The sequence below is a fragment of the Streptomyces sp. NPDC008317 genome, from assembly GCF_042955955.1.
In the GTDB taxonomy this organism is placed as follows: domain Bacteria; phylum Actinomycetota; class Actinomycetes; order Streptomycetales; family Streptomycetaceae; genus Actinacidiphila.
Genome location: NZ_JBIBFQ010000001.1, coordinates 1 through 230,686 on the forward strand (window position 1 = coordinate 1; position 230,686 = coordinate 230,686).

At 70.8% G+C, this 230,686-nt stretch carries 169 protein-coding genes, 1 tRNA gene and 3 pseudogenes (1 of these 173 cut by a window edge); 83 read left to right on the forward strand and 90 right to left on the reverse strand.

All coding sequences use genetic code 11. The features are described from left to right. Nucleotides 1–425: 425 nt before the first annotated feature. The gene (locus ACFY9V_RS00005) at nt 426–986 is read right to left on the reverse strand and encodes a MarR family transcriptional regulator (RefSeq protein ID WP_355346088.1); all 561 of its coding nucleotides are present in this window, start codon (nt 984–986) and stop codon (nt 426–428) included. A gap of 116 nt (nt 987–1,102) precedes the next feature. On the opposite strand from ACFY9V_RS00005, the gene ACFY9V_RS00010 reads away from it, so the two are divergent. Further along, on the forward strand, nt 1,103–2,554 hold the full coding sequence (locus ACFY9V_RS00010; protein ID WP_391159530.1) for an MFS transporter: 1,452 nt from the start codon (nt 1,103–1,105) through the stop codon (nt 2,552–2,554). A 168-nt stretch (nt 2,555–2,722) separates the two neighbouring features. On the opposite strand, the gene ACFY9V_RS00015 is transcribed toward ACFY9V_RS00010, so the two are convergent. Together ACFY9V_RS00015 and ACFY9V_RS00020 are read right to left on the reverse strand one after the other, a co-directional pair. Continuing rightward, complete coding sequence (locus ACFY9V_RS00015; RefSeq protein WP_391158190.1) at nt 2,723–4,474, reverse strand: SpoIIE family protein phosphatase; 1,752 nt, start codon at nt 4,472–4,474, stop codon at nt 2,723–2,725. Nucleotides 4,475–4,587: 113 nt separating this feature from the next. Then, nucleotides 4,588–5,955, reverse strand: coding sequence for an FAD-dependent oxidoreductase (locus tag ACFY9V_RS00020; protein WP_391041498.1), 1,368 nt, complete (start codon nt 5,953–5,955; stop codon nt 4,588–4,590). 309 nt (nt 5,956–6,264) lie between these two features. On the opposite strand from ACFY9V_RS00020, the gene ACFY9V_RS00025 reads away from it, so the two are divergent. Both ACFY9V_RS00025 and ACFY9V_RS00030 read left to right on the forward strand, forming a co-directional pair. Beyond that, nucleotides 6,265–7,191, forward strand: coding sequence for a TetR family transcriptional regulator (locus ACFY9V_RS00025; RefSeq protein WP_391158193.1), 927 nt, complete (start codon nt 6,265–6,267; stop codon nt 7,189–7,191). Nucleotides 7,192–7,483: 292 nt separating this feature from the next. Then, on the forward strand, nt 7,484–9,604 hold the full coding sequence (locus tag ACFY9V_RS00030; protein ID WP_391158195.1) for a sigma-70 family RNA polymerase sigma factor: 2,121 nt from the start codon (nt 7,484–7,486) through the stop codon (nt 9,602–9,604). A gap of 121 nt (nt 9,605–9,725) precedes the next feature. Here ACFY9V_RS00030 and ACFY9V_RS00035 read toward each other — a convergent pair whose 3' ends face one another. From ACFY9V_RS00035 to ACFY9V_RS00055, 5 genes are all read right to left on the reverse strand, one after another. Continuing rightward, complete coding sequence (locus tag ACFY9V_RS00035) at nt 9,726–10,475, reverse strand: DsbA family protein (protein WP_391158197.1); 750 nt, start codon at nt 10,473–10,475, stop codon at nt 9,726–9,728. A gap of 122 nt (nt 10,476–10,597) precedes the next feature. Beyond that, nucleotides 10,598–13,852 carry a BTAD domain-containing putative transcriptional regulator gene (locus ACFY9V_RS00040; RefSeq protein ID WP_391158199.1) on the reverse strand — a complete coding sequence of 1,085 codons (3,255 nt, stop codon included), beginning with the start codon at nt 13,850–13,852 and terminating at the stop codon, nt 10,598–10,600. Between the two features lie 1,212 nt (nt 13,853–15,064). Further along, entirely contained in the window at nt 15,065–18,382 is a 3,318-nt protein-coding gene (gene tmk, locus ACFY9V_RS00045; protein WP_391158201.1) for a dTMP kinase, read from the reverse strand. Between the two features lie 314 nt (nt 18,383–18,696). Then, a complete protein-coding gene (gene topA / locus ACFY9V_RS00050) occupies nt 18,697–21,531 on the reverse strand; it encodes a type I DNA topoisomerase (RefSeq protein ID WP_391158202.1) in 2,835 nt (944 codons plus the stop codon). Nucleotides 21,532–21,766: 235 nt separating this feature from the next. Beyond that, on the reverse strand, nt 21,767–21,961 hold the full coding sequence (locus tag ACFY9V_RS00055; RefSeq protein ID WP_355346115.1) for a hypothetical protein: 195 nt from the start codon (nt 21,959–21,961) through the stop codon (nt 21,767–21,769). A gap of 203 nt (nt 21,962–22,164) precedes the next feature. Between ACFY9V_RS00055 and ACFY9V_RS00060 the strand changes: the two genes are divergently transcribed. Both ACFY9V_RS00060 and ACFY9V_RS00065 read left to right on the forward strand, forming a co-directional pair. Beyond that, complete coding sequence (locus ACFY9V_RS00060) at nt 22,165–22,647, forward strand: TM2 domain-containing protein (RefSeq protein WP_355346118.1); 483 nt, start codon at nt 22,165–22,167, stop codon at nt 22,645–22,647. Then, on the forward strand, nt 22,640–23,089 hold the full coding sequence (locus ACFY9V_RS00065) for a DUF2752 domain-containing protein (protein ID WP_391158204.1): 450 nt from the start codon (nt 22,640–22,642) through the stop codon (nt 23,087–23,089). Before ACFY9V_RS00060 ends, ACFY9V_RS00065 begins: the two co-directional genes overlap by 8 nt. A gap of 136 nt (nt 23,090–23,225) precedes the next feature. Here ACFY9V_RS00065 and ACFY9V_RS00070 read toward each other — a convergent pair whose 3' ends face one another. The 5 genes from ACFY9V_RS00070 to bldG form a co-directional block, all read right to left on the reverse strand. Further along, entirely contained in the window at nt 23,226–24,770 is a 1,545-nt protein-coding gene (locus ACFY9V_RS00070; protein ID WP_391158206.1) for a methyltransferase, read from the reverse strand. 169 nt (nt 24,771–24,939) lie between these two features. Continuing rightward, nucleotides 24,940–25,515, reverse strand: coding sequence for a small secreted protein (locus tag ACFY9V_RS00075; protein ID WP_355346124.1), 576 nt, complete (start codon nt 25,513–25,515; stop codon nt 24,940–24,942). Between the two features lie 212 nt (nt 25,516–25,727). Next, nucleotides 25,728–28,115, reverse strand: a complete 2,388-nt coding sequence (locus ACFY9V_RS00080; protein WP_355346127.1) for a sodium-translocating pyrophosphatase — start codon at nt 28,113–28,115, stop codon at nt 25,728–25,730. A gap of 366 nt (nt 28,116–28,481) precedes the next feature. Further along, nucleotides 28,482–28,895: an ATP-binding protein gene (locus ACFY9V_RS00085; RefSeq protein WP_355346130.1), complete on the reverse strand. Its 414-nt coding sequence runs from the start codon at nt 28,893–28,895 to the stop codon at nt 28,482–28,484. Nucleotides 28,896–28,974: 79 nt separating this feature from the next. Continuing rightward, nucleotides 28,975–29,316, reverse strand: a complete 342-nt coding sequence (gene bldG, locus ACFY9V_RS00090; RefSeq protein ID WP_031520166.1) for an anti-sigma factor antagonist BldG — start codon at nt 29,314–29,316, stop codon at nt 28,975–28,977. 160 nt (nt 29,317–29,476) lie between these two features. Between bldG and ACFY9V_RS00095 the strand changes: the two genes are divergently transcribed. Beyond that, on the forward strand, nt 29,477–31,966 hold the full coding sequence (locus tag ACFY9V_RS00095; protein ID WP_391158208.1) for a DEAD/DEAH box helicase: 2,490 nt from the start codon (nt 29,477–29,479) through the stop codon (nt 31,964–31,966). A 72-nt stretch (nt 31,967–32,038) separates the two neighbouring features. Here ACFY9V_RS00095 and ACFY9V_RS00100 read toward each other — a convergent pair. The 7 genes and pseudogenes from ACFY9V_RS00100 to ssd form a co-directional block, all read right to left on the reverse strand. After that, nucleotides 32,039–32,290 (reverse strand): annotated as a pseudogene (locus ACFY9V_RS00100) (Rv3654c family TadE-like protein); the annotation flags it as partial. After that, nucleotides 32,287–32,658, reverse strand: a complete 372-nt coding sequence (locus ACFY9V_RS00105) for a TadE family type IV pilus minor pilin (protein ID WP_391158210.1) — start codon at nt 32,656–32,658, stop codon at nt 32,287–32,289. The gene ACFY9V_RS00105 and the pseudogene ACFY9V_RS00100, both read right to left, overlap by 4 nt. Beyond that, entirely contained in the window at nt 32,645–33,028 is a 384-nt protein-coding gene (locus ACFY9V_RS00110) for a DUF4244 domain-containing protein (RefSeq protein WP_391158211.1), read from the reverse strand. The genes ACFY9V_RS00105 and ACFY9V_RS00110 overlap by 14 nt, the downstream gene beginning before the upstream one ends. Before the next feature lie 136 nt (nt 33,029–33,164). Continuing rightward, nucleotides 33,165–33,968 carry a type II secretion system F family protein gene (locus tag ACFY9V_RS00115; RefSeq protein WP_391158213.1) on the reverse strand — a complete coding sequence of 268 codons (804 nt, stop codon included), beginning with the start codon at nt 33,966–33,968 and terminating at the stop codon, nt 33,165–33,167. Beyond that, nucleotides 33,965–35,113 carry a type II secretion system F family protein gene (locus tag ACFY9V_RS00120; protein ID WP_391158215.1) on the reverse strand — a complete coding sequence of 383 codons (1,149 nt, stop codon included), beginning with the start codon at nt 35,111–35,113 and terminating at the stop codon, nt 33,965–33,967. Before ACFY9V_RS00120 ends, ACFY9V_RS00115 begins: the two co-directional genes overlap by 4 nt. Before the next feature lie 349 nt (nt 35,114–35,462). Next, a complete protein-coding gene (locus ACFY9V_RS00125) occupies nt 35,463–36,617 on the reverse strand; it encodes a TadA family conjugal transfer-associated ATPase (protein WP_391158217.1) in 1,155 nt (384 codons plus the stop codon). After that, nucleotides 36,614–37,723, reverse strand: coding sequence for a septum site-determining protein Ssd (gene ssd, locus ACFY9V_RS00130; protein ID WP_391158219.1), 1,110 nt, complete (start codon nt 37,721–37,723; stop codon nt 36,614–36,616). The genes ACFY9V_RS00125 and ssd overlap by 4 nt, the downstream gene beginning before the upstream one ends. Nucleotides 37,724–38,164: 441 nt before the next feature. Between ssd and ACFY9V_RS00135 the strand changes: the two genes are divergently transcribed. Then, nucleotides 38,165–39,010 carry an HAD family hydrolase gene (locus ACFY9V_RS00135; protein WP_355346325.1) on the forward strand — a complete coding sequence of 282 codons (846 nt, stop codon included), beginning with the start codon at nt 38,165–38,167 and terminating at the stop codon, nt 39,008–39,010. 327 nt (nt 39,011–39,337) lie between these two features. On the opposite strand, the gene ACFY9V_RS00140 is transcribed toward ACFY9V_RS00135, so the two are convergent. Continuing rightward, a complete protein-coding gene (locus ACFY9V_RS00140) occupies nt 39,338–40,195 on the reverse strand; it encodes an oxidoreductase (RefSeq protein WP_391158222.1) in 858 nt (285 codons plus the stop codon). A gap of 106 nt (nt 40,196–40,301) precedes the next feature. Here ACFY9V_RS00140 and ACFY9V_RS00145 point away from each other — a divergent pair, with 106 nt between their 5' ends. Continuing rightward, nucleotides 40,302–41,369 (forward strand): ATP-binding protein, encoded by a 1,068-nt coding sequence (locus ACFY9V_RS00145; RefSeq protein ID WP_391158224.1) that lies wholly within the window; start codon nt 40,302–40,304, stop codon nt 41,367–41,369. On the opposite strand, the gene ACFY9V_RS00150 is transcribed toward ACFY9V_RS00145, so the two are convergent. Then, entirely contained in the window at nt 41,350–42,666 is a 1,317-nt protein-coding gene (locus ACFY9V_RS00150; protein WP_391158225.1) for a hypothetical protein, read from the reverse strand. The two genes, ACFY9V_RS00145 and ACFY9V_RS00150, sit on opposite strands and share 20 nt — an antisense overlap. A gap of 242 nt (nt 42,667–42,908) precedes the next feature. Here ACFY9V_RS00150 and ACFY9V_RS00155 point away from each other — a divergent pair, with 242 nt between their 5' ends. The 6 genes from ACFY9V_RS00155 (at nt 42,909) to ACFY9V_RS00180 (ending at nt 50,894) form a co-directional block, all read left to right on the forward strand. Continuing rightward, nucleotides 42,909–45,137: a SulP family inorganic anion transporter gene (locus ACFY9V_RS00155; protein WP_391158226.1), complete on the forward strand. Its 2,229-nt coding sequence runs from the start codon at nt 42,909–42,911 to the stop codon at nt 45,135–45,137. Nucleotides 45,138–45,224: 87 nt separating this feature from the next. After that, nucleotides 45,225–47,183, forward strand: coding sequence for an acetate--CoA ligase (acs, locus tag ACFY9V_RS00160; protein WP_355346164.1), 1,959 nt, complete (start codon nt 45,225–45,227; stop codon nt 47,181–47,183). Nucleotides 47,184–47,434: 251 nt separating this feature from the next. Next, nucleotides 47,435–48,826, forward strand: coding sequence for a Na+/H+ antiporter NhaA (gene nhaA / locus ACFY9V_RS00165; RefSeq protein WP_391158228.1), 1,392 nt, complete (start codon nt 47,435–47,437; stop codon nt 48,824–48,826). A 45-nt stretch (nt 48,827–48,871) separates the two neighbouring features. After that, complete coding sequence (locus ACFY9V_RS00170) at nt 48,872–49,435, forward strand: phage holin family protein (RefSeq protein ID WP_355346170.1); 564 nt, start codon at nt 48,872–48,874, stop codon at nt 49,433–49,435. Nucleotides 49,436–49,448: 13 nt separating this feature from the next. Continuing rightward, on the forward strand, nt 49,449–50,477 hold the full coding sequence (locus tag ACFY9V_RS00175; RefSeq protein ID WP_391158230.1) for an alpha/beta fold hydrolase: 1,029 nt from the start codon (nt 49,449–49,451) through the stop codon (nt 50,475–50,477). Between the two features lie 234 nt (nt 50,478–50,711). Continuing rightward, nucleotides 50,712–50,894, forward strand: a complete 183-nt coding sequence (locus ACFY9V_RS00180) for a hypothetical protein (protein WP_223187240.1) — start codon at nt 50,712–50,714, stop codon at nt 50,892–50,894. Between the two features lie 57 nt (nt 50,895–50,951). Here ACFY9V_RS00180 and ACFY9V_RS00185 read toward each other — a convergent pair whose 3' ends face one another. From ACFY9V_RS00185 to ACFY9V_RS00200, 4 genes are all read right to left on the reverse strand, one after another. Beyond that, a complete protein-coding gene (locus ACFY9V_RS00185; protein ID WP_355346177.1) occupies nt 50,952–52,151 on the reverse strand; it encodes a MarP family serine protease in 1,200 nt (399 codons plus the stop codon). A gap of 266 nt (nt 52,152–52,417) precedes the next feature. Beyond that, nucleotides 52,418–53,212 carry an NUDIX domain-containing protein gene (locus ACFY9V_RS00190; RefSeq protein ID WP_391158232.1) on the reverse strand — a complete coding sequence of 265 codons (795 nt, stop codon included), beginning with the start codon at nt 53,210–53,212 and terminating at the stop codon, nt 52,418–52,420. After that, nucleotides 53,209–54,021, reverse strand: a complete 813-nt coding sequence (gene nth / locus ACFY9V_RS00195; protein ID WP_391041550.1) for an endonuclease III — start codon at nt 54,019–54,021, stop codon at nt 53,209–53,211. The genes ACFY9V_RS00190 and nth overlap by 4 nt, the downstream gene beginning before the upstream one ends. A 79-nt stretch (nt 54,022–54,100) precedes the next feature. Then, nucleotides 54,101–56,527 (reverse strand): FUSC family protein, encoded by a 2,427-nt coding sequence (locus tag ACFY9V_RS00200; protein ID WP_391158234.1) that lies wholly within the window; start codon nt 56,525–56,527, stop codon nt 54,101–54,103. A gap of 190 nt (nt 56,528–56,717) precedes the next feature. Between ACFY9V_RS00200 and ACFY9V_RS00205 the strand changes: the two genes are divergently transcribed. Both ACFY9V_RS00205 and ACFY9V_RS00210 read left to right on the forward strand, forming a co-directional pair. After that, nucleotides 56,718–57,281, forward strand: a complete 564-nt coding sequence (locus tag ACFY9V_RS00205) for a MarR family transcriptional regulator (RefSeq protein ID WP_391158236.1) — start codon at nt 56,718–56,720, stop codon at nt 57,279–57,281. Between the two features lie 322 nt (nt 57,282–57,603). Next, nucleotides 57,604–58,278 (forward strand): Crp/Fnr family transcriptional regulator, encoded by a 675-nt coding sequence (locus tag ACFY9V_RS00210; protein WP_033174884.1) that lies wholly within the window; start codon nt 57,604–57,606, stop codon nt 58,276–58,278. 80 nt (nt 58,279–58,358) lie between these two features. Here the strand turns inward: ACFY9V_RS00210 and ACFY9V_RS00215 are convergent, their stop codons facing one another. The 11 genes from ACFY9V_RS00215 to ACFY9V_RS00265 all read right to left on the reverse strand — a co-directional run bounded on the left by ACFY9V_RS00215 (nt 58,359) and on the right by ACFY9V_RS00265 (nt 70,197). After that, nucleotides 58,359–59,318, reverse strand: coding sequence for an alpha/beta hydrolase fold domain-containing protein (locus ACFY9V_RS00215; protein WP_391041556.1), 960 nt, complete (start codon nt 59,316–59,318; stop codon nt 58,359–58,361). A 3-nt stretch (nt 59,319–59,321) separates the two neighbouring features. Beyond that, the gene (gene kynU, locus ACFY9V_RS00220) at nt 59,322–60,614 is read right to left on the reverse strand and encodes a kynureninase (RefSeq protein ID WP_391158238.1); all 1,293 of its coding nucleotides are present in this window, start codon (nt 60,612–60,614) and stop codon (nt 59,322–59,324) included. Beyond that, nucleotides 60,607–61,443 (reverse strand): tryptophan 2,3-dioxygenase family protein, encoded by an 837-nt coding sequence (locus ACFY9V_RS00225; protein ID WP_355346201.1) that lies wholly within the window; start codon nt 61,441–61,443, stop codon nt 60,607–60,609. The genes kynU and ACFY9V_RS00225 overlap by 8 nt, the downstream gene beginning before the upstream one ends. A gap of 438 nt (nt 61,444–61,881) precedes the next feature. After that, on the reverse strand, nt 61,882–62,640 hold the full coding sequence (locus ACFY9V_RS00230; protein WP_391158240.1) for a DUF3152 domain-containing protein: 759 nt from the start codon (nt 62,638–62,640) through the stop codon (nt 61,882–61,884). A gap of 290 nt (nt 62,641–62,930) precedes the next feature. After that, complete coding sequence (locus ACFY9V_RS00235) at nt 62,931–63,344, reverse strand: DUF3151 domain-containing protein (RefSeq protein ID WP_355346204.1); 414 nt, start codon at nt 63,342–63,344, stop codon at nt 62,931–62,933. Nucleotides 63,345–63,567: 223 nt separating this feature from the next. After that, entirely contained in the window at nt 63,568–64,590 is a 1,023-nt protein-coding gene (gene fbaA / locus ACFY9V_RS00240; RefSeq protein WP_355346207.1) for a class II fructose-bisphosphate aldolase, read from the reverse strand. 314 nt (nt 64,591–64,904) lie between these two features. Further along, complete coding sequence (gene pyrE, locus ACFY9V_RS00245) at nt 64,905–65,447, reverse strand: orotate phosphoribosyltransferase (RefSeq protein WP_355346210.1); 543 nt, start codon at nt 65,445–65,447, stop codon at nt 64,905–64,907. Nucleotides 65,448–65,476: 29 nt separating this feature from the next. Then, nucleotides 65,477–66,280 carry an aldose 1-epimerase gene (locus tag ACFY9V_RS00250; protein ID WP_355346213.1) on the reverse strand — a complete coding sequence of 268 codons (804 nt, stop codon included), beginning with the start codon at nt 66,278–66,280 and terminating at the stop codon, nt 65,477–65,479. Between the two features lie 23 nt (nt 66,281–66,303). Then, nucleotides 66,304–67,461, reverse strand: a complete 1,158-nt coding sequence (locus tag ACFY9V_RS00255; RefSeq protein ID WP_391158242.1) for a hypothetical protein — start codon at nt 67,459–67,461, stop codon at nt 66,304–66,306. Nucleotides 67,462–67,779: 318 nt separating this feature from the next. After that, nucleotides 67,780–69,384: a polyamine aminopropyltransferase gene (locus ACFY9V_RS00260; protein WP_391158243.1), complete on the reverse strand. Its 1,605-nt coding sequence runs from the start codon at nt 69,382–69,384 to the stop codon at nt 67,780–67,782. Between the two features lie 288 nt (nt 69,385–69,672). Then, entirely contained in the window at nt 69,673–70,197 is a 525-nt protein-coding gene (locus ACFY9V_RS00265; RefSeq protein ID WP_355346222.1) for a DUF2617 family protein, read from the reverse strand. Between the two features lie 441 nt (nt 70,198–70,638). On the opposite strand from ACFY9V_RS00265, the gene ACFY9V_RS00270 reads away from it, so the two are divergent. The 10 genes and pseudogenes from ACFY9V_RS00270 (at nt 70,639) to ACFY9V_RS00315 (ending at nt 78,317) form a co-directional block, all read left to right on the forward strand. Next, the gene (locus tag ACFY9V_RS00270; protein WP_391158245.1) at nt 70,639–71,811 is read left to right on the forward strand and encodes a pyridoxal phosphate-dependent aminotransferase; all 1,173 of its coding nucleotides are present in this window, start codon (nt 70,639–70,641) and stop codon (nt 71,809–71,811) included. 324 nt (nt 71,812–72,135) lie between these two features. Further along, complete coding sequence (locus ACFY9V_RS00275; RefSeq protein WP_391158247.1) at nt 72,136–72,396, forward strand: ribbon-helix-helix protein, CopG family; 261 nt, start codon at nt 72,136–72,138, stop codon at nt 72,394–72,396. Next, complete coding sequence (locus tag ACFY9V_RS00280; protein ID WP_391158249.1) at nt 72,393–72,836, forward strand: PIN domain-containing protein; 444 nt, start codon at nt 72,393–72,395, stop codon at nt 72,834–72,836. Before ACFY9V_RS00275 ends, ACFY9V_RS00280 begins: the two co-directional genes overlap by 4 nt. A gap of 18 nt (nt 72,837–72,854) precedes the next feature. Then, nucleotides 72,855–73,049, forward strand: a pseudogene (locus ACFY9V_RS00285) (aminotransferase); the annotation flags it as partial. 129 nt (nt 73,050–73,178) lie between these two features. Further along, the gene (locus ACFY9V_RS00290) at nt 73,179–74,093 is read left to right on the forward strand and encodes an ATP-binding cassette domain-containing protein (RefSeq protein WP_391158251.1); all 915 of its coding nucleotides are present in this window, start codon (nt 73,179–73,181) and stop codon (nt 74,091–74,093) included. Then, entirely contained in the window at nt 74,090–75,094 is a 1,005-nt protein-coding gene (locus ACFY9V_RS00295) for an ABC transporter substrate-binding protein (protein ID WP_391158253.1), read from the forward strand. Before ACFY9V_RS00290 ends, ACFY9V_RS00295 begins: the two co-directional genes overlap by 4 nt. A gap of 20 nt (nt 75,095–75,114) precedes the next feature. Further along, complete coding sequence (locus tag ACFY9V_RS00300) at nt 75,115–77,205, forward strand: Fe(3+)-hydroxamate ABC transporter permease FhuB (protein WP_391158255.1); 2,091 nt, start codon at nt 75,115–75,117, stop codon at nt 77,203–77,205. Nucleotides 77,206–77,301: 96 nt separating this feature from the next. After that, nucleotides 77,302–77,568: a type II toxin-antitoxin system prevent-host-death family antitoxin gene (locus tag ACFY9V_RS00305; RefSeq protein ID WP_391041576.1), complete on the forward strand. Its 267-nt coding sequence runs from the start codon at nt 77,302–77,304 to the stop codon at nt 77,566–77,568. Nucleotides 77,569–77,577: 9 nt separating this feature from the next. After that, nucleotides 77,578–77,838 (forward strand): Txe/YoeB family addiction module toxin, encoded by a 261-nt coding sequence (locus tag ACFY9V_RS00310; protein WP_355346234.1) that lies wholly within the window; start codon nt 77,578–77,580, stop codon nt 77,836–77,838. Nucleotides 77,839–77,939: 101 nt separating this feature from the next. Further along, complete coding sequence (locus tag ACFY9V_RS00315; protein ID WP_355346237.1) at nt 77,940–78,317, forward strand: VOC family protein; 378 nt, start codon at nt 77,940–77,942, stop codon at nt 78,315–78,317. Nucleotides 78,318–78,351: 34 nt separating this feature from the next. Here ACFY9V_RS00315 and ACFY9V_RS00320 read toward each other — a convergent pair whose 3' ends face one another. Continuing rightward, complete coding sequence (locus ACFY9V_RS00320) at nt 78,352–78,951, reverse strand: GNAT family N-acetyltransferase (protein ID WP_391158257.1); 600 nt, start codon at nt 78,949–78,951, stop codon at nt 78,352–78,354. Nucleotides 78,952–79,284: 333 nt separating this feature from the next. On the opposite strand from ACFY9V_RS00320, the gene ACFY9V_RS00325 reads away from it, so the two are divergent. Then, on the forward strand, nt 79,285–80,439 hold the full coding sequence (locus ACFY9V_RS00325) for a hypothetical protein (protein WP_355346243.1): 1,155 nt from the start codon (nt 79,285–79,287) through the stop codon (nt 80,437–80,439). Between the two features lie 34 nt (nt 80,440–80,473). Here the strand turns inward: ACFY9V_RS00325 and ACFY9V_RS00330 are convergent, their stop codons facing one another. After that, nucleotides 80,474–81,019: a YbjN domain-containing protein gene (locus tag ACFY9V_RS00330; protein WP_355346246.1), complete on the reverse strand. Its 546-nt coding sequence runs from the start codon at nt 81,017–81,019 to the stop codon at nt 80,474–80,476. A gap of 207 nt (nt 81,020–81,226) precedes the next feature. Continuing rightward, nucleotides 81,227–83,842: an ATP-dependent chaperone ClpB gene (gene clpB, locus ACFY9V_RS00335; protein WP_355346249.1), complete on the reverse strand. Its 2,616-nt coding sequence runs from the start codon at nt 83,840–83,842 to the stop codon at nt 81,227–81,229. Between the two features lie 368 nt (nt 83,843–84,210). On the opposite strand from clpB, the gene ACFY9V_RS00340 reads away from it, so the two are divergent. The 3 genes from ACFY9V_RS00340 (at nt 84,211) to ACFY9V_RS00350 (ending at nt 87,886) form a co-directional block, all read left to right on the forward strand. Then, nucleotides 84,211–85,473: a cytochrome P450 gene (locus tag ACFY9V_RS00340; RefSeq protein WP_391158260.1), complete on the forward strand. Its 1,263-nt coding sequence runs from the start codon at nt 84,211–84,213 to the stop codon at nt 85,471–85,473. 148 nt (nt 85,474–85,621) lie between these two features. Beyond that, nucleotides 85,622–86,026, forward strand: a complete 405-nt coding sequence (locus tag ACFY9V_RS00345) for a TIGR03618 family F420-dependent PPOX class oxidoreductase (protein ID WP_355346252.1) — start codon at nt 85,622–85,624, stop codon at nt 86,024–86,026. A gap of 213 nt (nt 86,027–86,239) precedes the next feature. Continuing rightward, entirely contained in the window at nt 86,240–87,886 is a 1,647-nt protein-coding gene (locus ACFY9V_RS00350; protein WP_391158262.1) for a phosphodiester glycosidase family protein, read from the forward strand. A 105-nt stretch (nt 87,887–87,991) separates the two neighbouring features. Here the strand turns inward: ACFY9V_RS00350 and ACFY9V_RS00355 are convergent, their stop codons facing one another. The 5 genes from ACFY9V_RS00355 to ACFY9V_RS00375 form a co-directional block, all read right to left on the reverse strand. Beyond that, complete coding sequence (locus tag ACFY9V_RS00355; RefSeq protein ID WP_391041587.1) at nt 87,992–88,459, reverse strand: heat shock protein transcriptional repressor HspR; 468 nt, start codon at nt 88,457–88,459, stop codon at nt 87,992–87,994. A 5-nt stretch (nt 88,460–88,464) separates the two neighbouring features. Next, nucleotides 88,465–89,664: a molecular chaperone DnaJ gene (gene dnaJ, locus ACFY9V_RS00360; RefSeq protein ID WP_355346258.1), complete on the reverse strand. Its 1,200-nt coding sequence runs from the start codon at nt 89,662–89,664 to the stop codon at nt 88,465–88,467. Nucleotides 89,665–89,745: 81 nt separating this feature from the next. Next, nucleotides 89,746–90,417, reverse strand: coding sequence for a nucleotide exchange factor GrpE (gene grpE / locus ACFY9V_RS00365; protein WP_355346261.1), 672 nt, complete (start codon nt 90,415–90,417; stop codon nt 89,746–89,748). Beyond that, on the reverse strand, nt 90,414–92,291 hold the full coding sequence (dnaK, locus tag ACFY9V_RS00370) for a molecular chaperone DnaK (RefSeq protein WP_355346264.1): 1,878 nt from the start codon (nt 92,289–92,291) through the stop codon (nt 90,414–90,416). Before dnaK ends, grpE begins: the two co-directional genes overlap by 4 nt. Before the next feature lie 180 nt (nt 92,292–92,471). After that, nucleotides 92,472–93,347: an LCP family protein gene (locus ACFY9V_RS00375; protein ID WP_391158264.1), complete on the reverse strand. Its 876-nt coding sequence runs from the start codon at nt 93,345–93,347 to the stop codon at nt 92,472–92,474. A 126-nt stretch (nt 93,348–93,473) separates the two neighbouring features. Here ACFY9V_RS00375 and ACFY9V_RS00380 point away from each other — a divergent pair, with 126 nt between their 5' ends. From ACFY9V_RS00380 to ACFY9V_RS00390, 3 genes are all read left to right on the forward strand, one after another. Then, a complete protein-coding gene (locus tag ACFY9V_RS00380) occupies nt 93,474–94,712 on the forward strand; it encodes a nucleotide sugar dehydrogenase (RefSeq protein WP_391158266.1) in 1,239 nt (412 codons plus the stop codon). Nucleotides 94,713–95,001: 289 nt separating this feature from the next. Beyond that, a complete protein-coding gene (locus ACFY9V_RS00385; RefSeq protein WP_391041594.1) occupies nt 95,002–97,272 on the forward strand; it encodes a heterodisulfide reductase-related iron-sulfur binding cluster in 2,271 nt (756 codons plus the stop codon). 154 nt (nt 97,273–97,426) lie between these two features. Continuing rightward, complete coding sequence (locus tag ACFY9V_RS00390; protein ID WP_391158268.1) at nt 97,427–98,362, forward strand: YIP1 family protein; 936 nt, start codon at nt 97,427–97,429, stop codon at nt 98,360–98,362. 14 nt (nt 98,363–98,376) lie between these two features. On the opposite strand, the gene dcd (ACFY9V_RS00395) is transcribed toward ACFY9V_RS00390, so the two are convergent. Continuing rightward, the gene (gene dcd, locus ACFY9V_RS00395) at nt 98,377–98,952 is read right to left on the reverse strand and encodes a dCTP deaminase (RefSeq protein WP_391158270.1); all 576 of its coding nucleotides are present in this window, start codon (nt 98,950–98,952) and stop codon (nt 98,377–98,379) included. Between the two features lie 406 nt (nt 98,953–99,358). Between dcd (ACFY9V_RS00395) and ACFY9V_RS00400 the strand changes: the two genes are divergently transcribed. The 6 genes from ACFY9V_RS00400 (at nt 99,359) to ACFY9V_RS00425 (ending at nt 108,097) form a co-directional block, all read left to right on the forward strand. Continuing rightward, nucleotides 99,359–99,432: transfer RNA gene (locus ACFY9V_RS00400), tRNA-Gly, on the forward strand. Between the two features lie 261 nt (nt 99,433–99,693). Continuing rightward, nucleotides 99,694–100,245, forward strand: a complete 552-nt coding sequence (locus tag ACFY9V_RS00405; RefSeq protein ID WP_391158272.1) for a hypothetical protein — start codon at nt 99,694–99,696, stop codon at nt 100,243–100,245. A 338-nt stretch (nt 100,246–100,583) separates the two neighbouring features. Next, nucleotides 100,584–101,600 carry a hypothetical protein gene (locus ACFY9V_RS00410; protein WP_391158273.1) on the forward strand — a complete coding sequence of 339 codons (1,017 nt, stop codon included), beginning with the start codon at nt 100,584–100,586 and terminating at the stop codon, nt 101,598–101,600. Between the two features lie 47 nt (nt 101,601–101,647). Beyond that, nucleotides 101,648–103,747: a hypothetical protein gene (locus ACFY9V_RS00415; protein WP_391158275.1), complete on the forward strand. Its 2,100-nt coding sequence runs from the start codon at nt 101,648–101,650 to the stop codon at nt 103,745–103,747. Beyond that, entirely contained in the window at nt 103,744–104,748 is a 1,005-nt protein-coding gene (locus ACFY9V_RS00420) for an AAA family ATPase (RefSeq protein ID WP_391158277.1), read from the forward strand. The genes ACFY9V_RS00415 and ACFY9V_RS00420 overlap by 4 nt, the downstream gene beginning before the upstream one ends. 1 nt (nt 104,749) lies before the next feature. Next, a complete protein-coding gene (locus ACFY9V_RS00425) occupies nt 104,750–108,097 on the forward strand; it encodes an SAV_2336 N-terminal domain-related protein (RefSeq protein ID WP_391158279.1) in 3,348 nt (1,115 codons plus the stop codon). 498 nt (nt 108,098–108,595) lie between these two features. Here the strand turns inward: ACFY9V_RS00425 and ACFY9V_RS00430 are convergent, their stop codons facing one another. From ACFY9V_RS00430 to ACFY9V_RS00445, 4 genes are all read right to left on the reverse strand, one after another. Continuing rightward, nucleotides 108,596–108,868, reverse strand: coding sequence for a DUF6907 domain-containing protein (locus ACFY9V_RS00430; RefSeq protein ID WP_391158280.1), 273 nt, complete (start codon nt 108,866–108,868; stop codon nt 108,596–108,598). Between the two features lie 195 nt (nt 108,869–109,063). Then, on the reverse strand, nt 109,064–109,507 hold the full coding sequence (locus ACFY9V_RS00435) for an ATP-binding protein (RefSeq protein WP_391158282.1): 444 nt from the start codon (nt 109,505–109,507) through the stop codon (nt 109,064–109,066). A 141-nt stretch (nt 109,508–109,648) separates the two neighbouring features. Further along, complete coding sequence (locus ACFY9V_RS00440) at nt 109,649–110,194, reverse strand: flavoprotein (RefSeq protein ID WP_391158284.1); 546 nt, start codon at nt 110,192–110,194, stop codon at nt 109,649–109,651. Next, nucleotides 110,191–111,459 carry a helix-turn-helix domain-containing protein gene (locus ACFY9V_RS00445; protein ID WP_391158286.1) on the reverse strand — a complete coding sequence of 423 codons (1,269 nt, stop codon included), beginning with the start codon at nt 111,457–111,459 and terminating at the stop codon, nt 110,191–110,193. The genes ACFY9V_RS00440 and ACFY9V_RS00445 overlap by 4 nt, the downstream gene beginning before the upstream one ends. Before the next feature lie 172 nt (nt 111,460–111,631). Here ACFY9V_RS00445 and ACFY9V_RS00450 point away from each other — a divergent pair, with 172 nt between their 5' ends. The 8 genes from ACFY9V_RS00450 (at nt 111,632) to ACFY9V_RS00485 (ending at nt 119,796) form a co-directional block, all read left to right on the forward strand. Beyond that, a complete protein-coding gene (locus ACFY9V_RS00450) occupies nt 111,632–112,978 on the forward strand; it encodes a UDP-N-acetylglucosamine 1-carboxyvinyltransferase (RefSeq protein WP_391158288.1) in 1,347 nt (448 codons plus the stop codon). A gap of 220 nt (nt 112,979–113,198) precedes the next feature. Then, complete coding sequence (locus tag ACFY9V_RS00455) at nt 113,199–114,164, forward strand: bifunctional metallophosphatase/5'-nucleotidase (RefSeq protein WP_391158289.1); 966 nt, start codon at nt 113,199–113,201, stop codon at nt 114,162–114,164. Beyond that, nucleotides 114,161–114,703 carry a dCTP deaminase gene (gene dcd, locus ACFY9V_RS00460; protein WP_391158291.1) on the forward strand — a complete coding sequence of 181 codons (543 nt, stop codon included), beginning with the start codon at nt 114,161–114,163 and terminating at the stop codon, nt 114,701–114,703. The genes ACFY9V_RS00455 and dcd (ACFY9V_RS00460) overlap by 4 nt, the downstream gene beginning before the upstream one ends. Further along, the gene (locus ACFY9V_RS00465; protein WP_391158293.1) at nt 114,700–115,224 is read left to right on the forward strand and encodes a deoxycytidine triphosphate deaminase; all 525 of its coding nucleotides are present in this window, start codon (nt 114,700–114,702) and stop codon (nt 115,222–115,224) included. Before dcd (ACFY9V_RS00460) ends, ACFY9V_RS00465 begins: the two co-directional genes overlap by 4 nt. Continuing rightward, entirely contained in the window at nt 115,221–116,315 is a 1,095-nt protein-coding gene (locus ACFY9V_RS00470; RefSeq protein WP_391158294.1) for a glycosyltransferase, read from the forward strand. Before ACFY9V_RS00465 ends, ACFY9V_RS00470 begins: the two co-directional genes overlap by 4 nt. An 83-nt stretch (nt 116,316–116,398) precedes the next feature. Then, nucleotides 116,399–117,430, forward strand: coding sequence for a serine hydrolase (locus ACFY9V_RS00475; protein WP_391158296.1), 1,032 nt, complete (start codon nt 116,399–116,401; stop codon nt 117,428–117,430). A 386-nt stretch (nt 117,431–117,816) separates the two neighbouring features. After that, a complete protein-coding gene (locus tag ACFY9V_RS00480; protein WP_391158298.1) occupies nt 117,817–118,572 on the forward strand; it encodes a DUF5131 family protein in 756 nt (251 codons plus the stop codon). Nucleotides 118,573–118,668: 96 nt separating this feature from the next. Continuing rightward, entirely contained in the window at nt 118,669–119,796 is a 1,128-nt protein-coding gene (locus ACFY9V_RS00485) for a three-Cys-motif partner protein TcmP (protein ID WP_391158300.1), read from the forward strand. A 55-nt stretch (nt 119,797–119,851) separates the two neighbouring features. On the opposite strand, the gene ACFY9V_RS00490 is transcribed toward ACFY9V_RS00485, so the two are convergent. From ACFY9V_RS00490 to ACFY9V_RS00530, 9 genes are all read right to left on the reverse strand, one after another. Then, nucleotides 119,852–124,450 carry an AAA family ATPase gene (locus ACFY9V_RS00490; protein ID WP_391158302.1) on the reverse strand — a complete coding sequence of 1,533 codons (4,599 nt, stop codon included), beginning with the start codon at nt 124,448–124,450 and terminating at the stop codon, nt 119,852–119,854. Then, entirely contained in the window at nt 124,447–125,340 is an 894-nt protein-coding gene (locus ACFY9V_RS00495; RefSeq protein ID WP_391158304.1) for an endopeptidase, read from the reverse strand. Before ACFY9V_RS00495 ends, ACFY9V_RS00490 begins: the two co-directional genes overlap by 4 nt. 677 nt (nt 125,341–126,017) lie before the next feature. Continuing rightward, on the reverse strand, nt 126,018–126,209 hold the full coding sequence (locus ACFY9V_RS00500; RefSeq protein ID WP_391158306.1) for a hypothetical protein: 192 nt from the start codon (nt 126,207–126,209) through the stop codon (nt 126,018–126,020). A gap of 151 nt (nt 126,210–126,360) precedes the next feature. Next, nucleotides 126,361–127,839 (reverse strand): DUF2971 domain-containing protein, encoded by a 1,479-nt coding sequence (locus tag ACFY9V_RS00505; RefSeq protein WP_391158308.1) that lies wholly within the window; start codon nt 127,837–127,839, stop codon nt 126,361–126,363. Nucleotides 127,840–128,389: 550 nt separating this feature from the next. Continuing rightward, entirely contained in the window at nt 128,390–129,073 is a 684-nt protein-coding gene (locus tag ACFY9V_RS00510) for a hypothetical protein (RefSeq protein ID WP_391158309.1), read from the reverse strand. Between the two features lie 737 nt (nt 129,074–129,810). Further along, nucleotides 129,811–130,278 (reverse strand): hypothetical protein, encoded by a 468-nt coding sequence (locus ACFY9V_RS00515; RefSeq protein ID WP_391041598.1) that lies wholly within the window; start codon nt 130,276–130,278, stop codon nt 129,811–129,813. Nucleotides 130,279–130,370: 92 nt separating this feature from the next. After that, complete coding sequence (locus ACFY9V_RS00520) at nt 130,371–135,173, reverse strand: ricin-type beta-trefoil lectin domain protein (RefSeq protein WP_391158311.1); 4,803 nt, start codon at nt 135,171–135,173, stop codon at nt 130,371–130,373. A 376-nt stretch (nt 135,174–135,549) separates the two neighbouring features. Continuing rightward, on the reverse strand, nt 135,550–135,957 hold the full coding sequence (locus ACFY9V_RS00525; RefSeq protein ID WP_391158312.1) for a hypothetical protein: 408 nt from the start codon (nt 135,955–135,957) through the stop codon (nt 135,550–135,552). A 77-nt stretch (nt 135,958–136,034) separates the two neighbouring features. Continuing rightward, nucleotides 136,035–140,621: an RHS repeat-associated core domain-containing protein gene (locus ACFY9V_RS00530; protein ID WP_391158314.1), complete on the reverse strand. Its 4,587-nt coding sequence runs from the start codon at nt 140,619–140,621 to the stop codon at nt 136,035–136,037. A 584-nt stretch (nt 140,622–141,205) separates the two neighbouring features. Here ACFY9V_RS00530 and ACFY9V_RS00535 point away from each other — a divergent pair. After that, nucleotides 141,206–141,544: a hypothetical protein gene (locus ACFY9V_RS00535; protein ID WP_391158316.1), complete on the forward strand. Its 339-nt coding sequence runs from the start codon at nt 141,206–141,208 to the stop codon at nt 141,542–141,544. 127 nt (nt 141,545–141,671) lie between these two features. Here ACFY9V_RS00535 and ACFY9V_RS00540 read toward each other — a convergent pair whose 3' ends face one another. Both ACFY9V_RS00540 and ACFY9V_RS00545 read right to left on the reverse strand, forming a co-directional pair. Next, entirely contained in the window at nt 141,672–142,424 is a 753-nt protein-coding gene (locus ACFY9V_RS00540) for a hypothetical protein (RefSeq protein WP_391158318.1), read from the reverse strand. Between the two features lie 26 nt (nt 142,425–142,450). Further along, the gene (locus tag ACFY9V_RS00545) at nt 142,451–149,347 is read right to left on the reverse strand and encodes an RHS repeat-associated core domain-containing protein (RefSeq protein ID WP_391158320.1); all 6,897 of its coding nucleotides are present in this window, start codon (nt 149,345–149,347) and stop codon (nt 142,451–142,453) included. A gap of 433 nt (nt 149,348–149,780) precedes the next feature. Between ACFY9V_RS00545 and ACFY9V_RS00550 the strand changes: the two genes are divergently transcribed. Then, nucleotides 149,781–155,459: a LamG-like jellyroll fold domain-containing protein gene (locus ACFY9V_RS00550; protein ID WP_391158322.1), complete on the forward strand. Its 5,679-nt coding sequence runs from the start codon at nt 149,781–149,783 to the stop codon at nt 155,457–155,459. A gap of 123 nt (nt 155,460–155,582) precedes the next feature. Then, nucleotides 155,583–156,449, forward strand: a complete 867-nt coding sequence (locus tag ACFY9V_RS00555) for a LysM peptidoglycan-binding domain-containing protein (protein WP_391158324.1) — start codon at nt 155,583–155,585, stop codon at nt 156,447–156,449. 283 nt (nt 156,450–156,732) lie between these two features. Here the strand turns inward: ACFY9V_RS00555 and ACFY9V_RS00560 are convergent, their stop codons facing one another. Together ACFY9V_RS00560 and ACFY9V_RS00565 are read right to left on the reverse strand one after the other, a co-directional pair. Next, nucleotides 156,733–157,098, reverse strand: a complete 366-nt coding sequence (locus ACFY9V_RS00560) for a hypothetical protein (RefSeq protein ID WP_391158326.1) — start codon at nt 157,096–157,098, stop codon at nt 156,733–156,735. Further along, nucleotides 157,095–158,309 carry a Shedu anti-phage system protein SduA domain-containing protein gene (locus ACFY9V_RS00565; RefSeq protein WP_391158328.1) on the reverse strand — a complete coding sequence of 405 codons (1,215 nt, stop codon included), beginning with the start codon at nt 158,307–158,309 and terminating at the stop codon, nt 157,095–157,097. Before ACFY9V_RS00565 ends, ACFY9V_RS00560 begins: the two co-directional genes overlap by 4 nt. Nucleotides 158,310–159,105: 796 nt before the next feature. Here ACFY9V_RS00565 and ACFY9V_RS00570 point away from each other — a divergent pair. The 3 genes from ACFY9V_RS00570 to ACFY9V_RS00580 all read left to right on the forward strand — a co-directional run bounded on the left by ACFY9V_RS00570 (nt 159,106) and on the right by ACFY9V_RS00580 (nt 160,783). Continuing rightward, nucleotides 159,106–159,375 carry a prevent-host-death protein gene (locus tag ACFY9V_RS00570; RefSeq protein ID WP_391158330.1) on the forward strand — a complete coding sequence of 90 codons (270 nt, stop codon included), beginning with the start codon at nt 159,106–159,108 and terminating at the stop codon, nt 159,373–159,375. Continuing rightward, nucleotides 159,365–159,823 carry a PIN domain-containing protein gene (locus tag ACFY9V_RS00575; protein ID WP_391158331.1) on the forward strand — a complete coding sequence of 153 codons (459 nt, stop codon included), beginning with the start codon at nt 159,365–159,367 and terminating at the stop codon, nt 159,821–159,823. The genes ACFY9V_RS00570 and ACFY9V_RS00575 overlap by 11 nt, the downstream gene beginning before the upstream one ends. A 420-nt stretch (nt 159,824–160,243) precedes the next feature. Next, nucleotides 160,244–160,783, forward strand: a complete 540-nt coding sequence (locus ACFY9V_RS00580) for a hypothetical protein (protein WP_391158332.1) — start codon at nt 160,244–160,246, stop codon at nt 160,781–160,783. A gap of 309 nt (nt 160,784–161,092) precedes the next feature. Here the strand turns inward: ACFY9V_RS00580 and ACFY9V_RS00585 are convergent, their stop codons facing one another. Next, nucleotides 161,093–161,794, reverse strand: coding sequence for a cyclic nucleotide-binding domain-containing protein (locus tag ACFY9V_RS00585; protein ID WP_391158334.1), 702 nt, complete (start codon nt 161,792–161,794; stop codon nt 161,093–161,095). Nucleotides 161,795–162,274: 480 nt separating this feature from the next. Between ACFY9V_RS00585 and ACFY9V_RS00590 the strand changes: the two genes are divergently transcribed. Next, nucleotides 162,275–162,727: a hypothetical protein gene (locus tag ACFY9V_RS00590; protein WP_391158336.1), complete on the forward strand. Its 453-nt coding sequence runs from the start codon at nt 162,275–162,277 to the stop codon at nt 162,725–162,727. Nucleotides 162,728–162,847: 120 nt separating this feature from the next. Here the strand turns inward: ACFY9V_RS00590 and ACFY9V_RS00595 are convergent, their stop codons facing one another. Together ACFY9V_RS00595 and ACFY9V_RS00600 are read right to left on the reverse strand one after the other, a co-directional pair. Continuing rightward, entirely contained in the window at nt 162,848–163,300 is a 453-nt protein-coding gene (locus ACFY9V_RS00595) for an ATP-binding protein (protein ID WP_391158337.1), read from the reverse strand. 640 nt (nt 163,301–163,940) lie between these two features. Next, a complete protein-coding gene (locus ACFY9V_RS00600; RefSeq protein ID WP_391158338.1) occupies nt 163,941–166,967 on the reverse strand; it encodes a BTAD domain-containing putative transcriptional regulator in 3,027 nt (1,008 codons plus the stop codon). 268 nt (nt 166,968–167,235) lie between these two features. Here ACFY9V_RS00600 and ACFY9V_RS00605 point away from each other — a divergent pair, with 268 nt between their 5' ends. Beyond that, on the forward strand, nt 167,236–167,550 hold the full coding sequence (locus ACFY9V_RS00605) for a hypothetical protein (RefSeq protein WP_391158340.1): 315 nt from the start codon (nt 167,236–167,238) through the stop codon (nt 167,548–167,550). A 770-nt stretch (nt 167,551–168,320) separates the two neighbouring features. Here the strand turns inward: ACFY9V_RS00605 and ACFY9V_RS00610 are convergent. Then, nucleotides 168,321–168,537 (reverse strand): annotated as a pseudogene (locus tag ACFY9V_RS00610) (flavoprotein); the annotation flags it as partial. A 134-nt stretch (nt 168,538–168,671) separates the two neighbouring features. Continuing rightward, on the reverse strand, nt 168,672–170,186 hold the full coding sequence (locus tag ACFY9V_RS00615; protein ID WP_391158342.1) for a cryptochrome/photolyase family protein: 1,515 nt from the start codon (nt 170,184–170,186) through the stop codon (nt 168,672–168,674). A gap of 587 nt (nt 170,187–170,773) precedes the next feature. Between ACFY9V_RS00615 and ACFY9V_RS00620 the strand changes: the two genes are divergently transcribed. Beyond that, nucleotides 170,774–171,982 carry a spore photoproduct lyase family protein gene (locus ACFY9V_RS00620; RefSeq protein ID WP_391159531.1) on the forward strand — a complete coding sequence of 403 codons (1,209 nt, stop codon included), beginning with the start codon at nt 170,774–170,776 and terminating at the stop codon, nt 171,980–171,982. On the opposite strand, the gene ACFY9V_RS00625 is transcribed toward ACFY9V_RS00620, so the two are convergent. Continuing rightward, nucleotides 171,959–172,483 carry a hypothetical protein gene (locus ACFY9V_RS00625; RefSeq protein WP_391158344.1) on the reverse strand — a complete coding sequence of 175 codons (525 nt, stop codon included), beginning with the start codon at nt 172,481–172,483 and terminating at the stop codon, nt 171,959–171,961. The genes ACFY9V_RS00620 and ACFY9V_RS00625 overlap by 24 nt on opposite strands. Nucleotides 172,484–172,670: 187 nt before the next feature. On the opposite strand from ACFY9V_RS00625, the gene ACFY9V_RS00630 reads away from it, so the two are divergent. Next, on the forward strand, nt 172,671–173,435 hold the full coding sequence (locus ACFY9V_RS00630) for an MBL fold metallo-hydrolase (RefSeq protein WP_391158346.1): 765 nt from the start codon (nt 172,671–172,673) through the stop codon (nt 173,433–173,435). Between the two features lie 112 nt (nt 173,436–173,547). On the opposite strand, the gene ACFY9V_RS00635 is transcribed toward ACFY9V_RS00630, so the two are convergent. After that, a complete protein-coding gene (locus tag ACFY9V_RS00635) occupies nt 173,548–174,486 on the reverse strand; it encodes a hypothetical protein (RefSeq protein WP_391158348.1) in 939 nt (312 codons plus the stop codon). A 161-nt stretch (nt 174,487–174,647) separates the two neighbouring features. Here ACFY9V_RS00635 and ACFY9V_RS00640 point away from each other — a divergent pair, with 161 nt between their 5' ends. Continuing rightward, nucleotides 174,648–176,567 (forward strand): hypothetical protein, encoded by a 1,920-nt coding sequence (locus ACFY9V_RS00640; RefSeq protein ID WP_391158350.1) that lies wholly within the window; start codon nt 174,648–174,650, stop codon nt 176,565–176,567. A gap of 170 nt (nt 176,568–176,737) precedes the next feature. Here the strand turns inward: ACFY9V_RS00640 and ACFY9V_RS00645 are convergent, their stop codons facing one another. The 4 genes from ACFY9V_RS00645 to ACFY9V_RS00660 form a co-directional block, all read right to left on the reverse strand. Then, entirely contained in the window at nt 176,738–178,138 is a 1,401-nt protein-coding gene (locus ACFY9V_RS00645; RefSeq protein ID WP_391158352.1) for a pyridoxal-phosphate dependent enzyme, read from the reverse strand. Between the two features lie 197 nt (nt 178,139–178,335). Beyond that, on the reverse strand, nt 178,336–179,451 hold the full coding sequence (locus ACFY9V_RS00650; RefSeq protein WP_391158353.1) for an LLM class flavin-dependent oxidoreductase: 1,116 nt from the start codon (nt 179,449–179,451) through the stop codon (nt 178,336–178,338). Nucleotides 179,452–179,548: 97 nt separating this feature from the next. Next, nucleotides 179,549–180,838: an NtaA/DmoA family FMN-dependent monooxygenase gene (locus tag ACFY9V_RS00655; protein ID WP_391158355.1), complete on the reverse strand. Its 1,290-nt coding sequence runs from the start codon at nt 180,836–180,838 to the stop codon at nt 179,549–179,551. Nucleotides 180,839–181,497: 659 nt separating this feature from the next. After that, on the reverse strand, nt 181,498–182,655 hold the full coding sequence (locus ACFY9V_RS00660) for a lactonase family protein (protein WP_391158357.1): 1,158 nt from the start codon (nt 182,653–182,655) through the stop codon (nt 181,498–181,500). 265 nt (nt 182,656–182,920) lie between these two features. Here ACFY9V_RS00660 and ACFY9V_RS00665 point away from each other — a divergent pair, with 265 nt between their 5' ends. Beyond that, entirely contained in the window at nt 182,921–183,550 is a 630-nt protein-coding gene (locus ACFY9V_RS00665) for a methyltransferase domain-containing protein (protein WP_391158359.1), read from the forward strand. Nucleotides 183,551–183,680: 130 nt separating this feature from the next. Here the strand turns inward: ACFY9V_RS00665 and ACFY9V_RS00670 are convergent, their stop codons facing one another. Together ACFY9V_RS00670 and ACFY9V_RS00675 are read right to left on the reverse strand one after the other, a co-directional pair. Then, nucleotides 183,681–185,156, reverse strand: a complete 1,476-nt coding sequence (locus ACFY9V_RS00670) for a hypothetical protein (RefSeq protein ID WP_391158361.1) — start codon at nt 185,154–185,156, stop codon at nt 183,681–183,683. A gap of 117 nt (nt 185,157–185,273) precedes the next feature. Next, nucleotides 185,274–185,699 (reverse strand): hypothetical protein, encoded by a 426-nt coding sequence (locus ACFY9V_RS00675; protein WP_355340088.1) that lies wholly within the window; start codon nt 185,697–185,699, stop codon nt 185,274–185,276. 220 nt (nt 185,700–185,919) lie between these two features. On the opposite strand from ACFY9V_RS00675, the gene ACFY9V_RS00680 reads away from it, so the two are divergent. Genes ACFY9V_RS00680 through ACFY9V_RS00690 form a run of 3 tightly spaced genes read left to right on the forward strand, consistent with a single transcriptional unit; the run spans nt 185,920 to nt 191,786 of the window. Then, nucleotides 185,920–187,323 carry a hypothetical protein gene (locus tag ACFY9V_RS00680; protein ID WP_391158362.1) on the forward strand — a complete coding sequence of 468 codons (1,404 nt, stop codon included), beginning with the start codon at nt 185,920–185,922 and terminating at the stop codon, nt 187,321–187,323. Beyond that, nucleotides 187,323–188,726, forward strand: a complete 1,404-nt coding sequence (locus tag ACFY9V_RS00685) for a hypothetical protein (protein ID WP_391158364.1) — start codon at nt 187,323–187,325, stop codon at nt 188,724–188,726. Before ACFY9V_RS00680 ends, ACFY9V_RS00685 begins: the two co-directional genes overlap by 1 nt. Before the next feature lie 3 nt (nt 188,727–188,729). Beyond that, nucleotides 188,730–191,786 (forward strand): hypothetical protein, encoded by a 3,057-nt coding sequence (locus tag ACFY9V_RS00690; protein ID WP_391158366.1) that lies wholly within the window; start codon nt 188,730–188,732, stop codon nt 191,784–191,786. A 38-nt stretch (nt 191,787–191,824) separates the two neighbouring features. Here the strand turns inward: ACFY9V_RS00690 and ACFY9V_RS00695 are convergent, their stop codons facing one another. Beyond that, the gene (locus ACFY9V_RS00695) at nt 191,825–192,193 is read right to left on the reverse strand and encodes a metalloregulator ArsR/SmtB family transcription factor (protein ID WP_391041647.1); all 369 of its coding nucleotides are present in this window, start codon (nt 192,191–192,193) and stop codon (nt 191,825–191,827) included. Between the two features lie 240 nt (nt 192,194–192,433). Here ACFY9V_RS00695 and ACFY9V_RS00700 point away from each other — a divergent pair, with 240 nt between their 5' ends. Both ACFY9V_RS00700 and ACFY9V_RS00705 read left to right on the forward strand, forming a co-directional pair. Beyond that, nucleotides 192,434–193,858 (forward strand): NAD(P)-binding domain-containing protein, encoded by a 1,425-nt coding sequence (locus ACFY9V_RS00700; protein WP_391158368.1) that lies wholly within the window; start codon nt 192,434–192,436, stop codon nt 193,856–193,858. Between the two features lie 156 nt (nt 193,859–194,014). Then, a complete protein-coding gene (locus ACFY9V_RS00705) occupies nt 194,015–195,235 on the forward strand; it encodes an MFS transporter (protein ID WP_391158369.1) in 1,221 nt (406 codons plus the stop codon). A 22-nt stretch (nt 195,236–195,257) separates the two neighbouring features. On the opposite strand, the gene ACFY9V_RS00710 is transcribed toward ACFY9V_RS00705, so the two are convergent. Both ACFY9V_RS00710 and ACFY9V_RS00715 read right to left on the reverse strand, forming a co-directional pair. Beyond that, on the reverse strand, nt 195,258–196,094 hold the full coding sequence (locus ACFY9V_RS00710; protein WP_391158371.1) for a helix-turn-helix domain-containing protein: 837 nt from the start codon (nt 196,092–196,094) through the stop codon (nt 195,258–195,260). A gap of 78 nt (nt 196,095–196,172) precedes the next feature. Further along, the gene (locus tag ACFY9V_RS00715) at nt 196,173–197,417 is read right to left on the reverse strand and encodes an acyltransferase family protein (protein WP_391158373.1); all 1,245 of its coding nucleotides are present in this window, start codon (nt 197,415–197,417) and stop codon (nt 196,173–196,175) included. 336 nt (nt 197,418–197,753) lie between these two features. Between ACFY9V_RS00715 and ACFY9V_RS00720 the strand changes: the two genes are divergently transcribed. Beyond that, nucleotides 197,754–198,452, forward strand: a complete 699-nt coding sequence (locus ACFY9V_RS00720; protein WP_355340061.1) for an alpha/beta hydrolase — start codon at nt 197,754–197,756, stop codon at nt 198,450–198,452. A gap of 27 nt (nt 198,453–198,479) precedes the next feature. On the opposite strand, the gene ACFY9V_RS00725 is transcribed toward ACFY9V_RS00720, so the two are convergent. Continuing rightward, nucleotides 198,480–200,711, reverse strand: a complete 2,232-nt coding sequence (locus tag ACFY9V_RS00725) for an NB-ARC domain-containing protein (RefSeq protein ID WP_391158375.1) — start codon at nt 200,709–200,711, stop codon at nt 198,480–198,482. Between the two features lie 269 nt (nt 200,712–200,980). Between ACFY9V_RS00725 and ACFY9V_RS00730 the strand changes: the two genes are divergently transcribed. The 3 genes from ACFY9V_RS00730 (at nt 200,981) to ACFY9V_RS00740 (ending at nt 205,218) form a co-directional block, all read left to right on the forward strand. Then, nucleotides 200,981–203,755, forward strand: a complete 2,775-nt coding sequence (locus ACFY9V_RS00730; protein WP_391158376.1) for an AAA family ATPase — start codon at nt 200,981–200,983, stop codon at nt 203,753–203,755. An 83-nt stretch (nt 203,756–203,838) separates the two neighbouring features. Beyond that, nucleotides 203,839–204,237, forward strand: coding sequence for an anti-sigma factor antagonist (locus tag ACFY9V_RS00735; protein ID WP_391158378.1), 399 nt, complete (start codon nt 203,839–203,841; stop codon nt 204,235–204,237). 99 nt (nt 204,238–204,336) lie between these two features. Further along, nucleotides 204,337–205,218 (forward strand): SigB/SigF/SigG family RNA polymerase sigma factor, encoded by an 882-nt coding sequence (locus ACFY9V_RS00740; RefSeq protein WP_355340050.1) that lies wholly within the window; start codon nt 204,337–204,339, stop codon nt 205,216–205,218. Between the two features lie 117 nt (nt 205,219–205,335). Here ACFY9V_RS00740 and ACFY9V_RS00745 read toward each other — a convergent pair whose 3' ends face one another. Further along, complete coding sequence (locus ACFY9V_RS00745; RefSeq protein ID WP_391158380.1) at nt 205,336–205,983, reverse strand: sigma factor; 648 nt, start codon at nt 205,981–205,983, stop codon at nt 205,336–205,338. Between the two features lie 270 nt (nt 205,984–206,253). Here ACFY9V_RS00745 and ACFY9V_RS00750 point away from each other — a divergent pair, with 270 nt between their 5' ends. The 4 genes from ACFY9V_RS00750 to ACFY9V_RS00765 all read left to right on the forward strand — a co-directional run bounded on the left by ACFY9V_RS00750 (nt 206,254) and on the right by ACFY9V_RS00765 (nt 209,520). After that, complete coding sequence (locus ACFY9V_RS00750; RefSeq protein ID WP_355340044.1) at nt 206,254–207,600, forward strand: GAF domain-containing SpoIIE family protein phosphatase; 1,347 nt, start codon at nt 206,254–206,256, stop codon at nt 207,598–207,600. A gap of 224 nt (nt 207,601–207,824) precedes the next feature. After that, on the forward strand, nt 207,825–207,947 hold the full coding sequence (locus ACFY9V_RS00755; protein ID WP_391158383.1) for a hypothetical protein: 123 nt from the start codon (nt 207,825–207,827) through the stop codon (nt 207,945–207,947). After that, entirely contained in the window at nt 207,944–208,756 is an 813-nt protein-coding gene (locus tag ACFY9V_RS00760) for a GAF and ANTAR domain-containing protein (RefSeq protein ID WP_391158386.1), read from the forward strand. Before ACFY9V_RS00755 ends, ACFY9V_RS00760 begins: the two co-directional genes overlap by 4 nt. A 5-nt stretch (nt 208,757–208,761) precedes the next feature. Beyond that, a complete protein-coding gene (locus ACFY9V_RS00765) occupies nt 208,762–209,520 on the forward strand; it encodes an ANTAR domain-containing protein (RefSeq protein ID WP_391158389.1) in 759 nt (252 codons plus the stop codon). Between the two features lie 106 nt (nt 209,521–209,626). Here ACFY9V_RS00765 and ACFY9V_RS00770 read toward each other — a convergent pair whose 3' ends face one another. From ACFY9V_RS00770 to ACFY9V_RS00780, 3 genes are all read right to left on the reverse strand, one after another. After that, nucleotides 209,627–210,472, reverse strand: coding sequence for a PIG-L family deacetylase (locus ACFY9V_RS00770; protein ID WP_391158391.1), 846 nt, complete (start codon nt 210,470–210,472; stop codon nt 209,627–209,629). Beyond that, on the reverse strand, nt 210,472–211,521 hold the full coding sequence (locus tag ACFY9V_RS00775) for an ANTAR domain-containing protein (protein WP_391158394.1): 1,050 nt from the start codon (nt 211,519–211,521) through the stop codon (nt 210,472–210,474). The genes ACFY9V_RS00770 and ACFY9V_RS00775 overlap by 1 nt, the downstream gene beginning before the upstream one ends. Nucleotides 211,522–212,150: 629 nt before the next feature. Continuing rightward, nucleotides 212,151–213,410, reverse strand: coding sequence for a family 43 glycosylhydrolase (locus ACFY9V_RS00780; RefSeq protein WP_391158397.1), 1,260 nt, complete (start codon nt 213,408–213,410; stop codon nt 212,151–212,153). 442 nt (nt 213,411–213,852) lie between these two features. Between ACFY9V_RS00780 and ACFY9V_RS00785 the strand changes: the two genes are divergently transcribed. After that, nucleotides 213,853–215,916 carry a phosphocholine-specific phospholipase C gene (locus tag ACFY9V_RS00785; protein ID WP_391158400.1) on the forward strand — a complete coding sequence of 688 codons (2,064 nt, stop codon included), beginning with the start codon at nt 213,853–213,855 and terminating at the stop codon, nt 215,914–215,916. Between the two features lie 100 nt (nt 215,917–216,016). Here the strand turns inward: ACFY9V_RS00785 and ACFY9V_RS00790 are convergent, their stop codons facing one another. The 5 genes from ACFY9V_RS00790 to ACFY9V_RS00810 form a co-directional block, all read right to left on the reverse strand. After that, nucleotides 216,017–217,102 carry a hypothetical protein gene (locus ACFY9V_RS00790; RefSeq protein ID WP_391158403.1) on the reverse strand — a complete coding sequence of 362 codons (1,086 nt, stop codon included), beginning with the start codon at nt 217,100–217,102 and terminating at the stop codon, nt 216,017–216,019. Then, nucleotides 217,099–217,773 carry a hypothetical protein gene (locus tag ACFY9V_RS00795; protein WP_391041676.1) on the reverse strand — a complete coding sequence of 225 codons (675 nt, stop codon included), beginning with the start codon at nt 217,771–217,773 and terminating at the stop codon, nt 217,099–217,101. The genes ACFY9V_RS00790 and ACFY9V_RS00795 overlap by 4 nt, the downstream gene beginning before the upstream one ends. A 207-nt stretch (nt 217,774–217,980) precedes the next feature. Further along, complete coding sequence (locus ACFY9V_RS00800) at nt 217,981–218,376, reverse strand: GNAT family N-acetyltransferase (RefSeq protein ID WP_355340012.1); 396 nt, start codon at nt 218,374–218,376, stop codon at nt 217,981–217,983. Then, nucleotides 218,373–219,641, reverse strand: coding sequence for an ATP-binding protein (locus ACFY9V_RS00805; protein ID WP_391158405.1), 1,269 nt, complete (start codon nt 219,639–219,641; stop codon nt 218,373–218,375). Before ACFY9V_RS00805 ends, ACFY9V_RS00800 begins: the two co-directional genes overlap by 4 nt. Continuing rightward, nucleotides 219,632–220,294 (reverse strand): response regulator, encoded by a 663-nt coding sequence (locus ACFY9V_RS00810; protein ID WP_391158407.1) that lies wholly within the window; start codon nt 220,292–220,294, stop codon nt 219,632–219,634. Before ACFY9V_RS00810 ends, ACFY9V_RS00805 begins: the two co-directional genes overlap by 10 nt. A gap of 458 nt (nt 220,295–220,752) precedes the next feature. Here ACFY9V_RS00810 and ACFY9V_RS00815 point away from each other — a divergent pair, with 458 nt between their 5' ends. The 5 genes from ACFY9V_RS00815 (at nt 220,753) to ACFY9V_RS00835 (ending at nt 226,299) form a co-directional block, all read left to right on the forward strand. After that, nucleotides 220,753–222,048, forward strand: coding sequence for an ABC transporter permease (locus tag ACFY9V_RS00815; RefSeq protein ID WP_391158410.1), 1,296 nt, complete (start codon nt 220,753–220,755; stop codon nt 222,046–222,048). A gap of 104 nt (nt 222,049–222,152) precedes the next feature. Further along, nucleotides 222,153–223,529: an FtsX-like permease family protein gene (locus ACFY9V_RS00820; protein ID WP_391158412.1), complete on the forward strand. Its 1,377-nt coding sequence runs from the start codon at nt 222,153–222,155 to the stop codon at nt 223,527–223,529. Between the two features lie 6 nt (nt 223,530–223,535). Further along, nucleotides 223,536–224,348 carry an ATP-binding cassette domain-containing protein gene (locus tag ACFY9V_RS00825; protein ID WP_391158415.1) on the forward strand — a complete coding sequence of 271 codons (813 nt, stop codon included), beginning with the start codon at nt 223,536–223,538 and terminating at the stop codon, nt 224,346–224,348. 31 nt (nt 224,349–224,379) lie between these two features. After that, the gene (locus ACFY9V_RS00830) at nt 224,380–224,736 is read left to right on the forward strand and encodes an Imm51 family immunity protein (protein WP_391158418.1); all 357 of its coding nucleotides are present in this window, start codon (nt 224,380–224,382) and stop codon (nt 224,734–224,736) included. A gap of 264 nt (nt 224,737–225,000) precedes the next feature. Further along, nucleotides 225,001–226,299 carry an SLC13 family permease gene (locus tag ACFY9V_RS00835; RefSeq protein ID WP_391158420.1) on the forward strand — a complete coding sequence of 433 codons (1,299 nt, stop codon included), beginning with the start codon at nt 225,001–225,003 and terminating at the stop codon, nt 226,297–226,299. 49 nt (nt 226,300–226,348) lie between these two features. Here the strand turns inward: ACFY9V_RS00835 and ACFY9V_RS00840 are convergent, their stop codons facing one another. After that, complete coding sequence (locus ACFY9V_RS00840; protein ID WP_391158422.1) at nt 226,349–228,442, reverse strand: cellulose binding domain-containing protein; 2,094 nt, start codon at nt 228,440–228,442, stop codon at nt 226,349–226,351. Between the two features lie 154 nt (nt 228,443–228,596). On the opposite strand from ACFY9V_RS00840, the gene ACFY9V_RS00845 reads away from it, so the two are divergent. The 5 genes from ACFY9V_RS00845 to ACFY9V_RS00865 all read left to right on the forward strand — a co-directional run. Next, nucleotides 228,597–229,028 carry a hypothetical protein gene (locus ACFY9V_RS00845; RefSeq protein WP_391158425.1) on the forward strand — a complete coding sequence of 144 codons (432 nt, stop codon included), beginning with the start codon at nt 228,597–228,599 and terminating at the stop codon, nt 229,026–229,028. Nucleotides 229,029–229,096: 68 nt separating this feature from the next. Continuing rightward, nucleotides 229,097–229,363, forward strand: a complete 267-nt coding sequence (locus ACFY9V_RS00850; protein WP_355339983.1) for a GlsB/YeaQ/YmgE family stress response membrane protein — start codon at nt 229,097–229,099, stop codon at nt 229,361–229,363. 73 nt (nt 229,364–229,436) lie between these two features. After that, nucleotides 229,437–229,607: a hydrophobic protein gene (locus ACFY9V_RS00855; protein WP_355339981.1), complete on the forward strand. Its 171-nt coding sequence runs from the start codon at nt 229,437–229,439 to the stop codon at nt 229,605–229,607. 79 nt (nt 229,608–229,686) lie between these two features. Then, nucleotides 229,687–229,887: a CsbD family protein gene (locus ACFY9V_RS00860; RefSeq protein ID WP_355339978.1), complete on the forward strand. Its 201-nt coding sequence runs from the start codon at nt 229,687–229,689 to the stop codon at nt 229,885–229,887. Nucleotides 229,888–230,351: 464 nt separating this feature from the next. Beyond that, on the forward strand, nt 230,352–230,686 hold the 5' end (the start) of the coding sequence (locus ACFY9V_RS00865; protein WP_391158427.1) for a trypsin-like serine peptidase. It continues 667 nt past the right edge of the window; 335 of the gene's 1,002 nt are visible here — the first part of the coding sequence; it begins with the start codon at nt 230,352–230,354; its stop codon lies beyond the right edge, outside the window.

Genomic DNA, 230,686 nt, shown 5'->3' on the forward strand with positions numbered 1-230,686 from the left:
GACTTTTGGCACGCTGTTGAGTTCTCAAGGAACGGAAGCTTCCTTCAGACCGTTTCACCGGCCCTCCGGGCTTTCCCTTCGTCGTGTCTCCGACTCTATCAGACGCTTTCCAGTGCCTGACCCCCAGTCAGCGGGGCTTGTCTTTCCGGCTGTTCGGCCGTTCCGACGAGTGAGACATTAGCTGATCCCGTACCGCCCGGCCAAATCGGCCCGGTCGAACGAAACACCGCCTGCATTCCGCGGAAACACACAAACGCACGACGACAACGCGACAACACAAGGCTGTCGGTCATGGTCGAAAGGTTCCTGCGGAATGGCTGTCCGGGGACCGACCGGAGTCGGCGCTCACGTCGGACAACTCGGAGAACACTACGGACGAGGACCACCCATGTCAACTCGGGGCAAGGTGGTCCCGATCACACGGGTCAGTCCAGGTCTTCGAGCCGGCCGCCGGCGTCCGGCTGGCTGTACTCGACGCGGCGCAGAAGGCGGGTGAGGATCTCGCCGAGGGCGGCGCGTTCCACCGTCGTGAGGTCCTGGAGGAGCTCGTCCTCGAAGACGGCGGCCAGGCGCATGGTCTGGAGCCACTTGTCACGGCCCTCGTCGGTCAGTTCGACGATGACGCGGACGCGGTTGGCCTCGTCGCGCTCGCGGGTGACCAAGCCCTCGGCGACCATGCGGTCGATCCGGTGGGTCATGGCGGCCGGGGTGAGGCCGAGGCGCTTGGCGAGGTCGCCGGGGCCGAGACGGTAGGGCTTGCCGACGACGACGAGTGCTTTGAGGACTTCCCACTCGGCGCTGCTGATGCCGAGGTCGACGAGCTGGCGGCCGTACGCCACGTTCATCCGGCGGTTGAGGCGGCCCAGGGCGGTGACGACCTTCTCCACCTGGGGGTCGACCTCAGGGAATTCGCGCTGGTAGGCGGCGATCTGGGCGTCGAGGTCCAGCTCCTGCGGCGCCCCCGGTGAACCTGCGGCTGCGGTCATCCTTCGAGTATGGCACGGAACCCTTTGCGCTAAAGCCCTTCGCGATGTACTCTTTAGCTTCGAACTTTAGTGCTGAAGTCTTCAAGGCGAAGACTCAATGGTCAAGTGGGGTGAGTGTGACAACGGCGATGGGCGCGGCGCTGCGCCGGATCCAGGTGGGGACAGCGCTGAGCGCGTTCGGGAACGGCTTCACGGTCCCGTTCACCTTTATTTACGTCTCGCAGGTGCGGGGGCTGGGCGCGGGTACCGCAGGTGTGGTGCTCGCGACGTTCGCCGTGGCGGCGCTCTTGGTGCTGCCCTTCACCGGTCGGGTCATCGATCAGCGCGGACCGGTGCCGGTCGCGGTGGTCGGTACGGTGCTGGCCGCCGCCGGGTCACTGGGGCTCGGGCTGTCCGGCAGTGAACCGGTGGTCATCGCGGCGGCCGGTGCGCTCGGCGCCGGTATAGCGGTGGTGCAGCCCGCGCTGGCGACGATGATCGTGTGGTGCTCGACGACCGCGACGCGGTCGCGCGCCTTCGCCACGCAGTTCTTCCTCAACAACCTGGGGCTCGGCCTCGGCGGTCTGCTCGGCGGTCTGCTGGTCGACACCGCGCATCCGGCGTCGTTCATCCGTCTCTTCGCCATCGAGGCGGCGATGTTCCTGGTGCTCGGCGCGGTCATAGCGACCGTGCGCATGCCGCACGCGCCGCAGGTCGACGGGGCCGTGCGGTCCGACGGCGCTGCCTCGGGCGGCTGGCGGCTGCTGCTCGGGGACCGGGCGATGGTCATGGTGTCCGTGCTGGGCTTCGTGATGTTCTTCGCCTGCTACGGGCAGTTCGAGTCGGGGCTCTCGGCGTTCGCCGTCGAGGTCACCCGGATTTCGCCGACCACGCTGGGCGTGGCGCTCGCGGCCAACACCGCCGTGATCGTGCTGGCGCAGTTCGTGGTGCTGCGGCTGGTCGAGCAGCGCAGGCGCAGCCGGGTCATCGCGGCGGTCGGTCTGGTCTGGACGGTCGCCTGGCTGGTAGCCGGGGCGTCCGGGCTGGTGCACGGCAGTCACGCGATGGCGGTCGCGGCGATCATCTCGACGTACGCGCTGTTCGGGCTCGGCGAGGCGATGCTGGCGCCGACCGTGGCTCCGCTGGTCGCCGATCTGGCGCCCGCGCGGATGGTCGGTCAGTACAACTCGGCGTTCGCGCTGGTCAAGCAGTTGGCCCTCGCCCTCGGTCCCGCCGTCGGCGGCCTGATGGCGGGTGCGGGCGCGTACGGGGCGTACATCGTGATGCTGGTGCTCTGCTCGCTGGCGATCTCGGTGACCGCGCTGCGGATGGGGCGGCACCTCACGCTCTTGCAGGACAGTCCGCATCTGGCGGCGGCCCGCGTGGTCGCCCGTTCCGCGCCGCGGGTCCCTGCCGGGACGGACACGGACACGACCGTGGACGTGGTCCTCGACTCGGCTCAAGCCAAGGACCTGGACCTGGACTCGCGGGTGACCGCGGAAGCCGACCCGGCCGCCCGAATACCGGCCGCGCCCGTCGGCGCCACGGCCGAAGCGCGACCGGAACCGGCCACGACCGTCTCCCGGTAGTCGCCGCCCCCGCCCCTCCGGCCCGAGGGCCTTCCCGGCCCTCGGCCAGGCGGTCGGCCCCGGACCCGAACGGACTCGGACCCGAACGGATCCGGACCCCCAACGGCCCCGGACCCGGCCCAGCGGCGGGGACACCGTCACCCCGCCCGCCTCACCCCGTGGGCACCCTCAGCCCGGCAGGGCGAATTCGCACCAGACGGCCTTGCCGCCGCCCGGGGTGCGGCGGGAGCCCCAGGACGAGGCGACGGTGGCGATGATCGAGATGCCGCGCCCGGCCTCGTCGCCGGGTTCCGCGCGGCGGCGGCGCGGCAGGTGGTCGTCGCCGTCGGTGACCTCGATGATCAGCCGCCGGTCGGTGCGGCGCAGCCGCAGCCGCATAGGCGGGGTGCCGTGCTTGAGGGAGTTGGCGACGAGTTCGCTGGCCGCGAGGACGCCGAGGTCGCGCAGTTCGACGGGGAAGCGCCAGGAGGCGAGCACCCCGGAGGCGAAGGCGCGGGCGCGGGGTGCGGCCTCGACGCCGCCGAGGAGTTCGAGCGAGGCGTTGCGGAAGAGCTCGGCCTCGCTGCCGGTGTGGTCCGGGTACTGGAGGACGAGGACGGCCACGTCGTCGTCGTGTTCCGAGGTGACGCCGAGGGCGCGCATCAGGCGGTCGCAGATCACCTGGGGCGCGCCGGTGGCGCCGGACAGGGCCGACATCAGGGCGTCCACACCGACATCGATGTCCTCGCCACGCCGCTCGATCAGGCCGTCGGTGTACAGGACGGCGGTGCAGCCGGGGCCGAGGGCGACCGAGCCCGAGGTGTGGATCCAACCGCCGGTGCCGAGCGGCGGTCCGGTGGGTTCGTCGGCGCGGCGGACGGTGCCGTCCGGGTCGCGGATCAGGATCGGCAGGTGTCCCGCGGTGGCGTACGACAGGCGGCCCTCGCTGGGGTCGTGCACGGCGTAGACGCAGGTGGCGATCTGGGTGGCGTCGATCTCCGAGGCGAGCCCGTCCAGGAGCTGGATGACCTCGTGCGGCGGCAGGTCGAGCCGGGCGTAGGCGCGTACGGCGGTACGGAGCTGGCCCATGACGGCCGCGGCACGGACGCCCCGGCCCATCACGTCGCCGATGACCAGGGCGGTGCGGCCCGCGCCGAGGGTGATCACGTCGTACCAGTCGCCGCCGACGGCCGCGTCGGTGCCGCCGGGCTGGTAGGTGGCGGCGACGCGGAGGTCGTCGGGCTGTTCGAGCTCCTGCGGGAGGAGGCTGCGCTGGAGGGTGACGGCGGTCTCGTGGAGGCGGCGTTCGCTCTCGCGCAGGCGCTCGGCGGAGTGCACCTGGTCGGTGACGTCGGCGGCGAAGACCAGGACGCCGCGGCGCTCGGGGTCGGGGTCGCCGGCCCTGACGGGGGTGCAGGTGAAGGTGAAGTAGCCGGGCTTGGCGGGTGAGCGGTCGTCGCCGCCGACCACCTTGCGGGCCTTGACGGTGCGCGGCTTGCCGCTGCGGTGGACCTGGTCCATGAGCGGGAGCAGGCCGAGCTCGTCGAGTTCGGGCAGCGCGTCGCGGGCCGGGGCGCCGGTGGTGCGGGCGCCGAAGACCTCCGTGTAGGCGTCGTTGACGAAGTCCACGCGATGGGCGGGGCCGTGTGTGACGGCGATGAGGGCCGGAAGGCGGCTGAGGACGCCGGTGACTGACGGTTCGTCGGTGACGGCGCCGGCGGCGGGGACGGGACCCGTGGCCCGACCGGCCGGTGGGCCGGGGGCCTGGCGGGTGCCTTCGGGGTCGGCGTCAGGGGCGATGCCGCTGCCCGCGTCCTGCGGTGCCGTCGCGGGGTCGGCCGCGTCGGCGCGCACGGGGTCGCCGACTTTGGCGCGCGCCGCGGGTACGGCACTGCGTCGCTGTGTTCCGGGGAGCCGGGCGCTCCAACGCGTAAGGTTCAAACGTCCGATTCCTCGTATTTGTCACTCTTTGCAGGTGCTGGCGCACGCGTGGTCACACCACCAGTGTGGCCGACCGGCGCCCCCGGGGGGAATCGCGCGGCGTCCGGGGCGGGTCAGGGGGCGTCGGGATCGCGGTGCGATCCGGCGGCCAGTTCGAATTCGGCGCGCGGGTGTTCCAGTGAGCCGAGCGAGACGATCTCGCGCTTGAAGAGCCCCGCGAGCAGCCATTCCGCCAGGACACGGGCCTTGCGGTTGAAGGTGGGGACGCGGCTGAGGTGGTAGGCGCGGTGCATGAACCAGGCCGGGTAACCCTTGAGTTTGCGCCCGTAGATGAAGGCGACACCCTCGTGCAGCCCGAGCGAGGCGACCGAGCCCGCGTACTTGTGGCGGTATTCGGTCAGCGGCCGGCCGCGCAGGGTCGCCAGGACGTTGTCGGCCAGGACGCGGGCCTGCCGCAGGGCGTGCTGGGCGTTGGGGGCGCAGTCGGTGCCGGGCTCCCGCGCCGTCAGGTCGGGCACGGCCGCCGCGTCGCCCGCCGCCCACGCCGTCTCCGAACCGGCGATCCGCAAGGTGGCCTCGGCGCGCAGCCGTCCGCGGTCGGTGAGCGGCAGGTCCGTCGCGGCCAGCACCGGGTGCGGTTTGACGCCCGCCGTCCAGACCACCGTCCTGGTGGGCAGCCGTTCGCCGTCGGACAGTACGGCGATCCGGTTCTCGCACGACTCCAGCCGCGTCTCCAGCCGGATGTCGACGTTGCGCCCGCGCAGCTCGCGGATCGCGTACTTGCCCATCTCCTCGCCGACCTCGGGCAGGATCCGGCCGGATGCCTCGACCAGGACCCATCTCATGTCCTCGGGGCGGATGTTGTGGTAGTACCGCACGGCGTAACGCGCCATGTTCTCCAGCTCGCCGAGCGCTTCGACGCCCGCGTATCCGCCGCCGACGAAGACGAAGGTCAGCGCGGCCTCGCGGACGTCGACGTCACGGGTGGAGGAGGCGATGTCGAGCTGTTCCAGCACGTGGTTGCGCAGCCCGATCGCCTCCTCGACGGTCTTGAAACCGATGCCGTGCTCGGCGAGTCCGGGAACCGGGAGGGTGCGGGAGACCGAGCCCGGCGCGATCACGAGCTGGTCGTACGCCAGCTCCAGCAGGTCGCCGCCCTCCTCGTCGGTGACCGGGGTGGCGATGCTCGCGACGCGCTTGGCGTGATCGATGCCGCGCGCCTCGCCCACCACGATCCGGCACTTGCCGAGCACCCGCCGCAGCGGTACGACGACATGGCGAGGGGAGATGGATCCGGCGGCGGCCTCGGGCAGGAAGGGCTGGTACGTCATGTACGGCTGCGGTTCGACGACGACGACTTCGGCCTCGTCGCGCTTGAGCTTCCGCTGCAACCGCAGCGCGGTGTACATCCCGACATAGCCACCGCCCACCACGAGAATGCGCGGGATGCCTGCTCTGTTCCTCGCTGCCGACTCCGTCATTGCTCCATGACGCAATGGACCATAGCCGTTTGTCCACAGCGCGGACGTGATGATTCCCCGGTTTCTTCGACGGGTTCGGCGACGCAGCAGGTCAGCGGTGCACCCATCACCGGGCAAAGGCCGCGCGGAAGTGCACGGTGCCCGTTGCTCCGATCGGGGGCGCGCGCCGGTCGGATCACAACCCCCTTCTTTCTTGACGTGGGCTCAACTATGTTCGTATCTCGTAGTACTGCGGGGGACGCGTACTGATGATCGCCCATGAGCGGGGAGTCTCCGGGGGGAGACGCGAATTTTCCGGGGGATACGTATATGCACATTCAGGACTCTCAGTGGACGACGGCCGCGGCCGGTTCGGACGGCGCCGTCGGCGGAAACCGTCCGGCACCGCTGCGCGTCGACGCGCAGCGCAATCTGGAACACGTACTGCGGGCCGCGCGTGAAGTCTTCGGCGAGTCGGGGTACGGGGCTCCGATGGAGGACGTCGCCCGCCGCGCGCGGGTCGGCGTGGGTACGGTCTACCGCCGTTTCCCGAGCAAGGACGTGCTGGTCAGGCGGATCGCCGAGGAGGAGACGGCGCGGCTGACCGAGCAGGCGCGTACGGCGCTCGGCCAGGAGAACGAGGCGTGGTCGGCGCTGGCGCGCTTCCTGCGTACCTCGGTCGCCTCGGGCGCCGGGCGGCTGCTGCCGCCGCAGGTGCTGCGGGTGCAGAGCCCGTCGACGGGCGCCGGTACGGAGCACGGCGGTACGTCGCCGCTGGGCGTCGAGCCGAACCGGGTGCCGCAGCAGCGCAATCCGTTCGCGACGGCGGCCGGGAGCGTCGCGGCGACGACGTCAGCGGGCGCGGGTCCGGTTGCAGGCACGGTCACGGGAACGGCCGGTGAGGTCGCGGACCACGCGGGCCGTGACGACATCGGCGGAAGCGACGGCGGCGCCGACCGGAGCAGCGACCAGGACGGCATACGGGCACTGCTCGACGTCGTCGGACGGCTCGTGGACCGGGCGCGCGAGGCGGGCGAGTTGCGCCTCGACGTGTCGGTGGCCGACGTCCTGCTGGTCATCGCCACCTCGGCGCCTTCGCTGCCCGATCCCGAGCAGCAGGCGGCGGCCTCGGCACGGCTGTTGGACATCCTGCTGGACGGGCTGCGCTCGCGGCCCGGCGAGCGGGCGGCCGACACCCCGTCAGGGGGCGCGGCGGCGCGGGGCGAGGGCGTGACGGACGGTCAGGAGCCGGCGTAACGCGGCGCGGCTCACCCCGCGGGGGCTGGGCTCTACGACAGCGCCGGGCTCAGCGACTCGGATCAGCCGAGCAACACGGCTCGGCTCAAGGACCCGGCTCGATATAAACGGCTCGGCACCGGGCGCTCGGAGTCACGCGGCGGGACGTCGCGCGACCCGGCGCCGCTCGGGTCGTCGTCACGCGCTCCACCGATCGGGTGAACGTAGAGGAATCGTGAACGATCTCTCCACGGATGAGTGGTTCCCCGGTATCCCGTGACCCCGGTCCGCCCTCCTGTGCCACGCTTGCCCCGTGGAAGAGGCAAACGGCGAGTCCGGCGCTCCCGCCGCGGGCCCGGAGACCGGCGACGGGCTGCCCTCGCGCAGGGTGCCGGGGCAGCGCGAAGTGCCGGGGCAGCGCGACCCGGCCGCACGCGACGACGTCCGCGAGGGGACCGGCGACGGCGCGCGTGAGACCGACTGGGGCACGGACCGCGAGCCGGGCCGTACCGCCGACCCGGAGTCCGGCCGCGTACCCGCCCCCGCCGCGCCACCGTCCGCCGGGACACCGGCCACCGAGGCGCCGGCCGACGACGACCTGCTCTCCGTCCAGGGCCATCCCGCGCACACCGCCTCCGCCGAGGCCGACGCCCTCGAATCCGCGCTGTCCGACGCCGAGTTGGTGGCACGGGTACGCGGCGGGCAGGACAGCGCGTACGAGGAGCTGTACCGGCGGCATGCCGAATCGGTTCGCCGCTACGCACGCACCTGCTGCCGGGACGCGCACACCGCGGAGGATCTGACCGGCGAGGTCTTCGCCCGTACGCTCCAGGCGATCCGCGGCGGCAGCGGCCCCGAGTCGGCGGTCCGCGCGTATCTGCTCACCACGGTGCGCCGGGTCGCCGGGTCCTGGGGCAACACCGCCAAGCGCGAGCACCTGGTCGAGGACTTCGCCGTCTTCGCCGTCTCCGCGGCGGGCTCGACGGCCACCGAGGACACCAACGAACTCGGCGCGGACGTACGGGCCATGCAGGAGGCCGAGCAGACGCTGGCCATCCAGGCGTTCCGTACCCTCCCCGAGCGCTGGCAGACCGTGCTGTGGCACACCGCAGTCGAGGACGAGTCGCCGTCCGCCATCGCGCCGCTGCTCGGCCTCACGCCCAACGCCACGGCCGTCCTGGCCCACCGGGCCCGCGAGGGCCTGCGCCAGGCGTATCTCCAGGCGCACGTCAGCTCCACGCTGACCGCCGAGGGCGAGTGCGCGCGGTACGCCGACCGGCTCGGGGCGCACGCGCGCGGGGGCCTGCGGATGCGCGCGGACCGCGAGTTGAGCAGGCACCTGAAGGAGTGCGAGCGGTGCACGGCCGCCTCGCTGGAGCTGGCCGACCTCAACTCGGCGCTCAAGGGGCTGCTGCCGGTCGCGTACATCGGCTGGTTCGCCGCCGTCTACGCCGCCAAGGCCGCCGGGATCGTCGCGGTCGGCGGAGCGGTCGGCGCGGCGGGGGCCGGAGGCGTGGCCGCCGCCGCTGCCGGGTCGGGTACGACGTCGAGCGCGGGCGGCGCGGCCGCGGGAGGCGCCGCGTCCGAAGGGCTCGGCGCGCCCGCCAAGGTCGGCATCGCCGCGGCCGTGGTGGTCGCCGCCGCGGCGGCGGCGTTCGCGCTGGCCCTCACCGGGGGCCACGAGAAGGCGCCGCCGAAGGCCCAGCCCAAGCCGCCGCCGGTCGCGGTGGTGACCACTCCCCCGCCGCCCGTGCCGAAACCCGCGCCGAAGCCGAAGCCGGTCGTCCCTCCGCCGCCCGTCCAGCCGGTCGAGAAGACGACTCCGCCGCCGAAGCCGAAGCCGACCCCGGCGAAGCCGAGTCCCAAGCCCGCGCCGGAGCCGAAGCCGAAGCCGGTCGTCCCTCCGCCGCCCGAGCCGGCCCCGACGACCCCCACGCCGACCCCGACACCGACGCCGACACCGACCCCTCCGCCGCCCGCGCCGACCGCGTACAAGGTCAATTCGCTGGGCATCAGCGGTTTCGGCGACACTTCCGGGCCGACGATCCGGCCGTCGGTCACGAGCTGGTGGTGGAACCGCTGGGGCCTGACGATCGGCGGTACGCGGTACGAGCACGGCATCACCGTCCACGCGCCGTCGTCGCTGACCATCGACCTGAACCAGGCATGCGTCACCTATGACGCGCGGGCCGGGATCGACGGCCTGACCGGGCGCTTCGGCGCGGCCAGCTTCTCGGTGTACGGCGACGACACCCGGCTGTGGCAGTCGGGTGTCGTACGCGGCGGCGACGCGGCCGTGCCCGTGCACGTCGGGATCACCGGGTACAAGACGATCCGGCTGGTGGTCGATCCCGAGGGGCGGCACGGCGGCGGGCCCGGTCTGGGGCTGGCGAATCTGGCCGACTGGGCGGATTCGGTGATCAGCTGCTCGTAGGCGGCCGGTCCGCGAGCGGCCGGTCCGCGGGCTCCGGGCGTTTTCGTACAGAGAGCGCCCGGGCCATGGGGTCTGCGACCAGGAGCGCTCTCGGCGATGAGCGCTCTCGGCCATGAACCGATTAGCTGTTCGCGGCCGGTGCGTCCGCGGTGGTGGCCGGCGGGACCGCGCACACGCCGTCGGCGCAGGCGGCGTCGGCGGCCGCGTCCTGCGTACCGGCGAGGGCAGCGGCCTCGGCGGCCGAGTCCTTGGCGACCTGTTCGAGCGCCTGGAGGAAGACGGACGTCTCCTGGCCGCCCTGCACCGCCCACTTGCCCTCGAAGACGAAGGTCGGCACGGCCGTGATGCCGATCTGCCGGGCCTGGTCGATCTCCGCCACGACCTCGTCGCGCAGGTCGTCACCGGCGAGGAAGGCGGCGACCGCGTCCCGGTCGAGGCCGGCCGCGACGGCCGCGTCCGTCAGGGCCGTACGGTCGCCGATGTCCAGACCCTCGCCGAAGTGCCCGGTCATCAGGCGGCCCTTGAGCCGGTTCTGGGTCTCGGGGCCGTACGTGTCCAGGGCGAAGCGCAGCAGGCGGTGGGCGAGCAGCGAGTTGTTCTCCACGACCGTGTCGAAGTCGAAGGTCAGCCCTTCGGCCGCGCCCATCGCGGCGAGCCGGTCGTCCATGGCCACAGCCTGCGGCCCGAATTTCCTCGCCAGCACCTCGCGGTGCGGCTGCGGGCTCTCGGGCGCGGTCGGGTCGAGCTGGAACGGCCGGTAGACCACCTCGACCGAATCGCCCTGCGGGAAAGCGGCGAGGGCGCGCTCGAAGCGGGATTTTCCGAGGTAGCACCAGGGGCAGGCGATATCGGAGTAGATCTCAACTTTCAAGGCTTTTCACTTCCGGGCGTAGGCGGGCGCTGGCTATTCCTTGAATGCTCAATCAAGGTCTGTGTCGTCAACGAGGACGCGCGCGGGACCTATTCCCGTACGGCCGTACGCCCCCGCTCCGCCTACGAGCCCGCCGCCATCGCGTGCGCCGTCTCCAGCAGCGCCGCCACCGCCTCTGAAGCGTCCAGCACCGCGCCCTCCGCGCAGGCCGCCGCCCATTCGCCGTCGCCGAGGCCCGCCCTGGCCCGCTCCTCCACGGCGTCGGCGGTGACCAGCTCGGGCACCGTACGCGGCAGCGGCCCGCGTACGGCCGAGGACGCCGCCGACATCCGGGCCGCCGACCGCAGGTCGCCCAGCTCGACCAGCACCTCGGCCGCCGAGTCGAGCTGCGCGCCCACCACCGGCTCCGTGCAGCCCTCCGCCAGCGCCAGGCTCGCCGACTCGGCGAGACCGAGCAGCGCCGCCACCGGGTCGCCCTCGGCCGCCGTGATCCGCGCGCCCAGGCTCGCGAGCAGCACCTTGAACGTCGGCGGCGGCGTACCGTCCGCCAGGTGCCCGACCGCCGTCTCGCACAGCTCCCTGGCCTGCCGCGGCTCGCCCCGGCGCAGGAGCAGCAGGGCCTTGAGGTAGCGGATGTACGTGCGGGCGTCCCACACGCTGTACAGCTCGGCTTCCTCCCCGGCCTGCTCGACCAGCTTGCGCGCCTCCTCGTCGTCCCCGCGGCGGTGCGCCAACTCCCCCATCCGGGCGAGCAGGAAGGCCCCTTCGCCGTCCGCGCCCAGCTCCCGGCCGAGCCGGTGCGCGGCCTCGAAGTCGGCGTGCGCCGCCGCGTACTGCCCGCGGACGACCTCGATCTCGGCGCTCGCGCCGTGCACTTGGGCGCGGATCCAGCGGTCGCCGAGCCGTTCCCTGCGCTCCTGGAGCTCCGCCCAGTCGGCGTCGATCCGCGCGAGCCCGCCCGGCGTGTCCACGGCGATGTGCGTACGGAGCATCAGCGCCACAGCGATCTCCCACTCGCCGCCGTACTCACGGCAGTTGGCGACGACGGTGTCGGCGTGCCGGCCGATCTCCTCGTCCCTGCCGAGCAGATACGTGGTGAACGGCCACAGCATGCCGGGGAAGCGCGCCGCGGGCGGGCCGCCCTGGCTGTACGCCGCCGCCAGCAGCGCGGCCATCGCCCGCGAGTCGGCCGAGGACCACTGCGCCTCCGAGGCGTGGTCGCTCTTCACGAAGAAGTGCAGCATCCGCAGGTCCAGGCGTGGCCAGAACATCCGGTCCGCCGGGTCGGGCGGGGGGTCGCCGCCCAGCTCCGTCACCCTTTCCAGCCAGGCGTCCGCTTCGTCGCGGTAATTGCGCAGCCACCAGAACCAGCCCATGGACAGCGCGATCGTGATCGCGTCCAGCTCCGCGTCCTGGCTCCCGGTGTCCTCTTTCCCGCCTGAGGGCGGCTCGACCAGCCGGTTCAGCGCGGCGCGGACGTTGTCCAGCTCCGTCTCCAGCACTTCCAGCCAGTGGAGTTGGTCGGCGCCGCGCAGTTCGGAGTCGGCCGTGCGGGCCAGTTCGCGGAAGCACGCGGTGTGCCGCCGCTCGGCCGCGGCCAGCTCCTCGGGCCGCTCGGCGGCGCGCTCGCCGGCGTACTCGTGGATCGTCTCCAGCAGGCGGTAGCGGACGTCCTGGCCGGGAGTGGGCGCGTGGACCGCCACCACCAGGGACTTGTCCACCAGTTGGGCCACCGTCTCCAGCGCGTCGGGACCGCACACCGCCTCGGCGGCCGACAGCGTGCAGCCGCCGGAGAAGACGCTCAGCCCGCGCAGCGTCGTACGCTCCCGCTCGGTCAGCAACTCCCAGCTCCAGTCGACCACCGCCCGCAGCGTCTGCTGGCGCGGCAGCACCGTACGGCTGCCGCTGGTCAGCAGCCGGAACCGGTCGTCCAGCCGGTCCGCGATCTGCCGCGGCGACAGGGCCCGCAGCCGGGCCGCGGCCAGCTCGATGGCCAGCGGCAGGCCGTCGAGACGGCGGCAGATCTCGCGTACGGCCGCGTCGTTCTCCGCCGTGGTGAGGCGGGCGTCCGCGCGTACGGTCGCCGCGCGGTCGGCGAACAGCCGGTACGCGGTCGCGGGCGGCAGCGGCTCCACCGGGCGTACGACCTCGCCCGGTACGCCCAACGGCTCGCGGCTCGTGGCCAGTACGGCCACTCCGGGGCAGGCCGCCAGCAGCTCGGCGGCGAGGGAGGCGGCGGCGCCGATCAGGTGCTCGCAGTTGTCGAGCACCAGCAACAGGCGGCGCTGCGCGCAGTGTTCGAGCAGCCGGGCCAGCGGGTCCTCGCCGTGCGACGCCTCGGACAGGAACTGGTCGCGGCCCGCGCCGCCGAGCAGCAGCGTGTCGCGGCGACCGAGGGCGCTCAGCACGGCGTGCGGGACCGCCGAGGGGTCGTCCAGCGGGGCGAGTTCGACCAGCCACACGCCGTCAGGGTGGCGGCGCGCCGCCGCATCGCCCGCCTCCTGCGCCAGGCGCGTCTTGCCAGACCCGCCGGGGCCGGTCAGCGTCACCAGCCGGGCCGCGGCCAAGTCGCTTCTGATGTCGTCGAGTTCGGCCTCGCGGCCGACGAAGCTGGTGAGGCGGGCGCGGATGTTGCCCTGCGCGGGGGGCGGCGGCCTGCGCCGCAGCAACTCGCCGTGCAGCGCCCGCAGTTCCGGGCCTGGATCGGTGCCGAGCGCTTCCGCGAGTACGGTCCTGGTCTCCTCGTACGCCGCCAGGGCGTCGGCCGTCCTGCCCTCGGCGTGCAACGCCCGCATCAACTGGGCCCTGAACGACTCGTCCAGCGGGTGCTCTGCCACGGCCGCGCGCAGGCCGGGGAGGGTGCCCGCCGCCCTGCCGAGGCGGAGGTCGGCTTCCACCCTGTTCCGCAGGGCGGCCAGTTTCAGGGCTTCGGGGCGGGCCGCGGCGGACGTGCGGTCCGGGAGGTCGGCCAGGGCCGGGCCGCGCCACAGGGTGAGGGCGCGGGTCAGGGTGTCGGCCGCCGTGGCGGCGTCTCCGGCCGCCAGGGCCGTATCGCCCTCGCGGGCGAGGCGTTCGAACTCGTACAGGTCCACCGAGTCGCGGGGGGTGGCCAGGCGGTAGCCGCCGGGTTCCGAGACGACGGCGTCCCGGCCCAGGGCTCGTCGCAGCCGCGACATCAGGGCTTGCAGGGCGCCGGCGGCGTCGGCCGGGGGGTCGGCCGCCCAGACCTGTTCGATGAGGGCTTCGGGGGGTACGGGGCGGCCCACGTTGAGGGCCAGCACCGCGAGGACGGCTCGCAGGCGGCTGCCGCCCAGGCCGATTTCGGGCCCGTCGTCGGAGGGGCGGGCCTCCGTGACCCCAAGAATCCGATACCGCACGGGGTCATCTTCGCGGACGGCGCCCCAAAAGAGCGAACCTTCGCCCTTGGGTGGGGGTGGGGGTTCTGCCCGCCCGCCCACCCGTGCGGGTGCTTTTTCGTCTGCGGGTGCCGCTTGTGCCTGGTCGGTGCCGGTCCGGGGCACCTCCTCGAAATGCGGCTACCTGGTCTCCTGTATCCGGCACCCTCCCTGTCACCGCATTTCTGCGGGGGCACCCCGCCCCGTCCCCTCCCGGTCCGTCGGCGTCCGACGGTCCGGTGGGGGTTGCCGGGAGGGGGGTGGGCGGGGGCCAGGCCCCTGCGCCCCCCGACCTCCCAGCGGGGTGGGCGAAAGGGGGTGGGTGGGGTGCGGGACCTGTACGGCCGACGGTCCGCCCCGGCGGGCGAAGGGGGTTGGTAGGGATCCGGGACCTGCACCAGTCGGCGTCCACCCCGGGCGGACGAGAAGGGGTGGGTGCGGCCTCGCCTCACCTGACGTCCAGCCGGGTGGGCGGAAAGGGGTGGGTGGGGATCCGGGACATGCGCCCCCAACGTCCAGCCGGGGCAGGCGGAAGGGGTGGGTGGGGTGCGGGCCTCGCCTCACATGACGGCCAGGCGGGGTGGGCGAGGGGGGCTGGGGGGCCAGGTCCCTGCGCCAATAGACGTCCAGGCGGGGCGGGCGGGGCAGGCGGAACGGGTGCGTGAGATGCGGGACCTGCGCCACCCGGACGCCCGCCCGGGTCGGCGGAACGGCGTGGGTGGGGTGCGGGACCTGCGTCACCCGGGTGGGTGGGGTGCCGGGGCTGGGGCCTGCCGCGCCTGACGTTCGGCTGGGGTGGGTGGGGGGCCGGGATCTGCGCGGGCCGACGGGCTGGCGGGTGCTGGGGGGGTGGCGGGGAGTCGGAGGGGGCGTGACCGGAGGGGTTTGTTGGGCGGTTGGGGAAGGGCCCGAGCTCTCCGATCCGCTCGGAAGGGGCACCGGCGCAGGGCGGCACGTCGAAAAGACCCCCTACCCTCCCCGGCAACCCCCACCGGACCGCCGGACGCCGACGTACCGGAAGGGGACGGGGCGGGGTGCCCCCGCAGAAATACGTTGACGGCCGGGTACCGAATGCGGAAAGGCCAGGTGATACGGATTTCGAGGAGGCACCCCGGACCGGCACCGACCAGGCACAAGCGGCACCCGCAGACGAACAAACACCCGCACGGGTGGGCGGGCGGGCAAAGACAAAGGTCAAGAACGCCCCGGCGGCCGACGGTCGTCGTCGTGAGGGCCGAGGAGTTCGTCGGCGAGAGTGGGCAGGTCGTCGAGGGGGGTCTCCTCGGCCCAGTTGGGGCGAGGACGGCGCGGAGCGGCCGAGGGCGTCTCTGCGGTGGGGAATTCGCGGGTGCGCTCGTTGCCCGGCTGGTCCTCGGGGCGGAAGAGCCACGGCGGGACCCGGTCGGTCGGGTCGTCCGAGGCCGGGGACCCGACCGGGGGTACGACCGGCGGGAGCACCGTCGTGGTCTCGGAACTGTCCTCACGAGGGCTGTCTTCGCGAGAGCTGTCTCCGCGAGAGCGAGAACCGGCCTCGCGAGAACCGGCCACATCCGAAGCCGACTCGTCAGAAGTGGTGCCGTCAGCCGACGAGGCGTCCTCGGCGGGAGCATCCTCCGGCTCGGCCGGAACGACCGGGAGAACCGCCGTCTCATCGGCGCCCGGACCAGCGGGCACGTCCGGCTCGGCCGGCTCGGCCGGAACGGCCGGGAGAACCGCCGTCTCGTCCTCGGCGGGAGCCGAGGAAGGCGGCGGAGGCACGACATTGACCGTCGTGGTTTCGGCCGAGTCCGAAGTCTGCGGCAGCTCGGTGGTCTTCTCGGAGTCGGAGGAGCCGGAGGAGCCGACCGAACCGGCCGAACCGGCACTCGCGGCGGCGGCAGCCGCAGCCGCAGCGGTGCGGGCCTCCTCGGCGCGGAGAAGGGCCTCCTCCGCCTTGCGCTGCTTTTCGAGGCGGCGCGCGTCGGCCTCGGAGCGCAGGCGTGCCTGCTCCTCGGCGAGGCGGCGGAGCCGTTCCTGCTCGGCCGCGCGGGCGGCCTCCTCGGCCTCGCGGCGAGCCGTCTCCTCGGCGGCGATGCGCGCGGCCTCCTCGGCGCGGAGGCGTTCGGCCTCGGCCTCACGGGCGGCGGCGCGCTCGGCGATCTCGCGGCGGGTGGCCTCCTCGGCGGCGAGGCGGCGCTCCTCTTCCTCGCGGCGGAGCCGTTCGAGCTGGGCCTGGCGCTCGCGCTCCTGGCGCTCTTCCTCGGCCTTGCGGGCGGCCTCTTCGGCGGCGAGGCGCGCGGCCTCGGCGGCGGCCTGGCGCTCGGCCTCGGCGCGGGCCTCGATCTCCTGGGCGGAGAGCGGGAGGAGCTGGTCGAGGCGGTGGCGTACGACCGTGGTGACGGCGGCGGGGTCCTGGGCGCCGTCGACGACGAGGTAGCGGCCGGGGTCGGCGGCGGCGAGGGTGAGGAAGCCCGCGCGGACGCGCTGGTGGAAGGCGGCGGGTTCGGATTCGAGGCGGTCGGGCGCTTCGGTGAAGCGTTCGCGGGCGGCATCGGGGCTGACGTCGAGGAGCACGGTGAGGTGCGGGACGAGTCCGTCGGTGGCCCAGCGGGAGATGCGGGCGATCTCGGTGGGGGCGAGGTCGCGTCCGGCGCCCTGGTAGGCGACGGAGGAGTCGATGTAGCGGTCGGAGATGACGACGGCGCCGCGTTCGAGGGCGGGGCGGACGACGGAGTCGATGTGCTCGGCGCGGTCGGCGGCGTAGAGCAGCGCCTCGGCGCGGTGCGAGATCCCGCCGGAGGAGACGTCGAGGAGGATGGAGCGCAGGCGCTTGCCGATGGCGGTGGCGCCGGGCTCGCGGGTGACGACGACCTCGTGGCCCTTGGCGCGGATCCAGTCGGCGAGGGCTTCGACCTGGGTGGACTTGCCCGCGCCGTCGCCGCCCTCTATGGCGATGAAGAATCCGGTGGCGGCGGGGGCGACGGCCGGTTCCGCACCGGTCAGGGCCTCGCGCAGGTCACGCCGGAGCGGTACGCCGCTGCGGTCGTCGGTCTTGCCGAGGACGAGCGCGGCGACCGGCAGCAGCAGGGCGCCGATCAGCATCAGCGTGTACGCGGCACCGCCGTGGTCGAAGGTGAAGTGACCCTTCTGGATGCGGTGCGGGCCGATCGCGGCGGCGACCAGCGGCGCGACGATCACGGCGAGGGCGAGAACGGCGCGCGAGACCGCGTGCAGGTGCTCGGTGGTACGGCCGCGCCGTCCCGCCTCGGCTTCCTGCTCGATCAGGATGTGCCCGGTGTTGGCGGTGACGCCCGCCGCGGCGCCGGCCAGCAGCGCGAGCAGCAGGACAGTGGTCTGGTCGGCGACGATGCCGGTGAGGAGCAGGCCGAGCCCGGTGACGCCGATGGACAGCGCGAGCAGCCGGCGCCTGGACAGCGCCGGGAGCGTACGGGGGGCGAGGCGGATGCCGATGACCGTACCGGCGGTGAGGGCCAGGACGAGCAGGCCGAAGCCGGTCGGGCCGAAGCCGAGGGCGAGCGCGTGCAGGACGGCCACGGCCACGGCCGCGCCGATCGCGCCGACGACCGCGGCGGTCGCCAGCACCAGCAGCGGCAGTACGCCGGTCCTGCCGCGCTCGGCGCCCGCGGGGCCCTTGGGCAGCCGCAGCCCTTCGAGCGGGGAGCGCGGACGCGCCACCGTGCCGGAGGGCAGTTCGAGGAGGTAGAGCACCGACATGGAGGACGAGAAGAGCCCGGCCGCCACGTACGAGGCGAGCGCCACCTGGTGCTGGTCGAACCAGGTGACGCCGACCGCGATCAGCGTGTTCACCAGCGTGACGACGACGAGACCGGCCGCTGCCAGCGGCAGTGCGACAAAGCTCGTCCGCAGGTCCAGCCGGTGCAGCGTCGCCAGGTGGTCGGGCGCGGGCCGCACGGAGGTGTCGCCGGGCGGCGGCAGGAGCAGCGGGGCGGCGCCGTCCTTGGCGACGGCCCACAGCCGCTCGGCCACCCCGGTGACGAAGGCGGTCACCAGCAGCCAGGTCAGCGCGGTGTGCTGCGACCAGGTGATCCACAGCGGCGCGACGATGAACAGCCCGAGTCGTACGGCGTCCGCGCCGATCATCGTCCACCGGCGGTCCAGCCGGCCGCTCTCGGACGTCAGCGCCGACAGCGGGCCGAGCAGGACGGCGCCGAACAGCAGCGTCGAGACCAGGCGCGCCCCGAAGACGGCCGCGGTGGCGAAGGCGATACCCCGGTAGCCGCCGCCGTACGCGTGGTCGGCCACCGCCGCCTGCACGGCGAGCCACAGCAGCACGAGCAGACCCAGTCGGTCCGCCACCGCCCCGGTGAGCTGCGCGCTCCACAATTTGCGCAGCGCCGGGATTTTCAGCAGCGCACCGACCGCTCGCTCACGGCTGTCAGCGGCGAGGTCGGTGGCGAACGCGTCGGTCACGTCCCCCTCGACGTCCTCGGCCCTGACATCTGCGGCCGTGACGTCTGCGGCGGGCGGCTTGGGCTGCTCGGATGGCGTCATCCCAACAGCCTATCCGCCTTACGACGCCCTACACGGAGCCGGTCCCACTCCCGGGAGGACCACCCCTCAAGGAGGGCGGGGAAGCGCACTCACCTGGGCGAAGACGGCCCTTCGAGGGGCCTTTCCGCGGGCCCTTCAAGGGGGAGGAAGGGGAGGCAGGAGAGGCGGAAGGTACGGCGCGCTGACGCATGGCCAGCTCCTCAGGGGCGCGGGAAACCGCGCGACCGGCCCATGACCGGCGCGCGGTTCACCACCGGCCCGGTGGGGCAGGCGCTGTCGTCGCCCGCCCACCGGCCCAGTGTGCCGGACACGCCCTAGTCGGCTGAGGCCGTCGACTTCTTCGCCGCCGCGGAGGCAGCCGCCTTCTTGGCCGGCGCCTTCTTCGCGGCAGTCTTCTTCGCGGTGCCGGAAGCCGCCGTCTTCTTGGCGGGAGCCTTCTTGGCCGGTGCCTTCTTGGCGGCGGTCTTCTTCTTCACAGGCCCCTTCGCCCGCTTCTCCGCGAGGAGTTCGTACCCGCGCTCGGGCGTGATCGACTCCACCTCGTCGTCGCGGCGCAGCGTCGCGTTGGTCTCGCCGTCGGTGACGTAGGGACCGAAGCGGCCGTCCTTGACGACGACGGGGCGCTCGCTGACCGGGTCGGTGCCCAGTTCCTTGAGCGGCGGCTTGGCGGCGGCGCGACCGCGCTGCTTGGGCTGCGCGTAGATGGCGAGCGCTTCGTCGAGGGTGATCGAGAAGAGCTGGTCCTCGGTCTCCAGCGAGCGCGAGTCGGTGCCCTTCTTCAGGTAGGGCCCGTAGCGCCCGTTCTGCGCGGTGATCTCGACGCCCTCGGCGTCCTTGCCGACGACGCGCGGCAGGGACATCAGCTTGAGGGCGTCCTCAAGGGTGACGGTGTCGATGGACATCGACTTGAAGAGCGAGGCGGTACGCGGCTTGACCGCGTTCTTCCCGGTCTTCGGGGTGTCCTCAGGCAGGACTTCGGTGACGTAGGGACCGTAGCGCCCGTCCTTGGCGATGATCGGGCGGCCGGTCGCCGGGTCGTCGCCGAGCGCGAAGTCGCCGCTGGGCTTGGCGAACAGCTCCTCGGCGTACTCGACGGACAGCTCGTCCGGCGGCAGGTCCTCGGGTACGTCGGCGCGGCGGTGGTCGTCCTCGCCGCGCTCGCCCTTCTCGATGTAGGGGCCGTAGCGGCCGACGCGCAGCATGATGCCGTCGCCGATCGGGAAGGAGGAGATCTCCCGGGCGTCGATCGCGCCCAGGTCCTCGACGAGTTCCTTGAGGCCGCCGAGGTGGTCGCCGTCCCCGTTGCCCGCGTCGGCGGCGGAGCCGACGGTGGCGCTGCCGTCGTCGGAGCCGAAGTAGAAGCGGCGCAGCCACGGCACGGCCTGGGCCTCGCCGCGGGCGATGCGGTCGAGGTCGTCCTCCATGGAGGCGGTGAAGTCGTAGTCGACCAGACGGCCGAAGTGCTTCTCCAGCAGGTTGACGACCGCGAAGGAGAGGAAGGTCGGGACGAGCGCGGTGCCCTTCTTGAAGACGTAGCCGCGGTCGAGGATCGTGCCCAGGATCGTGGCGTACGTCGACGGGCGGCCGATCTCCCGCTCCTCCAGCTCCTTGACCAGCGACGCCTCGGTGTAACGGGCGGGCGGCTTGGTCGAGTGGCCGTCGGCGGTGATCTCCTCGGCGCTCAGCGCGTCGCCCTCGGCGACCTGCGGCAGCCTGCGCTCGCGGTCGTCCAGCTCGGCGTTGGGGTCGTCGGCGCCTTCGACGTACGCCTTCAGGAAGCCGTGGAAGGTGATGATCTTGCCGGAGGCGCTGAACTCGGCGTCGCGGCCGTCGGCGGAGGCGCCGCCGACCTTGACGGTGACGGACTGGCCGACCGCGTCCTTCATCTGGGACGCGACCGTACGCATCCAGATCAGCTCGTAGAGCCGGAACTGGTCGCCGGTCAGACGGGTCTCGGCCGGGGTGCGGAAGCGGTCGCCCGAGGGGCGGATCGCCTCGTGCGCCTCCTGCGCGTTCTTGACCTTGCCCGCGTAGACGCGCGGCTTGTCCGGCAGGTAGTCCGCCCCGTAGAGCTGCGTGACCTGGGCGCGGGCGGCGCGGACGGCGGTCTCCGAGAGCGTGGTGGAGTCCGTACGCATGTAGGTGATGAAGCCGTTCTCGTACAGCTTCTGCGCGACCTGCATGGTGGCCTTCGCGCCGAAGCCCAGCTTGCGCGACGCCTCCTGCTGGAGGGTGGTGGTGCGGAAGGGGGCGTACGGCGAGCGGCGGTACGGCTTGGACTCGACGCTGCGTACGGCGAACTGGGTGTCGGCGAGCGCGGCGGCCAGGGCGCGGGCGGCGCTCTCGTCGAGCTGGAGCACCTGCGAGCCGGACTTGAGCTGGCCGGTGGCCGCGTCGAAGTCCCGGCCCTGCGCGACCCGGCGGCCGTCGACGGTGGTGAGCCGGGCGACGAGCGTGGAGGGGTCGGAGGCGTCACCGGTGCGGCCGGTGGCGAAGGTGCCGGTCAGGTCCCAGTAGTCGGCGGTACGGAACGCCATCCGCTCGCGTTCGCGCTCGACGACGAGCCGGGTGGCGACGGACTGCACGCGGCCGGCCGACAGCCGCGGCATGACCTTCTTCCACAGCACCGGCGAGACCTCGTAGCCGTACAGCCGGTCGAGGATGCGGCGGGTCTCCTGGGCGTCGACCAGGCGCTGGTTCAGCTCGCGCGGATTGCGGACGGCCTCCTGGATGGCGTCCTTGGTGATCTCGTGGAACACCATCCGGTGAACGGGCACCTTGGGCTTGAGGATTTCCTGCAAATGCCAGGCGATGGCCTCGCCCTCGCGGTCCTCATCGGTGGCGAGGAAGAGTTCAGTGGAGTCCTTGAGGAGGTCCTTGAGCTTCTTGACCTGTGCCTTTTTATCGGCATTGACCACATAGATGGGTTGGAAATCACTGTCCACATTGACGCCGAGCCGCGCCCAGGGCTGGCCCTTGAACTCCGCCGGCACTTCGGCGGCCCCGTTGGGGAGGTCGCGGATGTGCCCGACGCTGGCCTCGACGACGTATCCAGGGCCCAGATATCCCTTGATCGTTTTCGCCTTGGCAGGCGACTCGACAATGACGAGTCGCTGGCCGCTGTGTGCGGTCTCGCGGGTCGGGGACAACGTCGCTCTTCTCTCCCGGTCGAAGGTGTGTCGCTGCGGAGTGTGACCGTACCTCCCTGTCCCGTGTCAAACGGGAAAAGTCCACAACGCCACTGGAACGGTAACCCGACAACCGGTCTGTCTGCCGCATGGACGGCCGCTCCGGTCGGTTTCCCGGAGGGGCGCGGGGGCGCGTTCCCGGGGGCGCGTGCGTGATTTCACGCACGTCAGGAGGGTCGGGGAAGGGCGGTGGCGGTCAGACCTGTGTGAGACACCAGACGCCGGTGAGGAGCGCGACCGCGCCGAAGAAAATGGACATGACAGTTGCGGCGGTGGATCCCGCGGCCGTCACGGGCTGCCGGGCGCGCAGCCGGGCGGCCGTCCAGAGCAGGAGCGCGGCCCCGAAGACGGCGAAGACCGTTCCGGCGAAGAGTGCGGGCACCCGCTCCATGCGTCCCCTCGTCCCGTCTCGTCCTGTCCAGGTGTGTGCTCCCGGACGCTGCCACGCCAGGGCGTCCGGCACGCGAACCACGGGTGAACACAGGTCTCCGCTCCCAGGGGGTGGGACGCGGCGGGGGCCGTCCTGCAAAGATGTCCGGCAACGACCGGTACACAACAAGACGTTCAACGACGTTCAGCACAGGGGGACGGGGCATGTCCGACCAGAATCCGTACGGCCAGAATCCGTACGGTGACAAGCCGCAGGGCGACAATCCGTACGGGGAGCAGCAGCCCGGGGGCCAGCCCGGATACGGATACCCGCAGCAGCCCGGGGGCCAGGCTCCCGGTTACGGCTACCCGCCCCAGGGCGGCGGCCAGGCACCCGGTTACGGCTACCCGCCGCAAGGCGGCGGGTACGCGCCGCCCGGTGCCGCGTACGCCGCGGACCCGTCCGCGCCGTACGGCTACGACCCCTACGGGCGGCCGTACTCGGACAAGTCCAAGGTGGTCGCGGGAGTGCTTCAGCTCTTCCTCGGCAGCTTCGGCGTGGGCCGTTTCTACACCGGGCACACCGGCATGGCGCTGGGGCAGCTCTTCACGTGCGGCGGCTGCGGCATCTGGGCGCTGATCGACGGCATCATGCTGCTGGCCGGGGACAACCCGACCGACGCGCAGGGCCGGGTGCTGCGTGGCTGACGGAGTCCGTCGGCCACAGGTCGGCGCTCCCCCGGTCTCCCCGGGGGCGCGCCGCCCGTCGGCGGTTCTCGGCCACCCGGCCACCGCTCCCCTGGCGACGCTCGCCGCCGGGGTGGCGGGCGCCGTCTATCTCTACGGCACCGACCCGCACCAGCCGGGCCACTGGCTGCCGCGCTGCCCGTTCAACTGGGCGACCGGGCTGCTCTGCCCGGCCTGCGGCGGTACGCGCATGGTGTACGACCTGATGCACGGCGACGTGGGGCGCGCCTTCCACGACAACGGCGTCCTGCTGCTGGCCGCGCCCCTGGCGCTGTGGCTGTGCGGGCGCTGGATGGTCGAGGGGCTGCGCGGCCGTCGCCGGCGGCTGGTGGTGAGCCCGCGGGTGTCACTGGCCGTGCTGTGCGTGGCCGTGACGTGGACGGTTGTCCGCAACGTGTTCTGACGCGTCGTCCACTCCACCGCGGCGCGTCAGTCCGCCGGGCCCCTTCTCCGAGGCGTCCCCGGGCCGCTCGCCAGGCCGCTCGTCAAGCCGCTCGCCAGGCCACTCGTCAGGCCGCTCCCCGCGTCACTCCGCCGCGTCACTCCACCGGGTCGAGGAACCCCTGTTCCACCAGCAGCCGGATCGACTCCGGCGTGCGGTCGCGCAGCACCACCGGGTCCTCGCCGAGCAGCTGCGCGATGGCGTCCACGATCCGCCCCGCGGTCAGCGTCCCGTCGCAGACGCCCGCGAAGCCCGCGCCCACCGTGTCGACCTTCGTCGCGCGGCGCATACCGCGGGCCGCGCGCAGCACCACGTGCTCCGGGTCCTCGGCGCCCGGCAGCCCCACCTGCTCCTGCACCACCCCGTCGCCGAGCGCGAAACGGGAGCTGAGCAGCGCCGCGTCGTCATGGGTGCGCAGGAAGTCCTGGCGGTCGAACCACCCGGCGATGTGCGGGCCGAGCGGCTGCTCCACGGGGTGCGGCCACTCCTCCGCGGTGATCACGGGCTGGTCCGCGCCGGACTTGCGCAGCGTGATCCAGCCGAAGCCGACGCCGTTCACCTTGCGCTGCTCGAACTCGTCGAGCCACGCGTCGTAGCGGGCGGCGTACGTGGCCGGATCCGTACGGTGGTCGCCGCCGTCGCGCAGCCACAGCTCGGCGTACTGCGTGACGTCCTGGACCTCGCGCTGCACGATCCAGGCGTCGCAGCCGCGCGGGATCCACGAGACCAGGCGCTCGCGCCAGTCCTGGCCCTCGGTGTGCTGCCAGTTGGCGAGGAGCTGGCAGTAACCGCCGTCGTTGAGATGGTCTGCCGACTGCTGCACCAGGGTGCGGCACAGGTCGTCGCCCGCCATACCGCCGTCCCGGTAGGTGAAGCGCCCGCTCGGGGAGATGACGAAGGGCGGGTTGGACACGATCAGGTCGAAGCGCTCGTCGCGGACCGGCTCGAAGAGGCTGCCCTCGCGCAGGTCGGGTTGGCGGGCGCCGGACAGCGCGAGGGTGAGCCGGGCGAAGTGCAGGGCGCGCGGATTGACGTCGGTCGCCGTGACGCGGGTGGCGTGCCGGGAGGCGTGCAGCGCCTGGATGCCGGAGCCGGTGCCGAGGTCCAGGGCGCTGCCGACCGGCTCGCGCACGGTCAGCCCGGCCAGCGTCGTGGAGGCGCCGCCGACGCCGAGCACCAGGTCGGCCCGGTCGACGCCGGGCGTGCTCTCCCCGTCGGACCCGGTCCCGGTGCCGATACCGCCCGCGCCGCCGACCGCGCAGCCGAGGTCGGAGACGATCCACCAGTCCGCGCCCTCCTCACCGGCGTACGGGCGTACGTCCACGGTGGCGCGTACGTCGTCGCCGTCGCGCGCCAGCCAGCCGTCGGTCGCGTAGTCGTCGATCCGGGGCAGGGCGGCGCGGGCCCGCGCGTAGGACACGGGGCGTTGCAGGAGGAAGAGCCTGACCAGGGTCTCCAGGGGGCTGCCGCCACGGGTGGCGCGCAGGGCGGGGACGGTCTCGGCCCGGGAGAGGGCCGCGTAGGCGGCGGCTCCGAGGAGGTCGAGACAGCCGTCCGCGGTGAAGGCTGCGGCGCGCAGGTCGTCGCGCAGGGACGGGGCGTTCCGGGCGGCGGGGAGGAGGGGCGTACTCACACCGGCCATTGTCGCGGAATCGCCGCGGCCCGGCGCCCCTTGTGCGGGGCGGCGGGCCGTGGCGTATCGGACAGCGGGGGTGCTACGGGGGTGCGGTCGTGGGCGCGGGGCCTTCGTGGGCGCGGTCCGGTGGCCACGGGCCGGGGGCCCGGGGCCGGGGCCTGAGGGGGCCGGGGGCCTACGACGCCGACGGTGAGGCCGAGGAGGAGCCGGACGCCTGCTTGCAGCCGGGCTGCTTGGCCATGGCCTTGCCGACGTCGCCCTGGCGGAGCGAGTCGAGGGCCTGCTCGCCGTTCTGGCTGACCTTGCCCAGCGAGTTGGAGACGCCCTTGAGGCCGTCCGCGAACTTCGCCTGGTCGCTGGTGTCGAGCCCGTCGACCTGCTTCTTGAGCGTCCCGTACTGGGTGGACAGGCCGTTGAGGTCGTTCACCGCGTCCTGCTGGATCTTCGCACCGTCCTTGACCGGCGGGGCGCCGGCCTTGCTGACGATGTCGGCGAGCGACTTGTACGCCTCGGAGATCGACTGGAAGGCGGCGGAGTCGGCGGACTTGACGTCCTGGGGCTTGCCGTTGCTGTTCACCTGGGTGATCGCCGTGTTGGCGTCGTTGATCTTCTTGGTCTGGGCCGCGGCCTGGTCGCAGACGCCCTTAGCCCAGTTGTCCAGCTTCTTGTTGGAGTCGTCGCTGCACCCCGACAGCGCGAGCAGCATGACCGCACCGGAGAGCGCGGCCAGGAGCTTCTTGTTCACCTTCACCGGATGGGTCCCTTCCGTGGCCTTACGGCCCCGGAACATACACGGCTGACGGGTGGTCACCGTGAATCCGTGAGGTGATTCGTCCGACATTCAAGCCATTCGCACTAAGGTGCGGTGGGCGACCGCACACGTACCGGATCACGTACGGTCGCCCACCGGGCCCTCGACGGACCGGAACCCTTGACGGGCCCGCCCCTTGACGGTGCGTCGGATCAGGCCACGGCGGCCGTGTCCGGGGTGCGGGTCCCGGTGTCCCCGCCGTCGCCGTCGTCGTCGCCCTCCATCGCGATGCCGCGCCGCTTGGAGATGTAGACCGCGATGACGATGACGGCGATCGAGACCACCGCGACGGTGACGCGTACGCCGAGATTCGCGTCCACGCCGTAGCTGAACTTGACCACCGCGGGGGCGATCAGCAGCGCCACCAGGTTCATCACCTTCAGCAGCGGGTTGATGGCCGGGCCCGCGGTGTCCTTGAACGGGTCGCCGACCGTGTCGCCGATGACGGTCGCGGCGTGGGCCTCGCTGCCCTTGCCGCCGTAGTGGCCGTCCTCGACGAGTTTCTTGGCGTTGTCCCAGGCGCCGCCGGAGTTGGCCAGGAACACCGCCATCAGCGTGCCCGCGCCGATCGCGCCCGCCAGGTACGAGGCGAGCGAGCCGACGCCGAAGGTGAAGCCGACCGCCACGGGCGCGAGGACGGCGAGCAGGCCGGGGGTGGCCAGTTCGCGCAGCGCGTCCTTGGTGCAGATGTCGACCACCCGTCCGTACTCGGGCAGTTCGGTGCCGTCCATGATCCCCGGGTGTTCGCGGAACTGCCTGCGCACCTCGTAGACCACCGAACCCGCGGACCGGGAGACGGCGTTGATGGCGAGGCCGGAGAAGAGGAAGACGACGGCCGCGCCGAGCAGCAGCCCGACCAGGTTGTTGGGCTGGGAGATGTCCAGGGACAGCCAGCGGGCGTCGGAGGCCGCTGGATGGGCCTTGGCGACGGCGGTGTCGATGGCCTCCTTGAACGAACCGAACAGGGCGGTGGCGGCCAGTACCGCGGTGGCGATGGCGATGCCCTTGGTGATGGCCTTGGTGGTGTTGCCGACGGCGTCGAGGTCGGTGAGCACCTGGGCGCCCTCGCCGTGCACGTCGCCGGACATCTCGGCGATGCCCTGCGCGTTGTCGGAGACGGGTCCGAAGGTGTCCATGGCGACGATGACGCCGACGGTGGTCAGCAGGCCGGTGCCCGCCAGCGCGACCGCGAACAGCGCGAGCCAGACGGAGGTCCCGCCGAGCAGGAAGGCGCCGTAGACGGACAGGCCGATCAGCACCGCCGAGTAGACCGCGGACTCCAGTCCGAGTGAGATCCCGGACAGGATGACGGTGGCGGGGCCGGTCAGCGAGGTCTTGCCGATGTCGCGGACCGGGCGCCTGGTGGTCTCGGTGAAGTAGCCGGTGAGCTGCTGGATCACCGCGGCCAGCACGATGCCGATGGCGACGGCGACCATCGCCAGGGTGCGCGGGTCGCCTGCGTGGCCGGAGATGTCGCTGTCGACGCCCTTGAGGTCGGCGTAGGAGGACGGCAGGTAGGTGTAGACGGCGATGGCGACGCCGATCAGGGAGATGACCGCGGAGATGAAGAAGCCGCGGTTGATGGCCGTCATCCCGCTGCGGTCGCTGCGGCGGGGGGAGACCGCGAAGATGCCGACCATGGCGGTGAGGACGCCGATCGCCGGGATGAGCAGCGGGAAGGCGAGGCCGGAGTCGCCGAAGGTCACCTTGCCGAGGATCAGCGCGGCGACCAGGGTGACGGCGTACGACTCGAAGAGGTCGGCCGCCATGCCCGCGCAGTCGCCGACGTTGTCACCGACGTTGTCGGCGATGGTCGCGGCGTTGCGCGGGTCGTCCTCGGGGATGCCCTTCTCGACCTTGCCGACCAGGTCGGCGCCGACATCGGCCGCCTTGGTGAAGATGCCGCCGCCGACGCGCATGAACATCGCCAGGAGCGCCGCGCCGAATCCGAATCCTTCGAGCACCTTGGGCGCGTCGGCCTTGTAGATCAGGACGACGGCGGACGCGCCGAGCAGGCCGAGGCCCACGGTGAACATGCCGACGACGCCGCCGGTCCTGAACGCGATCCGCATCGCCCGGTGCGACACGTCGGTCAGGTCGGCCGGGGGTTCGCCGGGTGCCGGTGTCGCCGATCTGGCCGCGGCGGCGACCCGCACATTGCTGCGGACCGCCAGCCACATTCCGACATATCCGGTGACCGCGGAGAACACGGCGCCCACGAGAAAGAAGATCGACCGGCCGATCCGCTGCGAAGTGGTGTCCGAGGGCAGCAGCATGAGCAGGAAGAACGCCACCACGGCGAAAATTCCCAGGGTACGGAACTGCCGTGCGAGGTAGGCGTTGGCGCCTTCCTGCACGGCAGCCGCGATTTTCTTCATGCTGTCGGTGCCCTCGTCCGCTGCGAGCACTTGACGTACCAACACCGCGGCGAGCGCGAGTGCGCCCAGTGCGACGACGGCGATGATCCATACGAGGAGACGATTTCCGTCGGTCAGTACCGGTGTCGCGGCAAGCGTGTGAGGGGTAAGTGGCCCCGCCATTCGTCCTCCTTGACGTTTGGCGCATGGGCGTGCGGCTTCACGGCTCGACAAGCCGCAACGCTCAGGCGAGCTGAGCAAGATGGACGGATTGTAGGGAGCCGCAGCACTTCAAAACAGGGTGCCGCGTCGAAAAAGGATATTCGTGAACGCGGCGTTCGCCTGTGAACAGGAGTGAGTGTCGCCTGTGATCAGGCGAGAAAGATGATCTGAGGGGCGGCCGGGGGCCGCGTCGCGCTCAGAACGGTGTGCCGGTCAGGCCGGGCCGCCGGTCGAGCCGGTGCGCCGGTCGAGCGGGTCCGCCGGTCGAGCCGGTGCGCCGCTCAAGGGGCCGCCGGTCCACGGTCGGACGGGCGGGACAGGCTACGGTCAGACGGGCGGGACGATCGGCCAGCTCATGCGGATCACACCGCCGGTGGCGGTCTCGGTGACCTCGACGTCGTCGACCAGGCCGCTGATCACGGCGAGGCCCATCTCGCCCTCGTCGCTCAGCTCGTCACCCGCGGCGTCGGACGCGGAGCCCGACGCGTTGCCCGGAACCTCGTCGGCGACCTCGATGGAGAACTTCTTCTCCTCCTCGGTCAGCATCACCCGGACCGGTTCTTCCACACCGTTGCCACGGTGCAGACCCACCGCGCGGCTGCACGCCTCGCCCACCGCGAGCCGTACTTCGTCCAGAACCGCCTCGTCCACCCCCGCCCGGCGCGCCACCGCCGCCGCTACGAGCCGTGCTGTTCGCACATGCTCCGGCTGGGCGCTGAAGAGCAGTTCTACGGTGGGCATGGCCTCCCCTTCGGTCCTTTGGGTGGGCATCACGGGGGCCCGGACGGTGATCCCGTCCGGTACCCCTCGACGGCGATCGTCAGTCGGTCGCCGCGACAGCCTCGTCGACCGAGGTGTGAATCGGGAACACCTTGGTCAGACCGGTGATACGGAAAATCTTCAGGATGCGCTCCTGGTTGCACACCAGTCGCAGCGATCCTTCATGAGCACGCACCCGCTTCAGCCCGCCGACGAGCACACCCAGGCCGGTGGAGTCGAGGAAGTCCACTCCCTCCATGTCCACGACCAGGTGGTAACTCCCGTCGTTCACAAGCTCCACAAGCTGTTCCCGCAGCTTGGGCGCGGTGTACACATCAATCTCGCCGCCGACTTCGACGATCGTACGATCGCCGACGGTTCGGGTCGACAGGGACAGGTCCACGGATCCTCCAGCACCTTGCATCGACGCGGCGCCCCCCTGGGGCCCCCACCAGAAGGTAGGGGACGGATCGACGGCCGCGATGGCATTCAATCACTTCGCAGCGGGCGAGCACGACGCCTTACTGCGATTGTCCGTCACGCCGGTGACACACTGAGTGCCGATGGCCCAGGATCATCTTCCGCAGTCGGCGCACGGCCGCCCGTCCCCCCGAACCGCTTTGGAGCGGCTCGCCAGGGGGGCAGACCGAGCCGCGCGCATCACCCATACGGAGCACCTGCCCCCGCGGGTCGGCCGCCATGCCTCCTGGCCCGACACGATCAGAAGCGAGGTCGTGGACGCGATCCGCGCGGCCGGGATCGACCGTCCCTGGGAGCACCAGGCGCTGGCCGCGGGCCACGCGGCGCGCGGCGAGTCGGTGGTGGTGGCCACCGGAACCGCCTCCGGGAAGTCGCTGGCGTATCTGGCACCGGTGCTCAGCGCCCTGCTGGACGGCTCCGAGGCGCCGAACGGCCGGGGCGCCACCGCGCTCTACCTGTCCCCCACCAAGGCCCTGGCCGCCGACCAGCGCCGCGCCGTCACCCGCCTCGCCGCGCCCCTGGGCACCGCGATCCGCCCCGCGGTCTACGACGGCGACACCCCCGTCGAGGAACGCGAGTGGGTCCGGCAGTACGCCACCTACGTGCTCACCAACCCCGACATGCTGCACCGCGGCATCCTGCCCGGCCACGCCCGCTGGGCCTCCTTCCTGCGTCAACTGCGCTACGTGGTGATCGACGAGTGCCACACCTACCGCGGTGTCTTCGGCTCGCACGTCGCCCAGGTGCTGCGCCGCCTGCGCCGGGTCTGCGCGCGGTACGGGGCCGAGCCGGTGTTCGTGCTCGCCTCCGCGACGGCCGCGGACCCGGCGCGGGCCGCCTCCCGGCTCACCGGGGTGCCGGTGGCCGAAGTGACCGAGGACACGTCGCCGCGCGGCGGCCTGGCCTTCGCGCTGTGGGAGCCGCCGCTGACCGAGCTGTCCGGCGAGCACGGCGCTCCCGTGCGCCGCACCGCGACCGCCGAGACCGCGGAACTCCTCACCGACCTGGTCGTCCAGGGCGTGCGCAGCGTGGCCTTCGTCCGCTCCCGGCGCGGCGCGGAACTGGTCGCCCTGATCGCCCAGGAACGCCTGGCCGAGATCGACCCCTCGCTTCCCGGGCGGGTCGCCGCCTACCGCGGCGGCTACCTCGCCGACGAGCGCCGGGCCCTGGAACGCGACCTGCACTCCGGCCGCCTGCTCGGCCTCGCCTCCACCTCCGCCCTCGAACTGGGCGTGGACATCTCCGGCCTCGACGCGGTCCTGCTGGCCGGCTACCCGGGCACGCGGGCCTCGCTGTGGCAGCAGGCGGGCCGCGCCGGACGGACCGGGCAGGGCGCGCTGGCGATCATGGTCGGCCGGGACGACCCGCTGGACACGTATCTCGTCCACCACCCCGAGGCGATCTTCGAGCAGCCCGTCGAGAGCACCGTCCTGGACCCGGACAATCCCTACGTGCTGGCCCCGCACCTGTGCGCCGCCGCGGCCGAGCTGCCGCTCACCGACGACGACCTCGTCCTGTTCGGCCCCGAGGCGGCGTCGCTGATGCCGCAGCTGGAGAAGCGCGGGCTGCTGCGCCGGCGCGCCTCCGGCTGGTACTGGACCCGCCGGGAGCGGGCCGCGGACCTCACCGACATCCGCGGCGAGGGCGGCAGTCCCGTGCAGGTCGTGGAGACGGCGACCGGACGGCTGCTGGGCACGGTGGACGCCTCCTCGGCGCACACCGCCGTCCACGACGGCGCCGTCCACCTCCACCAGGGCCGCACCTACCTGGTCAAGCGGCTCGACCTGGAGGACGGCGTGGCGCTGGTCGAACCCGCCGACCCGTCCTACTCCACGATGGCCCGCGACACCACCGACATCCGGGTGCTCAGCGGCGACCTGGAGGAGCCGTGGGGCGAGGCGCGGATCCACTTCGGCTCCGTCGAGGTGACCCACCAGGTGGTGTCCTTCCTGCGCCGCAAGCTGATCACCGGTGAGATCCTCGGCGAGACCAAGCTCGACCTGCCCCCGCGCACCCTGCGCACCCGGGCCGTGTGGTGGACCGTCACGGACGCGCAGCTGGACGCCGCCCGGATCCACCCCGAGGAGCTGCCCGGCGCCCTGCACGCCGCCGAGCACGCCGCGATCGGTCTCCTCCCGCTCTTCGCGACCTGCGACCGATGGGACATCGGCGGGGTCTCCATACCCCTGCACGCCGACACCGGCCTGCCCACCGTCTTCGTCTACGACGGCCACCCCGGCGGCGCGGGCTTCGCCGAACGCGCCTTCCACACCGCCCGCACCTGGCTCACCGCCACCCGCGAGGCCATCGCCTCCTGCGAATGCGAATTCGGCTGCCCCTCCTGCGTCCAGTCCCCCAAGTGCGGCAACGGCAACGACCCCCTGGACAAGGCCGCCGCCGTCCGCCTCCTGGACTGCCTGCTGACGGCGGGTGCCGCCGAGGCCGCCGAGGCCGCTGACGGCGCCGGGGCCGGTCCTGAGGCGGGGGACGGCGCCGGGGCCGAGACCGGTCCTGAGGCCGCGCCCGGTGCCGCCGACGGCGGCCGGGCCGGGGTCGGGACCGGGGTCGAGTGACGGTCCCGCGCGGGACCGCACACGGGCGCCGTCGACCTCCGCCGTGACGTCGGAGATCTCGCCCGCCACCGCGCAGCTCACCAGCCGGGCGCCCTGCGCCGCCGCCACCTCGGCCGCCAGCCCGCAGGCCCGCGTACGGCCCTCCAGCGCGTGGTCGGCCGCGGCGAGCGCCGCCAGATCCGCGGCGCCGCCCGCCCGGTGCCTGGCGATGACCGCCTCGTCCATGAAGAGCACGGCGGCGAAGACCGCGCCCAGCACGGCGATCAGCCCCAGTGACCACACGGTGGCGGAGCCCCGGTCCCCGCGGGGCGCGGGGGCCTTCACGGTTGCCCACCCCCGCCCACGGCGTCCTCGGCGAGCGCGACGGCCTCGGCCCGCAAGGTGACGGGGAAGCGCGGCGCCGGGACGGTGACCCGGACCCGGATCAGGTCGCCCGACCGCTCCACGCCGACCCGCGCTCCGGACGGCGCGGCCTCCCGCGCCACCCGCAGAACCTCGCCCGGCGCCTCGGAGCGCGCCGCGGCACGCGCCCCCGCCCGCGCCGCGTCCACGCACCGCACCTGCGCCGCGGCCGCCATCAGGCCCCAGATCAGGGCGGCGGTGAGCGCCACCAGCATCGGGATCACCATGGCGGCCTCCGCCGTCACATACCCCTGGTCGCGCGGCGGGCGGCCCCGCTCAGAACGGCACATGGAGTGCCTTCACGATCACGCCGGTCAACGCCGAGCGCACCGGCCCGCTCGTCACGATCTTGTAGAGCACCGCCGCGAACCCGCACGCCGCGATCGTCCCCACCGCGTACTCGGCCGTGCTCATCCCCGCCTCCGCCGCCGTACGGCTCACGTCCCTGTACCGCGCCGCCCTCCGCCGCATCCGGGCGACCCACCGCCGCCGCTCGGCCCGCGCCAGACGAACCGCGCGCGGCACCGGCGGCACCCGGAGCGCGGGCGGAGCCGAGGCCATCGCGCCGGGCGGGTTCTTCGAGTTGATCGAGTTGATCGATTTCGCCAGGGCCGGCTGGGCCGTCCGGGCGAGGTGCTGGTCCATCGTCTGATGCGTCATCGGGATCTCCTGGTGTCGTGGATGTGCGTGTGGGTGTGCGTGTGGACATGGCTGTTCGAGTCGTTCGTTTCGGGTGGTGCGTCGGGCACAGGCGATCCGGGGCGGGGCGTCAGCCCGTGCGGTCCGGGGCGGGGTGTCAGCCCGTGCGGCCGAGGACGGTGCCCGCCAGGCCCATCACCACGGGGGCGACGCCGACCAACAGGAAGGCCGGGAGGAAGCAGACCCCCAGGGGCGCGGTGGCGTGCACCGCGGCCCGCCGGGCCCTGGCGAGCGCCGAACGGGCGTACGCGGCCCGGTAGTCCGCGGCCAGCCGGGACATCTCCGCGACCGGTGCGCTGCCCGTCGTGGAGGCGCGGGCCAGGCAGCGCCCCATCTCGCGGGCGGCGGGCAGCCGTCCGAACCGCTGCCAGCACTCCGCCGGGTCGCCGCCCAGCCGCAGCTCGGCCCTGACCCGTATCAGCGCGGTCCCGATCGGCCCGGCCAACGACCGGCCCACGGCGCCCGCCGCTTCTCCGGGTGACGCCCCGGCGGCGAGGCAGGCGGCCATCAGGTCCGCGCAGAGCGGGAGTTCCGACGGATCGGGCTCCTCGTCCACCCCGGAGCTCTCTGTGGCGTTCTGCCGCCCCCGGAGTGATCTCCTGACCCCGAGGGCCGTGAGGACCCCCACCAGGCCGCCCAGCACCCCGCTGATCAACGTCGCGGCCCCCAGCCCGGCCGCGACCGGCGGACCCCAGTCGCGCAGCGGTCCCCTGAGCCGCCGGAGCGCCCGCCGGGGGGACCTCCGCGACCGCCCGGTCCCCAGCGCCGCGCGCAGCCGTCGCGTCGCCGCTTTCTCCCTCCGCGCCTCGGCCAGCGCCCCGCCGACGGCGGCCACCGCAGCCGCCACCAACGCGAGCGCCACGAGGGCTGCCCCCAGGCTGTGGACACTCCCGCCGGTCACGGCCGCCCCCGGTCCCGCGACCCCGTCGGGGTCGCCGCCTTTCCCCGGCCGACCGTCGCGGTCTCGAGCACCGCGCCACCGGCCGCTGGAGAGCCGCCCCCCGAGGAACCGTCCCTCACGGAAACGGCGGCCGTCGAAGCGCCCTTCGCAGGACCGGGGGGCCGAGTTCTGGCCGCCGTCGGTCCGCCCTCCGCCGCGCGGATGATCCGCGCCGTCCACGCGAGCCCCGCCCATTCCAGGCAGCCGCCCGCGACCAGGCAGAGCAGTCCCGCCGGGGTGTGCAGCAGCACACTTGAGGGGTCGGCGCCCAGGCCCGCGCCGAGCACGACGCCGAACAGCGGCAGCAGCGCGAGCAGCACCGACGTGGACCTCGGACCCGCCAACTGGGCGCGCAGGTCGTCGCGTTGATCGGCGTCCGCCCGTAGCGCCGCGGCGACCCGGTCGAGCGCGGCGGCCAGTCCGGCACCGCCGTCCACCGCGACCTGCCAGCAGGCGGCGACCGCGGCGAGCCCGTGCGTCCCCGCGCCGAGCCGGGACGCCTCCCGCAGCGCGTGCGGCACGTCGCCGCCGAATCTGGCCGCCGACAGCACCATTCGTGCCGCGTCGGCGAGGTCGGGCGAGGCGGGCCAGCCCGCCGACTCGACCGCGTCGGTCAGCGCCGAGTGCGGTGGCCATCCGGCCCTGAGGTCTCCGGCCACGGTGCCGCACAGCGCGCTCACCGCGACCGCCCCGCGCTCGGCCGCCGCCCGCTCGCCCCGCCGTCGCAACGCCCGCCCCACCAGCGGCACCGCCACGGCGCCCGCGACCACCGGCAGTACCGATCCCGTCAGCAGCCCCAGCCCACCGCCCACCGGCAGGCACACCGCCTCGGGCCCGACCCGGCCGCGCCGACCGGCGAACCGTGCGACGAACCGCAGCGGCTCCCACGCCCGGCGACGGCCCGCCGTCCGTCCGTCGCGCCACCGCGCAAGCCGGATCGCCCACTCACCGCGAGCCGTCTCCCCCGCCCTCCTCAGCCGTGCCAGCGGATTCGCCCGCTGCTCGCCGGTGACCGGTCCCCGCTCGCCCTCCCCCACCTCTTCAGGTCCTGGTCCGATGAGCAGATCGCGCGCCCGGCGGCGAGGATCGGAGGTGCGCCAGCGCATCACGAGGAGGGCCAAGGCAGCGCAGAGGGCAGCGGCCCACACGACCGAGGGCTGAAAGGTCGCCGCGCTCATGACGCGCCTGCCCGGCGATGTCCGATCCCCGGCTCACGGCCCGGACCGCGGCACCAGCGAACCCCCGCCCCCGCCAGAACAGCGCGCCGGGCGGCAGCCCACACGACCGAGGGTGGACAGACCGGGGCGCTCATGACGCACCCGCCCAGCGATGCGCGACCCGCAGCTCGCAGCCCAGGCCAGGGGGATTCGAGGCGCGCCAGCGAAGCCCCGCGAGCAACAGAAACACCACGCCGGGCGGCAGCCCGCACGACATCACGTTGAGAAAGCAGGGCGCTCATGACGCACCTGCCGAGCACAGTGCCGCCAACCGGTCCCAGCCGGGGCCGCGTTCGTGGTGGCCGCGGGCGTCGCGGAGCAGGGCGGGCACCGTGGCGACCAGGCCGTCGGAGCCGCGCTTGAGTACGTGGATCGCGGCAAGGCGGCGCAGGCCGGAGCTGTCGCGGGCGAGGTGGATGACGACGGCGAGTGCGGCGGCCAACTGGCTGTGCAGGGCGGCCCGGTCGAGGCCCGCGGTGGAGCCGAGGGCTTCGAGGCGGGCCGGGACGTCGGCGGCGGCGTTGGCGTGGACGGTGCCGCAGCCGCCTTCGTGGCCGGTGTTCAGCGCGCTCAGGAGGTCGGTGACCTCGGCGCCGCGGACCTCGCCGACCACGAGCCGGTCGGGGCGCATGCGCAGCGCCTGGCGGACGAGGTCCCGCAGGGTGACGTGTCCCGCGCCCTCCTGGTTGGCGGGGCGGGTCTCCAGGCGGACGACGTGCGGGTGGTCGGGGCGCAACTCGGCGGAGTCCTCGGCCAGGACGATGCGGGCCGCGGGGTCGACGAGGCCGAGCAGGCAGCTCAGGAGTGTGGTCTTGCCCGACCCGGTGCCGCCGCTGATCATGAACGACAGCCGGGCGTCGAGGACCGCGCGCAGCAGCCGGGCGGTCTCGGTGTCGAGCGTTCCGGCCGCGACGAGTTCGGCGAGGGTGAAGGCGCGGGCCCGCACCACGCGCAGCGACAGGCACGGCGAGCCGACCACGACCGGCGGCAGGACGGCGTGCAGCCGGGTGCCGTCGGGCAGTCGGGCGTCGACCCACGGGTGGGCGTCGTCCAGGCGGCGGCCGGCGGTGGTCGCGAGGCGCTGGGCGAGCCTGCGCACGGCGGTGGTGTCGGTGAAGCGGACGGCGGCGCGTTCGAGACCGCTGCCGCGGTCGATCCACACCTGGTCGGGTGCGTTGACGAGGATGTCGGTGACGGCGGGGTCGGCGAGCAGCGGCTCCAGCGGGCCCGCGCCGACGAGTTCGGAACGCAGTGCCGCGACCACGTCGAGGACTTCGCTGTCGCCGAGCAGGCGTCCGCGGGCGCGCAGCGCCGCGGCCACGCGTGCCGGGGTGGGTTCGCCGCCGTGTTCCGCGAGGTGCAGCCGTACGGCGTCGAGGAGTTCGGCGTTCATACCGTCACGCTCCCGCCGCTTGGCTGGGCCTGGGCGAGGAAGGCGGTGCAGAAGCGGGCGAGCGGGCCGCGGCTCGCGGAGCCCGGTGGTCCGCTGCCGGACAGGGCGTCCGACAAGCCTGGTTCCGGAGGGAGTTGGCCCGCCAGCGGCAGGCCGACGAGACGGGCGATCTCGTCGTCGGCGAGGCCGGAGACGAAGGGGCCGCGGGCGACGACGCGCAGGTCCTTGAGGACCATGCCGACCGCCGCGGCGACGCGGGTGGCCGCGGCGACCGCTCGCAACTCTGCGGGTACGACGAGGAGTCCGACGTCGATCTGCGCGAGGGTCTCGGCGACCGCGTCGTCCACGCGCCGTGGCAGGTCGACCACGACGACTCCGCCGCGGCGGCGGGCCGCGCCGAGCACGGACCGCATGGCCTGGGGTGGGATGAGCACGGAGTCGCCGCGGTCCCAGCTCAGGACGCTCAACGCGTCGAGCCTGGGCAGGGATTCCTCCAGTGCCCCGCTGTTGACGCGGCCCCGTGAGTCGGCGAGGTCGGGCCAGCGCAGGCCGCCGACGCGCTCGGCGCCGAGCAGGATGTCGAGGCCGCCGCCGAGCGGATCGCCGTCGATGAGCATGGTGCGCCTGCCCGTACCGGCCGCGGTGACGGCGAGCGCGCAGGCCAACGTGCTGGCGCCCGCGCCGCCCCGGCCGCCCACCACCCCTACGGTCAGGGCGGGTTCGCTCACGCCTTCGGCGATGTCGGCGATGCGGTCGACCAGCCAGGTCTCGGCGTCGGGCAGGAAGAGGACATGGTCGGCGCCGATCGCGACGGCTCTGCGCCACACGTCGTGGTCGTGCAGATCACGCCCGACGACCAGAACTCCCTTGCGGCGGACGGTGTCCTGGACCCGCGAGGTGGCCTCGGCGCCGACCAGGACGAGGGGCGCTGTGTCCCAACTCGTCGCGCGCGGGGGCGCGGTGAAGACCACCTCCGGTTCCGTACCGGCCGCGGCGCACAGCCGCAGCAGGTCGTCGAGGAGCGTTTCGTCCTCGGTGACAATCAGCGGCCCGGCCGGCCCTTCGATGGCGGTCGGCCGCTGGTCGGGTGTCGTCGATCCCGTCATTTCCTGTCCCCCCTCGCTTCTGACGCGAGCACCGGTGTGCATCGCCTGCGATCAGGTTGGGGCAGACAGGAGAATTGAGATGATCTTGGTCGGAATCTGTGGACAACTCAGCGATTGTGGATAACTCCGCCACTCTCACGGGTGAGTTCGCCGACGCCTGGCAACGATTACGGACCGTCACACGTCGTACGCATCACAGCCGTGCCGCACGCGAGGGGGAACGACATGAGGATGCGAGTGGAAGGACGTCGCGAGAACCGGGAAAAGGCATCCGGACATGCGACGACCCCCGCCGGGGGGGAGAGCGGGGGTCGTCCCCACGGTCCGACTCGGGGGGGGGGAGGAGCCAGACCGGGTTAGCACGGTCGCGAACGATCCGTGACTTCCATGGTGTACCCGAAGCCCTTCTCAGGCAAACCCACACGCCCGAGCTTACGCCGAATGGTGGTTGCCTATGCTCGTCACGTGGAAAACCACCTGCCACCGCGCACCGCGGCGTTCTTCGATCTCGACAAGACCGTGATCGCCAAGTCCAGCACGCTCGCCTTCGGGCGCTCCTTCTACCAGGGCGGTCTCATCAACAGACGTGCGGTATTGCGTACCGCATATGCCCAGTTCGTGTACTTGGTCGGTGGCGCGGATCACGACCAGATGGAAGGTATGCGCAAATACCTCTCCGAGCTGTGCCGGGGCTGGAATGTCCAGCAGGTGCGGGAGATCGTGGCGGAGACGCTGCATGACCTGATCGACCCGATCATCTACGACGAGGCGGCCTCGCTGATCGAGGAGCACCACGCCGCGGGCCGCGACGTGGTGATCGTCAGCGCCTCCGGCTCCGAGGTGGTCCAGCCGATCGGCGCGATGCTGGGTGCCGACCATGTCGTAGCCACACGGATGGTCGTGGAGGACGGCGCGTACAACGGGGAGATCGAGCACTACGTCTACGGTCCCGCAAAAGCGGACGCCATCGCCGAGCTGGCGAAGTCGGAGGGCTACGACCTGGAGCGGTCCTTCGCGTACAGCGATTCGGTGACCGACATCCCGATGCTGGAGTCGGTCGGTCATCCGTACGCGGTCAATCCCGACCGGGCGCTGCGCAAGGAGGCCGTCTCACGTGACTGGCCAGTGCTGACTTTCAGCCGTCCCGTGCGGCTGAGACAGCGGATTCCGTCGCTGTCGATGCCGCCCCGGCCGGTGCTCGCGGCGGCTGCCGTGGGGGCGGCGGCTGCGACGGCCGGGCTGGTGTGGCTGGCGTCCCGACGCCGTCGGCCCGCCCTTATGTCCTGATTGATCCCAAAAGTAAAGAAGTCGGGCGAGGGGTTCCCCTGCGCCTCCCACGGCGGTACAAAGGACGTAGCGGCCCGCGAGACCACGGAGTTCCGAGAGGAAGACCGCAGTTCACAGCACCAGGCCCCACGGACCGAGCATGGAAGTCAGGCACCCACGCGGAGCCGACCCGCTTATCGGGCCAGCCGCACCAGGTGACGGGCGAAGATCCCGGCCTGATCGGCAATTACCGTGCACGCACTGGTAACTTGACGGACATGGCAGCGGCGGCACCTCAAGGTGCCGCCGCATCTCTTTTCAGCCACCACACATCCGGCGGTCGACCGCTCAGGCGGCGCCCCGCTGAAGCGCTTCGCACACCGCGACACTTTCGCGGACCCCGAGTTCCAGTGCCCGCCCGCAATGGCTGATCCACTGGACCATGCCTTCCGGAGTACCGGACGCGTATCCCTCCAGCGCCTTGAGATAACCGGCCCGGCCCAACTCCGCGTGACCGACCTCGGCCGGACAGATCGACTTCGGGTCGAGACCGCTGCCGACCAGCACGATCCGCTCGGCGGCCCGCGCGACCGGCCCGTTGAAGGAGCCGAAGGGCCGCAGGCACAGCAATTCGCCGTGCACGACCGCCCCGACGACCAGCGCGGGCGCGTCGGTGCCCGCCCGCAGCAGGCCGGTCAGACCGTCCAGCCGGGCGGCGACCTCGGCGGGGTCGGGCAGCGGGATCTCGGCGATCTCGACCAGCGGCTCGTCCACCGGCTCCCCCGCCCGCCGCGGGCGGCCCACCGTCGGCTCGTCCGCCACTCCGCCCGCCGCCACCAGGTGCAGCCGGGCGAGCGCCTGCACGGGCGACTGCCGCCAGACACTGAGCAGTTGACCGGCCTCGGCGGTCAGCCGCAGCGCCGCGCCGACCGTACGCGCCTGCTCGTCGACCGAGAAGTCGCTGCGCCTGCGCACCTCCTCCAGCGGCCAGTCGGCGCCGGCCAGCGCCGCGGACCCGCGGGCACCGCGCAGCGCCGCCTCCGATGTGACCTCGGTGGAGCGGCGCCGCATGACCCGGTGCCCGTAGACCTTGTCCATCGCCTGCCGTACGGCGTCCACCGATTCGGGTACACCCGGCAGCGCGCCGAGGACAGCCATCGGGTCCGTCCGACCGGCGGCGGGAGCGGGATCAGCGTTCGTAGCCATGGTTCCGACCCTAGCCACCCCCCAACCCGCGGAACGACCCCGAAAGAGTGGCCTTCCCCACTCCAAACGCTCACGATCCGTATCCGTACCACTACTCTTGGCGAACATGAAGATCGCTTTCGTCGGGAAGGGCGGCAGCGGCAAGACCACGCTGTCCTCCCTCTTCATCCGCCATCTCGCCGCCTCCCGCGTACCGGTCGTCGCGATCGACGCGGACATCAACCAGCACCTCGGCCCGGCGCTCGGGCTGGCGGAGGACGACGCCGCCGCGCTGCCCGCGCTCGGCGCGCACCTGCCGGAGATCAAGGAATACCTGCGCGGTGCCAACCCCCGGATCGCCTCCGCCGAGACCATGATCAAGACCACCCCGCCCGGCCACGGATCCCGGTTGCTGCGGCTGGTCGAGGACAACCCCGTCTACGCGGCCTGCGCGCGCACCGTGCACCTGGACCGAGGCCACGGAGACGACGGGGACACAGAGAGCGCCGGGAACACCGGGGGCGACACCGTGCGGCTGATGGTCACCGGCCCCTTCAACGAGTCCGATCTCGGCGTCGCCTGCTACCACTCCAAGGTCGGCGCGGTCGAACTCTGCCTGAACCACCTGGTGGACGGCCGCGACGAATACCTGGTCGTGGACATGACGGCGGGCAGCGACTCCTTCGCCTCCGGGATGTTCACCCGCTTCGACATGACGTTCCTGGTCGCCGAACCGACCCGCAAGGGTGTGGCCGTCTACCGCCAGTACAAGGAGTACGCCCGCGACTTCGGCGTCGATCTCGCGGTCGTCGGCAACAAGGTGCGGGACGCGGACGACCTGGCCTTCCTGCGCGCAGAGGTCGGCGACGACCTGCTGGTCACCGTCGGGCACTCGGACTGGGTGCGCGCGATGGAGAAGGGCAGGCCGCCGCGGTTCGCGCGGCTGGAGGAGGACAACCGCCGCGCGCTGCGCACGCTGCACGAACGGGCGGACGCCACGTACGAGCGCAGGGACTGGGCGCGCTACACCCAGCAGATGGTGCACTTCCACCTCAAGAACGCGGAGAGCTGGGGAAACGCGAAGACGGGCGCCGACCTGGCGGCGCAGGTCGACCCCGACTTCGTACTCGTCGAACGGGAACAGCACGAGCAGTTGCCCCGCCCCGCTGCGGCCGCTAGCGCACAGCCGGCCTGATCCGCTCGGGACCGCCCGCCGTCGCGGCGGCGGGCGCTCCGCCCATGAAGGTGTTCCAGCCGTCCTTGGGCGCCTGGCCGACGTCCAGCGTCCGCAGCCGCGCGAGCACCGCAGGGTCCTGCGCGTCCATCCAGTCCGCCACCTGCTTGAAGCTGACGCAGCGCACGCCTTCCTTGCCGCAGACCTCCTTGACGGTGTCCTCGACGGCCTTCATGTAGACGCCGCCGTTCCAGGACTCGAAGTGGTCGCCGATGAAGAGCGGGGCGCGGTTGCCGTTGTAGGCGCGCTCGAAGGCGGCGGCCAGTCCGTCGTGCATCTGCTTGCCCCAGGCGGCCTGCTTGGCGGGGTCGCCGTGCACGGTGCCCGACTGGTTGGCGAGGAAGTTGTAGTCCATGGAGAGCGTCTCGAAGGCGCGACCCGGCACCGGGATGTCCTGGAGCGGGAAGTCCCAGACGCCGTCGATCTTGGAGGGCCAGGTCTGCCGGCCGCCGATCGAGCTGGCGTCGTAGCGGAAGCCCGCGGCCTTGGCGGCCGGGATGAGATTGTGCTGGCCCTCCAGGCACGGGGCGCGCCCGCCGACCAGTTCCTTGCTGTAGTCGAAGGGCAGCGGGTCGAGCTTGGTGAGGCCGGAGTTGGTCTTCCAGTTCTTCACGAAGCCCTCGGCCTGCTGGATCTCGCTGGACCACTCGTCGCTCGACCAGGTGCCGACGCCGCCGTTGGGACCGCAGAAGTGGCCGTTGAAGTGGGTGCCGATCTCGCTGCCGTTCTGCCAGGCGAGGCGCAGTTCGCGCAGGGTGTCGGTGATGCCCTGGCGGTCGTTGAAGCCGATGTCGGAGGCGCCGCGCGGGTGCTTGGGCGGGGCGTAGACGTCCTTGTGGTCGCCGGGCAGCAGGTAGACGCCGCTGAGGAAGTACGTCATCGCCGCGTTGTAGCGCTCGCCGACCTCGCGGAAGTGCGAGAAGAGCTTCTGGCTGTCCTCACCCGCGCCGTCCCAGGAGAACACGACGAGCTGCGGCGGTCGCTCCCCCGGCTTCAGGCGCGCGAAGACCGGCTGATGGGGCTGCGGGCCGGTTTCGGCGGTCGAGCCGTCGCCGATGAGCCGGACGGCGTGGGGCGCCGCGGCTTCGGGGCGGGTGCCCGCGTTGCCGGGCTCGGCGCGGCCGACGGCCGGGCCGGCGCCGGTGCCGGACCCGGCGGCTGATCCGGAGCCCGAGCCGCCGGCGGCGGAGCACGCGACCGCGCCCGCGGCCAGCGCGGCTACGGCGAGTAGCGCCGGTGCCTTGCGCAGGGAGTGCATTCGTACCTCACATCACAGAAAAAGGGATTTGCCAAAAAAGTGACATGCGACCTTGTCGTGACCGCAACGACCTGGCCGTTTATCTGCCAATTCACTCGATAGCAGTAAATAAAGCCCCGATCAGACCTCTGGACTTCACTCTCCGCAGTCAGTCGATTACTCTCCATTTACTGACGCTTGAGAGTAGCGAGCGATAACGCTCCGCAATCACGTCCCGCCGCCCACCGAAGGAGACGGGAATTATGCAGAGAATCCACCGGTCCGATCTGTCCGCTTCGATCACGGTCTTCCTGATCGCCGTCCCGCTGTCGCTCGGCCTCGCGCTGGCGACCGGGGCGCCTCTCCAGTCCGGCCTCGTCGCCGCGGTCGTCGGCGGCATCGTCGCCGGGCTGCTCGGCGGGGCGCCCCTCCAGGTCAGCGGTGCCGCGACCAGCCTGGTCGTGGTCACCGCCGATCTCGTCCACCACTACGGCTGGCGCAGCACCTGCGCCATCACGGTGCTCGCCGGGCTCGCGCAGCTCGTGCTCGGCATGGCGCGGGTGGCCAGATCCGCGCTCGCGGTCAGTCCCGCCATCGTCCACGGCATGCTCGCGGGCATCGGTACGGTCATCGCCCTCGGCCAGCTCCATGTGGTCCTCGGCGGCAGCCCGCAGAGCTCCGCCCTCGACAACATCACCGCACTGCCCGGCCAGTTGGCGGTCACCAACCCGGCCACACCCGCCATCGGCGCGATCACCGTGGCCGTACTGCTCGGCTGGCGGCGGCTGAGAGGCAGGGCGGGACGGCTGCTCGGCGCGATCCCCGCGCCGCTGGCCGCGGTCGTCCTGGCCACCGCCGTGAGCGCGGGACTGTCACTGCCGCGGGTGAATCTGCCCGCGTGGAGCGCGCCCGTGCTACCCACCCTTCCCACGGGGCCGGTCCTCGGAGTGGTCGCCGCCGTGCTCACCGTCACCCTGGTCGCGAGCATGGAGTCGCTGCTGTCCGCGGTCGCCATCGACACCCTCCAGGGCCGGCGGCCGGGACCGCACGCCCCGCCGGCCAAGCTCGACCGCGAACTGCTCGGCCAGGGCGCGGCCAACATGGTGTCGGGCCTGCTCGGCGGCCTGCCGGTGGCCGGCGGCGCGATCCGCGGCTCGGCCAATGTCGAAGCGGGCGCCGTGACGCGCCGCGCCACCGTGATGCACGGTGTGTGGGTGCTGCTCTGCGCCGGGCTCGCCTCCTGGGCGCTGGAGCTGATCCCGCTGGCCGCGCTCGCCGCCCTGGTGATGCTGGTCGGCGTCCGCATGGTGAGCTTCGCGCACATCAGACACGTCCAGCGGCACCGCGAATTCCCGGTGTACGCGGCCACGCTCGGCTCCGTGGTGCTATTCGGTGTGCTCCAGGGCGTGATCGTGGGGATCGTGGTCGCGCTGTGCCTGTCGCTGCGCCGCCTGACGCACACGCGGATCACCGTCACCGAGGAGCCGGAGTGCCACCGGGTGCGGGTCACCGGCCAGTTGACGTTCCTGGCGGTGCCCCGGCTGACCCGGGCCTTCGCCCAGGTCCCCGACGGGGCCAACGCGGTGGTGGAGCTGGACGGCTCCTTCATGGACCACGCGGCCTACGAGGCGCTGAACGCCTGGTGCGCCAGGCACCGTTCGCGCGGCGGACACGCGACGCTCGGCGACGCGGTCGGACGGACCGTCAGCGAACCGGTGAGCGCGCACGCCTGCAGACCCTGGACGCCGTGGCGCAACCACCACTGCACCCGCTCCGGCACCGTGCCCGCCACCAGCGGCGGTCAACTGCTCGGCGGCGTCAGCGCCTTCCAGCGCAACACCGCGCCGCTGGTCCGCGAGGAGCTGGCGCGGCTGGCCCGCGAAGGACAGCGGCCCGGCCAGCTCTTCCTCACCTGCGCGGACTCCCGGCTGGTCACCAGCATGATCACCTCAAGCGGTCCCGGTGACCTCTTCACGGTGCGCAATGTGGGCAATCTGATGCCGCCGCCCGGCTCCGACGCCTCCTGCGACTCGGTGGCCGCCGCCGTCGAGTACGCGGTGGACGTGCTCCAGGTCTCCAGCATCACGGTGTGCGGACACTCCGGGTGCGGCGCGATGCAGGCACTGCTGGGCTCCGACCACGAGCCGGGCGCGCAGACCCCGCTGGCCCGGTGGCTGCGGCACGGCCGCCCCAGCCTGGCGCGGCTCAACCGGATCGGCAGACTCGGCCGCGGCGAGGTGGCGCTGGCGGACCGGCCGGTCGCCGACGACCTCGAAAGGCTGAGCCTGGTCAATGTGATGCAGCAGCTCGAACACCTGATGGCGCACCCCTGCGTGGCGCGTCGGGTCAGCGAGGGCACGCTCCAACTGCACGGCATGTACTTCCATGTCGCGGAGGCGCAGGCGTACATCCTGGACGGTTCGACGAGTGTGTTCGCTGCGGTGGGGCCCGACGCCGCACCGGACACCGCCCGGGAGGCCGCAAAGGTCTAAACCATTTTTCGGGTAGCTATTGTCAGGGTGGCCCAGGACTGGTGAGGTAGTGCTGGGACATGTGGGACACCCTGACAAGGAGCTGGCGTGAGCAGCAACGAGAGCCTGGCCAACCTGCTGAAGGAGGAGCGGCGGTTCGCTCCCCCGGCCGAACTGGCGGCGTCCGCCAACGTCACGGCGGACGCGTACGAGCAGGCGGCGGCCGACCGGCTGGGGTTCTGGGCCGAGCAGGCCCGCCGTCTGACCTGGGCCACCGAGCCCACGCAGACCCTGGACTGGTCGAACCCGCCGTTCGCGAAGTGGTTCGCCGACGGTGAGCTGAATGTCGCGTACAACTGCGTCGACCGCCATGTGGAAGCCGGGAACGGCGACCGGGTCGCCATCCACTTCGAGGGCGAGCCCGGCGACAGCCGCAGCATCACCTACGCGGAGCTGAAGGACGAGGTCTCCCGCGCCGCCAACGCGCTGACCGAGCTGGGCGTCGAGAAGGGCGACCGGGTCGCGGTCTACCTGCCGATGATCCCCGAGGCCGTCATCGCGATGCTGGCCTGCGCCCGGATCGGCGCCGCGCACTCGGTGGTCTTCGGCGGCTTCTCCGCCGACGCCGTCGCGTCCCGGATCGCCGACGCCGACGCCAAGCTCGTCATCACCTCCGACGGCGGCTACCGGCGCGGCAAGCCGTCCGCGCTCAAGCCCGCCATCGACGACGCCGTCTCCCGCTCCCCGCAGGTCACCAACGTCCTGGTGGTGCGCCGCACCGGCCAGGACGTGGAGTGGACCGAGGGCCGGGACGTGTGGTGGCACGAGATCACCGCGCGCCAGTCCGCGGAGCACACCGCGCAGCCCTTCGACGCCGAGCACCCGCTGTTCATCCTCTACACCTCGGGCACCACCGGTAAGCCCAAGGGCATCCTGCACACCTCGGGCGGCTACCTCACCCAGGCCAGCTACACCCACCACGCGGTCTTCGACCTCAAGCCGGAGACCGACGTCTACTGGTGCACCGCCGACATCGGCTGGGTCACCGGCCACTCGTACATCGTCTACGGCCCGCTCTCCAACGGCGCCACCCAGGTGATCTACGAGGGCACGCCGGACACCCCGCACCAGGGCCGGTTCTGGGAGATCGTGCAGAAGTACGGCGTCACGCTGCTCTACACCGCGCCCACCGCGATCCGTACCTTCATGAAGTGGGGCGACGACATCCCCGCGAAGTTCGACCTGACGAGCCTGCGCGTGCTGGGCAGCGTCGGCGAGCCGATCAACCCCGAGGCGTGGGTCTGGTACCGCGAGCACATCGGCGGCGGCAGGACCCCGATCGTGGACACCTGGTGGCAGACCGAGACCGGCGCCATGATGATCTCCCCGCTGCCCGGCGTCACCGAGACCAAGCCCGGCTCCGCGCAGCGCGCGCTACCCGGCATCGCCGCGACCGTGGTGGACGACGAGGCCAACGAGGTGCCGGACGGCTCCGGCGGCTACCTGGTCCTCACCGAGCCGTGGCCGTCGATGCTCCGCACCATCTGGGGCGACGACCAGCGCTACATCGACACCTACTGGTCCCGTTTCCCCGGCCGCTACTTCGCGGGCGACGGCGCCAAGAAGGACGAGGACGGCGACATCTGGCTGCTCGGCCGGGTCGACGACGTCATGCTCGTCTCGGGCCACAACATCTCCACCACCGAGGTCGAGTCGGCGCTGGTCTCGCACCCGAAGGTCGCCGAGTCCGCCGTCGTCGGCGCCGCCGACGCCACCACCGGGCAGGCCATCGTGGCGTTCGTCATCCTGCGCGGCACCGCGGAGGACAGCGCGGACCTCGCGGGCGCGCTGCGCGACCACGTCGGCAAGGCGCTCGGCCCGATCGCCAAGCCCAAGCGGATCCTCATCGTCAACGAGCTGCCCAAGACCCGCTCCGGCAAGATCATGCGCCGCCTGCTGCGCGACGTCGCGGAGAACCGCGAGCTGGGCGACGTCACCACCCTCACCGACTCCACGGTGATGGACCTCATCCAGAGCAAGCTGCCGAGCGCGCCCAGCGAGGACTGACCCCCCGGCCCCCGGCACACACCCGGCGCGGCCACACCCGCGCGACCACACCCGCGCGACCACACCCGTGAGGGGCGCCCCGGCAACCACCGGGACGCCCCTCACACGTTCGGGTTAGGCTGACACCACATCGCGGCAGGATCGCGACAAAACTTAAGGGCGCGCCGGGAAGTCTGGTCGGCACACGGGACACCTGTGTCCGCAGCCAGCCGCACCCGCCCAGGAGGCCGCCCCCATGACCGAGTACCCGCGTGACTGAGCAACCGCGCCGTCGCGCCGACACCGTCCTCGGACGGCTGCCGCTCCCGGAACGCACCTTCGTCCTGGACGCGCTGCGCGCGGAGACCGTCGGCGGAGTCCTGCTCCTGGTGGCCGCCGTGGTGGCGCTGGTCTGGGCGAACACCCTGCACCACAGCTACGAGAGCGTCAGCCACTTCCACTTCGGCGTCTCCACGCTCGGCCTCGACCTGTCCGTCGCGCACTGGGCGGCGGACGGCCTGCTCGCCGTCTTCTTCTTCGTGGCGGGCATCGAGCTGAAGCGCGAACTGGTCGCGGGCGAGCTGCGCACCCCCTCGGCCGCCGCGCTCCCGGTGATCGCGGCCGTGTGCGGCATGGCGGTCCCCGCGATCTTCTACACCGTCGTCAGCGCCACCGGCGGCGGCTCCCTCAAGGGCTGGGCCGTCCCCACCGCCACCGACATCGCCTTCGCGCTCGCGGTCCTCGCCGTTATCGGCACCGCCCTGCCCGCCGCGCTGCGCGCCTTCCTGCTCACCCTCGCCGTCGTCGACGACCTCTTCGCCATTCTGATCATCGCCGTCTTCTTCACCTCCTCGATCAACTACGCCGCGCTCGGCGGAGCCGCGGCCGGGCTGGTCGTCTTCTGGCTGCTGCTGCGCTCGGGAGTACGCGGCTGGTACGTGTACGTGCCGCTGGCGCTGGTCATCTGGGGCCTGATGTACAACAGCGGCGTGCACGCCACCATCGCGGGCGTCGCCATGGGCCTGATGCTGCGCTGCACCAGGCGCGAGGGTGAGCGCGAATCTCCCGGCGAGCACATCGAGCACCTGGTGCGGCCGATCTCGGCGGGCCTTGCCGTACCGCTGTTCGCCCTGTTCTCGGCCGGGGTCGCGGTCTCGGGCGGCTCGCTGCGCGATGTGTTCACCAAGCCCGAGACGCTCGGTGTGCTGATCGGACTGGTGGTCGGAAAGATCGTCGGCGTGTTCGGCGGCACCTGGCTGGCGGCCCGCTTCACCCGGGCGCGGCTCAACGCCGACCTCAAATGGCCCGACGTCCTGGCGGTCGCCTCGCTCGCCGGGATCGGCTTCACCGTCTCCCTGCTGATCGGCGAACTCGCCTTCAAGGACGACGCGCTGCTCGCCGACGAGGCGAAGGCCGCCGTCCTGGTCGGCTCGCTGCTCTCCGCGGTGCTGGCGACGATTCTGCTGAAGCTGCGGAACAACAAATACCGCGCCTTGTGCGACGAGGAGGAGCGCGACGAGGACGGCGACGGGGTCCCCGACGTGTACGAGCAGGACCAGCCCGCCTACCACCTGCGGATGGCCGAGATCCTGGAACGGAAGGCCGCGGAACACCGCAGGCTCGCCCGTCTGGCCGGGGGCGACGGCGGAGATGACTCCGGCTGAGGCATGATCTGACGGAACGACAACGATTTGACGACGGAGGACGCAATGAGCGCAGCCCACGACGACGACGGGCGCAGCCTCGGCCAGTTGTTCGCCTCCGCCACGGCGGATGTCTCCGCCCTGGTGCACGACGAGATCGCCCTCGTCAAGGTGGAACTGCGGCAGGACGTGAAGCGGGCGCTGTTCGGCAGCGGCGCGATCGGTGTCGCCCTGACCCTGGCCTTCTTCGCCATGCCGATGTTCAGCATGGCCGCCGCGTACGGCATCCACGCGCTCGGGATCACCCTGGGGTGGTCGTTCCTGATCGTCGCCGGGGCGTACGTGCTGATCGCCGCGCTCCTCGGCCTGATCGCGTACGGCCGGTTCAAGAAGGTGAAGAAGCCCGAGCGCTCCATCGAGTCGGCCAAGCAGACCGCAGCGGTGATGAAGAACGCGAAGCCGCACCCGCGTCCGCAGGACACGGCCACGAGTCTGGACAAGGCCGCCGCCAAGCCCGCGCTTCCCCGCGCGGACAGGGACGCGGGACGCGGCGGCGTCCGGGATTCGGTGTCCGGCGCCGGGCCGGATTCGATGGCCGGTTCGACCAGAGCACCCGACCTGAAGATGTGACACTCTCTCCACCATGAGGGTCGTCGGCAGGTCGGGCAGTGCCACGGGAAACGACAGCGGAAGCGGTTCGGGAGAAGAGTCGCGGAACGGCTCGGGGAACGGGCCGGGAACCGGGCCGTCAGGTGCGGGCGGCGGCGGTTCCGTCCCCCGCCTCGAAGGGCCGTGGACCCACCGTGACGTGGCCGCGAACGGCGCCCGCTTCCACATCGCCGAGATGGGCGACGGCCCGCTCGTCCTCCTGCTGCACGGCTTCCCGCAGTTCTGGTGGACCTGGCGGCACCAACTGCCCGCACTCGCCGAGGCCGGTTTCCGCGCGGTGGCGATGGACCTGCGCGGGGTGGGCGGCAGCGACCGTACGCCGCGCGGTTACGACGCGGGCAACCTCGCGCTCGACGTCACCGGGGTGATCCGGTCGCTGGGCGAGCCGGACGCCGCGCTGGTCGGCCACGACCTCGGCGGCTACCTGGCGTGGACGGCCGCGACGATGCGGCCCAAGCTCGTACGCCGCCTCGCGGTCGAGTCGATGCCGCACCCGCGCCGCTGGCGCAACGCGATGCTGACCGATCTGCGGCACAGCAAGTCGGGCGCCTACATCTGGGGCTTTCAGTCGCCCTGGCTGCCGGAGCGTCACCTGGTGGCGGACCACGCGGAGTTGGTCGGCCGGCTGATCCACCAGTGGTCGGGGCCGCGGCTGCCGGACGACGAGGCCGTGGACGTCTACCGGCGCGCGATGCAGATCCCCTCGACGGCGCATTGCGCGGTCGAGCCGTACCGCTGGATGGTGCGGTCGATGGCGCGGCCCGACGGCATCCAGTTCAACCGGCGGATGAAGCGGCCGGTCCGGGTGCCGACGCTGCACCTGCACGGCTCGCTCGATCCGGCGATCCGCAGCCGCAGCGCGGCGGGCAGCGGGGAGTACGTCGAGGCGCCGTACCGCTGGCGGCTCTTCGACGGCCTGGGGCACTTCCCGCACGAGGAGGACCCGGCCGCGTTCTCGACCGAGCTGATCAACTGGCTGAAGGACCCGGAGCCGGACCGCTGAGCCGTACGCTCCCGACGGGCCCAAGCCGCCGCCTCCGCACGGCCTCGCGTCGTAACTGACTCACCCTCAGCGAGGCTCTGACCCGCCATCAGGTGTCCCTCTGCCAGCGCGCCCGCCCCGTACGCATCAGGCGTCAGCGTGTCGGTCATATGATCCGCAAAATGCCGGACGCATACGCCAACCGGGCGACCGAAGGGCGATTACCGACCAAGGGCTGCGGGCACTTAGCTTCGTATGGGTTGGACGCACGACTACCGTGACGTATCACGCAATCGCCGTAACACTTCCGTCTCCGTCAACAGCGGGGCGCCCTTGGCCGTGCTCCCGCCGGGGGAGCCCCAGATCGGAATCCCGCGCATCCTGCGGCGCCGGGCCCGCTGGGTCGGTGCCCGGCTGCGGCACGCCAGGGCGCAGTGACCGCCCGGCCGACGGACGGCCCGGCCGACAGGTACGCCGGGCCGGCCGTCGGTCACCTCACAGCGCGCAGTTCTCCGTGTCGACCTGCCGGCTCGCCGCCCTGCCCGCCGCGATGTCCGGGCGGATCTCGTCGGCGGTGAGCGCGTAACCGGTGTTCGAGTCGTCGAGTGACTTGGCGAAGACGACGCCCGCCACCTGCCCGTTCGTGGTGAGCAGCGGGCCGCCGGAGTTGCCCTGGCGGACGGTCGCGTACAGCGAGTAGACGTCGCGGTGGACGGTGCCGCGGTGGTAGATGTCCGGGCCGTTGGCCTCGATACGGCCGCGGACGCGGGCGGCGCGTACGTCGAAGGCGCCGTTCTCCGGGAAACCGGCCACGATGGCGTCGTCGCGGGACTGTACGTCGCCGCTGGTGAACGTGAGCGCCGGCGCGTTCAGACGCGGCACGTCCAGGACGGCGATGTCGCGCTGCCAGTCGTAGAGGACCACGCGGGCGTCGTACAGGCGGCCCTTGCCGCCGATCTGCACGGTGGGCTCGGAGACGCCGCCGACGACGTGCGCGTTGGTCATCACGCGGTCCTTGGCGAAGACGAAGCCGGACCCTTCGAGGACCTTCCCGCAGCCCGACGCGGTGCCGACGATCTTGACGATGCTGCGGCGGGCGTCGGTGACGACGGCGCTGTGCACGAGGTTCGGGTCGGGAGGGGGCACCGAGGTGATCGGCTCGGACCCGAAGGGCCCGAAGACCTGCGGCAGGCCGTTCTGCGCGAGGGTGGAGCTGAAGTCGGTGAACCAGGTGTCGGCTTCCTGCGGCACCACCCTGGAGACGCCGAGCAGCACCTTGGACGAGCGCACCTCGCGGCCTATCGTCGGCAGCGCCGTGGTGGCCAGCGCGCTGCCGATCAGCCAGGCCACCAGCAGCATGGCGAGCACATTGACCAGCGCGCCGCCGCCCGCGTCGATGGCGCGGGCGGGCGACCACGTGATGCGAGTCCTGAGCTTGTTGCCCAGGTGCGTGGTGAACGCCTGCCCCACCGACGCGCACACGATGACGACCACCACGGCGGTGATCACCGCGACCGAGCCCGGCGAGGAGTGGTCCGTCGCCTTGTCCCAGAACAGCGGCAGCAGATAGATCGCGGCGAGACCGCCGCCGAGGAAGCCGACCACCGACATGACTCCGACGACGAAGCCCTGCCGGTAACCGACCACGGCGAACCAGACGGCGGCGAGGATGAGCAGAAAGTCCAGCACGTTCACCTGGACACGGTCTCATGGCCGCCCCGCCCGACGGCACCGTACGGCCCAGGTGACCTGCGCGGTACGGCCGATGACCGGCGCCAGGGGGCCGAACTCGCCCTGGACACGCCCTGGACACCCCTCGGAGGAGCCCCGGCACGCGCCCCCGAGGACCGCCGTACGCGCCTCGGCACGCGCGCCCGGGCACCGCCCGTACGCGCCTCGGCACGCGCGCCCGGGCACCGCCGTACGCGCCCCGCAGAGGCGGGGTACGGCGCGGACACGCCCTAGGCGAGCGGCACCTTGCGGTCGCGGTCCCAGGGCCGCTCCCAGCCCGCGAACTGCACGATCCTGTCGATCAGCCCCGCGGTGAAACCCCAGACCAACGCGCCTTCGACCAGGAAGGCCGGGCCGAGGAAGCCGCTGGGGTGGGTCAGGGTCGCGCGGTTGGCGGGGTCGGTGAGATCGGCCACAGGCACCCGGAAGACGCGCGCGGTCTCGGCCGGGTCGACCACGCCGACCGGGGTGGGCCTGCGCCACCAGCCGAGCACGGGGGTCACGACGAAGCCGCTGACCGGGATGTAGAGCCGCGGCAGCACGCCGAAGACCTGGACGCCCGTCGGGTCGAGGCCGGTCTCCTCCTCGGCCTCGCGCAGCGCGGCGCGCACCGGCCCGTCGCCGTCCGGGTCGCCGTCCTCGGGGTCGAGGGCGCCGCCGGGGAAGGAGGGCTGGCCCGCGTGCGAACGCAGCGCCCTCGACCGCTCGATGAGCAGCATCTCGGGACCCCGGTCGCCGTCCCCGAACAGGATCAGGACGGCGGACTGCCGCCCGCCGCCTTCGGGCGGCAGAAAGCTGCTGAGCTGTTCCGGCCGGACCCCGGCGACGGCGTCGGCCACCGGTTCGAGCCACCGCGGCAGCCCGGCCGTGCTGATCTCGACCCCGGTGCCTTCTCCGGCATCGGCGCCGAAGCCGGCTCGCGCGTCGGCGCCGAGGCCCGCTCGCGGGTCCGTGCCGAAGCCCGCGCCCGTCTCCGGCCCGGCACCCGTGTCCGCTCCGGTGCCCGCCCCCCGCGCGTGGGTCATGAGGCCGCCAGCGGGGGCGCGGGCTGGCCCGGGTAGTCCGGCGGGGGCTTCAGGCGCTGTCCGGGGGCGCCGCCCTTCTCGTACTTGAGCAGCTTCTCCGCCTTCTCCGGGTCCGTCTCGCCCTCGCCGTAGGCCGGGCAGAGCGGGGCGATCGGGCAGGCGCCGCAGGCGGGTTTGCGGGCGTGGCAGATACGGCGGCCGTGGAAGACGACGCGGTGCGACAGCATCGTCCAGTCCGACTTCGGGAAGAGCCCGGCGACGTCCTCCTCGACCTTCTCCGGGTCCTGCGACGCGGTCCAGCCGAAGCGGCGGGCGAGGCGGCCGAAGTGGGTGTCCACGGTGATGCCGGGGACGCCGAAGGCGTTGCCGAGTACGACATTGGCCGTCTTGCGGCCGACGCCCGGCAGGGTCACCAGGTCCTCGAGACGGCCGGGCACCTCACCGCCGAACCGGTCCCGCAGCGCCGCCGAGAGCCCCTGCACGGACTTCGCCTTGGCGCGGAAGAAGCCCGTCGGGCGCAGGATCTGCTCCAGCGTCTCGGGGTCGGCCACCGCCATGTCCTCGGGCGTCGGGTACTTCGCGAACAGCGCGGGCGTCGTCTGGTTCACCCGCAGGTCCGTGGTCTGCGCGGACAGCACCGTGGCGACCAGGAGCTGGAAGGGATTCTCGAAGTCCAGCTCTGGATGCGCGTACGGATAAACCTCCGCCAGCTCGCGGTTGATCCGCCGCGCCTGCCGTACCAGTCCCGCATGCGTCTGCGCGACCTTCGCCTTCTTGATCTTCTTGACCACCGCACCACTCGTCGCCATGCCGCCAGCCTACGGGCCGCCGCCGACACAGGGCGCCACAACGATCGGGGCGCGGCGTCGCGTGGCCGGGACCGGCGGCTCAGGGGCGGCGGGGCGCGCCGTCACCGGCCGCGCCGGACGCGTGCGGGAGGTCGTCCCCCGGTCCGGGGCGCTCCCCCGCGGCACCCGCCGTCACGCCGTGCGGCCTGTCCGGTACGGGCCCGGCGGCATGCGAGCCGGTGACGATCCGCGAAGTGTCGGCGAGGCCCGCGCCGCGCCCGGTGAAGCCGCGGCCGACGCCGTGTCCCGGCGGGAGTACGGCCAGCTCGTGCAGGAGCTGCCGCAGCCGCAGCAGCGGCCTGGTGACCGGCGGCAGCACCGTACCGGCGGCGGGGAGCCTGGTCAGGAGCGCCGCGTCGGCGGTACGCAGGGCGCGGGCGACCTCGGTCGCGGGCCGGCCCTGCGGGGCGGGTGCGAGCGCCAGGGCGGTGGCCGCGTGGCCGAGCGCGCGGCTGGCCTCCGCCAGGTGCGGCGCGGGCGCGAGGCCGGGTGAGCGGCGCGGGCCGAGCGCCAGGGCCCTGGTCTGCCGGGTGACGGCCGCGTAGAGGGTGAGCCGGTGCCGTACGAGGCGCGGGTCGTTGCCCCACACCAGGGGGCGGGTCAGCGGGCGCGCCACCAGGGCGAGCTGCTGGAGGCGGTGGTCCACCACGCGCACCAGGGCGTCGAGGTCGGCGCCGTCGGGGCTTGCGGACCCGTCCTCGCGGTCGGCGCGGCCGTCGTGCTCCAGGCGCGCGGCGGCGGCGTGCAGCAGCTCGCCCACGGCCGCGAAGTAGCTGCCGCGCGCGCTGCTGACGGTGTCGCGCGTGCTGGTCGGCAGGACGACCAGGGCGACCGCTATGCCGATGGCGGCGCCTATGGCGGTCTCTTCGAGACGCAGCATCAGCAGACCGGCGGAGAACTCGTGGAGCTGGGTGTAGAGCTGCGACACCATGATCGTGACGAAGAAGATCATGGCCGCGTAGGAGAGGCTGACCAGGTAGAAGCCGCAGGACATGCTGAGCACGATGACCGCGATCACCCACAGGGTGTGGCCCGCGGTCAGGTGCGCGAGGCCGATGCCCGCGCCGAGGCCGAGCAGGGTGCCGACGACGCGGTTGGTCGCCTTGATGAAGGTCTCCGAGCGGGTGGCGGTGCCGGTGAAGGCGATGAAGGCGGCGATCACCGCCCAGTAGTAGCGGGCCTCCGACAGCTCGCGGCCGATGACGATGGCCAGGGTGCCCGCGACGGCCACCTGGATCGCCTGCCGGGTGGTCAGCGAGAGGCCGCTGAGCCGCCGCCAGCCGCCGCGCGCCGAGACACCGCCCGCGACCGCGGCGGAGCCGGGCAGCCCGCCCATGGCCAGGGTCACGGCGGGGGCGAAGTCGGCCGGGGCGTCGAGAGCGTCGTCGTGGGTGCCGTGAGCGGGACGGGGGTCGCGGCCGGGGCCGTCTGCCGCGCCTTGTGCGGCCTTCGGGCGCCGCACCTTGTGCCCGCTTCCGTTGTGGGATCGTCCGACGTCCGCCTCCGCGGCGCGCCTGACCTCCCTGACCAGCACCGTGAACTCCCAGGCGGCGGTGGCCAGGTGATAGGCGAAGCAATCTGTGGCGGGTTCGGCGCGCGCGGCCGTCACCGGGTCGTCGGAGTCGACGAGTGACAGTACGTCCCTGGCCCGCCGTTCGGCCGCCGCGTATTCGCTGCGCGCCAGGTGCGCGGCGATGGCCGCGGCCTCGGGCGCGAGGCGCCCTCCGGTGCCCGCGAGCGCGTCGGCCGCGGTCGCCACGGCGTCCACCGCCAGATGCGCGTCCAGCGTCCTGCGGCGTACTCCGGCCGCGGACCGGCCCGGCGGCAGGGTGCCGGGGTGGGCCGACCAGCCCTCGATGACCAGCGCGGTCTCGGCGAGCCTGAGCTGGCGCGAGTGCAGCTCGCGGCGGAGCCGGGCCAGCCGCCGCACGTCCTCGGGGTCGGTCTCCAGCAGGTCGGCGCAGACCCGGGCGACGGCCCCGGCACGGGCGCCGAAGGCGCGGCGGACGCGGGTCAGCGTCCGCTGGGGGTGGGCGCGCAGCACGGTGGTGGACAGCAGCAGGACCCAGCCGGTGGCGATGCCGACCGCGGCGAGCAGGTCGGGGAGCTGCGCGAGGCGGGCGTCGAGGAAGGCGGCGAAGAAGTAGCCCATCCAGATCATGAAGCCGTAGAAGAAGTACGGCAGTCCGAAGCGGCGGATGAAGACGGCCACGAACATGACGGCGACGAAGACCGCGAGCATCGCGTCGGTGTGCCCGGCCACCGAGACGCCGATGACCATGCCGGTGCCGATGGCGACCGGGAAGAACACGGCCGTGCGGATCTTCGGCAGCACCTGGGTGCCGTCCAGCGCCATCGAGCCCATCATCGCCATGACGGTGCCCAGCAGCATGCCGACGAGGGTGCCCTGGGGGCCCGCGTGCGTGGCGCGCCCGTAGCCGTACTCGATCGCCAGGGTGGTGCTCATGGCGACCGCCGCGCCGAACGCCGTGCGGAGTCTTTGCAGGCCCGGGTCCGATCCGACTATCCGGTCCCAGACCTCGCGCGTCCAGCCGCTCGACCCCACCGCGTCCCCTCCCGCTCGGCCTCGCCGAATTCATCGGTATGATGCCGATATTAACACGTGCATCGTACCGATATCTGGATCTGGAGTGGCCGTGGCAGGGACCGCGAAGGCAGAGGGGACCGAGGGGACCTCCGCCGCGCTCGACGTGATCGAGCATCAGACCGCCGTGCTCGTCAGGAATTTCGAGCTGTTCTACCGGCGCACCGACATCCACGACACCCTGGACCGGGCCGAGTACCTGCTGCTGCGCACCCTGGCCGGGGGCGGCCCGCAGGACATCAACTCGCTCGCCGCCGCGCTCGGCCTCGACCCCTCGACGGCCGGCCGCCAGGCGGCAGCGCTCCAGGCCCAGGGCCTGGTCGCCCGCTCCCCCGCCCCCACCGACCGGCGGCGCAGCATCGTCACGCCGACCGCCGAGGGGCTGCGGCGGATGGAGGAGGTACGCGCCCGGCGCGCGGAGAGCCTGGCCGGACTGCTCGACGGCTGGACCGAGGAGGAACGGCGCACGCTGGGTGCGATGTTCACCAAATACAACCGGTCGGTGGCCGCGCGCTTCCTGACGACGGCGCCGGGGACGGCCGCACCGGGGACCGCCCACGAGGGAGCGTCCACCGCGGCGCAGGCACCGGTGCCTGAACCGGTGCCGGTGCCGTAAATCCGCGAAGGTCCGGTAAACCCGCGCCGACGCGGGCGTTCGAGCCGTCCGGCGCGCAGGAATTCGTACGAAATTCGTACGGCCGTGCGCGAAGGGCCCACTCCGACGCCCCAGCCGTTATGTTGTTCGCTCATAGCGGAATCCGGCTCAGGGGCCACCCGTTCGGCCCTTCCTGAGCCGTTTACGGACCCCGATCGGACCCCCAATCGGACCCCCGGAGCACGGCTACGGGCCTGGATAAGACATCCTTGTGATTGATCGCACTGTTTGAGACGTCATGCATCATGGGGAAATCCCAGCGATGTCGACAAGGAGAGAGCTCGTGGACGACGTTCTGCGCCGTGCCCCGCTTTTCGCGGCGCTCGACGACGAGCAGGCCGCTGAACTGCGCGCCTCCATGACGGAGGTCACGCTCGCGCGTGGCGACTCGCTGTTCCACGAGGGTGACCCCGGGGACCGGCTGTACGTCGTCACCGAAGGCAAGGTCAAGCTGCACCGCACCTCGCCCGACGGCCGCGAGAACATGCTCGCCGTGGTCGGCCCCGGTGAGCTGATCGGCGAGCTGTCGCTCTTCGACCCCGGCCCGCGCACCGCCACCGCCACCGCGCTGACCGAGCTGAAGCTGCTCGGCCTGGGCCACGGCGACCTCCAGCCCTGGCTGAACGTACGGCCCGAGGTCTCCACCGCCCTGCTGCGCGCCGTCGCCCGCCGCCTGCGCCGCACCAACGACGTCATGTCCGACCTGGTCTTCTCCGATGTCCCCGGCCGCGTCGCCAAGGCGCTGCTCGACCTCTCCCGCCGCTTCGGCGTGCAGTCGGAAGAGGGCATCCACGTCGTCCACGACCTCACGCAGGAAGAGCTGGCCCAGCTCGTCGGCGCCTCGCGCGAGACCGTCAACAAGGCCCTCGCGGACTTCGCGGGCCGCGGCTGGCTCCGCCTGGAGGCCCGCGCCGTGATCCTCCTGGACGTCGAGCGGCTGGCCAAGCGCTCCCGCTGACCCCCTCCGCACCACACGCACACGAAGGCCCCCGCCCGGTCGAACCGGGCGGGGGCCTTCGCGCTGCCGGGCGGCCCCGGCTACCAGGCGAGTTGGGCGATCTCGTCCGCGACGGCCGCGCAGGCCGCCGTGGACGGGTCGATCAGCGGGAAGTGGCCGGTGCCGGGCAGCCACGCGGCGACGACCTCCTCGCCCGCGACCGCCGCGGCACGGGCGAAAGCCTGGCTGACCTGCGACGGAACCTCATTGTCAGTGGTGCCGTGCACGATGGTTGTGGCGATACCGGTGGGCAGCAGCGCGGCGGGGTCGGCGTCGGGCAGACGTGCCGTCAGGTGCTCGGGTCCGCCCAGCAGGTCGACGACCGCGCCGGAGCAGACACCCAGCCGGATCGCCGAGGTGAGGTCGGCGATCGGGGCGAGGGCCACGACGCCGCGTACGGGGGGAGGTGAGGGGCGGTGCCAGGGGGATTCAGGGGGCAGGACGTGACGGGCGGCGGCCCACAGCGCGAGGTGGCCGCCCGCGCTGTGGCCGGTCAGGACGGTGCGGCGGGGGTCGACCACGTCGGCGCCGAGCGCCCGCACGGCGAGCGCGGGCAGCGCGTCGAGGGCGGCGGCCACGTCGTCGAAGGTGTCGGGCCAGCGCCCGGCCGGTGGCAGCGCGTCGGGCGCGGGGTCCGAGCCGTCGCGGCCTTCCTGCGGCGCCTCAAGGGCCGGGCCGCGGCGGTATTCGACCGACGCGACAGCGTAGCCGTGGGTGGTGAGGTGGGCCGCGAGCGGCGAGACGTGGGCGCGGTCGTGGGCGGCGCGCCAGGCACCGCCGTGGAAGAGGGCCACCAGCGGGGCCGGACGGCCGGTGGGGGCGCCTTCGGCGGGGGCGGGCCGGTAGAAGTCGACCACCTGGTCGGGGTGGTCGCCGTAGGACGCGGTGGCGTCCGGCGGCACCGGAGCGTGGCCGAACGCCGACGCCTCCTCGGCCGCCGCCCGTCGCCCGGAGGCGGCATCGGCGGCGGGCGGGGACGTGGAGGGGTCGGCAGCGGACATCGGTTACGTGGTCCCTTCGGGTACGTCGAGCGGGTCGGTTTCCTGCGGTACGGCGGTGGGTCGGGCCGCGACGGGCGTGCCCGGCCCGCCGGCCAGGACGTCGGCCAGTACGCGGGCGGCGCGCAAGGCGTCGGCGTACCGGGTGTAGAGCGGTGTGAAGCCGAAGCGCAGCACGTCGGGGCGCCGGTAGTCGCCGACGATGCCGCGCGCGGTCAGCTCGCGCATCACCTCGGCCGCCCCCGCGCAGCGCAGCGAGACCTGGCTGCCGCGCTCCGCGTGGTCGGCGGGTGTGATCGGCTCGGCGCGCCCGTACGGCACCAGCGCGGCCACGCAGTCCAGGAAGAAGTCGGTCAGCGCCAGGCTCTTGGCCCGCACGTCCGCGACGCCGACACCGTCCCAGACGTCGAGCGCCGCGTCCAACGCGAGCAGCGACAGGATCTCCGGCGTGCCGACCCGCCCGCGGGGCGCGCCGTCCGCCGGGGCGTACTCCGGGGCCATGCCGAACGGGTCGGCGTGCGAGTTCCAGCCCGGCAGCGGCGAGTCGAAGCGCGGCTGAAGCTGACGCCGCACATAGAGGTACGCGGGCGCGCCGGGCCCGCCGTTGAGGTACTTGTACGTGCAGCCGACCGCGAGGTCCACGCCGTCCGCGTCGAGCGCGACGGGCAGCGCGCCCGCGCTGTGGCACAGGTCCCAGACCGCGAGGGCGCCCGCCGCGTGCAGGGCCGCCGTGACGGCGGACAGGTCGTGCAGCCGCCCGGTGCGGTAGTCCACGTGGTTGACCAGCGCCACGGCGGTACGGTCACCGGCCGCGTCCGCGATCTCGGCCGCGTCCACCGCGCGCACGGTGTGACCGGTCAGCCGGGCCGCCGACGCGGCGATGTAGCCGTCCGTGGGGAAGGTCGCCGCGTCCACCAGGATCTCGGTGCGGTCGGCGGGCGCCATCCGCACGGCGGCGACCAGCGCCTTGAAGACATTCACGCTGGTCGAGTCCCCGACCACGACCTGCCCCGGCGCGGCGCCCACCAGCGGCGCGATCCGGTCGCCGATCCGCTCGGGTGCGGTCCACCAGCCGCTCTCCTCCCAGGACCGGATGCGCAGCTCGCCCCACTCCCGGGTGACGACGTCGCTCAGCCGGGGCAGCACGGCGGTGGACAGCGCGCCCAGCGAGTTGCCGTCCAGATAGACGGTGTCGTCCAGCACGAAGCGGTCCCGCACGGCGGCCAGCGGATCGGCGGCGTCCAGCGCGTCCGCGCGGTCCTGAAGGGCGGCATCTCCTGCCGCGAGGGCCTCAGACATGGCTGCGCGCCGTCCACAGCTCGGGAAAGACGTTCTTCGTGGCGCGCTTCTCCAGCCAGGCCACCCCCGCCGAGCCGCCCGTGCCCGACTTGGCGCCCATCGCCCTGCGCGTGGCCACCAGGTGGTCGTTGCGCCAGCGCCAGACCAGCTCGGCGACATCCGTCAGGGCCTCGCCGAGCCTGATCAGCTCGGTGTCCTGGTCGGCGTCCGCGTACACGCTCTGCCACGCCCGCTCGACCTCCGCGTGCGGCTCGTACCGCAGCGCCGGGTCGCGCTCCAGCACCTCGGCGGGCACCGCATAGCCGCGGCGGCTGAGCAGTCGCAGCACCTCGTCGTACAGGCTCGGCTCGGTCAGCGCCTTCTCCAGCTCCGCGTGCGCGCTGGGGGTGCCCCGGTGCGGCACCAGCATCGACGCGGACTTGTCCCCGAGCAGGAACTCCAGCCGCCGGTACATCGCCGACTGGAACCCGGAGCCCTCACCGAGAGCCGACCGGTACGCGTTGAACTGCGCGGGGGTGAGATTGGCGATCGGTTTCCACGAGGCGTTCAGCGACTCCAGCTCCGGCAGGCTGCGCTTGAGCGCCGCCATCGCCGTCGGCAGGTCGTCCTCCCTGAGCGCCGCCGCCGCGGTGGTCCATTCGTGGACCAGCAACGTGAACCACAGCTCCATCACCTGCGTGGTGACCAGAAAGGCCATCTCGCCGGGCTCGTCGGACAACGGGTGCTGCAAGTGGGTCAGTACGGACGCCTGCACGTAGTCCTCGTACGGCGTGCTGCCCTCGAACGAGAGGTTCGGGGTCGCCGCCTCATCGGTCGGTGCGTCGGACATGGTCTTACCTCCAGAAGCGGACCCGGGATCACCGGGCTACGCCGAGATCATCTGCGGTGCGGCCCAATCCGGCAAGGCCCGGCTCCCCCCAGGGTGCCCCTGCGCAAGGGCCACCGCCCCCGGGGTGCGCTCGCGCGAGGGGCTGCGCCCCTCCGGCACCGCTGCGCAGGCGGGTTCGCCGGTAGCCATGGAGCCGAAGGGCGCGCCGGTGTCGAAAGCGACGATGAGCAGGGAGCGAGGAACGAGCGACCGTCGAAGAGGACCGTCGACACCGGATCTAAGCGCCCGGAGGCGGAAGGGCGGCAAAAAAAGGGGGAAGGACGGTGAGCCTGCGCAAGGCGGCTCCCCCGCACGTCCCACCGCCACCCCGACCTCACCCACGACGGCTCCCCCACACGTCCCACCGCCACCCTGAGCCAACGCGAGAGGGCTCACCCCTCACTCCACCGCCGGACCTCCCACGTACGTCCCCTTCGGGTCGTACGGCCACTCATTCGCTCGGCACCCGTTCAGGCCCTTGATCTGCTGCATCATCACCGGGGCCGGCTTTCCCGGGCCCGGGCAGCCCTCGTGGCCGTGGCCGATGCGGTGGCCGACCTCGTGGTTGATGATCAGGGCGCGGTAACCCTCGATGGGGCCCTTGAACTCGGGGGAGCCGAGCAGCCAGCGCTTGAGGTTGACGACGACGGTGGAGCCGACGTCGCAGTTGACCTCGCCGCGGGTGAGGAGACCGGCGGCTCCGCAGATGTCGTCGACGGTGTCGGGGGTGGCGATCTTGACGACGAAGTCGGCGCGGCCGGAGGAGACGAGCTGGAAGCCGTCGTGGCCGTCGGCGGTCCAGCCGCGGGGGTTGGCGAGGATGGCGGCGATCTCGTGGGCGGCGTCGGCGGCGGACAGGTCGATACCGCCTTCGACCTCGACCTTGTAGCGGCGGACGGTGCCGTGTCCCGTGGCCTTGCCGCTGGCGTCGGCGGTGCTGAAGCGGCCGGTGCCGGAGACGGGCACCTTCGGCGGCTCCGCCTTGTCCCTCGCGGACGGCGGAGTGCCGCCCCCGGTGTCACCGTCACTGCCGCTGGCGTCGCGGGCCGGTGCCGTGGTGGCGCCGAGGCCGTGGTCGATGGCGGCGGCGGAGTCGACGTTCCTGCCGTGGTTCCAGGTGGCGTACCCGACGCCCGCGGTCACCATGATCAGTCCCACGGCCAGGGCGGAGCCGACTATCGCGGCGCGGCCCCTCGTCCGACGTCGGCCCGGTTGACGGCGTGGCTGTGGCAAGACTCCCCCTGCGCTGGCGCAGCGGTCGTCGAGGCCCCGGCCCCCCGGCCGGTCTCACCCCGTGCTGCGTGTGGACAACCGGATCAGAATCGCACATTGATACGGGGGCTGAGGCGTCGGTCCGCCCTTGTGGCACGACTGCGACAAAGCACGTTCCCCCTGGTGAGACCCAGGGGGAACGCGAGGGAAACAGGAAAAGAAGGGCGGGCCGGCCGTCAGGTCAGGGTGTCGGCGGCGGTCGGCGAGCTGTCCCGCAGGAAGACCGTGCAGCGCTCGTACTCGTCCTGCTCGCCGATCGCCTGGGCGGCGCGGGCCAGCGCGTGCAGGGCGCGGAGGAAGCCGCGGTTCGGCTCGTGCTCGAAGGGCACGGGACCGTGGCCCTTCCACCCGGCGCGGCGCAGCGAGTCGAGGCCGCGGTGGTAGCCGGTACGGGCGTAGGCGTACGACTCCACGACGCTTCCGGCCTCGAAGGCGTCGTCGGCGAGCTGCGCCCAGACCAGCGAGGAGGCCGGGTATTTCGCCGCGACCTCGGCGGGCGCGGTACCGGAGGCGAGCAGTTCGCGCGGCTCCGGGTCTTCGGGCAGATGGGTCGGGGCGGGTCCCCCGAGCAGGTTCTCGTTGATGGCCATGCGTTCCAGTCTGCCCGAGCCCCCACCGTAAAGGCCCCCGGCAGATGCCAGGGGCCTTCGGCGGCGAGCCCGCAACCGCGCGGGGAGGCCCGGAGGCCGCCCGCACACGCAGCCGTACGAGGGCCGACAACGTCATGCGGTCCGTCCCGGAACCCGTCCGGAAGCCGGTCCCGTCCGGAAGCCGGCCCTGTGCGGAACGCCGTCCCGGAACCCGTCCGGAGGACTACTTGCGCTTGTTGCCCGCCGACCGCAGGTTCTCGGCGGCGACGACCACGCGGGCGGCCATGCCGGCCTCGGCGGCCTTGCCCCAGACGCGGGGGTCGTACGTCTTCTTGTTGCCGACCTCGCCGTCGACCTTCAGGACGCCGTCGTAGTTGCGGAACATGTGGTCCGCGACGGGCCGGGTGAAGGCGTACTGGAGGTCGGTGTCGATGTTCATCTTGACGACGCCGTTCTCCAGCGCCTCGTTGATCTCCTCGAGCGTGGAGCCCGAGCCGCCGTGGAAGACGAAGTCGAAGGCGTTGGCCTTGCCGTACTTCTGGGCGACCGCGTCCTGGAGCTCCTTGAGGATGCCCGGACGCAGGACGACGTTGCCCGGCTTGTAGACGCCGTGGACGTTGCCGAAGGAGGCGGCCAGCAGGTAGCGGCCCTGCTCGCCCAGGCCGACGGCCTCGACGGTGCGGTAGGCGTCGTCGACGGTGGTGTAGAGGTTGTCGTTGATCTCGTGCGAGACGCCGTCCTCCTCACCGCCGGTCGGGGTGATCTCCATCTCCAGGATGATCTTGGCCTTGACGGCCTCGGCCAGCAGTTCCTTGGCGATGGCGAGGTTGTCGTCCAGGTTCTCCGCCGAGCCGTCCCACATGTGGGACTGGAACAGCGGGTCGCGGCCCGCGGCCACGCGCTCCTGCGAGACCTTCAGCAGCGGACGCACGTACGCGTCCAGCTTGTCCTTGGGACAGTGGTCGGTGTGCAGCGCGACCGTGATCGGGTACTTCTCGGCCACGATGTGCGCGAACTCGGCGAGCGCGACCGAGCCGGTCACCATGTCCTTGTTGTACTGACCGCCCAGGAACTCCGCGCCGCCCGTGGAGATCTGGATGATGCCGTCGCTCTCCGCCTCGGCGAGGCCGCGCAGCGCGGCGTGCAGGGTCTGCGACGAGGTGACATTGATGGCCGGGTAGGCGAACTTGCCTGCCTTCGCCCGGTCGAGCATCTCGCTGTAGACCTCGGGGGTTGCGATGGGCATCGTGTCCGCTCCTCATGATCTGCGGGTGGTCCTGCTGTGGCCTTACTGGCGTGGCGACGTCTTTGTCGCCCCCATCTTCCCAGACTCGAACGGATACACCACCTCCGTGCACACCCAGTGGACGACGGCCTCCGGAGTGTTTCACGTGAAACACTCCGGAGGCCGGAAAAACGCAGGTCAGCGCCGGTCGAAAGCGCTCAGGACCCGGTCGGGGCAAGCTCGGAGCCCGCTCAGCGCCGACTCAGGACCGACTCAGGACCGCGACACGGCTGCGCGGCTCACGCGGCTCACGCGGCTCAGGCGGCTCACGCGACTCAGGCGAGGCCCAGGTCGTCCAGCGAGTACGCGGCCAGGTACGGCAGTCCCGCGTCCGCGATCGCCCCGGCCGCGCCGCGGTCCACGATGACGGCGACGGCCACCACCTCGCCGCCCGCCTCCCGTACCGCCTCGACCGCGGTCAGCGGCGAACCGCCCGTGGTCGAGGTGTCCTCGACCACCAGCACGCGGCGGCCCTTGACCTCGGTGCCCTCGATACGGCGCTGCAAGCCGTGCGCCTTGTTGGCCTTGCGGACCACGAACGCGTCGAGCCGCTGCCCGCGCGCCGCGGCGGCGTGCAGCATCGAGGTGGCCACCGGGTCGGCGCCGAGCGTCAGCCCGCCCACCGCGTCGAAGTCCAGTTCGGCGGTGAGGTCGAGCATCACCTGTCCGGCGAGCGGCGCGGCCTCGCCGTCCAGGGTGATCCGGCGCAGGTCGACGTAGAAGTCGGCCTCGAGCCCCGAGGAGAGGGTCACCTTGCCGTGCACCACGGCCTTGTCCTTGATCTGCCGCAGCAGCGCGTCTCGCGTCTGGTCACTCATGCCAACCAGTATCCCGGCAGGCCGGGGGCTCAGCCGATCCGGTGCCAGGTCCACTCCGTGCTGATCTCCAGCGGGTCGATCGGGGTGACCAGGCGGGGCAGGGTGTTGAGGCCGTTCGGCGGGCCGGACTGGGGCTCGACGCAGACCGCCTCGGTCGGCTCGGTGTAGACGACCGCCCATTCGGAGGGGCTGGTCACCCGGACCGTCATCTCGCCGGGCCAGGTGAGGGTGATGTCCACGCCGTCGGGCATGCCGAAGCAGTCGTCCCAGGGGCCGGGCCTGGGGTCGACGCGGTTGCCGTTCGGCAGGTGGTTGTCGCCGCGCTCCTCCTGCCAGGCGGCGGTGAAGGCCAGTTCGACGTCCTGGCCGCCCTGGCCGAGGTTGCGCAGCCACCACGGGTGCCAGCCCGCCTGCGCGGGGAAGGAGTCGCCGGACGCGTCGGCCTCGACGCTGAGCGTCAGCTTCACCGAGTGCGGGGCCAACTCGACGGTGTGCGTCACCCGTCCGGGGTACGGCCACGGCTCGGCGAGGTCGAAGTAGTACGCGGCGGTGGTCTCGGTCGCGGGCGCGGCCTCCTGCCAGGCGGTGTGGCGCCCGGTGCCGTGGATGGCGTGCGGGGGCGCGTCGACGGGGAGTTGATGGGTGACACCGCCGTTGCGGAACACCCCGTTCTCCGTACGGCCGCACCACGGCACCATCAGGAAGGCGCCGAATTTGTCTCCCTGGCGCAGGAGTTCGGTCCCGCCGACCTTCAATGAGGCGATCCGGCAGCCGTCGTGGGGCCGCAGGATCAGTTCGGCGTCGCCCGCCGTCAGCTTCGTCTCGTTCGACACGGAACGAGAGTAACCGGGCTGTGTTACCTGCGGCGTCGCAGCACCCGGCCGACGACCACGGCGGACGCGACGAGAGCCGCGGCGGCGGGGGCCGCCCAGCGCAGGGTCGCCGCCGCGGAGGTGGCGTCCGGCGCGGGTACGGGCGCGTAACGTCCGCGCGGCGGCGCGTGGTCGACCTCCTCGGCGCTGCGGCCGATCATCGTGCGGCGGGCGTGCGCGGCCTCGGCGGGCGGCACCAGGTCGTCCAGCGCGGCGGCGCTCTCCGGGACCTCCACCTCGACCTCGACCAGCTCGAAGTCGTCCAGGTCGGACGGCGGGGCGGGCTCGCCGAGGTCGTCCACGACGTCCGCCTCGGGCTCGGCGGGCTCGGCATCCTCATCGGAGTCGGCCTCGGCGGAGTCGGCCTCGTCGAAGTCGGCGGCGGTGTCGGCGGCGGTGTAGGAGGGGTCAGAGGGGTCGGACTCCGTGGTGATCCTGGAGTCCCCGGCGGGCGTGTCGGCGGCGTCCTCCGCGGTGTCATCAGCGGTGTCAGCCGTATCGCCAGCGGTGTCAGCGGCTTCCTTGGCCGCGGCGTCCGCCGCTCCCGCCTCGGCGCCCGGCTCGTCCTGCCGCTCCGACGATTCCGCCCGCTCCGAGGCCGCCCCAGCCTCCACGACCGGCACGATCGTTTCTTCGACGGTCACGTCCGAGGGCGCCGGGTCCGGGGCCGTCTCCTCCTCCGGCGCGTGCGCCGCCAGGTCCGCGGAGAAACGGTCCAGCAGCCGCCGTACCGCCGCTTCCACGACGTCCGGCTCGTACGACGCCAGGCGGCCCTCGGCCTGGGCCGCGCCGCGGAAGATCAGCAGGGCGCCCGGCTCCGGGTGCGTGGCCTCGGCCACGACGATCTCCAGCGTGGCCTTGACCGTGCCCGTACCGCGCACCTCCGTACCGCTCGCCTCCACCGCGAAGGGCGACGAGGCGCCGGTGACGCGGACCGTGCCGCGGTAGGTGATCGTGGAGCCGCCCACGCGCAGGCGGAGGCGGCCCGCGGCGCCCCCTTCCGGCGCGGACCCGTCGGCGCCGTCCGCGGCGCCGGACGCGTCCGGCTGCCAGCCGGGCAGGCTCGCGGTCACGCGCGCGGGGCTGCGCAGGGCGTGGCCGATGCGGGTGGGGCTGACCGGGACGAAGACCTCGTGCTCCATGCGGCGGAGCCTACCCACCGGGACGGTGCCACGCGGCTTCGCGGGCGGAACTTTTTACGGGCATACGTGGCACGCGGCCCGGGCCCGTACGGACGCGCCCGCCGCCGTACACCCGCCGCCGTACACCCGCGGGCCCAGGCCCGTACGGACGCGCCCGCCGCCGTACGCCGCCGCCGTACACCCGCCCCCTTGTGCACACGCCCGGCGCCGTACGCCCGTCCCCCTGTCGACGCGCCCGCCGCCGTACGCCCGCCCCCGCACCCGTACGCGGGCGTCCCGTCCCCTTACGCCACCTGGCGTCCCCGCCGGCCGGCCGTCTCACCGCACCCTCGGGCGCAGCAACGTCGAGGCCGGGAGGGACTCGGTGGGGCGGCCGGTCAGCGGGGCGGCGGCGGCCTTGCGCAGCAGCGCGGGGGTCAGCCACAGGTCAGGCGGGTGGCGGGGCGGGAGGGCGACGGCGGGGGTGGTGAGGCCGGACAGCACGAAGCCCCAGTTCGTGGCGGACGGCGGCACCGAGCCCGACCAGCGGTCCGGCCCCGCCTGCGCCCCGCACGTGCGGCCGGTGATCCAGTACGGCGCCGTCCGCAGCCCCACCGCCCGCAAGGTGGCCTCGATGGTCCAGAAGGTGTGCGTGGAGGCGCTGGGCGTGCCCGCGTGGACGGCGAGCCGCCCGCCGGGGGCCAGCGTGCGCGCGGCGAGCCCGTAGAACTCCTCCGAGTACAGCTTCGCGCTGCGCGAGATCCCCGGGTCCGGCAGGTCGGCGATGATCACGTCGAACGGTCCGCGCCGCTCCTCGCGCAGCCAGTCGAAGGCGTCGGCCGTGACGGCGGTGACGCGCGGGTCGTCGTACGCGTGCCGGTTGAGCGCGGACAGGCCGGGGTCGGTACGGGCGAGGCGGACGAGTTCGTCGTCGAGGTCCACGACGGTGACGGCGCGGACCCCGCTGTAGCGCAGCGTCTCGCGCAGGGCGAGGCCGTCGCCGCCGCCGAGGATGAGGACGCGGCCGTGCGGGCCGTTCATCGCGGGGTGCACCAGGGCCTGGTGGTAACGGAATTCGTCCGTGCCGCAGACCCGTAGCCGTCCGTCCAGGAAGAGTTGGAGCGGGGCTCCGGTCCTGCCGCCGCCGGTGAGGACGATCTCCTGCACGGCGGTCTGTTCCGCGACGCGCACCTGTCCCCCGTACACCGCGTGCCGCGCCGCCGCTTCGAAGGGCCCGGCGGCAGCGGCGGCGGCGCCGAGCACCGCGAGCACGGAGACGTTCGCGGCCAGCAGCCACCAGCGGGTGCGGGCGGACAGGTCGCCGCGGAAGAGCCACAGCACGGTCGCGCCGCCCGCCACCGCGTTGACCACGCCGGTGGCCAGCGCGCCGGTCAACTGCCCGAAGTGCGGCAGGAGAAGGAAAGGGAAGGCGAGGCCGCCGACGAGCGCGCCCACGTAGTCCGCGGCGAAGAGGTCGGCGACGGCGCCGCCCGCGTCCTGCCGCCGGATCCGCTGGACGAGCGTCATCAGCAGCGGCACCTCGGCGCCGATCAGCACGCCGATCGCGAACGCGCAGCCGATCATGGCCAGTCGGGCCTGTCCCGCCCACGCGAAGCAGGCGTAGAGCGCCATCACCGACAGCCCGCCGACCAGCGCGAGCGCCGTTTCGACGGCGGCGAAACCGGCCGCGGCCCGTATCCGCAGCCGCTTGGCGAGCAGCGAGCCGCAGCCCATCGCGAAGACCATCACGGAGAGGATGACCGACGCCTGGGTGACGGAGTCGCCGACCAAGTAGGAGGCGAGCGCGACGAGTTCGAGCTCGTAGACCAGGCCGCAGGCGGCGCAGACGAAGACGGCGGCCAGGACCAGCGCGCGTGCGGCGCCCGCGGCCACGGGAAGCCGCAGGTCGAGTGGTGCCGCGGTGCGGCCTGGCTGGTCGATCATGAGTGCACGCTATGTCAGTCCGGTGGCGGCACAAGTCACCCACAGGGGTGTAATCAGGGGCGGTTGACGGCGCTTTCGCGGACCGCACCGGCGCACGGGGGTACGGGTGCGGCGCACGGTGTGGACGTATGTACCGTCGGCCGTACGGGCGTTCGTCCGCCGGTGCGTACGGAGGCTCGGTTCGCGTGCCGGACCGCCCGCGCGCGGGTGCCGCCGACGTACGTCCGTACCGCACGGGTCGGGAGGCGCGGCTCCGCACGGACCGGCGCCGTACGCCCCAACACCCCTTCAAGGAAGGGCGTTCACCCGGGTCCTGGTGGTCACCAGCCGTCCCTCCTGCGGGTACGCGTGCCAGGTGCGCCACCGCACGCTGCCCTCCGCGCACTGCACGAGCATCGCGGTGAAGGCGTGCGGGTCGCCGGGGAAGGTGCCCGCGAGGCCGTTGGGGTGGTCGGCGACCAGGGCGAGCAACTCCTGCGCGCGGCCCGCGAAGGAGCCCTGCGACAGCGTCTCGATCCGGGCCGCGAACTCGTAGTCCCAGCCGCCGACCCTGCGTGCCACGCCGAACGGCAGCGGCGCCTGGCTGCCCGGCATGCACGCGACGGTCTCCGAACACCCGCCGTCACGACCGGTGTCGACCAGTACCTGGTGCGACGCGCCGAGCAGCCGCATCTGGACCTTGGCCCGCAGCCCGCGCGTGTCGCCGACTTCGAGGTCGAGCACGGCGAGCGCGGGCAGCGGGTCCTTCCCGAGACACCACGCGAGGTCTCCGGCACGGGTGTCGGTGTAGGCGGTCTGGAGGGTGGTGAGCATGGGTCGGCTCCGCAAGCACGCAGTGGATGATGGGCCGACCCGCGTCTGACGGAGAGACGCGGCGGCTCGGTGCCCACGTGGGGTCCGGTAGATCCGAGAGCTACGGAATCATGAAACTCGCGCCGTCCTCAGCGTTTTTACCCATCTGTGCGTACTTTCCATCCCTTGGAGCGCTTAAGGGCTCACGTGTTCACTACGTCGTTCCCACACCGCTTCCGGGCGCGCCCGGCGCACACCCCCGGCGGCGGACGCCGTACGGTACGGAACCCGGGACGCGTCCCGGTACGGTCCCCGTACGGTTCCGACGGAGAGTGGGTGCGGGAAATGGGCGGGCGGGAAGCGGGCGGGCGGGGAGCAGACGGGCGGGGAGCAGGCGGGCGGGAAACGGGCGGGCGGGAAATGGCCGGGCTGGAAGCGGGCGGGCTGGAAGCAGGCGGGCGCATGCGGGACAGGCCGCTGCTGAACCGCCGCCTCGACGGCCTCGGTACGACGATCTTCGCCGAGATGTCGGCGCTGGCCCTCTCGACCGGCGCGATCAACCTCGGCCAGGGCTTTCCCGACACCGACGGTCCCGAGTCCGTACGGGAGGCGGCCGTCCGCGCCCTGCGCGACGGCCGCGGCAACCAGTACCCGCCGGGCCCCGGCGTCCCCGAGCTGCGGCGCGCCGTCGCTGACCACCAACGCCGTTTCTACGGGCTCGACTTCGACCCCGACACCGAGGTCCTGGTCACCGCGGGCGCCACCGAGGCCATCGCCGCCGCGATGCTCGCCCTGCTCGAACCGGGCGACGAGGTCATCGCGTTCGAGCCGTTCTACGACTCCTACGCCGCCTGCATCGCCATGGCGGGCGCCGTCCGCGTCCCCCTGACCCTGCGCGCCCCCGACTTCCGCCCCGACCTCGACGCGCTACGGGCGGCCGTCACGCCTCGTACGCGGCTGCTCCTCCTCAACTCCCCGCACAACCCGACGGGCATGGTCCTCACCCCCGCCGAACTCACCGAGATCGCCGCCTTCGCCGTCGACCACGACCTCCTCGTGGTCACCGACGAGGTCTACGAACACCTCGTCTTCGACGGCGTCCACACCCCCCTGATCTCCCTCCCCGGCATGCGCGACCGCACGGTCTCCCTCTCCTCAGCAGGAAAGACCTTCTCCTTCACCGGCTGGAAGGTCGGCTGGGTGACGGGGTCGCGGGAGCTGGTGGCCGCCGTCCGCACCACCAAGCAATTCCTCACCTACGTCGCCTCCGGGCCCTTCCAGTACGCCGTCGCCGAGGCCCTCGCCCTGCCCGACGCCTACTACGCCGACTTCGCCGCCGACCTCCGCGCCAAGCGCGACCTGCTGGCGGCGGGCCTGCGCGACGCCGGCTTCCGGACCTACGACCCCCAGGGCACGTACTTCATCACCACCGACATCACCGAACTCGCCCCCGGCACCGACGCCCTGACCTTCTGCCGCGCCCTCCCCGAACGCTGCGGCGTCGTCGCCGTCCCCAACTCCGTCTTCTACGACCACCCCACCGCCGGCCGCACACAGGTCCGCTTCGCTTTCTGCAAACGCCCCGAAGTCCTCCGCGACGCCGCCGACCGCCTCCGCACGGCATTCAACGGCTGAGAGCCGCCCCATTGGCCGTACCTGCCAGGAGCCGCAGCCCATCGAAGAACAGGCACGTGATTGCGCCGTGCAGTGCCATGTGACTGACCCGTTCCCGGGCGGCGTGCCCACGAGGTCCGCCGCTCCGCGGCCACCAGCGGCCCGTCCCGCAGCCCGGGTATGTGTTCCCGCCCGGGTGGAACCTCCTCCAGCACGTGCCAGGGCACCCCGGCCCCCAGTCATCCATGGCCCGGAGGCCAGGGGACGCGTTTCGCAGCCAGGCGCTGCTTAGCTGTGCCGCCATACGACGTGCACCATTCGTGGTACATGGACTACTCTTGGTACATGACTATGAAGCGCACCAACGTCTACGCCGACCCGGAAGATCTGGCGATCATCAAGGAAGCCGCCGCCCGGCGCGGGGTCAGTGAAGCCGAGATCATCCGGCAGGGCATCCACCTCGCCGCCATGGCGAACCGCGTCTGGGACGAACCGCTTTTCTCCCGCACCTTTGAAGGTTCGGGGCGTACTCCTTCCAAGGACGACGTCCGCAACGCGGTCGCCGACGGCGTCCGGCGCGAGGGCAACTCCGAGGTCACGGCGTGATCATCGTCGTCGCCGACATATCGGGCCTGCTGGCCGCGCTCGACTCCACGCACCCGGAACACCAGGGGGCCAACGAGGCGATCATGGCTGCCGGACTCCTCGTGATGTCCCCACTGCTGCTCGCCGAGATCGATCATGTCGCGACCCGCGAGCTGGGACGGGAAGCGGCTGTCAGCGCGATCGACGACATCCGGCGGTGGATGCGGACAAGCCGGATCGTCGTGCCGGAAATCACCGAGGCTCACCTCTCAGCCGCACAAGCGCTGCGCGCCCGGTATGCCGCGCTCAGCCTCGATCTCGCCGACGCCGTGAACATCGCACTTGCTGCTGAGTACGACACAGACGCCGTTCTCACGCTCGGCCGTCGGGACTTCCGTGCCGTCCGCCCATTGAGCCGGCACAAATCCTTCCGCGTCCTGCCCGACGACCTACCGCTGTAATGAGTGCGTGAAAACGGCGTGGCCTGGGTGACGGGGTCGCGGGAGCTGGTGGCCGCCGTCCGCACGACGAAGCAATTCCTCACCTACGTCGCCTCCGGGCCCTTCCAGTACGCCGTCCCCGAGGCCCTCGCCCTGCCCGACGCCTACTACGCCGACTTCGCCGCCGACCTCCGCGCCAAGCGCGACCTGCTGGCGGCGGGCCTGCGCGACGCCGCCGACCGCCTCCGCACGGCATTCAACGGCTGAGGGTCCCGGAGGGGCAGAGGTGACCCCGGCGGGAAGGGGGGATTAGGTTAGGCTAACCTAAGCGATGTGAGAGCTGGGGAGAGTGCTGGCGGCGGGATGCCCTCGCGAGGGCATGAGTTGGCGGCCACAGGGATGACGGTCGCGTACGACCGGGTGGATGTCGTGCATGACGCCGCCGTGGCGCTGCGGCCGGGCGAGGTGACGGCGCTGGTGGGGCCGAACGGCAGTGGGAAGTCGACGCTGCTGCGGACGCTGGCGCGGTTGCAGCGGGCCCGGGAGGGCGCGTTGACGCTGGACGCGGGGACGGACGGATTCCAGCTCACGTCACGGGAGTTCGCGCGGCAGGTGGCGCTGCTGACCCAGGGGCGGCCGACGCCGAGCGGGCTGAGCGTGCGGGATGTCGTGGAGTTCGGCCGGTATCCGCACCGGGGGCGCTGGGGGCGGCCGGACCCCGGCGGGACCGGCGCGGTGGAGCGGGCGCTGACGCTGACCGGGGTCGAGCACCTGGCCGCGCGGGGCGTCGAGCACCTGTCGGGGGGACAGCTCCAGCGGGTCTGGCTCGCGAGCTGCCTCGCGCAGGAGACCGGCGTGCTGCTGCTCGACGAGCCGACGACGTATCTCGACCTGCGGTACCAGATCGAACTGCTCGACCTGATCCGCGACCTCGCCGACGACCACGGGATCGCGGTCGGCGTCGTCCTGCACGACCTCGACCAGGCCGCGGCCGTCGCCGACCGCGTCGCGCTGCTCCACGACGGCCGGATCGTCGCCGACGGCCTCCCCGAGGACGTCCTGACCCCCGAACGCCTCACCGAGGTCTACGGCATCCGGGTCGACGTCGACACCGACCCCTCGACCGGCCGGCTGCGGACCCGTGCCGTCGGCCGCCACCACAGCAGAAGCCAGACCGAGAACCGGACCACAAACGACCGGACTACAAGCGACCGGAACACAAACGACCCGACCACAAGCGACCGGACCAGAAGCGAAAGGCTCCACCCCACCTCATGAGACGCCTCCCCGTACCCGCCGCCGCAGCCACCGTCGCCGCCGTCGCGGCCCTCGCCCTGACCGGATGCGGAACGACGCACTCCGCCGCCGACGAGTCGGTCAAGTCCACGGACTCCGCCTCCGCTTCGGCCCCGGGGCCGATCACCCTCACCGACGCCAGCGGTACGGAGGTACGCCTCGACGCGCCCGCCACCAAGGTGATCGGCACCGAGTGGAACGTCGTCGAGGACCTGGTCGCGCTCGGCGTCGACCCGGTCGGCGTCGCCGATGTGAAGGGGTACACGGACTGGGACAAGGCCGCCCCGCTGAAGAACTCCCCCAAGGACATCGGCACCCGCGGCGAGCCGAGCATGGACACGATCGCGGCCCTGTCGCCCGACCTCATCGTCGCGACCACCGACCTCACCTCGTCCGCCGTGACCCAACTGCGGAAGATCGCCCCCGTCCTCCAGATCAGGTCCGCCGACTCCACCGACCAGATCGGCCTGATGACGAAGTCCCTCGACCTCATCGCGCAGGCGACCGGTACCACGCAGAAGGCGGCCGAGGTCAAGCAGGCGTTCGACGCGAAGCTCGCGGAGGGCAAGAAGGCTCTCGCGGACGCCGGTCTCGCCGGGACCCCGTACGCCTTCGGGGACGGGTACGTGCAGGCCAACCAGGTCTCGATACGCCCGTTCACCAGCGGCTCCCTGATCGGGAACGTCAACGAGCGGATCGGCCTCACGAACGCCTGGAAGGTCAAGGGCGACAAGGACTACGGCCTGGCCACCACCGACGTCGAGGGCCTCACCGGGCTCGGCGACATCCGCTTCACCTACATCGCGAACGCCTCCGACGGCGACCCCTTCGCCGACACCCTCGCCAAGAACGCCGTGTGGAAGTCGCTGCCCTTCGTCAAGGCGGGCCACGTGAGCCGACTGCCCGACGGCGTCTGGATGTTCGGCGGTCCCGCGTCGATGGAGGCGTACGTGGACGCCGTCGTCGCCGCCCTCACGAAGTAGCGAAAGGGCGAAGCAGCGCCGTGAGCGTCACGACTCCCCCGCGCACCACCGAGCCCGCGGCCGACGCACGGACGGCCGCGCCCGCCCAGGGCGCGGCCGCGGTGACGGCCGGACTGGTCCTCGTCCTCGTCCTCGCGGTCGCCGTCCTCGCCGTCGTCGACATCACGCAGGGCACCGCCGACGTCGGCGCGGGCGAGGTGTGGAAGGCGCTGACCGGACGCGCGGAGCACGGCGACGCCTCCGTGGTCATCGCCTCGCGGCTGCCGCGCATGGTCGCGGGCCTCGTCGTCGGCGTCGCGCTCGGCGCGGCCGGCGCCGCGCTCCAGGCGGTCAGCCGGAACGTACTCGCCGCGCCCGACACGCTCGCGGTCAACGCGGGCTCGTACCTGGCGCTCGGCATCCTCACCGTCACCGGCGCCTCGCTGCCGCTGCTCGCCTCCTCGGGCGTCGCGTTCGTCGGCGGTCTCGCGGCGGCGGCGCTGGTGCTCGCGCTGTCCGGGCTCGGGGCCGGGACCGTACGGCTGGTGCTGGCGGGCAGCGCCCTCGCGCTCGGCCTCGGCTCGGTCACCGACGCGCTGCTCCTGCTCTTCCCCGAGCAGACCAACGGCCTCTACCAGTGGAGCCAGGGCAGCATCAGCCAGAACGGCTTCGACGGCGTGAACCAGATGGCGCCGATCGCCCTGCTCGCCCTGCTCGGGCTGCTGCTGGCCGGCCGCCGCATCGACGCGCTCGCGCTCGGCGACGACGCGGCCCGCGGGCTCGGCGTGCCGGTCCTGGGCACCCGCGTCACGGTCGTCCTGCTCACGACGCTGCTGTCCGCGGCGGCGGTGACGCTGGCCGGGCCGATCGGCTTCGTCGGCCTGTGCGCGCCCGCGCTCGTCCGCCCGCTGGCCCGGCGGTTCCGCGGTCTGGTCAGGGCGCGGGCGGCCGTTCCGGTCGCCGGGCTCGCCGGCGCGGCGCTGGTCCTCGGCTCCGACGTGCTGCTGCGGGCCACGGTCGGCGCCGAGTCGGCGGTCGCCGTGCCCACCGGGGTCATCACGAGCGTCGCGGGCTCCGTCTTCCTCGTCGTGATCGCGCTGCGCACCCGCGGCTCCGGCGCGTCCGCCGCGCCGGACCGGCTGCGTATCCCCAGCCGGGCGGCGTTCGTCGCCGTCCTGGCCGTACTCGTGGCCGTGTTCGTCGCCGCGGCCGTCGCGGCGGTGCTTCTCGGCGACACCAAGCTGCTGCTCGGCGACGTCGTGAACTGGGCGCAGGGCAGGGCCGACCACGTCGTCACCTTCGTCCTCGACACCCGCGTGCCCCGCGTGCTGGCCGCGCTCCTGGCGGGCGCCGCGCTCGCCCTGTCCGGGACGCTCGTCCAGGCCGTCACCCGCAATCCGCTCGCCGAGCCCGGCATCCTCGGCGTCTCGGGCGGCGCCGGTCTCGGCGCCGTGCTGCTGGTCACCACCGTGCCGACCGCCGGATCGTGGAGCGTGGCGGGCGCGGCCTTCGCGGGCGCGGCGGCCACCGCCGCGGTCGTCTTCGGGCTCTGTGCCCGGGGCGGTTTCCAGCAGAACCGGCTCGTCCTGGTCGGCGTCGGCGCCGCCGCCGGGACCTCGGCCCTGATCAGCCTGCTCATCGTCCTCACCGACCCGTTCAACGCGACGAAGGCGCTGATCTGGCTGTCCGGTTCGACGTACGGCAGGACCATGCCCGATGTGCTGCCGGTCGCGGCCGTCCTCGTCGTCGGCGCCGCCGTGGCCTTCTCCCGCCGCGCCGAACTCGACCTCGTCTCGCTCGACGACGACACCCCGCGCCTGCTCGGCCTCGCCCTCGGGCCGACCCGCCTCGGCCTGCTCGGCGTCAGCGTCCTGCTCAGCGCCACCGCGGTCGCCGCCGCGGGCACGATCGGCTTCGTCGGCCTCGTCGCCCCGCACGCCGCCCGCGCCCTCGTCGGCCGCCGCCACATCCGCGTCATCCCCGTCGCCGTCCTCCTCGGCGCCACCCTCGTCTCCGTCGCCGACCTCCTCGGCCGCACGGTCATCGCGCCCGCCCAGCTCGGCGCGGGCCTGATGACAGCGGTCATCGGGGCGCCGTACTTCGTGTATCTGCTGGTCAGGACGCGGCGGTGACACGGTCACGACGGTGACAGTCGCGCCGGGCGCTCCGGCGCTTGTCACACCCCAGGAGATCGACGTACAATTTCCTGTACGTAAAGGAGGCCGACTATGAAGACCATGACGTACTCGGAGTCGCGCGCGCGGTACGCCGAAGTGCTCAACTCCGTCAACGACGACCGCGAAGAGGTCGTCATCACCCGGGCCGGACACGACCCGGTCGTCATCGTCTCCCTCGAGGACTACGAGTCCCTGAAGGAGACGGCCTACCTGCTGCGCAGCCCGGCGAATGCCCGGCGCCTCCTCGCGTCCATCGACGAGTTGGAGAACGGCGGCGGCACGGTACGCGAACTCGTGACGGACACGACGGACGAATAAGGGCCGCACGTGAAGATCACCTTCTCCTCCCGCGCCTGGGAGGACTACCTGTGGTGGCAGCTTCAGGACCGGAAGATCCTCAAGCGCATCAACACCCTCATCGCGGATATCGCCCGGAACGGGAACGAGGGGATCGGCAAACCGGAACCCCTCAAGCACGGATTCCAGGGCTACTGGTCACGCCGCGTCAATGACGAGCACCGCCTGATCTACCGCGTCACCGAGGACAGCGTCCTGATCGCACAGTGCCGGTACCACTACGAGAGCTGACCTCGAGGACCGACAGGACGGACCGATTCCTGGGAGCGATGAGTTTTCCGTGCCCCGGCGGTCGTAGGGGGAGGTGTACCTACGAGGAACAGGGAGCGGTCATGTTCGGACAGACGCAGGCGTTCAGCGGATTCTCGGTGGACGACGTGGAAGCGGCGAGGAAGTTCTACGGGGAGACGCTCGGAATCCGGGTGTCCGAGGCGAACGGGCTGCTGACGCTGCACCTCGCGGGGGACCGCAATGTGCTGGTGTACCCGAAGGGGGCGGACCACCGGCCCGCCACGTTCACGATTCTCAACTTCCCCGTGCCGGACATCGACGCGGCCGTGGACGAGCTGGGCCGCCGGGGCGTGCGGTTCGAGCGGTACGAGGGGATGCCGACGGACGAGAAGGGGATCTTCCGCGGCGGCGGCCCGCTGATCGCGTGGTTCACCGACCCGGCCGGGAACGTGTTGTCCGTGCTGGAGCAGGACGCGTAGGGCCCGACGGCCTCACGCGGGCGGCACGACCGCCTCACGCGGGCGGCACGACCGCGTCCGTCGCGAGGCGCGCGTGCAGATGGGAGTCGTGGCGCGCGCCCGCCGGGTCGAGGAAGAAGGCCCGCATCAGGCCCTCCTCACGGAAGCCCGCGCGGGCCGCGACCCGGCAGGAGCCGGGGTTGGCCAGCGAGTGGTCGAGGCTGATGCGGTACACGCCGAGGCCGCCCGCGGCGGGGACGGCGAAGGCCCAGCCGGCGGCGGCGTGCAGGGCGCGGGCGGCGACGCCGCGGCCACGGGCGGCCGGGGTGACCCAGTACGCGGCCTCGGCCTGCCCGGGGACGCGGTGGACGTCGCGGATGGTGACGTAGCCGAGCAGGTCGTCCGAGGCGGCGTCGGTGACGGCGAGCGCGGCCGAACCGTTCTGCCAGGAGACCAGCCGCGGCGCCAGCCATATGGCGGCGCGGTCCGCGACCGGCGCGGCGTTGACGGCCAGGCCACCGGCCCAGCGCAGGATCTCCGGGTCCTCCATGGCGCGGGCGACGGCGGGCTCGTCGGACTCGGCGAAGGGGCGCAGACGCAGGTCACCTGCGGTGAGCTCGTGCGGGGTGAGGCTGCGGGCGAATGCGGAAGTCATGTCCGCACCCTAAGCCGGGGGCCGGGGCGGCCCGACGATCACCCGGCGACGGCCCAAGGCGGTCGCCCCGGGACCGCTCGGCGACGGTCAGGTCGGCACCCACCGGCTCCCCAGCAACCGCCCATGCCGGTCACCCGCCACCACCCGGCGACCGCCCACGCCGGTCACCCCGCCACCACCCGGTGACCGCAAAAGCGACCCCCCGGCACCCCCGACCCTGGGTGAACGTGCGTCCTCCTCGGGCGTGTCAGACCCGGACCACGGGGCGCGGAGCGCGATAGTCGGTTTGTCCGACTAAGAGAAGTTCGTGAGCCCCCCGAGGAGCCAGGTCCATTGGTCGTCGTCGAACCGGTGACGTCGTCGCCGAAAGCACTGGCCGTGCGGGCGGCGACGGGGGCCGGCCCCGCGGTGGCGGGCTTCGTCGTGGCCCGGATGGCGGGCCTGGTGGTGCTGACGTTGTGGGCGCACCGCACCCACCGCCACCCGCGCGATCTGCTCGGCCTGAGCTGGGACGGCCTCTGGTACCACCGGATCGCGGAGTGGGGCTACGGCACCTTCATCCCGGCCTGGGAGGCGCCGGGCCTGCGGTACGACGATCTGGCCTTCTTCCCGCTCTACCCGATGACGGTGCGCGCCGCCGACGCGGTGCTCCCGGTCGGCTCGGTGGCGTGCGCGCTGCTTGTGGCGTGGGCGGGCGCGGTGGCCGCCGCGTGGGGGATCTACGCGGTGACCGAGCACCGCTACGGCCGCAGGACGGCGACCGCGCTGGTCCTCGTATGGGGGCTGCTGCCGCACTCGGTGGTGCTGTCGATGGCGTACACCGAGTCGCTGATGACGGCCTTCGCCGCCTGGGCGCTGTACGCGGCCGTCACGCGCCGCTGGCTGACCGCCGGGCTGCTGGCCGTACTCGCCGGGCTGACCCGGCCGAACGCCGTCGCCGTGGCCGCCGCCGTCTCGATCGCGGCCCTCGCCCACTGCCGCAGGGACCCGCGCGACTGGCGGGCCTGGGCCGCGGCCGTCGCCGCGCCGCTCGGCTGGTGCGGCTACCTCGGGTGGGTGGGCCTGCGGACCGGGGCCGTCCGCGGCTACTTCGACGTGCAGACCCGCTGGGGCTCGCGGTTCGACTTCGGCCACTACGCGCTGCACTACGTCAAGCACATGGTGCTCGAACCCGAGACGCTCTCCGCCTACATGGCGACGGCGGTGTGCGCGGCGGCGGCCGTCCTGCTCGTACTGGCGCTGCTGGACCGGATGCCGCTGCCGCTGCTGGTGTACGCGGCGGTGCTGGTGGTGATCGCGCTGGGCGGCGCGGGCTTCTTCTCCTGCAAGCCGCGCTTCCTGCTGCCCGCCTTCCCGCTGCTGGTGCCGTGCGCGGCGGCGCTCGCGAAAGCCCGGCCGCGCACCGCCGCCGTGACGGTGGCGGCGCTGGCCGGGATCTCACTCGGCTACGGGACGTACCTGCTGACGGTCGTGCCCGTGCCCCTCTAACGGACCCGTGCCCCTCCGAAGCGAGGGGACCGCGTCAGTCGTCGCTGCCGCCGTCACCCTCGGCGCCGCCGTCCGTACCGCCCTCGACGTCCTTCTCCAGGCCGAGCGTCTCGCCGACCCACTTGTCGAATTCGATGGACGCGCGCACCCAGCTCACCGTGCTGGACACGAAGTGCTCGAGGCCGACGCCGAGGCCGATCAGGAGCTGGGCCTCGCCGATCAGACGGACGGAGCCGTCGTCGTGCGTGTGCGTGTAGACCTTGGGCCACAGGGTGCGGCGGTTCCAGTCGTCGATGACCTCGTGGAGCTGAGGCTTGTCGTCGACCGAGTACGCGTGGTCGTAGAAGGTCCGGACGGCGAAGACCGCCTGCTCACCCTCGCCGCGGAACATGAAGTACGTGCGGAATTCCTCCCACGGCGCGGCGAGGTCGCCCTCCTCGTCGACGAGGTACTTCAGCTCCATCTGTTCGAGCAACTGCTTGACCAGTTCCTGGTCAGGGATGACCACGCTGCCGGCGGGTCCGTTCGGCTCGGGGTCCTGGCCCCCGAAATTGGGGATCGAGGACGGGTCGATGCTCACGGTGAAGGTTCCCTTCGAGACGTTTCTCCTCCATCCTCCCCCATTCCCGCCGGGCGGTGGCAACCCCCGGCGATACGCGTTGGGCGTACCGCCGGGGGCCCGCCGGTGAAAGGCGTCACCGCCCGCCCGCGAAGGGGGTCACCACCCGCCCCCGAAGGGCGTCACCACCTGCCCCCGAAGGCCGTCACCACCTGCCCGTCGGGCACCTCATTTGCTGAGGTCGGGCCCCGTCGTCGGCCCCACGATCAGGCCGTCGGCCGCCCGGTCCACCCGTACGTTCTGCCCGTCGATCACCTCGCCCGACAGGATCGCGCGGGCCAGCGGGTCGCCGATCGCGGTCTGCACGAGGCGGCGCAGCGGCCGGGCGCCGTACGCCGGGTCGTTGCCCTCCTCGGCGAGCCAGTCGAGGGCGCCGTCGGTGACTTCGAGGGTGAGGCGGCGGTCGCGCAGCCGGTCCGCGAGCCGGTCGGTCTGGAGCCGGGCGATCTGCCGCAGCTCGGTCGGGTCGAGCGCGGAGAAGACCACGGTGTCGTCCAGCCGGTTCAGGAACTCCGGCTTGAAGGACGCGCGGACCGTCTCCAGCACCCGCTCCTTCTTCTGCGCCGGGTCCAGCGCCGGGTCGACCAGGTAGTGGCTGCCCAGGTTGGAGGTGAGGATCAAGATGACGTTGCGGAAGTCGACCGTACGGCCCTGCCCGTCGGTCAGCCGTCCGTCGTCCAGCACCTGGAGCAGGATGTCGAAGACCTCGGGGTGCGCCTTCTCCACCTCGTCCAGCAGCACGACGCTGTACGGGCGGCGCCGTACCGCCTCGGTGAGCTGGCCGCCCTCCTCGTACCCGACGTAGCCGGGAGGCGCGCCGACCAGCCGGGCGACCGAGTGCTTCTCGCCGTACTCGCTCATGTCGATCCGGACCATGGCCCGCTCGTCGTCGAAGAGGAAGTCGGCGAGCGCCTTGGCCAGCTCGGTCTTGCCGACGCCGGTGGGGCCGAGGAAGAGGAAGGAGCCGGTGGGGCGGTCGGGGTCGGCGATGCCGGAGCGCGAGCGGCGTACGGCGTCGGAGACGGCGCGTACGGCCTCGGTCTGGCCGATCAGCCGCTTGCCCAGCTCCTCCTCCATGCGCAGCAGCTTCTGCGTCTCGCCCTCCAGCAGGCGGCCCGCGGGGATGCCGGTCCAGGCGGCGACGACGTCGGCGATGTCGTCGGGGCCGACCTCCTCCTTGACCATGTTCGTCGAGGGACCCTGGGCCGCGGCCTCTTCCTCCTCCCTGGTGGCCTCCTCCAGCTCGGCCTCCAGCTTGGGCTTCTCGGCGTAGAGCAGCTTGGACGCGGTCTCGAAGTCGCCGTCGCGCTGGGCGCGTTCGATCCGCGTACCGATGTCGTCCAGCCGCTCCTTCAGCTCACCGACCCGGTTGAGGCCCTGCTTCTCCTTCTCCCAGCGCGCGTTGAGCCCGCGCAGCTCCTCCTCGCGGTCGGCGAGGTCCTTGCGGAGCTTTTCCAGCCGCTGTACGGAGCCGGGGTCGGTCTCGTTCTTGAGCGCCATCTCCTCCATGCGCAGCCGGTCCACGGCCCGCTGGAGCTCGTCGATCTCGACCGGCGAGGAGTCGATCTCCATGCGCAGCCGGGACGCGGCCTCGTCCACCAGGTCGATGGCCTTGTCGGGCAGGAAGCGGGAGGTGATGTAGCGGTCGGAGAGGGTGGCGGCGGCGACCAGCGCGGAGTCGGCGATCTGCACCTTGTGGTGCGCCTCGTAGCGGCCCTTGAGGCCGCGCAGGATCGCCACGGTGTCCTCGACGGACGGCTCGGCGACCAGCACCTGCTGGAAGCGGCGCTCCAGCGCCGGGTCCTTCTCGATCCGCTCGCGGTACTCGTCCAGCGTCGTCGCGCCGACCATCCGCAGCTCGCCGCGGGCCAGCATCGGCTTGAGCATGTTGCCCGCGTCCATGGCGGAGTCGCCGCCCGCGCCCGCGCCGACGACGGTGTGCAGCTCGTCGATGAAGGTGATGACCTGGCCGTCGCTGTCCTTGATCTCGGCCAGGACGGACTTCAGCCGCTCCTCGAACTCGCCGCGGTACTTCGCGCCCGCGACCATCGCGCCGAGGTCGAGCGAGACCAGCCGCTTGTCGCGCAACGACTCGGGCACGTCGCCCTTGACGATCCGCTGGGCCAGGCCCTCGACGACGGCGGTCTTGCCGACGCCGGGCTCGCCGATCAGCACCGGATTGTTCTTCGTACGGCGGGACAGCACCTGGACGACGCGGCGGATCTCCTGATCACGGCCGATCACCGGGTCGAGCTTGCCCTCGCGGGCGGCGGCGGTGAAGTCGGTGCCGTACTTCTCCAGGGCCTTGTACGTGCCCTCGGGGTCCTGGGTGGTCACGCGCTGCCCTCCGCGGGCGGTCTCGAAGGCGTCGAGCAGGCTCTTGGCCTTGGCGCCCTGGGCGGCGAGCAGCTCGCCGGCAGGTCCGCCCTTGACGGCGGTCCCGATCAGCAGGTGCTCGGTGGACAAGTAGGCGTCGCCCAGCTCCTTGGCGCGTTGCGAGGCGTCCGCGATGACGGCCAGCAGGTCGCGGTTGGCCTGCGGGGGCGCGACGGTGGAGCCCTGCACCTTCGGCAGAGCCGCGACCAGCCGCTCCGCGCCCGCCCGCAGCGTATCGGGGTCGGCGCCGGTGGCGGCCAGCAGGTCGAGGATGTTCTCGTTGTCCGTGCCGCTCAACAGGGCGAGCAGCAGATGCGCGGGCGTCAGGTCCGGGTTGCCCTCGGAGACGGCCCGGGTGTTGGCGGCGTTCAGCGCTTCCCGGCTCTTGTTGGTCAGCTCGGCGTCCACTGGCGTCGGCTCCTCCTCTTGATCGACGTGTCCGATGCTCCGATGCGATCGGCGTAAACCTGCCTTGAGCAACATGAGGCAAGTTGAGTCTATTCCACTCAAGGTGACTTTGGGGCGACTTCGGGAACGGCCACACGGAGACGTCGGGAACGGGGCGGAGAGTCCGTGCGCCGGACCCCGCGGCGAGCAGATGTGTTTTTGTATGAACGTTGAGTAAATCCCGGCGGCGGTGCGACAATGCCTGCTTCAACTCCGCTGGAAGGCAGCGGAGTTGGGGTCCGCTCCAGCCGTTTTGGCCGCATCTGCGCTTGTCCGTACGGCCGCATGTCCGCTTGACTCCTCCATACCCGCCGTCCGTGAGGACTCCCATGAGCGACGCGCACTCCATGGACCCGACCGGCGCCGCGCTGCACGCGGACGCCGCCGCACTGCGCGAGGCGGGGGCCGTCTGCCCCGTGACACTGCCGGACGGCGTCCCCGGGATGATCGTCTCCCGTTACCAGGAGCTGCGCGATTTCTTGGCCGACCCCAAGGTGGCCAAGAACGCCGCGCACTTCGCCGCCCTCCAGCGGGGCGAGGTCCCCGAGCAGTGGCAGCTCAACGCCTTCGCGCTGGTCAACGGCATGACGACGGCGGACGGTGACGACCACAGGCGGCTGCGCGGCCTGGCCACCAAGGCGTTCACCCCGCGCCGGGTGGCCGCGATGCGCCCGCGGATCGAGGCCCAGGCCGCCGAGCTGCTGGCCGCGCTCCCCGGCCGCGCGGACGCCGACGGCGTGGTCGACCTGCGCGAGTGCTACGCCTATCCGCTGCCGATGGGCGTGATCTGCGAGCTGCTGGGCATCGTCCCCGCCCACCGGGACCGGCTGCACGCCCTCAGCCGCCTGATCGTCAGCACCAGCAGCTCCGCGGCCGACGCGATGGCCGCGCAGCGCGAGACGTACGCGATCCTCGGCCAGGTCGTCGCGGAGCGGCGCGCGGCACCCGGTGACGACCTGACGAGCGCGCTGATCGCGGCGCGCGGCGAGGAGAGCGGTGACGGCTCCGGCGACGGCTCGGGCGGCTCCCGCGCTGCCTCCGGCGGGCGCCTCAGTGACGCCGAGCTGACCGGCACCCTGCTGCTGATGATCGTCGCCGGGCACGAGACGACCCTCAATCTGATCGTCAACGCGGTACGCGCCCTGTGCGGCCACCCCGACCAGCTCGCGCTCGTGCTGACGGGCGAGGTGTCCTGGGACGCGGTGGTCGAGGAGACGCTGCGCTGGGACGGCCCGGTGGCGAATTTCCCGTTCCGCTACCCGATCACCGATCTGGTGGTTGACGGCACCTCTGTGCCGCGTGGTACAGCCGTCCTCGCCGGATACGCCGCCGCCGGACGCGACCCGCGCGAGTACGGCCCCGACGCCGACCGCTTCGACATCACCCGCCCCGCCAACCGGCACCTCGCCTTCGGCCACGGCAGCCACTACTGCCTGGGCGCGCCGCTGGCCCGCCTCGAAGCGGTGATCGCCCTGCGCGGCCTGTACGCCGCGTACCCCGGCCTCGCCCTCGCCGTCCCCGACGCCGAACTCCCGCCGCTGCCGGGCTTCGTGGGCAACAGCACCGCCGCGCTCCCGGTGCGCCTGACCTGACCCGTACGAGCCCGCTCCTGACCCGTGCGAGCCCGTGCCCGGCCCGTGCGAGCCCGTGCCCGGCCCGTACGAGCCCGCGCCTGACCCGTACGAGCCCGAGGCCGACCCCTGCGCACCCGCCCGCGCGCCTCCGCGTACCGTCCCGTCCATGGCATCCGATCCCCGCTCCCCCGCACCCGGCTACCTCGCCTTCTGGCGCGAGCGGCACCTGTGCACCCTCACCACCCCGCGCCCCGACGGCTCCCCGCACGTCGTCCCGGTCGGCGTCACGTACGACCCCGAGGCGGGGCTCGCCCGCGTCATCGCCAACGGCAGGAGCACCAAGGCCCTGAACGTCCTGGCGGCGGGCCCCGGCGGCGCGCGGGTCGCGGTCTGCCAGGTCGAGCGGCGGATCTGGGCCACCCTCGAAGGCGTGGCCACCGTCTCCGCCGACCCGGACCGCGTCGCCGAGGCCGTGCGCCGCTACACCGAGCGCTACGGCCGCACGCCCTCCCCCAACCCGGACCGCGTCGTGATCGAGATCGCCCTGACCCGGGCGATGGGCAACGCGTGAGGGGGTATCACGGCACGCCGTCGGCGTAACGCCCACAACACGCGTAACAGCCGCAACGCCCGTACGGCGTACGGCGGATGACGGCATTCGTCGGCTGTTCGCCCGGAACTCACCCCCACAAGGCGGGGTCTTCGCGTAGGACGGCTCTCATCGGGCGCGGAAGCCGCCCGCCCGCAGTCGTCAGCCGTCAGCCGTCGTACGTGAGGGGTCTTCATGGAGCACACCAAGGGTGCCGCGCGGGTACGCGTCCGCACCGTCGTGGCCGCCGTCGCCGTACTCGCCGCCGTCGTACCGCTCGCCCTCGACTCGACGGCCCAGGCCGCCGTGCCCGGTCACGGGCCGGACCCCTCGGCTGCCACCGGCCACCGCAACCCCGTCTCGTCGCGGTGGACGACGCGGGACCTCGCGCCCGGCCTCCAGGTCCGCACCGGGACGATCCGGCGCGCGGACGCGGCGCCGTCCTGGACCGTCACCGTCCAGCGGCCGGCCACCAGCAGGCTGACCGGCGCGCCGACCGGGCTCGAAGTGAGCGACAGGGCGTGGGCGGACGACACGGCGGCACGGCTGCGCGCGGCGGGCTTCGCGCCGCGCGTCGAGACCGTCCAGTGGCCCGCCTACAGCGACACCCCGCACGGCACGATGGGCCTGCGGGTACGGATCGGCGGGTACGCCACGCAGGCCGCCGCCACGGCCGCCGCACAGCCCGTCACCGCGGCGGGCTTCCTCACCGCCGTCGAGTGGACCGGCTACGACGCCGACCAGCCCGCCGACGTGCAGAACATCCACATCGCGACCGTGGACCCGCGCGTGTTCCGCGGCACGGTCGCGGGCACCCACGACGGCGACGTCGCGCGCCGCGAGACCCCGTCGTCGGTCGCCAGGAAGCTGGGCTCCCTGGTCGCCGTCAACGGCGGCTTCTTCGTCATCACCAACGCCGGCGGCATCCAGGGCACCCAGTCGGGACTCGGCGCCTACGACGGGCGGCTGGAGTCGATGTCGGCCGGCGCGCGCGCCGCCCTGGTGCTCGCCGACGGCGGGCGGCACTTCCGTATCGCCGACCTGAACAGCACGGCCACCGCCCGCGCGGGCGGCGCGTCCTACGCCGTGCAGGGCGTCAACCGGCTGCCCGGCACGGTCCGCGACTGCGGGCGCCCCGGCGGCACCCCGAGCGAGCTGCCCTGGCAGGACATCACCTGCTACGAGAAGGACGACCTGGTGGTGTTCACCCCCGCCTTCGGCGCCGCCCTGCCCACCGGCGCCGGTGTCCAGGCCGTGCTCGACGCCCGGGGCGACGTGGTGTCCGTCGGCGCGCGCGGCGGCCGGGTCCCCGCCGACGGCTCGGTGCTCCAGGGCATCGGCTCGGCGGCCGACTGGCTGACCGCGTACGCCCGTACGGGTGAGCGCGTATCGGTCGGGACGACCATCCGGGACACCGCGGGCGAGGTCCTCGCCCTCGGCCCCGACGACAGCGTCGTCAGCGCCGCCCCCACCCTCGTCCAGGACGGCCGGATCGCCGTGGACGCCGCGGCCGAGGGCGTCGTCGACCCGCTCGACCTGTCCTTCGGCTACGTCTGGGCCAACGGCCGCCAGCCCCGCACCCTGGCCGGGATCGACGACCGGGGCCGCCTGCTGCTGGTCACCGTCGACGGCCGCCAGACCGGCGGCGGCAGCGAGGGCTTCACGCTCATGGAGGCCGCCGCCTTCATGCGCTCCCTGGGCGCCGTCCAGGCCCTCAACCTCGACGGCGGCGGCTCCACCACCTTCGCCGTCGACGGCACCCTCGCCAACAACCCCTCGGACGCGACGGGCGAGCGCGCCGTGGGCGACTCCGTCCAGGTCGTCCCGGCCGCGCTCCACTGACCGGCGCCGCCGACCGGACGCACGACGACGGACGGTCCGCCCCCTCGGGTGAGGGAGACGGACCGTCCGTCGCAAGGAGCCTTGGGCCGTACGGGTGAGCGGGCGTCAGCCGTCGCGCTTGGGCCGCCAGACCACCAGCGCGCTGGTGTGCTGGACGTCCTGGTAGGGAACCAGGTCGCGGCGGTACGAGGCGTGCACGGCGGCCTCGCGCTGCTGGATGACGGCGGCGGCGCCCTCGACGGCGGCGGAGAGTTCGGCCACGCGCGCCTGGAGGGCGGCGACCTGGTTCTCCAGCTCGATGATCCGCTTGATGCCCGCGAGGTTGATGCCCTCGTCCTGCGAGAGCCGCTGCACCTCGCGGAGCTGCTCGATGTCACGGGTGGAGTAGCGACGGCCGCGCCCGGCGGTACGGTCGGGCGAGACCAGCCCGAGGCGGTCGTACTGACGCAGGGTCTGCGGGTGCAGCCCGGACAGCTCGGCCGCCACCGAGATGACGTAGACCGGGGACTCCTCGGTCAGTTGGTAGGGATTACGGCCGCGCGGGCCTCTCATACCGCTTCCGTCGACGCTCATTCAGGTCACGCTCCCTTTGCGGCCTTGAACAGCTCCGCCCGCGGGTCGTGCCCCGCGGTCGCTTCCCGGTAGGACTCCAGCGCGTCCAGCGCCTTGCCCTCGGTCTTCTCCGGCACCGCCACCTCGATGGTGACGAGCAGATCGCCCCGTGAACCGTCCTTGCGCATGGCGCCCTTGCCGCGGGCGCGCAGCGTACGGCCGTTCGGCGTACCGGCCGGAAGCTTGAGGGTGACCGGCGGGCCGCCCAGGGTGGGCACCTTGATCTCGCCGCCGAGCGCCGCCTCGGCGAAGGTCACCGGCACGGTGACCGTGAGATTGGACTCGCGGCGCCCGAAGACCGGGTGCGCTCCGACGTGCACGACCACGTACAGGTCGCCGCCGGGGCCGCCGCGCTCGCCGGGCGCGCCCTTGCCGCGCAGCCGGATCCGCTGCCCGTCGGTGACACCGGCCGGGATACGGACCTGCATGGTGCGCGAGGAACGGGCCCGCCCGCTGCCCTTGCAGACGTCGCAAGGGGTCTCGGCGATCAGGCCGCGGCCCTTGCAGTCCACGCACGGGTCAGTGAGCGAGAAGCCGCCACCGCCGCCGCGCGAGACCTGCCCGGTGCCGACGCAGGTCGGGCACACCCGGGGCGTGCCGTTCTTGTCGCCGGTGCCGGAGCACGCCTTGCAGGGCGCCTGCGAGGACATCCGCAGCGGGACCGTGGCCCCGTCGACCGCCTCGGTGAAGCTCAGCGTCACCTCGGACTCGATGTCCTGGCCGCGGCGCGGCTGCACCCGCGTGCCCGCGCCGCCCCGGTTGAACAGACCGCCGAAGACGTCGCCCAGGCCGCCGCCGAAGCCGCCGCCCTGCCCGCCGGTGGTCTGCCCGCCGGGCTGGCCGCCCGTGCCGCCGAACAGGTCGCCGAGGTCGAAGTTGAAGCCGCCGGCGCCGCCCGCGCCGGGACCGGGGCGGAAGCCGCCGTTCCCGAACAGCGCGCGGCCCTCGTCGTACTCCTTGCGACGCTTGGCGTCGGACAGCACGTCGTTGGCCTCGGAGATCTCCTTGAAGCGCTCCTCGGCCTTCGCGTCGCCCTTGTTGGCGTCCGGGTGGAACTCGCGGGCGAGCTTCCGGTACGCCTTCTTGATCTCGGCGTCCGTGGCGTCCTTGGGCACGCCGAGGACCTTGTACAGGTCCTTCTCCAACAGGTCCCTACTGACACTCATCCCCGACGTCCCTCCTCTCCACCACTTCCAGGCGCGCCGCCGGTGACCGGCACACTCCCACGCCCACTTACTTCTACGCCGTCAGCCCTCGTCCGGGCCACCGGTCTCCTCTTCGTCGGCCTTCTTCTCCGCCGCCGACTCGTCCTTGCCCTGGCTGCCCGGCTGCGGTTCGGCGACCGCGACCCTGGCGGGCCGCAGATTGCGCTCCCCGATGCGGTACCCGGGCTGGAGGATCTGCACGCATGTGGTCTGCGTGACATCCGGCGAATAGCTGTGCATCAGGGCCTCGTGCACCAGCGGGTCGAAGGGCTCGCCCTCCTTGCCGAACTGTTGCAGCCCCAGCTTCGCCGCCACCGTCTCCAGCGACTCGGCGACCGACTTGAAGCCGCCGACCAGCTCGCCGTGTTCCCGCGCCCGGCCGATGTCGTCGAGCACCGGGAGCAGTTCGGTGAGCAGATTGGCGACCGCGACCTCCTTGACGGCGACCCGGTCCCGCTCCACCCTGCGGCGGTAGTTCTGATACTCGGCCTGGAGCCGCTGGAGGTCCGCGGTGCGCTCGTTGAGCGCGGTGCGCACCTGGTCCAGCTGTGCCCGCAGGGCCGTCAGCTCCTTCGCGTCCCCGTCCGGGGCCGGGGCCGCCGGGCCCGCCTCATCGGCGGACCCGGCGGCCTTCGCGGCGGCGTCCGGCTGCTCCTCGCCGGCCTCTGAAGGGACGTCGGGCTCCGACTCGAAGCCCTTCGGCTCCTCCGTCACGCGGCACCGTCCCTCTTGTTGGCGTTCTCGTCGTCGACGATCTCGGCGTCGACCACGTCGTCGTCCGCGGCGGCGTCGGCCTGACCGTCGGAGGGGGCGTCGGCGGTCGCGCTGCCGGAGGCGCCGTCGGTCTGCGCGTACAGCGCCTGGCCCAGCTTCTGGCTGGTGGCCGCGACCTTCTCGGTGGCCTCGCGGATCGCGGCGGTGTTGCCGTCGTCCGTCGACTCGTTCTTCAGCTTCTCCTTGAGGTCCGCGACCGCGGTCTCGACCTCGGACCTGACGTCCTCGGGGAGCTTGTCCTTGTTGTCCGCGATGAACTTCTCGGTCTGGTAGACGAGCTGCTCACCCTGGTTGCGGGTCTCGGCGGACTCGCGGCGCTTGTGGTCCTCGTCCGCGTACTGCTCGGCCTCCTGGCGCATGCGGTCGACCTCGTCCTTGGGCAGCGAGGAGCCGCCGGTGACGGTCATCCGCTGCTCCTTGCCGGTGCCGAGGTCCTTCGCGCCGACGTGCATGATGCCGTTGGCGTCGATGTCGAAGGTGACCTCGATCTGCGGCATCCCGCGGGGGGCGGGCGGCAGGCCGGTCAGCTCGAACATGCCGAGCTTCTTGTTGTACGCCGCGATCTCGCGCTCGCCCTGGTAGACCTGGATCTGGACCGACGGCTGGTTGTCCTCGGCCGTGGTGAAGATCTCGGAGCGCTTGGTCGGGATGGTCGTGTTGCGCTCGATCAGCTTGGTCATGATGCCGCCCTTGGTCTCGATACCGAGGGACAGCGGGGTGACGTCGAGCAGCAGGACGTCCTTGACCTCGCCCTTGAGCACACCGGCCTGGAGGGACGCGCCGATGGCGACGACCTCGTCCGGGTTGACGCCCTTGTTGGCGTCCTTGCCGCCGGTCAGCTCGCGCACCAGCTCCGCGACGGCGGGCATACGCGTCGAGCCGCCGACCAGGACGACGTGGTCGATCTCCGAGAGCTGGATCCCGGCGTCCTTGATGACGTTGTGGAACGGCGTCTTGCAGCGCTCCAGCAGGTCGGTGGTGAGCTGCTGGAACTGGGCGCGGGTGAGCTTCTCGTCCAGGTGCAGCGGGCCCTCGGCGGACGCCGTGATGTACGGCAGGTTGATCGAGGTCTCGGTGGACGAGGACAGCTCGATCTTCGCCTTCTCCGCCGCCTCGCGCAGGCGCTGGAGGGCCATCTTGTCCTTGCCCAGGTCCACGCCGTGGCCGGACTGGAACTGCTTCACCAGGTAGTCGACGACGCGCTGGTCCCAGTCGTCACCACCGAGGTGGTTGTCGCCGTTGGTGGCCTTCACCTCGACGACGCCGTCGCCGATCTCCAGCAGCGAGACATCGAAGGTGCCGCCACCGAGGTCGAAGACCAGGATGGTCTGGTCGTCCTTGTCGAGGCCGTAGGCCAGCGCGGCGGCGGTCGGCTCGTTGACGATGCGCAGCACGTTGAGGCCCGCGATCTCACCGGCCTCCTTGGTGGCCTGGCGCTCGGAGTCGTTGAAGTACGCGGGGACGGTGATCACCGCGTCGGTGACCTTCTCGCCCAGGTACGACTCCGCGTCCCGCTTGAGCTTCTGCAGGATGAAGGCGCTCATCTGCTGCGGGTTGAAGTCCTTGCCGTCCAGGTTGATCTTCCAGTCGGTGCCCATGTGGCGCTTGACCGACCGTACGGTCCTGTCGACGTTGGTGACAGCCTGGCGCTTGGCGACCTCGCCGACGAGCACCTCGCCGTTCTTGGCGAAGGCGACGACGGACGGCGTGGTCCTGGCGCCCTCTGCGTTGGTGATGACGGTGGGCTCGCCGCCTTCGAGAACGCTGACGACGGAATTAGTCGTGCCCAGGTCGATGCCGACCGCACGTGCCATGGTGAAATCCTCCTGCTGACTTGAGTGGAACTGACTCAAGACTGCACGACCCGGGATCTTCTGTCAACAGACGTGAGTCGACCCCACTCAACTTATCTCTGCTTTATGTGCGCAGGGCGGATGTTCTCGCAGGTCGGACGGGGTGCGGCGAGGTGCGGCGAGGTGCGGCGAGGTGCCGCGTCAGCGGCTTGGAGAGGCCGGCACCGGGCGGTCCGCGCGCAGCGCCGCCAGCAGCGGACCGGACTCGGCCGGCCGGGCCGTCAGCGTACGGAAGGCGAGGGCGCCGTCCGGCACCTTGCGCAGGCTTCCCGCCAGTTCGTACAGCGCGGGGAGCGTACTGAGTCCGGGATCGGCCGTGAGGGACGAGGTTGCCGTGTCGACCAGGCCGAAGAACCGGGCCGGATGGCGCAGCGTGTCCGCCCCGCGCGCCTCACGGGTCAGCGTACGCAACAGCTCGCGGCGGCGCTCACCGGTGTGGGCGCCGACCGCGGCCTCGATCCGGTCGAACCCGGCGAGGTCCACCACCATGTGGTGGTCGACGCGGATGCCGCTGAGCCGTTCGAAGGCGCGGATCGAGCAGGCCGCCCCGCCGCCGCTGAAGGCGCGGCCGAAGGGTTCGTACGCGGCCGGGCTCGTACCGCCGTCCGGGCGGGGACAGCTCGGCACGCCGACCTTCAGGGAGCGCGGTACGCCGACGGCGGCGGCGTGGCGGCGGTCGGCGGACAGGTGCAGCAGGACGGCGGCGTCGGAGGTGTCCTCATCCGGGGGCGCGCCGGAGCCCGGGCGGCGCTCGGCGTTCTGGCCGCCATGGGCTCCGCCGCCGCCCTGGCCGCTCGGGCCGCCCTGGCCGCTTTCGGAGCCCAGCATCAGGATGTTGCGCGCCTGCGGCACCAGCGCGCGGGGCCGCTCCTTCGCGTACCGGGCGAGCACCTTCTCCGCGGCCCGGTCGGTGTGGATGTTGCCGCTGAACTTCCGGTAGGACGCCCAGCCCAGACCCGCCGTCACCACAAGGAGGAGCCCGGCGCCGATCGCGACCCAGCGCAGCACGGCCCGCATGCCCGCCTCCTCCCGCGTGATCGTGGCGCCTCGTCCGTCATGGCCCGCTCGCGCGGTGGCCCGACATCCGATGAACTTAATGTCGCCTTTGCCATACTTGTCACGATTAGGGCTAATTTAAGCGTCATGGAACCCACCGAAGACAGCCGGCACGTCGTCGTCGTAGGCCAGGGCCATGTCGGGCTGCCGCTGGCACTGCGGGCGGCGGAGGCCGGTTTCACGGTCATCGGGATCGACATCGACGAACAGCTGGTCAAACGGCTGACGGCCGGGGACTCCCGCGTCGGCGACGTCCCCGCGGAGCGGCTGGCCGAGGCCCTCGCCTCCGGCCGCTACCGGGCCAGTACGGACTACGCCGACGCCCGCGACTTCGACGTCTGCGTGATCACCGTCCCCGTACCGGTCCACGACGGCGTCCCCGACCGCGGCGCGATCGTGGACGCGGGCCGGGCCGTGGCCCCGCACCTGCGCCCGCGCGCCACCGTCGTCCTGGAGTCCACGACCGCGCCCGGCACCACCGAGGAGCTGCTGCGGCCGGTCCTGGAGGAGATCAGCGGCCTGACCGCGGGCAGCGCCTTCCACCTGGGTTACAGCCCCGGGCGCACCGACCCCGGCAACCCCCGGTGGCGGCTGGAGAACACCCCCAAGGTCGTCTCCGGTGTGAACGTACGATCGCTCCTCGCCGTCGACGGCTTCTACTCCCGAATCGTGCGCAATACGGTGCCGGTTTCGTCGCCGCGCACCGCCGAGCTGACCAAGCTCATCGAGGACGCCTTCCGCCAGGTGAACATCGCCCTGGTCAACGAACTGGCCACCGTCACCGGGCCGATGGGCACCGACATCCGCGAGGCGATCGACGCGGCGGCCACCAAGCCGTACGGCTTCCTGCCCTTCCACCCCGGCCCCGGCGTCGGCGGTCACCGGCTGCCGGTCCCCCGCGGTCTGCTGCGTTTCGCGGCGCTCGCCGAGGAGATCAACGCGCTGATGCCCACCCAGGTGGTGGACAGGATCGCGGCGGGTCTCGACGCCAGGCAGCGGCCTGTCGAGGGAAGCCGCGTCCTTCTGCTGGGTCTCGCTTATAAACGCGACAGCGGCGACCTTCGCGAATCGCCCGCGCTCGCCATCGCGGCCGGGCTGACGGCGCTCGGCGCCCGGGTGCGCGCGGTCGAGCCGTACGCGGACCCGGCCCGGCTCCCCGCCGACCTGCTGTGCGTGGAGCTGACCGAGGAGGAGGCCGCGGCGGCGGACGTGGTGGTCGTCGCGACCGACCACGACGTCTTCGACTACACGATGGTCGCGCGGGCGGCGACGTACGTCTTCGACACGCGGAACCGGTGCCGGGGTGAGAGCGTGGAGCGGCTCTGAGCCGGTCACGGCAGGGCGCGACAGGCCGCACCGCGACGCAGATCACGAGTTGCACGGCTGTATGCGCCCGCGGATCGCGGGTAATCTCAGCGGAGACCGGATTAAGTTACCGCTTAGTACGACCTTGCTCGTACGACCCGTACGGGACCTTGCTCGTACGACCCGCATGACCCGTACGACCCTGTACAAGCGTTGCCCGTACGACCTTGCCCAGCACGAAGCCTTCCCGCCCGATCCTGAACCCACGGCCCCCTCCCACTGAACCGCCGCGCAGGCCCGAGGAGCCCACATGCAACTCGCCGCGATCATCGTGTCGCTGGTCCTCACCGCGGTCGGCGTCGCCCTGATCAGCCTCGCCGTCGCGCAGATCTTCCGGTTCGTCACGCTCGGCCAGCCCGTGCCCGCGGGCTCCCGCACGAACGACTGGGTGGCCAGGTCCACGACCCTGGCCAGGGAATTCGTCGGCCACACCCGGATGAACAAGTGGGGCGTCGTCGGCGTCGCGCACTGGTTCGTGGCGGTCGGCTTCCTCACCCTCGGCCTGACGATCGTCAACGCGTACGGCCAGCTCTTCAAGGCCGACTGGATCCTGCCGTGGATCGGCACCTGGCTGCCGTACGAGGTGTACACCGAGTTCATCGCGGCGCTCACCACCCTCGGCATCCTCACCCTGATTGTGATCCGGCTGCTGAATCTGCCCTCGCGCGCCGGCCGCAAGTCCCGCTTCACCGGTTCGACGGCCTGGCAGGCGTACTTCGTGGAGTACGTCGTTCTGATCATCGGCCTGGCGATCCTGACGCTGCGCGGCCTGGAGGGCGCCCTGCACGGCGTCGACCACTACGAGGCCGCGTACTTCGTCTCGTACCCGCTGGTCGCCGCCTTCCGGAAGATGAGCACCGGCAGCCTCCAGAACACCGTCTACGCCGTCGCCATGGTCAAGCTGGGCGTCACGATGATCTGGGCGATCGTGCTCGGCCTGCACACCAACATGAGCGTGGCCTGGCACCGCTTCCTGGCCTTCCCCAACATCTGGTTCAAGCGGAACGCGGACGGTCCGGTCGCGCTCGGCGCACTCCAGCCGATGGTCTCCGCGGGCAAGCCCATCGACTTCGAGGACCCGGGCGAGGACGACCAGTTCGGCGTCTCCCAGATCGAGCACTTCTCCTGGAAGGGCATCCTCGACTTCTCCACCTGCACCGAGTGCGGGCGCTGCCAGTCGCAGTGCCCCGCCTGGAACACCGGCAAGCCGCTCTCCCCCAAGCTGCTGATCATGTCGCTGCGCGACCACGCGCACGCCAAGGCGCCGTATCTGCTGGCCGGCGGCGGCAAGAACGCCGAGGGCGAGGAGACCGGTACGCCCGAGCAGCTCGCGGGCGTCCCCGCCGCCGCGCTCGCCGAGGCCGAGCGCCCGCTGATCGGCACGGCGGAGGAGAACGGGGTCATCGACCCCGACGTGCTGTGGTCCTGCACCACCTGCGGCGCCTGCGTCGAGCAGTGCCCGGTCGACATCGAGCACATCGACCACATCGTCGACATGCGCCGCTACCAGGTGATGATCGAGTCGTCGTTCCCGAGCGAGGCGGGCACGATGCTCAAGAACCTGGAGAAGAAGGGCAACCCGTGGGGCCTGCCGAAGAAGCAGCGCCTGGCCTGGGTCAAGGAAGTCGACTTCGAGGTGCCGGTCGTCGGCGAGGACGTCGAGGACCTGACCGAGGTCGAGTACCTGTACTGGGTCGGCTGCGCGGGCTCCCTGGAGGACCGCGCGAAGAAGACCACCAAGGCTTTCGCCGAGCTCCTGCACATCGCGGGCGTCAAGTTCGCGATCATGGGCGGCGACGAGAACTGCACCGGTGACTCCGCCCGCCGCCTGGGCAACGAATTCCTCTTCCAGCAGCTCGGCCAGGAGAACGTGGCCATGCTCAACATGGCCTTCGGCGAGTCCCTCGACGAGGACGGCGCGGTGGACCCCTCCACGCGCAAGCCGCGCGCCTCGAAGAAGATCGTCGCCACCTGCCCGCACTGCTTCAACACCATCGCCAACGAGTACCCGCAGCTCGGCGGCGAGTACGAGGTCGTCCACCACACCCAGCTCCTCCAGCACCTCGTGGACGAGGGCAAGTTGGTGCCGGTCACGCCGGTCGAGGGCCTGATCACGTATCACGACCCCTGCTACCTCGGGCGGCACAACAAGGTCTACACACCGCCGCGCGAGATCATCGCGTCCGTGCCCGGTCTGCGGAACGAGGAGATGCACCGCCACAAGGAGCGCGGCTTCTGCTGCGGCGCGGGCGGCGCCCGGATGTGGATGGAGGAGCGGATCGGCAAGCGCGTCAACAACGAGCGCGTCGACGAGGCGCTTTCCCTCAACCCGGACATCATCTCCACCGCGTGCCCGTTCTGCCTGGTCATGCTCTCCGACTCCGTCAACGGCAAGAAGAACGACGGCCAGGCGAAGGAGGCCCTCCAGGTCGTGGACGTCTCGCAGCTTCTCCTCCAGTCGGTGAAGGCGCCGGCGGACGCGGCCGAGCTGAGCGAGGAAGCGCCGGCCGGGACGGCCTGATCCGGGGCCTCACCAGCCCTTACGGGTTCCCCTAGGGGTTTGCCCGGGGGTCCGTCGACGGGTTCGCCGCCGCGTGTCACAGGTTGGCAGCAATGGGCGGCGGCGGACCGGCCGACAGGAGCGGTGCGGCGGCTTACCGGGTACGTTCGATGACGTGGCTGGATTCAGGAATCGACACGGTGAGGGCGGTGGCCGGGGCGGCCGTCCCGGCCAGGGGCCGGGATACGGCGCGGGTCACGGGCAGGGCGCGGGTCACGGGCAGGGCTCGTACGGAACGCCTCCTGGCGAGCCGGAGTACTACGCGCCCGCGGCGGGGCAGCCCGGCGGGTACGACGAGTCGCCCGGCCAGACGAAGGCGTTCACGCTGGGCGCCGGGTTCGCGGGCCAGGGCCAGGAGCCGTACGTCGATCCGTACGCCGGGCAGCAGCCGTACGCGCAGCCTTCGCACGCACAGGCCCCGTACACCCAGCCCCCGTACGCCCAGCCCCCGTACTCGGGCGACAACGTGGCGACGTACCGCGCGGGTCAGTCCGCCGCGCCGCCGGTCGGTCCGCGGCTGCACTGGAAGGAGTTGCTGAGCGGCGTCGTGCTGCGCCCCGGCCGCACCTTCTGGCAGATGCGCGACCACACGGTCTGGGGCCCGGCCCTGACCGTGACCTTCCTCTACGGGCTGCTCGCCGTCTTCGGCTTCGACGCCGCCCGCAGCGACGTCCTGGACGCGACGCTCACCACCAGCATCCCGTGGGTGCTCACCACGGCCGTCGCCGTCGTCATCTCCGCGGTCACGCTCGGCGCGGTCACCAACACCCTCGCGCGGCAGTTCGGCGGCGACGGCGCCTGGGCGCCGACGATCGGGCTCTCGCTCCTGATCACGACGCTCACCGACGCCCCGCGTCTCTTCTTCGCGCTCTTCCTCGGCGGCGCCAACAGCTTCGTCCAACTCCTGGGCTGGCTCACCTGGCTGGGCTGCGCGGCGCTGCTCACCTCGATGGTCAGCAAGTCGCACGACCTGCCGTGGCCGAAGGCGCTCGGGGCGGCGTCGATCCAACTGATCGCGCTGCTCTGCCTGTTCAAGCTGCCGCTGATCTGACCCGCCCCGGGGTCTCAGACCTTGGTGCGGTGGAAGTTCATGAAGGACCGTGAAGGCGTCGGCCCGCGCTGCCCCTGGTAACGGGAGCCGTACTGCTGCGATCCGTAAGGGAATTCGGCGGGCGAGGTCAGCCGGAAGAGGCAGAGCTGCCCGATCTTCATTCCGGGCCAGAGCTTGATCGGGAGCGTCGCGACATTCGACAGCTCCAGGGTCACATGCCCGGAGAAACCGGGGTCGATGAACCCCGCGGTCGAGTGCGTCAGCAGCCCCAGCCGCCCCAGACTCGACTTCCCCTCCAGCCGCGACGCCATGTCGTCGGGCAACGAGATGACCTCGTACGTCGACCCGAGCACGAATTCCCCCGGATGCAGGATGAACGGCTCGTCACCCTCCGGCTCCACCAGCCGCGTCAGATCCGGCTGTTCCACCGCCGGGTCGATGTGCGGATACCGGTGGTTCTCGAACACCCGGAAGAACCGGTCCAGCCGCACATCAATACTCGACGGCTGCACCATCGACGGCTCGAACGGGTCCACGCGCACGCGTCGGTTGTCGATTTCGGCTCGAATGTCCTTGTCAGAGAGAAGCACGCCCCGAAGGTTACGCGCCCGGAGCGGCCCCGACCCAATCCTCCGGCCCGGAGCCGCCACCTCACCGGCCTCCGACTACCGCTTCTCCCCGCCCCCGGCCACCGGCACCGCGTGCCTCAGCCGCGCGCACTTGGGACACCTCAACAACCGCCCGGGCCCCAACCGCTCGGCCCCCAAATGCTGCATCGGGAACGAAGCCGTACTGAACACATGCCCCTCGGCACAACGAACAACGGTGCGCTCCATCAAGTCCCTTCCCCAACCAACCGGCGTGGACGACAAACCCACACATTAGGGGATCAACCCACCGCGCACCCACTCACCACTCCGCCCCCAACCTACGCCCCACCCCACCCCCCACATGCGGTAGACTCCCCCACGAAGCCACCCCCACCAGGGCCTTCACGCGGATGTAGTTTAATGGTAGAACATGAGCTTCCCAAGCTCAGAGCGCGGGTTCGATTCCCGTCATCCGCTCCATTGATAAGCCCCAGGTCGAAGACCTGGGGCTTTGTTATGGTCTCGACCAATTGAATAATTCGCACCACACCAGCGGTCGATTGGCGTGCTCACCTGGGTCGTTTTGCAGCTCATAGCCTGAAGGCACTGTGTTCAACAGGGGCCAATGGTGACGGGAGCCGGAGGTCTGAAAGGCTGGTCTCTATGACCCGGACCCCGCCGCTGAGGCCGGAGACACCTCCATCGGTGGAGTCGCTCCATGGCGATGAGCCGATTCGCGGGGTGCTTGGCGCTGCTGTCGTCGACTTCTGGCGGGTTCGCCACCTCAGGGTCAACAACGCCCGCGGTGTGTTGGCCAAGTTCCTCGTTCACCGGGCCGTCGGCTCGCAGCGCCCCCGGGTGGAGTGGGCCAGTCACGATGTCGAGACCGACGACGGGATCCGCATCGAGGTCAAGGCCAGCGGTTACCTCCAGGCTTGGGACCAGAACGGCCCGTCCGACATCCGCTTCAGCGGTCTGCGCGCCCGCGCCTGGACACCGGAGCGCGGATACGCTCCCACCGCCTCGTACAACGCCGACGTCTACGTCTTCGCCATCGAGACCACCCGTGAACCCGCTCTCTATGACCCGCTCGACACCTCCCAGTGGGAGTTCTACGTCCTCCCACGTGCCGCACTGGAAAAGCTGACCGTCGACAGCCTCGGGCTCAACACCGTCCGCAAGGCCGCAGGACCGCCCGTGGCGTTCGCCGACCTCGGGAACCGCATCCGAGCCGCCGCCTCGACCGACGGATCTGCCACCCACGCCCCTCCGGCGGCCCCGAAACTGCCTTAGGGGTTTGGGGATCTCGCGGGGCAGACGATCACGGGCACCCAATCGAAGGTCGGGTCCGGGCGGAGCGCGTACAACACGATGGCCGGTACGGGTGGCTCAATCGGCGATGGCCGACCGACATCCTCGGCCGTATCGCGTTCACGGCGGCTCCACCACGAGCTTTCTTCGTGAAGCGGACGGCTTCCGGGGGGGGGGAGAGGACCGTCGGCCGCGAGATGTTGACCGGTCCGAAGTGGCAGTGACTCAATAACCGCACCTCACGATGCTCGAGTTGGTACGGTTTCGATCGCTCCTGCGAATGCTGCATCACGCGTCCGTGGGGCAGGGGGAGGGTGGTCGTGGGGACGACAGGAAAACCGCAGTTAGTAATGGTGCACGGCATCGGCGGACCGCGGAAGGCCGATGAGGAACGTCGCGAGTGGAAGCGGGCCCTCGCCGAAGGCGCCAGGGAAGCCGGGTATGCGGATGCGATCTCGGCCCTGACCATGGACTGGTCCGTGGACACCTCCTTCGCCTACTACGGCGATCTCTTCACATCCGGCGGGGAGCAGCAGGGCACCGCCGTCCCGGATCAGGACGAGGAACTGGCACACCTCGTTCTCGCGGTCGTCCGCGAGTTCATCGACGCGTTGGCGGCCTCGTCCGAGCACGGGCAGGACACGGCGGCGCTACAACGGTTGCGGGTGCAGGCGGAGCCGGAACTCACGGGCCTCGACGGACGTCCCCTGCAGCCCGAGGGTGTCGGCGGCTCGGCGCGGAGGGCCGCCGCGGTGTGCGCCAAGCTCGCCCGGCTGCCCGGGGTGCAGGTCGGTCTGCAGCGGGCCAGCGCGGTCCGCCTCTTCGGGATCCTGTCCCAGCCCGGCCGCTATCTCCGCCGCAAGGAGCCCCTGCCCGGTCGGGACGGCCAGGGTTCGACCCTGGACGCGCGTATACGGGCCCGCGTACTGGACGTATTGGATCCTCAGCGGCCGGCGATCGTCATCGGGCACTCGCTGGGTTCTGTGGTGGCGATGGAGGCCCTCGCGGAGTACGAGGGGCCCGTCCCGCTCTTCGTCACCCTCGGTTCGCCTCTGGCGACGAACGCGCTGGTCTGGCAGCGGCTGCGCCCCAGGCCACCCTCTGTGCCTCCGACGGTCGGGCGATGGCTGGACGTCTGGGACGGCGACGACCCCGTGGTTCCGCGCCGCCGTCTCGCCGAACTGGTGGCACCCAGCCCGTCAGGAGTGAGGCCGGAGCCGCTGCCGCTGTCGTCACGCGTTCTGTGGACACACCCGGCGACCGCATACCTTCGGCGAAGCGAGGTCGCACGCCCCGTCATGGCAGCGATAGCACGCCTGTCCCCCGTGGCTTCATGAGCAGTCCAGTCACGGAGCCGCTCCGCCAGGCCAGGCACTGTCTTGTCGTGGCAACCCAGTGCCCGCAGGCGGAGCAACACCTCACCGGCCTCGTCGCGGTCGCGGATGAGTTGCACAGCGCCCTCACCGATCCGGCGCTGGGGGCGTGCAGGGGCAGCAGGACGCCCGCAGCGGAAGTCGTCAGATCGGGCGACGCCGATCAACCGATGGTGGAGGCCACGGTCAGGGATGCCATCGCGCGCGCCGGAGAGGCGCACGCCGTCCTCGTCCTCGCCTTCATCGGCCACGGTCAGTCCCCACAGGGCTCCTCCCAGCTCTACTACATGGCGAGCAACAGCCGGCCGGAGGACGCCAACAGCTCCGTCGATGTGAACGGCCTGATCACGGCAGCCGCCAACCAGCAGGGCATCGCCGGGATCGTCGTCCTGCTCGACACGTGCCAGTCAGGCGCCGCGCTGACCTCCGCCGCCGCCCTGGTTGGCGGGTTCAGAGACGGCCAGACCCGGGCCTCGGTGCTGGCGGCCGCCTCGGCTCACGAGGCCGCCTATCAACTGGACTTCACCCGGCAGATCACCCGGTGGATACGCGAGGGGTTCGAGGACGCGGGCGAATTCGTGCCGGTGGGGTACTACCGTGCCGCGCTGATCAAGAGCCTGCAGAACCAGGACGCCGTCGCGCTGGATTACGACGGCATGCCCGTGGCCTCGGAGGCAGGACTCTGGCTGGCGGTCAACGCCCAGCGCAGACCGGTGAAGGGTGCCGAGGGTCTCGGCGAGATCGGCGCCGCGGACCTGGCGGCGGCGCTGCGGGCCTGGCCCGATGGGGGCGTGGGCACGGATTTCCGCGGTTACGACGATCTGGCCAGAATCCGCGATCTCGCGGCCCGCAGCCCGGACTTCGGCGCGCTGCGGGTGCGAGAGGTGGCCGACGCGCTGCTGCTGGTGCACGACACCGAGATGTTCCTCGTGAAATGGGCCAGTCGCCAGCTGACGAGTTACACCGTGCACCGGGCGATGGCCGAGCTGAACACTCTCCGGCGTGACATCCACGAGCCCTTGCGCGCGGATCCCGATCTGTCCGGCGGCGATCTCCTCACCTATTTCCTCGAGCACGCCGCGCTGCGGCAGACCACCATGGACGGCCGCCGCACGTCGGTCCAGGCCTTGGCCCGCGGTCTGGTGGCCGTCGCCGAAGTCTGCGAGCTGGACCCGTCCGACAACGACATCCAGCGGTGGGCTGACTCCCACGGCGTCACCGTGGAACTCAACGACGCCCGGGAGTGGTCCGGTTACCAGAAGCGGCAGCGCGAGACGAGCCTGGTGGTGAGCCTGCACGCCGCGCGCATCGACTGGCCCGACTCACTGTCCGTCTGGCTGCGCAGAGGCGAAGAGTGCCTGCCGCTTGAGTCCTTCGCGTGCGTGCCCACCCAGGCAGGCGTCGAAGAGGCGCTGACGGAAGTGGTGCACTGGGCGGAAGCCCAGCTCGCCCCCGACGCCCGCCTGAATCACATCGACGTGGTGGTACCGGCCGCGCTGCTGCCGAGCTGGCGGCCGGAGGAGGTGGAGGTCGGCCTCTACCTCCTCGGTGTCGACCGCACGGTGGTGCTGCGCTGGGCCGACCGGCTCTTCGTGCCGCGCCACTTCCACGGGATCAACGAGATCGCGCGAGCGCGTCTCACCGAGTGGCAGCACTACGTCCTGACGACAGGTCAGGCGCCGGTCGACTGGTTGGGACCCAACGAAACCGGTGAGGTGCAGCAACTTCGGGACCGCCTCAGAAAGGGGCATTTCCAGCGAGCGATAGGCATCGGTCACCGGTCGCGGGACTTCGCCGAACTCGTCCAGACCCTACTCCCGTACACCCCGGTGCTTCTGTGGCCGGGCGAGGAGCACCACGTCGTGGACGCACCGCCCGCCGCGCTCGCCCGGTACTGGGAAAAGCTGCCTGCCGCGTTCATCCGCGCCCACCAGTTGCGTTGGGACGAGGAGAGCGACGGGGCGGACTGTGTGTCTGGTCCAGAGGACAGCGGGATCGGCCATCTCGCAGAACTGGCCGCACTGCGCACCGCGTGGCACGACCTAGCCTGGCTGGATTTCTGCCGATGGTTCCAGGGGAACACCATGTTGCCAGCAGGGAGTATGAAATGAGCTGGGATGCGTACTACAACGGCACGGGAGAGCCCCGCGAGGTGACGCTGCCCGATCCGCCCCCGTGGCGGACGTTTCCGCGCCGTTCGGCGCCGCAGACGTTCCAGCCGCCTAAGGGCTTGGTGGACGCGGTGAACGCCGCCGTCTTCCTGCACCGCCCGCTGCTCATCACCGGCCCGGCCGGCAGCGGGAAGTCCACGGTCATCGAGCAGGTGGCCGACGAGCTGCGGCTCGGCCCGGTTCTGCGCTGGCACATCACCTCTCGCAGCACGCTGTCCGACGGGCTCTACCGCTACGACGCGCTGGGGCACATCCACACGCTCCGCCTGGCCCAGTCCATGCAGGCATCACAACCGGACTGGAACCCTGGACCGCCAGCGGCGCCGCAGCCCCACGACCCGGCCGACATCGCCGCGTTCCTCCAACTGGGCCCACTGGGCACGGCGCTGCTCCCCGACGCCACCCGGCCGCGCGCGCTGCTGATCGACGAGATCGACAAGAGCGATTTGGACCTGCCGAGCGATCTACTGGACGTTTTGGAGCGCGGCGTCTACGAGATCCCCGAATTGGTCCGCCACCGCCGAACGGTGGTGCCCGTCCGGCGGTGGCGCGGCGACGGCGAGGACACCCCTGGCGAACTGCCGCCCTACGAGGTCAGGAACGGCCGCGTGCAGTGCGACCGGTTCCCCTTCATCGTGATGACCAGCAACGGGGAGCGGGAATTTCCCGCGCCCTTCCTGCGCCGCTCCATCCGCTACGACATGCCTCCGCTGTCCGCGGATCTGCTGCGCTCCGCGGTTGAGGCGCATGTCGGGCACGAGGTGTCGGCGGAGGCCGCCGCCCTGGTGGACGAGTTCGTCAGCCGGGTCGCGCGAGGCGAGGCACTGGCTGTCGACCAATTGCTGAACGCCGTCAAACTCATCACCGACAGCCAGGGGCCCACTGGCGAGCAGCGCGAGCGCCTGATCGGCTATCTCCTGCGCAATCTGTCCGGAGCGTGACGTGCTCGGGCGGGTGCTGGACGCCCTCATCGGCGTGCTGCCGCCGGACTACCACGACGCGGCCTTCGTAGCGGACGTGTTGTGGCTCGCGGCGGCCTCTGGGCAGCTCGGCGCCAGCGCCGGCGTGCCCCCTGCCGCCCCGGACGCGCCACCGCCGGAGGCGGCGGGGTCGGCGATGCCACCGGCCACGCCCGGGAATCCCGCCGCGTCCGAACCGCCCCGCGGCTTCGCAAACCGGGAAGGAGGCGGACGACGCGGCTCCTACGGCTTGTACGAGAACCTCACCGAGCAGGAGGACGCCGGCTATGGCGGCGCCGTGTCCGTTGCATCGGGGCGTGCTCTCCCGCAAGCGGTGGAACTGGCCCGCTCACTGCGCCCATTCATGCGACGTTTCCCACAGGGTCGGCGCTCCGGCCTGGACCTGACCGCCACCATCGACTCCTACAGCCGGGGCGGCGAACTCCTGCCGGTGATCGGCCCGCTGCCGGAGCGGTGGTTCGATGTCCTGCTGGTGGTCGACACCCACCTCTCCATGGAGGTGTGGCTCGATGCAGTCGAGGAGTTCGCGGCGCTGCTGGAGAACTCCGGCGCCTTCCGGCAGATACAGAGGTGGCGGCTCTCGACCGAGCCTCATCCCTACGTGACGGACTCCCACGGCCGGCTCGTCCGGTCGCACAACGTGACCTCGGCGGACGGCCGTCGGCTGGTACTGGTGGTCTCCGATTGCGTCGCGCCCGCCTGGTACGGGGCCGAGGTGTGGCAGATGCTGCGCGACTGGGCGGGCCGGGGTTCGCTCTCCATCGCCAACCCACTGCCCTCGCGCCTGTGGCACCGCACCGCTCTCGACCTCCCGGCCGTAAGGGTGCGCAACCGACTGCCCGGCGAGCGCAATACCGCCCTCACCTTCACCGTGCCCCCGCATCTCCAGTCGATGATGACCGACGCGAAGCGGTACGTGGCCGTTCCCACCCTCACTCTGACCGCGCACTCGCTGCAACGGTGGGCACGAGGGCTCGTCCGGTGTGCACCCGAAGGATACGAGGCGGTGCTGGTGACGCCCTTCGGCGCGCCGGAGTCACCCTTCGCCGAAGAGCCGGGCATCGGGCAGAAACCGCGCAGCCCGTTTCCCGCGGGCGGGCCGGCCTGGGGAGACGACGCCAGCGGTCCCGGGGGCGCCGACCACGTCCGCGCCTTTCTCCGCACAGCGTCGCGTCCGGCGATACGGCTCGCCGCGATCTGCAGCCCGTTTCGTCGGCTGAGTCTGCCGTTGATCCAGCTCATCCGTCAGGAAGTCGTCCCGGAGGCGACCAATTCCGATATCGCCGAGCTACTGATGAGCGGAGTGTTGGAGGTCCACACGTCGCAGGACGACTCGCAACTCATCACCTTCAGAGAACAAGCCCGCACGCCACTGAGTAAAATCGCCGGTCGACACGACGCCTGGCACGTCCTTGACGCGCTGAGCCGGTATATCGCGGAGCGGACCCGCCTGCCGGGCAGAGGGCTGCACGCGTTCGCCGCCCTGGACACCGACGAACTACCAGAGTCTCTGCGGCCCTTCGCCTATGCCTCCGCGGAGGTCATGGCGGCGCTGCGCGCTGGAGCAGAACGCAACCGGCCGCCGACGTCCGGCGGCGGACCTGTTGACGCGTATGAGGATCCCGGGCACGACATGCCGGACCCCCGGGCCAGCGCAGCGCTCCTGATCGGCAGCACGTCCCATGACAACGGACCGTCGCGCGAGCATCCCGGAGCAGTCTCCGCGGCGCTAAACGGACTCTCCGCGTTGATCGTCTCGCAGGAGGGGTGGAACCTGCCTCCGGAGAGATGCGTGCGGCTCCTCGACCCGACGGAGACTCAGGTGCGCGAGGCAGTCACTCGGGTCGCGTCGATGGCCGACGAAGGGCTCATCGTCTATGTCATCGGCCACGGACGAGTCGAACCGTCACCCTCCGAGGTACGGCCGGAGCAGCCTCACGGCGATAACCTCAGGATCTCCACCATGCTGGAGGGGCTGAAGACGGACCACCTCGTAGTGATCGAGGATCTCTGCTTCCGTACGGAAGGCGAGCCAGCACCGGAGCCGGTACAACAGGCCGTACGGGCGACCACGACCCGGATTACGGCGAGCTACTCCTCAATAGGAAGCCCCTCCTTCACCGACGACCTCCTGCGCACCGTCGCGGAAGGCGTGCCATCTGCGCCGGCGCTGCTAACCGCCGATGAGTTGGCCAAGAGCGTCAGCAGTCCTGTGCCTGGCGGTCCGGCCTACAGCGTCTCGAACACCGTCGTGACGAACCACGACGCGGCGCCCGCGATGGTACGCAACCGGGCCTCGGTCCCTCTACCGGCGATCCAGGCATCCGACGCGTCCGTGGAACGGGTGCTCTCCTGGGTCCGCGACCAACTGCGGTTGGAGGAGTCGGCCAGCCGGGCCGCGGCAGCAGCGGAGCGGGTCGTGGGGGCCTTCCTCCGGTTTCTCGTCGCAGGAGTGAGAGGTGCGGCCCCGCCCCACGCCGGTTCCTCGGCATGGGACACGTTCAGAACCCGGTTGGGCGGCTTTTTGGCTGGCTACGAGGTTAGCGTCGAGCTGGGGTCGGACTTCGCTCTGCGATGCCGTGCACACGACGAGGACCCCACGACGGTGATTCCCGTCGAAGTACTCGACCTTTCCGGCGGGTTGAGACGGCAGGGGGAACGCCAGCCCTCCAGCACGCCTCTATACCCGGACGATCGGATTGCCTCGTTCGCCCTGCTCGTCGTTCTGGGCGGAACCCGGGACCGGAAACGGCAGACGCTGACCCAGCGGGTGACGGTCGCCAGGGATCCCATTTCCGGCACCTGCGTGGTGACGCTGTGCCTGCCCGCAGAACCGACGCCACCTGACGCCCCAGCGGCCCCAGGGCCAACGGTGGAGGAAGACACACCGGCCAACTTGTTGGCACAAGCCGTCAATGCCTACTGCGCATCCCTCAGCGACCGGGCGAGGGACGGCGGGTTGCGCCTGGACGAGATCGTACGGACCGACGATGTCGCCCTTCCCGCGGGAATGATCGACCCTCTGGTCGTCTCTGTACGACCCGCTCTCACAAACGTGCCCGAGCCGGTATCCGGTGGCGACGACGGTGGCGGCGAGTTGCGCGTCGCGTCGGAAATCCTGCTCTGCGGCCTGATCCCGAACCGGAACCTCTCCTCGACGCACAACATCACAGTGCTCGCAGTGGAAAACGAATATGCTTTCGTCTCTACGCCACTGACCGTCGTCCTCGTCTTCGCCTGGCGCACCCTTCCTTCTCTGGACATCGAGTTCCTTCGCGTGGAGATCCCGGAGTCCGACGAAAATCCCTGAACACTCGCCTTTGTCCTCGAAATGGCTCATTGTCACCGCAGTTGCGGTCCCGCCACCCGCCGGGCGAGAGTGAAGGTTTTTCGACGAGGGTCCAACGGCGTGGCACGAATGTGTGCAAGCGAATCTTCGGCGGGCGACATCAGTGTTTCTCACACGCAAAAGCAGAGGCGTAGGCATTCGCGTGGCACTGAGCATTGCTATAGCCGCACTCAGACTGCCGCTATAGCCGCCGTCGGATCGCGAATCCCATGATCGCCGCCAGTGCTCGGTCACTGCACCACTTCCGCACCACGCACAGCGGTACGGCGCGGTCAGCCATGGGCGCCAACGGCACCGGCCAAGCGGGCACTTCAGAACCGAGCACGCCGCTGACCAGTACCTACACCGACGGGGCCTCCGTGATTCCCAAGCTCAGAGCGCGGGTTCGATTCCCGTCATCCGCTCCATTACTAAAGCCCCGGGTTTATCGCCTGGGGCCTATGTATTTCCTATACCGGATTAGTCGTTCCGTACCCGGCGCCTCCCCAAGGGGAGATTCGACTGCCGCGCCTTAGCTGTCGTGGCACATTGATGTTCAGCCCAGTCGGCGCGGGCCGCGACGAGTCGGGGCCGAATCTCGTGATCGAGACGATCGGCTTGGGCTCGCAGCTTGGCCGCGATCTGTGCGAGACCCGCAGGGCCAAGGCCGTCTATCCAGAAGTCCTCGACGATCGCGAGGTTGACGACGGGTGCGCGGGCCTCGGGCTCTTCCGCGAAGGGCCGGCACTCCATGACACCCCAGAGGATCTGGCTCTCGCCGGATCGCTCACTCGACCGAGAAACCCGCGCAGGTGACAATCTTCCACTTCGGCTTCTCACCTTCGGAACTGGCGGCGTTGCCTGCGGTCGAGTCGGTATGAGCCTGTTCGACAGCGGAGCTGCCACGAGCACGGCGTGTCACCGTCACGCCAGGTGCTTGAGCGCCCGTCATTCCCGCGTCCCGAAGTTTTTATCGACGCCGTCATCGACGACCGCCCACACCAGCTTGCCGACGCCGACACGCTCGCTCACGCCCCAGCAGCCGCCCGTGATGGAGTCGACCAGCGCGAGGCCACGTCCGGACTCCTCCTCGGGCGACGGCTCGGGCACCTCCTTCCAGGAGGAGGCATCCGCGTCATGCACTTCGATCCGTACGCCGCCGACCAACCGCTCGTACCGGGTCTCGACGAGCCGGTCGCGAGGCGCCTTCACATGACGCACAGCATTCGTGAAGAGCTCCGACACGACGATCTCCGCGGAATCGGCAAGCGCCGCCAGTTCCCATTCGCCGAGCAGCCGTCGTAATTCATGCCGGGCAGGTCCGACGCATCGGGCTGCCCGCGTCCATCTCCGCACCGACACGGACGCCTCGCCGTCGTTCTCCGTACGCACGATCGTGGTCTCCCGACTGAGTTGCACCTGACGTGTCCTGGGGAAGACCAAACCGTGCCGCACTTGGCACGGACCACACGTCATGCACATGGAGCAGCAGTCCATGCACATCGTGCATGCGCGCCGAATTCCCGCGCGGCCTCAGCCGCCCAGGCGGATCTGCGGTGCGAGCAACTCCAGCGCCTCTTCCCACCGGAAGGCGTCGGCACCACCGCCCGACTTCGGTGGATGCGGCTTCAGGCCGCTGACCAAAACCCCCATATCGCGCAGCCGCGCCAAGCTCGCCGCATACGCCGGATGCGCGGCCATCGCGCTGTTCACGTACGGCAGCACCGCCGTCGGAATGCCGAACCCGTACGCCTCGCACAGGATGCCCAGCGCCAGCGTGTCCGCGATCCCGGCCGCCCACTTGTTGACCGTGTTGAACGTCGCCGGCGCCACGGCGATGGCATCCGCCGGAGGCAACGGCCGGACATCACCGGGCTTCCGCCATGCCGAACGCACCGGGTAACCCGTCTGCGCCTCGACAGCCGCCTGGTCGATGAAACCCAAGCCCAGAGGCGTGGCCACCACCCCCACACCCCAACCCCGCCCCTGCGCCGCCGAGATGAGCACCCCCACGTCCTTCGCAACTCCGGCCGCGCACACCACGACGTACAGGAACGGCTTCCCCGGCTCACCGCTCACGCGGACACTCCCAACTGACGGGCGAAGTGATGCAACTGCGGCAGCGTACGACGCCGGTCGCGCGCCGCCATGTCGGCCACCAGCGCGCGAACCGCCGGGCGTCCTACGTCCTGCGGCGCGCAGCTCTCGGCGATCCGCAGCGCCTGGTACCCATCGGCGAGACGTCCCTGTTGGCTGTAGGCGTGCGCGGCATCGGTCCACAAGGCGGCGCGGCGCTCGGGCACGGGAATGTGCCGGCGCATGAGCGGACGCGCGGCGTCGAGGGCCAGGCCGGCGTCGCCCAGGACAACGGAGGCGTTCACGGCGTGCAACTCGACGTTGACGCGACCGAAGTTGGACCAGGTGTCCTGTGTGCTGTCCGGCATTCTCGCCGCTACGTCGCGAGCCTCGGTGAGGAAGTCGCGGACCGAATTCCGGCTTCCGGCCAGGGCGGAGGCCGTCACTCCCCGAAGGAGAAGCATTCCCAGGACCGCGAGATGGCGCGGGGACTTGAGGTCGTACCCGCCCGACATCTGGTCCACGACGTGCCGGATCAGCGTCACCGCTTGGGCGGCGTGGTTCTCTCGCGCCAGCAGGTGTGCGTGCACGCGGACGCTGGAGGCGACGACGACCGGGTCGCCGGACCGTTCGGCTTCGCCCATGGCGCGGCCTACAGCGAGCCACGCGTGTCCATGATCACCGTGCTTGAGCAACAGACTCGCCGAGGTCTGGTAGGCGGCGGCAAGCAGCCCTGCCCCGTCGCAGGACGTGCCCGCGACTTGGCGGAGGTCGGCGATCAGAGCGGGGAGTTCGAGCTCCAGCCGGGCGTAATCACAGGAGGTGAACAGCGCGCGGAGCCTGTTCATCCTGATCTCCAGCCGACGGAGATCTTCCTCGCCGGTGCCCGTTGAGGGGTCGGCGCCCGGAAGCAGCGACCGTACGAGACCACCGGTCGGCCGGGTCGGCTGAGCGGAGGGACCTACGAGCGGGACGACGCCTGCGGCTAGGAAGGTGCGACGGTGCATGTCCTCTGGTGTTTCCCGTTCCGGACGGTCGACGGTGGGCGGGGGCGCAAGCCCCAGAGTGTGGAGAGGGACGCGGAGTTCGTCAGCCACCGCACGCAGCACGCGTAAGTCCTGTGTGCCCCTGCCCTGTTCAAGTCGGCTGACCTTGGACTGGTGATAGCCCAATGCGGACGCCACCTCGGTCTGGGAGCGACGGGCGAGGACCCGCGCCCGCCGAAAGATCTCCCCGACCCTCTTTGCCTCGTCCTGCTCCGCAGCCATACGCGCCGGCTCCTTCCGCCGTCGCCGATCCTGCCCCGGCCTTCCAGGCTAGAAGCCCTTCCGCCGTACGTCATGCGGAGTCTGCATAACCCATGCGGCACCCGCAGACGGAGCAGGGCAGCCCATGAATCCGGCGCTTTCGTTGTGAAGAGCAGCCGCGAGGAGGCCCAGCATGAGACACGCCAACCCCAGGGACATCGTCCCGGACGACACCGCACCACCGGCCGAGGTGATCGCCATCCGGCCCGGACGGCCGCTCGAAGGAACCGTGATCGTCGACGGCTCGAAGAACGCCGCTCTTCCGCTTCTCTCCGCCGCGGCGGTCGTCGGCGCCCCCGTACGCGTGACCAACATCCCGGACAGTACGGATGTCCACACCTTGCTCGGACTGCTGCTCGGAGCCGGTTTCGACGTCGTGCACGTCCCGGGTGAGGCAGGGTCCATGGTGATCACGCCCAGTCGTAGGCATCGCGTCGAAGCCGAACTCCTCACCGCCGCGAGCACGATCCGTGCCTCGTACTACCTGGTGCCGACACTTCTCGGACGGTTCGGAAGGGCCCGTCTGCCGTGGCCGGGCGGTTGCCGGATCGGCGACCGCGGCATGGAGCAGCACTTCCGCGTGTACGAGGCATTCGGTGACCGCTGCTCGACGCACCGCTACGGCTACGAGATCCAGAGGTCGCGGGCGAAGCAGGGAACGGTGAGCGTCGCCCTGCCGTTCCGGTCCCGAGGAGCCACGATCGTGGCGATCCTCCGCGCCGTCGTCTCCCGACAGGAGTTACGGCTGAGTACGCCCAATCTGTCACCGGAGACCCTCGGCGTGGTCGAAGCTCTCGGATCGATCGGTTGGATGAGAGCTGTTGAACGTGACCTTCTCGTGCTCACACCGCCGACCGAGACTCCGGCCGTCCACGACCTGACCTGGACCGTGCCAGGCGACAAGATCGAGGCCGGCACCCTCGCCTGCGCGGTCGCGGCCACACGGGGAACAGCGCGCATCGAGGGTGTATGCGCCGGTGACTTCACCCCGGCCCTGGAACATCTGCGCCGGACAGGCGTCGTCATCACGGAGCACGTGAACGGCATCGAAATCGACGCGCGGCACATCGCGCGTGGTGAACTCCCGATCCACGCTTCGGCTTCGCTCTCCCCGAGCGGACTCGACGCCGACTTCGAGCCTTCGCTCCTGGCATTCGCTCTAGGAATCCCGGGCCGCCACGCGTTCGCGGACACGATCAACCCCGGCCGCCACGCGAATCTCATCCCTCAACTGCGCTGTATGGGAGCGGAGATCGAGGAGGTGTCACCCACGCAGTGCCGGTTCGCCGGGCCGCAGCGGCTGACCGGTGCCGGAGTGGAGACCACCGACATCCGTACGGGCGCCGCCCTCCTCATCGCAGGGTTGACCGCCCGGGGCATCACGACGCTGGGCGGTCTGGAACAGCTCCGCCGGGGCCACGCCGATCTGCCGGGCAAACTCCGAGCCCTCGGGGCGGACATCTGCGAGGTCACACCGTGAAATCGGACCTCCAACAGATCCTCGCCACAACCGACTTCCACTCCTCCTTCGACAACGCCGTGCCATTGATGACCCACTTATCGGCTGCCCGACCCAACACCCTCATCGCGGACTGCGGCGACTTCTTCGAGGGCACGGGCTACTACCGTCTCGGCCGCGGCGTCCTCGAACGAGACACGCTGCTCGCCCTGTACGACGTCGTCGCTCCTGGCAACCACGGATGGCCGCACTACCTCGAATCCGACTGCACCGCATCACCGTCTGCGCCAACGCGTACGGCCGCGACGGTCGTCGGCTCTTCCGGCCGGTCGACGTACGGAGCATCGCCGGGCGGACGGTCGCGGTCACGGGCGTCATCGGCGTCCAGGCGTTCAACGCCGTCCCGTATGGGCAGCGCGTCGGGCAGCAGGTGACCGACCCGGCTCTGGCGCTGCGTGAATTGAAGCGTGCCTATGGCCAGGTGGACGCATGGGTGGTCCTCAGCCACTCCGGTTTCGAGGAGGATCTGCGGCTCGCCGAAGCCTGCCCTTTCCTCGACATCGTCTTCGCCGGCCACTGCCACAGTGACGCGGACGGACCCGTTCGGATCGGCGGCGTGCAGGTACTCAAGGGCTACGAGCAAGGTGCCGGGTTCGCGCAGGCGCGTCCGTCCGAGAGCGGCTGGGAATCCGGAGCAGCCCGCTTCGCCGATGCTTCATCGCTGTCCCTCCCAAGCACCTTGGAAGCGGTGCGCGCACGGATCACCGCGATCGCCCGCGATCTTCGGGAGCCGATCGACAAGCTGAGGGCGCCGTACCGCCACACCGTCCTGGACAGACGGCTGCTGCTTGAGGACATCGCCACGACCGTGTACTCGGAGACCTCCAGCGCCGTTCTTCTCAATGAGACCGCACTACGCGCCGTGCAGCTTCACGGGACGCTGACGCGAGGCGATGTCCTCGCCGTCGAGCCCTTCGACAACCAGCTCGTACGCGTCAATTGCCCGGAAAGGGCAGCAACATCTCTGCTGTCCGATCTCTCGGAACTCGCGGGTCCGATGGTGGCCGTGCCGTCCCCGTTGCCGTCACCACTCGAAGCGTTCATCACCACCGACTACCTCGCCGGGACTTCGCGCCATCCAGCCGTACCCACCGGCCGTTCCCTCGCGCAGTCCGTCCATCAGGCTCTCACCGGAGGCACCCGTTGATCCTCACCGGCCCCGAAATCACGGCGGCGGCCGACGACGGCCGCTTACGCATCACCCCCTTCGACCAGTCCCAGGTAAATCCAAACAGCTACAACGTCCGTCTCGGCTCGACGCTTCTCGTCTACACCGACGGCGTTCTGGACGCACGCTTCCGCAACCCCACTGAGCAGGTCGACATCGGCCCGGAGGGGTATGTGCTGCAGCCGGGCCAGCTCTACCTCGGCCACACCGTCGAGCATGTCGGCTCAGACACCTTCGTTCCGCTGCTCTTCGGACGGTCGTCCGTCGGCCGCCTCGGCCTCTTCGTGGAGATCACCGCCCCCATCGGTGACATCGGTTTCCACGGGCAGTGGACGCTGATGCTGTCCCCGATCCGCCCGCTACGGGTCTACGCCGAGATGAAGATCGGGCAGATCATGTTCTTCGTCTCGGTCGGCCCGATCGCGCACTACGCCGGCAAGTACCAAGCAGCCAACGGTCCGAGAGCTTCCGCCTCCTGGCGCGACGACCACCGTCCCGTACAGGTGGTGGCGTCGTGATCCTCACCGGCCCCGCCATCGCAGCCGCCCGTGCCGCTGGGGAGATCAGCATCGAGCCGTACGACCCCGGCCGCGTCTCCCCGAACGCCTACGACTGGCGGCTCGGCGAGACGCTGTACGTCTGTGACGGCCAGCTCGACGCCGCACGACCCACGACGGCCACCGAACTCGCCATTCCCTCCGACGGATTCGTACTGCGGCCCGGGGTGCTCTACCTCGGCAGCACCTACGAGAAGACCAGCTCCGAGCGGTACGTCCAACTCCTCAACGGCTCACGCACTATCGGAGCACTTGGGATCTGGGTCCATGTCTCCGCGCCCCTCGGGCATCAAGGTCACGCGATTCACTGGACGTTGGAAATCCGAGCCGCCGTCGAGGTGCGGATCTATCCGCGGATGACCTTCGGCAAGTTGACCTTCCTCCACCCCTTCGGGGCTGCCGCGAGCTACCAGAGCCACGGCCTGAAGTACGCCACCAGCAAAGGCGTTGAAGCCTCCCGGCTGTATGAGGAGCTGACGTGAAGGCTTCCGTCGCCACCGCGCTCGACCTGCCGTATCCCAGCCCTGGCGGGAGTGTCGAGCTCTTCCTCGACCTCTACACCGGGCACCGTCCTCTGATCCCGGCGCGGGCATTCATGCTGGCGGCCGGGTCCGGGGAGACACCGTTCCCGCAAGGACTGCGGAATCTGAACGTATCCGGCAAGTGCGTCGAAGGACCTGGCTTTCCCCCGTACGTCCGGGCACTGAGTCGCGCGCTCGAAGACGCCGTCAACCCTGCGGACATCAGTACGCTCCACCTGCACCATCTCGCCTTCGGCGCCTCGCCGGCCCTGCTTGCCGCGCTGCCGAAGGCCCGGCGCATAGCCCTGGTGCACGGCACTGACCTCCTGTACGCGGAGATGTACGCCGACCAACGCGCGGTTCTCCGGCACTGTGCCGATGCGGCGGACGTGATCGTTGTCCCGACGAGCGCGATGGCCGATCGGCTGCTCGCTCTCGCCCCGCCCGCCCGGCCGAAGATCGAACACATCCCGTGGGGTGTCCCGGACGCTCTCCTCGCCACGCCGCCGGAGCCATCGCGAACACCTCGTGCGAGCCATTTACGCCTGCTCTACGCGGGGCGCCTCACGCCGGAGAAGGGCGTGGAGAACCTGCTCCATGCTCTCGTCGTGATCCCCGACGTCGAACTGAGCGTTGCGGCACCACCCTCGCAGTTCAGCGCCTTGGCGCCGCTCCTCCACGAACTCGGCGTACACGTCACGTACCTCGGCTGGCTCCGCCGTCCCCAGCTGTGGACGACCTTCCGCGGCTACGACGCCCTGGTCATGCCTTCCTCCACGCTCGAAGCGATGGGCCTCGTCGCACTGGAGGCTCAAGCCTGCGGCCTTCCCGTCATCTACCAACCCGTGCTTGGCCTCAACGAGTCGCTGGCGGCGTCAGGACTGACCACCGACTTCACGAATCCGACCGCGCTCGCCCGTGACATCAACCGGCTCCGTACGACCCCGGGAATGGTCGACGCCTTGCGTGAGGCCGGTTACGCGAACGCCGCCCGCTACCCACTGAGCACGACCGCCTCCGCCTTGACCGCACTCGGCGACCCGCTCGGCTAACCCACCGCCGTGGCACACCGTTCGCCCACGACGGCCTCACTACGCTGGCTGGAGGGAAACCACCGGCACTCGACGGGGAGACCATGACACTCGACACCGACCGCATCCACCAGCTCCTGGACGACGGCGTACGTGACAAGGTCTACCCGGGCGCGGTCTGGGCCGTCGGCGACCCACACGGCACCACAGCCGGCGGAGCAGTTGGCCTTCTGGACCCCGGCGAGCCGGACCAGCCGATGCGGGTCGACACGGTCTTCGACATCGCCAGCCTCACCAAGATCCTCGCTGTCTGGTCCACCATCGGCATCCTCGTCGAGAGCGGCAAACTCCAGCTCGACGCCCCGCTCGGCACTTTCTGGCCCGAGGTCGCCGGCCACCCGCTCGGCGACGCCACAGCCCACCACCTGCTCACCCACACCGCGGGGCTTCCCCTGCGCGCCAACCTGCGCAACCTCTACGGCACCGACCCGCAGGACATTCGCGACGGCGTCCTCCACGAGGCCCTCCACCGTCGGCCCGGCGAAGCCGTGGAATACACCGACCGCGCCGCGCTCGTCCTCGGCTACCTCGCCGAATATCTCAGCGGCCAACCCCTGGACCAGCTCGCAGCCAATCGCGTCTGGCAACCGCTGGGCATGACCGAGACCACCTTCGGACCGCTCACCCCCGAGAACGTCGCCCGCAGCGCCCCAACCGAGCTGGACGACGAGACCGGCCGCCACCTCAAGGGCACCGCCCACGACTTCTCCGCCCGCCTCCTCGGCGGCACCTGCGGCATCGCCGGCGTCTTCTCCACCGCCGACGACATCTCGACCTTCGCCCGCCACATGCTCAACCCCGCCCAGGCCGCCTTCGGCCCCACCTGGACCGCCGACTCCCTCCGCCTCCACACGGGCGCCCTCACCCCCGCCCGCGGCCTCTTCTGGCACCCCGCCCCCGGCACCCTCCCCACCGACGACACCTGGGTCCACTACGGCTTCACGGGCACCGCCCTGTGGATCTCCCCCACCCACGAACGCTGGGCCACCCTTCTCACCAACAAGCTCTACTACACGCGTGACCGCGCCACCCTGACGGAGATCCGCGATAGCTTTCGGTCGATGGCCTTCGAGTAGATACAGCCTGAGTGCCACACTTCTGAGGCCACGGTGATGCTCGTCGCCACGGCCCGAGGCGTACGCGGCCTGTGCGAAGTCTGGATTCGGGGCTCCCCAATCGCTCACCGAACGCTCCCCGCAGGGATTCGAGCACACGCCCTTCCCTGTCACCGGATAGCCGTCAACTCCACGGCCGCCCGAGCACGGGTCTCCCCCGCGGAGCAGATGACGGGCCGAGGCGCGCTGGCCCGGTTCTCGTACCCACTTCACAGAACACCCGTTCGACATGAAAGATGGGGCCATCGCGTGCCAGTTCGGCACGTCGCTCGTTAAGCAGCGCAGCGGAAGTAGCGAGTGGGCCAAGAACTGTCGGTCCTTGTCCGTTCGCGCCGGGAGGGGCACCGATGGGCGATCGCAGCACAATCGAGTGGACTGAGGCGACCTGGAATCCCACCACGGGATGTGACCGCACGTCCCCGGGTTGCGACAACTGCTACGCCTTGGTGTTATCACGGCGCCTGAAGGCCATGGGGGTGGCGAAGTACCAGGCCGACGGGGATCCCAGAACGTCAGGACCCGGATTCGGCCTCACCTTGCATCCGGACGCGCTGGCCATTCCGCGGCAGTGGAAGGCACCTCGCGTGGTGTTCGTGAACTCCATGAGCGATCTGTTTCACGCGAGAGTCCCCGTGGACTTCGTACGGCAGGTGTTCCAGGTGATCGCCGAGACACCGCAGCACACCTACCAGCTCCTGACCAAACGGGCGCGGAGGCTCCGGCGGATGGCGGACCAGCTCGACTGGCCGCCCAACCTCTGGATGGGAGTCTCGGTCGAGAACGCCGATCACTTGGACCGGGTCGACGACCTGCGGCTGGTTCCCGCCGCGGTGCGCTTCTTGTCGTGCGAGCCGCTGCTTGGACCTTTGACCGGGTTGCGGCTCGACGGCATCGGCTGGGTCATTGCCGGCGGTGAATCCGGCCCTGGACACCGGCCCGTGCGTGAGGAGTGGCTCACTGAGATCCGCGACGTCTGCAACGACTCCGACGTGCCGTTCTTCTTCAAGCAATGGGGGGGCCGCACACCCAAGTCCGGTGGTCGCGAGCTCGACGGAACGATCTGGGATGGGATGCCACCGCGCCGTTCAGCAACAGCGCGTTAAAGGCCAATCCGCACTGGATGCCGTACGCACTCTGGTGGTACGCGGCAGCAGCATGTGACCCTCTCCCCCAGGGGCTCTACGGAGTAGGGGGAGGAAATGGCCGTTCCGAGGGAGGCTGTGTGGGAGCGCGATCCGCACACCGCCGCCAAGCACGACTTACTCAAGCGGTATCTCGAGGCGTGGGCGCCGATCCTGCTGTCCCGACACGAGGTGATCACCTACGCCGAGGGCTTCGCGGGCGCAGGAATCTACAAGGGGGGCGAGCCGGGGTCTCCGGTGATCGCCTACGACGTATTCGCCGGGGCTCTGGACCGGTTCCCGAAGCACATGCGCATGATCCTCATGGAAAAGGATCAGCGGCGGGTCCAGGAGCTGGAGCGTCAAATAGCAGGCGCCCAGGCAAGGCACGCAGGCGGCATAACCGGCCGGTTGACCTGCGACATCCATCAGGGCGACTTCCACCCGGCCCTTCTGCGGGAGTTACAGAGCACAGGGGCGCTCGGGAACCCTCTCTTCGTCCTCCTGGACAGTTTCGGGGGCCCGGACATCCCCTACTCGCTGCTGCAAGAGCTGGGGCGTCTTCCGGGGACCGAGGTGATGGTGACCTTCGAGCCCAGCTTCCTGACCCGGTTCGCCGAGAAACACGACGGTCATCGTAAGAGCGGCGATGACGCCTTCGGCAGCTCGGACTGGCAAGCCGTCTTTCAGCAGCTCCCTCAGCAGAAGTTCCCGTTCCTGCGCGAGCAGTACCGCGACACCCTTCACCGAGCCGGCTTCTCGCACACCCTGTACTTCGAGATGGTCGACGAGGGCAGTCGAAAGCTCTACCTGATCTTCGGCACGCGACATGAACGCGGTCTGGAGAAGATGAAGGACGCGATGTGGAAGGTCGACACCTCATACGGTGTCCGCTACCGCGATCCGAAGGACACACAACAGCAGACGCTGGAGTTGGAGTTCGAGCCGGACACCGCTCCGCTGCGGAGAATCCTGCATGACTTCATCGCCACATCACCATCAGGACGCACCGTGCCGGAACTCCAGCGGTACGCCCTCTTGGAGACCGTCTACAGACCCGCCCAAGTAATCGCGCTGGTCCGCCAGATGCGCGACGACGGCACATTGACGGCGGAGCCCCGCACCATAAACGGTAAGGCCCGGGTGACCATCGCAGCAGCCCACGCCCCCGCCAAGCCAACCGCGAGCCAGGACGCTCTCTGGTGAACGCGCGGCTGCCACAAAGGTCGCCAATGCCGATTGATGTCGCTGTCGGCATCCGTCATATCCGCACGCTGACTGCGGCTAGACCCCGCAGGCTGCCGACGGCGATCAACGGCAGATCCATATCGCGGATGGTGCCAGACGGCATGACAGCCAGCGAGGTCACGGGCGCGGCAGTTACCAGACGCAGGACTTCCTCGCCTGTCTCGTGGTGCCATAGCCGGATAGTGGTGTCATCCGAGGAAGCGGTCACTAGCAGTGGCCGCTCGACATTCGGGTGGTTCAGGGTGGCAATGGCGGTGAGAGGGCCGCGGTGTCCCGTCAGCGGCGGGTATGCCTCGTGTCGAGGAGCCATCGGATCCCACAGCCGCACCGTGCCGTCCACGCCGCCTGTGGCCAGTAGTGGTTCCTCATCAGCAGAAGGAGTGAAACAGGCTAGTGTCGTGATGCCCCCGATGCGCTGCGGCAGTCGTGCACGCGACTGCTGCCCAGGGTGGAGGAGCCGGACGGCTCGCGCTGCCACGGCAAGCAGCGCCCCGCGGGAGTGCGGCAGTGCCACAAGCGAACGGACTGCCCCCTCGGTCCTCCACCCGGCCGGGACGGGCGGCCGGGAATTGCCCCCGTCACAGAGCGAGATGTAGGTCAGCAGCCCGTCGCTGAAACCGGCTGCCAAGACGGCTTGTTCGGGATCCGTGTGAGGCAAAACCGACATGGCGCGCAGGCGGCCGCCAGACCAGCCGCGCCCGGGTATCTCACGTGCCAAACCGCCCTCAGCCGCCATAAGCACCCGCCCGTCGGCGTACCCGACGAGGATGGGCACGTCCGACGTCGGCCATGCCTCAGGAACGGTTAGCGCCGTCACCTGCACGCGAGGCGTGTCTGCTGCTTCGATGAAGGCGTGCAGGATTTCGCCTGTTTCGGCGGAGCGCAGATCAACCTGCCCAGAGCTGCCAACCGCGATGAGCGCGGCAGACCGGGAGGGCCGGGAAAGGGTTGCCAGAAGGGTAGCCGCAGGGACAGTCGGCTGTGTCATGTTTTCGTCGGCAACACTAGTGCGACCGTTTCTTGGGCGCCTGGCAGGAGCAAGGACCCTGAAGTCAGCGGGGTTCCACAATCGGACTGTGCGATCGAACGATCCGGAGGCGACAATGGGGACCATCGCCGGCCCCTTAAAGACGGCCAGGCCCCGCACCCTCTTGGTGTGCTCGGTGGGCAGCTGAAATATCAGATCGCCGTCACGGGTGTCCCAGACCTTGATGGATCCGTCGACGCTGCTTCCCGTGACGAGCAACCGGTCATGGGTGTCCCCATAGCTCGTCATGGAAGCGACCGATTCATGAATGGGCCGTAGGTGTCTTTCCTCGGCACAGGTGATGGGGTTCCAGACGCGTACACGGGACAGTGATCGGGAAGCGGTCACCAACCGGGCCTCGCCGTCTGGGTGGACGAACGCGTGTAGCGCGGAAACGCCCCTGCCCTGGCCCGACAATGCTCCGGTCATCTGGAGTGTCCCGGCGTCCAGGATGTGCACATAGTTACTCTCCTGGCCAACCGCCAGCAGTGTGTTGCCGTTTGGCAGAGTGACAGCTGCCAGCGCATTGACCACGGTGTCTCGGCTCCGCCTGCCGTAACCGGAACGTTCTGTCCTATCGCCACCGTCGGGAGTCCGTTCCGCAAGGACTTCACCGGTGTCTGGAGCAAGTACCAGCACAGTCGAGGACGTGCCGACGGCGAGTCGCGGTGAGCCGTCAGGAGCGGTGAAACTGGCCAAGGCCCGAACGCCAGCGCCCAGCACGTGATGAGTACGCCCCGTCTGCGGGTCACAGAGAAAGAGGCCAGCGTCACTCCCCGCGGCGATGATGGGGTCGGTCCTCCTCCAGCCGCCGGTAACAGCCATCGCCCGCAGATGTCGACCCAGCCCTGTGATGGGAAGTCCGAACGGGGTTCCGGCAACCGGGTCCCACATGGTGACCGTTCCTCCCGCGTCTCCCGCCGCCAGGACCACATCAGCATCCGAAGTACGGAAAGCAACCAGTTGGTAGATGTCGCTGGCCGTGCTGCCCAGAATGTTCGCGGGCAGATGAAGCATGTTCCACAACGGCTGAAAGCCCGGTCGCCGGACCGCCACCGGGACAGGGGGAATCGGAGCCCTGCCGCGAGTTTGCGACAGCGCCAGGCTGTCCGCGCGTGTTGAGGGCGGGGCATCGGCGAGGAACGGTTCAATACGGGCCCAAGCGGCGAGCCGCTGCCGGCCGGCGGTGAGGTCGGCCGGCAGCCCGAGGCGGGCGCGGACGTCGCCTCGGACTTCAAAGGGGAGGAACGATGCAGGGACGTGCTCATCGTCCAGAACTCCTCCCGCAGCGGCATGGGCGATCAAGTGGCGGCGCAGGTAGGGGTGAGGCGTACGGTCAAGCCCGTCCTCGATCTGTGCGGCGAAGGCTCTCGCCAGCGCACGATGGGCATGTTGAATGACCCTCGCGTCCGGGCCTGCTACAGCAGGGCGAGCGAACAAGGTGTCGAAGTCATCAGGGTCGTATGCCTCGTACTCCTGGTAGGAGTCGTGTTCGGAATCGTCGGTGTGTGGTGACAGCAGTGCATCCGGCGTCGTTCGCAGAGTCTCGCTAATGCGCTCATGGACCGGCCGATAGACGGTCCTGCCGTCTTCGATGGCGGTGGTGAGGTAGCCGATCAGTCTGCTGTCGCGGACGTGGCTGATCAGTGCGTCGCCGTCAATGTCGTCGCCGCTAGTCAGGGCTCGCACGGCAGCCGGCCACACCTCGCCCCAGGCAAGCCCCGCGCCTTGGGCGAAGGCGGCTGCCTGCAATACGGCCAGCAGGTGATCGGCCTGTTGCTGGGTATGTTCGGCAACATCGAGCAGGTCCTGCCGCAGAAGTTCTTGCGTGCCCTCCCGCAGTCGCTGCCGCCACGCCGCCTCAGCGGGGTACGGGAGAAGGAACTGGCCGTGCAGTTGCTGAACGGCCAAACGGGCGTCGAGGAAGGACGGCGACACCTCCTCGGCGACGGCCGCCGCGATCCTCCTAACGTCGGCGTCATTCCGCTTCAGCAGCCGTGTGCCGCCGACCGGTTCAGCGCGCAGCAGTGCAGCAGCGTAGGCAGCAACATCTTCGCCAGCTGTGCTGTCGTCGGTGCGCAGCGGCGGACCGGCGTTGACAGCGCGCTGCAGCAGGGCCACGAGGCTGTTGTCCGCCGCCTCGGGCGAGCTGCTGGCGTCGCCAATGTCGAGAGAGCTGCGGATGCCGAGGATGAGCCGCACCGCTGGTCTGCTGTGCTCCCGCAGATCCGCCAGCGGGCGCAGAACGTCTGTGATGATCCGCCGCGGGATTCTGGCCTCATCAATTCCGTCTACGACCAACATGAGGGGTCTCGATAGACGGCGGACCATGTCGAGAGCTTCGGTTCGCAGCATTTGCACGATGTCCCCCCGCCCCGGCGAGGCGGAAGTGCCGGTGAGGGCCTCATACAAGGCGATGGCCAGGTCTTGGGGGTCGGCATTGCGGGCCAGAACCGCCGCGTCGACAGCAGCCAGCGGGATGTGGAGATCCGGTGGAATGAGGTCCAGGAAGGGGCGATGGGTCTCGTCGGCGCGGAACCGCGGATCGCTGAGGGTGACCAGGCGGGCGAGGAGGGCGGATTTGCCGGAGCCTGCCTGCCCGGTGACGATCAATGCCTGGTCGTCACCGTTCAGGAAGGCGATTATCTGCCGGATAAGGTCTGTGCGGCCGGTGAAGTACCAACCGACGTCCTGTCCTGACATTCGGCCAGAGGCACGTGCAATCCAGTGTCCATCGAGGTCGGCCCGGGTCCATCCAATCTGGGCACGGGCGTCCTCGACGAGGGGGATGTCCTGATAGCCCGGGTTGGGCAGGCACGGGCTCGGTTCCTGATCGGACTGGTACTGCGTGATGGAGTCGTCGGGCCAGATCCGCCGGGCATTGGCCATGGTGTTGTCGTCCCAGACCTTTCCCGCGATGGCATGCCACTCCTCCCAGGTCAGGTGAGGTCGGGCGTAACCGTTGGCTTCGTCCTCGCAATGGGCGCGGATGGCGGCAAGCAGGGCCGCGAACGCCCCGACACGCGGCCTGCTTTCATCGTGGCCCGCAGTGACGACGGTCAAGGATGGCAGGGCTCGGCGGTCAGGTTCCAGGGCTTTCAGGGCTACGCCCAGTTCCTGCTTGAGTAGTCCAGAGAAGCACGAGTCGACCATGATCAGGACGTGTCCCGCCCGGGAGTCCAGTGCGGCGACGATCGCCTCGGCGGTGGGGAATGCCGTGCCCAGGGGCCGGTTTTCGTCGGTGTCGGTCAGCCGCAGGAAGTGCCGGCCTGCCCCGGGGTCAAGGCCGTGGCCGGTGATGTAGAGGACCAGGGCCTCATCGTCGTCTGCCTCAGCAAGATCCTCGTCAATGAGGAAAGTCCGCAGGTCGTGGACGCTGCGCAGCGGCTTAGGCGCGGTGCTTACGGCGAAGCGCCGCTCGTCTTCCAAGTGAGGGCCGGCCCACCAGTCCTCGACCACCGCGACCTGGGCGATGATGCCGTCACGAAATCCTGCCTGATCCCTGGCCGTTCCGTCCTCGTAGTCGCCGAGGGCGATCAGTACCAGGCGGCGGGCGAACGTCATCGGTGCACGGCCGTCGTTCATGCCCAGTGGTTAGTGGCCGCGCGTGCCACCGGCACAGTGCGCAGATAATTCAGAGCACTGTGCGGGTCGATGTTGCCGGTATCCACCTGAATGTCGGTCATGTTGCGTGCCGTCAGGGAAAGTCCTGCGGCCCCGGCGACAATGTCGTCCGGATCAAACACGTTGATCCACCGGATCTCCGGTGGCATCGCCATCAGTTCGCGGTCGGGAATGCCCATGGCACGCCGTACGGCGGGGATGCCGAGCGGGGATCCGCAGGTGACGAAGGTGTGGACCGACCTGCTGGCTTCAGCGTCATCGGACCGCTCACCCTGCAGCAGGTCGTAAGCAATCACGCTGCCCAGCGAGTGACCAATGACGACGGAGGTCGTATTGGTGAGGGCCTCAGAGACCAGCTTGCGCACCTGAGCGGCAAGGTCCGGCTCCCTCAGGTAGTAGCGAACCTCGCGCAGAAGCATGACGAGCTTGCTGCCTGCTCCCTGCGGCGACCGCCGGTCGTAGGCGACAGCTCGCAAGGTGACGCTGGCAGGCCACAACTTCGGCGGGCCGAGCGTGGTGAGGTCCAGTTCCCGCGCATAGGCGAGGTCCTCAGGGCGCAGGAGCTCGTCCATCGCCTCCACGACGAAGGCTTCCTCATCTACGTCGAAAGGCACGGAATCATCGACCAGCCCATCGGCTGGTCCCAGCCTGTTCGCCTCACGCGAGAGCAGCCGGGACCACTGCGGCACGTCAAGGACGGGAGTCATTATGGCGGCAGCGTCGAGACCAGCTGCACTCCTCAGGGCGTCTACCCCGCGAGCGAGTGCTCTGTTCCAGTCCTTGAGCAGCCGCTGCTGCGAGACCTTGCCCTGCCTGATGCCATGCACACCCACGACATACTGTTGATCCACGTTGTCCCGCCCTATCGCGCCTGCGTCTCCGCCGCAATCTCCCCACTGCAACGGCAGAACCACGATAGAGGCAGCGACCCAACCGTTTCGCCCAATCCTTGAATCGATCCTCTACCGATCCCTGACCACCTGGTGTCCGACCGCTACCTGGCAATGTCCGCAAGGCAGAGGGCCGCCACCCCCATGACCGGAACCTGACGAGGACTCAGGGCTCGCCGCGCCGCCGCGATCGCGGCCTGGCCGAACTCCCACAGCTTTCTCACCCGCGTCCGCAAGCGGGGCGCGGCGTGTGCCTCGGCCACCGCGCGCCCACCTGTTCCACCACAGCGGCTCGGAACGCTTGCAAAAGGACGCCTCCGGGGTACGTCCCAAACGCTCGGTACTTCCATCTGTAGTAGCACGACCAGTAGCTCACCACGCGCCGCTCCGTACGCGCGAAGAAGACCGGACTCCCGAGCGATGAACTCCCCGTAGACACGGCACTGGGCCGAGCCCGGGACCACGAGTCCGGGAAGACCCCGACCGATCGTCTCGATGATCTCCAGCTCGTATTCGCCGGCCAACTGCACCATGAACGGGACCACCCACGGTTCGCCCGACGCCACGATCTGCTCAAGGTGCCGCTGCCGGACGCGGCCATCACTGTGCCGGGAGTACAGGCAATGCAAAATCACCTGCTAGTTTGCAGTCAGGGGCCGCTCCGAGTCGGCGCCCGGCTCCTCGTTGTAGCTGCGAGACGGGATGGCGACGGTCTCGCCATGCACCGTGACTTCGAAGGGCATCATCGGCGCGAGCCTGACCTCCGGCATGACCGCCAAGACGCTACGCACGTCGCTGGCAAGTTGCGCCGGAAACGCTGCAGTCAGCACATGGACAACGTTAGAAGGATCCCGAGACAGCTGCACCACAGAAGGCTAGGCGGCGAACCTCTCGGACACTCAATCGCCCGCCTCAATATTGCGCGACAGCCCTTAGGCACCTCATCTGACGGGGTTCACCAGATGAAATGTCAAATTTGCGTTATCCAATTTCTCCAGGCGTATGGCCGCGCAGTTCATCGAACGTAGGACGTACGGCGTCCACTGCGGCTCGCAAGTCGGCCAGCAATGTCGACAGTGCTGCGTTTGTCTCCTCGATGGAGACCGTACGCGCAGCGCGCCAGCGCTCAGCACGGATGTTGCCTTCGTCAGGCTTCCACTGCTCAGTCGTGACCACCGCGTGCAGGCGCAACTGATGGCCGTCGAGGATCTGCACGGCTGCAGCCACCACAAGGGTAAGCGAAGGCTTCGGGAGGTTCTCCACCATGCACATGAAGCCAGCTTCGTAGTGTACTCGTTCGCCTTGGACGCCCGGCTGACGGGCCCTCTGTTCCTCAGGAACGGCAAGAGAGTGAGGTGACACCCCGGACTCCACCTCGGGCCATGACTTGAGCTCGGAGTACAGCGCTGTGATGGTCGCCTCAATGGCTGTCAGGTACTCCGCCGCCAGCAGCTTGGCCGCCTCCCGCAGCTCCTTCAACTCGGTCGTCGCTTCCCGCAGAGCGCCAAGGCGCTCCTCCAGAGAGCCGCGGCGACGAGGCTCGGTCCAGGGCGTCACCTCTGTTTCCTCCTCCAGCGTCAGAGGAAAGCGGTGGAGGTAGCGATTTTGGAACTTCAGCTGCTGGACCTCAACATCGGGATACGCCTTGAGTGCCTCCCGGAGCGCCGGGTGTCGTCCTGCTGGGAAGGCGTCTCCGAGCAGCACCCCGCTCAGTGCTCTGCGGATGTCGATATATGCAGGGAGGAGTGACTGGTCGAGCTGGACGAGGCGGTATTCCGCTTCGTTTTTCCAGTCCAGGTATTTTCTGAAAAACAGCGATGCGTGGTTCTCTTGGGCGTATGCCAAGGCGGCGGCATCGGCACCGAACTCTCTGATCTGCCCGAGGTCCAGCCCGTACGGCCCGACTCCTTGAGTGCTCACGTACTGGACGGGACCCTGAAATCGTAGTGCGGCCGCCCCGGTCTGCTCCTGGAACGACTTGATCAGTTGCTGACGGTCGAAGCGCAGGCAGATGCCGGCATGCCCGGCGCCATAGTGGGCCCAAAGCGACAGGTGCCCCCAGCCCCGCGCCGCGTCGCGATTCAAGACGTAATCCGGCAGCGCGAAATCTCGGGTCAAGCATGCGACTTTGGTGTGCAGGCGAATGCTGCGGTCGATGTCGACCCACAAGTCCATGTGTAGGTTGCCCTGCGGATCCAGCCAGTTCTCGTCTTCGTGGTGGGAGCTAAGATTGGGCCACAAGGGCCGCGACTCCCACAGATCATTAGTCGACTCGAACGGCGACAGACGCAGAGTCCCGCTGGCCAAGATGTTGTACATGGCCACATTGGCGTTCGTGTAGTGGTAAAGATCGTCTGTTTCGGATCTAGGCGCCATGAACATCTCCAGTTCCGAGGAGTCCATGGCGCCGTCGGGAACAGCGATAAATCGGTATGAAGCTGGAGGGTTCGAAGACGGCATGACTCGCTCCCTTTCCGCTGGCAGAGCATCCAGACTCGAGGCTGTAGGGGCATCCTATACGCTGATAGCGTCAACGTGACGATAATGGCTCGTCTGTCTCCACCACCACCGCATGGCAGCTCGTTGTCCTGGCTGTCGCCAGCATGGCCACCGACACCGCCCCGGCCATCACCCGCCGCCGGTCACGGTGACCACAGATCCCGCAGACCGTGTCCCCGGCCACCCGATCGGGGGCACGATGTCGTCGCAGGCAGCCACCTCTCCGGTGGTCTCACGCTGATGGTCAGGAACGCCGGGGCAGCAGGCGGCCGGCGTCGGTGATCTCGCTCCGAGCTCTGGTGCTACCGATAGCTCGAGAACGGTGCTCGTCGCGCCGAACGCCGGTTTACACAGGCGACGTTCGCCCGGCCCAGCTGCGGGCCGTCGTACGACCGACGGGCCGGTTGGCCATGGCGACGAGATGGGCCGTGCTCATTCGCAATTTGGTGGCGTAGGCGACGAGTCGGGCAGCAGGGCCAGGCGGGCGGACGCGGCCCCGTCGATGACTCGTTCAGCGGTGGTCCATGGGTCGCGCCTCATACTTCCTGCGGCACGAGTAGTGCTCGGGCAGCCCCTCGGGTCTTGTGAGACTGGCGGGCTGACCGCAGCCGTAGCGGCAGAGCGGGATGGTGTGGCCCGACGCATCGACCGAACTGGGTGACTGAGTGTCCCGGGGGCGGGATTCAAGGACGATCGTGCGCCCGCCGCGGCGCTGCCTGAGTTCGGCCCGCACTTCTGAATCAGCACGATCCTCGGTGCATATGTCCAGCCGGTCTCCCCGTCGTACGGATGGCAGGTGCTTCTTGTCCTCCGGGGCGGGTCCGTTCGCCTCGAGGTATTGCTGCCAATGCTGTGCGGTGAGCCAGCCGTGGTGTCCGCCCCTCTGGAACGGGACCCGCTCACCGGCCGCAGCTTCCACTATGAATCGGGTGAGGGTCAGGCCGCCTTCTCCCGTGAAGGTGCTCGACTGATGGGCGGGCATGAGGACGCGATGCCAACCTCCGCAGTAGCCGGTGTCGGTGGGGTTTTCCGGGTCATAGGGCTTGTCGTCGCCCGGCGGCGGCATCAGCGCCTGTGCGGCAGCGTGCTGGGATCGGACGTCCGCCCGCAGTGGCTTGGCTCCGACGGACAGTTCAAGTTCCCGGAACTGGCACAGCGGGATGCGCGGGCTCTTCGGTCCAGAGGTCAGGCTCATACGGCCCACCAGCGGAAGGGCGGCACGGTGGACAGCGAGCGCAGCCCGGCGCGGGTTGCAGATACGGGGGCGATTCTGTGATGAGTCGTCATGCCCGAGACAGTAAGAGCGGCCACCGACAGCCCGTTCACTCGATGGGGTGAGCTCTGGGGTATTGGGCCTCTGGTGCTGTGCCGAGTGCGTGGACCTGACCAGTGGGTTCGTCTCGTTCGTATGTCTGATTTCTTGAATCTCGAAGTAGCCTTTTGAAGGTCGAGAGCTGCTGTGCTGCTGTGCAGGCGGCACGGCTGCGGGTGGCACCCGTTGCGCGGGGCTGCCCCCGATTCGGCTGCAGCACCTGTCGGATCAAGAAGACCGCCACGGTGGTGGCCCTGGTGCCCATCACGGTCGTGCCGCCGTAGGAGGCCCAGCACCAGTCTCGAATCCACCTCACCGTCGTAACCGTCATGCGCCCCACCGACCTCCACGACGAGTAGGGCCTGCCGCCGCACCACTCCCAGCGGTACGGTGCGGTCAGCCACGGTCATCAAGGGCACTGTTCACGTGGGCACTTCGGGGCCGCTCGCATCCCTGACCAGCACGGACGCTGACAAGACCCCTGTGATTCCCAAGCTCAGAGCGCGGGTTCGATTCCCGTCATCCGCTCCATTACTAAAGCCCCGGGTCGAAGACCCGGGGCTTTTTTTGTCAAGACCGATTCTGGGAACGCGCGGTCAAGGACGACCGATGGTAGATATTCAAGGCCGGCTTCGATAGTGCGCTAGACGCGAGGCGTCCCATTCCATAATCTCAAGAATGTCATCGAGATATCCACCGGTTTCGTAACTGTGCTCCCTCAAAAACTCCTGATACAGCAACAAAAGACCATCGCGAATAGTCTCAAAGCAGCGCCAATAGTAGCCCGACTCGATCGAATCGCCATCTTCCTCTCCGGCAGCAAACCCGAGAACAGCCCATGTGGCTTCTTCCACCTGGGCCGGCGGCAGCCCGTCGGCGAACATCGCCATGACAACCGTGCACACCGCAGGCGCAGGGGGCATCAGGATCGACTGGATGAACACATGCCCGTCCAAAGCGCGCAGCACACCCGGGTTCCCGTCGATCGCGGATTCCAGCAGCGCGATCAGATGTACCGCCGATTCTCCGCAACCACACTCCACCGCATCCCAGTCCTGCCGACCTAGTTCTCTTCGCGCAAGACTCAATTAATTCAGCTCCTCGAACTAGGATGGGAGCAAGCCGTACTGGAGCACCCGACTTACTTTCCTGTTTACTTTACTATTTACTCAAGGCCACATCACCATACTCCACCCGGCTCGCCCTCGACACCCGGACCGAAGGCACTGGGTGGATAATCAAGTTGACACTTTATGCAGACGCTCTTCGCAGCCGGCTCATATTCTCTTGGATCCGACCCTGTCACAGCCTTCGTTGTGTAGGCGATGCCAAGACGCACCTTCGTCCAGTCCCCGCCCAGTGCGCGGACCACATTCCCTTCTGCGCAATAGGTGGCTTCGCAGCCCAAGACATCCGGACCGGACGAGGCAACTGCCATCTCGCCAGTCTCGGTGTGATAACCCGAGACATACGATCGAGTGGCGAGTTTCGAGACGCGGTTGTCGACGGCCGCGGAACGGGCGAGATTATCACCTCGGTCGGTTCGCTCGGCCGGTGACCAGTCTGCGGGGGCTGCTTCCTTGTGCAGGTACGCGGGACGAGACTTCGCGCCGCGCGGTCCGCGTGAGGTGGTTCCCCGTGGGCTGGGCTTTTCAGTGCCCGTAGCCGGATCGCTCGGCTCGGCTACGGCCCTGTTCTGGGCGGGGTCCGCTTCCCAGTTGTCGGCGGGGGCCGGGTGGCCATCACCAGCTGCGTCCTCGAAGGCCTTCGTGCCGGCCGTGGGCGTTTTGGCCTTGCCGCCGTCGGTCTCCGCGGACTTGGCCGCGCCTGAATCCTCGCCGGAGTCCTCGCTGGTGGGGTCGCCTCCCACACCGGGGCCGCAGTCGCCCATGAGGGCGGCACATGAGGAAACGACCGCTGCGGTTCCGGCCTCAGCACAAGCTGGTCCAGCAACACCGAGAGACTCCCCGGTACAAACCCCGACAGCCGTCACTGCGACAACTGCGACCGTGGCCACGGCCACGTATGGTGCGGCCTTCTCAACGACGTGGCCCGCACAGCTCCAGAAGCTGTGGCAACCGCCACCACCGCTCTTCTTGCCAGTACTCGAAGTGCTCCCGCTGGAGGTGGTGGAGGAGGTGGAGGTGCTACCCGCGTCAGGATTGCCGGGGGGCGGGCCGCAATCGATGGCGCACGTGTTCATCGACGGGTCGTTGTACCAGTCGTCGTATCCGGTGGGGTCGGAACCACTGGCCGGGTTGTCGGCGGCGTAGGCGTAGCCGCCCATCTGGTTGGGGTCGCCCGCCTGGAAGAGCGGGTCCGCTGTCAGGAAACGGCCCTGAGCGGAGTCGTAGTTGCGGGCGCCGAGCAGGTCGAGTCCGGTGGCCGCGTCCGTGGGTTGTCCCAGGAAGCCGCGATTCTCGTCCGGAGCCACCCAGGTCGTCGGCTTGGCGCCGCGCGGATTGCCGTAGGGGTCGTAGAAACGGCGGGTGACCGCCAGTGTGGTGGCGTCGACGGCGGTGGTGGCGGTGCCCTGAATGGTGGCGACCTGGTAGGTGACCGTGCCGGTGCTGGAACGGGTGACGGTGGTGCCGTCAGGTCCGGTGATGTTGCGCAGGCCGGTCAGTGTGCTGTTGGCGACGTTCAGGGTGATCTGCTCGGTGCCACCGAAGAGGTAGAGGACCCGGGTGGTGTCGGTGCTGTCGACTGCCGCGGTCTGCTCCAGCAGGCTGCCGTCAGCGTCGTAGAGGTACTTGCTCGTGTTGGTGTGTGCTCCGCTACCGGTGGCTACGCTCGCGGTACGACCCTCGGCGTCATAGGTGAAGGTCTGCGTCTGGCCGGCGGACACGGCTCCGACCGCGGCGTTGGTCCAGGTCTGTCCACTGCTTCCGCAGGCCGCCAGCGTCAGCTGGGTGGCGTTGGTGGCACTGGCCGCCGGGTCGGTGAGGCACATCGTGGTGGCAGCTGCGCTGACAACCGTGTTGGCACTGGTGATCTTCCACTTCTGGGTGACATCTGTAGAGCAGGTGTCGATGACGATCTTTGTGCCCGACGTGGTGGCGTTACCGGTGGTGTCCAGGCACAGACCCATCACCCGGATGGTGCCGTCGGTGCCGACCGACAACTTCTGGGCGTTGGCGGTACCGCAGGTGTTGATCTGTACCTTGGCGCCGGGCGTGGTGGAGGACGCGGCGTCCTCGACGCATTTCCTGCCGCCGCCGCTCAGGGCGAATCCGCTGATCAGCGGTCCGGTCGAGGCCACCTTGCGATTGGTCGTGTCGCCCGCGTTGACACCACCGTGCGTCGGGTCGGTGTACGCGGGCGTCGAGGTCGCGGTGCCGGTGGTCGGGTTTGTCGTAGTGGTGGCGCCCGCCTGGTCGGGCAATGCCGCGCTGGTCGTGCCGTTGGCGCCGGTGTAGGAGGTGGCTTGAGTGGAGTCGCCGGCTGCGTTGCCGGTGGAGTCGTGGTCGACCATGCCCGTACGGTCGCCGAGCAGGTCGTAACTGTAGCTCTGCCAGTACGGTGCCGGGCCGCCGACGGTCGTCGTCTTGACGGGTGTGGTGGTACTCGTCTGCACGGAAGCGGTGTTGCAGCGGCCGACGCTGCCGACCGGGGCGCTGCTCGGGTTCGTGATTCCCGCGGTGTCGGTCCAAGCAGCGGTCAGCCGCTGGAACGAGTCGTAGCTGAAGCACTGGGTGTCGTGCGTGGTGTTGTTCTGCAGGTCGTCGGCAGCGGTGAGCTGACCCGACTGGTCGTAGCGGTAGTTGACGACATCAAGGGCGGTGACTGAGGTCTGCACCATCGTTGATGTCTGTGTGGTGCGGCCGGTGGTGACGTCGTACTGGGCAAAGGTCGCCAATTCCTTGCCGGTGGGGCCGTAGTTGGTCTGCAGCACTCGCCCGAACGGGTCGTGGACCGCGGTGTCGAGGTAGGACGGCGTGTTGGAACTGCTGATGAACCCGCCGATGCCGTCGAGGTTTCCCTGCTGCGTATATCCGAAGTCGATGTCCTCGGCCGGGAGCTTGCCGTCTGCCTGGTATGTAACGGTCGACAGCAGACCGACGGTCGGCGTGTACGCGTTGGTGGTGCTGTACGTGACAGTGCCGCTCGCGGGAGGCTGGCTCTGCCCGGCGGCGGCAAACCCGTCCGCGGCGGGCACGGTCACCGTGGAACCTGACGGCTGATAGGCGGCGTTGTAGCCGGTCACAGCCTGGGTGTACGCCTTGCTCGTCGTCCCCGTGGCACCGTTGAGGTAGCGGGTAGCGGAGGTCGGGTACCCCTTGGCCAGCGTGTCGTAGACCCAGGACGCCTGTTCCTTCGTGGCGTCGGGCGTGGCCGACCAGGCGCCGCTGTACTCGGCTGTGACGCGGTTGTCCCAGTCGTAGCTGTACGACATGACCTGGCCGCGGGAATCCGTGCTTTGCAACAGATTTCCGGCGATGTCGTATTTGTCGAGACTGCTCTGCCCGACGTTGGGGTCGGTCTGGGTCGTCGGGCGGCCAAGGAAGTCGTATCCGTAGGACCAGGTGTTGCCGACGGTGTCCTTGACGGACTCGACTTGGCCGTCGGGGGTGTAGGTGTAGCGGGTGGTGGCGTCGGCAGCCCGGACGGCGTCCGCGGTTCCCTGGTGCCAGAGCGTGCCGCCTGCGCTGGAGACGACGGCCGCAGTGGAGTCGTTGCGCACCTGGAAGGTTGCGCCAGTGGTGGCGGTGAGACCGGTGGTCCACTTGGACGTGCCCGCCGTGGTGCGGACGACGAGGTTTCCGTCAGTGCCGAACTGAGCGAAGGCGCCGGGGTTGCCGCTCGTGCCGCTGGACCAGATGGTCGTCCCGGTGGCCAATGCGCTGAGGACCAGGTTTCCGTCCGCCTGCATCGTCAGCCGTACGCTGTCGGAGGTGAGCGAGGTGCCGGACGGGATGGTCTGGCCGGCGGCGAGAGCGACGGTCGCACCGGTGTTCTTCACCACGTTGCTGGTGATCTGCCCCAGCGCGTTGGTGAAGCTGGCTGTGGTGCGGCCGCCCACGGGTGCGGTGGTGTCGGTCTCGTCGGCACCGCGATAGGTGGTGGCGGTGTGCCACTGCTGGACGGCCTGGTGCCACAGCGTGCTGGTGACCGCGCGGCCTTCGCCGTCGTATTCGGTGGTGGTCTCCGAAGGGACTTCGTTCTCGTTGGCGGCCCACAGTGTGGTGCCGGGGACCGCGGTGGGTTCGGAGTACGGGGCGTACGACACCGTCGGCCAGCCGTGGGAGTCGTAGAAGGTGTCGGAGATGATCCGGCCGGAGTTGCTGTCTCCGGCAGCGGTGCTCTGCGTCTGGCGGGACTGGAGCATCCCGTCGTAGATCGCGATGGACGTTGCGTAGGTGCCGTCCTCGCGCAGCGTTTTCGTGGTCACCGTGGACGGGGCACCCGGAGAGGTGATCGTGCCCCCCGGGGCGGCCACCGCGCCCGGGTTGATCGAGTAGGCGAACGTCATGTCCGCGCTCTGTCCGCCGTCCTTGTCATGGCCTGGTAGCCAGACCGCAGTGCGTCGGCCAAGTGCGTCGTAACTGATGTCCGTGACGCGGTTGTTGGCGTCGATGTCCTCGGTCGGCACACCGCGCAGCGGATCGAGTGTGGAGACCTCCTTCCACCGTTGCGCGTTGTAGGTGGTGATGCCGACGGCGTTGGTGTTTCCGCCTGCGGAGGTCCAGGCCGGTGTGAAGTCGGTACGAGTGTCCTGGCCGGTGATGTCGAGCGCATCGACGGCGCGGCCGGCGCCGTCGTACACCGTCGCCATGTCCGTCTGCCAGTTCTCGGTACTGCCGTTGTATCCGGTGGAACTACGCACGGCCGAGATCCGGCCGACAGCCGAGGTGCCGCTCTGGTCGAGCCGCGCACCACATCGCGCCAGACGCACAGGTACGGCTCGGCCAACCACGGTCAGGCTCCGCACACCCGACAAGCAACCGCCCGCCCGCCGATAGGTCGCGACCTGCAGCTTCACCGACCGCGCGCCCCTGTGATTCCCAAGCTCAGAGCGCGGGTTCGATTCCCGTCATCCGCTCCATTACTAAAGCCCCGGGTTTACCGCCCGGGGCTTTTTCTCGTTGTCCTTCATTCCACGTCCGACCCCGGACCGCGTAGCGCGCCCTGATGAACAAGCCGCTGTTCCAGGCCGCCCATTGCATGTGCGATTCCCTCGATGAGGTCGGTGACCTCCCACATGGGCCGACCATCGCTCACTCCGAATGCCAGCAACGCCTCGTGAGCGCGCTCGACCGCGACGCGCTCCGTCGTCGGCCACTGCGTCAATTGCGCCCCAGAAGCGTGTCCGGAGGCGACGTCATGGCGGGGGCGCCGAAGTGATCCGCAGGGTGTTTTCAGTGGGATGGCGGCCAGGTGAGGGTGTAGCCGGTGGCGCGGTCGAAGGTCACTTCGACGGCCGGGGGCGGAAAGCCGAATTCGCGGGCGCTCCATTCGGCGACGGCCGCGGCGGCGGCCTCCGGCTGATAGTCGGTCGGCATGTAGTCGAGCGTGTTGACCTCGATGACGGCGAGGTCGCTCTGGTGCGAGCCCTCGATTTGCGCGGCCACCTGCCGGAGGCCGAACTCAAGCTGGGTCACGTCCTCTTCGGTGGCCGCGTCGTCGAGGACGTGCAGCCACACGTGATCGGTGACCCGGCGTGCGCCGTCGGGCGGCGTCGGCGGCGTCGAGACGGCGGCGGAGAGTTCGGCGTACAGCGCCCAGGGACCGAGGATCTTGCGGTAGACGAAGGGGCTGGGACTCAACGGAACTCCAGGCTTGTCGGATGTGCTGGTCATGACTGGTCACACGGCTGGTCGCAGCTCGTCAAGGCGGTCGGCCCCTAGTCGAATGTGAGGTGGCCGAAGACGGATTTGTCGAAGAAGTGCTCGGGGCCCATGCCGGTCGGCCGGGTGATGTACTCCAGCCCGTGGTCCGTTTTCCCGGTGTCGGACATCAGGCTGTAGCGGTCGAGGAACGCCTGCGCCTCGTCGTCGGTCATCTGTGAGATGTCGACCTTCTTGAGCTTGGCGAAGTCCTTCTCGTGGATGGTAAACCTCATGAGTTCGAGATCGGCGTTCTCCGACCTCCGGAGTTTGAGCGCCAGGTACTTCTCCGCTTCGGCACGCGACCCCCAGGAGTAGACGCCCGGACCGAAGTGAGCGCGATGCATTTCCAGCGGCCAGGGCTCACCCGTGCCGCGCAGCCGCGCCGCGTCGTCGAGTCCCTGGACGGAGAAGAACTCCAGGCATTTCAGCCCCAGGGGATCGCACCATGACAGGGGATTCGGCACGTACGCGTAATGGTTGGGTCCGGGATCGAGCCCGAGCGGATCCGGGCTGAAGTAACCGCCGACTTCCGGGTCGTAGTAGCGGAAGACGTTGTAATGGAGGCCCGTCTCCGCGTCGAAGTACTGGCCGGGGAAGCGCAACGGGCACTGGACACCGTCGGCGGCGTCGGGCGGGCGGACGCCGTAGAGCGTGCCGCGGGCCCGCCAGACCACATCGCCGTCCGGGTCGACCAATTCGGTCGGTGAACCGACCAGATCGGTGACGATCGCGTAGAAACGTGCGTCGATGTCGCTCTGCGGCGAGTCGGCGGTCAGAACCCGCTCGGTCTGGCAGACCGGTTGATGACTGCCGGGCAGGGCGTCCCAGGTCGTGACGGCGACCGTGCCGTCGCCAGAGCCGGAGCCGGTGGAGACGATCTGCTCGGCCAGCTGCATACCGTCCCAGACGAAGTCAGTCCTGCTGACGACCGTGCCGTCCTCGCCGATCCCGAGCTTCGCCGTACGGCGCCCCAGGGGGTCGTACAGATACCTCCAGCGGATCCCGTCGGGCGTGCGCACCTCGACGAGCCGGTCCTCGGCGTTCCAGAGGAACCGCCAGGCGGTCGTGGTCCCCGAGAGCGTCCTGCGCACGCGGCGGATCACCCGGCCCTGCGCGTCGTGCGCGTACGAGGTCCGGCCCGCGCGCCTGATCAGCGTGCCGTCGTACACACGGTCGCCGGTCACGGCGGAGGCTTCCGCGGCACCGTTCGGGCTGCTGTCCCCGAGCCGCCCGGTGTCCCACTGACCGACCACGACGTTGCCCAGCGCGTCGTACGCGTATCGCTCGGTCCAGCTCTCGGCGGACACCGCGGTGACCCGGCCCATCGCGTCGAGGGTGAATCCGCGTCCGCCCGCCGCGTCCGTGACGCGGATGACGTGGTCGTCCGCCCCGTATGCGTACGTACGCCGGGCGGCCGGCGTCCCTGGCCCGTCCGACGAGCCCCCGCGGCTCACAGTCAGGGAGGCGAGGCGACGGTTGCTGTCCCACTCCTGCCGGATCCTCACCAGGCCGCCGTCGAGGACCCGTTCGGTCTCCACGCCGCCCACGTCGTATCCGAACGTTATGTGCCGGCCGGAGGCGCGCAGGGACGTGGGACGCATCCCCGTGTCCCACTCCCACGTGCTCACCGCGCCGCTCGGGGTGCGGCGCTCGGTCCGACGGCCGAGCCGGTCGTACGTGTTGGTCAGCGTGCGGCCGTTGACGGTCTGCCGAACCGCCCGTCCAAGGGCGTCGTGTTCGAGCAGCAGTTCCGTGTCCGCGTTGACGGCGCGAGTGAGCCGGTCGGTCGGGTCGTACTCCATGTACGTGACGCTGTCGCCGTCGTGCCACTCGACGGCGCGTCCGGCGGCATCCCTGACGTAACGCGTAGCCTCACCGGCGCCGTTGATCCGCTCGACGAGCTGGCCCGCGGCGTCGTGGACGTACCGGACCGTCCGGCCGTTGAAGTCCGTTTCGCCGCGGAGTACACCGCGCGGATCGTAGTCGTAGGTCCACTGCCGGCCGGTGGCGTTTGTGACCGAGGTCAGCCGCAGTTCGGTGTCGTAGGCGAACCGCAGGGTCGTGCCGTCGGCGAGGGTCTTCGTCATCAGACGGTCGAAGGACCCGACATCGAAGCGCGTCACAGTCCCCTGCGGATCGGTGTGCCGGACGAGATTGCCGTCGGCGTCGTGAATCCACTCTTCCGTCGTCCCGTCGGGACGCGTCCGGCCGCGAAGCTTGCCTTCCGGCGTCCAGTTGAGCGTCGATTCCGCGCCGAGGGCGTCGACGATCCCGATGATCCGGCCGAACGCGTCGTAGCTGTAGCCCGTCACCGCGCCGTCGACGTCGGTGGTGGCCGTCGGCAGGCCCGCGCCGTTCGGCGTCATCTCGCGAACGCCCCCCAGGGCGTCGGTGATCCGGACGAGCCGACCGCGCGTGTCGTAGTCGCGTCCGGTGACAGCGCCCAGCGGGTCGACCGTACGGATCAGATTGCCGCGCTCGTCGTATTCGTGGCGCCACTCGGCGCCGTCCGGCAGCGTGACCGTCTCCGGCAGCCCCAGCGGGCTGTACCTGACCGTGGTGACGGCGCCGTCGGGCCGGGTGAAGCGGGTCAGGCGGCCGGCCTCGTCGTGGGCGTAGCCGGTGCTGCGGCCCAGGGCGTCGGTGCGGGACAGCAGATTGTCCCGGCGGTCCCATGTCCGGACGGTGGCGTTGCCGAGGGGATCGGTCGTACGGACGAGCTGGCCCAGCTCGTTGAACTCGTACGTCGTGGTGTGCCCGAGCGAATCGGTGACGCGTGTGGTGCGGTTCGCGGTGTCGTAGGCGTAGTCGTAGGCGAGGACGTTTTCCGAGCCGGCCGTACGGACACAGCGGCCTTCCGTGTCGTACTCGTACCGGTACCGCGTGCCGCCGCGGTCCTCCCAGCCGGTGACACGATGATGGTCGTCGTAGCTCAGGCGGAACGGCAGAGTGGAGGAGTCGATGATCTCGGTGAGGTCGCCACGCTCGTCGTATCCATAGCGGAGCACAACCGGCCGGTCGGCGTCGCTCAGCAGCCTGAGCTCGGTTATTCGCCGGTCCTGCGTCGTCAGACCGACGCGATAGCCAGCGCTGTGCCGGATCTCGTGGGGGACGCCTTCCGCCGTGTGGAGGACATCGATGACGTTCCCATTGCGGTCCGCGACGGACGTGAGCGCGAGTTCCGCCGGGGGGCCGCCCGGCAGCGCCCGGAAGCCAAGGATCTGGCCCTGACCCGGGCGCGTGATGCGCATCTCCCCGCCCGGAACACCGTCCCAACGCAGAGGCCAGCGAGGCCCCTCGGCCGGGAAGACGTCCCAATCCGGGTTCGGAATCGGGTAATAGAGGACCATTCCGTCCTCGGATGTGTACTGCGCTCCCTGATCGTCCAGGACGAGACGCTGATCCAGGCCGGAAGCCCACGACGTGCCGAACCAACGGCCCGCACGATAGGACGACACATGGTGCCGTTCCAGCACCAGCGGAAGAACTCCGGGCAACTGCATGTCCACCGCGGACATGACCATTTCGCCGGTCGCGATGTCGATCGGATCGCCGCACCTGAAGCGCCTGAACATGCGGACTGCGGTCTCGCGCATGTCCCGCAGGGCGGCGCCGCCTTTGCGGATGCTGTTGGCGATGTTCTCCAGGGCCTTGCCTGATTTGAGGAGGGCGGGGAGTTCGCGGGCCATCTTCAACAGGCCGCCGGCGGTGGTGAGGCCCTTGAACATCGGGATGCAGTCCAGCGCGGCGAACAGGACGTCCCAGAGGCTGGCTTTGCCTTGTAGGTACTTCATGACGGTGTCGGCCAGGACCAGGACAGCGGCGGCCAGGACCAGCCACGCCAGCGGGCCGCCGATGATCAGGACGACGATGCCCAGCACCGCGACGATCACCTTGCAGACCGCGATGATGTCGTCCCAGTGGTCCGCGACCCAGTCGACCGCCTTCTCCCACCAGTGCTTGTTCCTGATCCCCGCATCCGACGCCTCATGCAGCGCGTGCTCCGCCGTCGACGCCGCGTCGTCCCGCAACTGGGCCGCGTCGGCGGCCAGTTGCTTGGCCGCGTCCAGCTTGGCCTGCGCGCTGTGGACGGCGGTGGAGGCGCTGGTGTGGGCGCTGTTAGCGTCCGTGGCATTACGGGCCGCCGCCCGCACCTCCTCCGCCGACGGCGGCGGCACGTCCGGCTTCGGGTCCTCCTGGTAGGACGTCGACTTGTCCTGCGCCCGCTTCACCCACGCATCAGCGTTCGTCAACTGGCTTTGCGCGGTGTCCAGCTCCTGCCGGGCGGTGCGCCCCTGCGCCAGCGCCCGGTCCGCGTCACCCTGCGCCGTCTCCAGCTTCGGCCAGTAGTCATCCAGAGCACCCGACGCGAGGCGGTAGGACCGCTCCAGCTTGTCCAGCTCACCCGGCAGATCCCCGAACTGCCGCCGGTACGCGTCCCCCGACAGCCCCGCCCACTCCTGCACCACGGAGTCACCGCTCAGACCCCGCACCGACCGCAGCGCCGAGGCGACATCATCGGCGAAATCCCCCAGCTTCCGCGCGAGTTCCTTCACCTCGAACGGATCACCCGGCACCGGATCCCGGTCCAGATCCAGCACATCCCAATCCGTCGGACGCCCCGTCACCCCGCCAGCACCCCCATCAGCCTCGGCGAACAGCCATTGTTCCACCCGCTGTCTGTGACAGCAGAGGTACGTGAGAAACCCGCCTACGATCTGGTCCCATGCGGACCGGACCCGCAACATCTCAACCGTTCTCGCGACCAGCGATCGCCACACATCCCCTTCGCACCGAACTGGGCCATGTTCGAGATCGCTCCCTCAGAGCGCGGGTCGATTCCCGTCATCCGCTCCATTGATAGGGCCCCAGGTCCGAATTCTGGCACGATGGGTCGGAAGCGGTCTTGTTGGAGAAGCCGGATGATCTCGGTCGCGGTGCCAGCGGCATCGAAATCTTCAAGGCCTCTTCGGCCAGCCTGTACGATCCGTTCTTCTGTCGAAGTCCTGACATTAAGAAGGGTGCTGGGCGAAGCCCATGGAGCTTGCCCATGCAGCCATTGGACGAGTCGGGTAAGGCGTGCGGACCTCAGCGCTCCCGCTCGAGGTGACGCACCGCTCAAACTGCTCACCGACTCTCTGAGCATGAGATCGAGAGCGTTGGCCAGTCGGTGAAGGGGGAGGTCGTGCTCGCTCAACATCAGATGAAGCGCAGCATCGGGATCGACGGTACCCGTGACACCGCCGGTCCGAGGAATCGGCAACTCCGCCACGGTGCAGATCTCGATTTCGTCGCCGCCTCCGTCGAGCACCAGGTCAACGCGGGAGGCTCGCTTGGGGTCATCGATTGGAACGGCGGCATAGTCTTCGACAAATCCAGTCGACCCGATGATCAGGATCGGGTGATTGAGCAGCAGGCCCACGAATCCGACCTCCACCCGACCGCACCTTACGTAAATCTCGCCCGGCCACGCATGACCTCGACCGAGAAACCTGCAAACCGATCAGTTGTGTCGCATTCGTGAACCAGGCACGGCTTGTCCCCGTCGGCACATCATCCCTGATTCCTCCCAGTCCCGCTCTTCGAGAGCGCCAAACGGGACGTTCTCCATTCGACCACACAGTGGCCGACCTCAAATCGGCGAGTTGCCCCTACCGGTGAGCCAAAACCAACTCATCAATGGTAATACCGATGGCGGTCGAAATACTCATCATGACAGCTCGCGCGCCCGCCTCCACGCTTTTCGTCCCGGTGACGGTGTCTTCAATGATCTCCGGAACCCCACCGAAGGAGTTCGCGGAAATGGCCGGGTGCAGCCACTTCATCCATTCTTTGACGGATTCAACTCCATATCGAATACGCGCCGCCGAGACGTCTTCCGACGATGCCGTGGACAGAATTCTCAACGCCGCCACGAGGCGCTCCTCCGGGTAATTATGCTCGTCAAGTACCCGGTCGATCTGCGCAATGGAGGAAACCTCGGCTGATGAAGCCACGAATCCCTCTCGACTTCTCAGGTCCGGCCAGCTCTCCCGGCTCGGATCGATGACGACCGTCACGTCCGTTGCCGCGTCCCACGCGTCGGTACCGACCGACACCAGGGTCGAGGACCCCGAGCTCACGGCCGGCCATGCGAAAAACGGCTGTTCCGAGCTCTCTCTGAATGTCAGATATCCGGTAGCGAGGAGCAGCCGACCGGTGAAGACCGGTCGGGGTGCGACTGGTGAAGTCCCACGCCACACTCCTACCCTCACCGGTGCGATCTGAGCACGAGTAGCGACCATGACATGCCTTTGATCACTCACCGGAGGAGAGTCCACCAATAGGTCGAACTCCGGATCCTCGCCTGACCCAATCACCAGAAGGCCGTGATTCAGGACCACCTCGATTTCGCCGATTTTCATATTATTCTCCCGGTCAATTCCTCCGCCTATCCACCCGAAACGTGTGAACGCGCAAGCTCCATCAACTCTTCGTAGTTCCCCTTGGGTTCGTAGATCTGGTGGTTTCTTCCGATGCGAGCCAGAACTTGCACCGCCCTGCTCTGGATTCCGCTGCACACAGAGCAATGACTGAAAACGCGGTAGCTGAAGCCGACGGGACTGACACTGACAGGCGGCTGGTGATCGCCGATCTTCACCGGACCGGCACCGGGCTGCGTATCGCCGCAGGTGTGGCAGACATCATCTTGAACTGCGTCTCGAATTTCTTGGGGCAAGGGGTCCGGTTCCGTCGTAGAAATTCCTTCGCCGCTCGCATGGGGTCCGACGGAAAGGGTATCCAATTGCTCCTGAGTGATCTCTACGTCGCAGTTGTGGACCAGGACTGATGTGGCCCCCGCCAGCACATAGTACGAGTGCAGGTTCGCGACCGTGAGGTCGTACGTCACTGCCGTCGTGTGGTAGTTGCGGACCGCGGTGACGACGGCGGTGGTGCCGTCGGCTTCGCGGAGACGAGTCCCCGGGGTGAGGTGGGAGGCGTCGGTCCACTGGGAGGTGGTGACGTTCCAGATGGGGTGGTGCCAGGTGGTGGTGAGGACGGCCACCGCCGCGGTCTTCCGGGCCGCCCCCGACGCCGACTTCACCGCGGCCGCCGGCTTCGACGGCGCGATCGTCAGGGCCGTGAAGTCGTGGTCCGTGGTCGTTCGGATCACGCGCTGGACGACGTGCGCGGAGGTCTCGCCGGTCTGGGGGTCGGTGGACATCACCACGTCGCCGACCCGGACCTTGGCGATCGAGACGGTGGCACCGCCCGCCTCGAGGACGGGGGTGTTGCCGGTGAAGCTGTGCGGGACGAGGCAGGACGCGGCGTCCTCGGCCAGGTCGCCGGCCTCCTTGTCGGCGAGGTCCTCTCCCGCCTCCAGTGCGGCGATCTCCAACTCGTCCTCACCGCCCGTGGCGAGGAAGCCCGCGACCAGGGCGCCGGCCTTGATACAGCCGCCGACGGACGGATCGGATACACAGCCGACGACGTCGGCCGCGCCCGAGGCGTGGTAGACGAACTTTCCGGCGTTCTCCGCGATCCCCGTGGCCTTCTTCCACCACGGCTTCTTCGGTTTGGCCTTCGGCTTCGGCTTCGGATGGGTCAGCTCGTACTGGCCGATGAGGTAGGAGATGGCCTGGCGGTAGACGAGGTTGGCGTACTTCTGGGTCGCGTGGCCGTGGCTGTCGGTGTAGCCCTGGTCGTGGTACCAGTCGTGCATGACATGGGTGTTTCCGAAGCCGAGCCCGGTCACGTCGTCGTAGAGCATCGTGCCGGTCGGGTCGGAACCGGTGACCGGGTCGTTGCCCGCGTAGTCGTAACCGCCGAGTTGCGTCGGATCGTTGGCCTCGAAGACCGGGTCCGGTGACATGAACCGGCTGCTGGACGGGTCGTATTCGCGCGCTCCCAGGTTCTCCAGTCCCGTCGCCGGGTCCGGTGTGCCGCCCACGTATCCGTCGTCGCCGCCCGGCCACACCGACGGCGCGGTGCGTTCCTGGCCGAAGGGCAGGTACGAGCGGCGGGTCGGGGCGAGCGTCTGGTAGTCGACGGCCAGGGTGTCGGTGCCCTGCCGGTCCGGGATCAGGTACTGCACGTCACCCGTGCTGGACCGCTCGGCGACCGTGTCCCCGCCGAGTTCGTAGTAACGGGTGCCGGACAGCGTGTGCGTGGAGGTGTCCTCCACGATCTGCTGACCGGCCGCGAAGAGCGTCGCCTGTCCCGGATCGGTGCGCAGGACAAGATTGCCGTCGGTGTCGTACAGGTAGCTCGTGGTCCCGCCGGTCGCGGTGTCGGAGAGCGAACCGAGCTTGCCCTGGTCGTTCCAGTCGAGGGTCTGTGTGCCGGCCTGCGTGGTGATACCGGTGTCGTCGCCGGCCGCGTCATAGGTGTAGGAGGCTGTGTGCGCGGTCGCGGCGGGGCCGCTCGACGTGGTGTTGGTCAGGGTGTGCGGCCGGATCGAACCGGTGCCCTGCGCGGGGTAGTTGTATGTGGTCGTGGTGTCCGCGGAGACCGTCCCGGCCGTGTCGTGGTCGGTCTGCGTCTTGCGGTTGCCCGCCGCGTCATAGGTCCAGGACTGCCAGTACGGCTGCGGGCCGCCCACCGTGGCGCTGTTACCCGCCGCGGGAGTGGCCGCGCAGGCGTCGGTCGCGGTCCAGGCGGCGGACAGCCGGGTGGCGTAGTCGTACTGGAAGCACTGGGTGTCGGTGACCGCGCCGCTGTTCTGTTTGTCGGTGGTCGTGGTCACCAGCCCCGCGCCGCCGGAGACATCGGGGCTGCTGTAGCCGTACTTGGTGTCGTCCACGACGGTCGCTGACGTGGCGGTCGTGGTCTGGGCGTCGGTGAGGCGCTGGGTCTGCTCGTCGTACGTCAGGCGCAGCGCGGCCCAGTTGCCGGAGGTGCCCATGGTGTACTGGAGCGGCTTGCCCAACTCGTCGTATCCGACCGCCCCGACGTACCCCCAGCTCGCGGAGGTGCCGTTGCTCCCGACGCTCGTCGGCTGCCCGTACAGGTCGTAGCCGAAGAAGACCTGCTCGCTCGGCAGCCCGCCGGACGCGGGGTAGGTGTGGCTCGCCAGGATGCCCTGCGGCGTATAGGTGTCGCTCGTCAGGTATCCGCCCGATGGGGCGAGTGCCGCTTCCGTGGCGGGCAGGTTGGCCAGCGTCTCCTTTTGTGCCGCGGGCAATTCGAAGCTGTTGTAGCCCATGACCGCGGTGGTCACCGCGGGACTCGTCGTGCCCAACTGGTAGGACGTGGACGAGGTGAGCAGACCCTTCTTGAGGGTGTCGTAGACCCAGGCGCCGGTCTCGTTCGCGGCCGACGGGGCGGCGTTGCCGGTGGTGTCGTAGGTGAACGTCTTGCGGCCGTCGGCGTCGTAGCTGTACGTCGTCTGCTTGCCGCGCGCGTCGGTCGAGGTGAGCAGTTGCCCCGCGTTGTCGAACGTCGACGAGCCTGTACCGGTGTCCGGGTCCGTGGCCGAGGTCTGGTTGCCGAGGAGGTCGAAGCCCCAGGACCACACGTTGCCCGCCGCGTCCGTCTCGCCGGTGCGGTTGCCGCTCGCGTCGTAGGTGTAGCGCACGGCGGAGTAGTCGGTGGCCGGGTCGTTCACCGGATCGGCCGGGACGCCCTTGTGGTACTGGTATTCGGCGGTGGTGTTGCCCCGGGCGTCGGTGAAGGTGCTCTGCGCGACGCCGCCCCGCGGCGGGATCGTGGTGGTGACGTTGCCGCCGTAGACGGTGGTGGTCCGCCAGGTCTCGGTGGCGAGCTTGTAGGAGATGGCGGCTGTCTGCCGGCCGGCTCCGTCGTACAGGTAGCCCGTCTCGGACGGCACGTCGCCGGACTGCGCCGGGTCGATGACGGCCGAGAGCGGAGATCCGTTGTAGTACGGGTCGGTGGTGCTGGCCTGTAGCCCGTCGGTGTTGTACACGGTGTCCGTGATCACCCGGCCGCCGTCCTGGGTGGCGGTCTGGGTCTCCCGTTGCCGCAGCAGTGTGTCGTAGAGGACTTCGCTGGTGCGGTAGGTGTTGTTCGCGTCGTTGTTGAGCATCTGCGTAGTGACGATGGACGGGCCGGAAGCGGAGATGGTGTACGTGTGCTTGTCGGCCGCCGCCGTGATGCCGGGCTTGAAGTCGGCGGTCACCCGGCCCAGCGCGTCGTACTGGTGCTTGGTCACATAGCCCGCGGCGTCGGTGGACTGAAGTGCCAGGTCGCGCAGCGGGTCGTACGTCGTCGCCGTTTGATACGTCTTCGGGTCGATGACCGTGACGGATGTCGGCGATGCCCCGGTCGATGGGGTGTACGCGGTACGGGTGGTGCGGTTGTCGGCGTCGGTCGAGGTCAGCGTCCGGCCGTATTCGTCGACGGTGCTGCTGGACATGGTGACGAAGGACGGCGTGGAGCCGCTGAACGAGGCGGCGTTCTGCTTCATCGTCACGGAGCCCGCCGTCGGCGCCGTGCCGAAGGCGGTTGAACCGTCGTAGTAGGTACGGGTGTCGGAGACGGCGTCGCGTGGGAGGACGGGCGTCGTGGCGCACTTGACGGCGACGGTGGTGTTCTCGTCCGGGGCGTCGAGGATCCAGGCACTGGTGCTGTCGGCGTATGTCGTGGTGGCGCACTGGTCGTCGGCCGCCGTGGTCACGTCACCGAGGTCGTCGGTCCTGGTGACCCGGCCGTACGAGTCGTGGGTGTAGTCGGTCTCGGTCTCGCCGGTTCGGCCGTCGGAGTAGGGGGTGTAGACGCGTTCCCTGCTCTGACCGGTGAGATAGGAGTTCTGGGCGGGCAGCGTGTCGCCCAGGCTGTGGGTCGCCCGGGAGGCCGAGGTCCACGGGTCGGTGACGGTGTCGGTGATCACCTTGCCGCTGCCGGCGCCGTCGTACTGGACGGTTTCGTACGCCATGCCGGCGTACTGGTCGAGATCGGTGACCGCGGGGTCGCCGCGCGAGTCGGTGATCGTGGCCGAGCGGGTGCCCTTGTTCGGCAGGGTGTCGCCGTCCATGCCGCGGAAGTACGTGTAGTCGCTCTCGGTCACCGGGTCGGGCGCGTTGCCGGTGGTGACCTTCATGCCCTGGAAGCCGCGGAACTGGTTCCAGGTCCGCTTGTTGGCGAGCGTCAGCGGTCCGTCGTCGTAGTGCCAGGCCGGTGTGCCGATCGGCGTGTAGTGCGTGGTGATGTCGTCGTTGTCGGCGGGCAGGCCGCTCGGACCGATCTTCGTCTGGTCCTGTTCGGTGACGGCGGTGACGATGTACTTGTTGAACCAGTCCAGCATCGGCGTGCTGTGGCCGTCGGGCGTCCAGTACGAGGGATAGCAGAGCTTGGTGTTCTGGCTCGGGTCGCTGGGAGTGCCGGAGGCGCAGGCCGCCGAGGAGTAGTCGACGCTGATGATCTCGCCGGTCTCGGTGGTGACGGTGTCCAGCCGGTGCCGGGTGATCGGGGGGTATCCGTCGGTGACGTCGACCCGGTTGGCCAGCGGCCGGCCGGCGAGGGTGACGGGCGGCAGCGGCACCGCCGTGGTGGGGCCGGTGCCCTTGGTGTCCTGCCCAGTACGGACAATGGTGGACAGCCACAGCGACGGCGTCGTCGCGTCTCCAGTGGGCGGGAAGGTGTGGGTGAAGGCGTAGGCGTCCACGTTGATGAGCGTGGTGCCGACGAGGGCCTGGGTCTGGATGCCGGTCAGTTCGTACTTCGACCAGAAGGTGGGGCTGGTGACGGAGCACGCCGCGTTCTGGGCACATTGCAGGTCGAACGGGACGTCCGGCCAGTCCTTCGCCGTGGACGAGGTGAGGGTGGAGGTCGCGCAGCCGGTGGGGGAGGTGTCGCAGCGGCCGTTGACCGCGAAGGTGATACGGCCCGCGGGCGTGGTGCTGTAGACCTGGCCGGCCCGCTGGCCGTAGTCGATCCGGCTCAGGTAACCGCCGCGCGTGTAAGCGGTGTTGGCCGTGGTGCCCTTGTCCCTGGCGTAGTAGCCGGTGTCGTCGGTGTACCAGTAGGAAACGGCGTCCTGGTGGGGGTCGACGACGTAATCGAGATTCCAGCGGTAGGCCTGCTGGCACCAGGAGCTGGCGAACGTCGCGTTGTAGCAGGGCTGTCCGGAGGCGGTCGCGTAGACCGGCTCCGTCCAGACGGAGTTCGTGGCGGGGTCACCGGAGGCGTAACCGGGCAGTTGGTCGAGGCCGAAGTAGTACTGGGTGCCGTCGTCCGTGGTGACGATCCAGTATTCGCCGATGTGGGCGCCATTGGGCGCTCCGGTCTTGTACTCGATGCGCTCGTTGGCGTCGTCCTGCGGATGGTAGGCACCGGTCGTGTCGTCCTTGATCAGGACGGAGGAGCGCCCGGCCAGCGACATGGTGAGCGTGTTGCTGTCCGACCAGCAGCTGTCCTCGGTCTTGGTGACGCCCGCGGGGTTCTGGTCGCAGGACTGGTAGGAGCGCTCGATGAAACCGGGGTCGTAGTCGAAACCGTCACCGATCGGGGACGCCTGGTTGTTCGTCGAGGAGGTCAGGCCGTCCTGCGACTGCGAGCTGTAGTCCAGCGAGACCTTGGGAGCGAGGCCGCCGGGGACGGTTGGTGTGACGATCGGGTACGACCAGTCGAAGCCGTCGGAGCTGCCGCCGGCCTGCCAGGTCGACGACGGCTGGAGCGAGGTGGCGGTGAAGCTGCCGCCGCCGCCCCCGGCGCCGCTTTCGGCGGCGAAAACGGTGGCCGTGGACGCGGAGGCCAGGGTGACGTCCGCAGTGAGGGTCTTCCCGGCGACGTCGTTCGTCACGGGAGTCGCTGTGCCGGTGCGGCAGCCGGTCCTGCCCGGCGTGGTGAGGACGCACGCCGGAAGCGCGACCAGGCGCAGGCGGGAAGCCCAGTCGCCGCCGAATGCCTGGGTGAACGCGCCGTAGTCGAGCGTCAGTCCGACGTTCTTGGGCCCGGACGCGGCGGACGCGCCGCCCTGGGTCAGGGAGAGCAGAACGCCATTGACGCCCGCGGCCTCGGCGTCGCCGCGGGGCAGCACCCGTACACCGACAGAGACCGGTGCCGCGGAGTCCGCTCGGTCGGCCGCGGACCCGGCACCGGTCGCCCGTCGCCCGCCTTTCCCGCTGTCGTGTCCGCCGGGGCCGATCCACAGCGGAAGGGACCCGGCGCGCCTGGCGACGGGAGCGGCGCCGGAGTCCACCGTGACGTTCGCCCGCCCGCTCGGCCAGGAGACGGCGCCTGCCCGGTAGGCCGGCATGGCCGCCGGCTTGCGGTAGTGCGGGGTGACCGTCCTGACCGGTACGGAAGCGGTCCTGGGTGGACTCGGCGGTCCCTTGGGGGTCGTGGCCTGCGCCGGAACGGCCTGCAACAGTGCGGCGCACACCGCCATCGCACCGACCATCGCGGCGGCCGAGCGCGTCCTGGTGCGCTGCCACCGCCGAGGCGATGCCGCCGTACCGGCGGACCTCGCCCTGTCACGCCGATACCAACTCCCGTGGAGAACCACGTGTCCCGCCCCTCACGATCAGCGCGGTCCGCACCGGACCGGAACGGAAGTTAGCAACGGCACATGGCCTCCCACCGCCCATTGCCAAGTACGTACCAACTCTTTGCTGTCACTACTTCCCCACACTTCCATCACATTCGGGCGGAACTGGCCGCTCCGCACGAGAATGGCTCTGGCCTGCGAACTCTCGCTCTCCTAGCGTCGGATCGGCCGGATCCACCGGCCTTCTCGACAGGGAGAGCCCGTGATGCGCACGCACCACACACCCGCCCCCAGGGGTGGGACCAGTCGGTCAGTGCGACCGAGGACTGCCGTCGTGGCGGCGCTCGTGCTGCTCGCCTCGGCGGCCGCGGCGGCGCCGGCCTTCGCCGTACCGCCCCGGCAGCCGGACGGATCACACCCCTCGGGTCCCGGGCACTCCGCTCCTGTCACCGCGGACCACGCGGCCGGCCCCGAGGTGCCGCGGCTCGCGGACGGCTACGGTCCCAACGCCGCGCAGCAGAAGGCGATGCAGGCCGCCGCGGCCACCGCGAAGGCGACCGGCAGACCTACCGTCGTCAGCGCGCTCACCGCTCCCGACCAGCAGCTCACCGCGCTTCCGGGCGGCGGCTTCCAACTGGACGCCAATCCCCTGCCGGTGCGCACCGAGAAGAACGGCGCCTGGGTCCCGGTCGACACCACGCTCCAGGCACACGACGGGAGTTGGGTCCCGACGGCGACCGCGTACGGCTCGGTCTCCTTCTCCGGCGGCGGCACGAGGGCGCTGGTCAGGAGCAGCTACGACGGGGTCACCATGACCGTACGGTGGCCGAAGGCACTCCCGAAGCCGGTCGTGCGCGGCAGCACGGCGACCTATCCCGAGGTGTTCCCCTCGGTCGACCTCCAGGTGGGTGCCACCGAAAGCGGCGGATTCAGCGACACTCTGGTCGTCAAGTCGGCGTCGGCCGCAGCGAATCCGGCCCTGGCACGGATCCGGCTGAGCACCACGGTGGCCGGCGGCGGCATCCGGCGGACGAAGGACGGGCTCGGCATACGCAGCAGCAAGGGCGACGAGATCCTCACCGCCGCCACCGCGCTGATGTGGGACTCCAACAAGAAGCTCCCGGCGCGGCAGCACACGACGACCCGTACCGCGGCGGACCCCTCGGACGCCGCCCACGCCGGTCTCGCGGCCCGAGTGGCCCTCGTCGGCACCGCGGCCACCTCGTCGGCGATCACTCTCTCGCCCGACCGGCGGCTACTGAGAGCGCCCTCGACGGTCTTCCCCGTCTACATCGACCCGACGTTCAACTGGCACCCGGCCACGGGCGGCACGCCCGCGTTCGACGAGGTCAAGCAAGGCTGCCCGGGCGTCTCCTTCTACAACAAGACGACGCAGCTCGCCGACAGCGGAAACCTCGGCGTCGGATACAACGGGTGGCAGGAGGGCGACTGCCACACGGGTGACGAGCACGCCGTCTACCAGTGGAAACTGCCCTCCACGCTGTTCGGCGCGGACATCGGCAGCGCGACGGTGGAGGCCACCGAGGTCTACAGCGCGGCCTGCTCGGGCACGTACGCGGTCGATCTGCACTGGTCGGGCGGCATCGGCTCGGGCACCGACTGGAGCAACCGGCCCAAGTACAACAGCTATTCGACCGCGGTGGACTTCAGCCGGTCGTACAACCCGGATCTGTGCCCCGGCAACGACACGGTGAGTCACGGTTTCAACGTCCTCACCCCGATCAAGGCCGACGCCTCGGCGCACGCGACATCGTTCACCGCCACCCTCAGCGAGGACGGGCCGGAGAAGTCGCACAACGACCTCGGCTTCTCCCGCTTCGGGCACAATCCCAGCCTCCAGATCGACTACAACAACCGTCCGTCGGTACCGACCACCGCGACCATGGCGGCCGTCTCCGGCAGTCACGACGCGGCGTGCGACACCACCGCCCCGTACCCCGTCATGGGCAAGACCCTGGCCAGCACGCCACCGGTCCTGGAGGCCAAGGTGTCGGACAAGGACGGCGACAAGCTCCGGGCGACTTTCCAGTACTGGGTCGACGGCAGCACCGCGACCAAACCCACCGGCCTGAGCAACGACAATCTGGCGAGCGGTACGTACGCGAAATTCTCCCTGCCCGCGAGCTTCATCTCCGCCCTCACCGACGGCAAGACCGTCGACTGGCAGGTCGAGGTCACCGACGGCAAGGACTCCACCACCTTCGCCCAGTCTCCCACCTGCCACTTCACCGCCGAACCCACCGCCCCCGACGCTCCGGACGTCACCTCGGAGAACGATCTGTTCCCCAATACCGATCAGGACGGCGGCGCCGGTGCGCCGGCCGGCACCGCGGGGAAGTTCGACGTGGCCACCTCCGGCGGCAGCAGCGCGACCAAGTTCGTGTGGTCGGTGGACGTCCCGCCGGCAACGAGCAACCCCCCGGCCGCGCGGACCGTGACCGCCACCGCCAATGCCGCGACCCTCACGGTCACTCCCTACTCCCCCGGGCCGCACACCCTGTGGGTATACGCCGTTGACGCGGCCGGTGACGAATCCGGCACCACGGGATACCCGTTCCTCGCCGTCGGTGACCCCGGCAGCACCTGCGCCAGCCTGACCGCGTGCTTCAACAACACCGGCATCAGCTCCGACAGCAACACCGCGCAGGCCGACATCGACGGGAGCGGCGACAGTTTCTCGGCCACGGACCTGGCGAACGCCGGCTGGGCCAGCGGCGGAAAAGTCACGGTCGACGGCGCCACCTTCACACTTCCGGCCTTCGGCGCCGGGCAGAAGGACAACGTCCTCGCAGCCAATCAGACCGTCTCGTTCAGCGGATCCGGCAGCGCGCTGGAATTCCTCACCACCGCGACCGACTCCCAGCTCGCCACTCCCGGAGCGATCGACGGCGATCAGACGGCGCCCTACGTGCCCGCGGGCCGGACGGTCTCCGGCTCGTACTGCTTCGACGGCGCCGATCCGCAAGGCGCATGCGCGGCCGCCGGTTCGGTCAACTACACCGACGGCACGACGTCCAGGTACTACCTGACCGTCCCCAACTGGTGGGACATGAGCGGGTCGTTGCCGGTGGTCTCGCTGCCGCACCGTAACGACGCCACCGGCACGCACGCCGGGGCCCACGGGCTGTTCGCGTTCTCGGTACCCAGCGACCCGGCCAAAACCATCGCCTCCGTGACCCTGCCGGACGTCGGCAATCACATCGGCTTCCAGAATCAAGCCCTGCACATCTTCGGCATGACCACCCGTAACACCACCGCCGGCACCCCCGAGGCCAACGGCACCTACAAGGCCCCGGCCACGGGACAGTCGTGGACCGGCGCCTGGGCCAACCCCAACGAGAACAACTCCAACCTGCTCAGCGGTTCGGTGAATTACAGCAACCAGACGTTCCGAACGGCCCTTCAGCCCTCGATCTCGGGCGGCACCGTACGCGTCAAGCTCGACAACGGCGAGGGCACGAGCAAGCTGAGCATCGGCCATGCCACCGTCGCACTCAGCTCGAACGCCACCGCGTTCACCCCGGTGCCCTCGGGCACCCCGACCTCCCTCACCTTCGGCGGCGCCCAGTCCGTGACCGTGCCGGTCGGCGGCATGGTGTACAGCGACCCGATCAACTTCGCCGTCACCGCCGGGCATTACCTGCTGCTCTCGTACCACCTCACCAACTCGGTGCCCTACGTGGTGACGCATTCGTACGCCAACGGTTCGTACTCCTATGTGAGCGCCGTGGGCTCGGGGGACCTCACCACGAGCACCAGCGCAACTCCCTTCACAACGACCGCCGCGGCCTACGGAAACTTCACCCAACTCGTCACCGGACTCGATGTCCAGACAGCGGGCGTGCCGACCGAGGCGGTGCTGGGTGACCATCTGGTGGACCCGTTCCAGCCCAACACCACACCACCGAATTCCAACGGCTCCCGGGTGTCGGACGCCCTCGCCGCGACCGAGCCTACGACCGCCGCTCCCTTCGGCGTACTGGCCGAAGGCATCGAGTCGAACCAGCTCATGACCGACAACCCCGAGACGTACCAGGGCAGTCCGATTGGCGGACCGTCCGCGCTGTCGCGGATCGACCGCGACGTCCTGGACCAGCCGGGCATCAACACCGTCGTCGTCGACGAAGGACTCGAAGACCTCCTCGGCGGCAGCACCACCAGCACCGATCTGGAGACCAACGGATACACCGCCCTCGTGCAGCAGTTGCAGGCATGGGGGATCGATGTCGTCCTCACGTCCCTGACGCCCTGCCAGGGATACAACGGGGACGGGGCGACCACCAACGACCCCTGCACCTCGACCGTCGACGACAACCGCACGGACGTCAACGCGTTCCTCGGCGGATTGAACCTGGGCAACCCGTGGGCCACCCCGGCGACGTACTTCGCGGACCTGGATTCCGCGGTCGCGGTGCCCGGCGCGTACCACGGCGAGGAGCGGCTGGCGCCCTTCGCGGACAGCGGCGATCACGTCAACCTGAGCCTGCGGGCCTACGGCTCCGTCGCTAATGCCCTGCTGACACCGCAGGACACCTGGGCGATGGACGACGGCAACGGCATGCCGGTGGTGACGGACACCGCGGCCACCGACACGGCGCAGACGCCTGGCACGGTCCTGAACCCCAATACCGGCAACGCCACGCTCACCCTCTCCGCGACCGGCGCCACCTGGGGCGACGACGCGCTGCGCGGCACTGTACTGAACCTCGACGGAACCGACGGCACCGCTTCGAGCGCCTCACCCGTGCTGGACACCAGCCGCAGCTTCAGCGTCTCGGCCTGGGTCAGACCCAGCTCGCTGCCCACGCACAACATGACCATCGCCGCCCAGGAGGGAAGCCGGAACAGCGCCTTCTACCTTCAGTACAACTACTCCCACACCAGCGCGCCCACCTGGGCCTTCGCCACCACCAGCGCGGACGTGAGCGGTCCCACCTTCAGCTACGCGTACGCCACCGGCCCGTCGGCGAATCTGTGGACCCACCTCGTCGGCGTGTACAACGCGGCCACGAAGACGACCCAGCTCTACGTCAATGGCGCCCTCGCCGGGTCGGCCGGCGGCGTGACGGCGTGGAACGCACCCGACGCCTTCACCGTCGGCCGGGGCCTGTACAACGGCAGCCCGACCGACCTCCTGTCCGGCTCCGTCAGCGGCGTCCAGGCCTACGACTACGCCCTCACCGGCAACCAGGCCGGAGCCCTGTACCAGCAGGGCGCCGCTGGCGGCGGTCCCTACACCTTCGCCGACACCGTGGACTTCAACGGCGACGGCACCTCGGACCTGGTGGCCGAGACGCCGTCGGGCGATCTGTGGATGTACCCCGGCGACGGCACGCACAGCCCCGACACCGCCAACGGCACCCTTGTCGGCTGGGGCTTCTCCGGCTACACCGTGGCCGGCATCGCGGACTTCAACGGCGACGGCTACGCCGACATCGTGGCGAAGGACGCCTCGGGGACTCTCTGGCTGTACCCCGGTGACGCCAACCACGACACCGCCACCGCACGTGTCCAACTCGGCACCGGCTGGACCAATTACGTCTTCGCCGGAGTCCGGGACTGGAACGGTGACGGGCACCCGGACGTCATCGCCGAGGACGGCAGCGGAAACCTCTGGAACTACCCCGGCAGCGGCGCCGTCAACGGCACCAGCACGCTGGGCACCCGCGTCCAGATCGGCACCAGCATGAGCACCTACACCCTGGAGGGACTTGCCGACTGGGACAAGGACGGGCACATGGACATGCTCGCCATGGACTCGACCGGAATCCTCTGGCTCTACCCCGGCGACACCGCCCACGACACCGCGACCGCCCGTGTCCAACTCGGCACCGGCTGGACCAGCTTCCTCGTCGCGGGCCTCGCCGACGTCACCGGCGACGGCAATCCCGACATCGTCACCCGCGGTCCCGGGAACATCCTGTGGGCCTACCCAGGGAAGGGCACCCGGGCGGCATACGGAGCCCGCGTCGAACTCGGGCTGAGCTGGTGACGGCTTCGCCTCGTCCTGCCCCTCATTACTCCGTCATTCGACCGGCAAAGGAAAGCCACTTCGATGAACGCCTCTTCCGGGCGCCACGCAAAGCCACGGACCCCCGTAGCACGCCGCGCCTCCGTGACCGCCGCGCTAAGTGCCGCCGCCGCGGTCTCGGCGGTCGCCGCATCCAACAGCGCGCAGGCTGCGACCACCGCGCCGGGTAGGACCCCGGTCACCTCGTACACCGTCGTGTCCGGCGACACCCTGTCAGGCATCGCCGTCAAGGAGCACGTGCCCGGAGGCTGGACCAAACTCGCCGCCGCCAGCCACATCGCGTCTCCCTACACCATCCGCCCGGGCCAACACCTCACCCTGCCCGCCGGGTCCTACGTCACCACGCCCAGCCCCTTCCCCGTTCCCGTCACCGTCGGCAACGCCACTCAGGTGATCACCGTCAAGGCATCCGGCTCCCACGCCACGGTCACGCTCTGGCAGAAGACCAGCAAGGGCTGGCAGAAGCAGACATCCACCACAGGCGCCCGGATCGGCTCGCACGGCATCACTAACGGAGCGACCCGTAAGCAGGGCACCGACACCACTCCCACCGGCACCTACACCATCACGCGCGGCTTCGGCATCGGTGCCAACCCCGGTACGGAGATGCCCTACCACCACGTCACCGCGCACGACTGGTGGGTCGAGGACCCCACCTCCGCGTACTACAACCAGATGCGCACCGACACCCAGGGCGGCTTCCACCTCACCGAGGCCAGCGACGACGGCAGCGAGCACCTCGTCAACTACCCGACCCAGTACCACAACGCCCTGGTCATCAACTTCAACACCAGCCCGGCCGTCAAGGGCCGCGGTGCCGGCATCTTCCTCCACGACCTCGGCCCCCAAGCCGGACCCACCGGCGGCTGCGTCGCCGTACCCGCCGCCTTCCTCACCCAGGTCATGAAGTGGATCGACCCCGCCGACCACCCGGTGATCGCCATCGGCTGACCCCGCACCGGGCACCACGCCCACCCACGGTGGCCCGCCCCCGAGCGAGCGGGCCACCGCACCACGTCCGCACCGCATCGAGCGGTACGCCAAGGACAGCCACGGTCACCCGCGGCGCGGTCCCGGTTGACGCTCACCCACCCCACGCAGCACTGACCAGCACGGACGTCGGCACAGCCCCCGTGTGATTCCCAAGCTCAGAGCGCGGGTTCGATTCCCGTCATCCGCTCCATAAAGAGGACACAGGTCGTGGACCGGGGTCTTTGTTGTGTCCAGATCTTTTTCAGACACGGTGCGGACGCAGATGGCGAGAGGCAGCAAGGCAGGAGGAAAGCCATGTCGCCTCCTCGCGAGTTATGATCAGGTCATCGACTGTGATCAGCTCTTCCATCAAGCCACCGACGATCGTTCCTTCCGCTACGCCGCCAATTCGTATCGAATAGTCACTAACACGAAACATCTCCCAGTCAGAGTCACTGTGCCAGAGCCGAGCGTTCTTCGCACCTCGCTGCTGAGCAAAGACGAGCTGCTCTCCGTGCTCGTTCATAAAATACCCGACGTAGTCCTTATCGCTGATCTCTCCGCCGCACAGGAGGGCAAGATAAGACGCGATCGATGTAGAAGAAGTTGTAGAAGAAATTTCACTCATCCTGTGACTTCCTTAGTCTCGTCACGGACATGCGACACCGACGAGAGCGCCAGCATCCGGGCTGCCGAATCGAGCAGCGTCTCGTATGTGACCACTTCTATGCGTGCCGCATGGGTGTTGTATGTGCGCAGGGTCTCCGCGACCTCTTGAGGTGTGACGCTTCCTGTCACGTACCGCGGATGCCCGATCACGACGGTCGCAGACGCTCGGCGTGTGTCGACGCCGTAATCTCTGAGCACCATTGCGCGGTTCTCGTCCATGGCACGGAGATAGTTCTGCGCCTGGGAAACCGCGTGATGGGCTGAGGCACCCAACATGAGGTGGCCGCTGCGCCGGATGACCAAGTCTCTGACGTGCGCGCGTTTTAGCTCCACAACATGTAGCGATCCGTCATGACGCAGAAGTGGAATGTCGAGAATGGTATCCGGCGTGTACTGACGACGCGCCAACTCGGCCACGAAGGCACCCCCGAAGATCCACTCCTGGTTCTTCAACCGGGTATGAAGTGCGCTCTCGGAGCTGTTCGGGTCATCCACTGCTGCCCGCAGCGCCTCGAGCCCGGCCCGCCTAGCCTTCAGCTCGAGCAGCTGTGCCAACAGCCCCGCGTCAGCATCCTCCAAGACGTCACTCAAAATCCGCGCGGTCTCGGCGGACGCCGGTGTTGGCAAGTTCCGCAGAAGTATCTCCATGTGCCCCACCTGCTGGAGCCGCCTCACTTCCCGTATGGACAGCTTGACGTCGCCGTCCCCGTTCCCGAGACCCAGGTGGTCGGTGGACTTGGCGATACCTCGGAAGAGGTCACGGGCGTCTGCTGCGGTTGCGTCAGGCTTTTCACCGCATAGGACGTCCAGTGCGGCGACCGCTTGGCCTGCACCCATGGCGACCAGCCTCCGCATGTATTCCTCGCTGCGCTGCCGGGCACTCTCGTCGTAGTAGTTTTCCAGAATCTCGAGGAACAGTTCGCCTCCGGCGTAGGCGGCGAATCGCTGAAAGCGCTGAGCAAGCTCAAAATCTTCATGCAGGATGGCCTCTTGAGCGACATCCTCCAACGCGCTCACCAGGCGCTTTCCCTTGCCGTGTGTCCCGCGGGGATCTCCATTCATGAGGATCAATACCGCATCGACGCGCCGCTGAATGCCCGCGTGCTCAGTGAGGTCGCGTGCCGTCTCAACCATGCGTTGAAGCGTGAAGCCGGATCGGAAGGTTGCCATGCGAGCGACCTTAGGGCCCTGCACTGACAGCCGATCCTGGCGCACGAGGATCCGTAGACGACGGGTCACAGGATGCGGCCGAGGGCGGGACCCTGTGCTCGATCCTTCGCGCAGCCTTGTCTGCATAGTCCGGGGCGATGTCCGTTGCCTGCTGCGTCCGCGCACACCTGCTCCCGGACCCAAGCTCAGAGCGCGTGTTCGATTCCCGTCATCCGCTCCATTACTAAAGCCCCGGGCTTACCGCCTGGGGCCGGGGGGCACGTACCAGAGCTCCGCAATGCGGGCAGCGAGAAAGCTCACTCGGGCTCGCTACCCGGCGCTCTTGTCCCCCGGCCCTCGTTGGCCGGAGGGTCGATGTCAGCCATTACCAGAGGGCGTGAACCAGTTCTCGATGCCCATGAGCACGATCCTCATATGTGCGAGTGCAAGGTCCTCGTCGATTCCATTCGTGGCCGGCTCACAAAGCCATTCGTGGTCCCTGTCCGCGTAGCCCCTGTGGGCGAACACTTCCAGCGACCGAACCTGACCGTCTGCGAAATGCGCAGGGAGGTCTTCGGGCACCGTGAACGCGTCGTCGCGGCCCGTCTGGGCGACTCAGCGATCGGCCTGCACATGGCGGCCACGGCCCTGGCGGTCAAGCATTCGTTCCGAGACGGTCTGCGGTCGCCCTTCACGTGAGACGTTCCCCCGGGGAGACCTTTCCGCCTCCTGCACGAACTCCTGCACGAATGCGCGCCGGAAGAAATACAGGTGCTACTGAGTAGCACCTAATAGCACCGCTCGCTACACTCGGAGCATGGCAGCTCAGCCCGAGATCACCCAGCGCGATCTGCGCAGCCGGTCCAAAGAGATCATGGACGCCGTCCAGGGCGGCCAGTCCTTCACCGTCACCCGCGACGGGCACCAGATCGGGGAACTGGTCCCGCTGCGCCGACGCAGGCGGTTCGTCCCGCGCTCGGAGTTCGCTGCGATGTCCCGCACTGCGTCAGGCGTCTCCCTGGAAGCGTTCCGGGCGGACCAGGACGCCACGGCCGAGCAGGAGACGGACGACCCCTATGCCCGCTGAGTACGCGCAGGGCCTGCTCGACACCAACATCGTCGTTCTGCGCAAATGGCTCGACCCCGCCGAACTCCCCGCCGAAGTCGCCATCAGCGCCATTACCCTGGCCGAGTTGTCCGCGGGACCGCACGAGGTGCGCAGGAACGAGGAGCAGAGCGACTACGACGAGCACGCCGAAAGAGGTCGGCGCCTGGACATCCTGCAACGTGCCGAGAACGAGTTCGACCCCATCCCCTTCGACGCCGACGCGGCGCGGATCTACGGCCGGGTCTGCGCAGCCGTCATCAGCGCCGGCCGCAAACCCCGCCGCCGGGTCGCCGACCTCATGATCGCCGCCATCGCGATCGCCGAAGAACTCCCGCTCTTCACCACCAACCCCGACGACTACAAGGGCCTCGACGGCCTCCTCACCGTCGTCCCCGTCACCCGGCCCACCGTCCTCCACGACCGGTAAGGCTCGGCCTCCGCACCACGCCCAGCGGTACGGCGCGGTTAGCCACGGCCACCTGCGGCACTTGTCGCGTGGGAACTTAAGGCCTGCTCGAGTCGCTGACCAGTATGGACGCTGACAAGACCCCTGTCATTCCCAAGCTCAGAGCGCGGGTTCGATTCCCGTCATCCGCTCTTTAGTAAAGCCCCAGGTCATGGACTTGGGGCTTTTGCTTTTCCGGACCAGCTCGCAGGCGAGGACACAACGGTCCGCTGGCGGTGGGCACCACGGGCCGGCTGGACACGGAAGGTCGAGCCAGCAAACGACGCCGAATGACTGCCGTGATACCAGACGCATATCATCCGGGTCGACGACGGAAAGGATTTCCACCGACACGTCTCCTACTACCGGCTGGCCGTGACCGTTGGGGCCTGGACTCTATGTATGGGATCAGTTCTCGGTTCCAGCCGCGGGCTTCCTAAAACGGGTGGCGCGGAAACGCCCGAGCACATCGATGGGAAAATGCTCACGCTGCACCGGGGGTGGATCCGGCACCACGCCGAGCTCGCGCAACATTTCGATGTCATGCTGATCTTTCGGGCGATTGAGAAGCTGCTTGTAGGCAAGGACATTTTCGATCCGGGCAAAGGGAAGGCCTCGGACGATCTCGGCTCTGTCAATCAACTCTGCGGCCTTCCAGTCGTCCGATACCCATCCTGCGGAGAACTGGATGCGGCCGTCGCAGAACTGCGCGATGCGGGCACGGTTGATCTGGCCTGTGGATCGGACACCGTGCCGCTGGACCCGACACCAGGTCTTGCTTCGGGCAACGATATCGAGGTCATGGATGTTCGCTCGCAGACCTTTCGCCAAGAGGGGCCCGCTGCCAAAGATCACCATGTCGCTCAAGTCCAGGTCGTATTTGTCGACCAAAACAAGAAAATCATGGATGAGGGGATGTTCAAGCAGGTGGACGTTCTGTGAAAGATGAGGCATTTTCAGTCCTGCGTACGATCTTCAGTGCGAATGATGTTGGATCCAGGCCTACGATTGCTTTCGGGACGCTTCTCTGCCTCACCCCAGGCGCGGATGAGCTCCGCTCGCTGATCCGGAGTGGAGTCCTTGACCGCACTGCCGAGTCGGATGGTGTAGGCGCGTTCCCTCACCCAAATGGTCAGCACCCGTGTGATCGCCAATGCGAGGGGAACGCAGGCGGTTGCGACAGTGTAAATCATCACGGTCCCCGGGCTTCAGGCGGCGGCGACGGCGTCGTCATGTGCGTGACCTGGACGCCTAATTGACCTGCTCAAGGCCGTCGGCGATTATGCGCAGCGCCGACAGTTTACGGATTGTAATTTCCCGCCGTCGGTCAGTGCCAATGACGCCCTTGTCCCTGAGCTTTCCGATGGCCTTCTTGACCGATTGGAGCTTTCGCTCCCCGAGCAAGGACGAGATTTCCGCCTGACTCATAGGAACTCGTGAGCTGTCCTCATCATCTTCAGCGAATCTCTCTCCGATGCCGTAGTCAACCAGTTCGGTCAGCTCAATGGCGAGCTGCTGCTCGATCGGGAGTTCTGCTTCGGCGCGCTTGGCATTTGCCCGCTCGGTTCGCTTGTACGCCGCCGCTGACACGGCGATGAGGAGGTTCGGATGGGCGTGAAGGAACTCCAACCACGGCCCCCTCGGCAGGTAGACGGCCCTGACATCGTTGAGCGCGATGATGCTTGCCGACCGTGAGTTTCCGCTGAACACGCCGGCTTCGCCGACGATCGCGCCCTTCCCTCGAATGTCGATGATCCGCCCCGGGTCCCCCTGCACGACCATGACATGGCCTTGCTTGATCAGGAGTGCGTGATCGCTCATCTCATGTTCCTTGAAGAACGGCTCCCGACGGGCGCGGCCAAGCAGGTGCCCTATGGCCTCCATGTCAGCCAAGTCTTTCTCGGAGCAATGATCGTTAAGGTCGTACTCGCTCCAGCGGGTTCCCTTGGACATGTACGAAAGTTTAGTTCGACACCTTCGATGGTGCAAGGGGAACCTCGGTGACGTTCACATGTACCCGCTGCTCCGTAAGCACTCCGGGTATCCGAGCGGCAGCCCGTCGCACGACGACCCTCGGACGTACGAACCTCCACCGCTACGACCGCGACAGGTCGACACGCTCGACTTGATCGTTCTCGCGGCCTCGCCATAAAGGCTGAAGTTGACCTCGGGCCGAAACGTGCTTGCATGCGAGCGCACCGACGCGACACGCAGCAACCACGCCTCGCACGAGTCCGACTGTGTGTGAACGTGCCGCACGATCCAGGCGTGAGCCGACCCCATCAGCTACCCGCACCTTGGTGAATCCGAAGTGGTTCCGCGCTGACTGTTCCGAATGCTCCCGGGCAGTCGGTCAGCAACGCCGCGGTGCGAGCCGGGCATTCCGAGCCGTCGGGGAAACCCGTACACGCTCTCCATCTGGAGGCCACAGCCATGACGGTCCATGCCGCAGTTTCCTCGCCGATGCGCCACCCGCTCGTCCGCCGCCTCTCCGCTCTGAACCTCGATTCTGGTCACTTTGCGATCTTCGGCAGCGGCCCCATGTTGGCACACGGCCTGAAGACGGAGATCGGAGACCTGGACGTGATAGCCCGCGGTCCAGCATGGAACAGAGCCGTAAATCTGGGGCAGCACGGATTATCAAAGATCCGCCGCGATCCCTTTGTATCTTTCTGGGGTGGCCGGATCGAGATATTTCAGAGTTGGGTGACAGATAGCTTCCCAGTTGAGGAACTGATCGACACTGCAGAAATTTTCGATGGCATACGATTTGTTCGTTTACCTCACGTTCTTTCCTACAAACGCCTCCTTGGTCGAAAAAAAGACGCATTCGACGTTGCTGCAATAGAAAGGTATATGAACTATTCTTTCGAGGCCTTGGTGTAATCGATAGAAAGCTTCGGCCCGATTCAGGAACGGCGCTCAGCCACGATCAGTCCGCGTCGACTTCCACCTTGAAAGCGACAAGGCGCCCCGCACAGAAGCAGCCCGCAGGCCAATTACCGATTAGTCCTGCATATCCCGCAGACTCACATACCCATCAACGCCGTCATCGACGACCGCCCACACCAGCTTGCCGACGCCGGCACGCTCGCTCATGCCCCAGCAGCCGCCCGTGATGGAGTCGACCAGCGCGAGGCCGCGTCCGGACTCCTCCTCGGGCGACGGCTCGGGCACCGCCTTCCAGGAGGAGGCGTCCGCGTCATGCACTTCGATCCGTACGCCGCCGGCCAGCCGCTCGTACCGGGCCTCGACAAGTCGGTCGCGAGGCGCCTTCACATGACGCACAGCATTCGTGAAGAGCTCCGAGACCACGATCTCCGCAGAATCGGCAAGCGACGCCAGTTCCCATTCGTCGAGCAGCCGTCGTAATTCATGCCGGGCAGGTCCGACGCATCGGGCTGCGCGCGTCCATCTCCGCAGCGACACGGACGCCTGGCCGTCGTTCTCCGTACGCACGATCGTGGTCTCCCCACCGAGTTGCACCTGACGTGTCCCGGGGAAAACCAAACCGCGCGGCGCTCGGCGTGAACCACCGCGGCGTTCCGCCATCGGGAGTGAGTCCCCGCTTCCGAGCCTCGACGGGCCAGGATTCCTGGAGCTCAGCCCTGAACGAGGTCAGGCCGTGCTCGGCGTCCTTCTCGGTGAAGCTTCCGGTTCGCGCTCGCCACCGTGCGCAGCAGAAGCATGACCGCGCCCAGAAGCGCGAGAGTCGCCCACGACGCCATGTCTCCGCCCCCCAGGAACGTTCCTCTGCCCGCACCGCGCCGACGCGCCACCGCAGACGACTGTCCGTTGCGGGGGTGCTGGGGGGATTTAGCACTTGGCCGGCGTCTTCCACAGCGTGTCGGTCACCTCGTGAGGAGGGATACGCCGCACCGGTGCCGGGGATCTCGAATTTCCCGACGGATTGGATGGATCAGAAGCGAGTCTCCTCGACTCTCCGGATTCCGGCAAAGGGCATGGCCCGTACCCCGCTTGTTGAAGCACTCGGTGCTACGGCTCGGTCGACCACGGGCGCCAACCGCGCCGGCCCGGCGGACTTTTCACTCAGCACACGCCGCTGACCAGCGCGCGCGAAGACAGCACCGTTGCCGGGTCATTTCTTTAATGGTGCCTCGGATTTGAGGCGTGCGATTTCCATGAGAGCCTCGCCTTCTTCGACCGGTAGGTGTGCCCGGCGGGCGAGTTCGAGGGCTTTCTCTGCATGAATGACCGCAGAGGAATAATGACCGAGCAGCCGCTCGGTCATTCCGAGGAAAAGTAGTGACTGTGCCTCTTCGATGACGGCACCGATAGCCCGGGAGAGGTCGAGTGCGTTAGTGTGCGGGCCCAGCGCGGCGTCCGCGTACCCCGCCTCCCGGTACGCTCGTCCCATTTCGTTGAGGCAGATGACCTGATTGCGCAGATCGCCCAGCTCTCGGGACGATTCGAGCGATCGGCGCAACAGCAGCAGACAGTCGTCCAGTTGCTCCGGCATGTCGAGAGCGCTCGCCAGCGTTATATCGATGACCACCAGATCAGATTTGTTAACATTCGGGAGCCTGATCCTCTGCGCTTCCTCCAGCATCTTCCGGGCGGTACTTTTTTCGCCCATCCGTATGTACAGATCTGCCATATTATTGAGCACTCGCCGCTGAAACAGATGATCGCCCATGGCTCGGAATTCGCGTAGTGCCTCCCGCAGGACAATCTGCGCGATCGCGTACCTCCCGAGATACAAGGAAGTGATCCCGAGATTGTTGAGGCACCGTGCGGTCTGTCGGCGGTCGCCCCTGGCTTCACTCAGTGCGAGTACTTTGCGCTGGATTTCCAACGCGGCGTCGGGACGGCCCTGATGCCAGTGGACTGTACCCACTTGTAACAGCGCCTCCAGTTCGGCGTCGATGTCACCCGTCGCCACGGCGATAGTGATTGCGCTGCCGAGCGCGCTCAGAGCCTGCTCGTACTGACCGGAACCGGAGTAGACCGTGCCCAAGTCGATGCAGGCACGAACTTCCGCCGCACGTTCACCGACCTGCTGCCAGTAGCGGACGGCTTGTCGGTGAATACGCTCAGCGTCCAGCCAAAGTCCACCGGCCTGTAAGAACCCCGCCATGACGCAAGCCAGGGCAGCGCCTCGATCCGGCAGCCCGTTTGCATGGGCATACCGCACGGCGCTGATCAGCGCACGTTGTTCGGCCAGCAGCCAGTTTTCGGCCTCGTTCGCGTCACGCCAGGACGGAAGCCGGCCGCGAAAGTCCGCCCGAAGAGCGAGGTCACGCCGTGACCTCTCGGGGTGAATCATCCGGTCGGCTGTGTCAACAGCGGCTGTGTAGAAATCAACCAAGTCACGGAGAGCGGTCTCTCGGACCTCACGCGAGTCTTCTGCTGACTCCAGGCTCAATGAGAACTCAGCGAGAAGGTCATGGTAGCGGTATCGCTCCGGCGCCGGGGCCTGCAGCAAGTGGGCGTCCACCAGGGAATCCATCGCGCGCTCGACACGATTGACCGGAAGACCCATGAGGGCGGCCGCACTGTGTGGTCCGAATTCTGGTATGAGGTGCAGACTGATCCTTCTGAAGACAGAACGCTCCTCGAAAGTCAATGTGGCGTAGGAAACATAAAATGCCATTGCTATTTCACGGTCCGTGTCGTGCAGTTCTTCAATACGTGCGTGTTCCCGCGATAATCGTTCGACCAAGTAGGCGAGACTCCAATTGGGACGCGAATTGAGTCGGCTTGCCGCGATCTCGATCGCAAGAGGAAGGTACCCGCACAAGGAAACTATTTCTGCGACTTCTTGCGAGGCATCAGCACGGTCGTCCTCGATCATCTGCTGGAACAGCGCTATGGCGTCTTGCTCCGGCAGAACCTCCAATACGAGCGGACGCACACCAGGAAGTCCGGACAGACGGCGACGACTAGTGATGAGAAAAACGGAGGGAGAATTGCCGGGCAGCAGTGGCCGTATCTGGTCCGGACCCGAGGCGTCATCAAAGACGACGACCATGCGCCGCCGACTCATCGTCGCACGCCAGAGGGCGGCCAGTTCCTCCACGCTGTCCGGCAGGCTCGTGGGTTGCGTTCCCAGCGCTCGCATCAGCCAGCCCAGAGCTGTCTGCGGCGTCAAGGGCTCCTGGGTCAAGGCGTGGGTGCACAGATCCAGGTGCAGCACGCCGTCGGGATAGCGATCCGCCAGACGCTCGGCAGCGCTCCAGGCCATCAGCGACTTGCCGACACCCGCCATGCCGGATATGGACTGAATCGAAGACACAGCCCCCGAACCGGCCGTGGCCAGCCGGTTCATCAAGCTGTTCATTTCGAGTTCTCGCCCCACGAGCTGTGCGTGTTGGGGGATGAGTTGGGGCACCGCGACCGGGTGTGAGCGCTTTCTGGCAGCAGGGATCAGAGCGCTGACCGGCGCGTGGGACAGGATGAGTTGGTGCGTAGCTGCCAGTTCGGGACCGGGATCGGCTCCAAGTTCGTCGCGTAGTCTGCGGCGCAGGTCCGCGTACAGTCTGAGCGCGTCGGCCTGGAGGCCTCTACCGTGGCTTGCGATCATGAGCTGCCCTATGAGCACCTCGTCTGTCGGTCTCGCGACCACCAGCTCCGTCAGCTCCGCGACAGCATCCGCGAAGTGACCGAGGCGAAGTTCGATGGCGATCCTGGCACTCATGACTTCGATGCGTCTTTCGGACACCGCGCTGCGGACGCTCTCAGCCCATGGACCACTCAATCCGGCCAGCGGCTCGCCGTACCAGAGCGACTCCGCGTGCCGGAAGAGGTCATGTGCCTGGTGATCGTCGTCCTCGGACAGCAAGCGGGCTTGCGAGGCCAGTCGCTGGAAGCGGTGCCAATCAACGCTGTCCGGCGCCGTCTCCAGTGTGTACGTGTGGGAGCGACGCTTAATGTTGGGCGCGGGCCCACCGCCCTCTTGAACAATCTCCGCCATGTGCCGCCGCAGCCGGGCCGTATTGGCGTAAAGGCTGCTGAGAGGGCTGCCAGGCGGGTCGTCGCCCCACATGCGGTGAATCAGGGTGTCGAGCCCGATCGGTCGGCCGACGTTGTGAGCCAGGGCCGCGAGAAGGTGGGCCTCCTTACTGGAGCCGAGGGCCCGGGTGCGATGGCCGCTCGCAATCTCCACGGGTCCCAGAATTCGGCACTCCATCGGCGTCCTCCGCTCCTCGGCCGCGCGCCGACCCCACACCATCAGGAGCATGACATACGGTGATGCGGCATTGACAGAGAGCAAGTGCTCATTGACTGGATTGTTCCCCCGTGGCATACCGACGACCGGCTGCCAAGGGCCTGCGCACTCCTCATCAGTCGTCTGGCGCTCCTCTGTGAGCCCTGGTGCAACAACGCTTACCGTGGCTGTGACCGATCGTCCGCGAGGGCTATAGGGAGATCGTATGGAAACCGAGTTGGCGCAGTTGACATCGTCCGGAGCCACCGTCGTGGTCAAACTGATGGCTCTGGACAGGTGGGCCGTCGACAAGGCCCGGGTGGTTGATCTGCTATGTCACGGACGCCTTCCGGGGGAAGTGGATGACTTAGAGGGCGAACTGGAGCAAGAACGTGGCGAGGTGACTGCGGCACTGCGCAGGGCCGATCCCGCGGTGATCACCGACCTCGAAATGGTCTGGCGCAGCCGACTGGGCCGGCTGCTGCGGGAAACTCCCTCGGCCGCCATCCTGCTGCGCGAACTTGTCCGGGACAGCCCTTAGCAGACGACGGGAGAGCCAGCCGTGTTCCAGCCGGAAATAATGGACCTCTCCGTATCTCCGATGGAATGATGGAAACAGTCTTAAATCTATGTATCGTGGTGCGCCCTGCCGACCTCGGGCTTCTCGTTATCGCAAATCCGCAGGAGGCGTCGGACCGAAGCCATGGACACCGGGCCGAACATGGGCCGGCGCCGCAGGCTGCGCCCGACCCAGTCGTTACAAGATCTTTACCGGGTCCCTTCCGTCATTGAAGCCGAAAGAAAATCGGGGCAAACCTCAACCTTGGCATATGACGATCGACTAGTCAGAGCTCGCATATCCACCAATGCCCACTTTTCTCCTACATCGGCGAACCATTTGCTAGGCCCACGGCACTGGACTAGGAATGACGTAGATCAACTAGTCCGACCGAACAGAGTGGGTACGCACGATGAAGCGATTCAAGCGCATAGCGAGAGTAGTAACTGCCCTCATCGCCATGGCTTGCATCCCATGCGCTATACATTTTTCTGAGCACTCGACCGGCGGGCACGCAGTCGCGAGCGCCGCTGTGTCACGATCTGTCTGAGCTGCCCCGTTCGACATGCCGCCTTCGTGTGAGGGCGTGGTCAGCGTTCGTCACGGGCGGCGACGGCAACCACGAGCCTCAAGGCGCAGGCCGAGGCCCATGTCGTGCGGCCTGTCAACCGGTAACCATCCCTGGCCTGCACCCCGACGGCCGTTGTCGCCCCGTCGGCGCCCGAAAGGTTGTGGCGGACGTCCGCCTAGCTGACCAGGACGCCCATGGCACGCAGCCGCGCCAGACTCTCCCCGTAAGCCGGGTGTGCGGCCATCGCGCTGTTCACATACGGCAATGCCCAGCGCCAGTGTGTCGGCGATCCCGGCCGCGCACTTATTGACCGTGTTGAACGTGGCCGGCGCGACCGCGATAGCGTCGGCCGGAGGCAACGGCCGCACATCACCGGGCTTTCGCCAGCCGACTGGTCGATGAAGCCCAGGCCCAGAGGCGTCTCATCGGCATCACCGCGGCCCTGGCTGTCCGGGGCGGACCTGCCGCACGTGAGGTGTCGGGTCCGTCGAGCCGCCGGAGGGGGCGGAGGAGTCGGAGGGGTCCGGGGGGGTCACGGTGCCTGGGGGCCGCGGGCGGCGGCTTGGTCCAGGAGTTCGGGAAGGTCTTTGAGGCGGTCGAGGCCCTGGACGGCGCGGGCCGTGCGGTGATTGGCGGACAGCCGGGCCCGGTGGCGGTGGAGGAAGGCCCAGTAGCCGGTGCTGTAGGGGCAGGCGTGGTCGCCCACGCGGTCGGTGGGGCGGTAGGCGCACGGCCCGCACAGGTCGCTCATCCTGTGGAGGTACGCGCCGCCGGAGGTGTACGGCTTGGTGGTCATCAGCCCGCCGTCGGCGTACTGCGACATGCCGACGACGTTGGGCAGCATGACCCAGTCGTAGCCGTCGACGAAGCAGCGGTGGAACCAGTCGGTGACGGCCGCCGGATCCCAGCCGTCCTGGAGGGCGCGGCTGCCGAGCACCATGAGCCGGGGGATGTGGTGGGTCCACCCGGTGTCCCGGACCTGGGCGAGGACGGTGGACAGGCAGTTGGCGGTGACGGCGTCGGCGTCCAGTTCGAGGAACCAGTCGGGGAGCGGGGCGTGGTGGCGCAGCGCGTTGCGGTGCCGGTAGTCCTCGCCGAAGTGCCAGTACAGCTGCCATACGTACTCCCGCCAGCCGGCGATCTGCCGGACGAAGCCCTCGACGCTGTTGAGCGGCGCGTCACCCGCGCGGTACGCGGCCTCGGCCCGCTCGACGCACTCGGCCGGGTCGAGGAGCCCGAGGTTGAGCGGTGCGGACAGCAGGCTGTGGCTCATCACCGGATCGGCGGCCAGCATGGCGTCCTCGTACCGTCCGAAGTCCGGCAGCCGGTGCGAGAGAAAGCGGCGCAGCGCCGACAGGGCTTCGCGGCGGGTGGCGGGGAAGAGCCGGGGGCTGTCGCGTCCGACGAAGGACACCTGGCCGTCGCGCTCCCACCGGTCGAGGTCGTGGCGGACCTCGTCGTCGATCTCGTCCTCCTCCGGCCGCGAGGGACCGGCCACCATCAGGGTGTCCCGGCCGCGCGGCGGCGGCTCACGGTTGTCGTGGTCGAGATTCCACCGGCCGCCCGCCGGCCCGTCCCCGTCCATGAGGAGGTCGTGCCGCTCGCGCACCCAGCGGTAGAAGCCCTCCATCCGCAGGCTGCGACCGTCTCGGCGTCCGGCCCACTCCGCGAATTCGGCCCGAGGCACCAGGAAGCCCTTCGCGGGCAGCACGTCCACCCGCTCCAGCGACGTGACCAGGCCCAGCGCGGCGCGCGAGGTGGGGTGGCAGACCGTGAGCCGATCCCTGCCGCCGCCCGGCACCTGGGCCAGCGCCTCCGTATACGTCTCGGCGCGTACGTACGTCACCCGGTCGCCCAGTTCGGCCGCGCGGTGCCGCATCGCGGACAGCACCAGATGCGCCTTGGCGCGGTGGAACCGGCGGCGGCGCAGCACCGAACGGGCCTCGATCATGATCACCGGCGCCTGGGCGTCGGGGCCGCCGTGCCGGGGATCGAGGAAGTGGGGGCCGAGCTGGTCGCCGAACAGCCAGTGCGGTCGCGGTTCCATGGGGGTCTCCTCTCGCGGCGCCCGGGTGCTCCGCGCGGCGGGTCGGTGCTCCACAGGTCGGTGCTCCACGGGTCTGCGCTTCCCGCGGCGGGCCGGTGCTCCACGCCGGACCGACGCCGAGCCGACGGGCGCGGAACCTTCGTACGCCCGGGCCGGTTCCTACGACAGCGAGCTCGGGTCAATGGGGCCGCGCCTACGCACGGGCCGTCCCTTCGGCCGATGCTGCCAGCCTCCGCGCGGGTCCTGCGCGCCGACACTCCGGCGCGACCGGACTCCGGAGGGCCAAGACGTACGCCACCGGGTCGCTCCTCACCGCCCCGCCGGGCTCGGCCCTGACGACCGCCCCTGGACTCGGGCCCGTAGGCTCGGACGTGTCCGTCCGCCGCGATGTCCGCCGCGATGTCCGCCGCGATGTCCGCCGGACGCGCCGCCGACCACATGCGGCGCGGGCACCCGCGCGTACCGTTCGAACGGCCGACGCAGATACGGACACGGATACGGATACGGATACGGATACGGATCAGGCCGAGGGCAGGAGGAGCGCCGTGCCACAGCCCCCGGCCGACTCGTCCCACCACCGGCCGGACCTGCCGGACCGGCCCGATACGGCCGGCCCTCCCGGCGCTCCCGGCGCTCCCGGCGCTCCCGGCCCTCCCGAGCAGCAGACCCTCTTCGGGTGGGAGGACACACCGTCCGCCGCCCCGCCCGACGACGGCGGATTCCGGGACAGCCCGCAGGCCCGACGAGTGCTGGACGTACGGCAGGTGTACGCCGAGCCGGCCGCCCTCGCCTCCCCGCGTGGCCGGCAGATCATGGCGCGGCTCCCCGGCGTCCCCGTCACCGAGGTGGCGGGCCACTGGCGCATCCCCTCCCTGCACGGCAACGAGGGAAACGTCTCCCGCTGGGTGCGCGTCAAGACAGAGACACTCGTCCTGGGCGTGAAGCGCACCCTGGAGACGCGCCCCAACGGCAGATCGGCCGACTGGATCGCCCCCGGCGCCTCCAACGGGTGCGCGATGGCCTGCGCCTACTGCTACGTACCGCGCCGCAAGGGATACTCCAACCCGATCACGCTGTTCACCAACGTCGAGGCGATCATCGCCCACGTCAGGCGGCATGTGCTGACGCAGGGCCCTAAGCGGGAGCCGAACCAGTGCGACGCCCACTCGTGGGTCTACGACATCGGCGAGAACGGCGACTGCTCGGTCGATGCCCTGGTCTGCGACAACACCGCCGACTTCATCGCCGCTTTCCGCGCCCTGCCCACCGCCAAGGCGTCATTCGCCACGAAGTTCGTCAACCCCGACCTCCTGGCGCTGGACCCGCGGGGCCGTACCCGGGTGCGTTTCTCGCTGATGCCCGAACGCGACTCGCGCCTGTTGGACATCCGCACCAGCCCGGTCGCGGAACGCGTCGCCGCGGCCGCGGACTTCCTCGACGCGGGCTACGAGGTCCACTTCAACCTCTCACCGGTCGTACTGCGGCCCGGCTGGCAGCGGGACTGGGCCGATCTGCTCGCCCACCTCGACGATGTCCTGCCCGTCCGGGTGAAGCGGCAGGCTGCCGCCGAGGTCATCCTGCTGACCCACAACCAGCAGTTGCACGAGGTCAACCTCGGCTGGCACCCGCGCGCGGAGGACCTCCTGTGGCAGCCGGCCGCCCAGGAGGTCAAACGCTCGGAGAACGGCGCGCTCAATGTCCGCTACGCGCGCGACGTCAAGCATGGCGCCGTCGTCCGGCTCCGGGAGCTGATCGCGACGCACGCCCCTTGGCTACGGGTCAGATACGCGTTCTGAAGGCCGCCCCCTCCCGGTCGAAGGTCGCTTCGACGGCTGGGGGCGGAAAGCCGCATTCGCGGGCGCTCCATTCGGCGACGGCCGTGGCGGCGGCCTCCCGCTGGTGGTCGGTCGGCATGTAGTCGAGCGTGCCTCTTCGGTGGCCGCGTCGTCGAGGACGTGCAGCCATACGTGATCGGTGACCCGGCGTGCGTGAGCGCGACGCATTTCCAGCGGCCAGGGCTCACCCGTGCCGCGCAGCCGCGCCGCGCCGTCGAGTCCCTGAACACGCTCGGTCTGGCCGACCGGTCGATGACTGCCGGGCAGGGCGTCCCAGGTCGTGACGGCGACCGTGCCGTCGCCGTAGCCGTCCCCATCGCCGTAGCCGGAGCCGTGGCCGTAGCCGTAGCCGTAGCCGGTGGAGACGATCTGCTCGGCCAGTCGCGTACCGTCCCAGACGAAGTCCGTCCTGCTGACGACCGTGCCGTCCTCGCCGATCCCGAGCTTCGCCGTACGGCGCATGACCGGCGCGGCGGTCGGCCAGGACGAGGAGCAGTCCGCTCCGAGGAGCAGTCCGCTCCTTTGATAAGCGCCAGGTCGAGGAGCTGGGGCCATCCGCGCTGAATCCGTCGCGGCGGGCGGCGATGGGAGCGATGAGTTCGGCCGCGGGCAGCAGTCTCAGTGGTGCAGGCAAGCGATGGGAGCAGAGATGGGCAAGCTGAAGCAGGTGGCCGACGGTGTCTGGGTGCGGCAGAGCGACTGGGTCTGGTCCAATTCGATCGTGGTGCGCGGCGAGGACGGGCTGGTCCTGATCGATCCCGGCATCGACGGTTCCGAGTTGGACCAGCTCGCCGATGATGTGGACGGGCTCGGCATTCCGGTGGTGGCCGGGTTCTGCACCCATCCGCACTGGGACCATCTGCTGTGGCACTCCCGGTTCGGCGATGTGCCGCGCTACGCGACCACCGCCGCCGCCGACGTTGCCGGTCAGGCCCGGGAGCGGGCGCAGGCGATGGCGGCGGAGAGCGCGTCCGGCGTACCCCTCGACCTCGTCGCACTCGTCACCCCGCTGCCCGCCGACGGCGGAGCGGTGCCGGGCCAGGTCATCGAGCACCAGGCGCACGCTGTCGGCCACGCCTCGGTCCTGCTGGCGGACCGCGGCGTCCTGCTCGTCGGCGACATGCTCTCCGACGTCCTGATCCCGCTCTTCGACGCTCGCCAGGACGATCAGGTGGGAGCCTACGAAAGCGCTCTCGACCGGCTGGCCGAGGCTGCCGGGCAGGCCGACGTCGTGGTCCCGGGCCACGGCTCCGTTGCCGAAGGCCGCGAGGTGGCGGCCCGCTTCGCCGCCGAGCGTGCCTACATCGACGCGCTCCGGCGAGGAGACGACCCGGCCGACGCGCGCCTGGGCCCGCACGCGGACTGGCTCTCCCGTCCTCACCGGGCCAACATGGAACAGGCCCGAGGCCGGTAGGACCCGTATACCCGGGCGGGCCGACCGGATCGGCACCCTGGCCAAGCGGTCGGCGCGGAACTCCCCGCCGACGTCGCCATCGCCATCGCCCCGTCCGTACCCCGCGCAGCGGTTAAAGGGCGGGGCAGAGGAGGGTGTTGTACGCCTGCCACCCGTCGCTGATCTTGAGGCGGGGCTTGAAGGGGGCGGCGGGGTTGCCGGTGCCTTCGTAGTACCAAGAGGCCGGTGGGGCCGGTGGCGATGAGGTCGTCGTGGCCGTCGAGGCGGAGGTCGCGGTGCCCAGGAGGTGGGTGTAGGCGTTCCAGCCGGGGCCGACCAGACTGCGGGCGTCGTAGTACGCGGACGAACGGGCCCCCCTGGCACCGGGGATGAGCCACAGATCGCCTTTGGCGTCCCGCCCGAAGATGCTGGGGACGAGTTCCGCGGGCCGCACGTCGGCAGTGGGGCGCAGGGTCTGCGTGGCGCCGACGTACTGCCACCCTTGCGGGTCGCGGACCTCGATCGTGCCGACGAGCCTGCCCGCGGGCAGGCCCCAGGCCACCTTGAAGCTCAGGTACTGCGACTGGGTGACGTCGGCGCGCCAGTCGACCGGCGGAAGGTCGATGCTCAACGACCCGTCGGCACCCGGCGTCCAGGGCTTGACCGCGTAGTTCTGTCCGTCGGCGCTGAACCGGACCGCAACGGCGTTCTCGAGCTGCTCGGGCGTGTATCCGGCTGCGGCGATCTGGGCTGCCGTAAAGACCACTTGGGTGCTCGTCGTGTGCGCGGACGCCGGGCTCAACCAGACGATCCGGATGTTCAGCCGCTCGGTCACGGCGTGCGGCGCCCCGGTGGCGATCTGCGGGCTCGCGCTGTACGAGGTGACGCCCCCATCAGTCCAACTGGGCGTGAAATACGGCTGATTCACGATCAGGTCGCTCGTCGAGCGGTTGGTGGAGGAGTCCGCGATGTCCTTGCCGGTCGCACCGTCCACCAACTGCGCCTGCACCATGATCTGTCCGTACACCGGGTACGCGGCGCTGATGTGCAGATGCGTCGTGCCCGCCGTCATCGGCGTGCCCCGGCCCCAGTGCGCGGCGGTGCCGGGGGCCGGCTCTAGGATTGGCTGACCCGTACATGTCCGCTATCGGCGCCGGGATGGCGCGGGCGGCAGGGGTACTCGTTTTCCTTGGGGGGATACACCGAGTGAGACTTCGCGCTCTTCTGCCTGCCGTGACGGCCAGCGCACTGCTGACGGCCGCGCTCGCGCTTCCGGCGACCGCCGCCGACTCCGGGACGGCGGCGCCGTACGACGCGGTGCCGGGTGCCACCGCGAGCCCGTCCGGCGCGGCGAGCCCCGGTCCGACGGACACGCCGACCGCCACCGCGACCGGCACGCCCACCGTCACCGGCACCGGCACGCCCACCGGCACCGTCGGCGACACGCCCACGGACCCGCCTGCGCCTACGGACCCGCCCACGGATGCGCCCACACCCACGCCCACGGACACCGCGAGTCCGGAGCCGTCAGGGAGCGGGACGCCCGACCCGGCCGAGACCACCCCGCCCCCGCACCGCTTCCAGGTGTACAGAGTCGGCAACTCCTGGTCCGACCACTGGAAACTCTCGGTGTCCGTGTACAGCGACACCTCGGCGGTCGCGGGCATCACCGCGCACTACCGTCCGCACGGTGCGCCCGCGGGCGCGCCGGACGCCGGTACGACATCGGCCTTCGTGACCAGTCCGTACCTCGACAACGACCGGACGGCGGCGCAGCGCATCGCCCTTCCCGCGATGGGCGTCTACGACATCTCCGTGGACATCACGGACAGCCGGGGAGAGGTCGAACACTTCCCGGACGCGGGCCAGTTCACGTACGCGGCGCAGGTGTCCGTCGGGAAGCTCTCGGCCGACCGCGGCTCGGTGGACTACGAGCACCGCTCGTACGCCGTCTCGGCCCCGGTCACCGTCACCGACCCCAGCACGGGCGCGGCGCTCGACCCGGCCGGTGTGTCGGTCGACCTGACCAACCCGGACCTCGGGGGCGGTGTGGATACGGTCGCCGTCGCCACCGCGCGGGCGGACGGGCGGGTCAGCGCGCCGGTCACGGTGAAGGGCGACGTCACCTACCGGACGGCGGGCGCCGACGGCACCGCCACCGCGGGCTACCCGTACTTCCTCGACGGCAGCGACCAGACCCCGCTCACCGTGCCGGCGAAGGCGGAGACCACCCGGATCCGCGTCCTGAGCAAGACCGACGTCAACGTCCCCCGGGGCGGCCGGACCACGATCACGGGCGTGTACGAGCGGAAGGCCGGGTCCGCGTGGGTGGGCACGCCGGGCCAGAAGATCTACACCCAGGGACCGGCGTACTTCGACGCCACGGCCAGGACCAGGGCCGACGGCACCTTCACCGTCACGACCGGCACCGCGGGCTCGTACTACTTCTGCAACTACTGGAACTACGACCCCTTCCTCCTGCCCACCGACAACAGCACGACGCCGGTCCACGTGCACATCCCGACGCCCAGCCGCGTCACCCCGTTCCGCGTCAGCGAGGACGAGTACGGCGAGGCGGTGATCGACGGCCATCTCGACCTGTACGGATCGGAGTTCGCGAACAACACGCACTCCATGACGATCCAGTACTCGTCCAACGGCAAGTCCTGGCACACCGTCGGCACCACCCGGATCGGCCGCCAGGGCCTCCCCGGCGACGAGTTCATGACCTACGCGACCTACGGCGGCCAGGCGAACGGCTACTGGCGGGCGTACTTCCCCGGCACCCCGGACTTCTCGCCCTCCTACAGCGCGGCCGTCAAGATCTACCGCACCCCGACCCGCGTCACCGGCGGCAAGCCCAGCCGCACCACGGTGCGCAAGAACACCTACGTCACCTTCGGCGGCCACATCCAGCAGCGGAGCACCTCCGGCAAGTGGTCCGGGATTTCCCGCAGTTACGCGTACCTGGAATTCCGGCCCGCGGGCAGCAAGACCTGGCACTACGTCACCCGCGTGAAGACCGACTCCAAAGGCGCCTACCACCTGCGCGACAAGTCGACTCGCAGCGGCACCTGGGTCGTCGTGTGGTTCACCTCCGACAGCCGCCACATCGACTCCAACGGCCCGGAGACCTACGTCCGCGTGAAGTAGGCGGCTCCGGTCCGAGCAGTTACCGCGACGGCGGCAACTGGGGGCGGCCCGCCGCGGTCCCGTACCGGTCCGCTCGATGCACCCGCATCGATCGCGGGACGGACCGGGCCCGCTCGGACCGGTCGCGTCGGCCCAGCGGTTGGAGAACACCTGTGGTGGCGACTCCTCACTCATCCGCTCAGATCAAATGTCGGGGCGGGTTCGGATGGGGTGCGCAGAGAGTGCCAGGGGACGGTGTGGGTGGCGCGGCCTTGGGTGAGGACGGGGGCGATGGGGGCGGCGGAGGGGGGCCAGGCGGTGACGGCGGGGGCGGTGAGGGGGAGGGCGGCGCCGAGGCGGGGGGCGAGGGGTTGGGCGGATTCGGCGACGGTCGGGGCGGTGCGGAGGCGGGCGGGGGTGGTCCAGCCGAGGAGGTCGGTGGGGTGGGGGGCGAGCAGGCGGCGGTCGCGGCGGTACGCGACCAGCACCACGTCGTCGTCGCCGAGGCCGTCCGCGGTGAGCCGCCGTACGGCGTCGGCCGGGTCCTCGTCCCGCTCCACCACCGGCGCCGGGGTGGCGTGGTCGCCGACGGTCGGGCCGTCGGCCGGGGCCGGGCCTCGGAAGCCGTTGGCGGTGAGCCAGTCGTCGTTGAAGTACGTCGACAGATAGGCCCGGCCCGAGTCCGGCAGCAGGGCCACCACGGTGTCGTCCTCGGTGAGGTGTTCGGCCACCCGCAGGGCCGCCGCGAGCGCGACGCCCGACGAGCCGCCCGCGAGGATGCCCTCGGTACGGGCCAGCCGCCGCACGGCGTCGATCGCGTCCTGGTCCCCGACGGCGAGGTAGCGGTCGATCACGGCGGAGTCGAGGGCGAGCGGCCAGACGTCGGCCGTGGCCTCGGGGTGCAGGAAGTGGCCCGCGCCCTCGATGTACTTCTGGCTGCCGTCGCCGCCCGCGTACATCGAGGTGACGGGGTCCGCGCCGACCACCCGGACCCGGCCTCCGCTCACCTCCCTGAGGTAACGGCCGGTCCCGGAGATCGTGCCGCCGGTGCCGACGGTGGCGACGAAGTGGGTGACCGCGCCCTCGGTGTCCGTCCAGATCTCGGGGCCGGTGGTGGCGTAATGGGCGGCCGGATTGGCCGGGTTGTCGTACTGGTCGACGAACCAGGCGCCCGGCGTCTCGGCGGCGAACCGCGTGCCCTGCGAGCGCATGCTGTCCGGGTGGTCGCGCGGGACGAAGGCGTCGACCAGCCGCACCTCGGCTCCGTAGGCGGCGAGTTGGTCCCGCTTCTCGCGCGAGGTCGCGGAGCCGGTGAAGACCACCGTCCGGTAGCCGAGGTGGGCGGCGGCCAGCGCCAGGCCGATGCCGGTGTTGCCGCTGGTCACCTCCACCACGGTGCCTCCCGGACGCAACGAGCCGTCCGCCTCCGCCCTGCGGAGCATCGACAGCGCCGCCCGGTCCTTCACGCTGCCGCCGGGGTTGTGCCACTCCGGTTTGACGTACACGCGCGGGCGCAGTCCTTCGGCGGCGCGGGTGAGGCGGATCAACGGTGTCCCGCCGATGGCGTCGAGCACCGACTCGTATCTGGCCATGCGATCTCCTTGAGTGGTGGGCGCCGGGAGGGGGCGGGAGCGGGGTCGGCGGCACGGCCCGCGCACCCCGGGAGCGGGGTCAGCGGTACGGCCCGCGCACCCGTACGCCGATCCGCTCGTACGTCGTCCCGCTCGTACGCCGATCCGCCGATCCGCCCGGTGCCTGCCGTCACCGCCCTGCCGTCACAGCCGTGCCGTCACCGCCCCGCCGTCACCGGCCCCGCCGCCCGCTCGGCGTCGCGCCGGGCGACCTCCGCCCGTACCAGCGGAATGACGTGGCGGCCGAAGTCGATGGCGTCGCCCAGCAGGTCGTAGCCGCGCGCGGAGATGATATCGACGCCGAGGTCGATGTAGTCGAGCAGCGCCCGCGCGACGGTCTCCGGCGTGCCGACCAGGGCGTTGGAGTTGCCCGCTCCCCCGGTGACAGCCGCGGTGCGGGTCCACAGCGCGCGGTCGTAGCGCTCGCCCTGCTCCGCGATGCCGATCAGCCGCTGCGAACCGGTGTTCTGCGGGGCGTCGCCGCCGCGCCGCCGCCACGCGCCCGCCGCCCGGCGCTGCTCGATGGCGGCGACCGTGCGGTGCGCCTTCTCCCAGGCCAGTTCCTCGGTGGGCGCGATGATCGGCCGGAAGGCGACCTGGATACGCGGCGGGGTGCCGCGGCCCGCGGCCAGCGCGGCGGCCTTCACCGCCTCGATCTGCTGGGCGGTCTCGGCCAGCGGCTCGCCCCACAGCGCGTAGATGTCGGCGACGGCGCCACCGGCGGCGTACGCGGCGGGCGACGACCCGCCGAAGGAGACGTCCGGGTGCGGCTGCCGCACCGGGAACACGTCGGAGACGTAGTCGCGGAAGCGGTAGTGCGCGCCCTCGTGGTCGAACGCCTCGTGCTCGGTCCACACGCGTTTGACGATCTCGATGTACTCACGGGTGCGCGCGTACCGCTCGTCCTTGCTCAGGACGTCGCCCTCGCGCTGCTGCTCGTGGTCGCTGCCCCCGGTGATGAAGTGCACGGCGAGCCGGCCGTCGCTGATCGCGTCGAGGGTCGCGAACTCCCGTGCGGCGAAGGTCGGATACGACACGTTGGGGCGGTGCGCGAGCAGGATCTCCAGGCGTTCGGTGCGCGCGGCGATGTACGCCGCGGCCGTACCGGGCTCCGGCGAGGCGGAGCTGTACGCGAACAGCACCCGGTCCCAGCCGTGGTCCTCGTGGGCGCGGGCGAGTCGCAGCGTGTAGTCCTTGTCGAAGGACGCGCCGCTGCGCGGTGTGGTCTCGGAGCCGTCGTTCGTGGCGGCGATACCGAGGAATTCGACGGGCACGGCAGGGCCTTTCGTCGGGGTGGACGGGCGGTGGCAGATGGTCAAATTCGGTGACAAGCGGTGACAGTCGGTGGGAGCGGAAGGCGAACCGGGCGTCTCACGAGGGCAGTTCGAGCCCCAAGTTCTCGCGCAGCGTCCTCCCGGCGTAGTCCTCGGCGACGACCTTCCGCTTGCGCAGCTCGTGCAGCAGGCCGTTGACGACGAAGTCGTGCTCGCGCGGGTCGGCGAGGCCGCCGAGCGTGATGACGTCCAGCACTCCGGCCCGGAAGCGCTCCTCGACCGCGTCGGCCAGTTGCTCCGGCGTGCCCGCGGCGGCCCAGTGGCCGGTGTCCTGCGCGGCGACGATCAACTCCCGCAGCGTGTAGCCCTGTCGGGCGTATCCGACGAAGATGTCGACCCGGCCGCGCCGCCGGTTCACCGACGTGACGTCCGGCAGCAGGCTGTCCGGCAGCTTGGCGTCCAGGGGCAGTTCCGAGAGGTCGACGCCGCCGCCGAGCATGTCTGCCACCTGCGCCCGGCCGCGCTCGAAGTCGATCGACTCGCGCCGCTCGCGCACCAGTCGGCGCGCTTCCTCCTCCGTCGCGCCGTAGGTGGCGTGGAAGGAGCTGAAGATCAGCGGCAGTCCGCCGGGGCGGCCGAACTCCGCCGCCTGGGCGCGGATGCGGCGGGTGAAGTCCAGCGCGATGTCCAGCGTGGGCAGCGAGGTGAACACCACCTCGGCGTACCGCGCGCCCAGTGCCCGGCCCGCTTCGGACTGCCCGGCCTGGAACTGCACCGGGCGGCGCTGCGGCAGCGGCGGGATGTTCAGCGGACCGGCCACCGAGAAGTACGAGCCGCGGTGGTCGACGGGCCGGACCTTGGCGGGGTCCAGCACCGCCGCGCCGTCCGGCCCGCGGGTCAGCGCGCCCGGTTTCCAGCTGTCCCACAGCGCGTTGACGACCTCGAGCGTCTCCGCGGCGCGCGCGTAACGCTCCTCGGGGCTGGGCAGCGCGCCGGGGCCGAAGTTCTCCTCGCCGAGCGAGGAGGTCACCAGATTCCACGCGGCCCGCCCGTTGCTGACGTGGTCGAGCGTGCCGAACAGGCGCGCCAGGTTGTACGGGTGGTGGAAGGTGCTCGACACGGTCGCGATCAGGCCGATCCGCGACGTGACCTGGCTCAGAGCCGACACGAACACCAGCGGCTCCTGCGAGCCGATCGCGCCCTGCGCGCCGAAGCTCAGCAGGTCGGCGGTGAACAGCGCGTCGATCCGCGCCGCCTCGGCGAGCGCCGCGACCCGCACGGCGGTGTCCAGGGTGGACCGCTCCGGATCGACGGCCAGGTCGTACGTCTCCGACACACCGCCGGCCCCGGTCACGGTCTTCAGCGTCCTCGGAGGCTGCGCGCTCACAGGTCGTCCCTTCTCACCGGCGGCGACGGCACCGGTGCGTCATGTGGCTGAGGATCGGGGTCTTCTCCGGCGCGGGCCGACGGGCAGCGCGGGTGCCCGCCCCTGTGCGCGGACGTGCTGCCGCGGGGTGCGGACGTGCTACCGCGAGGTGCGGAGGCGCTACCGCGAGGTGCGGAGGCGCGCGAAAACGCGCGGCGGTACCCGGAGAAGAGGGGGGAGAAAGCCGTCGTGGACGGCGGATCGTCAGCGACAGAGCGTGGTGTGGATCCGGCACAGATCGACGTGCCGACGCTTCGTCCGGCCGGGCCGCAGAAGGGCGGCCCCGACCGATACGGCGCGCGATCCCTTCACGACGACTCCGATCGGCCCGGCCGCGAAAGCCGGGCACAGCGACGCGGCCGGGAGAACGCTCCGGCCGCGTGATGCGGGTTGACGGTGCGGAATGAACGTACGTGCCAGGTGGCGGGCCTTGTCAAGACCCCCCCGGGCGGCGGCGGGCGGTCGTCACCGCCGAGAACGCCGTGGGGCCCGCCGAAAAGCCGCTTCGGCGGGCCCGTGCCGCGCGGCGCGCGGCGGTGACTCTCCGGGCGGTCCCGGGCTTTACACAGCCGGTGCCAGTTTTTACAGCCGGTCCCGGGCTCTACGAGCGGTCCTGGCCTCTACAGGGCGACGATTCCCTCGCCGCCGACGGCGTCCGGGACGATGACGGTGCCGACCTTGTAGAGCGAGCCGTCCCGCTCGACGCGGAAGGCGTCGACACCGCCCGTACCGCCGGTCTGGACGTACAGGAAGTGCTCGTCGGGGGTGACGGCGGAGTCCGTGGAACCCGCGCCGGTCGCGGTGGTGCCGAGCGGTTCGAGCGTCGCCCGACGGGTCTGCCGGAAGCCGGAGACCGCGTTGCTGCCGGCGTTGGAGGCGTAGAAGCGGTCCCCGGCGCGGGAGATCCAGCAGGTGGCCTGCTCGCCGGTGAGCGCCTTGTCGAGCCGGACGACGTGGCCGTCCTCGCGGACCGCGAAGGTCAGCACGGCGTTGGTCCCCGCGTCGGTGACGACCAGGCGGCCACGGCTGTCGAAGGTGAAGCCGAAGGGGACCGCCCCGTTCTCCACGTTCACGACGGGACGGGCGGACGGGGCACCGGACGGGCTCACGCGGAAGACGTCGACGCTGCTGCCGCCGGCCTTCGTGGTGACGATCAGTCGGGACCCGTCGGGGGTGAAGGACACCTGGCCGGGGGTGTGGGTGAACTCCGGCGCCGTCGTGGTGTCGAGGTGGAGCTCCCGCCTCCACCCGCCGACGCGCTCCAGCCTCTTGCCCCCGGCGATCCGGTAGCCCTGGACGGAGCCGCCGTCGCGGGCGTTGAGGACGTAGACCCGGTCGTTGTGGACGGTGAGGCTGACGGGGAAACGTCCGCCGGAGGTGATGACCTGCTCGCGGTGGAGCCTCTCGCCGTCGACCGAGAAGACGGTGACGGTGTCGCTGCCCGCGTTGACGGCGAAGAGCAGGTGGTGCGCGCAGTCGTGGACGAGCGAGCCCTGCGAGGCGAGGTGGTCGACGACCGAGCCGTCGAGGACACCGCCCTTGCCGCCGGTGGCGAAGGTGCCGCGTCGGCTGAGGGAGCCGTCGGGGGCGCGGTGGTAGGCGACGATCTCGTTGTGGGCGGTGTTGTCCGTCTGGACGAACACCGGACCCTCGGAACCGCTGGGATACGGGGCGGGCGACGCCGCCGCCGACGCGGACGGGAGGGCGAACACCGCCATGGAGCCCGCCACTGCTGCGGCGGTCCAGGCGGCGTGAGTGAGCGAGAGAATGCGCTTCATCGTTCCCCTTCGGGAGCTGGGTCGGCGAGATGGCCCCCTGCCCACGGCCTGGGCAGATGCGGTCCGCCGCCAGGATCGGGCCGGCGGCGGACACGAACCGTGACCGACGGGGCCAGGTTCGGCCGTTGTGGTGAGCGGCCCAGTCGAACGGCCCCAGGCCCGTAAAAGTCCAGGTGGACGGGGTGGGGCGGGGCCGCCCCTGAGCCCCGGGCGGGGCCTGTCACCCGGGGGCGGCGGCGGTGGCGGAGGTGTTAGCTTCCTTCGCGTGGCGGAACACCAGGACGGGACCAGGGCGGCCTACGACGGGGTCGTCGAGCTGTACGCGTCGTTGTTCGCCGACCGGCTGGAGACGCAGCCGTTCGCGCGGGGCATGCTCGGCACCTTCGCCGAGTTGGTGCGCGGGACGGGGAACGTGCGGACGGCCGACCTCGGGTGCGGGCCGGGGCACATGACGGCCATGCTGCACGACCTGGGGCTGGACGCCTTCGGGCTCGACCTCTCGCCCGGCATGGTCGGCCACGCCCGGCGCGCTCATCCGGCGCTGCGGTTCGACGAGGCGCGGATAGAGGCGCTGCCGGTCGAGGACGGGGCACTGGGCGGCGTGCTGGCGCACTACTCGATGATCCACACCCCGCCGGAGGAAGTGCCCGCGCTCCTCGCGGAACAGGTACGCGTCCTGGCCCCGGGCGGCCTGCTCATGGCCTCCTTCTTCGCCACCGAAGGGCCGGAGCCGGTCCGCTTCGACCACAAGGTCACGCCCGCCTACAGCTGGCCGGTGGACCGCTTCGCCGAACTCCTCGCCGGGGCGGGGTTGTTCAACCTCGCCCGGCTGGTCCACGACCCGGCCTCCGAACGGGGCTTCCTCGACGCCCACTTGCTGGGCCGCCGCCTCTAACGGCTGTTTCCGGCAAGGACGGTTGCCCCGGCGGAGGCGGCGCGGTGGGAGGCCCGCGCCGGCTTCGCCCGCCTTCTCGACCTCGGCCGCCGACGCGGGCCGGACACTCGGCGGGTCTCGGCTTCCGGGGTCAGCGGGGAGGTGCCGAGTCCAGTATCCGCAGGGCGAACGGCGCGATGGGGGCCATACGGCGGCGGCGGAGGTCGAGAGTGGGGGCCGGGGCGGACAGGCCGTGGGCGGCGAGGAGGGTCATCAGGGGCCAGATGAGGTCGGGGCGGCCGGTGAGGGGGAGTTCGGCCGAGTCGGGGGTGATGACTTTGGCGGGGGTGACGCCCGCGAGGAGGTTGGTGCGGGGCCAGTCGACGACGTAGGACGTGCCGCGCGGGGCGACGCACAGGACGACGTCCCGGGTGCGGTGGAGGACGGCGAGGTAGTTCATCGGGAGGGTCAGGCGGCGGGCGGCGTCGAACGGCGGCGTGCCGTCCTCCGGTTGGACGCGGACGACGGTGTCGAGGACCGGGCCGTGGTCCTGGAAGGTGGTCGTGCCGCGCAGTTCGACGAAGCGGGCGCGGATCAGGTGGCCGCCACGGCGGGACCAGCGGCGGCCCGAGGAGCCGAACTCGCCCGTGGCGCCGGGCAGTTCGTCCACGATCCAGCGGGCCTCCTCCCCCGGTTCCGTGACCGGTGCGCGGTCCTCGGGGTGGGCGCGGATTCGCTCGGCCAGGGCGGTGTAGCGCCCGGCCGTGTGCGGGTCCAGTCGTCGCAGGTCGATGGTGTCGCCGGTCATCACGACTCCTCCGGCCGCCCGTGAGATCCGCATCTGCTCCAGGAGGCGGCCGGGGCGCCGGGTGACGTCGGTGCGGTGGCCGTCGAGGTCGAGCAGCCGACTGGTCCTCGTCCCCGCGAGCAGCAGGCTGCGCGGCCACTGGGGGGTGATCTCGCCGGGGGTGGCCGGGGCGGCGTCCGAGGCTGTGCCGGGGACGGCGTCCGAGGAGCCGGGAGGCCCGGCGGCAGGTCCGGCGGCAGGCCCGGCGGAAGGCCAGGTGGAAGGGGCCGGGTGGACGAGGACGACCAGGCGCCCGGCCGTCACGGCGGACAGGCACATGGACGGCACCCGCCACTCCCGCGTGACCTCGAACGGGTCGGCGCCCTCGACGCCGTGCACCCGCAGCCTCAGCCGGATCAGCGGCGTGAACTCGTCGGGCGTGTAGTTGCCGAAGTGCTTCGTGAAGGTGGCCTCGCCGTCGGGGCTGTAGCGCACCAATGACGCCTCCAGGACGTCGGCCCGCGCCAGCCACGCCCGCGCCGGGCCCTTGGGGGACTCCGGAGTCAGCATCACGAGAGTGTCGTCGTCGTAGCGGACACTCGCGTCCTTCGCCCGGTCCCGGCGTGTGATCCGGGGGAACCCCTGCCGCGTGGACGTGTAGGCCGCGACGGGAATCGTGACCGTGCCGGCCAGGCCGACGCCGAGGCAGACCAGCGCGGCGCCCCGGTCGGTCCCGCCGTGCCATATCTGGAGTCCCATCAGCAGGAAGAACGGGCCCGCGATGCAGCAGATCGCGGTGAAGAGGAGATTGCCGATGAACGCACCGGCGTAGCTCCGCATGTGACCCTCCCCGGAAAGGTTCCTACGCGGACGCGGGCGAGGACGTCGGCGGGCGCGACGGCGTCGGCATCGGCGTCGGGACCGGGACGGGGCACGGCGCCGGAGTACGGGCGGCCCTCACGGCGTGACCCCGTCCCCGGCGTACAGGTAGCCGCCGGGCCGGGCGGGGTCCGCCACCAGCAGCACCTGGTCCCCGGCGCGCGGAATCCGCAGCTTGGAGACGATGGTCTGGAGCGCGATCCGGTCGGCGGTCCCGTTCGGCTGGAGGACCAGGTCGACCACCGGGTCGAAGTTGACGAGCCTGCCGGTGTCGGTGATCGACACGACCACGGCGGGGGTGGTCGGCGCCCCGGCCGCGAGCAACTGCTGTACGTCGAGGCCGGAGTTGTACGCCCCGATGGACTGCTGGACCCGGCTGAAATCCTCCTCGCCGAGGAACGCGCGGGTGGTACGGCCGTAGAAGCCCTTGCCGCTGGCCACCTTGCCGGCGATCTCGGCCGCCCGCTCCTCGCGGCTCTGGCGGCGCTTCCTGAAGATTCCCATGACGGCTGCTCCTTCTGGTGATGCCCGGTCCCGTGCCGCCCGGCGCACGCCCTGTGCACGGTCTGTGCACGGTCTGTGCACGTCCTGTGCACGCCCAACGCGCACCCGGTGCGGTACGGAGACGGGGGTCGACGGGCTGACGACAGGGACGCTAGGGGGCCGGGAACACCTACCGATCCCAGGTTCGCCAGCCCGATTCCGTACGACGTACGCTCCTCACATGCCGCCTGCCAGCCAGCCGACCGGCGCCCCGGCCCGAGCGCGCGCCATGGTCATCGACCGGGCGTGGCGTGCCCTCGGGCCCGGGCTGGAATCGCTGAGCGGCCCCGGCGGGGCGCCGTTGACCAGGACGGTCAAGCTGATCGTGCTGCCGCTGATCGTCCGGCCGGCGCTGCACCCCGAATTCGCGGCGGACTTCCTCCTGCCAGAGCAGGCCGCGCGGCTGGAGGCGCTGATCCGGGAGTCCGGCGGGCGGCTGGAGGCGACGGCGCGGTGGTTCACGCTGCTCAAGAGGACCCGCAGAGCGCTGGGCGTCGTGGCCGGCAACCCCCAGGACCTGTACTTCCAGCGCTGCTTCGAACTGGCCACGGAACACGGGCCGCCCGCGGCCGGTGCGGACGCGGTGGCCAGGGACGTCGTGGAGGACGTGGCCGACACGGCCGGCGGACGCACGGTGGAGGCGCTGAAGGAGCACCTGGCGGACGGCGTCCGACGCGCGCGGCTCGAAAGGGAGTTGGCCGCCCGCTGGAAGAGCCGTCAACCGGCCCCCGCCGCCGAAGCGTTCGCGGCGGCCGTCGCGGCGGCCGAGGTGCTGGAGTCCTGCGGAGGCGGCAACGGCAGCAGCAACGCCCCTGACCGGTCGCGGAATTCGGCGCCGTACGCGGCCATGGTCGAGGCGGGCCACGGCGCGTCCTTCGGCCGGGCGCTGTGGGCGGAAGACGCGGGCGGCGGGGTGTGGGGCCGGGCCGATCTGCCGCCTCATCTCGGGCTCACCGCACGGCAGTCGCCGCCGTGTCCCGAGGTGGGACGGGGCGCTTCGACGGCCACGCTTCCCGCGCCCCTGGACCGTACGCTCTTCGAACGGCTCTTCGTCGTCCTCCAGTCGTCGGCCCGGCGCGACGAACTACCCGCTGTGCCGGACCTCGTGGACCGGGAGGTCGGCCGCGGTTGCGCCCCGCTCGGTCTGTACGACGAGAGCCTGCGGGTCGCCGCGGTCCTCGGCGGGCGGCTCGCCGTCGGCCTCGACCCGCTGGGCAGCGGCGAATCCGCGCTGGGGCGGACGGCCGCGCACCGGGCCGTCAACAGCCGCTGGCGGCGCGAGGCTTCGGTCCTGCGCGCCCGCAGGATGACGGTCTCCCCCCGGCCCGACCCGGACGGCGGGGTCCTGGACGCCCTCGCGCACGACCTCCGCGCGCCGTGGGCCGCGTACATGCGGCGGCTGTGGGTACGGCTGCACGGCCGGGACGTCCACGGGGCGCCGCTGGCGGACGCCGGGGCGGCCTGGGCGGTGCTCGACGGGGTCGCGCGCTCGGTGATGATGGACCATCGCGCGAGGGTGAGGTCGGCGCTGCGGAGCCTGTCGGCGGGCGCCGCCGCGGAAGCGGCCGAGCCGAGGAGCGCGTGATGGCGGGCGCGGACCTCTACGTCAGGCGGGGCGAGGACGGGGCGGTACGGATCACCGCCGGTCCCGGCCCTTCCCCCAGCCCTCCCGACGGCTCCCCTGCCGGTAACGGCGGCGACCCGCTCGGCCCGGACCCCAGCCCCAGCCCCGGCCCCGGCTTCACCGAAGCCGTCCTCGACGTCGCGGGCGCGGTCCTGCTCTGGCCCGTCCTCGGGGACCCGGTCCTGCCGGTGGCCGAGGTGCACGACGTGGAGCGCGCGCAGCAGTGGCTGTGGGCGGTGTACGGCGAGCGCGCCGCCGCTGCCGTGCGGTCCTGCGCGGGCGGAGAGGGGGCCGGGGAGACGACAGGCGAGGCGGCCGGGGACACGGTCGCGGGCCCGGCACCAGCGCGGGTGACCGGCGACGGAACCGCTCTGGCGGACGCCGCCGCCCGCCTCGCCTTCGGGCACTGGGCCTCCCGGTGGTGGCCCGCGTCGTACGCGGACGGGATTCCGGCACTCGAACCGGACGTCCTCGGGCTGGAGTTGGCCGCGCTCACCCACCAGTGCCAGGAGCTGTTCGACGACCGCGGGGACCAGCCGGACGACTGCGTGGCGGAACTGATCGAGGACCATCAGGCCGCTCTCGACCCGCTCGTCCGGTGGTGGCGCGCGGAGCCGCGGTCCGGGCACACCGCGCGTCACCTGGAGAGCGTGCTGCGGCTGATCGACGGCGCGGCCGACGCCGCCGGTCTCGACGGACCGGAGCTGCGCCGCCTCCGCGCGGAGCTGGACGCGGACCAAGACCAGGTTGCGGACCGTACGGCACTCGCGCCCCTCACCCCTGGCGCGCTCTTCGCCTCCCGCCTCGGCTACACCCTCGCGGCGGGCGAACCCCTCGCCGTCGGCGGCCGGGTGATCGCCCGGGGCACCGGGACCAACGACTGGCGCCGCTACCCGCCCGGGTTCGTGGACGCCGCCGAGTCGGCGGTGTCCTGGACGGCGCGCGCGCTCGGCGGGCGGCGCCGGATCGAGGTCGAGGTCGTCGCGCACATCGCGGCGCCCGTCGGCGGCGCGCCCCTCGTCGCGGAGGTACGGGTCAACGGCGGGCTCCCGGTCCGCGCGCCCCTCACCCGGCGGGACGACGTGTGGACCGGCCGCGCGGATCTGGAACCGGGCCTGTCCGCAGGGGAGTTGACGCCGCGCTTCGAGGTCGCCGTACTGCTGCCGGGCTTCGACCCCGGTCCGGGCCCGGAAGGCCACGCCGACCGTGAGGCGGTCCGCGCGCTGGTCCGGGACCGCCTCGTAAGCGCGGCGGCCCGACCGGCCGAGGGCACGGCGCCGTACGACGCGTCGGCCCGCGTCACGCCCTCGGCCCCCTTCCTCGCCGAGATCGTCGCCGCCACCACCACGGGTGAGGACTACTGACGCATGACGACAGGTGACGAGGGGAGCGCCGGGCCGGACGCGGAGGTGATACAGCTCTACGGGGAGCCGTTCGACTCCGGCTTCGCGCTGGCGCAGGAGCACCAACTGGCCGCGGATCACGGGGCCGCGTCCGGCGTGTACGAGCAACTGCTCGCGCTGGCCGAGTCCTTCGAGGACTCGCCCGACGTGCGGTTCCTCCGGGCGCATCTGCTCTCCGACCTCGCGAGCGTCCGGCTCACCGCCACCGACCTGACCGGTGCGCAGGACGCCGTCGAACGGTCCCGCCGCCTCCTGGACGGCATCGCGTCCGAGCCGATGGGACCGCGCGGCCGTCAACTGTGGCTGGAGGTGCTGCTGAAGACGCTGCTCTGCGGGGCCGACCTGCTGCGCAGGTCCGGGCGCCTGGACGAGGCGCTGGCGTCTCTGGACGAAGCGGCGCTCCGGCTGCCCGAATTCGAGGACGTCGAGGGGCTGCGCGCGTCCGAACTCGGCCTGAACCGGGTCCACTTGCTGATGGAACGCGGCGAGTGGGGAAGAGCCGAGGAGCACGCCTCGGCCCTGCTGTCCACGATGCCGGAGACCGTGGCGGAGACCGCTAAGGAAGCCGGGGCGGAACCCGGAGCGGAGGCCGCGACGGAACCCGGAGCGCAGGCCGCCGCACGTCCCGTACTGGAAACCGTGCCCCGCCTCCTGACCGCCCTCGGTCTGGTCTGCTCCTCGACCGGGCGGTACGACCTGGCCGAGGACTACTTCACCCGCGCGGAGGACGGTTTCCGCGCGCTGGGGGACGTCGGCGAGCAGCGGACGCTGGTCGTCCACCGCGCGTACACCGCGATGCACCGGGGCGAACCGGACCTCGCGGAACGGCTGTTCGCCGAGGCGGCGGCGGTCTTCGCCCAACAGGAGCGCTTCGGTGACCTGGCGGTCTGCGAACAGGCCCGCGGGTACCTCGCCGGTCTGCGGGGCGACGCCACCCGCGCCGCCGGCCTGCTGGAGTCGAGCCTGGCCCGCTTCGAACGCCTCGGTGCCGTCATCGCCGCCGCCGACACCATGCTGCTGGGCGCCCAACAGGCGTACGACCGGGGCGACATCACCGAGATGAAGCGGCTGGCCCAGCAGGCCCGCGACGCGTACCAGGCGCGGGAGGTGTACGAGCGGTGCGCGCAGGTCGACCTCCTGCTCGCGAAGACCCTGGAGCACAATCTGAACGTCACGGACCACGGCGCCCGCGAGCCGGAGTCCGTCGGCACCGCGCTCTCCCTCGCGCTTCCCGCCGCACTCGCCCTGGAGGCCGCGCGCTACGACTTCGCCACCGCCCACGCCCGCAGCCAGTGGCTCCAACTCGCCGACGACGCCATGGCGTTGGCCTTCCGGCTCGCCGTACGACGCCAGGACCAGGGGCTCCTGTTCGAGCTGGTGGAGCACCGCTGCGCGGGCGCCTCCCTGGCCCTGGACCGTACGACGGCGTCGGCCACGCGCACCGGGGCCGCCGGGCCCGCCGTCTTCCCCGGCGCGGCCGTGAAGGTCTACGGGCCCGGCGGGCGCGACGGCTCCGCGCCCACGCTCGGCGGTGTGGCGGCGGACGCCGCCGCCTCCGCGGGACTGCGCGTCGCGCCGCCGCCGAAGGTGCGGATGTCGGCGGAGTCCGGCCGCGTCGCGCTCCAGGAGTACGTCGCCGCGGCCGAGTTCCGCTATCAGCGGCGGATCGTGGACGAGGAGGAGGTGCCGTTCTGGGTCACCGACGACCTCACGGCCCGCCCGGTGGTCCAGATCCGGCTGGCCGACGCCGACGACCTGTTCATGGCCTGGACGTGGGCCGGCGGAGTGCGCGGTTTCGGCACGGGCCACGGGCCCGCCGACGAAGTCGACCGCGCGGTGGGCGCGTTGGCCGCCGCGCTGCCGGGGGCGGGCGACGGGGCGGAGGGAATGCGGCGCGCCTTCGCCACGGGCGCGCTGACCGATCGCGAGGCCGAGCACCGGCTCGCGCGGGAGCTGGCCCGGGCGCTGTGGCCCGAGGGGCTGACGGAGCAGATCCGGCAGGTCGCGGCGCGGGCGGGCCGTCCGCTGATCCGTATCCAGCCGTCGCCGAGGGTGGCGCAGGTCCCCTGGGAACTGCTGGCCGTCGACGACACCGGCGACGTACGGCTCATCGAGCTGGCGGACGTCGTGACGACCGCACCGGCGTCGTTGCGGCGGACGCGGGTCACCGGCGCGGGCGCCGACGCTCGGGACGCCGACGCTCGGGAAGCCGACGCCCCCGTCGCCGTGCCCCACGGCGAAACCGACGCCGTCGTCCTCGTCCTCGACCCCCGCGTGCCCGGCTTCCGGGCCGACTCCCCGCTCGGCTCGGTCCTCGGACCGCCCGGCTCCGACCCGGAGTTGCTGTCCCTCGTGCGGCGCCGCCTCGACGCGGGCGCGGTCGTACCGTCCGTGGCCGCGCCCGCCGAGGCGTTCCGCCGTACCGACCTCGACCGGGACTGGCTGAGCGGGGCGCTGCGGAAGCGGCCACGGCGGCTGATGTACGTCGGGCACGTGAGCGGCGCGCCGGTCGAGGGCGGGCAGAGCGAGGACGGCACCCTGCATCTGTGCTGCGGGCCCGGCACCGACGGCCTCGCCGAGCCGGTCCGCACCCACCGGCCGCTGTCCGCCAAGGACCTGCTGCTCGGCACGCTCCCCCTGCGCGCGGACGGCGAGCCGGGCGCCCGCATCTGGCCCGCGCCGCCGCGCGTCGCCCTCATCGGCTGCGAGAGCGGCGGCGACCTGCGCTTCGCCGAGTCGTTCGGGCTGGCGACCGCGATGCTCCACAACGGCGCGGAGCTGGTCACCGCCGCGCGCTGGCCGCTCCCGACCAGCTTCGCCTTCCACCGCCTCGGCGGCCTGCCCGAGTCCGTACGCCCCCTGACCGACGCGGTCCTCGCCGTGGACGCCGCCCACGAAGACCCGGACCCTGTACGCCACTTCACCGGCTGGCAGCGCGAACGGCTCAGCCGCTGGCGTGCCACCGGCCGTGTCGAGCACTCGCCCCTGCTGTGGGCCGCCCTGACCTCCATCGTCGTCTGACCGCCGCTGCGGCCCGGCGCGGGCCTCGGCCGTAGCCCTTACCGGCGCGCGGCACCGGGCGGGCCGAGGAGACTGCCCATGCCCGCCACGACGGACGGCGCGACCTTGTAGTAGACCCAGGTCCCGCGCCGCTCGGAGGTGAGCAGTCCGGCCTCGCGGAGCTTCTTGAGGTGGTGGGAGACCGTGGGCTGGGAGACGCCGACGTCGGAGATGTCGCACACGCACGCCTCGCCGCCGTCGTGCGAGGCGATGAGCGAGAAGAGCCGCAGCCGTACGGGGTCGCCGAGCGCCTTGAACATCGCCGCGGTCCGCTCGGCCTCCTCGGCCGTCAGGGCGCGCTCGCTCAGCGGCGGGCAGCAGGGCGCGGTGTCCGCCGCAGGCGCGGGGAGCGGCTCGGTTTTCGACATGCATCTATGTTGACACATGTCGAATCAGGGCGGCGGCCCGGACGTCGGGAGCGACGGATTCGACGGACATCTAATTTGACGGTCATCGATTCAGATGCCACGCTGGCGGCACAGGACATCGACAGATGTCGAATCAGAGAATCCGGGCGTCGGAGACTCCCGAGCGTCCGGGACTCCGGAACTCCGGAACTCCGGAGCGTCCGGGACTCCGAGAGCCAGAGACCTCAGAGGGGAAGCACCGTGAGCGCGTCCACCACCGCCCCGCCCGCCGTCGTGATCGGAGCCGGTCCGACCGGCCTCGCCGCCGCCGCCCACCTGACCGCGCGCGGTCAGGCCGTCCTGGTACTGGAGACCGGGCCACGCGCCGCCCACGCCGTACGCGGCTGGGCGCACGTACGGCTCTTCTCCACCTGGGCCGAGCTGACCGACCCCGCCGCCGAGGAGCTGCTCGCCCCCACCGGCTGGACCAGGCCCGACCCGGCGGCGTACCCGACCGGCGGCGACTGGGCCGAGCGCTACCTCCAGCCGCTCGCCGACGTCCTCGGCGACGCCGTCCGCTACGGCACCACGGTGACCGGCGTGTCCCGCGTCGGCCGGGACCGGATCGTGGACGCCGACCGCGAGCGGCAGCCCTTCACCGTCGACTACGTCCTCGCCGACGGACGTGAGGAGCGCGTCCTCGCCTCCGCCGTCATCGACGCCTCCGGCACCTGGACCCTGCCCTCCCCCGCGGGCGCCAACGGGCTCCCGGCCCTCGGCGAGCGCGCGGCGGCCGACCGTATCGCCTACCGTGTCCCGGACCTCAACGACCCTTCCGTACGGGCCCGTTACTCGGGGAAACGCACCGCCGTCATCGGCTCCGGCGCCTCCGCCTTCACCGCGCTCGCCACCCTGGCCGACCTGGCCGAGGCCGACGACGGTACGGGGACGCACGCGGTGTGGGTGCTGCGCCGCGGCCTGTCCGGCTCGACCTTCGGCGGCGGGACCGCCGACCAACTCCCCGCGCGCGGCGCCCTCGGCCTCGCCGCGAAGGCCGCCGTGGACGACGGGCACGCGGACGCCGTCACCGGTTTCCGCACCGACGCCGTCGAGCGCGCCGCCGACGGCCGCGTCGTCCTGGTCGGCGACGACGGCCGCCGCCTGGACCCGGTGGACGAGGTCGTCGTGCTCACCGGCCTGCGCCCCGACCTGTCGTTCCTGTCCGAACTCCGCCTCGGCCTGGACGAACGCCTCCAGGCCCCGGTCGCGCTCGCCCCGCTCATCGACCCCAACCAGCACTCCTGCGGCACGATCTACCCCCACGGACACCGCGAACTGGCCCACCCCGAGAGCGGCGTCTACCTCGTCGGCATGAAGTCCTACGGCCGCGCGCCCACCTTCCTCGCCATGACCGGTTACGAGCAGGTCCGCTCGGTGGCCGCCGCCGTCGCCGGAGACCTCGAAGCCGCCGACCGCGTCGAACTCACCCTCCCCGACACCGGAGTCTGCGGCGGCGCGGGCCTCTACGACGAGGCCGGTGCCGACGCCAACGCCGACGCCAACGCCAACGCCAACGCCAACGCCGGTCAGGGTGGCGGCTGTTGCGCCCCGACGCCGCGACTCGTCCAGCTCGGCGTCGGGGCACCGGCGGCAGTGGCGCAGGAGGGCCCGGCGGGCTGCTGCTGAGCGGGCCGCGCCACGGGTCGGGCCACGGGGGGGTCCGGTCGCGGGTCCGGCCACAGGTCCGGTCGCGGGGGTCCGGCCACGGGGGTCCGGCCGCGCCATCAAGGAGTGCGGCCGAACGGTCAAGCCGCGGCGGGCCGCGCCCGTGAGACTGGGCGCATGACCTCAGAGAGCTACGCGACCAGTACCGAGCCTGCGGCGGTCCGCGGCACGGACGACCCGTCCGTGGAGGCCGCCGCGGGCGGCGGACCCGGCGCGGCCTCCTGGGCCCCGGTCACGGCGCTCACGCTGGGGATCGGGGCCCTGGTCGGCAGCGAATTCCTGCCCGCGAGCGTGCTGCCCGCCATGGCGTCGGACGTCGGCGTCAGCGAGGGCACGGCGGGGCTGGCCGTCGCGGCCACGGCGATCGCGGGCGCGCTCACCGCGCCCACCATCGCCGTGCTGCTGCCGCGCACCGACCGCAGGACCGTACTGATCGGCCTGCTCGCCGCCGCCGTGCTGTCCAACGCGGTGGTGGCGGTGACGCCGAACTTCCCGCTGCTGCTCGCGGGCCGCCTGCTGCTGGGCGTGGCCATCGCGGGCTTCTGGTCGTTCGCGCTCGGGGCGGGGACGAGCGCGGCGCCGGGGCGCGACCACGTCGTGTCCACCAGCCTGGCGCTGGGCGTGAGCGCGGCCACCATCGTCGGCGTACCGCTCTCCTCGGTCCTCGGCGACGCGGTGGGCTGGCGGCCGGTGTTCTGGGCCGCCGCGGGCCTGAGCCTGCTGGCGCTGGCCGCCGTGGTGGCGACGCTGCCGCCGGTGCCCGCCCAGCCGGGGGCGGGCCTCGGCATGCTCCGGCAGGCGCTGGCCAACCGGCGGCTGATGGCCGGGGTGGGCTGCATCGTGCTGCTGGCCTTCGGCAACTTCGCCGCCTACCCGTACATCCGGCTCGCGATCGAACGGGTCACCTCGGGTACGACGGTCTGGCTGCTGCTCGGCTGGGGTGTGGGCGGCCTCGCGGGCAACCTCGCCGCCGGAGCGCTCTCCCGGCGCCTCGGGCTCGCCGTCGTCGTCGCGCCCCTCCTGCTCGGCGCGAGCCTGCTCGTGCTGGGCACGACCTCCGGGCTCCCCGTCGCGGTCGTGGCGATCGTCGTCTGGGGCTTCGGCTTCAACATGGTCCCGGTCGCCACCCAGTTGTGGGTCACCCGCGCCGAGCCGAAGCGCGTCGAATCCGCCCTCTCCTTGCAGGTGACCGCCTTCCAGGTGGCCATCACGGCCGGCTCCGCGATCGGCGGCGCCGTGGTCGACAACGGCGGCGTACGCGGCGCCCTCCTGGTCGGAGCCGCCGCCGCACTCGCGGGCAGCATCGGCTTCGGCCTCCTCGCCAGACCCCGGGCCTGAACAGCCGGTACGCGACCCGCCGCTACTCCACGGAGCCGCCGCCGCAGGCGGCATCGGCTTCGGGGGGCCGCCCGGACCCCGGGTGGGAGCGCCAGGACTGGGGCGATCGGCCGTGGTCGGCGGAGAAGGCGCGGCTGAAGGCGGCGGCGGAGCCGTAGCCCACGGTGAGGGCGATCCGTTCGACCGGCTTGTCCGTACCGGCGAGGAGTTCGCGGGCGTGCCGCATGCGTACCTCGCGGAGCACCTGCGCGGGGCTGCGGCCCAGCTCGCGGCGGAAGCGCTCGCTCAGGGACGAGCGGGACAGGTGCGCGAAGCGCGCCATGCTGTCCACCGTCCAGGCCCGCCCGGGATGCGCGTCGAGCGCCGACACCAGCGCGGTCAGGCGCGGGTCCGAGCGCTCCCGCGCGCTCTCCTCGACGGCCTGCACCATGGCGGCCTGGATCAGCCCGCCGTAGCTCGCGGCGAAGAGCGGATGCCCGTGCCTCGGGTCCAGCGGGCACATCCGCACCAGCTCCACGATGCCGCGGTTGCGCCCCGCGAAGTCCCGCGCCACCAGCGGACTCGGCATCGGCGGCACCGCCCGCAGAGTGCCGACGGCCACCTCCGCGCGGGTCGGCGCGACGAGCCGGTACGTGGTCCTGGCGTCCACGTGGAAGGCGTCCCCGGCACACAGCGCCTCGGCGCCCGCCGCCGTCTCCAGCCGCGCGTCGCCGTCCAGGACCAGCGCCCAGATCGCGCCGTCGCCGCCGTCCAGCCGCTCTCCCGGGCCCAGTCGGCGGACCGTCACGGCCACCATGTCCCACGTCGGCACACCGCGCACACCGCCGAGGGGCGCGGCCGACCCATCCACCAGCGTCATGCACCGGCAAGCGCTCGGGCCGCCCGCCCTATTCCTCGGCGGCCCGGTACGGCTACGGGGTTCGGCGGACCGGTACGGCTACGGGGTCCGGCGGACCGGCGGCGGTCCGAGGCGGGCGAAGGAGCGGGTGAGGCCGCGCTTGAGGAGCGTGGACAGCGGGCGTTCCACCAGCCGGTGCACGAGGTAGCTCAGCAGCAGCATCGCGCCGATGAGCGCGGCGACCAGCAGGCGCGGGTCGGCGCGGTCGCGCAGGTAGTGGATGGCGGTGGTGCCCGCGGCGTAGTGGACCAGGTAGAAGGGGTAGGTCAGGGAGCCCGCGGTGGCGAGCCACCTCCACTGGAGGCGGTCGGTGAGACCGACGGCGACGCCGACCATGAGGAGCAGGAAGACGGTGTAGAGCAGGAGCGCGCCGCGCCAACTGGAGACGTGCTCGACGGTGTCGACGCGCTGGGCGATCTCGCTCTGGGCCATCAGCCAGGACATCCCGAGGATGCCCCACAGCAGCAGGTCCTGGCCGAAGCGGTGCATCAGGTACAGGGCGAGGCCCGCGATGAAGTACCAGGCGGCGTCCGGGTTGGCGAGCAGCGTCAGCGCGGGCGTCCCGGCGACGGGGGCGAGGGCGGCGGCGACGCCCCACACGCAGCAGAAGACGACGACCTTGCGGTAGGTCAGACCGGTGGCCACGACGAGCAGGAAGATCAAGTAGAAGCGCAGCTCCGACCAGAGGGTCCAGTAGACGCCGTCGACGTCGGCGATGCGCGAACCCTGTTGCAGCATCGAGAGGTTGAAGAGCGTGTCGCGCGCGGAGGCGGGCGCCTTGAAGACCGCGGGCCACAGCGTGAGCACGGCGGCGGTGAACAGCACGCCGAACCAGTACGCGGGGTAGAGCCGGATCACCCGGGAGACGAAGAAGTCCCGCGGTCCGCGCCCCCAGCACGACATGCAGATCACGAATCCGCTGATGACGAAGAAGATCTCGACGCCGATCCAGCCGTAGGACGACACGCGGAAGACGGCCGGGAAGACGTGGGAGGCCGGGCGGTCCCAGACCGGATTGTGCGGCTGGTTCACGCGGTTGGTGCCCACGTAGTGGTGGAGCGCGACCATCAGCGCGGCGCACAGCCGCAGCGCGTCGATCACGTACAGCCGGGGGCGGCGCGCGGGCGGGGCCGGTACGGCCAGGGGTCCCGGCGCGGGCAGCGCCTCGGCGGCGGGGCGTTCCTCGGTCCGCAGCACCCCGCCGGCCGCCGGGCCGCCGCCGCCCGCCGGGCCGCCGCGGCCCCCCGGCCAGTCGTCGCCGGAGCCGCCGCCCGCATGCCTCATGTGCTGATTCCGCCAGTTCAGGTCCGTGGTCCAGGGCTGCCGTCCGCGCTCTCCCGCGCGCTCCGGAGCACTTCAACGTAGGGCGGTCGCTCGGCGCGAAACCAGGCCCGCGGGCCGGGATCGGGAACGGTTCAGCAGGTTGTCATCCAGCGCTGGGCAGCCCGCAAGGAGATGACCGTATGAAATTCACCCCGGCTGCATCAGGGCCCCTCGGCCGCCCCCCGCGCCGCCGTACTTCTGCGTGCTGTTCTGCGTGGTCCCGGCCGGTGCCGAGGACTTGACTCGGCGGTGGGGCGGCGGCCGTCGGGGCCGCGGACCACCAGGTCAGGAGAGGTCATGACGGCGATCGGGAATGTCGTGCTGGTGCACGGCGGATTCGTGGACGGGGCGGGCTGGCAGGGGGTGTACGACCATCTGACGGCCGACGGCTACCGGGTGGCGGTCGTGCAGAATCCGACGCTGTCGCTCGCCGACGACGTGGCGGTCACGCGGCGGGTGCTGGACGGTCTGGACGGTCCCGCGGTGCTCGTGGGGCACTCGTACGGCGGCGCCGTCATCACCGAGGCGGGCAACCACCCCAACGTGGCCGCGCTCGCGTACATCACGGCCTTCGCGCCGGACGCGGGTGAGTCCGTCAACACGCTGATCGCCGACCCGCCGCCCGGTGCGCCGGTGCCGCCCATCCTGCCGCCGCAGGACGGATTCCTCTTCCTCGACCGGGAGAAGTTCGCGGCGTCCTTCGCGGCCGACGTGCCCGCGAACGTGGCCGCCTTCATGGCCGACGCGCAGGTCCCGTGGGGTGTGGAGGCCCTGGCCGGTACGGTCTCCGAGCCCGCGTGGCGGACGAAGCCGTCGTGGTACCTGGTCGCGACCGACGACCGGATGATCCCGCCGCCCGCGCAGCGCGCCATGTCCGAGCGGGCCAAGGCCACCGTCTCCGAGACGCCCGGCAGCCACGCCGTGTACGTGTCCCGGCCCGCCGTCGTGGCCGCCGTCATCGCGCAGGCCGCCCAGGGCGCCAACGGCGGCTTCTGACCCCGGCCCGGCCCGCCGTGAGGCGGGTCAGGGCTGCGCGGACAGCGGGCGGCACCGGTCGGCCGCCTCCGTGTCCCCGACCTCCGCGAACACCTCGGCGGCCCGTGCGTAGGCGCGCCGGCTCCCGTCGGTCCTGCCCTCGTCGGCCAGCAGGGCGCCCAGCGTCTCCAGTCCCTCGGCGAGCCGGAAGCCGGTCAGGCGCTGCGCGTCCAGGGAGGCGATCGCCGCGGTGAGCGCGGCGATCGCCTCAGGACGGCGGCCGAGGTGCCCCAGGCACTGGCCGATACGGATCAGGCCCAGCGGGCGGCAGTGCGCCACGACGGTCGGCGCCATCCGCGGCTCCTCGTCGTCGATGACGGCGAGAGCGGTACGGAACTGCCGCAGCGCCTCGGTGTAACGGCCCTCCTCCCGCAGCGAGTTGCCGATCGAGGCGAGGGACTGCACATAGGAGTCCATGTCGCCGAGGGCCCGGAACGTCTCCGCCGCCCGGGACGCGGACGCGATCGCCTCGCCGGGGCGGCCGAGCAGGCGCGCCGCCCCGGCGGCGTACTGGTGGGACCAGGCGATCTGCGCGGTGGCGCCGCCGCGTTCGGCCAGCTCCAGCGCCTCACGCGCGTACCGCAGCACCGCCCGCGGGTCGCGGGACGGCACCCAGTGGACCCAGGCCAGATAGTTGAGCTGGGCCGCCTGCTGGGCTAGGTCGCCGAGGGCCGCGGCAGCCTCGGCGCCGAGCGTGAACACCTCGCGCCAGTGCGGGCCGTGCGCCCACCGGTCGGAGAACCAGTGCATGGACTCGGCGCAGTCCAGCACGGGCGCGTACCGGCCGCGGGCCGCGGCGGCCCGCATCGCGCCGAGCCAGTTGTCCACGTTCGCCCGCAGCCAGCGTTCGGCCTCTTCTTCCGAGGCCAGGCTCGGCAGTTCGGGGTCGGGCCGGTCGGGACGGCCGTAGCCGGGTTCGAACCACCGCCCGGCCAGGGTGGCCGTCCGCAGCAGCCAGGCCGTCACCCGGTCCGCCAACTCCGCGCGCCGCGCCGGGCTCTCCTCCTCCCGCAGCCGCTCGCGCGCGAAGAGGCGGACCAGGTCGTGGAAGCGGTAGCGCCCGGCGGTGCTGTCCTGGAGCAGGCCGAGGTCGACGAGGTCGTCGAGCGCGTCCCAGGTCTCCTTGACCGGCATCCGGCCCGCGACGGCCGCCAGGTCCGCGTCGACGTCCGGCCCCGGCACGGCGGCCAGCCGCCGGAACAACGCCCGCGCGGGCGCGGCGAGTTGTTCGTACGACATCCCGAAGGCGTTGGCGATCTTGAGGTCACCGGCCGTGAGCTGGTCCAGCCGCCGCTCCTCGTCCGCGAGCCGGGCGGCGAGTTCACCGGCCGCCCAACCGGGCCTGCTGGCCAGCCGGTTCCCGATGATCCGCAGCGCGAGCGGGAGACCGCCGCACAGCTCGGCGAGCCTGGTCAGGTCGGACTCCTCGTCGGTGGCCGCGCGTTCGCCGATGATCCCGGTCAGCAGGTGCGTGGCCTCCGGGAGCGGCAGCGGGCCGAGCACCAGCCTGCGGACGCCTTCGAGTCCTGCCAGCAGCCGCCGGGTGGTGATCATGGCCCGGCCCGCTCCCCCGGCCGGGAGCAGCGGGCGCACCTGCTCCTCCGACGCGGCGTTGTCGAGGACGACCAGGACGCGCCGGTCGCGCAGGACCGACCGGTACAGGGAGGCGCGGCCCTCGGTGGCGGCCGGGATGTCCTGGTCGCCGACGCCCAGCGCGCGCAGGACGTGCCGCAGCGCCTCGTCCGCGGTCACGGGCCGCTGCGACATGCCGAGCAGGTCCAGGAAGTACACCCCTTCGGGGAAGCTCGGCCGTACGGCGTGGGCGGCCCGGACGGCGAAGGTGGTCTTGCCCAGACCCGCGGCGCCGGTGACGAGACCGACCACCCCGACGCCCGGCGCGCTCTCGGCGTACACCAGCTCGCTCATCCAGACCAGTTCGGCGGCGCGGCCGGTGAAGTCCGGTACGGCGCCCGGCAGTTCGCACAGGCCGCTCGGACGCGTCCAGTGGCCGCGCAGGCGGCCGTCCCGCGCCAGGTCGAGCAACTCCGCGCGCGCGGCGCCTTCCAAGGCGAGGGCGTCGGCCAGCGCGGTCACGGTCCGCTGCTGGGGTCCGCGGCTCCGGCCGCGCTCCATGTCCGACAGGGTCCGGGCACTGACACCGGACGCCTCGGCCAGTCGCTCGAGGGTCAGCCGCGCCGCGCGGCGATGGCCGCGCAGCACCTCGCCGAAGCCCGTACGTCCGGTGATGGCGCACCACTCCCCTCAGCTGCGGAGCCGAGGTGTCCCTCCCCGGCCGCCGGCCGGCGTCGTCCGAGGGTGCGGCGTTCCGCGTGCTCCCCGTCACCCGGCGGGTTTCCCCCGCCACCTGCCGGTTCCCTCGGACGGACGAGGTCGTGGGATGCACACTAGGAGCCTGGCGGGCCTGCCCGATTCCGTCATATGACGTAGTCGGGTGACGGCGGTCGGCCGGGGCGCGGCAGGGGGCAGTGATGAGCGACGGAGCCGGCGACGCGAGGGACGGGCTGCTGGTCGGCAGGGACGCCGACCTCGGCAGGCTCGGCGCGTTCCTGGCCGAAGTCCCGCGCCGCGGAGGGTCGTTGGCGCTGGTGGGCGAGCCGGGCGTCGGCAAGTCGGCGCTGCTCGCCGCCGTCGCCGGGAGCGCCGAGGCCGCCGGGATGCGGGTGCTGCGCGCGGACGGTGTGCAGTACCGGGCGCAGTTGAGTTACGGCGCGCTGCGGCAGTTGCTGACGTCGGTGCCCGAGGTCCGCGCCCGCGCGGCCGAACTGCCGCCCCTGGCCGGTGTCCTGGGCCTGGAGCACGACGCGGCGCCCGGCCACCGGGCGGTCGTGGAGGCCGCGGCGGCGCTGGCCGCCGCGCTGTCCCGCGACCGCCCCGCCCTGCTGGTGCTGGACGACGCGCAGTGGCTTGACCGGTCGAGTGCCGTCGTCCTCGGGCACGTCGCCCGTCGCCTGCCGGGCACGGCCACGGGTCTGGTGTGCGCGGTCAGGCTCGGCGAGGAGAGCTTCTTCGACCACAACGGCCTTCCCCTGCACGAGTTGGGGCCGCTCCCGGAGGCCGCCGCCGACGAGCTGCTGCGCCGCCGCTTCCCGACGCTCGCCTCGCGGGTGCGGCGGCGCGTGATCGCCGAGGCCGAGGGCAACCCCCTGGCGCTGCTGGAGCTGCCCGCCGCCCTCACCGAGCCCCAGCGGCGCGCGTCCCAGGCCCTGCCCAAGCGGCTGCCGCTGCCGCAGCGGCTCCAGTCGACCTTCGCCTCGCGCATCAGGACGCTGCCACCGGCCACCCGGCACCTGCTGCTCGTCGCCGCGCTGGAGGGCAGCGGCACCATGATGATCGTGCGCCGCGCGGTGGCCGGCCGGTGCGATCCGAAGCACCTGGCCCCGGCGGAGCGCCTGCGACTCGTGCGCGTGGACGACGACATGGGGCGCGTGCACTTCCGGCACTCCCTCATCCGCTCCGCCGTCGTGGAGCTGTCGACCAGCGACCAGCGCCGGGGCGTCCACCGCGCGCTCGCGGCGGCGTGGGCCGCGGTCCCCGAGCGGCGCGCCTGGCACCTGGCCCAGGCCGCCGACGAGCCGGACGAGTCGATCGCCGCGCTCCTGGAGGAGGCCGCCGACGTCGGCACACGCCGCGGCGACGGGCCCAACGCCGTTGCCGCGCTGGTCCGTTCGGCCGAGCTGAGCCCCGCGGGCGACGCGTACGCCCGGCGGCTGGCCAAGGCGGCGTACGTCGGCGCGAATCTCACCGGCGACGTACGCGACGTACCGCGCCTCCTGCACGACGCGCGGCAGGCGTCGCCGGACGCGGACTCCCCGGCCGTCGCGGTGGCCGCCGCGCTGTACCTGCTCAACAGATACGGGGACATCGACACCGCGCACCGCCTGCTGTCCGGCGCCGTCGCGCTCCAGCCCGAGCCGTACGACCTCACGGACGCCACGCTCGTGGAGGCCCTGACCACGCTGCTGATGGTGTGCGTGCACGGCGGCCGGCGCGAGCTGTGGTCGGAGCTCGACGCGGCGCTGGCGAAGTGCGCCGCCGTCCCCGACACCCTGTATCTGCTGCGGACCACCTTCGGCGACCCGGCCCGCGCCCGCCCGGCCGACTGGGCGCGGCTCGACACCGCGATCCGGACGCTGCCCGGCACGGCGGACCCGGTGCGGATCGTCCGGATCGCCACCGCCGCCGCGTACGGCGACCGCCTGCACGCGATGGAGGCGCCGCTGCGGCTCACCGCCCGCGGCGGCCTGGACGGGCAGAACGTCTTCCCCGCCATCCAGGCGTCGTTCCTGTGGAGCAGCCACGCCTGGTTCACCGGCCAGTGGGCCGAGGCGCGGCAGGTCGCGGAGCAGGGTCTGCGGTGGTGCGAGGAGATGGCCTATCCGCTGCGCTCCTGGACCGGCACATTCGTCCTCGCCTGCCTGCACGCGGCCTGCGGCGAGTACGCGCGGGCCCGGCGGCTCGCGGACCGGATGGACCAGTGGGCGGGTTCCCGCAGGGGCTACGCCGTCGGCTGCTACGCCGCCCACGCGCGGACGCTGACCGCCCTGTCGCTCGGCGACTTCGACGAGGCGTACCGCCACGCCTCCCGGATCACGCCGCCCGGGACCTTCGCGCCGTTCGCCGGGCACGCGGTGTGGGCGGTCCTCGACCAGGTCGAGGCGACGGTACGGACCGGGCGGCGGGACGAGGCCGCCGCGCACGTACGGGCCGCGCGCGAGGCCGGACTGGACGCGGTGTCACCGCGGTTGGCGATGGTGCTGCTCGCGTCGGCCGCGCTGACGGCGGACCGCGACGACGAGGCCGTACGGGGTTTCGGCCGGGCGCTGGCCGTCGAGGGCGCCGAGCGCTGGCCCTTCGACCACGCCCGCGTCCAGCTCTACCTGGGTGAACGCCTGCGCCGGAGCAAGGCACCCGGCCGGGCCGGGCACCTGCTCGGCGCCGCCGCGGCCGGCTTCGAACGGCTCGGCGCCCGCCCCTGGGCGGACCGGGCCAACAAGGAGCTGCGCGCCTGCGGCATCCCGGTCGCCGCGCGCTTCCCGCCCGAGGGCCCCGCCCTGACACCGCAGCAGTGGGAGGTCGCCCGGCTGGCCGCCACCGGCCTGACCAACAAGCAGATCGGGGAGCGGCTGCTGCTGTCGCCGCGGACCGTCTCGACCCATCTCCACCAGCTCTTCCCGAAGTTGGGCATCACCTCGCGGGCGGCGCTGCGGGACGCGCTGGACCGGACGGAAGAGCGGCGCGCCTGAACTTTTATCGTACGAACACCAATCCGCGGGCACCTCGGCTCCGAACTACCTCACGTATGAGGCCAGTCCGCGAGAGGAGTGCCATGGGACTCCTGACCGTCGACGTCCGCGCCACCCCCGCGGGCGCGGTCGTCGCACTCGCCGGAGCGCTCGACTACTCCACCGCGCCGCAGGTCCGCGAGGCCGTCGAACGCCTCGCCCTCGCGCCCGGCCGACAGCTCGTCGTGGACATGGGCGGGCTGGACTTCATCGACTCCAGCGGTCTCAGCACGCTGCTCGCCGCCCACCACCGGGCGGAAGAGGCCCACGCCCACACCGTCCTGGCCGCGGTCCCCGAGCGGTTCGACCGGGTCTTCCGCGTCACGGGACTCGACCAGGTTTTCACCGCGGCGCCGAGCGCGGACGCGGCGGTCGAGGCGTGGACGGCGGACCGCGGGACCGCGGGTGACGGGTGGACGGCGGACCGGGGGCACGGTGGGTGACGGGTGGGGGCCGGAAAAGAAATTCCTGAGTCTTCGTGCGTGCGACGCGTGAGAGGGGGTACGTGCCTGGGGTCACAGCCGACGACGTTGGGCGAACACATGACGGCGATCACGCACGACGCGGGAACCACCGCACTGCCGACCGGAGTCGGCCGGAGCGTTCCGGCCGTGGGTGAGGTGCCGCAGGTCGCGGACCCGGCGAAGGTCTCGCCGAAGGACGCCCGCGAGCTGTCGAAGCTGTACTTCGACCGCCTCCAGTCGCTGGAGGAGGGCACCGAGGAGTACAGCCGCGCGCGCGGCACGCTGATCGAGATGAACATGTCCCTCGTCCGCTTCTCCGCCCGCAGGTTCCGCAGCCGCGGCCCGCAGGAGTGGGAGGACATCGTCCAGGTCGGCACGATCGGCCTGATCAAGGCGATAGACCGGTTCGACCTGTCGCGGGAGACGGAGTTCACCACCTTCGCCATCCCGTACATCGTCGGCGAGATGAAGCGGTTCTTCCGCGACACGTCCTGGGCCGTCCACGTACCGCGCCGGCTCCAGGAACTGCGGGTCGAACTGGCCAAGGCCCGCGACCACCTGACCGCCGTCCTGGACGCGCCGCCGACCCTCGCCGAGCTGGCCGCCTACCTGGAGATCACCGAGGACGAGGTCGTCGAGGGCCTGGTGGCCGCCAACGGCTACACCGCGGGCTCCATCGACCTGCCCGCCGGTGACGACGGCGAGGACGCCGGACGCTCGTACGCCGACACCATCGGCGCGGCCGACCCGGCGATGGAACTCGTCGAGGACTTCCAGGCGCTGGCGCCGCTGCTGGCGAAGCTGGACGACCGCGAGCGCAGCATCCTGCGGATGCGCTTCGGCCAGGAGCTGACCCAGGCCGACATCGGCGCGGAGCTCGGCTACTCCCAGATGCACGTGTCCCGGCTGCTCAGCCGGACCCTGGCCAAGCTGCGGGCCGGGATGCTCACCGACAAGTAGCCGCCGACCGGCCAGCAGGACAGCCCCGCGGCACGGAGCACCACGGCCGCCGACCGGACAGCGATCCGCTCGGCGGCCGAGCTGTGCGCGGCTCGGCTCAGCTCGGCTTAGCCCGGCTCAGCGCCCGGGCAGCCAGTCCCGCAGCCGGATCAGGCCGTCGCGCAGATCGACCGGCCGTCTCGTGGCCGCCGGACCGGCCTGGTCGACGGCCGCCGCGGGACAGGCGTGTCCGCCGAGGCCCGCCAGGACCACCGCCTCGCGCTGCCGGGGCGTCAGCCGCTTGAGGTCCGTCCGTACCCGCGGGTCGGCGCGGATCTCCCGCAGCCGCCCGAGGATCGCGTCCAGGGTCGGGCCGACGTCGGTCCGTACGGCCTCCGTGTCCCGCCCGGACCTGAGCAGGCCGACCAGGCTTCGGTGGACGCGGGTGACCGCCCAGGTCAGGGCGTCGGCGTGGGCGGGGTCGAAGCGGGGCGCCGTGCGCCAGACGTCGACCAGCGCCTCGCGGGACAGCTCCTCGGCCCGCGCCGCGTCGCCCGTCATGCAGTGCGCCAGGCCGTAGGCGGCGGGGGCCAGCAGCGGATAGAGCCGGTCGAAGGCGTCGCGGTCGCCCTTGCCCGCGCGGATGAGGAGTTCCCGCACGTCCGCGCCTTGCCCCGGGTCACCGCTCGTATCGCCGCCACCCGTACCGCCGACCGCGCTGCCGCTCGTACCGCCGACCGCGCTGCCACCCGTACCGCCGCTCGTACCGCCACTCGTACCGTTCATAAATGGTGAGCTTCCCTCGCAGACCGTTCCCATACGCGGCCAAGGCTCCCACGCCACCGCAGACCGCACCCACGAAAGCCGCCGGGACCCGGTCGTCGGCGCCGAACGGGCCGTTCGCCCGCGCGACCCGGGGGGGCAGGCCCTCATACTGGATCAGGGACAGGTGTTCGGATCGTTGCGGCGGGAAGCTGGCAGGGGTCCGGAACGCGTGGTTGGCTGGCGCGCGAAAAACGCCGTCTGACGGAACGGGCAAGGGTTGTGGCGGGAGCGATGGAGTACCCGGGCGGCGTGCGGGCGGACGGGTTGCCGGCCGTGCTGTCCGACCCCGGTCGGCTGGCGGCGCTCGACGCCAGCGGCATGGTCGGCTCCGCTCCGGAGCGGGTCTTCGACGATCTGACCAGGCTGGCGGTGTCGGTGACCGGCGCCGCGATCTCCGCGATCACCTTCGTCGGCGAGACGCGTACGTACTGGAAGTCGGTACCGCACCTGCCCTACGGGGACGTGGAGAGCTGGCAGAACGCGGTGGGCGACAGCTTCTGCTACTTCGCCGTCGGTGAGAACGGGCCGTTCGTGGTGGAGGACGCGGAGAAGGACCCGCGGACGGCGGGGCATCCGGCGATCGGGCCGTGGGGCGTGGGCGCGTGGGCCGGATTCCCGATCGTGACCACGGACGGGCAGCCGATCGGCACCATGTGCGTGATCGACGCCAACCCTCGGGTGTGGACACCGCAGGAACTGGAGACGATGTCGGTCCTGGCGCGGGCGGTGTCCAACGAGATCAACGTGCGGATGTCGCTCGACCGTGTGCACACCGCCCTCCAGACCGCCGAGAACGCGCTGTCGACCGCGCAGGGCGCGCTGGCCGCCTCCCGCGAACTGGCCCGCAGCCTCCAGGACAGCCTGCTGCCCCCGGCCCTGCGCCCCGTGCCGGGTGTGGACGCCGCCGCCCTGTACATCCCGGCGAGCGGCGACATCAGCGTGGTGGGCGACTTCTACGACCTGTTCCAGGCCCGCGGGGCCTGGTGGACCGCGGTCATGGGCGATGTGTGCGGCAAGGGGACCGAGGCGGCCAAGGTGACCGCGCTGGCCCGCTACACCCTGCGCGCGGACGCCGGTGAGCACCTGTCGCCCGCGGCGGTGCTCGACCGGCTGAACACCGCCATGCTCGCGCAGGGCGCCCCCCGCTTCCTGACCGCCGTCCAGACCACCTTCCGCGCCAGCGGGTCCGGGGTGTCGGGGCGGCTGTGCCTGGCGGGACACCCGCCCGCCCTGATCCGCCGCGCCGACGGCCGCGTCCGGCAGGCCGGCACCCCCGGCACCCTCCTCGGCGTGGTCGACCCGGTACACCTCTCCGACGTCCGCTTCCGGCTGACCCCCGGCGACCTGCTGCTGCTCTACACCGACGGCGCCTGCGAGGCGCGGCCCGACCCGCGCGGCGCGGAGCCGCGCCGGCCGATGTTCGACGAGGCCGCCCTCGCCCGTACCCTCGGCGACACCCACACCATGGGCGCCGCCGACACCATCGAGTACATCGCCGACACGCTCAGCGACTACCACGGCGGCTGGGCCAGCGACGACACCGCGCTGCTCGCGCTGCGGGTCCCGCCGCGCGCCTGACCCGGCCGGGTTCTCGTTCCGCGTACGCGTACGCGTTCCGGTGCGGTGACGTGCCCGTGCCGTGACGTGCCGGAGCGGTGACGTGCCGGGCGTTCCCCAGCGGTGTCCACAGCCTGTGGACCGGCCGCGGCGGGGTTCGAGGAAGCGCGGGGCGCGGGGCGCGGGGCGGGGTGTGCGGCGTGCGTACGGGGAAGCGCGGGGCAGGCGTGGGGGGTGTGCGTACGATGATGCTGTTCCGGTGCGACATCCGGGCGGCCGTCTGCTGGGAGGGCGAGATCGACCTCTACGCGGTTCCCCCTGCCCGTGCGGCGCCGGTCGTACAACGGCCGTCGAGCGGTGCCGCGTGATCAGCGACCGCATGGCGGAGATCCTGCGGGCGCTCCAGACCTCGGACTGGTCGGACGTCGCCGGTGGAGTCGCCGAGACGCTCGGCGTGGACGGCATCGCGATCAGCGCGGGCAGCCGGCCCGGCGCGTCGGAGGTCCTGTGGTCCTCCGGTGCCGGAGCGCGCGCCTTCGAGGATCTCCAGCTCACGGTCGGTCAGGGCCCGGGACCCGACTGCCTGGCCGGCGGCACCGCGGTACGCGTCCCCGACCTGGGGCTCACGCCGGCCGGCCGCTGGCCCGCCCTGCTGCGGGAGACGCCCGCGCTCAGCGTACGGGCGGTGTTCTGTTTCGCGTTGCGCGTCGGCGCGATCACGCTGGGCGTACTGACGCTGGTCAGGGACGCGCCCGGCCGCCTGACCCCCGAACAGGACGGTGACGCGGGTGTCCTCGCGGGCCTGCTGACCCGGCGTTTCCTCGACCTCGGGGACGCGTGGACGCCGTCGGCCGGTCGTCCCGGCCTGTCCGCTCCCGGCCTGTCCGCTCCCGGTATGCCCGGCCCCGCTCTGCCCGCCCCCGCCCTGCACCAGGCCGTGCTGCACCAGGCGACCGGCATGGTCAGCGTCCAGCTCGCCGTGCCGCTGGCGGAAGCGCTGCTGCGGCTGCGCGCCTACGCGTACGGCAACGACCGTCCCCTGACCGACGTCGCCCGGGACGTCGTGGCCAGACGGCTGAGGATGGTCCCCGACCCGAGCCCCGGTCAGAGCCCAGGTACGAGGACCGAACCGAGCCCCGATCCGAACCCGCCTTCACCCGCAGCAGACGAGGACTGATCTCCATGACGACCCGCGAACAGCAAGTCACCGAGGTCTTCGTCGAGGTGACCGACTTCCTGATCGACGACTTCGACGTGATCGACTTCCTCCAGAAGCTGTCGGTGCGCTGCATGGAGCTGCTGGACGTCGCCGCCGTCGGCGTCCTGCTCGCCGACGAGAACGGTGTCCTGCACGTACTCGCGGCCTCCGACGAACACACCAGGCTGCTGGAGCTGTTCGCGCTCCAGCACGACCAGGGTCCCTGCGTCGACTGCTACCACGACGGTGAGCCGCGGACCAACGTCGACCTCGGCGCTCCCGAAGTGGCCGCCGCCTGGCCCCAGTTCACCGCCGGGGCCGAGGCCACCGGATTCGTCGCCACCAACGCGCTGCCGCTGCGGCTGCGCGGCCGGGTGATCGGCGCGCTCAGCCTCTTCCAGACCGACCCGGAGCCGCTGACGGACCAGGACGTGACCCTCGCCCAGGCCCTCGCCGACGTCGCCACCATCGCGATCCTCCAACAGCGCACGCTCGCCCACGCCGAGGCCGAACGCGACCAGCTCCAGTACGCCCTCAACGCCCGCATCACCATCGAACAGGTCAAGGGCATCCTCGCCGAGCGCTGGCACCTGGGCGTCGACGAGGCGTTCAGCGTCTTCCGCTCCTACGCCCACGCCCACGGCCGCAAACTCTCCGACCTGGCCCGCGAGATCGCCGACGGCACGCAGGCCACGGAGACCATCCGCACCTTTCCGACGCGCGCGCCGCGGACGGGCGCGTAGGAGCGGGACACTCAGGCACCGGGACGCCCAGGCCCTGGGGCGCTCAGGCACCGGGGCGCTCAGGCCCCGGGACGTCAGGCACCGGGACGCCCAGGCCCTGGGGTGCTCAGGCCGGTGTGAACACGACCTCGAAGTCCCGGACGTGGTGGGCGATTTCGCCGGGCGGCAGGACCGCCGCGTCATCCGGCGAGCTGCCGAGGGACCTGGCCTGGCTGACGAACCGCTGGACAGCGGCCCGCTTACGGGCGGCCACCTCTTCCGGCAGCCGGACGAGGGACGCCGACGCCCACGGCACGCGGGGGTCGGCGGGGCGGGCCCAGTGCCACATCCACACGGGATAGAGCAGGCAGGGCACCGACGCCTTACGGGCGGCGGTCAGCGCGGCGCGGCCCGCGGCCTCGTGGTCGCTGTGGACGTCACCGGTCCACGGCGCCAGGCACAGGTCGGCGTCGGACAGCAGCGGCACCAGGGCCGCGGCGACCTCGTCCTCATGGCCCGCCACCTCGGTGTCCGCCACTCTCAGCCGGACGATGTCCTGTGCGTCGGCGCCGAGTTCGGCCAGGGCCTCGCGCAATTCCGCGGCCCGGATGCCGACGAGCTGATGGGACGTGATGGCCGTGCTGTCGGCGTGGGACAGTTCGCCGTCGGTCACCGACACGACGGTGACCGCCACACCGGCCGCGGCGAGCAGCGCGATGCTGCCGCCCACCCCCAGCACCTCGTCGTCGGGGTGCGCGGCCACGACCACCACCCGTCCGGCGGTGGGCAGTTCGGTGTCGGCCAGGTGCGCCCAGCCGTCCCAGGCGCGCCACTGCTCCTCGTCGGTGCCGGGCGCCTGGAGCGGATCGGCGTGCTCGGGAAGTTCGGTGTGCGGGGTGTCGGTGTGCTGCTCGTCGGTGTGCGGGTCATCGGTGTGCTGCTCGGGGTTGTGCGGGGTGTCGTGCTGGTCCATCAGGATGTCTCCCTACCGGCCACGGGGCCGCCCGGTTCCGCGCGATTGGTTTCCTTGACGCCGTGCGCGATGACGTCGGTGTCGAAGCCGCCCTCGGTGATCAGGCGGGCCAGGTGCGAGATCTTGTGCTGACGCGCTCGGGCGAAGGAGCGCAAGGTGGCGAAGGCCTGGTCGAGGGACATGTTCCAGCGCTCGGCGAGGATGCCCTTGGCCTGTTCGACGATGATCCGGCTGTTGAGCGCGTACTGGAGCTGGTCGCGTTCCGCCTCGGCGTGCGCGAGGGTCCGCTGCTGGAGGATCGCGATGGTGGCCACGACGTCGTGGGACACGTCCGTCACGGTGCGCCCGCTGCCGTACGCGTGGGCCCGCAGCCGCAGCAGGGCGTCGGCGAGGGAGACGGCGAGCTGGACGCTGACCATGCCGGTCGCCTGGTGGACCACGGCGTGATGGAGGAAGGGGAGGGGGTCCGGCGGGTCCGCGGGGTCCTGCGGGTTCATCGGGCCCGGCGGGTTCATTTGGCCCCGCGGGGTCACAGGGCCCTGAGGCCGCATACGATCCGCCTCTTGGCGTGCCCGACCGGCACCCTCCAGGAAGTACCTGGTCAGGGCGGCGGCCAGGATCGCCGCGTCGGCGCTCTGCCCGCTGGTCAACGGCCCCGGCGCGCGCCGCACCGCGGTCAGCACCCCGAGTCCGATCCCGCCCATGCGCAGCGGGAAGCAGAAGACCGCGCGCGCCGCCAGGCCAGGCGCCTCCATGACCAGCTCGGGCCAGCGGTCGTGGCGGACGCGGGCCAGATCCGGCACCCGTACCGTCGTACCGCCCACCATGCAGTCGGGTCCCGGGCCCTGCCCCAGTGTGAGCTGGAGGTCTTCGAAGCCGCGCGACACGTCGTCGGAACACCACAGCACCTCGGTCCTGCCCGGCTCGTTCCCCAGCGAGACGGCGACGCCGTCCACCTCAAGGGCCGCGGCGCCCGCCACGGCCACCGCGGGCGACCCCTGGCCGTCCTGGAGCAGACGCAGTGCCTCCGCCAGGCGCTCAGCCGCCATCGGGCACCACCGCATACGGCCTCACATGGCCTCGATTCCCCGAGCGCGGAAGGAACGACGGACGGAGACCGGTCACGCGGTCATCGCGTTCGCGTAAGGGTGAACGGTCATCCGTTCAGCGGTTGTGGGTTCCGCCCGTCACGGCGAGGTGATCCGCGGGAGATCCGCGGCCCCGGTGGCGGCATCGCACTCAACCGACTGCGCCAGGGGCAGGGACGCTCCTTCCACCCTACCTCCCGGGTGTCCGCGGGCACCCTGACGTCACACCGTGCGCCCGGCCGGGAGGTCGGCGGCACGGCGCAGTACCGACCCCAGCTCCCTGTCCGCCACGGGCGCCGGCCCCCCGATACGACAGCGCCACCGCCGCCGCCACCGCGTCGACCGCCCGCTCCGGATCGCGGCACAGCGACAGCGCCAGCGAGAACAGCGCGTCCGCGTGCCGTTCGTACACGCCCAGCTCGTACGCGCCCAGCGCGCCGCTCGCCGGATTCCGCCCATGGGGGTGCTGCGTCAAAGCCCTCACCTGCTCAAACCGTGCGTTCGGACAACCGCCGGGGGCAGGGGCGCACCCCGTACGCCATCCCCCTCCCCCCGCCCCCGCCAGCACCCCGAACCGGGACCGGTGGGGGTTATTCGAAGAACTTCAGGCTGAAGCCAGTGTTGGAGGTGGGGCCGGGGACGTTGGCGCGGGAGTAGGTGGTGTTGCCCCACCAGCAGAAGGTGCCGGTGAACCAGTAGCGGTTGGACCAGGAGTAGGGGGTGCCCTTGGGGACGGCGGTGAACATGAGGGGGAAGCGGGGGCCGGCGGGCGGGCTGGTGCCGATGTCGCCGTTGAGGAGGACGAAGCTGTGGGAGCCGGGGCCGTTGACGTAGAGGGTGGGGTCCCAGCCGGACATCATGGTGGCGGCGTGCGCGCCGAACAGGCAGCCGTTGGACTTGTACCAGTCCCAGACGTACGTCGGGTCACCGCCGGAGCGCAGCCGCAGATCGGCCATGCAGTACTGGTCGCTCCAGCTCCCGTTGGCCGAATAGACGATGTGGAGCTGCCCGTTGGGGTCCTTGACGGCGGCGGGCGCCTCGTTGATGTACGGGTTGCCGACGACGCGCTCCCAGCTCTCGCGCGGCTGGGAGATGATGTAGCGCGCGCCGGTCGGCGTGGTGGGGCTGCTCATCCGGACGATGTACAAGTTCTGTTCGACGTTCGTGTCGCCCGCCCAGCCCGACCAGACGAACCAGCGCTGCCCGTTGAAGGTGAAGAGATTCCCGTCGATGGCCCATTTGTCGTTGGGCAGGGCCAGTTGGGTCTCGGCGCCGTAGCCGCTGTCGGCCGTCGCCGAGCTGATGACGTACATCCGGTGCGCGGCTCCGGCGCCCGAGGTGAAGTAGATGTAGTACCGGCCGCCGTCCACCACGATCTCCGGGGCCCACACCTCACCGCGGCCCTTGGTGTCCGACCAGACCTTGCGGGAGGCCGCCGCGCCGAGGGCGTCGGGCGACGACGCCTTCCGTACGGCGATGCCGCCGCCCGACGTCTCGGCCGAGATGTACGTGCTGCCGACCCGGATCACGCTCGGGTCGGCGTTGTGGATGGTGGTCTGGGACGCCTGGGCGGGCGCGGAACACAGCACGGCCAGCAGGGCGAGTACGGCCGCGAGGGCTGCGCACACTGGGCCGGCCAGGGCACCCCTGCCGGTGCCGGACGAACCGGCCGGCCCGGTGCCGGACGAACCGCCCGGGTCCCCGCCGGACGAACCCCCGGACGAGCCGCCCAGACCGGTGCCGGACGAACCGGCCGGGCCGCTGCCGGACGAGCCGCCCAGACCGGTGCCGGACGAACCGCCCCGGCCGCCGCCTGCCAAGGCACTGTGGAGACTTCGCAGAAGCTTCATAGTCCCGTTCCATGGTCGGGCCTCCGCTTCGACGCCGGGCGGGCGGTGGAGCGCCCGCCGAGGGACGACGTCCGGTCAGAACCGCATCGGAGGGGGGAACTTGGCGCTCTGACCGCTTGAATCCCACCGTTTCCACCGCTCCCGCACAAGGGTCAACACCGGTGGTAGCACGTTCCAACAGCATCGCGAGTGACCGTGGGCATGTCAATCACCCAAGGCGGTACGACTCGGCCGGTCAACCCGTACTCCCCCGCGCCCCATTGACACCATCCGCCCCGGATCACCATCATGTGCACGCCACACGTGTTCGCGTATGCCGCAAATGCCCCCTCCGCACGCACCACCGCGCAGCCGGACCCGCCCTGCCGGGGCACCGCCAGAGCACGCCCAGAGCGCCACCGGCAGCACGGCCCGCCCCCACCGGACCGTCAGGAGAAGCCCCGTGCCCAACGTCGACCGCCGAAGGTTCCTGCAACTCGCCGGAGCCACCGCCGCCGCGTCCGTCCTCACCGGCGGCATCGCCAAGGCCGCCTCGATCCCGGCCGCCGCGGGAACCGGCACCCTCCAGGACGTCGAGCACATCGTCGTCCTGATGCAGGAGAACCGCTCCTTCGACCACTACTTCGGCACCCTGCGCGGCGTGCGCGGCTTCGGCGACCCCCGCCCGGCCACCCTGCCCAGCGGCAAGTCCGTCTTCCACCAGGCGGACGCCGCCGGGCACGAGACGCTCCCCTTCCGGCCGAACATCGACAACCTCGGCCTCCAGTTCCTCCGCGACCTCGACCACAGTTGGTACGGCACGCACCAGGCGTGGAACGGCGGCAACTACGACCGCTGGATCCCGGCCAAGACCACCACGACGATGGCGCACCTCACCCGCCAGGACATCCCGTACCACTACGCGCTCGCCGACGCGTTCACCATCTGCGACGCCTACCACTGCTCGATGCTCAGCTCCACCGACCCCAACCGGTACTACATGTACACGGGTTACTCGGGCAACGACGGCAAGGGCGGCGGCCCGGTGCTGGGCAACGAGGAGGCCGGGTACGGCTGGACCACCTTCCCCGAGATCCTGGAGCGGGCGGGCGTCTCCTGGAAGGTCTACCAGGACACCGGCACCGGCCTGAACTCCGGCGGCGGCTGGGGCTGGACGAGCGACCCCTTCATCGGCAACTACGGCGACAACTCCCTGCTGTACTTCAACCAGTACCGCAACGCCCAGTCCGGCAGCGCCCTTTACGACAAGGCCCGCACCGGCACCTCGGCCCGCAACGGCGACGGCTACTTCGACCGGCTCAGGGCCGACGTCGTGGGCGGCAAACTCCCCCAGGTCTCCTGGATCGCCGCCCCCGAGGCGTTCTGCGAACACCCCAACTGGCCCGCCAATTACGGCGCTTGGTACATCTCCCAGGTGCTGGACGCGCTCACCGCCGACCCCGACGTGTGGAGCCGTACCGCCGTCTTCCTCACGTACGACGAGAACGACGGCTTCTTCGACCACGTCGTGCCGCCCTTCCCGCCCGCCTCCGCCGCGCGCGGGCTGTCCACCGCAGACGTCACCCAGGACCTCTACACCGGCGGGGTCTCCGGTTACGCGGCCGGGCCGTACGGGCTCGGGCCGCGCGTGCCGATGCTGGTGCTCTCGCCCTGGAGCACGGGCGGCTGGGTCTGCTCGCAGACCTTCGACCACACCTCGATCGTGCAGTTCATCGAGAAGCGCTTCGGTGTGCGCAACCCGAACGTCTCGCCCTGGCGCCGCGCGGTCTGCGGCGACCTCACCGCCGCCTTCGACTTCACCCGCAGCAACGCCGCCGCGCCCGCGCTCCCCGGCACCGGCGGCTACGTACCGCCGAACCACAACAATCCCGGCGACTACGTCCCCACCCCGCCCGCCACCGGCGCCGTCCCGCGCCAGGAACCGGGCCTGCGCAATGCCCGCCCGCTGCCGTACGACCTGGCCGCCGACACCCAACCCGCGGGCGGACGCTTCCAGTTCACCTTCCGCAACTTCGGCACGGCGGGCGCCGCCTTCCTCGTCACCTCAGCGGTCCGCTCCGACGGCCCGTGGCCGTACACCGTCGAGGCGGGCAAATCCCTGGTCGACACCTGGCTGATGCCCGCCGCCTCCGACCGCTACGACTTCTCCGTCCACGGCCCCAACGGCTTCCTGCGCCGCATGGCCGGCACCGCGGGCTCGGTCGGCCCCGAGGTGACCGCCCGTCACACCCCCGCCACCGGCCAGGTCACCCTCGTCTTCAGCAACCCCACCGGCGCCCCCGTCACCTTCAACGCCACCGACGCCTACGCCCCCACCGCCCACTACACCTACACCGTGGCCGCCGGCGCCTCCCGCACCGTCCCCGCCTGGGGCGTCCCGGCCGGCAACCACTGGTACGACATCACCGTCACCACCACCACCGACCCCGCCTACCTCCGCCGCTTCGCCGCCCACGTAGAAACCGGCACCCCCAGCACCAGCGACCCGGCAACATCAACAACCTGAGGGCCCCGCGGCGGCGCGAGTCCGTCCGGATCCCGCGCATCCCGGTCCGCCGGACGAGCCATGGTCTGGTCCGCCCGGCTGAACCGCCCGCCGCGGACGGTCAGTTGTTGATGGTCTGGATCTCCCGGACCGTCACCTCTCGCGGGTCGCCGACCCTGCCGTCGGGCAGGGCGTAGGGGCCGCCGTCCGAACCCGTCCAGCTCACATGCCAGTTGACGGAGACGTCGAGCTGGTACGGCGGGGTGTTCTGCGTCGAGCGCAGGTACGTCACGCCGCAGGGAGGGGCTGCCTTCGGGTCGCCGTTGTAGGCGGCGCCGACCTTGCCGTCGGGTCCGATCGGGCAGTCGCCGGAGGAAGGGAAGACGGTGGCGTCGGAGGTGCCGGGGGTGATGTGCACGGCGGACGGCTCCGCGGTGGTCTCGGCCCAGATCTCCCGGCCGCCGCCCAGGTCCACCGACGCCCGCACCTTCACCGGCGTGTACGCCTGTCGCAGGGTCACCCAGGTGGGGATGTTGACCGTCTGCGGGCCCGCGGGATTGGTCACGATCCTCACGCCGGGTACGTGGGTGTGGGCGAAGGCGAGCTTGGAGAGCATTTCCGGGGTGATCACATGCCCGGTCCCGGCAGGCGGCATCTGGCCGTTGGGCACCCACCTCGGCGTCTGGTCGTTGCAGCCCATCTGCGCCGACGGGTCGGCGTCCGGATTGACGGTCACCAGCCACCACATTCCCTTGCCGGCCTCGGCGCTGTTGAAGTCCTTGTAGCCCTTGTCCCCGCCGGGGTAGTCCAGCCCGTTCTGGTAGTGGTCCCGGTCCATCCCCATGGCGGTACGGAAAGTGCCGTGCACCTGGGGCAGTTCGTCGTTGAAGTTCTTCGTGTACTCCGCCTTGAACTGCTCGGGGGTGTACTTCGGCCCGAACCAGCAAGGCGGCGGCGTCCAGTTGACGTTGACCGACGCCAACGGTCGGCTCGCGCCGCTCGGCCTGCCCGTGGGATACGTCAGCCGGTACCCCTGGGCGATGGCCTCCAGGTTTCCGCCGCTGTCCCCCGATCCCTTTCCGCCCGAACCCTTTCCACCCGACGGCGGCAAACCGGTGTCGTCGAAGGCGTAACCCGGTGCCGCCGCGAGTAACACGATGAGCGCCGCGAGGGGCAGCGCGCGGCGGAGTGACCCCGTACCCGTCATTGCTTGCACTCCAACGCCCTTTCCTTGGTGGTGATCGACTGTGCTCGCCAGAGCTGCGTGCCGGGCCGGAACAGGCTGAGCACCAGTTGGTACGACACGTAGTTGCGGTCGTCAGCGCCGGTGACGTGCACCTTCCCGGTCCCGATCTCCTTGCTGAACAGCTTCGACTGGTCCTCGCAGAAGGTGACTTCGGCCGCCGAGTTCTTGGCGAGGAGCTTGACGGCGGGCCGGAAGAAGCGGTCGGTACCGGTCACCGTCTTCTTCGCGTCGATGTGCATCTGGACGTACTGCTTCGCGTAGCTGTACGCGTCGCCCTCCGCGTACGTGTTCAGGGCCCCGCCCTTCACGCTCTGCTCGACCACGCCGTGCGTCATCGACTGCATGAAGTCGGCCGACGCGGTCAGGACCCCGGCCTCGGCGTCGTCCGCCGGAAGCCGCCAGTCGAAGTCGAGCTTCAGGTCCGCGGGGAGCGCGAGCGCCGGGTCGACGGTCAACACCCCACCCGTCGCCGTCGGTTGCGCCGATGTCGCGGTCGCCGTCGCTGTGGCCGGGGGCGCCGTGGTCGGGGAAATCTTGCTGTCGCCGCCACCTGAGCCGCCGCCGCAGGCGGAGAGCGTCAACGCGGCGGTCGCCGCGAGAGCCGCGACGGGAAATGCTGAGCGGGCTCGCATGGTCGAAGTCTCCCGATCGGTTGTCCGTGGGCACCGTTCGGGGCGTCGGCGAAAAGGCCCCCTCGGACCCCGCACGCCTGACCCCCCGTATCCGCCACCCACGGTAGCGAAGAGAACGCGTGAGGTTCGAGAGTGCTCCCGCGCTCAGCGCGTCACGATCGCGTCACTGCGTGGGGAACACGACGGCTGCGGTGCCGGCATCCGGAGTCACAGGGCGATCAGGCCCGCTGGGGTGGGGCGGAAGCCGCAGGTGTCGAGGTAGAAGGGGCGGAGGTGGGGCTCGAAGTCGACGTGGAGCCATTCGCAGTGGGCGGCGCGGGCGTGGTGGGCGGCGGTGGCGACGAGGTGGGCGCCGACGCCCTTCGAGCGGTGGGGCCGGGAGACGACGGTGTCCAGGAGGAAGGCGTGGGCGCCGCCGTCCCAGATGACGTTGACGAAGCCGATGAGGCGGGTGTCGTCGTGGGCGCAGACCCAGCCGAGGCTGTGGCGTTCGAGGCGGGCGCGCCAGTCGGTGCGGGCGGGCGGGCCGCCGAAGCCGTCGGCGTGAAGGGAGTTGAGGGCTTCGTTGTCGACGTGGCCGCGCCACTCGTAGGTGATCGTCACGCCGCGATCGTACGGTCGGCGGCGCGGGCGAAGGTGACGGTGACGGCCAGGCCGCCGGGGTGAGTGGGGCGGGCGGTGAGCGTGGCGTGGTGGGCGGTGGCGATGGAGCGGACGATCGCGAGGCCGAGTCCGTGGCCGGACGCGGGTGAGGCGCTGGTGCGGTCGGGGGCGAGACGGCGGAAGGGCTCGAAGAGGTCGGGCACGCGGTCGGCGGGCACCGGATCGCCGGTGTTGGTGACCGTGAGGGTGTCGTCGGCGAGGACGAGGGAGACGGCGCCGCCGGGGTGGTTGTACTGGACGGCGTTGCGGATCAGGTTGAGCAGGAGGTGCCGCAGCAGGACCGGGTCGCCCTCGACGCGCAGCGGCCGGTCGGCGGTCACGGTGAGCCGGACGTCCTTCTCCTGCGCCAAGTGGCGCAGCTCGCCGGTCAGTCGACGCGCCAGCGGTACGAGGTCGACCTGCTCGGTACGTTCGAGGCCGCGGTCGCTGCGGGCGAGCAGCAGCAGCGCGTCGATCAGCCGCTCGGCGTCGCGGTTGACGGTGAGGAGGTCGTCGCGCACGTCCGCGAGGCCGTCGGGAAGCGGGTCGGCGAGGCCGACTTCGAGGCAGGCGCGCTGGACGGCCAGCGGGGTGCGCAGTTCGTGGGAGGCGTTGGCCACGAAGCGGCGCTGGCCCTCGAAGGACTTCTCCAGCCGGTCGAGCATCGTGTCGAACGTGTCGGCCAGGCGCTGGAGTTCGTCGGCCGGGCCGCTCAGTGCGAGGCGTTCGTGCAGGTTCTGCTCGCTGATCCGGCGGGCGGCGTCCGTCACGGCCGCGACCGGGCGCAGCGCCCGCCCCGCGAGCCACCAGCCGGTGGCGGCGGCCAGCACCGTCACGAGCACCAGGCCGATCGCCGACCACAGGATCATCTGGTGCAGCGCCGCGTCCTGCACGGCGCCCACGGTCCAGTGCAGCGCGCGGATCGAGATGCCGTCGCCGGTGCCGCCCGTGCCGCCCGCGCCATCGATGGCGCCCGTGCCGCCGGAGCCGCCGTGGGGTACGACGGGTCCGGTGCGGCCGGTGGGGGCGTACGTCGCCGCGTCCGTCGGTCCCCCGGTGGCGCGGCTGACCCCGATGCCCTGCACCTGCCGTGTCGTCCCGTAGCGCGCCAGCACCACGACGAACGCCAGCAGCGCCGTCCCCGAGAGGAGGAAGAGCCCGGCGAAGGCGGCGGCCAGCCGGGCGCGGAACGTCAGGTGCGGGCGCGGGGGCCTGATCAGCGGCACAGCCGGTACCCCTCTCCGGCGTCCGCCACGATCACGTCGGGCGGGCCGAGCTTGCCGCGCAGGCGGCTGACGGTGGCGCGCACGGCACTGGTCCGCGGGTCCAGGTGCTCGTCCCACACGGACCGCACCAACTCCGCCTGCGTGACGGCCTCGCCGCCCGCGCCGACCAGCGCGTGCAGCACCGCGAACTCCTTCGGCGTCAGCTCGACCGCCCGCCCGTCGATCCGCGCCTCGCGCCTGGCGGCGTCCACCGTGATGCCCTCGTACGCCACCACGACGGGCGGCGCCTTCAGCGCCCGGCGGCTCAACGCCCTGATCCGCGCCACCAGTTCGGCGAAGTCGAACGGCTTGGCCAGGTAGTCGTCCGCCCCCAGCCGCTCCAGCCCGTACACCCTGTCCTCGACCCCGGCCGCCGCCGTCAGCATCAAGATCCGCGGCGGCGCCGCCATCCCCCGCACCCTCCGGCACACCTCGTCCCCGCTCAGCACCGGCAGATCCCGGTCGAGCACGAGCACGTCGTACTCCGTGACCCCGCACATCCGCTCGGCGGCGTCCCCCGACACCGCCAGGTCCACCGCCATCGACTGCCGCCGCAGCCCGATCACGATCGTCCGCCCCAACACGTGATGATCCTCGGCCACCAGAACTCTCATGCGGGCCAGGGAAACACGGGGGGCCGTACGCGGAGATAAGCGTGCGTCCTCCGGACGGGTCGCCGAAGGACCGGCAGGCGCCGGAGCCGGGGCTCGACCGGCGACGCCGGTACGTGGCCGGCGGTGCCGGTACGTGTCAGCCGGTGCCGGTACGTGTCAGCCGGTGCCGGTACGTGGCCGGCGGCGGCCCGCCGGGCGCGGGAGCTGTAGGCGCTACGCGGTACACGCGGGCGGTGGCCGCCTGCCGGACGAGGGCCCGCGGAACCCCTGCGGTACGCCGTGCGCGCGGCGGTCGGCGACGCAGGGCCGAAGGCGATACGGGGCCAGGTCCGCCGCCTGCCGGACGTCGGCAGACGGCCGCCGACGTGGGGCGTGGGCGGGGGCTTTGCTGGCCGGGGGCTTATGGGAACGTAACCGGGTTTATGCCGCTGCGCGGGGGCGGCTGGTGTGCTCGGCGCATGAACTTCGTCAAGCGGGCAGCGTTCAGTCTGGTGGCACGGGCGGGGAAGGCCGCGCTGTTGCTGGGCGTGTTCGGGGTGATCTGCACGCTGCTGCTCGGGGGGTTCCTGCTCAGGGGGGCGACGGAGCGGCGGGAGGCGGAGACGCAGCGGCGGGTGGGGGTGGACGTCACCGTGCGCGGGGACGGGCTGACCTCGGCGGTGGTCGGGCGGCTGGGGACGTATCCGCTGGTCGAGCGGTACAACGAGCTGCTGCGCGCGGTGACGGTCCCGCCGCCGGGCCTGGCGGCCGTGGTGCCGGAGGGGACCCCGGGCGGCGGCGGCAAGGACGGGCTCACGCTGAACGGCGTCCGCGCGTCGGACACGCTCCTCGACTTCGCCACCGGCCGGGTCCGTGTCGTGGCGGGCCGGGGCATCACCGTGGCGGACGCCCGCCGCAAGGTGATCCTCCTCGAACGGCGGCTGGCCGCGAAGCACGGGCTCGCGGTGGGCGACACCGTCGAGCTGGGCGGCGCGGGCGGGCGGCGGGAGCCGTTCGAGGTCGTGGGGCTCTACCGGGACACGCGCCAGGACCCGCCGCAGTGGACGTCCGCCGCCGACCTGGGCGCGAACCAGGTGTACGTGCCGGTCGCCGCCGTCACCGCGCTGGGGCTCGGGGTGAAGCCCACGGAAGCGGTCTTCACGATCGGTTCGCCCGACCTGGCGGAACGGCTGCACGCGGAGGCGGTACGGCTGCTGGGCCCGAAGGGCTTCCGCTTCGACGTCAACGACAAGGCGTACCGCGACCAGGTGCTGCCGCTGCGGCGGGTCGGGGCGTTCGCGGGGGCGCTGGTCTGGCTGATCGCGCTGTGCGGCGCGGCGATCCTCGGGCTGGTCGTCCTGCTGACGGTCAAGGAGCGGCGGGCCGAACTGGGCATGCTGCTGGCGCTGGGCGAGCGGAAGTGGAAGCTCATCGGCCAGCACACTGTCGAGGTGACCGTGCTGCTGGTGCCCGCGCTCGGGGTGGCCGCGCTGACCGGGCAGTCCCTCGCGCACCGGGCGGGCGAGACGCTGCTGGCCCGCGAGCAGTACGGCGGCGCCGCGCCCCGCCCCGGCACCCCGTCCCGCCCCGGCACCGCGCCCCACGAAGCCGCCGCCCCCGACGACACCCCCGCCGTACCCGACATCCGCGTGAGCGCGGGCGACCTCGCCAAGGTCGCCGGAATCGGCCTCGGCATCGCGCTCGTCTCCACGGTCGTGCCCGGCGTCGGAATCCTGCGCCTGCACCCCCGCTCGATCCTCACCGACACCGAATAGCCGCACCGCGAAATCCCGACGCCCACGCCCACACCCACGCCCCCGCCCATGCGCACGCCCTCACCCATGCGCACCACCACCGACCCCCCAAGAGGCCGACTGCCATGAACTTCGTCAAACGCGCGGGCCTGAGCCTGTGGTCCCGCAAAGGCAAGACCCTGATCACCCTGGGCACCTTCCTCGTCGTCTCCGCCATGGTGCTCGGCGGCGTCCTCATCAAGTCCGGCACCGCGCGGGCGACAGAAGCCGCCAGGCAGCGGCTCGGCGCCGAGGTCACGCTCGGGGCGGACATGGACGCGCCGTTCACCGGACAGGCACCGACCATCGGCGCGGACGTCGTGGACCGGATCGGCGCGTCCCCGCTGGTGGAGAAGTACACGTACAACTCCTTCGACGGCACACGGCTGTTGAACGGCGCGAGAACCGCCACCGGCAAGCCCCTCGCCCCGGACTACCCCGCGAACTCGACACTCGCCTTCGGCGTCCTGGACTCGACGCTGATGCCGCACTTCAGCGACGGCACCTGGACGTTGCTGTCGGGGCAGCCGATCACGGCGGCCGACCGCGAGGACGACAGCGTCCTCGTCGAGGAGCGGCTGGCGAAGAAGAACGGCCTCGCGCCCGGCGGCACGCTCACGCTCGGCGAGAACGACCCGAAGGGCAAGCGCAAGGCCGTCTTCACCGTGAAGGGCGTCTACCGCGACCCGTCCGACACCGACGACAGCGAGTACGGCATCGCGCCCGGCGACCGGCTGATCGTCCCGGCCGCCGCGCTGAGCAGGCTCAACTCCGACGGCAGCGGCGGAGCGCCGCAACTCCAGGGCGCCACCTTCCGGTTGAAGGACCCGGCGACGTACGACGCCTTCCGCGCGCAGGCGGAGCGGACGGCGGGCGACGCGCTGCACGGCCTCGCCTTCGACCTCAACGACAAGGCGCTGCGGCAGATGACCGGCCCGCTGCGGAGCATCACGTCCTCCGCGACGGCGGCGATGTGGCTGATCGGGGTGGCCGGGGCGCTGGTCCTCGGCCTGCTCGCCACCCTCGCGGTCCGGCAGCGACAACGGGAGTTCGGCGTGCTGCTCGCGATCGGCGAGAGGAAGTGGAAGCTCGTCGCCCAGCAGGCCGTGGAGATCACCGTGGCCGCCGCGCTCGCCGTCGGGCTCAGCGCGCTGTTCGCCCAGAGCCTGACGCAGAAGGCGGGCGACTCGCTGCTCAGCGGCGAAGCGGCCTCCGCCCAGCGGAAGATCGACGCCTGGCAGCCGCCGCCCCCCGGCTCCACCGGCCTCAAGGAAGGCATCGACATGAACGACAAGCCGGTCGAGGGCGCCGTCCCCATCGACTCGATCACGGTACGGCTGTCGCCGTCCGACCTCGCCACCGTCGCGGGCGTCGGCCTCGGCATCGGCCTGCTCGCCACCGCCGTCCCCGGCGCCGCCGTACTCCGGCTCACCCCGCGCACGATCCTCACGAAGGGCAAGTGACCTCATATGAAACGGAATTCGGGCACCTCGCGGACTCCGGGCGAGTCCCGGGACGCCGCTGCGGCGGCAGGCGCGACCCCCGACGCCGCCCCCGAGGCCGCCTCCGACGCCACCTCCGACGCCGTCCCCGCCGCTCCCCCCGTCCTCCAACTCTCCGCCGTCAGCCACACCTACCAGGGCCAGCGGCGCAAGACCACCGTGCTCCGGCAGATCGACGTGTCCTTCGAGCGGGGCACGTTCTCCACCATCCTCGGCCCCTCGGGCAGCGGCAAGACCACCCTGCTCAGCCTGGCCAGCGGCCTGGACAGCCCCACCACGGGCACCGTCCGCTTCGACGGGCGGGACATCGCGTCCATCGGCCTCGGCCGCTACCGCAACAAGCACGCCGCCACGGTCTTCCAGCAGTACAACCTGCTGCCGTACATGACGGCCCTTCAGAACGTCGTCACCGCGATGGAGATCACCGGCGCCCGGTCCGCCACCGGGCGGCGCAAAGCCCGCGCGCTCGACATCCTGGCCGGCGTCGGCCTCGACCCCGACGCCGCGCACCGCAATGTGCTCAAGCTCTCCGGCGGACAGCAGCAGCGCGTCGCCATCGCCCGGGCCCTGGCCTGCGACGTCGACATCCTCTTCGCCGACGAACCCACGGGCAACCTCGACGAGGACACCGCCGACAGCATCATCGACATCTTCCGTGACCTGGCGCACATCCAGCACAAGTGCGTCATCGTCGTGACCCACAGCCAGACCCTCGCCGCCCGCTCCGACCGCACCCTCACCCTCCGCAAGGGCAAAGTCACCACGACGCGGGCCGCCTGAGCCTGTCAGTGGCTCCTTATAGCGTCAGCCCATGACCGAAACCTCGACGCTGGACCCGCTCACGTTCTTCGAGTACGACCACAACCCCGGCAACTACTGCCTGCTGCTCAGCGACACCCACATGGTCCCCTTCATGGACGTCTTCGAGGAGTGCGAGCAGTACGGCAGCGGCTACGGCTGGACGGGCGTCGCCCGCTCGGCCATCCGCTCCCGCGCGCCCGAACTCCTCGACCGCGTCTCCTTCGACCCCGAAGCGGGCATGTTCGTCGCCTACGGCACGGACCCCGAAGCGCTCCAGGCCCTGGGCGCCCTGCTCAAGGAGGCCCTGACCGACAAGGCGGTCCTCAAGCACCTGATAGAGACCGGCGATCCGGCCTGGTTCGACTGAACTCGGCCGCCGCGGGGCCCCGTTCCTCCGCCGACCGCCCACGCCCACCGCCCACCGCCCTCCGCCCTCCGCCCGTGACGGACCCCCGAACCCCCGGACCCCCGGAATCACCGCATCCGCGTCAAGAAGTCGTATGAGACGTGTAAATTGGTCGCTGGTGTGCCGGGAAGTCTGGTCGGCGAATACGAGAGAACTCTCTTCGCTGATCGGGGGCACCGTCCGTGGTAGTCGTGACGTGGATACGGGCGGAACACGCGGTGCCGGATGAGTGACTGGCACGCGTGGGCGGCCGTCGCCGTCTTCTTCGGGACCTACGGCCTGATCATCAGCGAACGCGTCCACCGGGTCGCTGCGGCGCTCGGCGGCGCCGGACTGATGCTCGCGATCGGCGCGACCGACGACGTGTCCGCCTTCTACTCCGAAGACTCCGGCATCGACTGGAACGTCATCTTCCTGCTGCTGGGCATGATGATGATCGTCGGCGTGCTCAAGCGCACCGGCCTCTTCGAGTACCTCGCGATCTGGTCGGTGAAGCGGGCGCGGGCCAAACCGTTCCGCGTGATGGTGATGCTCATCGTCGTCACCGCCACCGCCTCCGCGCTGCTGGACAACGTGACGACGGTGCTGCTCGTCGCGCCCGTCACCCTGCTGGTCTGCGAACGCCTCGCCCTGCCGTCCGCGCCGTTCCTGATCGCGGAGGTCTTCGCCGCGAACATCGGCGGGGTCGCGACGCTCGTCGGCGACCCGCCCAACATCATCATCGCCAGCCGCGCGGGCCTGACCTTCAACGACTTCCTCGTCCATCTGGCGCCGCTGGCCGTGGTGTTGGTGCTCGTGCTGATCGGCCTGTCACGCGTGATGTTCCGCTCGGCGTTCGACGGGGACGCCGACCGCGCGCTGGCGGTCATGGCGCTGGACGAGCGCGAGGCGATACGCGACCCGCGGATGCTCCGGCAGGGCCTGGCCGTACTCGCCCTCGTCATCGCCGGTTTCGTCCTGCATCCGGTGCTGCACCTCGAACCGAGCGTCGTGGCCCTGCTCGGCGCGGGACTGCTCGTCGCGGTGTCCCGGGCGAACACCGGCGAGGTGCTGACCGAGGTCGAGTGGCCCACCCTCGCCTTCTTCGCCGGGCTGTTCGTCATGATCGGCGGCCTGATCGACACCGGCGTCATCGGCCAGGTCTCCGACGCCCTCGCCAACGCCGTCGGCGACCGGGAACTCGGCGGCTCCATGCTGATGCTCGGCGCCTCCGCCGTCCTGTCCGGCGTCGTCGACAACATCCCGTACGTCGCCACGATGGCGCCCGTCGCCGCCGACCTCGTCCGTCACCTGGGCGGCGACCCCGACCACGTCATGTGGTGGGCGCTGACCCTCGGCGCCGACCTCGGCGGCAATGCCACCGCGATCGGCGCCTCGGCCAACGTCGTCGTGCTCGGCATCGCCGAACGCGCCCGACAGCCCATCTCCTTCTGGCAGTTCACCCGCTACGGCCTGGTCGTCACCGCCGCCACCGTCGCCGTATCGGCCCTCTATCTGTGGCTGCGCTACTTCGCGCTGGCGTGACCGCAAGCCGTACCGGAAGCCGTAGCGGAAGCCGTACGGGACCGGGAGCTCACGTCGTCGTGCAGACCGTGCCGTTGAGGGTGAAGACGGTCGGCGGGGGCGCCGCGCCGTCGTTGGCCCCCGTGAAGCCGAAGGAGGCGGAGTTGCCGCCGTTGGCGGCGAGCGTCGCGTTCCAGTCGACCGGGGTGGCCACGACCTGCCTGCCGGTCTGCGTGACCTTGGAGTTCCAGAAGCCGGACACGGACTCGCCCGCGCTGGGGAAGGCGAAGGCGAGCGTCCAGCCGGTGATCGGGCTCGGGCCGGTGTTGGTGACGGTCACCTCGGCGTTGAAGCCGTTGCCCCAGCCCGCGGTGGTGCGGTAGCCGACCTGGCAGGTCGAGTGCGCGGGGGTGCCGGTGCGTACGGTCACCGGGTCGGACGGCGGCGACAGGCGGCCGTTGGCGTCCCGCGCCAGGACGTTCCAGGTGAAGGTCGTACCGGGCGTGAGGTTGTGGACGGTCGCGGAGGTGCCCGTGCTGTCGGCCAGCAGCTCGCTGACCGTGCCGACCTGCCGGTAGACCTCGTAACGGGTCACCGCGCCGCCGGTCGACGGCGTCCAGCTCACGGTGGCGGTGGTGTCCCCGGCCGCGGTCACCCTCGGCGCGCCGGGCGCGGTCAGGGCCGAGCCCGTACCGGCCTTGGGGTGCAGGGTGACGGTGGTCAACGAGTAGGGCGGCAGCGTCTGTTGGGCGCTGTAGGCCGACGTGACGGTGTCGATCGCGGCGGCCTGGTCGCGGTAGGTGTCCACGGTCACGCCTGCCGACGTGTCGGGGGTGAAGCCGGTGTAGTGCAGGGCCACGGTCCGCGCCGCCGACGGGTCCTTGTTGATCAGCAGCACGCTCAGGTCGCCGTTTGCGCGGCGCACGGCGTGTGCCGCGACCGTCGCGGCACCGCTGCCCGCGCCGACCATCCGGTCCCCCGGCCGCCCGAGCCGGCTCAGCATCTGGATCGCGTAGTACGGCGGGAACGGCGTGTTGAGCGCGGGCTCGCACACCGTGCCGACGCAGTTGGCGCTGGACAGCACTCCCCAATCGCCGTAATCGGTCGCGCCGTTGGGCGACGTCGAGATCTGCTGGGCGCCGTTGTGCGTGTCCCACCAGTCGACGGTGAACACCCCGTTCTGAAGGGCGGTCAGATACGCGTCGGCGCCGAACAGCGCGTTCGGCTGCGTGTCCACGTCCCGGCCGCCGTTGACCTCGGTGAGCGCGATGGGGGTGTCGCCCGCGCCCGCCGCGGTCAACTGGTCCTTCAACTGGCCGAGTTCACCGGCGAGCTGCGAGGGCGTGTTGAGCATCTGCGCGGTGTCCGACGTGCTCGGGTACCAGTGCACGATCACGAAGTCGGCCTTGCCCGCGATCAGCGGGATGACCGTGTGGTTCCAGTCGGCGCTCTCGCCGTCGGCCATCACCCCGTCCGGCCAGTTGCCCGGCATGGTCAGCACCGCGCCGACCTTCACCGTCGGGTCCACGGCCTTCATCGCCGACACGTACTGGAGCACGTTGTTCGCGTACGCGGCGGGCGACTTGTCGGCGTGGTCGTCCTGCTCCCAGCCGGAGCCGTAATGCCCGTTCCCGTACAGCTCGTTGCCCACCTCCCAGAACTTCGCGCCGTACCCCTTGGTGACGTTGGCGTACCGCACCCAGTCCGCGGCCTCCTGCGGTGTGCCGGAGCCGTAGTTGGCGATGAGCATCGGCTGGGCGCCGATTTTCTTGACCGTGCCCATGAACGCGTCGAAGTCCGTGCCGGGTGCCACGTATCCGCCGGGCGCGGTGTTCGTCCGCCAGTGGTAGATGTCGCCGTACGAGCCGCCGGGGTAGCGCAGCATTCCGACGTCGGCGGCCTGGAGCAGATCCTGGACCTGCGGCTCGTTCATCTGCGCGTCCCACACGGCGCTGTTGAGGCCGTACGCCGTGCCGGGGATCGTCCCCAGGCCCTCGTTGGCGTTGACGGTGACGTCCGCGGGCGCCGCGGGCGGGTCGTCGGCCCGCGCGGTGGCGCCGCCGAGCAGCAGCGTGCCGAGGAGCGCGGCGGCGGAGGCCGCGGCCACGAGCGGGCTGCGGCGCCCGCGTAAGGGCTGGGGGCCGGGGGGCATGACAAGACGCACGGCGTACTCACCTTCGGGAGGCGGAATGTGGGGGGGTCGTGCCGCGTACGCGTGGGAGCGCTCCCACAATGCGGGCGACCGCCCCCACTGTCAATGGTTCACACGCCCCCATCCGGGGCGGTGGCCGGGCGCGACGCGGGTCGCGCGGCGGTTCATGCACGCGGGGAAGTTCGTCTCGCACGGCGACCGGCGCGTCGAGCACCTCAGCGACGACGGCACCGTCCGCGCCACGGACGCCTTCGCGCCGGGCGAGGCGCCCGTCACCCTCCACGGCTACGCCCCCCGCAAGCCCGCCGTGGCCGCCACCACCGGCTCCGTCGGCGCCGTCGGCTCCGTCGGCGCCGTCGGCTCCGTCGGCTACGACACCGGCACCGAGCTCTTCCGCTTCACCGCCACCGCCGACCCCGGCGCGTCGGGCGGCAACCGCGCGGTGCTCTCCGTCACGGCTCTCCATCACGGCTCTCCATCACGCCCTGATTCCCGGGGACCGGCCCGCGCGGACAACGCGTATTCAGCGGGGCCGACCGGCCGGTCGGCCCCGCTCTCGCGTCCGCGCGCGAGATCTCCCGTGGGTACGCATGTTTGAAAGGCGCGGGCCGGTAAAGGCGGTTGTCGACAGGGACTTTCCGGGGGACAGAAGGGGAAGAGGGCGTCGTGGGAATTCTCGCATGGATCATCATCGGATTGCTGGCCGGGGCTATCGCCAAGGCACTGATGCCGGGGCGCGACCCGGGCGGTGTCATCGTGACGATGGTCATCGGCATTCTCGGAGGACTGCTCGGCGGCTGGCTGGGCAAGGTCATCTTCCACGTCCACTCGATCAAGGGCTTCTTCCATCTGTCCACGTGGATCGCGGCCATCGTCGGCTCGCTGATCCTGCTGGTGATCTACCGCGTCGTGACGGATCGACGCCGCGCCTGAGCCCCAGGCGCTCGCGGCCCGCTGATTGGCCGCTGAATCCGGGGGCAGAAGACACTTCAGGAGGTTGATCGTCATGGCAGCGTTGCTCATCGTTCTTCTACTGGCGCTGGTTCTCATCGGCGCAGGCTTCGCCGTGAAACTGCTTTTGTGGATCGGTATCGTGGTACTGGTCCTGTGGGCGCTGGGATTCCTGCTGCGCTCGACCGGCCCGAGCGGCACTCGTGGCCGCTGGTACCGCTGGTAAACGGTCAGGAAGCCAAGCGAAACAGGAAAAGCACTCAGAAATAACGGCACGGCACAGAGCCAGGAAAGAGGAATTCATCATGAGCGACAGCGACAAGGCGAAGGCCAAGGTCGACCAGGTGAAGGGCAAGGCCAAGGAGACCGTCGGTCACGCCGTCGGCAACGAGAGCCTTGAGGCCGAGGGCCGTGCCGACCAGGCCAAGGGCGATGTCCGTCAGGCCGGCGAGAAGGTCAAGGACGCCGCCAAGGACGTCTTCCACAGCAACAAGAGCGACGACTGAGGGCTGAAGCCCCCGCCTCGCCCCCCGCGCCCCCCAGGAGGATCGCCTCCCGGGGGGCGCGCGTGTGTCCGCGTACGCCCGTCCACGTACACCCGTCCGTGTACGCCCACCCGGGTGGTCTCCGTACGCGCGCGGGCGGGTCGGCGCACACCCCCCCCTCGCGGCTCCCCCGCGCACCCTTCCGCGCGCACTCCCTCGATTGGCCCCGCACACGCTCCCTCGCACGGCGCACGGCGCACGGTCACGGCCCGTCGCCCCACGCGCACCACCAGCCACTCACATTCGGCTGAAGATGCCATGGACACGACACTCCAGCGGAGTTAGCGTGGCACCCGCTCACGTTTCGGCGACGTTACACAGGCGCAGTTAGACAACGTTGTCGAGGCGGGATTCGGGTCGATTCCGGCACCACCGGCCCCACCACGCACTCCCCCCTTCCCCCAAAAGGACTTGGAGTTGTCGCTATGAAGCGATCGGCTGCTCTCCTCGGCGCGTTAGCACTCGCCGCGACCGCCTGGACGGCGGGCACGGCGCACGCCGCGCCGGCCTCGCCCGCGGGCGTCCGTCAGACGTCCGTCTCCGCCGCGCAGCAGAGCGCGGCGGAGCGTTTCTGGACACCCGAGCGCCTGCGCGGCGCGAAGGACGTGACCGATCTGCCCGCCGCCACGGGCACGGCCGCCACCCGTACGACGGCGGCGCCCGCCGCCTCGGGTTCCCGCGTGGCGGTCCCGCCGGTCGCGGGGCCGCGCACGACGGCGGGCGGCCGGGTCACCCCGATGTCCTCGCCCACCGCGTGGAA

Coding starts and splice junctions, on each gene's coding strand:
- ACFY9V_RS00795 (WP_391041676.1), bottom strand. CDS start 217,773: ATGCGAGCCCGCTCAGCATTTCCCGTCGCGGCTCTCGCGGCGACCGCC.
- ACFY9V_RS00070 (WP_391158206.1), bottom strand. CDS start 24,770: ATGGCCGGTGTGAGTACGCCCCTCCTCCCCGCCGCCCGGAACGCCCCG.
- ACFY9V_RS00005 (WP_355346088.1), bottom strand. CDS start 986: ATGACCGCAGCCGCAGGTTCACCGGGGGCGCCGCAGGAGCTGGACCTC.
- ACFY9V_RS00680 (WP_391158362.1), top strand. CDS start 185,920: ATGCCGCCTGCCAGCCAGCCGACCGGCGCCCCGGCCCGAGCGCGCGCC.
- ACFY9V_RS00345 (WP_355346252.1), top strand. CDS start 85,622: ATGGCATCCGATCCCCGCTCCCCCGCACCCGGCTACCTCGCCTTCTGG.
- ACFY9V_RS00630 (WP_391158346.1), top strand. CDS start 172,671: ATGGGCAAGCTGAAGCAGGTGGCCGACGGTGTCTGGGTGCGGCAGAGC.
- ACFY9V_RS00305 (WP_391041576.1), top strand. CDS start 77,302: ATGAAGACCATGACGTACTCGGAGTCGCGCGCGCGGTACGCCGAAGTG.
- ACFY9V_RS00765 (WP_391158389.1), top strand. CDS start 208,762: ATGACGACCCGCGAACAGCAAGTCACCGAGGTCTTCGTCGAGGTGACC.
- ACFY9V_RS00545 (WP_391158320.1), bottom strand. CDS start 149,347: ATGGCGGTGTGCGCCGCACTGTTGCAGGCCGTTCCGGCGCAGGCCACG.
- nth (WP_391041550.1), bottom strand. CDS start 54,021: ATGGCGACGAGTGGTGCGGTGGTCAAGAAGATCAAGAAGGCGAAGGTC.
- ACFY9V_RS00720 (WP_355340061.1), top strand. CDS start 197,754: ATGACGGCGATCGGGAATGTCGTGCTGGTGCACGGCGGATTCGTGGAC.
- ACFY9V_RS00140 (WP_391158222.1), bottom strand. CDS start 40,195: ATGGCTACGAACGCTGATCCCGCTCCCGCCGCCGGTCGGACGGACCCG.
- dnaJ (WP_355346258.1), bottom strand. CDS start 89,664: ATGAGTGTCAGTAGGGACCTGTTGGAGAAGGACCTGTACAAGGTCCTC.
- ACFY9V_RS00270 (WP_391158245.1), top strand. CDS start 70,639: ATGCGGGACAGGCCGCTGCTGAACCGCCGCCTCGACGGCCTCGGTACG.
- ACFY9V_RS00340 (WP_391158260.1), top strand. CDS start 84,211: ATGAGCGACGCGCACTCCATGGACCCGACCGGCGCCGCGCTGCACGCG.
- ACFY9V_RS00540 (WP_391158318.1), bottom strand. CDS start 142,424: ATGAAAATCGGCGAAATCGAGGTGGTCCTGAATCACGGCCTTCTGGTG.
- ACFY9V_RS00490 (WP_391158302.1), bottom strand. CDS start 124,450: ATGAACGACGGCCGTGCACCGATGACGTTCGCCCGCCGCCTGGTACTG.
- ACFY9V_RS00705 (WP_391158369.1), top strand. CDS start 194,015: ATGACCTCAGAGAGCTACGCGACCAGTACCGAGCCTGCGGCGGTCCGC.
- ACFY9V_RS00315 (WP_355346237.1), top strand. CDS start 77,940: ATGTTCGGACAGACGCAGGCGTTCAGCGGATTCTCGGTGGACGACGTG.
- ACFY9V_RS00670 (WP_391158361.1), bottom strand. CDS start 185,156: ATGCGGAGCTACGCCGGTGCGTTCATCGGCAATCTCCTCTTCACCGCG.
- ACFY9V_RS00150 (WP_391158225.1), bottom strand. CDS start 42,666: ATGCACTCCCTGCGCAAGGCACCGGCGCTACTCGCCGTAGCCGCGCTG.
- ACFY9V_RS00200 (WP_391158234.1), bottom strand. CDS start 56,527: ATGAGCACCACCCTGGCGATCGAGTACGGCTACGGGCGCGCCACGCAC.
- tmk (WP_391158201.1), bottom strand. CDS start 18,382: ATGACGCCATCCGAGCAGCCCAAGCCGCCCGCCGCAGACGTCACGGCC.
- ACFY9V_RS00235 (WP_355346204.1), bottom strand. CDS start 63,344: ATGGCCATCAACGAGAACCTGCTCGGGGGACCCGCCCCGACCCATCTG.
- ACFY9V_RS00580 (WP_391158332.1), top strand. CDS start 160,244: ATGGGATCAGTTCTCGGTTCCAGCCGCGGGCTTCCTAAAACGGGTGGC.
- ACFY9V_RS00830 (WP_391158418.1), top strand. CDS start 224,380: ATGACCGAAACCTCGACGCTGGACCCGCTCACGTTCTTCGAGTACGAC.
- ACFY9V_RS00745 (WP_391158380.1), bottom strand. CDS start 205,983: ATGAACGGTACGAGTGGCGGTACGAGCGGCGGTACGGGTGGCAGCGCG.
- ACFY9V_RS00260 (WP_391158243.1), bottom strand. CDS start 69,384: ATGATCGACCAGCCAGGCCGCACCGCGGCACCACTCGACCTGCGGCTT.
- ACFY9V_RS00060 (WP_355346118.1), top strand. CDS start 22,165: ATGTCCGACCAGAATCCGTACGGCCAGAATCCGTACGGTGACAAGCCG.
- ACFY9V_RS00290 (WP_391158251.1), top strand. CDS start 73,179: ATGCCCTCGCGAGGGCATGAGTTGGCGGCCACAGGGATGACGGTCGCG.
- kynU (WP_391158238.1), bottom strand. CDS start 60,614: ATGTCTGAGGCCCTCGCGGCAGGAGATGCCGCCCTTCAGGACCGCGCG.
- ACFY9V_RS00565 (WP_391158328.1), bottom strand. CDS start 158,309: ATGGCAACCTTCCGATCCGGCTTCACGCTTCAACGCATGGTTGAGACG.
- ACFY9V_RS00275 (WP_391158247.1), top strand. CDS start 72,136: ATGACTATGAAGCGCACCAACGTCTACGCCGACCCGGAAGATCTGGCG.
- ACFY9V_RS00675 (WP_355340088.1), bottom strand. CDS start 185,699: ATGGGAATCTTCAGGAAGCGCCGCCAGAGCCGCGAGGAGCGGGCGGCC.
- ACFY9V_RS00265 (WP_355346222.1), bottom strand. CDS start 70,197: ATGCTCACCACCCTCCAGACCGCCTACACCGACACCCGTGCCGGAGAC.
- ACFY9V_RS00110 (WP_391158211.1), bottom strand. CDS start 33,028: ATGACGCATCAGACGATGGACCAGCACCTCGCCCGGACGGCCCAGCCG.
- ACFY9V_RS00145 (WP_391158224.1), top strand. CDS start 40,302: ATGAAGATCGCTTTCGTCGGGAAGGGCGGCAGCGGCAAGACCACGCTG.
- ACFY9V_RS00755 (WP_391158383.1), top strand. CDS start 207,825: ATGATGCTGTTCCGGTGCGACATCCGGGCGGCCGTCTGCTGGGAGGGC.
- ACFY9V_RS00445 (WP_391158286.1), bottom strand. CDS start 111,459: ATGGCTGCGGAGCAGGACGAGGCAAAGAGGGTCGGGGAGATCTTTCGG.
- ACFY9V_RS00775 (WP_391158394.1), bottom strand. CDS start 211,521: ATGGCGGCTGAGCGCCTGGCGGAGGCACTGCGTCTGCTCCAGGACGGC.
- ACFY9V_RS00380 (WP_391158266.1), top strand. CDS start 93,474: ATGGAACCCACCGAAGACAGCCGGCACGTCGTCGTCGTAGGCCAGGGC.
- ACFY9V_RS00825 (WP_391158415.1), top strand. CDS start 223,536: ATGAAACGGAATTCGGGCACCTCGCGGACTCCGGGCGAGTCCCGGGAC.
- ACFY9V_RS00660 (WP_391158357.1), bottom strand. CDS start 182,655: ATGAAGCGCATTCTCTCGCTCACTCACGCCGCCTGGACCGCCGCAGCA.
- ACFY9V_RS00570 (WP_391158330.1), top strand. CDS start 159,106: ATGGCAGCTCAGCCCGAGATCACCCAGCGCGATCTGCGCAGCCGGTCC.
- ACFY9V_RS00750 (WP_355340044.1), top strand. CDS start 206,254: ATGGAGTACCCGGGCGGCGTGCGGGCGGACGGGTTGCCGGCCGTGCTG.
- fbaA (WP_355346207.1), bottom strand. CDS start 64,590: ATGCCCATCGCAACCCCCGAGGTCTACAGCGAGATGCTCGACCGGGCG.
- ACFY9V_RS00350 (WP_391158262.1), top strand. CDS start 86,240: ATGGAGCACACCAAGGGTGCCGCGCGGGTACGCGTCCGCACCGTCGTG.
- ACFY9V_RS00780 (WP_391158397.1), bottom strand. CDS start 213,410: ATGAAGCTTCTGCGAAGTCTCCACAGTGCCTTGGCAGGCGGCGGCCGG.
- ACFY9V_RS00645 (WP_391158352.1), bottom strand. CDS start 178,138: ATGGCCAGATACGAGTCGGTGCTCGACGCCATCGGCGGGACACCGTTG.
- ACFY9V_RS00690 (WP_391158366.1), top strand. CDS start 188,730: ATGACGACAGGTGACGAGGGGAGCGCCGGGCCGGACGCGGAGGTGATA.
- ACFY9V_RS00420 (WP_391158277.1), top strand. CDS start 103,744: ATGAGCTGGGATGCGTACTACAACGGCACGGGAGAGCCCCGCGAGGTG.
- ACFY9V_RS00740 (WP_355340050.1), top strand. CDS start 204,337: ATGACGGCGATCACGCACGACGCGGGAACCACCGCACTGCCGACCGGA.
- ACFY9V_RS00085 (WP_355346130.1), bottom strand. CDS start 28,895: ATGCCCACCGTAGAACTGCTCTTCAGCGCCCAGCCGGAGCATGTGCGA.
- ACFY9V_RS00020 (WP_391041498.1), bottom strand. CDS start 5,955: ATGACGGAGTCGGCAGCGAGGAACAGAGCAGGCATCCCGCGCATTCTC.
- ACFY9V_RS00430 (WP_391158280.1), bottom strand. CDS start 108,868: ATGGAGTGCCGGCCCTTCGCGGAAGAGCCCGAGGCCCGCGCACCCGTC.
- ACFY9V_RS00845 (WP_391158425.1), top strand. CDS start 228,597: ATGCACGCGGGGAAGTTCGTCTCGCACGGCGACCGGCGCGTCGAGCAC.
- ACFY9V_RS00770 (WP_391158391.1), bottom strand. CDS start 210,472: ATGGACCAGCACGACACCCCGCACAACCCCGAGCAGCACACCGATGAC.
- ACFY9V_RS00120 (WP_391158215.1), bottom strand. CDS start 35,113: ATGCGCTGGCGCACCTCCGATCCTCGCCGCCGGGCGCGCGATCTGCTC.
- ACFY9V_RS00590 (WP_391158336.1), top strand. CDS start 162,275: ATGACGGTCCATGCCGCAGTTTCCTCGCCGATGCGCCACCCGCTCGTC.
- ACFY9V_RS00485 (WP_391158300.1), top strand. CDS start 118,669: ATGGCCGTTCCGAGGGAGGCTGTGTGGGAGCGCGATCCGCACACCGCC.
- ACFY9V_RS00355 (WP_391041587.1), bottom strand. CDS start 88,459: ATGAGCGTCGACGGAAGCGGTATGAGAGGCCCGCGCGGCCGTAATCCC.
- ACFY9V_RS00635 (WP_391158348.1), bottom strand. CDS start 174,486: ATGACGGCGGGCACGACGCATCTGCACATCAGCGCCGCGTACCCGGTG.
- ACFY9V_RS00180 (WP_223187240.1), top strand. CDS start 50,712: ATGGGTTGGACGCACGACTACCGTGACGTATCACGCAATCGCCGTAAC.
- ACFY9V_RS00735 (WP_391158378.1), top strand. CDS start 203,839: ATGGGACTCCTGACCGTCGACGTCCGCGCCACCCCCGCGGGCGCGGTC.
- ACFY9V_RS00855 (WP_355339981.1), top strand. CDS start 229,437: ATGGCAGCGTTGCTCATCGTTCTTCTACTGGCGCTGGTTCTCATCGGC.
- ACFY9V_RS00055 (WP_355346115.1), bottom strand. CDS start 21,961: ATGGAGCGGGTGCCCGCACTCTTCGCCGGAACGGTCTTCGCCGTCTTC.
- ACFY9V_RS00510 (WP_391158309.1), bottom strand. CDS start 129,073: ATGAGCCTGACCTCTGGACCGAAGAGCCCGCGCATCCCGCTGTGCCAG.
- ACFY9V_RS00615 (WP_391158342.1), bottom strand. CDS start 170,186: ATGGAACCGCGACCGCACTGGCTGTTCGGCGACCAGCTCGGCCCCCAC.
- ACFY9V_RS00155 (WP_391158226.1), top strand. CDS start 42,909: ATGCAGAGAATCCACCGGTCCGATCTGTCCGCTTCGATCACGGTCTTC.
- ACFY9V_RS00815 (WP_391158410.1), top strand. CDS start 220,753: ATGAACTTCGTCAAGCGGGCAGCGTTCAGTCTGGTGGCACGGGCGGGG.
- ACFY9V_RS00685 (WP_391158364.1), top strand. CDS start 187,323: ATGGCGGGCGCGGACCTCTACGTCAGGCGGGGCGAGGACGGGGCGGTA.
- ACFY9V_RS00375 (WP_391158264.1), bottom strand. CDS start 93,347: ATGCGGGCCGTGCTGCGCTGGGTCGCGATCGGCGCCGGGCTCCTCCTT.
- ACFY9V_RS00170 (WP_355346170.1), top strand. CDS start 48,872: ATGAGCGCAGCCCACGACGACGACGGGCGCAGCCTCGGCCAGTTGTTC.
- ACFY9V_RS00810 (WP_391158407.1), bottom strand. CDS start 220,294: ATGAGAGTTCTGGTGGCCGAGGATCATCACGTGTTGGGGCGGACGATC.
- ACFY9V_RS00295 (WP_391158253.1), top strand. CDS start 74,090: ATGAGACGCCTCCCCGTACCCGCCGCCGCAGCCACCGTCGCCGCCGTC.
- ACFY9V_RS00585 (WP_391158334.1), bottom strand. CDS start 161,794: ATGTCCAAGGGAACCCGCTGGAGCGAGTACGACCTTAACGATCATTGC.
- ACFY9V_RS00215 (WP_391041556.1), bottom strand. CDS start 59,318: ATGTCCGCTGCCGACCCCTCCACGTCCCCGCCCGCCGCCGATGCCGCC.
- ACFY9V_RS00715 (WP_391158373.1), bottom strand. CDS start 197,417: ATGAGGCATGCGGGCGGCGGCTCCGGCGACGACTGGCCGGGGGGCCGC.
- ACFY9V_RS00025 (WP_391158193.1), top strand. CDS start 6,265: ATGCACATTCAGGACTCTCAGTGGACGACGGCCGCGGCCGGTTCGGAC.
- ACFY9V_RS00730 (WP_391158376.1), top strand. CDS start 200,981: ATGAGCGACGGAGCCGGCGACGCGAGGGACGGGCTGCTGGTCGGCAGG.
- ACFY9V_RS00080 (WP_355346127.1), bottom strand. CDS start 28,115: ATGGCGGGGCCACTTACCCCTCACACGCTTGCCGCGACACCGGTACTG.
- ACFY9V_RS00095 (WP_391158208.1), top strand. CDS start 29,477: ATGGCCCAGGATCATCTTCCGCAGTCGGCGCACGGCCGCCCGTCCCCC.
- ACFY9V_RS00455 (WP_391158289.1), top strand. CDS start 113,199: ATGGCCGCACTACCTCGAATCCGACTGCACCGCATCACCGTCTGCGCC.
- ACFY9V_RS00605 (WP_391158340.1), top strand. CDS start 167,236: ATGGAAACCGAGTTGGCGCAGTTGACATCGTCCGGAGCCACCGTCGTG.
- ACFY9V_RS00225 (WP_355346201.1), bottom strand. CDS start 61,443: ATGTCCGACGCACCGACCGATGAGGCGGCGACCCCGAACCTCTCGTTC.
- ACFY9V_RS00105 (WP_391158210.1), bottom strand. CDS start 32,658: ATGTGCCGTTCTGAGCGGGGCCGCCCGCCGCGCGACCAGGGGTATGTG.
- ACFY9V_RS00835 (WP_391158420.1), top strand. CDS start 225,001: ATGAGTGACTGGCACGCGTGGGCGGCCGTCGCCGTCTTCTTCGGGACC.
- ACFY9V_RS00385 (WP_391041594.1), top strand. CDS start 95,002: ATGCAACTCGCCGCGATCATCGTGTCGCTGGTCCTCACCGCGGTCGGC.
- ACFY9V_RS00175 (WP_391158230.1), top strand. CDS start 49,449: ATGAGGGTCGTCGGCAGGTCGGGCAGTGCCACGGGAAACGACAGCGGA.
- ACFY9V_RS00560 (WP_391158326.1), bottom strand. CDS start 157,098: ATGAGTGAAATTTCTTCTACAACTTCTTCTACATCGATCGCGTCTTAT.
- ssd (WP_391158219.1), bottom strand. CDS start 37,723: ATGACGGGATCGACGACACCCGACCAGCGGCCGACCGCCATCGAAGGG.
- ACFY9V_RS00450 (WP_391158288.1), top strand. CDS start 111,632: ATGAGACACGCCAACCCCAGGGACATCGTCCCGGACGACACCGCACCA.
- ACFY9V_RS00475 (WP_391158296.1), top strand. CDS start 116,399: ATGACACTCGACACCGACCGCATCCACCAGCTCCTGGACGACGGCGTA.
- ACFY9V_RS00790 (WP_391158403.1), bottom strand. CDS start 217,102: ATGACGGGTACGGGGTCACTCCGCCGCGCGCTGCCCCTCGCGGCGCTC.
- pyrE (WP_355346210.1), bottom strand. CDS start 65,447: ATGAGTGACCAGACGCGAGACGCGCTGCTGCGGCAGATCAAGGACAAG.
- ACFY9V_RS00820 (WP_391158412.1), top strand. CDS start 222,153: ATGAACTTCGTCAAACGCGCGGGCCTGAGCCTGTGGTCCCGCAAAGGC.
- ACFY9V_RS00695 (WP_391041647.1), bottom strand. CDS start 192,193: ATGTCGAAAACCGAGCCGCTCCCCGCGCCTGCGGCGGACACCGCGCCC.
- ACFY9V_RS00860 (WP_355339978.1), top strand. CDS start 229,687: ATGAGCGACAGCGACAAGGCGAAGGCCAAGGTCGACCAGGTGAAGGGC.
- ACFY9V_RS00320 (WP_391158257.1), bottom strand. CDS start 78,951: ATGACTTCCGCATTCGCCCGCAGCCTCACCCCGCACGAGCTCACCGCA.
- ACFY9V_RS00505 (WP_391158308.1), bottom strand. CDS start 127,839: ATGCCGTCTTCGAACCCTCCAGCTTCATACCGATTTATCGCTGTTCCC.
- ACFY9V_RS00135 (WP_355346325.1), top strand. CDS start 38,165: ATGGTGGTTGCCTATGCTCGTCACGTGGAAAACCACCTGCCACCGCGC.
- ACFY9V_RS00710 (WP_391158371.1), bottom strand. CDS start 196,094: ATGACGCTGGTGGATGGGTCGGCCGCGCCCCTCGGCGGTGTGCGCGGT.
- ACFY9V_RS00190 (WP_391158232.1), bottom strand. CDS start 53,212: ATGACCCACGCGCGGGGGGCGGGCACCGGAGCGGACACGGGTGCCGGG.
- ACFY9V_RS00625 (WP_391158344.1), bottom strand. CDS start 172,483: ATGCGCCGTACGGCGAAGCTCGGGATCGGCGAGGACGGCACGGTCGTC.
- ACFY9V_RS00480 (WP_391158298.1), top strand. CDS start 117,817: ATGGGCGATCGCAGCACAATCGAGTGGACTGAGGCGACCTGGAATCCC.
- ACFY9V_RS00575 (WP_391158331.1), top strand. CDS start 159,365: ATGCCCGCTGAGTACGCGCAGGGCCTGCTCGACACCAACATCGTCGTT.
- ACFY9V_RS00125 (WP_391158217.1), bottom strand. CDS start 36,617: ATGAACGCCGAACTCCTCGACGCCGTACGGCTGCACCTCGCGGAACAC.
- ACFY9V_RS00255 (WP_391158242.1), bottom strand. CDS start 67,461: ATGGAGCACGAGGTCTTCGTCCCGGTCAGCCCCACCCGCATCGGCCAC.
- dnaK (WP_355346264.1), bottom strand. CDS start 92,291: ATGGCACGTGCGGTCGGCATCGACCTGGGCACGACTAATTCCGTCGTC.